General features: G+C 65.9%; 186 protein-coding genes, 2 tRNA genes and 1 pseudogene (1 of these 189 cut by a window edge). 66 read left to right on the forward strand and 123 right to left on the reverse strand.

Annotated features, from left to right (window positions below):
- Both BMZ02_RS18975 and BMZ02_RS07980 read left to right on the forward strand, forming a co-directional pair.
- A pseudogene (locus tag BMZ02_RS18975) lies at positions 1–416 on the forward strand (hypothetical protein); the annotation flags it as partial.
- A gap of 257 nt (positions 417–673) precedes the next feature.
- Entirely contained in the window at positions 674–2,230 is a 1,557-nt protein-coding gene (locus BMZ02_RS07980) for a BCCT family transporter (RefSeq protein WP_091641983.1), read from the forward strand.
- A 57-nt stretch (positions 2,231–2,287) separates the two neighbouring features.
- On the opposite strand, the gene BMZ02_RS07985 is transcribed toward BMZ02_RS07980, so the two are convergent.
- From BMZ02_RS07985 to BMZ02_RS08000, 4 genes are read right to left on the reverse strand one after another with little or no spacing between them, the layout of a single operon-like run.
- Positions 2,288–3,040 carry a DUF3726 domain-containing protein gene (locus BMZ02_RS07985; RefSeq protein WP_091641987.1) on the reverse strand — a complete coding sequence of 251 codons (753 nt, stop codon included), beginning with the start codon at positions 3,038–3,040 and terminating at the stop codon, positions 2,288–2,290.
- Complete coding sequence (locus BMZ02_RS07990; RefSeq protein ID WP_216110756.1) at positions 3,037–4,755, reverse strand: hypothetical protein; 1,719 nt, start codon at positions 4,753–4,755, stop codon at positions 3,037–3,039. Before BMZ02_RS07990 ends, BMZ02_RS07985 begins: the two co-directional genes overlap by 4 nt.
- Positions 4,756–4,765: 10 nt before the next feature.
- Positions 4,766–5,794 carry a dipeptidase gene (locus tag BMZ02_RS07995; protein WP_245753984.1) on the reverse strand — a complete coding sequence of 343 codons (1,029 nt, stop codon included), beginning with the start codon at positions 5,792–5,794 and terminating at the stop codon, positions 4,766–4,768.
- A 5-nt stretch (positions 5,795–5,799) separates the two neighbouring features.
- Complete coding sequence (locus tag BMZ02_RS08000) at positions 5,800–7,239, reverse strand: aldehyde dehydrogenase family protein (RefSeq protein ID WP_091641990.1); 1,440 nt, start codon at positions 7,237–7,239, stop codon at positions 5,800–5,802.
- 135 nt (positions 7,240–7,374) lie between these two features.
- Here BMZ02_RS08000 and BMZ02_RS08005 point away from each other — a divergent pair, with 135 nt between their 5' ends.
- On the forward strand, positions 7,375–8,271 hold the full coding sequence (locus BMZ02_RS08005; RefSeq protein ID WP_091641993.1) for a LysR substrate-binding domain-containing protein: 897 nt from the start codon (positions 7,375–7,377) through the stop codon (positions 8,269–8,271).
- Between the two features lie 10 nt (positions 8,272–8,281).
- Here the strand turns inward: BMZ02_RS08005 and fdhF are convergent, their stop codons facing one another.
- The 4 genes from fdhF to BMZ02_RS08025 all read right to left on the reverse strand — a co-directional run bounded on the left by fdhF (position 8,282) and on the right by BMZ02_RS08025 (position 14,060).
- Positions 8,282–10,438 (reverse strand): formate dehydrogenase subunit alpha, encoded by a 2,157-nt coding sequence (fdhF, locus tag BMZ02_RS08010; RefSeq protein ID WP_091641996.1) that lies wholly within the window; start codon positions 10,436–10,438, stop codon positions 8,282–8,284.
- Positions 10,435–11,109, reverse strand: coding sequence for a 2Fe-2S iron-sulfur cluster-binding protein (locus BMZ02_RS19125; RefSeq protein WP_216110758.1), 675 nt, complete (start codon positions 11,107–11,109; stop codon positions 10,435–10,437). Before BMZ02_RS19125 ends, fdhF begins: the two co-directional genes overlap by 4 nt.
- Positions 11,102–12,721: an NADH-ubiquinone oxidoreductase-F iron-sulfur binding region domain-containing protein gene (locus tag BMZ02_RS08020; protein ID WP_091642001.1), complete on the reverse strand. Its 1,620-nt coding sequence runs from the start codon at positions 12,719–12,721 to the stop codon at positions 11,102–11,104. Before BMZ02_RS08020 ends, BMZ02_RS19125 begins: the two co-directional genes overlap by 8 nt.
- Positions 12,722–12,836: 115 nt before the next feature.
- A complete protein-coding gene (locus tag BMZ02_RS08025; protein ID WP_091642924.1) occupies positions 12,837–14,060 on the reverse strand; it encodes a DUF418 domain-containing protein in 1,224 nt (407 codons plus the stop codon).
- A 42-nt stretch (positions 14,061–14,102) separates the two neighbouring features.
- On the opposite strand from BMZ02_RS08025, the gene BMZ02_RS08030 reads away from it, so the two are divergent.
- Together BMZ02_RS08030 and BMZ02_RS08035 are read left to right on the forward strand one after the other, a co-directional pair.
- A complete protein-coding gene (locus BMZ02_RS08030; protein ID WP_171909857.1) occupies positions 14,103–15,494 on the forward strand; it encodes a dipeptidase in 1,392 nt (463 codons plus the stop codon).
- A complete protein-coding gene (locus BMZ02_RS08035; RefSeq protein WP_091642004.1) occupies positions 15,491–17,137 on the forward strand; it encodes an acyl-CoA synthetase in 1,647 nt (548 codons plus the stop codon). Before BMZ02_RS08030 ends, BMZ02_RS08035 begins: the two co-directional genes overlap by 4 nt.
- A 95-nt stretch (positions 17,138–17,232) precedes the next feature.
- Here the strand turns inward: BMZ02_RS08035 and BMZ02_RS08040 are convergent, their stop codons facing one another.
- From BMZ02_RS08040 to BMZ02_RS08050, 3 genes are all read right to left on the reverse strand, one after another.
- Complete coding sequence (locus BMZ02_RS08040; protein WP_091642007.1) at positions 17,233–18,249, reverse strand: porin; 1,017 nt, start codon at positions 18,247–18,249, stop codon at positions 17,233–17,235.
- A gap of 180 nt (positions 18,250–18,429) precedes the next feature.
- Positions 18,430–20,346, reverse strand: a complete 1,917-nt coding sequence (gene yoaA, locus BMZ02_RS08045; protein ID WP_091642010.1) for a DNA repair helicase YoaA — start codon at positions 20,344–20,346, stop codon at positions 18,430–18,432.
- 79 nt (positions 20,347–20,425) lie between these two features.
- Complete coding sequence (locus tag BMZ02_RS08050; protein ID WP_245753985.1) at positions 20,426–20,944, reverse strand: disulfide bond formation protein B; 519 nt, start codon at positions 20,942–20,944, stop codon at positions 20,426–20,428.
- 241 nt (positions 20,945–21,185) lie between these two features.
- Between BMZ02_RS08050 and BMZ02_RS08055 the strand changes: the two genes are divergently transcribed.
- On the forward strand, positions 21,186–23,489 hold the full coding sequence (locus tag BMZ02_RS08055; protein WP_171909858.1) for a methyl-accepting chemotaxis protein: 2,304 nt from the start codon (positions 21,186–21,188) through the stop codon (positions 23,487–23,489).
- On the opposite strand, the gene sufU is transcribed toward BMZ02_RS08055, so the two are convergent.
- The 6 genes from sufU to BMZ02_RS08085 form a co-directional block, all read right to left on the reverse strand.
- Positions 23,477–23,935 carry a Fe-S cluster assembly sulfur transfer protein SufU gene (gene sufU / locus BMZ02_RS08060; protein WP_091642016.1) on the reverse strand — a complete coding sequence of 153 codons (459 nt, stop codon included), beginning with the start codon at positions 23,933–23,935 and terminating at the stop codon, positions 23,477–23,479. The genes BMZ02_RS08055 and sufU overlap by 13 nt on opposite strands.
- A gap of 17 nt (positions 23,936–23,952) precedes the next feature.
- Entirely contained in the window at positions 23,953–25,206 is a 1,254-nt protein-coding gene (locus tag BMZ02_RS08065; protein ID WP_091642019.1) for a cysteine desulfurase, read from the reverse strand.
- Positions 25,203–26,531: a Fe-S cluster assembly protein SufD gene (gene sufD, locus BMZ02_RS08070; protein ID WP_091642021.1), complete on the reverse strand. Its 1,329-nt coding sequence runs from the start codon at positions 26,529–26,531 to the stop codon at positions 25,203–25,205. The genes BMZ02_RS08065 and sufD overlap by 4 nt, the downstream gene beginning before the upstream one ends.
- Before the next feature lie 27 nt (positions 26,532–26,558).
- Complete coding sequence (gene sufC / locus BMZ02_RS08075; protein WP_091642024.1) at positions 26,559–27,317, reverse strand: Fe-S cluster assembly ATPase SufC; 759 nt, start codon at positions 27,315–27,317, stop codon at positions 26,559–26,561.
- 79 nt (positions 27,318–27,396) lie between these two features.
- On the reverse strand, positions 27,397–28,866 hold the full coding sequence (sufB, locus tag BMZ02_RS08080; protein ID WP_091642026.1) for a Fe-S cluster assembly protein SufB: 1,470 nt from the start codon (positions 28,864–28,866) through the stop codon (positions 27,397–27,399).
- A gap of 13 nt (positions 28,867–28,879) precedes the next feature.
- Positions 28,880–29,344, reverse strand: coding sequence for an SUF system Fe-S cluster assembly regulator (locus BMZ02_RS08085; protein ID WP_091642029.1), 465 nt, complete (start codon positions 29,342–29,344; stop codon positions 28,880–28,882).
- Between the two features lie 101 nt (positions 29,345–29,445).
- Here BMZ02_RS08085 and BMZ02_RS08090 point away from each other — a divergent pair, with 101 nt between their 5' ends.
- Positions 29,446–30,054 carry an SH3 domain-containing protein gene (locus BMZ02_RS08090; RefSeq protein ID WP_171909859.1) on the forward strand — a complete coding sequence of 203 codons (609 nt, stop codon included), beginning with the start codon at positions 29,446–29,448 and terminating at the stop codon, positions 30,052–30,054.
- Positions 30,055–30,061: 7 nt separating this feature from the next.
- On the opposite strand, the gene BMZ02_RS08095 is transcribed toward BMZ02_RS08090, so the two are convergent.
- Positions 30,062–31,408: a nucleoside recognition domain-containing protein gene (locus BMZ02_RS08095; protein WP_091642034.1), complete on the reverse strand. Its 1,347-nt coding sequence runs from the start codon at positions 31,406–31,408 to the stop codon at positions 30,062–30,064.
- Between the two features lie 174 nt (positions 31,409–31,582).
- Here BMZ02_RS08095 and BMZ02_RS08100 point away from each other — a divergent pair, with 174 nt between their 5' ends.
- Positions 31,583–31,948 (forward strand): hypothetical protein, encoded by a 366-nt coding sequence (locus BMZ02_RS08100; RefSeq protein ID WP_091642037.1) that lies wholly within the window; start codon positions 31,583–31,585, stop codon positions 31,946–31,948.
- A gap of 10 nt (positions 31,949–31,958) precedes the next feature.
- Here the strand turns inward: BMZ02_RS08100 and BMZ02_RS08105 are convergent, their stop codons facing one another.
- The 28 genes from BMZ02_RS08105 to BMZ02_RS08240 all read right to left on the reverse strand — a co-directional run bounded on the left by BMZ02_RS08105 (position 31,959) and on the right by BMZ02_RS08240 (position 61,424).
- Entirely contained in the window at positions 31,959–32,276 is a 318-nt protein-coding gene (locus BMZ02_RS08105) for a hypothetical protein (RefSeq protein ID WP_091642039.1), read from the reverse strand.
- On the reverse strand, positions 32,276–32,914 hold the full coding sequence (locus BMZ02_RS08110; RefSeq protein ID WP_091642042.1) for a response regulator transcription factor: 639 nt from the start codon (positions 32,912–32,914) through the stop codon (positions 32,276–32,278). Before BMZ02_RS08110 ends, BMZ02_RS08105 begins: the two co-directional genes overlap by 1 nt.
- The gene (locus BMZ02_RS08115; RefSeq protein WP_139209175.1) at positions 32,911–34,584 is read right to left on the reverse strand and encodes an ATP-binding protein; all 1,674 of its coding nucleotides are present in this window, start codon (positions 34,582–34,584) and stop codon (positions 32,911–32,913) included. Before BMZ02_RS08115 ends, BMZ02_RS08110 begins: the two co-directional genes overlap by 4 nt.
- Complete coding sequence (locus BMZ02_RS08120) at positions 34,581–36,005, reverse strand: dihydrolipoyl dehydrogenase family protein (protein WP_091642048.1); 1,425 nt, start codon at positions 36,003–36,005, stop codon at positions 34,581–34,583. The genes BMZ02_RS08115 and BMZ02_RS08120 overlap by 4 nt, the downstream gene beginning before the upstream one ends.
- Complete coding sequence (locus tag BMZ02_RS08125; RefSeq protein ID WP_245753986.1) at positions 35,989–36,720, reverse strand: TVP38/TMEM64 family protein; 732 nt, start codon at positions 36,718–36,720, stop codon at positions 35,989–35,991. Before BMZ02_RS08125 ends, BMZ02_RS08120 begins: the two co-directional genes overlap by 17 nt.
- 84 nt (positions 36,721–36,804) lie before the next feature.
- The gene (locus tag BMZ02_RS08130) at positions 36,805–37,452 is read right to left on the reverse strand and encodes a DUF3047 domain-containing protein (protein ID WP_091642051.1); all 648 of its coding nucleotides are present in this window, start codon (positions 37,450–37,452) and stop codon (positions 36,805–36,807) included.
- 158 nt (positions 37,453–37,610) lie between these two features.
- Positions 37,611–38,564, reverse strand: a complete 954-nt coding sequence (locus BMZ02_RS18980; RefSeq protein ID WP_091642054.1) for a metallophosphoesterase family protein — start codon at positions 38,562–38,564, stop codon at positions 37,611–37,613.
- The gene (locus BMZ02_RS08140) at positions 38,564–39,958 is read right to left on the reverse strand and encodes a sodium:solute symporter family transporter (protein ID WP_091642057.1); all 1,395 of its coding nucleotides are present in this window, start codon (positions 39,956–39,958) and stop codon (positions 38,564–38,566) included. The genes BMZ02_RS18980 and BMZ02_RS08140 overlap by 1 nt, the downstream gene beginning before the upstream one ends.
- A 159-nt stretch (positions 39,959–40,117) precedes the next feature.
- Complete coding sequence (locus tag BMZ02_RS08145; protein WP_091642060.1) at positions 40,118–41,929, reverse strand: sensor domain-containing diguanylate cyclase; 1,812 nt, start codon at positions 41,927–41,929, stop codon at positions 40,118–40,120.
- Positions 41,930–42,015: 86 nt separating this feature from the next.
- Complete coding sequence (locus BMZ02_RS08150) at positions 42,016–42,405, reverse strand: CBS domain-containing protein (RefSeq protein ID WP_091642063.1); 390 nt, start codon at positions 42,403–42,405, stop codon at positions 42,016–42,018.
- A gap of 44 nt (positions 42,406–42,449) precedes the next feature.
- Positions 42,450–42,797 carry a P-II family nitrogen regulator gene (locus BMZ02_RS08155; protein ID WP_091642065.1) on the reverse strand — a complete coding sequence of 116 codons (348 nt, stop codon included), beginning with the start codon at positions 42,795–42,797 and terminating at the stop codon, positions 42,450–42,452.
- A complete protein-coding gene (locus tag BMZ02_RS08160; protein ID WP_091642068.1) occupies positions 42,794–44,305 on the reverse strand; it encodes a DUF1538 domain-containing protein in 1,512 nt (503 codons plus the stop codon). The genes BMZ02_RS08155 and BMZ02_RS08160 overlap by 4 nt, the downstream gene beginning before the upstream one ends.
- A gap of 36 nt (positions 44,306–44,341) precedes the next feature.
- Positions 44,342–44,710, reverse strand: coding sequence for a hypothetical protein (locus BMZ02_RS08165; protein WP_091642070.1), 369 nt, complete (start codon positions 44,708–44,710; stop codon positions 44,342–44,344).
- A 4-nt stretch (positions 44,711–44,714) separates the two neighbouring features.
- Complete coding sequence (locus BMZ02_RS08170; RefSeq protein WP_091642073.1) at positions 44,715–47,423, reverse strand: cation-transporting P-type ATPase; 2,709 nt, start codon at positions 47,421–47,423, stop codon at positions 44,715–44,717.
- A gap of 137 nt (positions 47,424–47,560) precedes the next feature.
- Complete coding sequence (locus BMZ02_RS08175; RefSeq protein WP_091642075.1) at positions 47,561–48,349, reverse strand: MetQ/NlpA family ABC transporter substrate-binding protein; 789 nt, start codon at positions 48,347–48,349, stop codon at positions 47,561–47,563.
- A gap of 46 nt (positions 48,350–48,395) precedes the next feature.
- On the reverse strand, positions 48,396–49,061 hold the full coding sequence (locus tag BMZ02_RS08180) for a methionine ABC transporter permease (protein WP_091642078.1): 666 nt from the start codon (positions 49,059–49,061) through the stop codon (positions 48,396–48,398).
- Complete coding sequence (locus tag BMZ02_RS08185) at positions 49,058–50,068, reverse strand: methionine ABC transporter ATP-binding protein (RefSeq protein ID WP_091642081.1); 1,011 nt, start codon at positions 50,066–50,068, stop codon at positions 49,058–49,060. The genes BMZ02_RS08180 and BMZ02_RS08185 overlap by 4 nt, the downstream gene beginning before the upstream one ends.
- A gap of 163 nt (positions 50,069–50,231) precedes the next feature.
- The gene (locus tag BMZ02_RS08190; RefSeq protein ID WP_091642082.1) at positions 50,232–51,689 is read right to left on the reverse strand and encodes an SLC13 family permease; all 1,458 of its coding nucleotides are present in this window, start codon (positions 51,687–51,689) and stop codon (positions 50,232–50,234) included.
- A gap of 147 nt (positions 51,690–51,836) precedes the next feature.
- A tRNA-Pro gene (locus BMZ02_RS08195) sits at positions 51,837–51,913 on the reverse strand.
- 55 nt (positions 51,914–51,968) lie between these two features.
- On the reverse strand, positions 51,969–52,325 hold the full coding sequence (locus BMZ02_RS08200; protein ID WP_091642085.1) for a MerR family transcriptional regulator: 357 nt from the start codon (positions 52,323–52,325) through the stop codon (positions 51,969–51,971).
- On the reverse strand, positions 52,306–52,605 hold the full coding sequence (ihfA, locus tag BMZ02_RS08205; RefSeq protein ID WP_091642087.1) for an integration host factor subunit alpha: 300 nt from the start codon (positions 52,603–52,605) through the stop codon (positions 52,306–52,308). The genes BMZ02_RS08200 and ihfA overlap by 20 nt, the downstream gene beginning before the upstream one ends.
- Positions 52,606–52,609: 4 nt before the next feature.
- On the reverse strand, positions 52,610–54,988 hold the full coding sequence (pheT, locus tag BMZ02_RS08210) for a phenylalanine--tRNA ligase subunit beta (protein WP_091642090.1): 2,379 nt from the start codon (positions 54,986–54,988) through the stop codon (positions 52,610–52,612).
- A gap of 64 nt (positions 54,989–55,052) precedes the next feature.
- The gene (pheS, locus tag BMZ02_RS08215) at positions 55,053–56,084 is read right to left on the reverse strand and encodes a phenylalanine--tRNA ligase subunit alpha (protein ID WP_091642093.1); all 1,032 of its coding nucleotides are present in this window, start codon (positions 56,082–56,084) and stop codon (positions 55,053–55,055) included.
- A 136-nt stretch (positions 56,085–56,220) separates the two neighbouring features.
- Positions 56,221–56,580, reverse strand: coding sequence for a 50S ribosomal protein L20 (rplT, locus tag BMZ02_RS08220; RefSeq protein ID WP_091642095.1), 360 nt, complete (start codon positions 56,578–56,580; stop codon positions 56,221–56,223).
- Between the two features lie 23 nt (positions 56,581–56,603).
- Positions 56,604–56,801: a 50S ribosomal protein L35 gene (gene rpmI, locus BMZ02_RS08225; protein WP_091642098.1), complete on the reverse strand. Its 198-nt coding sequence runs from the start codon at positions 56,799–56,801 to the stop codon at positions 56,604–56,606.
- A 73-nt stretch (positions 56,802–56,874) separates the two neighbouring features.
- The gene (infC, locus tag BMZ02_RS08230; protein ID WP_425425076.1) at positions 56,875–57,423 is read right to left on the reverse strand and encodes a translation initiation factor IF-3; all 549 of its coding nucleotides are present in this window, start codon (positions 57,421–57,423) and stop codon (positions 56,875–56,877) included.
- Positions 57,424–57,426: 3 nt separating this feature from the next.
- Positions 57,427–59,352 (reverse strand): threonine--tRNA ligase, encoded by a 1,926-nt coding sequence (gene thrS, locus BMZ02_RS08235; protein WP_091642105.1) that lies wholly within the window; start codon positions 59,350–59,352, stop codon positions 57,427–57,429.
- A gap of 122 nt (positions 59,353–59,474) precedes the next feature.
- On the reverse strand, positions 59,475–61,424 hold the full coding sequence (locus tag BMZ02_RS08240) for a GGDEF domain-containing protein (RefSeq protein ID WP_091642108.1): 1,950 nt from the start codon (positions 61,422–61,424) through the stop codon (positions 59,475–59,477).
- Positions 61,425–61,730: 306 nt separating this feature from the next.
- Between BMZ02_RS08240 and BMZ02_RS08245 the strand changes: the two genes are divergently transcribed.
- On the forward strand, positions 61,731–63,563 hold the full coding sequence (locus BMZ02_RS08245; protein ID WP_091642111.1) for a methyl-accepting chemotaxis protein: 1,833 nt from the start codon (positions 61,731–61,733) through the stop codon (positions 63,561–63,563).
- A 50-nt stretch (positions 63,564–63,613) separates the two neighbouring features.
- On the opposite strand, the gene BMZ02_RS08250 is transcribed toward BMZ02_RS08245, so the two are convergent.
- Positions 63,614–63,961, reverse strand: coding sequence for a hypothetical protein (locus BMZ02_RS08250; RefSeq protein WP_091642114.1), 348 nt, complete (start codon positions 63,959–63,961; stop codon positions 63,614–63,616).
- A 126-nt stretch (positions 63,962–64,087) separates the two neighbouring features.
- Positions 64,088–64,164: transfer RNA gene (locus tag BMZ02_RS08255), tRNA-Val, on the reverse strand.
- 416 nt (positions 64,165–64,580) lie between these two features.
- On the opposite strand from BMZ02_RS08255, the gene BMZ02_RS08260 reads away from it, so the two are divergent.
- Entirely contained in the window at positions 64,581–66,206 is a 1,626-nt protein-coding gene (locus BMZ02_RS08260) for a methyl-accepting chemotaxis protein (RefSeq protein ID WP_091642117.1), read from the forward strand.
- Positions 66,207–66,463: 257 nt separating this feature from the next.
- On the opposite strand, the gene urtE is transcribed toward BMZ02_RS08260, so the two are convergent.
- The 5 genes from urtE to urtA all read right to left on the reverse strand — a co-directional run bounded on the left by urtE (position 66,464) and on the right by urtA (position 71,356).
- On the reverse strand, positions 66,464–67,153 hold the full coding sequence (gene urtE / locus BMZ02_RS08265) for an urea ABC transporter ATP-binding subunit UrtE (protein WP_091642120.1): 690 nt from the start codon (positions 67,151–67,153) through the stop codon (positions 66,464–66,466).
- Positions 67,154–67,166: 13 nt separating this feature from the next.
- Positions 67,167–67,913 carry an urea ABC transporter ATP-binding protein UrtD gene (gene urtD, locus BMZ02_RS08270; RefSeq protein WP_091642123.1) on the reverse strand — a complete coding sequence of 249 codons (747 nt, stop codon included), beginning with the start codon at positions 67,911–67,913 and terminating at the stop codon, positions 67,167–67,169.
- On the reverse strand, positions 67,913–69,100 hold the full coding sequence (gene urtC / locus BMZ02_RS08275; RefSeq protein WP_091642125.1) for an urea ABC transporter permease subunit UrtC: 1,188 nt from the start codon (positions 69,098–69,100) through the stop codon (positions 67,913–67,915). The genes urtD and urtC overlap by 1 nt, the downstream gene beginning before the upstream one ends.
- Before the next feature lie 10 nt (positions 69,101–69,110).
- The gene (gene urtB / locus BMZ02_RS08280; protein ID WP_091642128.1) at positions 69,111–70,034 is read right to left on the reverse strand and encodes an urea ABC transporter permease subunit UrtB; all 924 of its coding nucleotides are present in this window, start codon (positions 70,032–70,034) and stop codon (positions 69,111–69,113) included.
- Positions 70,035–70,096: 62 nt separating this feature from the next.
- Entirely contained in the window at positions 70,097–71,356 is a 1,260-nt protein-coding gene (gene urtA / locus BMZ02_RS08285) for an urea ABC transporter substrate-binding protein (RefSeq protein WP_091642131.1), read from the reverse strand.
- A 434-nt stretch (positions 71,357–71,790) separates the two neighbouring features.
- On the opposite strand from urtA, the gene fmdA reads away from it, so the two are divergent.
- From fmdA to BMZ02_RS08300, 3 genes are all read left to right on the forward strand, one after another.
- Entirely contained in the window at positions 71,791–73,020 is a 1,230-nt protein-coding gene (gene fmdA / locus BMZ02_RS08290) for a formamidase (protein ID WP_091642134.1), read from the forward strand.
- An 80-nt stretch (positions 73,021–73,100) separates the two neighbouring features.
- Complete coding sequence (locus tag BMZ02_RS19395; RefSeq protein ID WP_091642137.1) at positions 73,101–73,418, forward strand: zinc ribbon domain-containing protein; 318 nt, start codon at positions 73,101–73,103, stop codon at positions 73,416–73,418.
- A gap of 98 nt (positions 73,419–73,516) precedes the next feature.
- Positions 73,517–75,151 carry a sigma-54-dependent Fis family transcriptional regulator gene (locus BMZ02_RS08300; RefSeq protein ID WP_091642139.1) on the forward strand — a complete coding sequence of 545 codons (1,635 nt, stop codon included), beginning with the start codon at positions 73,517–73,519 and terminating at the stop codon, positions 75,149–75,151.
- Between the two features lie 41 nt (positions 75,152–75,192).
- Here the strand turns inward: BMZ02_RS08300 and BMZ02_RS08305 are convergent, their stop codons facing one another.
- The 4 genes from BMZ02_RS08305 to BMZ02_RS08320 form a co-directional block, all read right to left on the reverse strand.
- On the reverse strand, positions 75,193–76,443 hold the full coding sequence (locus BMZ02_RS08305; protein ID WP_091642142.1) for an EAL and HDOD domain-containing protein: 1,251 nt from the start codon (positions 76,441–76,443) through the stop codon (positions 75,193–75,195).
- 156 nt (positions 76,444–76,599) lie between these two features.
- Positions 76,600–77,661, reverse strand: a complete 1,062-nt coding sequence (locus BMZ02_RS08310; RefSeq protein WP_091642145.1) for a hypothetical protein — start codon at positions 77,659–77,661, stop codon at positions 76,600–76,602.
- 225 nt (positions 77,662–77,886) lie between these two features.
- Positions 77,887–78,945, reverse strand: coding sequence for a GGDEF domain-containing protein (locus BMZ02_RS08315; protein ID WP_171909860.1), 1,059 nt, complete (start codon positions 78,943–78,945; stop codon positions 77,887–77,889).
- On the reverse strand, positions 78,942–82,007 hold the full coding sequence (locus tag BMZ02_RS08320) for a sensor domain-containing protein (protein ID WP_091642150.1): 3,066 nt from the start codon (positions 82,005–82,007) through the stop codon (positions 78,942–78,944). Before BMZ02_RS08320 ends, BMZ02_RS08315 begins: the two co-directional genes overlap by 4 nt.
- A 306-nt stretch (positions 82,008–82,313) precedes the next feature.
- On the opposite strand from BMZ02_RS08320, the gene recC reads away from it, so the two are divergent.
- The 3 genes from recC to recD are packed head-to-tail and all read left to right on the forward strand — an operon-like array spanning position 82,314 to position 91,017.
- Positions 82,314–85,622, forward strand: a complete 3,309-nt coding sequence (gene recC, locus BMZ02_RS08325) for an exodeoxyribonuclease V subunit gamma (protein WP_091642153.1) — start codon at positions 82,314–82,316, stop codon at positions 85,620–85,622.
- Entirely contained in the window at positions 85,619–89,206 is a 3,588-nt protein-coding gene (gene recB / locus BMZ02_RS08330) for an exodeoxyribonuclease V subunit beta (RefSeq protein WP_216110760.1), read from the forward strand. Before recC ends, recB begins: the two co-directional genes overlap by 4 nt.
- Entirely contained in the window at positions 89,203–91,017 is a 1,815-nt protein-coding gene (recD, locus tag BMZ02_RS08335) for an exodeoxyribonuclease V subunit alpha (RefSeq protein ID WP_091642155.1), read from the forward strand. Before recB ends, recD begins: the two co-directional genes overlap by 4 nt.
- A gap of 111 nt (positions 91,018–91,128) precedes the next feature.
- Here recD and BMZ02_RS08340 read toward each other — a convergent pair whose 3' ends face one another.
- Entirely contained in the window at positions 91,129–92,448 is a 1,320-nt protein-coding gene (locus BMZ02_RS08340; RefSeq protein ID WP_091642156.1) for a glycine cleavage T C-terminal barrel domain-containing protein, read from the reverse strand.
- Positions 92,449–92,657: 209 nt separating this feature from the next.
- Positions 92,658–93,059 (reverse strand): DUF423 domain-containing protein, encoded by a 402-nt coding sequence (locus tag BMZ02_RS08345; RefSeq protein ID WP_216110762.1) that lies wholly within the window; start codon positions 93,057–93,059, stop codon positions 92,658–92,660.
- 102 nt (positions 93,060–93,161) lie between these two features.
- On the opposite strand from BMZ02_RS08345, the gene BMZ02_RS08350 reads away from it, so the two are divergent.
- Together BMZ02_RS08350 and BMZ02_RS08355 are read left to right on the forward strand one after the other, a co-directional pair.
- Positions 93,162–93,656, forward strand: a complete 495-nt coding sequence (locus BMZ02_RS08350; RefSeq protein ID WP_171909861.1) for a copper chaperone PCu(A)C — start codon at positions 93,162–93,164, stop codon at positions 93,654–93,656.
- Between the two features lie 120 nt (positions 93,657–93,776).
- Positions 93,777–95,372, forward strand: coding sequence for an HAL/PAL/TAL family ammonia-lyase (locus BMZ02_RS08355; RefSeq protein WP_091642162.1), 1,596 nt, complete (start codon positions 93,777–93,779; stop codon positions 95,370–95,372).
- Positions 95,373–95,375: 3 nt separating this feature from the next.
- On the opposite strand, the gene BMZ02_RS08360 is transcribed toward BMZ02_RS08355, so the two are convergent.
- The 3 genes from BMZ02_RS08360 to BMZ02_RS08370 all read right to left on the reverse strand — a co-directional run bounded on the left by BMZ02_RS08360 (position 95,376) and on the right by BMZ02_RS08370 (position 99,131).
- Positions 95,376–96,275, reverse strand: a complete 900-nt coding sequence (locus BMZ02_RS08360; protein ID WP_245753987.1) for an alpha/beta fold hydrolase — start codon at positions 96,273–96,275, stop codon at positions 95,376–95,378.
- 151 nt (positions 96,276–96,426) lie between these two features.
- Positions 96,427–97,329, reverse strand: coding sequence for a bile acid:sodium symporter family protein (locus BMZ02_RS08365; protein ID WP_091642167.1), 903 nt, complete (start codon positions 97,327–97,329; stop codon positions 96,427–96,429).
- Between the two features lie 41 nt (positions 97,330–97,370).
- A complete protein-coding gene (locus BMZ02_RS08370) occupies positions 97,371–99,131 on the reverse strand; it encodes an AMP-binding protein (protein WP_091642169.1) in 1,761 nt (586 codons plus the stop codon).
- Between the two features lie 239 nt (positions 99,132–99,370).
- On the opposite strand from BMZ02_RS08370, the gene BMZ02_RS08375 reads away from it, so the two are divergent.
- From BMZ02_RS08375 to BMZ02_RS08410, 8 genes are all read left to right on the forward strand, one after another.
- Entirely contained in the window at positions 99,371–99,955 is a 585-nt protein-coding gene (locus BMZ02_RS08375) for a chalcone isomerase family protein (RefSeq protein ID WP_171909862.1), read from the forward strand.
- Positions 99,956–100,133: 178 nt separating this feature from the next.
- Entirely contained in the window at positions 100,134–102,185 is a 2,052-nt protein-coding gene (locus tag BMZ02_RS08380) for a putative bifunctional diguanylate cyclase/phosphodiesterase (RefSeq protein ID WP_091642175.1), read from the forward strand.
- 7 nt (positions 102,186–102,192) lie between these two features.
- A complete protein-coding gene (locus BMZ02_RS08385) occupies positions 102,193–102,669 on the forward strand; it encodes a hypothetical protein (protein ID WP_091642177.1) in 477 nt (158 codons plus the stop codon).
- A gap of 35 nt (positions 102,670–102,704) precedes the next feature.
- Positions 102,705–103,097, forward strand: coding sequence for a hypothetical protein (locus BMZ02_RS08390; protein WP_091642179.1), 393 nt, complete (start codon positions 102,705–102,707; stop codon positions 103,095–103,097).
- Complete coding sequence (locus BMZ02_RS08395; RefSeq protein ID WP_091642181.1) at positions 103,078–104,535, forward strand: class I SAM-dependent methyltransferase; 1,458 nt, start codon at positions 103,078–103,080, stop codon at positions 104,533–104,535. The genes BMZ02_RS08390 and BMZ02_RS08395 overlap by 20 nt, the downstream gene beginning before the upstream one ends.
- Entirely contained in the window at positions 104,532–105,947 is a 1,416-nt protein-coding gene (locus BMZ02_RS08400; protein ID WP_091642183.1) for a PP2C family protein-serine/threonine phosphatase, read from the forward strand. Before BMZ02_RS08395 ends, BMZ02_RS08400 begins: the two co-directional genes overlap by 4 nt.
- A gap of 77 nt (positions 105,948–106,024) precedes the next feature.
- Positions 106,025–106,435 (forward strand): antitoxin Xre/MbcA/ParS toxin-binding domain-containing protein, encoded by a 411-nt coding sequence (locus BMZ02_RS08405; protein WP_091642186.1) that lies wholly within the window; start codon positions 106,025–106,027, stop codon positions 106,433–106,435.
- Complete coding sequence (locus BMZ02_RS08410) at positions 106,435–107,130, forward strand: RES family NAD+ phosphorylase (RefSeq protein WP_091642189.1); 696 nt, start codon at positions 106,435–106,437, stop codon at positions 107,128–107,130. The genes BMZ02_RS08405 and BMZ02_RS08410 overlap by 1 nt, the downstream gene beginning before the upstream one ends.
- On the opposite strand, the gene BMZ02_RS08415 is transcribed toward BMZ02_RS08410, so the two are convergent.
- Positions 107,127–108,368, reverse strand: coding sequence for a PQQ-dependent sugar dehydrogenase (locus tag BMZ02_RS08415; protein ID WP_091642192.1), 1,242 nt, complete (start codon positions 108,366–108,368; stop codon positions 107,127–107,129). The two genes, BMZ02_RS08410 and BMZ02_RS08415, sit on opposite strands and share 4 nt — an antisense overlap.
- A gap of 61 nt (positions 108,369–108,429) precedes the next feature.
- Between BMZ02_RS08415 and BMZ02_RS19285 the strand changes: the two genes are divergently transcribed.
- From BMZ02_RS19285 to BMZ02_RS08430, 4 genes are all read left to right on the forward strand, one after another.
- A complete protein-coding gene (locus BMZ02_RS19285; RefSeq protein WP_281244316.1) occupies positions 108,430–108,555 on the forward strand; it encodes a hypothetical protein in 126 nt (41 codons plus the stop codon).
- Positions 108,556–108,799: 244 nt separating this feature from the next.
- Complete coding sequence (locus BMZ02_RS08420) at positions 108,800–109,609, forward strand: TlpA disulfide reductase family protein (RefSeq protein ID WP_091642195.1); 810 nt, start codon at positions 108,800–108,802, stop codon at positions 109,607–109,609.
- A gap of 8 nt (positions 109,610–109,617) precedes the next feature.
- On the forward strand, positions 109,618–110,802 hold the full coding sequence (locus BMZ02_RS08425; RefSeq protein WP_091642197.1) for a YbfB/YjiJ family MFS transporter: 1,185 nt from the start codon (positions 109,618–109,620) through the stop codon (positions 110,800–110,802).
- Positions 110,802–111,254, forward strand: coding sequence for a methyltransferase family protein (locus tag BMZ02_RS08430; RefSeq protein ID WP_091642200.1), 453 nt, complete (start codon positions 110,802–110,804; stop codon positions 111,252–111,254). Before BMZ02_RS08425 ends, BMZ02_RS08430 begins: the two co-directional genes overlap by 1 nt.
- 18 nt (positions 111,255–111,272) lie before the next feature.
- Here the strand turns inward: BMZ02_RS08430 and upp are convergent, their stop codons facing one another.
- Complete coding sequence (upp, locus tag BMZ02_RS08435; protein ID WP_091642202.1) at positions 111,273–111,905, reverse strand: uracil phosphoribosyltransferase; 633 nt, start codon at positions 111,903–111,905, stop codon at positions 111,273–111,275.
- A gap of 462 nt (positions 111,906–112,367) precedes the next feature.
- Between upp and BMZ02_RS08440 the strand changes: the two genes are divergently transcribed.
- On the forward strand, positions 112,368–113,015 hold the full coding sequence (locus BMZ02_RS08440) for an outer membrane beta-barrel protein (protein WP_091642205.1): 648 nt from the start codon (positions 112,368–112,370) through the stop codon (positions 113,013–113,015).
- A gap of 274 nt (positions 113,016–113,289) precedes the next feature.
- Entirely contained in the window at positions 113,290–114,348 is a 1,059-nt protein-coding gene (locus tag BMZ02_RS08445; protein ID WP_091642939.1) for a TRAP transporter substrate-binding protein, read from the forward strand.
- 189 nt (positions 114,349–114,537) lie between these two features.
- Here BMZ02_RS08445 and BMZ02_RS08450 read toward each other — a convergent pair whose 3' ends face one another.
- The 28 genes from BMZ02_RS08450 to rraA all read right to left on the reverse strand — a co-directional run bounded on the left by BMZ02_RS08450 (position 114,538) and on the right by rraA (position 162,768).
- Positions 114,538–115,131 carry a hypothetical protein gene (locus tag BMZ02_RS08450; protein ID WP_216110764.1) on the reverse strand — a complete coding sequence of 198 codons (594 nt, stop codon included), beginning with the start codon at positions 115,129–115,131 and terminating at the stop codon, positions 114,538–114,540.
- Positions 115,132–115,209: 78 nt separating this feature from the next.
- Positions 115,210–117,183, reverse strand: coding sequence for a polysaccharide biosynthesis protein (locus BMZ02_RS08455; protein ID WP_245753988.1), 1,974 nt, complete (start codon positions 117,181–117,183; stop codon positions 115,210–115,212).
- A 226-nt stretch (positions 117,184–117,409) separates the two neighbouring features.
- Positions 117,410–117,700, reverse strand: coding sequence for a helix-turn-helix domain-containing protein (locus BMZ02_RS08460; protein WP_091642210.1), 291 nt, complete (start codon positions 117,698–117,700; stop codon positions 117,410–117,412).
- Position 117,701: 1 nt separating this feature from the next.
- The gene (locus BMZ02_RS08465) at positions 117,702–118,031 is read right to left on the reverse strand and encodes a type II toxin-antitoxin system RelE/ParE family toxin (protein WP_091642213.1); all 330 of its coding nucleotides are present in this window, start codon (positions 118,029–118,031) and stop codon (positions 117,702–117,704) included.
- Between the two features lie 146 nt (positions 118,032–118,177).
- A complete protein-coding gene (locus tag BMZ02_RS08470) occupies positions 118,178–118,759 on the reverse strand; it encodes a PglD-related sugar-binding protein (protein ID WP_171909863.1) in 582 nt (193 codons plus the stop codon).
- Between the two features lie 7 nt (positions 118,760–118,766).
- Positions 118,767–119,786: an MraY family glycosyltransferase gene (locus BMZ02_RS08475; RefSeq protein ID WP_091642216.1), complete on the reverse strand. Its 1,020-nt coding sequence runs from the start codon at positions 119,784–119,786 to the stop codon at positions 118,767–118,769.
- Positions 119,787–119,807: 21 nt separating this feature from the next.
- Positions 119,808–120,761 carry an NAD-dependent epimerase/dehydratase family protein gene (locus tag BMZ02_RS08480; protein ID WP_281244318.1) on the reverse strand — a complete coding sequence of 318 codons (954 nt, stop codon included), beginning with the start codon at positions 120,759–120,761 and terminating at the stop codon, positions 119,808–119,810.
- A gap of 1 nt (position 120,762) precedes the next feature.
- Entirely contained in the window at positions 120,763–121,950 is a 1,188-nt protein-coding gene (locus BMZ02_RS08485; RefSeq protein WP_091642218.1) for a glycosyltransferase family 4 protein, read from the reverse strand.
- Between the two features lie 98 nt (positions 121,951–122,048).
- The gene (locus tag BMZ02_RS19290) at positions 122,049–123,257 is read right to left on the reverse strand and encodes a glycosyltransferase (RefSeq protein WP_091642221.1); all 1,209 of its coding nucleotides are present in this window, start codon (positions 123,255–123,257) and stop codon (positions 122,049–122,051) included.
- 332 nt (positions 123,258–123,589) lie between these two features.
- Positions 123,590–124,936, reverse strand: a complete 1,347-nt coding sequence (locus tag BMZ02_RS18800; protein ID WP_139209176.1) for a hypothetical protein — start codon at positions 124,934–124,936, stop codon at positions 123,590–123,592.
- A 241-nt stretch (positions 124,937–125,177) separates the two neighbouring features.
- A complete protein-coding gene (locus BMZ02_RS08495) occupies positions 125,178–126,161 on the reverse strand; it encodes a glycosyltransferase family 2 protein (RefSeq protein WP_091642223.1) in 984 nt (327 codons plus the stop codon).
- A 207-nt stretch (positions 126,162–126,368) separates the two neighbouring features.
- A complete protein-coding gene (locus tag BMZ02_RS08500) occupies positions 126,369–127,139 on the reverse strand; it encodes a sulfotransferase family 2 domain-containing protein (protein ID WP_091642226.1) in 771 nt (256 codons plus the stop codon).
- 304 nt (positions 127,140–127,443) lie between these two features.
- Entirely contained in the window at positions 127,444–128,400 is a 957-nt protein-coding gene (gene murB / locus BMZ02_RS08505; protein ID WP_245753989.1) for a UDP-N-acetylmuramate dehydrogenase, read from the reverse strand.
- Positions 128,397–129,665, reverse strand: a complete 1,269-nt coding sequence (locus BMZ02_RS08510; protein ID WP_091642230.1) for a UDP-N-acetylglucosamine 1-carboxyvinyltransferase — start codon at positions 129,663–129,665, stop codon at positions 128,397–128,399. Before BMZ02_RS08510 ends, murB begins: the two co-directional genes overlap by 4 nt.
- Entirely contained in the window at positions 129,665–131,008 is a 1,344-nt protein-coding gene (locus tag BMZ02_RS08515) for a lipopolysaccharide biosynthesis protein (RefSeq protein ID WP_091642233.1), read from the reverse strand. The genes BMZ02_RS08510 and BMZ02_RS08515 overlap by 1 nt, the downstream gene beginning before the upstream one ends.
- 141 nt (positions 131,009–131,149) lie before the next feature.
- The gene (locus BMZ02_RS08520) at positions 131,150–132,034 is read right to left on the reverse strand and encodes a Wzz/FepE/Etk N-terminal domain-containing protein (RefSeq protein WP_091642236.1); all 885 of its coding nucleotides are present in this window, start codon (positions 132,032–132,034) and stop codon (positions 131,150–131,152) included.
- Between the two features lie 116 nt (positions 132,035–132,150).
- The gene (locus BMZ02_RS18985) at positions 132,151–132,486 is read right to left on the reverse strand and encodes a winged helix-turn-helix transcriptional regulator (protein ID WP_171909865.1); all 336 of its coding nucleotides are present in this window, start codon (positions 132,484–132,486) and stop codon (positions 132,151–132,153) included.
- 247 nt (positions 132,487–132,733) lie between these two features.
- Complete coding sequence (locus BMZ02_RS08530; RefSeq protein WP_091642242.1) at positions 132,734–133,513, reverse strand: SapC family protein; 780 nt, start codon at positions 133,511–133,513, stop codon at positions 132,734–132,736.
- A gap of 29 nt (positions 133,514–133,542) precedes the next feature.
- A complete protein-coding gene (locus BMZ02_RS08535) occupies positions 133,543–135,216 on the reverse strand; it encodes a ShlB/FhaC/HecB family hemolysin secretion/activation protein (protein ID WP_091642244.1) in 1,674 nt (557 codons plus the stop codon).
- Positions 135,216–153,551, reverse strand: a complete 18,336-nt coding sequence (locus BMZ02_RS08540; protein ID WP_091642247.1) for a leukotoxin LktA family filamentous adhesin — start codon at positions 153,549–153,551, stop codon at positions 135,216–135,218. Before BMZ02_RS08540 ends, BMZ02_RS08535 begins: the two co-directional genes overlap by 1 nt.
- 160 nt (positions 153,552–153,711) lie before the next feature.
- Complete coding sequence (locus tag BMZ02_RS08545) at positions 153,712–154,413, reverse strand: response regulator transcription factor (RefSeq protein WP_091642250.1); 702 nt, start codon at positions 154,411–154,413, stop codon at positions 153,712–153,714.
- A 49-nt stretch (positions 154,414–154,462) separates the two neighbouring features.
- A complete protein-coding gene (locus BMZ02_RS08550; protein WP_171909866.1) occupies positions 154,463–157,894 on the reverse strand; it encodes an ATP-binding protein in 3,432 nt (1,143 codons plus the stop codon).
- 155 nt (positions 157,895–158,049) lie between these two features.
- Positions 158,050–159,477, reverse strand: coding sequence for an MBL fold metallo-hydrolase RNA specificity domain-containing protein (locus BMZ02_RS08555; protein WP_091642256.1), 1,428 nt, complete (start codon positions 159,475–159,477; stop codon positions 158,050–158,052).
- Positions 159,478–159,744: 267 nt separating this feature from the next.
- Positions 159,745–160,272, reverse strand: a complete 528-nt coding sequence (locus BMZ02_RS08560) for a helix-turn-helix transcriptional regulator (protein ID WP_091642259.1) — start codon at positions 160,270–160,272, stop codon at positions 159,745–159,747.
- Between the two features lie 430 nt (positions 160,273–160,702).
- Positions 160,703–161,206, reverse strand: coding sequence for a transcription/translation regulatory transformer protein RfaH (gene rfaH, locus BMZ02_RS08570; RefSeq protein WP_091642265.1), 504 nt, complete (start codon positions 161,204–161,206; stop codon positions 160,703–160,705).
- Between the two features lie 178 nt (positions 161,207–161,384).
- A complete protein-coding gene (locus BMZ02_RS08575) occupies positions 161,385–161,774 on the reverse strand; it encodes an RNA-binding S4 domain-containing protein (protein WP_091642268.1) in 390 nt (129 codons plus the stop codon).
- The gene (locus BMZ02_RS08580) at positions 161,771–162,232 is read right to left on the reverse strand and encodes a CBS domain-containing protein (protein ID WP_091642271.1); all 462 of its coding nucleotides are present in this window, start codon (positions 162,230–162,232) and stop codon (positions 161,771–161,773) included. Before BMZ02_RS08580 ends, BMZ02_RS08575 begins: the two co-directional genes overlap by 4 nt.
- Before the next feature lie 50 nt (positions 162,233–162,282).
- Complete coding sequence (gene rraA / locus BMZ02_RS08585) at positions 162,283–162,768, reverse strand: ribonuclease E activity regulator RraA (protein WP_091642274.1); 486 nt, start codon at positions 162,766–162,768, stop codon at positions 162,283–162,285.
- Between the two features lie 201 nt (positions 162,769–162,969).
- On the opposite strand from rraA, the gene BMZ02_RS08590 reads away from it, so the two are divergent.
- The 6 genes from BMZ02_RS08590 to BMZ02_RS08615 all read left to right on the forward strand — a co-directional run bounded on the left by BMZ02_RS08590 (position 162,970) and on the right by BMZ02_RS08615 (position 168,104).
- Positions 162,970–163,995, forward strand: a complete 1,026-nt coding sequence (locus BMZ02_RS08590; protein ID WP_091642276.1) for a phosphoribulokinase — start codon at positions 162,970–162,972, stop codon at positions 163,993–163,995.
- A gap of 2 nt (positions 163,996–163,997) precedes the next feature.
- Positions 163,998–164,240 carry a hypothetical protein gene (locus BMZ02_RS08595; protein WP_091642279.1) on the forward strand — a complete coding sequence of 81 codons (243 nt, stop codon included), beginning with the start codon at positions 163,998–164,000 and terminating at the stop codon, positions 164,238–164,240.
- Positions 164,237–165,301, forward strand: coding sequence for a GGDEF domain-containing protein (locus tag BMZ02_RS08600; protein ID WP_091642280.1), 1,065 nt, complete (start codon positions 164,237–164,239; stop codon positions 165,299–165,301). The genes BMZ02_RS08595 and BMZ02_RS08600 overlap by 4 nt, the downstream gene beginning before the upstream one ends.
- A gap of 93 nt (positions 165,302–165,394) precedes the next feature.
- The gene (locus BMZ02_RS08605) at positions 165,395–166,273 is read left to right on the forward strand and encodes a DMT family transporter (protein WP_091642283.1); all 879 of its coding nucleotides are present in this window, start codon (positions 165,395–165,397) and stop codon (positions 166,271–166,273) included.
- A gap of 4 nt (positions 166,274–166,277) precedes the next feature.
- Positions 166,278–167,384, forward strand: coding sequence for a RuBisCO large subunit C-terminal-like domain-containing protein (locus tag BMZ02_RS08610; protein WP_091642286.1), 1,107 nt, complete (start codon positions 166,278–166,280; stop codon positions 167,382–167,384).
- Positions 167,385–167,657: 273 nt separating this feature from the next.
- A complete protein-coding gene (locus tag BMZ02_RS08615) occupies positions 167,658–168,104 on the forward strand; it encodes a cupin domain-containing protein (protein WP_091642289.1) in 447 nt (148 codons plus the stop codon).
- 139 nt (positions 168,105–168,243) lie between these two features.
- Here the strand turns inward: BMZ02_RS08615 and BMZ02_RS08620 are convergent, their stop codons facing one another.
- From BMZ02_RS08620 to dctP, 3 genes are all read right to left on the reverse strand, one after another.
- Complete coding sequence (locus BMZ02_RS08620) at positions 168,244–168,774, reverse strand: REP-associated tyrosine transposase (RefSeq protein ID WP_091642292.1); 531 nt, start codon at positions 168,772–168,774, stop codon at positions 168,244–168,246.
- A gap of 114 nt (positions 168,775–168,888) precedes the next feature.
- Positions 168,889–169,455, reverse strand: coding sequence for a thioredoxin family protein (locus BMZ02_RS08625; RefSeq protein ID WP_091642295.1), 567 nt, complete (start codon positions 169,453–169,455; stop codon positions 168,889–168,891).
- A gap of 277 nt (positions 169,456–169,732) precedes the next feature.
- Positions 169,733–170,770 carry a TRAP transporter substrate-binding protein DctP gene (dctP, locus tag BMZ02_RS08630; RefSeq protein WP_091642297.1) on the reverse strand — a complete coding sequence of 346 codons (1,038 nt, stop codon included), beginning with the start codon at positions 170,768–170,770 and terminating at the stop codon, positions 169,733–169,735.
- Between the two features lie 257 nt (positions 170,771–171,027).
- On the opposite strand from dctP, the gene BMZ02_RS08635 reads away from it, so the two are divergent.
- The gene (locus tag BMZ02_RS08635) at positions 171,028–171,636 is read left to right on the forward strand and encodes a TRAP transporter small permease (RefSeq protein WP_245753990.1); all 609 of its coding nucleotides are present in this window, start codon (positions 171,028–171,030) and stop codon (positions 171,634–171,636) included.
- A gap of 60 nt (positions 171,637–171,696) precedes the next feature.
- Positions 171,697–172,983: a TRAP transporter large permease gene (locus tag BMZ02_RS08640; protein WP_091642300.1), complete on the forward strand. Its 1,287-nt coding sequence runs from the start codon at positions 171,697–171,699 to the stop codon at positions 172,981–172,983.
- A gap of 121 nt (positions 172,984–173,104) precedes the next feature.
- On the opposite strand, the gene BMZ02_RS08645 is transcribed toward BMZ02_RS08640, so the two are convergent.
- The 5 genes from BMZ02_RS08645 to BMZ02_RS08665 all read right to left on the reverse strand — a co-directional run bounded on the left by BMZ02_RS08645 (position 173,105) and on the right by BMZ02_RS08665 (position 177,803).
- Positions 173,105–174,049, reverse strand: a complete 945-nt coding sequence (locus tag BMZ02_RS08645; protein ID WP_091642303.1) for a ketopantoate reductase family protein — start codon at positions 174,047–174,049, stop codon at positions 173,105–173,107.
- Between the two features lie 197 nt (positions 174,050–174,246).
- Positions 174,247–174,699 (reverse strand): universal stress protein, encoded by a 453-nt coding sequence (locus BMZ02_RS08650; RefSeq protein ID WP_091642306.1) that lies wholly within the window; start codon positions 174,697–174,699, stop codon positions 174,247–174,249.
- Positions 174,696–176,243: a DHA2 family efflux MFS transporter permease subunit gene (locus tag BMZ02_RS08655; RefSeq protein ID WP_216110769.1), complete on the reverse strand. Its 1,548-nt coding sequence runs from the start codon at positions 176,241–176,243 to the stop codon at positions 174,696–174,698. Before BMZ02_RS08655 ends, BMZ02_RS08650 begins: the two co-directional genes overlap by 4 nt.
- Positions 176,227–177,339 (reverse strand): HlyD family secretion protein, encoded by a 1,113-nt coding sequence (locus tag BMZ02_RS08660; protein ID WP_091642309.1) that lies wholly within the window; start codon positions 177,337–177,339, stop codon positions 176,227–176,229. Before BMZ02_RS08660 ends, BMZ02_RS08655 begins: the two co-directional genes overlap by 17 nt.
- Positions 177,336–177,803 carry a MarR family transcriptional regulator gene (locus tag BMZ02_RS08665; RefSeq protein ID WP_091642312.1) on the reverse strand — a complete coding sequence of 156 codons (468 nt, stop codon included), beginning with the start codon at positions 177,801–177,803 and terminating at the stop codon, positions 177,336–177,338. Before BMZ02_RS08665 ends, BMZ02_RS08660 begins: the two co-directional genes overlap by 4 nt.
- Positions 177,804–177,986: 183 nt before the next feature.
- Here BMZ02_RS08665 and BMZ02_RS08670 point away from each other — a divergent pair, with 183 nt between their 5' ends.
- The 4 genes from BMZ02_RS08670 to BMZ02_RS08685 all read left to right on the forward strand — a co-directional run bounded on the left by BMZ02_RS08670 (position 177,987) and on the right by BMZ02_RS08685 (position 184,737).
- Positions 177,987–179,141: an alpha-hydroxy-acid oxidizing protein gene (locus BMZ02_RS08670; RefSeq protein ID WP_091642952.1), complete on the forward strand. Its 1,155-nt coding sequence runs from the start codon at positions 177,987–177,989 to the stop codon at positions 179,139–179,141.
- 263 nt (positions 179,142–179,404) lie between these two features.
- Positions 179,405–181,381 carry an acetoacetate--CoA ligase gene (locus tag BMZ02_RS08675; protein WP_171909867.1) on the forward strand — a complete coding sequence of 659 codons (1,977 nt, stop codon included), beginning with the start codon at positions 179,405–179,407 and terminating at the stop codon, positions 181,379–181,381.
- A 91-nt stretch (positions 181,382–181,472) separates the two neighbouring features.
- On the forward strand, positions 181,473–182,636 hold the full coding sequence (locus BMZ02_RS08680; protein WP_091642319.1) for a TAXI family TRAP transporter solute-binding subunit: 1,164 nt from the start codon (positions 181,473–181,475) through the stop codon (positions 182,634–182,636).
- A 97-nt stretch (positions 182,637–182,733) separates the two neighbouring features.
- A complete protein-coding gene (locus BMZ02_RS08685; RefSeq protein WP_091642321.1) occupies positions 182,734–184,737 on the forward strand; it encodes a TRAP transporter permease in 2,004 nt (667 codons plus the stop codon).
- Positions 184,738–185,039: 302 nt separating this feature from the next.
- Here the strand turns inward: BMZ02_RS08685 and BMZ02_RS08690 are convergent, their stop codons facing one another.
- The 4 genes from BMZ02_RS08690 to BMZ02_RS08705 all read right to left on the reverse strand — a co-directional run bounded on the left by BMZ02_RS08690 (position 185,040) and on the right by BMZ02_RS08705 (position 189,748).
- Complete coding sequence (locus tag BMZ02_RS08690) at positions 185,040–186,446, reverse strand: hypothetical protein (RefSeq protein ID WP_091642324.1); 1,407 nt, start codon at positions 186,444–186,446, stop codon at positions 185,040–185,042.
- A gap of 1 nt (position 186,447) precedes the next feature.
- Entirely contained in the window at positions 186,448–186,915 is a 468-nt protein-coding gene (locus tag BMZ02_RS08695; protein WP_091642329.1) for a PaaI family thioesterase, read from the reverse strand.
- A gap of 33 nt (positions 186,916–186,948) precedes the next feature.
- Positions 186,949–188,532, reverse strand: coding sequence for a class I adenylate-forming enzyme family protein (locus BMZ02_RS08700; protein WP_091642332.1), 1,584 nt, complete (start codon positions 188,530–188,532; stop codon positions 186,949–186,951).
- 61 nt (positions 188,533–188,593) lie between these two features.
- The gene (locus tag BMZ02_RS08705) at positions 188,594–189,748 is read right to left on the reverse strand and encodes an acyl-CoA dehydrogenase family protein (RefSeq protein WP_091642334.1); all 1,155 of its coding nucleotides are present in this window, start codon (positions 189,746–189,748) and stop codon (positions 188,594–188,596) included.
- 124 nt (positions 189,749–189,872) lie between these two features.
- Here BMZ02_RS08705 and BMZ02_RS08710 point away from each other — a divergent pair, with 124 nt between their 5' ends.
- From BMZ02_RS08710 to BMZ02_RS08720, 3 genes are all read left to right on the forward strand, one after another.
- Positions 189,873–191,114 (forward strand): 3-oxoadipyl-CoA thiolase, encoded by a 1,242-nt coding sequence (locus BMZ02_RS08710; RefSeq protein WP_281244319.1) that lies wholly within the window; start codon positions 189,873–189,875, stop codon positions 191,112–191,114.
- An 81-nt stretch (positions 191,115–191,195) separates the two neighbouring features.
- Positions 191,196–192,371 carry an acyl-CoA dehydrogenase gene (locus BMZ02_RS08715; RefSeq protein WP_091642340.1) on the forward strand — a complete coding sequence of 392 codons (1,176 nt, stop codon included), beginning with the start codon at positions 191,196–191,198 and terminating at the stop codon, positions 192,369–192,371.
- 87 nt (positions 192,372–192,458) lie between these two features.
- Complete coding sequence (locus tag BMZ02_RS08720) at positions 192,459–194,120, forward strand: electron transfer flavoprotein-ubiquinone oxidoreductase (RefSeq protein ID WP_091642342.1); 1,662 nt, start codon at positions 192,459–192,461, stop codon at positions 194,118–194,120.
- A gap of 158 nt (positions 194,121–194,278) precedes the next feature.
- Here the strand turns inward: BMZ02_RS08720 and BMZ02_RS08725 are convergent, their stop codons facing one another.
- The 4 genes from BMZ02_RS08725 to BMZ02_RS08740 all read right to left on the reverse strand — a co-directional run bounded on the left by BMZ02_RS08725 (position 194,279) and on the right by BMZ02_RS08740 (position 199,134).
- Positions 194,279–194,794, reverse strand: a complete 516-nt coding sequence (locus tag BMZ02_RS08725; RefSeq protein WP_245753991.1) for a PaaI family thioesterase — start codon at positions 194,792–194,794, stop codon at positions 194,279–194,281.
- A 12-nt stretch (positions 194,795–194,806) separates the two neighbouring features.
- Positions 194,807–195,286 carry a hypothetical protein gene (locus tag BMZ02_RS08730; protein ID WP_091642345.1) on the reverse strand — a complete coding sequence of 160 codons (480 nt, stop codon included), beginning with the start codon at positions 195,284–195,286 and terminating at the stop codon, positions 194,807–194,809.
- A gap of 95 nt (positions 195,287–195,381) precedes the next feature.
- Positions 195,382–197,622, reverse strand: coding sequence for an EAL domain-containing protein (locus BMZ02_RS08735; protein ID WP_171909868.1), 2,241 nt, complete (start codon positions 197,620–197,622; stop codon positions 195,382–195,384).
- Positions 197,623–197,922: 300 nt separating this feature from the next.
- Positions 197,923–199,134, reverse strand: coding sequence for an argininosuccinate synthase (locus BMZ02_RS08740; protein WP_091642350.1), 1,212 nt, complete (start codon positions 199,132–199,134; stop codon positions 197,923–197,925).
- A gap of 136 nt (positions 199,135–199,270) precedes the next feature.
- Between BMZ02_RS08740 and BMZ02_RS08745 the strand changes: the two genes are divergently transcribed.
- Positions 199,271–200,374 carry a zinc-binding dehydrogenase gene (locus BMZ02_RS08745; RefSeq protein WP_091642353.1) on the forward strand — a complete coding sequence of 368 codons (1,104 nt, stop codon included), beginning with the start codon at positions 199,271–199,273 and terminating at the stop codon, positions 200,372–200,374.
- A gap of 175 nt (positions 200,375–200,549) precedes the next feature.
- Here BMZ02_RS08745 and BMZ02_RS08750 read toward each other — a convergent pair whose 3' ends face one another.
- A complete protein-coding gene (locus BMZ02_RS08750) occupies positions 200,550–201,008 on the reverse strand; it encodes an acyl-CoA thioesterase (RefSeq protein ID WP_091642355.1) in 459 nt (152 codons plus the stop codon).
- Positions 201,009–201,062: 54 nt separating this feature from the next.
- On the opposite strand from BMZ02_RS08750, the gene BMZ02_RS08755 reads away from it, so the two are divergent.
- From BMZ02_RS08755 to BMZ02_RS08780, 6 genes are all read left to right on the forward strand, one after another.
- Positions 201,063–201,584: a gamma carbonic anhydrase family protein gene (locus BMZ02_RS08755; protein WP_091642358.1), complete on the forward strand. Its 522-nt coding sequence runs from the start codon at positions 201,063–201,065 to the stop codon at positions 201,582–201,584.
- 142 nt (positions 201,585–201,726) lie between these two features.
- Positions 201,727–202,758: a dihydroorotase gene (pyrC, locus tag BMZ02_RS08760; protein ID WP_091642360.1), complete on the forward strand. Its 1,032-nt coding sequence runs from the start codon at positions 201,727–201,729 to the stop codon at positions 202,756–202,758.
- 43 nt (positions 202,759–202,801) lie between these two features.
- Entirely contained in the window at positions 202,802–203,452 is a 651-nt protein-coding gene (rnt, locus tag BMZ02_RS08765; protein WP_091642362.1) for a ribonuclease T, read from the forward strand.
- 90 nt (positions 203,453–203,542) lie between these two features.
- The gene (locus tag BMZ02_RS08770; RefSeq protein ID WP_091642365.1) at positions 203,543–204,772 is read left to right on the forward strand and encodes a hypothetical protein; all 1,230 of its coding nucleotides are present in this window, start codon (positions 203,543–203,545) and stop codon (positions 204,770–204,772) included.
- Entirely contained in the window at positions 204,769–205,887 is a 1,119-nt protein-coding gene (locus BMZ02_RS08775) for a PorV/PorQ family protein (RefSeq protein ID WP_091642367.1), read from the forward strand. Before BMZ02_RS08770 ends, BMZ02_RS08775 begins: the two co-directional genes overlap by 4 nt.
- Before the next feature lie 17 nt (positions 205,888–205,904).
- Entirely contained in the window at positions 205,905–206,312 is a 408-nt protein-coding gene (locus tag BMZ02_RS08780) for a hypothetical protein (RefSeq protein ID WP_091642369.1), read from the forward strand.
- 230 nt (positions 206,313–206,542) lie between these two features.
- On the opposite strand, the gene BMZ02_RS08785 is transcribed toward BMZ02_RS08780, so the two are convergent.
- Both BMZ02_RS08785 and grxD read right to left on the reverse strand, forming a co-directional pair.
- Positions 206,543–207,169: a superoxide dismutase gene (locus BMZ02_RS08785; RefSeq protein ID WP_091642372.1), complete on the reverse strand. Its 627-nt coding sequence runs from the start codon at positions 207,167–207,169 to the stop codon at positions 206,543–206,545.
- A gap of 203 nt (positions 207,170–207,372) precedes the next feature.
- Positions 207,373–207,705: a Grx4 family monothiol glutaredoxin gene (gene grxD / locus BMZ02_RS08790; RefSeq protein WP_091642375.1), complete on the reverse strand. Its 333-nt coding sequence runs from the start codon at positions 207,703–207,705 to the stop codon at positions 207,373–207,375.
- A gap of 266 nt (positions 207,706–207,971) precedes the next feature.
- On the opposite strand from grxD, the gene BMZ02_RS08795 reads away from it, so the two are divergent.
- From BMZ02_RS08795 to chrA, 3 genes are read left to right on the forward strand one after another with little or no spacing between them, the layout of a single operon-like run.
- Positions 207,972–209,153 (forward strand): aspartate aminotransferase family protein, encoded by a 1,182-nt coding sequence (locus BMZ02_RS08795; RefSeq protein ID WP_091642378.1) that lies wholly within the window; start codon positions 207,972–207,974, stop codon positions 209,151–209,153.
- Positions 209,154–209,157: 4 nt separating this feature from the next.
- A complete protein-coding gene (gene argF / locus BMZ02_RS08800; RefSeq protein ID WP_091642380.1) occupies positions 209,158–210,066 on the forward strand; it encodes an ornithine carbamoyltransferase in 909 nt (302 codons plus the stop codon).
- A gap of 2 nt (positions 210,067–210,068) precedes the next feature.
- Positions 210,069–211,274: a chromate efflux transporter gene (gene chrA, locus BMZ02_RS08805; protein WP_091642383.1), complete on the forward strand. Its 1,206-nt coding sequence runs from the start codon at positions 210,069–210,071 to the stop codon at positions 211,272–211,274.
- A 195-nt stretch (positions 211,275–211,469) separates the two neighbouring features.
- On the opposite strand, the gene BMZ02_RS08810 is transcribed toward chrA, so the two are convergent.
- From BMZ02_RS08810 to BMZ02_RS08845, 8 genes are all read right to left on the reverse strand, one after another.
- The gene (locus tag BMZ02_RS08810) at positions 211,470–212,120 is read right to left on the reverse strand and encodes a glycine zipper domain-containing protein (protein ID WP_171909869.1); all 651 of its coding nucleotides are present in this window, start codon (positions 212,118–212,120) and stop codon (positions 211,470–211,472) included.
- 48 nt (positions 212,121–212,168) lie between these two features.
- Positions 212,169–213,167: a hypothetical protein gene (locus tag BMZ02_RS08815; RefSeq protein WP_091642389.1), complete on the reverse strand. Its 999-nt coding sequence runs from the start codon at positions 213,165–213,167 to the stop codon at positions 212,169–212,171.
- A gap of 191 nt (positions 213,168–213,358) precedes the next feature.
- Positions 213,359–214,060: an arsenical resistance protein ArsH gene (arsH, locus tag BMZ02_RS08820; RefSeq protein WP_091642391.1), complete on the reverse strand. Its 702-nt coding sequence runs from the start codon at positions 214,058–214,060 to the stop codon at positions 213,359–213,361.
- Positions 214,061–214,145: 85 nt separating this feature from the next.
- The gene (gene arsB / locus BMZ02_RS08825) at positions 214,146–215,246 is read right to left on the reverse strand and encodes an ACR3 family arsenite efflux transporter (RefSeq protein WP_216110771.1); all 1,101 of its coding nucleotides are present in this window, start codon (positions 215,244–215,246) and stop codon (positions 214,146–214,148) included.
- A 156-nt stretch (positions 215,247–215,402) separates the two neighbouring features.
- Positions 215,403–215,822, reverse strand: a complete 420-nt coding sequence (arsC, locus tag BMZ02_RS08830; protein WP_091642394.1) for an arsenate reductase (thioredoxin) — start codon at positions 215,820–215,822, stop codon at positions 215,403–215,405.
- 19 nt (positions 215,823–215,841) lie between these two features.
- The gene (locus BMZ02_RS08835) at positions 215,842–216,177 is read right to left on the reverse strand and encodes a metalloregulator ArsR/SmtB family transcription factor (RefSeq protein WP_091642396.1); all 336 of its coding nucleotides are present in this window, start codon (positions 216,175–216,177) and stop codon (positions 215,842–215,844) included.
- Between the two features lie 183 nt (positions 216,178–216,360).
- Positions 216,361–217,197, reverse strand: a complete 837-nt coding sequence (locus BMZ02_RS08840) for a lysophospholipid acyltransferase family protein (protein ID WP_091642400.1) — start codon at positions 217,195–217,197, stop codon at positions 216,361–216,363.
- 83 nt (positions 217,198–217,280) lie between these two features.
- Positions 217,281–219,464, reverse strand: a complete 2,184-nt coding sequence (locus tag BMZ02_RS08845; protein WP_091642403.1) for a DUF1631 domain-containing protein — start codon at positions 219,462–219,464, stop codon at positions 217,281–217,283.
- Between the two features lie 179 nt (positions 219,465–219,643).
- Here BMZ02_RS08845 and BMZ02_RS08850 point away from each other — a divergent pair, with 179 nt between their 5' ends.
- The 9 genes from BMZ02_RS08850 (at position 219,644) to nadC (ending at position 227,438) form a co-directional block, all read left to right on the forward strand.
- Complete coding sequence (locus tag BMZ02_RS08850; protein ID WP_091642406.1) at positions 219,644–220,693, forward strand: class I fructose-bisphosphate aldolase; 1,050 nt, start codon at positions 219,644–219,646, stop codon at positions 220,691–220,693.
- A 177-nt stretch (positions 220,694–220,870) separates the two neighbouring features.
- Positions 220,871–223,171: a putative monovalent cation/H+ antiporter subunit A gene (locus BMZ02_RS08855; RefSeq protein ID WP_091642409.1), complete on the forward strand. Its 2,301-nt coding sequence runs from the start codon at positions 220,871–220,873 to the stop codon at positions 223,169–223,171.
- Positions 223,168–223,596, forward strand: a complete 429-nt coding sequence (locus BMZ02_RS08860; RefSeq protein ID WP_091642412.1) for a Na+/H+ antiporter subunit B — start codon at positions 223,168–223,170, stop codon at positions 223,594–223,596. Before BMZ02_RS08855 ends, BMZ02_RS08860 begins: the two co-directional genes overlap by 4 nt.
- Before the next feature lies 1 nt (position 223,597).
- Positions 223,598–223,945 (forward strand): Na+/H+ antiporter subunit C, encoded by a 348-nt coding sequence (locus BMZ02_RS08865; RefSeq protein ID WP_091642415.1) that lies wholly within the window; start codon positions 223,598–223,600, stop codon positions 223,943–223,945.
- A complete protein-coding gene (locus BMZ02_RS08870; RefSeq protein ID WP_091642418.1) occupies positions 223,942–225,462 on the forward strand; it encodes a Na+/H+ antiporter subunit D in 1,521 nt (506 codons plus the stop codon). Before BMZ02_RS08865 ends, BMZ02_RS08870 begins: the two co-directional genes overlap by 4 nt.
- On the forward strand, positions 225,459–225,932 hold the full coding sequence (locus tag BMZ02_RS08875) for a Na+/H+ antiporter subunit E (RefSeq protein ID WP_091642420.1): 474 nt from the start codon (positions 225,459–225,461) through the stop codon (positions 225,930–225,932). The genes BMZ02_RS08870 and BMZ02_RS08875 overlap by 4 nt, the downstream gene beginning before the upstream one ends.
- A 3-nt stretch (positions 225,933–225,935) precedes the next feature.
- Complete coding sequence (locus BMZ02_RS08880; RefSeq protein WP_091642423.1) at positions 225,936–226,217, forward strand: monovalent cation/H+ antiporter complex subunit F; 282 nt, start codon at positions 225,936–225,938, stop codon at positions 226,215–226,217.
- Complete coding sequence (mnhG, locus tag BMZ02_RS08885) at positions 226,210–226,608, forward strand: monovalent cation/H(+) antiporter subunit G (RefSeq protein WP_091642425.1); 399 nt, start codon at positions 226,210–226,212, stop codon at positions 226,606–226,608. The genes BMZ02_RS08880 and mnhG overlap by 8 nt, the downstream gene beginning before the upstream one ends.
- Entirely contained in the window at positions 226,605–227,438 is an 834-nt protein-coding gene (nadC, locus tag BMZ02_RS08890; RefSeq protein ID WP_091642427.1) for a carboxylating nicotinate-nucleotide diphosphorylase, read from the forward strand. Before mnhG ends, nadC begins: the two co-directional genes overlap by 4 nt.
- Before the next feature lie 19 nt (positions 227,439–227,457).
- Here nadC and BMZ02_RS08895 read toward each other — a convergent pair whose 3' ends face one another.
- The 4 genes from BMZ02_RS08895 to BMZ02_RS08910 all read right to left on the reverse strand — a co-directional run.
- Positions 227,458–228,333 carry an HDOD domain-containing protein gene (locus tag BMZ02_RS08895; RefSeq protein WP_139209177.1) on the reverse strand — a complete coding sequence of 292 codons (876 nt, stop codon included), beginning with the start codon at positions 228,331–228,333 and terminating at the stop codon, positions 227,458–227,460.
- Positions 228,330–228,650, reverse strand: a complete 321-nt coding sequence (locus BMZ02_RS08900; protein WP_091642432.1) for a hypothetical protein — start codon at positions 228,648–228,650, stop codon at positions 228,330–228,332. Before BMZ02_RS08900 ends, BMZ02_RS08895 begins: the two co-directional genes overlap by 4 nt.
- 302 nt (positions 228,651–228,952) lie before the next feature.
- On the reverse strand, positions 228,953–230,302 hold the full coding sequence (mgtE, locus tag BMZ02_RS08905) for a magnesium transporter (protein ID WP_091642434.1): 1,350 nt from the start codon (positions 230,300–230,302) through the stop codon (positions 228,953–228,955).
- A gap of 87 nt (positions 230,303–230,389) precedes the next feature.
- On the reverse strand, positions 230,390–230,686 hold the end of the coding sequence (locus BMZ02_RS08910; RefSeq protein WP_139209178.1) for a hypothetical protein. The gene runs 387 nt beyond the window's last position; only the last 297 of its 684 coding nucleotides appear in the window; its start codon lies beyond the right edge, outside the window — the gene reads right to left on this strand; it ends in the stop codon at positions 230,390–230,392.

The following is a 230,686-nucleotide window of genomic DNA, read 5'->3' on the forward strand; positions in this document are numbered from 1 at the left end:
TCGACTTCGAGCCCTACGTCCGACGCCTGCCCACCTACGGCGGCGGCAGCTACTACCAGATCGTGCTCCTGCACCGCACCGAGGACATCGTGATCACCACCCCCGACTCACCCAGAGAACACTGGGAGGTAATGCTCGCGTGGGAAGAGCTCTACCGCTTCATGGACACCAGCCAGCCACTGCCCGACACACCCGAGTACGAGTGCACCCGCCACCTCGACCCCGTCACCGCAGACCACGACCGCCGCCACGGCCGGCCCGAACGCTACTGGCGGGAGCTGGACCCAGAGCGCGGCCGCGAATTCGAGGAGCGCGCCATCGCCGCCGCCAAGGCCTTCCCCGTGGGTCGCTCCCGGCAAGAGGCCCTCGCCCGCGGCTGGACACCGTCCGGCGTCGGCGAAGGTGACTGGCAATGAACGCCCGTAAGCTCCGTAGGGGCGACCTTCAGGTCGCCCGTGTCGGCAAAGCTGGTAGACCTGAAGGTCTACCCTACTCCCGCGCACAGGCCCCGCGTATCAATCTCCCTTATTCACTGATAAGATTTTCCGCTCGCTTCATCCGGCGTTTCCCTCGCAAACGCCATCCCACTCAGTCAATCTTTTCATTGGCCTCCCATTCGGTGCGGGATGCGGGCGCCATTCTCTCCACAACCATTAAAAACGGAGCGGCAATCATGAGTCAGAGCACAGCGGCCGAGGCCCGCACGGGAGTCAATGCGGGCTTCGGCGATCCATGGGTTCTGGGCCTGAGTGGCGGCTTTATCATCGCCTTTCTGGTCTTCGCGCTGATCGACCTTGGGCAGGTCCAGAGCCTGGTGGACAGTGGCCACGCCCTGGCGGCCCAGTACCTGGGGTCGTTCTGGCAGCTGCTGTTGCTTGCGACGTTCTTCACGGCCATCGGCGTGGCCATCTCACCCGCGGGCAGTGCCGTGATGGGCGATCTCGACAAACCCGAGATGAGCACCTTCAAGTGGGTATCCATCATCATGTGCACCCTGCTCGCCGGAGGTGGCGTGTTCTTCGCCGCCGGCGAGCCGCTGTACCACTTCCTCGAAACGCCTCCGGTATTTGACGCGGAAGCGGGCAGTCAGGCCGCGGTGGCGCCGGCGCTGGCGCAGTCATTCATGCACTGGGGCTTTCTTGCCTGGGCAATCCTGGGGGCTCTTACCAGCATCGTGCTGGTACAGGCCCACTACCGCTACGGTAAACCGCTGCAGCCACGCACCCTTCTCTACCCTCTCTTCGGGGAGCGCGTCATGCGCAACCCCGTGGGTGGCATCATCGACGCCGTGTGTGTCGTCTCCGTGGTGGCCGGTACGGTGGGCCCCATCGGGTTTCTCGCAACCCAGGTCAGTTTCGGCGCCAACACCCTGTTCGGCCTGCCCGAGGGGTTCGTGACGCAGTTCGGTATCCTCCTCGTTCTGGCGGCCATCTACGTGACCTCGGCGGTCACCGGCATCCACAAGGGCATCCAGATGCTCAGCCGGTTCAACGTCTTTCTTGCCCTGGGCATCGGCGCCTTCATTCTGCTGTTCGGCCCAACCCTGTTCCTGGTCAACAGCTACCTGCAGGGTTTCGGCACCTACATCAACGACTTCCTGCCCATGGCCACGGTCACCAGCGAGACAGCACCGGACTGGTGGATGCAGTGGTGGACGGTGTTCTTCTTCGCCTGGTTCCTGGGCTACGGACCGCTGATGGCGATGTTCATCGCACGCATCTCCCGGGGCCGAACGATCCGCCAGATGATCATCGCACTCGCTGTTGCGGCGCCCATTGCCTCCACTGTCTGGTTCACACTGCTGGGCGGCTCGGGCATCTACTACCAGCTCACCGGTGCCATCGACCTGGCAGAGCCTCTGGCGAACTTCCAGTTCGACGTGGCCACCCTGACCATCGCTCAGGCGCTCCCCCTTGGTGGCCTGATGGCGGTGCTGATTCTCATCCTGACCACGATCTTCGTGGCCACCACCGGCGACTCCATGAGCTACACCATCTCCATGGTCGCCACCGGGGATCAGGAACCGCACCCGGCCGTGCGGGCGTTCTGGGGCATCGCCATGGCGCTCACCGCAGGCGTACTGCTGTTCATGGGCGAAGGCAGTATTTCGGCGCTGCAGCAGTTCATCGTGGTCACGGCGGTGCCGGTTTCCCTGGTGCTTCTGCCATCACTCTATACCGGCCCCAAGATGGCCTACGCCATGGCGCGGGAGCAGGGGCTCGTACGCTGACGTGTGACCCGGCCGCGACGGCCCCGTGGGGGCGCCGCGGCCGGCAGGTTGCTGGAGTCACTCACCGGCGCCGCGTCGGGACTGGTCGCTGGCTTCCACCAGGATCCGCATGGCCAGGCCCCTGAGCCGTTCCCACAGGGCTTCGTCCACGGTGATGCTGCTGGCCAGCCGCTGACGGGAGGATTCCACCAGGTCGTCCGGCAGTGCCGAATAGTGGACCCGGTCGGCATCCACGTCCGGATGCAGCTGGGGCAGTAGATCGAAATCCCGGCTGAAAACCAGGGTCATGCCCTGATCCACGGGCGGTTCAGCCAGCGTGTCGTCCCTGTACACCCGCACCGTAGGAAGCGGGTCGCCGGCGCGCTGCGCCACCACGTAATCACGCGGATGGTGACCGTGCTCGTTGCGCCATACAGCCAGGGCACTGACACCATGCCGGCAACTGCGGGCAAGATCCGCCAGAATGAAAAGCCGGTTGTGGCACCCTTCCAGGCGCACGGTCGCCAGGGGATGGCGCTGCGCCATGGCGATGCCGGCGTCCACTGCAACGGCGCCATGACACAGCACACTGGCGCCTCCGGCGTCCATGACGTACAGACCACCACCCCGGTACAGCGTCTGCAGCGGCCGCTCCCGGTCACCGGGCAGAAAGTCGATCGCCTTTCGCAGTTCCTGCAGCCCGTCCAGCCCGTGGCGCTCCAGCCACAGCACCATGTGCGCAGCGTCCTCACGGTCACCGGCATCGAACCCCAGCCCTTCGAACGCCTTGCGCGCCATGCTCAGCAACTCGTTGTGGGAGATCCTCATCATGCCGGATCCGGAGCAACGGGCAGGAACCAGTCCGGATCCGCGCTGGCATGCAGTTCGTCCAGCAACGGCGCTCCCTGAAACAGGGTAATGCGCACCCAGCGATCAGAACGGGGATCGAACTTGCTCGCACCGAAGAAGGCGAGCTTGCAACGCAGCAAATGGATGGGCCGGCATCCGCGGTCCAGCAGGTTGCCGCGGATCTCGCCGTAACTGAGCGGGGCGAGGGTCTGGACACGCCGGACGATCCCCCGCAGGTCACGTCGCTGCAGCACCAGCTCCAGCACGGTGGCCTGCGGATCCTCCGCCAGCAGCACCCGACACGCGTCGTAGCACCGCCGTACATCGCGGGCAATACCCAGCGGCATCTCACGGTCGGCACCGGGGTCCACCCCCCGGACACCCAGCCGCGGCTCTTCCTTTTCCTCGGAGCGATACCAGAAGTAGTGGTTCGCGTCAGGGTGCCCGAAGTCCACCGCCAGCGCCCAGTCGTAGGCGTTTTCCATGTGAGCGACGAGCGTGTGCAGCGGCATGGCAGGCTCCAGATCGCTGCGTTCGTCGCTGCCCATGGTGTCTTCCAGCGCATCCACCAGCTCCGGGTGGAGTTCCAGGAGCAGGCTGTTAACCAGTTCCTGCGTCTGCACACCGTACTGCGCCTCCGCCCGGCGGATCACGCGCTCGCAGAGGTCGCCGGGCACGGGGGTCTGCCGGCCCAGCCACGCCTGCAGATCCGACAGGTCGTCCGCAGTGCGCGCGTTCGCCTCGAGCTGGCATGGGTCGTCCGTCCACCACTCGGAGACGTGACGACGGGCGCGACTAACAAGCGCGAGCAGCCGCTCCAGCCCCGCCACGTTGGCCACACCGAATCGGCGTACCCGCGCCAGGGCCGTCTCACGCATGAGCACCCACTGGTTGATGAGCTGCGGATGGTGGACCAGAAACGGCGCCATGCCGAGGCCGGTGGAGTTCCCCATACCAACGTAGCGAGCCAGGTCCCGGTGCATGGACACGGCTGTGTCGGGGGCGCGGGCCCGCGCCATATGCTCCACCTGTTCCAGGCTGAAGTGGCGCAGCAGCCAGACCGCCAGCATCTGCGGGCTGAAGGGGCGGTCAAACAGCCGCCAGCGGCGCACGTAGTCGTAGTCTGCAATGCCGAACTTGCCGTTACCGTAGACGGCCGTGGTCCGGTACAGATACCCCACCTTCTGGAACCAAAGGGGGTCGGGCTGCCGGCCACGGGCCAGCGCGTCCGTGACCAGCTCGAAGTTGCGCTGGCTGCGGTTTCCGCGGGTGAGAACCAGCACCCGGCTACTGCAGCGCCCCGCCTCCTGCCGCGGGACGTTCTCGGCGAGTTCGTCGAGGGTGGCGGCGTCCAGATCACCGGTACACAGGGCGCAGGCCACATCCCACTGGTCGGCGATCACCCGGTCGCTGCGCTCGCTCTCGTCCAGGCTCTGACTGAAAATGACGAAACTGAAACGGTCCTCGGGTGTGCGCACGGTGTAGATGGCGCGGCCGCAGCCCCCGGCATCGAGCCGGAACTCCTGACACTCGATACCCCAGCGCTCCCGCGCCATCTGCCGGATGAGGCTGCGGGCAAAGCTCAGTCGGGTCTGGTGCATGCTGCCCAGGCGAACCGGATCCATGACGTGGCCGGCGGGCCGCAAGGGCAGACCGGGCTCCGACGAGATCACCGGTGGTATGGCTGTGGTGTGCATGGCAGACACCTCACTGCGATTGCGGCGCGATCCCCTGCTCAAGGACACGCAGCCAGTTCTCGCCCATGATTCCGGCGATCTCCGTCTCGCTGAACCCACGGGCGAGGAGACCGGCGGTGATGTTGGGGAAATCACTGCCGTCGCGGAACCATGCGGGCTGCGCGGGCCAGCGCGGCGACTCCGGTTCGTCCCCGTCGAGCACCCGCCGCCAGCGGCCATTGCGCATCCAGCCCAACACCTGATCCGGCTGCCGATGGCACAGGTCCGTGCCAATACCCAAGTGTTCCACACCCATGAGATCGGCGGTACGGGCAATCATGTCGCAATACGCGTCCAGGGTGCACTCCGACCCGCCACCGAGATGGAGCGGGTAAGCGCTGAACCCCAGCAGCCCGCCACTGCCGGCCAGGGCGCGTAGAACGCGCTCCGACTTGTTACGCGCCACATCCCGGAAAAACAGCGGGTTGGCGTGAGAGACCACCACTGGCCGGGCGGAAAGCTCGATCGCTTCCAGGGTGGTGCGTTCGGCGCTGTGGGACATGTCGATGATCATGCCGACACGGTTCATCTCCCGTATGACCTCGCGACCGAAGCGGGTGATGCCGGTGTCTTCCTCCTCGTAGCAACCCGTCCCGAGCAGACTCTGATTATTGTAGGTAAGCTGCATCAGGAAGACGCCCAACTGGCGGAATACCGCCACCAGGTCGATCTCGTCCTCGATGGGGGAGCAGTTCTGGAAGCCATAGAACACGCCCACACGCCCCTCCTCCCGCGCCTGCCGGATATCGGCGGCCCCGGCCACGGGCCGGATCAGGTCACCGTGGGCGGCGTAGCGACGGCCCCACTCCCCGATGCGACTCAGGGTCTCGCGGGCGTTCTCCCAGTAAGCGACCGTCACGTGGACGGCGTGCACCCCGCCCTCGTGCAGCTGCTGGAACACGGACCGGTCCCAATTGGAGTACTGCAGCCCGTCCACGACCGTAAGCCGTTCGTGCAGCTCGCGGGCGGCGGCGATATCAATGGATGCTTTCGCACTCATGGCCGTCAGCTCCGGATGTAGCTGGTCTTCACCGTGGTGTAGAACTCCCGGGCGTACTGTCCCTGTTCCCGCGGACCAAAGCTCGACGTGCGTCGTCCGCCGAAGGGCACGTGGTAGTCCGTGCCAGCGGTGGGCAGGTTCACCATCACGCAGCCGGCCACCGCCTCGCGCCGGAACCGCCCGGCGTGGTGCAGACTGTTGGTCACAATGCCGGCGGTGAGCCCGAAGACGGTGTCGTTGACCACGCGCATGGCGTGGTCGAAGTCCTCCACCCGGATCACCGCCGCCAGGGGGCCGAAGGCCTCTTCCTGATTGATGCGCATCCGGTTGTCGGTCCCCGTGAGCAAACATGGGGAGAGGTAATAGCCTGGCTTGCCGGCATCAACCCGTTCGCCACCGACCACACGCCGCGCCCCTTCGCTCTCCGCCAGGCGGATGTAGCCTTCCACGCTGTCCAGCTGGGTGGCGTCGGCCAGCGGGCCGACCTCTGTTGCCTGATCGAGGGCATCCCCCACGCGCATGGCCGCCAGCCGCTCGGCCAGTCGCTCCACGAAGGCATCGTGCACCGCCGCATGGACCACTAGCCGCGACGACGCGGTGCACTTCTGGCCGGTACCGGAGTAGCCTCCCGCCACCGCCGCCTGCACGGCGAGATCCAGATCGGCGTCGTCCATGACCACCAGGGCATTCTTGCTGCCCATCTCCAACTGGCAACGCACCAGGTTGGCCGCGGTGGCACTGGCCACGCGCCGCCCCACATCCTGGGAGCCGGTAAAGCTCAGGGCGTCGATGTCGGAGCTGTTGATCATCGCTTCGCCAACCACCTGCCCACTACCCATGACCAGGTTGATGGCCCCTGCCGGGAGATCCTGGCGCTGGAGCACCTCCACCATGGCCCAGGCACTGGCAGGCACCAGATTGGCCGGCTTGAACACCACCGCATTGCCGAAAGCCAACGCCGGAGCAATCTTCCACGCCGCGGTGGCCATGGGGAAGTTCCACGGGCTGATGACACCAACAACGCCAACTGGCTCGCGGCGGATGTCGATCTCGATACCCGGCCGCACGGAGTCGACGGTTTCGCCGAACTGCCGGTGCACCTCGGCAGCGTAGTACTGAAAGAACTGACCGGCGCGGTAGACTTCGCCAACCCCTTCCGCCAGGGGTTTGCCCTCTTCCCGGGAGAGCTCACGCCCCAGCTCACTGCTGCGCGCCATGAGTTCCGCGCCGGCATTCATCAGGGCCTGGTGGCGCCGTTCCAGCCCCGCACCGCTCCACTCGGGCTGGGCGCGGCGCGCGGCGGCAAAGGCTTCGCTCACCTGGGCTGCCGTCGCCTGGGCATAGTGGCCGATGGTGTCCTCGGTATCTGACGGATTGATATTGGCAACGGTGCGGTCGCCCTCCTGCCACTCTCCACCGATCAGGTTGCGATAAATCGCTGCCATACATGCCTCCCTCGGCCATTGAATGGGGCGAACCCCCATGTGCTGGGTCTTTTCGAAAGCGTAGTCCCCACGGCTTCATCAGGGAAATCTATGTTTGCTATCTTTCGATAAGGCTTTCTTATTGGAGTGCCGCCAATGATCGACCTGAAGGTCTCGCAGATCCGCTACTTCCTGCTGGTGGCGGAGCACGGCGGCTTTCACGCTGCTGCTGAACACGCCCACCGGACCCAGCCGGCCATCTCCCAGGCGGTGCGGGAGCTGGAGCGCAAACTCGGGGAACCGCTGCTGGAGAAGGGTGGCAAGGTGCAGCTCACCCCCTACGGGGAGCAGGCCATGCCCATGCTCCAGGGGCTGGTGGATCACCATGACCGGGTGGGTGAAGAGCTCCAGCGTCTGGCACACCACGAGGTGGGACTGTTGCACATCGCGACCGTGCCGTCCGTTGCCAGCCGTCTCCTCCCCGGGTTGCTGGAAGCGTTCATTCGCGACCACCCCGGACTGGACGTGACGGTGCAGGACGGCTCGGCAGATAGCGTGATGGCCCTGGTCAAGGCACGGCAGGTGGACTTCGGAATCACCAGTGCCCTGGGGCCACTGGAGGAATTCCGCGTGGAACCGGTCTACCACGACCGAATCGGGGTGGTCTTCCGTGACGACCACCCGCTGGCCACGGCCACGGGCGCACTCGCGTGGGAGGCCCTGCGGCCCTACAAACTCATCCGCAACGGTACCTCACGTCTGCTGGAACACACCGAAGCTGCGCCGCTGCTCGCTGGCAGCCAGCTCTATGTCTCCAACATGATCTCCCTGCTGGCGTTACTGGAAGCGGGAATGGGGATCACCACTCTCCCCCGACTTGCGTTGCCGCCGGACCACCCACGGCTGCGTTTCCGGCCATTGGGCCGCCCCCAGGTGGAGCGGGAGATCAGTATCGTCCGCCCGGCCCGCCGCAGCCTGTCTCCGGCGGCGGCGCTACTGGAACGCGCCGTGCTGGAGGCGAGCGCCGGATGGCAGTCTGCCGACACCCCCTGACGCGCAGCACTCAGGCACCGTCCTCCGCGGCAACCGGATCCACCCGCACGGCGCAGTACTTGAACGCCGGGATCTTGCCGAACGGGTCCACCGCCGGATGGGTCAGCACGTTGGCGCAGGCTTCGCGGAAGTGCATGGGAATGAACACGCTGCCACGGGCCACGCGATCCCGCAGCCGCGCGCGGATACGGATCTGGCCGCGGCGCGAGGTGACCTCAACCCAGCCGCCGTCCGCGACGCCGTATGCGGCGGCGTCGTCCGGGTGGATCTCCACGAAGCCTTCCGGGCTGATGTCGTGGAGCGCGGCGGAGCGCCGGGTCATGGTGCCGGTGTGCCAGTGTTCAAGCACCCGACCGGTGTTGAGCACCAGCGGATACGCCGCGTCGGTGGCCTCCACCGGCGGTGACTGGCGCGCCGGCACAAGCAGCGCCCGCCCCCGGGGGAAGGTCTCCTTGAACACGATGGGTTCGCCTTCCGAGTGCTCCGGGTCCGGACAGGGGTACCAGCGGCCGCGATCACCCAGAACCGCATGACTGAGCCCGGCATAACTGCCGGTGGCGGAAGCAAACTCGTCGAATACCGCGGAGACATCGGGATAGCGCATGGGATACCCGATGCGCTCGCCAATGTCGCAGATGATCTGCCAGTCCTGCCGCGCCTCACCCGGCGGCTGCAGGGCCTGACGCCCCACCTGCACGCGCCGGTCCGTGTTGGTGACAGTGCCGGTCTTCTCGGCGAAGGCGCTGCCGGGGAGAATCACGTCGGCGAACTCGGCCGTTTCCGTCAGGAAGATATCCTGGACCACAAGAAACTCGAGCTTCCCCAGCGCCTTGCGCACCTTCGCCACATCCGGGTCGGAGACGAACGGATTCTCACCGAGGATGTACATGCCGCGGATGGCCCCGTCCAGCGCCCCGTCCGTGATCTCGGTAACGGTGCGCCCCGGCTCGGGCGAGAGCGTACGCCCCCACAACGCCTCGAAGCGCGCCTGGGCGTCAGGGTCGCTCACCTTCTGGTAGTCGGGGTACATCATCGGGATGAGACCGGCATCCGACGCACCCTGGACGTTATTCTGCCCCCGCAACGGGTGCAGACCCGTGCCGGGCCGGCCGGTATTGCCGGTGATCATGGCCAGGGCAATCAGGCAGCGGGCGTTGTCGGTGCCGTGGGTATGCTGGGAAATGCCCATGCCCCAGAACAGCATGGCGGCATTCGCGCGACCGAACCGGCGCGCCGCTTCGGTAATACGCTCGGCGTCCACCCCCACCAGTCCGGCAACGGCCTCGGGGCTGTACTCCTGCACGTTCTCGCGAATGGCCTCGACGTTCTCCGTGCGCGCGGCGATGAACGCGTCGTCGGTGAGCCCTTCGTTGATGATCACGTGCATCATGGCGTTGTAGAACGCCACGTCGGTGCCGGGCCGGATCTCCAGGTACATGGCGGCGTAGTCGGCGATACGCGGCCGGCGGGTGTTCACCACCAGCAGCTCGGTGCCGTTGGCGGCGGCATCTTTCATGAACGTGGCTGCCACGGGGTGGTTCTCGGTGGGGTTGCAGCCGGTGATCAGCGCCACGTCGGCACGCTCGATGTCGCGCACGATATTGGTGACACCACCGGAGCCGATCCCCTCCAGCAATGCCGCCACGGAGGACGCGTGGCACAGGCGCGTGCAGTGATCCACGTTGTTGGTGCCGAATCCGGCACGCACCAGCTTCTGGAACAGGTACGCCTCCTCGTTGGAGCCCTTTGCCGAACCGAATCCGGCCAGTGCATCACCGCCATGGGTGTCACGAATGCCGCCAAGCCCCTGCCCCACGCGCTCCAGGGCCTCCTCCCAGGAGGCCTCGCGGAAGTGCGGCAGCACCGTCTCCGGATCCACCGGCCCGCCCGGGCGCCGCGGCCCGTTGTCGTCCCATGAGAGCGCGCCCTTGGGATAGGCGTTCTCACGGCGGACCAGAGGCTTGGTGAGGCGATGGGCATGGGTGGCGTAATCGAACCCGTAGCGGCCTTTGACACACAGGCGCCCCTCGTTCGCCGCGCCGTCCCGGCCGCGCGCCTCGAGAATACGGTTGCCCTGGGTGTCCACCACCCAGGAGAGCGCGCAGCCCACGCCGCAGTAGGGGCACACGGAATCCACAACCCGCGCCTTGACGTCAACGGCAGTCATTCTCCGTCCTCCGCGAGAACATGCAGCCCGTGCAGGCTGCGGTTGGTCAGTGCACCAGTGGGACACACGGCCTGGCACTCGCCGCAGGCCACACAGGTGCTCTCGCCCATGGGCACGTCCAGGTCGAACGCGATGTGCGTGGCCGCACCCTTGCCGCTGCGGGTCATCACGTCGTTGTGCTGGAGCTCGTCGCAGCCGCGGATGCAGCGGTCGCACAGGATGCAGGCGGCATGGTCCACGACGATCACCGGCGAGGAGTCGTCCACGGGAGCAGGCGCAGCCGGGGCGGACGCCTGGAAACGGCTGTGCTCGACGTCGTACTCCCGCGCAAGAGCCAGCAGCTCGTCATCACCCGTTGTCGCTTCCCGGTTCCCCGGCGCCGGGTAATCGGCCATGAGCAGCTCCAGCAGCATGCGCCGGTTGCGACGGACTTTCTCTGAATCGGTCTGCACGACCATGCCGTCCTCGCAGGGGCGCACGCAGGAGGCCTGCAGGTTGCGTGCCCCGGTATCCACTACGCACATGCGGCAGACGCCCACCGGGCGCATGCGTGTACTGTGGCAGAGCACGGGAATGTCGATGCCGAGCATGCGCGCGGCATCCCAGATCGTGGTGCCGGCGGGCACCTCCAGGGCCTGGCCGTCGATGCTCAGGGAGACGGTGTCAGTCATGCGGCCTCCGCAGTCGCGCGGCTTCATCGGGAAAATGGCGCAGCAACCCCATGATCGGCGTCAGAGCCACCTGGCCCAGGCCGCAAATGGAGGTCTGCACCAGGGTCTCGTCCAGCGCTTCCAGCAGGTCGGTCAGCCCCTCCTCCGGGGCACCGGCGTGGGCGGCCTCGAGCTTGCGCACCGCTTGGGCGGAGCCGGTGCGGCAGGGCACGCACTTGCCGCAGGATTCGTTGCGGAAGAAACGCACCTGCTGAATGGCGAGATCCAGCAGGTCGCGCCCACTTCCCACCACGAACAGGGCACCGGAACCAAGCCCCGCCCCGGCCTCGGCCAGCGCGTCGAAATCCACAGCCGTGTCGGCCAGCGTTGCCGGCAGAAACGGCGTCGAGGCACCACCGGGACAGAACGCATACAGCGACCGGCCATCCGCCATGCCGCCGGCGCGTTCGATCACCTCGCGAATCGGCGTCCCGGCCGCAACGCAATAGACACCCGGCGCCGCCACATCCCCGGAGACCGACAGGAACTTGAGCCCCCCATACCCCTCGCGCCCGTGCGCCTTCCAGCCCTCGGCCCCGCCCTGCAGGATGCGCGGGATCATGGCGAAGGTCTCCACGTTGTTCATCAGCGTGGGGCCGCCGTTGAAGCCAACCTGCGTCGGGAACGGCGGCTTGTTGCGCGGCTCACCGCGCCGGTCTTCCAGGCCCTCCAGCAGCGCCGTCTCCTCGCCCATGATGTAGCCACCGGGCGAGATGAACAGATCCAGCTCGAAATCAAACCCGCTGCCACGGATGTTACGGCCGATATGGCCATCCGCCCGCGCACGCTGAAGTGCCTTCTCCAGCACCGCGCGCGCGTGTTCGTATTCATGCCGCAGGTAGATGATGCCGTGGCTGGCACCGATCACCCAGCCGCCGATGATCATGGCCTCGATCACCAGGTGCGGTGCACGCTCCAGCAGTAGCCGATCCTTGAAGGTGCCCGGCTCGCTCTCGTCGGCATTGCAAACGACCGTACGCGGTGTGCCGGTGGCGGCGCGGGTGAAGCGCCACTTGCGCCCGGTGGGGAAGCCTGCGCCACCCATGCCGCGCAACCCCGACGCCTCCAGGGTGTCAATGACGGCCTCCGGGCGCCCGTCGGCCAGCAGTGCAGCCAGAGTGCCATAATGGGCATCGGCGCCACGGTACGGGTCCACCTCGGCAACCTCGGCGGGCGGATCGCCTGCCAGTGGCTGCGGTCGCCGCCCGGTCATCCCGTCGCGAAGCTGCTCGGCGCTGCCGGACACCGCCTCGTGGCCGGCCAGGGCCGCCGGCGCCGCGTGGCAGAGCCCGAGGCAGCTCACCCCTTCCACCTCCACGCCGGGATCATCGGCGAGCCCGGCGGCGACGCGCTCCGCGAAATCAGGGCCCGCGACCATGCGGCAGGCCACATCCCGGCATACGGAGAGACGGCGCGGCGCGCCGGGCTGGTCACGGAATACCGGGTAGAAGGAGCGCAGGCCTTCGAGGCGGTGGAGCGGCACACGCCACTCCCGGGCAAGCCCACGGAGCACGTCGTCCGTCAGTGCGCCGTGGCGGTGCTGCACCGCCATGAGCCGATTCAGAAGCTCCATCCAACCCTCTCCCCGTCGCCTTTTCACCGTCACTGCCTACTAGTGTAAGCGAACCATGACAGACGGCGGTGGTAAATGACGTGCAACGGCATCCACCATGCCATATGCGACAGGTTCAGCCTGCGGCGAGCCGGCGCCAGAGCGACTCGAACGGCCCCATGGCGTGGTACTGCCGCCAGATAATGGAGAAGGCGATCTGGATCGCCCACACCACCGCCACCACGCCCAGCAGTTCCAGGTAGCCGAAGCGGGAGAACAACCCCAGGCCGATGCCGTAGAAAATCCCGACACACAGGATGGACTGGCCGAGATAGTTGGTCATGGCCAGGCGTCCGACCGCCTCAAGCGCCCCCGTCGCCGTGCGGAACAGCGACTGCCGCACCACGAGGATCACGATGGCAATCCACGCCAGGGCGATGGCGATGCTGGCCCAGTGGTTGGCGATGCGCCCCAGGAACATGGAATAACGGAAGTCCCAGTTCACCGCCTCGTTGAACCAGACCCCGGCCAGCACCACCGGAACCCCGACGATCAGCCCGCCGATCGCCACCCGTTTGTAACTGGCAAGCGACCATTGTCCAGGGAGAAAGCCGACCTTCATCAGCGCCATGCCCAGCAGCATCATCGCCAGCATGCGCCAGATGCGATCGGACGCCAACATCCACGCCTGGGCGCTCAGCGCGTCGACAGCCCGCTCACCCACCGTGGATACCCAGTTGAACGTCAGGCGATCCACCTCCGCGTAGACCACGTCGGCGGTTGGCGTCCAGTAATGCGTCGCCAGGTACCCCACCCAGTCCATGGGCAGCAGGAAGACAAGGCCCACACTGAACAGCATCCACAGCACCGTGGCGGTGGCGAACAGAAGCAGCGAGAACCACACCAGCTCCACCGGCGACCGCTGACGGAACTGCAGTGCAATGGCGCCGCAGATGGCGTATGCGGCAAGGATATCCCCGGGCCACAGCAGCAACCCGTGCGCGAGCCCGAACACGAACAGCCAGGCCATCCGGCGCCGGTAGCGCTGCTCGAAGGCGGCGGCGGACTCCTTAGAGGCATTCGCCATGATGACGATGCCGGCGCCGAACAGGATGGTGAGCATGGTGATGAACTTCTCGTCCGCCACCACGTGGTTGACCACCCAGACAATCCAGTCGAGCGTCGGTGGATCACCCAGCGCCTTGGGGTTGAGGTATTCACTGGACAACCGCCCGAAGGACTGGATGTTCATCAGCAGAATGCCGAGCACAGCAACGCCGCGCAGCACGTCCAGGACGGCCATGCGCTGCCCCTTACCGGGCGCCTCAGGTGTGGCATGATGGCTCTGGGGCTGGCTCATGGGTTGCGTCGGCACATTCCGGTAACGGCTGGAGACTCGGTTTTGACGCAGCAGAGAACGCTCTTTCTCGTGATCATCGGTGCCCTGCTGCTCGGGATCGGCTATATAGCGTACACCCAGTATGCCGCCGGCCTGTACTACCTGGCCGGGCAGTACGACCGGATGATGAACCCCTACGGCGTGGACGAGGACGCACCGGAGCCGGACGCACGCGACCGGGCCCTGCACGAATCGCTGTTCGTCGCCGATCTGCACATCGACACCCTGAAGTGGGAGCGCGACCTGCTGGAGCGCTCCTACTTCGGCCACGCCGACGTGCCGCGGCTGCAAGAGGGTAACATTGCCCTGCAGGTCTTCACGATCGTCACCCGCAGCCCGCTGAACCTGCCATGGCAGACCTGTGTCAGTGGGGACTCCCTGGACACCAATACCGCGCTGTTCTTCATGCAGGGGCGGCCGGTGATCGGCCTGCGCGAGCGCGCGTTCTACCAGATCGAGCGCTTCCACGAGGCCGCCGAACGCTCGCGGGAAACAGACGGCCCGGAGCTGCGACTGATCGCCACGGCCGATGACCTCCGTCAGCTGGTCGCCGACCGCGCCGTGGGCAGGGAGGTGATCGGCGGCATCATCGGTATCGAAGGTGGCCACTGGATTGGCGGTGACGACGTCACCGGCGCCGATGTACGCGCCGACATGGAAGACCTTTTCGAGGCCGGTGTGCGGCTGTTCGCCCCCACCCACCGTTTCGACAACAACCTCTCCGGCTCCAACGAGGGCTGCGAGCGCTACGGGCTCACCGACCACGGCTTCACCGCGCTGAGCACGGCCCAGGAGCTGGGCATGGCCGTGGACCTGGCGCACATCTCCAGCGCGGGCCTGGCCGACGCCACCAGTTACCTGCGGCAGCCCGTCACCGTGTCGCACACCGGCATCGCGGAAGGATGCGAAGCGCCCTGCCGGCCCGACCGCAACCTCAGCGACGACGACATCCGCCGCATCATCGACACCGACGGCGTCATCGGCATTGGCTTCTGGCCACAGGCCATCGGCCCGAGCGTCTGGCGCGTGGCCGATGCCATGCGGCACATTACCGGCATCGCCGAGGAGATGGGCGTGTCCGAGCCCACGCGCCACGTGGCCATCGGGTCGGATTACGACGGCTCCGTGACACCGATGATCGAGGTCACGCACCTGAACGTGCTCACCGCTCTGCTGCGCCGGGGCGAAGAACCCTTCGCGGAGCACCACGTCCGGCGCATCATGGGGGCCAACACCTGCCGCCTGTTCGGCACCGTGCTGCCCGGCGGCAGCGCCGAGACGGCGGAGGCGATCTGCGGCCCTCTGGCGGCGCCGCGCCCTCTGGAATGGACTCCGGAGACCGACGGCGAAACACCAATACAAGAAAACAATTCGGAGGAGGACACCGAGACATGAGCACAGCCGACGCCACGGTCCATACGGACCAGCAACCCAACGAGGTACCGTTGACGCCCCTGTCCATGCTGGACTGGGCCGTGCTGGTCTACCCGAACCACCCCGCCGTCATCCACGGCGACCGCACCACCAGCTACGCCGAGTACGGCGCCCGCTGCCGGCAACTGGCATCGGCCCTGCGCGCCCGCGGCATCGGCCCGGGACAGACCGTGGCCACGGTGCTGCCGAACATCCCGCCCATGCTGGAAGCCCACTTCGGCGTGCCCATGGCGGGGGCGGTGCTCAACACCATCAACATCCGTCTGGATGCCCGCACCATCGGCTTCATCCTCGACCACGGCGAGGCCGACGCGCTGATCACCGACACGGAGTTCGCTCCGGTGGTGCGCGAGGCACTGGCCCACTGCGACCGCAAGCCGCTGGTGATTGACGTGGACGACCCGGAAGGCCCGGGCGGCGAGCGGCTGGGCGAGCTGGACTACGAAGCGCTGGTGGCTGAAGGCGACCCGCAGTTCCGCTGGCAGTGGCCCGGCAGCGAATGGGACAGCATCAGCCTGAACTACACCTCGGGCACCACCGGCAACCCCAAGGGCGCGCTCTACCACCACCGCGGCGCCCATCAGGGGGCGTACAGCAACATCATCGCATGCGAGATGGGCCGCCACCCGGTCTACCTCTGGACGCTGCCCATGTTCCACTGCAACGGCTGGCGATTCCCCTGGACCCTGCCGGCGGTGGCCGGCACCAGCGTCTGCCTGCGCAAGGTGGAGCCGGCGGCCATTTTCGAGGCCATCGGCAACCACAAGGTGAGCCACTTCTGCGGGGCGCCGCTGGTGCTGAACATGCTCACCAGCGCACCGGAGGCGAGCACGGCACGCTTCGATCACAGCGTCACAGCCTACGTGGGCGGTGCCGCTCCACCGGCGGCGGTCATTGGCGCCCTGGAAGGGATTGGCATCCACGTCATCCACCTCTACGGGCTGACCGAGACCTACGGCCCGTCGCACTACTGCGCCTGGAAGCCGGAGTGGGACGCCCTGCCCCTGGACGAACAGGCCAGCATGGCGTCACGGCAGGGCGTGCGCTACCTGAGCGTGGAAGAGACCATTGTCGCCGACCCGGACACCATGGCACCCGTGCCCATGGATGGCACAACCATGGGCGAGATCATGGTGCGCGGCAACTCCGTCATGACCGGCTACCTGAAGAACCCGGAGGCCACCGCGGAGGCGTTCCGCGGCGGCTGGTATCACACCGGGGATCTGGCGGTCTGGCACCCGGACGGCTACCTGGAGATCCGCGACCGGGCCAAGGACGTGATCATCTCCGGGGGCGAGAACATCTCCACCATCGAGGTGGAGGACGCCCTGTACAAGCACCCGGCCGTGCTGGAGTGTGCGGTGGTGGCGGCACCCAGCGACCGCTGGGGCGAGACCCCCTGCGCCGTGATCACCCTGCGGCCGGACGCCGGTGAGGTCACCCCGGCGGACATCGTCGCCTTCTGCCGGAAGCGGCTCGCCGGATTCAAGATCCCGCGCCACGTGCTGTTCGAGGCGTTGCCGAAGACGTCCACGGGGAAGATCCAGAAGTTCGTGCTGCGGGAGAAGGTGGCGGCGCTTACGGATGGGGAGATGGTGCGGTAGCCGAACTCTTGTGCTGATGAGGTCATCGGTGCTGAAGCCCCTCCCACCGGAAACCCGCCAGTGGGAGGGGCTTCAGCCCCGATCGGCCAGCCGACTCAGAAGTTGTACACCAGCCCCGCGGCCACGCTGCGGGCCGTCTCGCCCACACCACCGTCGGAACGTCCCAACGTACTGGCTTCCACCCACGGCTGCCGGTTCTGGGCGTCGTCATTGTCGATCTGCGCGTAGTTCAGGTAGAAGCGCAGCTCGTCGCTGTAGTGGTAGTCGGCGCCCACGGCGATCATGTCCGCATCCTGGTCGCTGTCATCGGCGCTCAGCACGTAGTACTGCCCCTTGAGGAAGATATCTCCCACCAGGGCGTAGCGCAGGCCCACGCCGAAGGCGTCGTCGGACGGCCGGCCACCGCTCTGGGCGAGACCGGTCACGCGCACATCGGCCAGATCGTAGCTGGCGGCCACACGGGTCATCTCCCGGATCCGGTCGCCGCCCTCGTTCCAGCGCTCATGGGAGACCGCCGCGTAAGCCGGGCCCTGCTGGTAGGTCAGGGACGCGCTCCAGGCATCGTCATCATTGCTGTCAGCGGCATTGTCGTCGCTGTCTCCATCAGCGCTGTAGTGCACGTCCACGAACACCCCGCCGAAGGACGGCGTGCGGTAGGCGATGCCGTTGCGAAAACGCTCGTCCACGCCCTGGTTGCCGCCGTAGTTCCCGCGCACGATGTTGCGCGCATCGCCCACCTGGTTGCCGAAAAGATCCGTGCGGCTGCGCAGGGTCTTGTTGGGCGTGTCGAAGCGGCCCGCACGCAGCAGCCCCCAGTCACCCTCCAGCCCGGCGAAGCTGTCGCGGGAGGTAATCGATTGGTCGCCACCATTGTCGATGTCCACCTGCCCTTCCAGCTGCACCAGGGCACGCAGGTTGGGGCCGACGTCGTGCCCGGCACGGAAGCCGAGGCGGCTGGCATTACTGGAGAGGTTGAAGGCGCTGTAGTCATCACCATCGTCCAGGTGGCTGAACGCCAGGTGGGCCTGACCATAGACTTCAATATCGGCCTGGGCCGCGGAGATGCCGCTGACGCCCAGAGCGAGGGCGGCAACCAGGGGAAGGCGCTTCATGATGTGCTCCTGTCATTTCTTATGCATGATTGGCATTAACGCGGGCAGTCTAGGGCGTGCTCCGGCCCTGTTGCGTTGACTCCCGTCACGATTTTCACTGGCGCAGTTGCCACAGGGCGACGTCCGCGGCGGCGATACTGATCGCTCCGGCGGATGATGGCAACCCTGTGCCGTGCTTTCCTAATCCGCGCGGGCGAGAAACGCCTGGACCGCCTCCAGATCCCGGGTCCGGCGCATGGGCGGCAGGCTGTTGAGAAACAGCCTGCCGTAGGACTTCCCGGTGAGACGCGGGTCACCGATCATGAGTACGCCGTAGTCCGATGCATCACGGATCAGTCGCCCCACCCCCTGGCGCAGGGCGATCACCGCCTGAGGAATCTGGAAATCCCGAAACGGATTGCCGCCGTGACGCCGGAGGAAATCGATGCGCGCCTGGGTCACCGGGTCGGCCGGCGAGGCGAAGGGCAGGCGATCGATGATCACCGCCGACAACGCCTCACCCTTGACGTCCACCCCTTCCCAGAAGCTGCCCGTCCCCAGGAGCACCGCGTTACCGGCCTCGCGGAAGCGCTCCAGCAGGAGGTTCTGGGAGGCATCGCCCTGCACCAGGACCGGGTACGGCAGATGGTCCCGCATCAACGCCGCCGCCTGCTGCAGTGCCCGATGACTGGTGAACAGCACGAAGGCCCGCCCGCCGCTGGCCCGGATCACCGCCTCGGCGCGCTCGATGAACGCCTCCGTGTAAAACGGACTGTTGGGCTCGGGCATGCCGGCAGGCGCATACAGCAGCGCGTTGCTGGCGTAATCGAAGGGGCTGTCCACACGCAGGGTGGACGTCTCCCGGTCCAGCCCCATCCGCTCCAGAAAGTGATCGAAACCCTCGTTCACCGACAGGGTGGCCGAGGTGAACACCCAGGCAGCGGGGTGCTTTTTCATGCGCGCCTGGAACGGCTGGCCCACATCCAGTGGCGTCAGCCGCAGGATGAACGCCTGCTGGTAGGTCTCGAACCACTGCACGAAGGCCTCTGCCTCACCGTCGGCGAAACGGTCGAGCAGTGACGCCATGTCCCGGGCGCGGCGGTAGCAGTTCTCGAGGCCGCGCCCCCGCTCCGCCAGCGTCTCCAGCACCTCGGCCAGGGCGCTCGCGGCGGCGCGCAGGTGAATGAGTGCATCCACGGCCTCCTCGCCATCTCCGAGGCTGTTCCAGGCCGCTCGCTGCCCGGCCTCCCCCAGGGTCAAGCGAAAGTCCTGGACGGCCTTGCGCAACACGTCGAGGCAGTCCGGCAGCGCCGGCTGATCGCCAGCGTCGCGCAGGTACTCCGCGTGGGTATCGCGGATGAGCTCCTGGAGCTGACGGCTGCTCACCGCCACGCCGAAGAACTGGGCGGCCACATCGGGCAACTGGTGCGCCTCGTCGAGGATGTAGGCGTCGGCCGAGGGCAGCACCTCACCAAAGCCGCCCTCTTTCAGGGCCATGTCGGCAAGCAGCAGGTGGTGATTGACCACCAGCAGATCCGCCTCCTGTGCACGGCGCCGGGCCGCCATGAGAAAGCAGTCGTCATAGAGCGGGCACTCCTGGCCGAGGCAGTTGTCGGCGGTGGAGGTGGCCCGCCCCCAGATCGGCGCATCGTTGGGGACCTCAGCCAGCTCGGAGATGTCGCCGCTATCCGTCACCGCCGCCCACTGGCGGATCGCCTGCAGCTGGGCACCGGTGCCGGGGCGGTCGAACCGGGCGTCCACCTCGGCCAGATCGGTGCGGTAGAGACAGAGGTAGTTGGTGCGCCCCTTCAGCAGTGCAGTCCGCCGGGGCAGGTCCAGTGCGTCGCGCAGCAGCGGGAGGTCCTTCTGGTAGAGCTGATCCTGCAGGGTCTTGGTGCCGGTGGAGACGATCACCCGCTTGCCGGAGAGCAACGCGGGCAGGAGATAGGCAAAGGTCTTGCCCGTGCCGGTGCCCGCCTCGGCGATCAGCGTCTCACCGGCGTCGATCGCCTCCGCCACACCACGCCCCAGGGCCTGCTGTTCCTCGCGGGGCTGGAAGCCGGGCAGCGCCCCTGCCAGCGCCCCGTCGGGCCCCAGGTGGTGGTCGATGTCGTTCACGGAGGCTCTCCCGCTGTCCGCTGGCCGGTACCGGTCGAGCACGGGATGGTACTAACCTTTCAGCAGGTAAAGCCAGGTCTCAGCGCGGCCGCCGGCAGATCCACAGGGCCCAGAGGCCGAGCAGCGCGTACCCGGCCAGGGTCCAGCCCGGCAGGGTCAGGCCGAGGACCTCGTGCACTTCCGCACACTCACCGGAGCCGGCAAGCACCATGGCGATGACTTCCGTGATCGGAAACGCATCGACCATGTAATCCAGCCCCGGACCACAGGCGGGCACCTCTTCCGGAGGCAGGCTCTGGAGCCAGAGGTGGCGGCCCGCGACGCCGACGCCCACGGCAGCAACCAGCGCGCCGAGCACACCGTAGAAATAACGCCCCCAGAACGGCGCGCCATGAAGGAAACCGATCAGAAACACCACCGCGAGCGCGGCGAAGACAAGGCGCTGCACCATGCAGAGCGGGCAGGGCTCCATACCACCGATATACTCCAGCCCGTAGGCGGCTGCGAGAATCAGCAGAGTGACAATCAGCGCGGTGCCATGACCCCAACGCTGCCGCTGACGCATCTGCGTTTCGGCGGTGGCAAACATTGAACGCATTCAAACGCCTCGTATCCGGTTCCGAGCGCCAGACTACCAGAAGCGTTCAAATGTAAAAGACGCAGATTGTCACAGTTTTTGACAGCCAGCGTGATTTGTCCAGATGACGCTGATCCGCGACACCCGGATGGTCACTGGCGAACTCAAGTATCGGCAGTCCCGGCCGTTATTCTATATTGAGGTGTCGCCCCCCTCACCGGGCGGCCCTGATGATAAGAACGACCGGAGCGAGGAGATACCCATGCGCCTTCCCTGGATCAGCGCCCGGACACGACGGGAACCCGCCACGGAACGTGACCGCAGTGCGCCCGTGGATCACACAGGGCTGATCGAACGCCTCGGCAGCCACGCGGACGGACTGCACGGCGAAATCGACCAGATTCAGCAGGAGCTGGTGGCGGTCAGTGACCGGGTTGACCAGGAGGCCAGGCGGTTTCAGTCACTGCTGGACCTGGGCCGGCAGCTCGCCCGCACCAACGAGACCACGGAAGGCGCCGCCCGCGAGGCACGGGAAGCCACCACCGAAGCGGACCGCGCCGTGGAAGACTCCCGCGCCACACTGACCCGCTCCCTGGACGACATCACCGCCCTGACCGACGCCGTGTCGGCCACCGAACAGGAGATCGGCAATCTCGACGCTGCCCTGGAGGGGGTTGGCAGCGCCGCGGACTCCATCGCCACCATCGCCAAGCAGACCAATCTGCTGGCACTGAACGCCACCATCGAGGCCACCCGGGCCGGCGGAATCGGCCGCGGTTTCGCCGTCGTCGCCGAGCACGTGAAAGAGCTGGCCAAACAGACCGGCCAGGCCACGGAGGAGATCAGCGGCATCCTCGACGAGCTCCGGGAACACGCGCGCAAGCTGATCGACCGTGCAAGTCACTGCACCACCCTGACCGGCACCATCCAGACCGGCACCAGCACCGTGCAGGACCTCCTGGACACCGTCGGCGGTGCCATGGCCGCGGTGGACGGCGCCTACACGCGCATCAACGAGTCGGTGCGCGAGATCAACAGCTCATGCCGGAAAACCGTGGACGGTCTTGAGGGCATGAGCGGGGAAGTGGACACCACCCGCAACGCCCTCACCGAAGCCCGGGACAATGCCCGCCAGCTTGCCGGCACGGCGCAGACCCTCTCGGCCGGCCTGGGTGACGACAACACCGCCGCCGACGCCGAGCGCCTGATCCAGGAGACCGCCAGCACCACCGGCACGCTGACCGTCTACGTCTCGGACGTGGCCGGCGCCGTCAACCAGGTGGAGGAGCGTGTCGCCCACGAAGCCGCCATGCTGGAGACCTTCTCCCGCGCCACGGGACAGCTGGAGGCCGCGGGCCAGTCCGTACAGGAATCCGCCGACGAGGCCCGGCAGAGCGCGGAAACCACCGCGAGCAGCCTCAGCGCCGCCTCGGAGGACATCCGCTCCACCGTCACCGACCTCCAGGACATGACCGGGCAGGTGGGGCAGATGACCACCGAGCTGTCGCAGCTGCAGGATGCACTGCAACGGATTCACAAGGCGTCCACCAGTATCTCGGCCATCGCCAAGCAGACCAACTTCCTGGCCGTCAACGCCAGCATCGAGGCCGCCCGCGCCGGGTCACGCGGCCAGGGCTTCGCCGTGGTGGCGGAACAGGTCAGCGCTCTGGCCGAAGAGACCGGGCAAGCCACCCAGAGCATCGAACAGACACTGGAAGGATTGTCCGACACGGCGGAGACCCTGGCGGCCAAGGGCCGCGACGGCGCCAGCCGCGCCGAACGCGTGCAGGCGGACTCCCGGAACATCAGCGAGGTCCTCACCACCCTGGAACAGGCCATTCGCCAGGTGGGCGAGCAGTCCCGACACATCCAGAGTGCCACCGGCGAGATGAACGAGACCTGCAGCCGGGCGAGCCAGGAGCTGAACGAACTGCACGGCGAGGTACAACAATCCGCGCGCGACCTCACCAGCGCCAACGGCCGGCTGGACACGCTGCTCGGTGAAGGGCAGAAACTGCTCAACCTCTGCAACTCGGTGGACGTGGACACCGTGGACCGCTTTTTCATCAACAAGGCGCAGGAAGGTGCCAGGGCGGCGGGCGCGGCACTGGAGCAGGCACTCCGCGACGGGCAGCTCACGGAAGCGGACGTCTTCGACCGGGACTACGTCCCGGTGCCCGACACTGATCCGCAGCAGTACATGACCCGCTTCGTGGAGCTCACCGACACCCTGTTTCCGGCGTTCCAGGAGGAGATCCTGAGCTGCCACGACAAGATCCTCTCCTGCTGCGCCACCGACGATCAGGGTTACATTGGCACCCACAACCTGCACGTATCCAACCCCCAGCGCCCCGGAGACCGGGACTGGAACCTGGCAAACGCCCGTCACCGGCAGATCTACACCGACCGGACCGGACAGAGTGCGGCGAAGAACACCGAGCCCTTCCTGCTGCAGGCGTATCGGCGCAACATGGGCGAGCGGTTCGTGCTGACCAAGGACGCATCCGCGCCCATCTACGTCCACGGCCGGCACTGGGGCGGTTTCCGGGTGATCTACGTTCCCTGACCCTGCTCCGTGGAAGCGGCGGCGTCATCATCGGCCAGCGCCGCCGACAGCGACGCCCACGGCAGGCCGGCGCACTTGAGGCGGGACGGGAACGCGCGCACCGCCAGCAGGGGCTGCAGGGTCTCCGGGACGACAGCGGTCTCGTCGCCGTCCAGGGCGCGGTTGAAGGCGTCCATGACGGCCAGTGCGTCATCCACGCTTCGCCCTTCCAGGACCGTGGTCAGCAGTGACGCGGAGGCGGTGGCGATGGCGCAGCTCTCCCCCTGGAAGCCGATGGTGGCGATCACGCCATCACGCACATCCAGGGTCAGCTCGATGCGGTCGCCGCACAGCGGGTTGTAGCCGTGGCCACGGTGGGTGGCCGGGTCCACCTCCACGAAGTTGTGCGGTTGCCGGTTATGCGCCAGGACCACATCCTGGTAGAGCTTCAGCAGATCGTCAGCCATCAGTGGAGTGCACCGGGCTAGGCGAACAGTCGCCGGACCTTGTCGATGGAGGCCACCAGGCGGTCCACGTCGTCCCGGGTGTTGTAGACGCCAAAGGACGCCCGCGCCGTGGCGGGAATGCCGTAGCGCTGCATTACCGGCTGGGCGCAGTGGTGGCCCGAGCGGATGGCAACACCGTCGTTGTCGAGAATGGTCCCGATGTCGTGGGGATGGGCCTCGTCCATGACGAACGACAGCGCCCCGGCCTTGCGCCGCGCGGTGCCGATGATGCGCACGCCCTCCAGAGCGCCTACCCGGTCGTGGGCGTAGGCGAGCAGATCCGCCTCATGGGCGGCAACCTTGTCCAGCCCCAGCGCCATCAGCCACTCCAGGCCCGCTCCCATGCCGATGACACCGGCGATGTTGGGCGTGCCCGCCTCGAACCGCTGGGGCGGCTCGGCGAACTCCGAACGCTCGAAACTCACCGTCTTGATCATGTCCCCCCCACCGTGCCAGGGCGGCATCGCCTCCAGCAGCGCATACCGGCCCCAGAGCACACCGGCGCCGCTGGGGCCGTAGGTCTTGTGACCGGAGAACACGAAGAAGTCGCACCCCAGCGCCTGGACGTCCACCGGCATGTGCGGCGCCGACTGGGCGCCGTCCAGCAGCACGGGCACGTCGCGCTCGCGGGCCAGGCGGATGATCTCCTCCACCGGGTTGATGGTGCCCAGGGCGTTGGAGACGTGGATGACGCTCACGAACCTGGTGCGCTCGGTGAGCCGCTCGGCCACGTCGGCGGGATCGATCTCGCCGGCATCGGAGAACGGAACCACCACCAGTTTCGCACCGGTGGCGTCGCACAGGAGCTGCCACGGCACGATGTTGGAGTGATGCTCCATGCCCGTGACCAGGATCTCGTCGCCCGCACGGAGCATGGGGCGGACGAAGCTGTTGGCCACCAGGTTGATGCCTTCGGTGGTGCCGCGGGTGAACACTACCTCGTCTTCCGAAGGCGCGTTCAGGAACCGCTGCACCGTGCCCCGCACCGCCTCGAAGGCGGTGGTGGAGCGCTGCGAGAGATCGTGGACCCCGCGGTGGATGTTGGCGTAGTAACTGCTGTAACAGTCGCTCACGGCATCGATCACCGCCTGGGGCTTCTGCGCCGTCGCACCGTTGTCCAGGTAGACCAGCGGCTTGCCGTTGATCGCCTGGTGCAGGATCGGGAACTGGGCGCGGACGGCGTCCACGTCCAGTCCGGAATCGCCGTTGACCACGGGGTCCACGTTGCTCATAACAGCTTCCTCACGGCCTCCTCGCCCGGAAGCAGCGACAGCAGGGCCTCGCGCTCGTACTCGCGCAGGGACTGCATGGCCACTGGCTCCAGCATTTCATTGGCGAAAGCGAATGTCAGCACACCACGGGCCTCTTCATCGGAGATACCCCGGGTGCGCATGTAGAGCACGGCATCCTCGTCCAGCTCGCCCACGGTGGAGCCGTGGCCGCACTTGACGTCGTCGGCGTAGATCTCGAGCCGCGGGTTGGAGTGCGCCAGCGCCTTCGGACTCAGCAGCAGGTTGCGGTTCTGCTGGTCCGCGTCGGTCTGCTGGGCATCCCGGGCCACGTGGATCATGCCGTCGAATACCGCTTCCGACTTGCCTTCCAGCACCCCCTTCATGAGCTGCTGGCTGGTGCAGTGATCGGCATTGTGCCGCACCCAGGTGTGGATGTCGGCGAACTGCCCGTTACGCACCAGATACAACCCGTTCAGGGTGGCGTCGCCACCGGGGCCGTCCAGGTTGACGTAGAAGTCGGTGCGCACGGTGCGGCCGCTGGCATGCAGGGCATGCCCCTTGACCCGGGCATCGCGATCCACGGTGGCGTGGATCACCCCCAGGTGAGCCCCCTGATCACCCTCTTCCACGTGCTGGTAGAAGTTCACCTGGCTGTTGGCGTCGGCAATGATCTCGGTCACCGGCGACGTCAGGTAGGCCGCGCCGTTGGCGCCGTAATAGCGCTGCACCACCGTGACCTCGGAGCTGGTGGCGCCGTGGATGAGCACCCGCGGCCAGGAGGCGACGCTGCCGGCGCCGGCCGTCATCACGTGCACCAGCTCCAGCGGCTGCTCGGGCGCGGCGCCGCTGCCCACTTCGATCACGACGCCTTCGGTGGTGAATGCGGTGTTCAGCGCCAGAAACGGGTGCGCTTCGGCGTCGGCATGCCGGGCCAGGTGGGTCTCGGCGACGCCACCGGATTCCTGCAGGGCATCCGCAAGAGTCCGCACGGTGAGGCCGTCGGGTAGCCTGTCGAGCTGCGAGCGCTCGGCGTCGAGAATGCCATCGACGAAGACGATGCGCACCGCGTCATCGACCACCGCCAGGCGACTCTGAGCATCCTGATCCAGCTCGCCCGCGGAGGTGGCCGCACGGAAGTGCTCCTGGGTCACGTGCGCCAGCTTGGTCTGTTTCCACGCCTCGACCTTGCGCGACGGAAAGCCAGCTGCCTCGAACCGCTGCATGGCGGCCTCGCGGCGGGTCCCCCACCAGGTCGGCTCACTGGCGCGGTCCCGCTGCTGGAAATCCTGCAGGTAGACGCTGTTCTGTTCTGCAACTGCTGCCATTGGTTTACCCCGTTAGTCGCCGTTGGCTCAGGCGGCCGTGCCTTCCTCGAACATCGCGTACCCCGATGCTTCCAGCTCCTCGGCCAGCTCCTTGCCACCGGACTTCACGATGCGGCCGTCGACCATGACGTGCACGGTGTCCGGCACGATGTAGTTCAACAGGCGCTGATAGTGCGTGATCAGCAGGAAGCCGCGGTCATCGGAACGCAGGGCGTTGACGCCGTGGGACACCGTGCGCAGGGCGTCGATGTCGAGGCCGGAGTCGGTCTCGTCGAGGATCGCCAGGCGCGGCTCCAGGACCGCCATCTGGAAGATCTCGTTGCGCTTCTTCTCGCCGCCGGAGAAGCCGGCATTCACCGGGCGCTTGAGCAGGGACTCGTCCATCTGCACCAGCTCCATGCGCTCACGGACATGCTTGAGGAACTGGGCGGCATCCACTTCCGGCTCGCCACGGTGCTTGCGGATGGCGTTGGCGGCAGCCTTGAGGAAGTAGGTGTTGGAGACGCCGGGGATTTCCACCGGGTACTGGAACCCCAGGAACATGCCCTCCCGGGCGCGCTCCTCCGGCTCCATTTCCAGGATATCCTTGCCGTCCAGCAGCACTTCGCCGCCGGTGACTTCGTAACCCGGGTCGCCGGCAATGACCTTCGCCAGCGTGCTCTTGCCCGAGCCGTTGGGGCCCATGATGGCGTGCACTTCGCCGGTGTTCAGGCTCAGGTTGATGCCCTTGAGGATTGCCTCGCCTTCCACTTCGGCGTGCAGATTACGGATTTCAAGCAGTGCCATTTCCGAACTCCAGATTCACATCTGTTCCGTTTGCCCCGGCCGCAGCGGCGGCCGGGCGTTCAATGTTTCATCGCCGGGATCAGCCGACGCTGTCCTCCAGCGTGACCTCCAGCAGCTTCTGCGCCTCCACGGCAAACTCCATGGGCAGCGTCTTGAAGACGTCCTTGCAGAAGCCGTTGACGATCAGCGACACCGCCTCTTCGACACCGATGCCGCGCTGCTGGCAGTAGAACATCTGCTCGTCGCTGATCTTGGAGGTGGTCGCCTCGTGCTCCAGCTGTGCGCTCGGGTGCTGGATGTCGATGTACGGGAAGGTGTGCGCCCCGCACTTGTCACCGATCAGCATGGAGTCGCACTGGGAGTAGTTGCGCGCGCCGGACGCCGTGGGGTTCACCCGCACCAGACCGCGGTAGGTCTGGTCCGCCTCGCCGGCGGAGATGCCCTTGGCGACGATGGTGCTCTTGGTGTTCTTGCCCATGTGGATCATCTTGGTGCCGGTATCGGCCTGCTGCCGGTTCCGGGTCACCGCCACGGAGTAGAACTCACCCACGGAATCGTCGCCCTTGAGCACGCAGCTCGGGTACTTCCAGGTGATGGCCGAGCCGGTCTCCACCTGCGTCCAGGCGATCTTGGAGCGCTTGCCGGCACACAGGCCGCGCTTGGTCACGAAGTTGTAGATGCCGCCGACGCCGTTCTCGTCCCCCGGGTACCAGTTCTGCACCGTGGAGTACTTGATGTCGGCATCGTCCAGGGCGATGAGCTCCACCACTGCGGCGTGCAGCTGGTTCTCGTCACGCATGGGCGCGGTGCAGCCCTCGAGATAGGAGACCGACGCGCCCTCTTCGGCGATGATCAGCGTACGCTCGAACTGCCCGGTGTGGTTCGCGTTGATGCGGAAATACGTGGACAGCTCCATGGGACACTTCACGCCCTTGGGGATGTACACGAACGAACCGTCGGAGAACACCGCCGAGTTGAGTGCGGCGAAGAAGTTGTCCTTGCGGGGCACCACCGTGCCCAGGTACTTCTTCACCAGCTCCGGGTGATCGTGGACAGCCTCGGACATGGAGCAGAAGATGATGCCCTGCTCCTTGAGCTTCGCCTGGTAGGTGGTGCCCACGGAGACGGAGTCGAACACCGCGTCCACGGCCACTTCCGGCTTTTCCTCCTCGGGCCGCTCCACCCCCAGCAGCGCCTCGCGCTCATGCATGGGGATACCCAGCTTCTCGTAGGTCTCGAGCAGCTTCGGGTCCACCTCGTCCAGGCTCTTGGGCTTGGCCTTGGGCGCCGCGTAATAGGAGATGGCCTGGAAGTCCACCGGCGGGAAGCGCACCTTCTGCCAGTCGGGGTGTTCCATTTCCAGCCAGCCCCGGTAGGCCTCCAGACGCCACTCCAGCATCCACTCCGGCTCCTCCTTCTTGGCCGAAATGAACCGGATGATGTCCTCGTTCAGCCCCGGCGGGGCATACTCCTGTTCGATGTCGGTGACAAACCCGTACTCATAGCCTTTCCGGGTCACCTGCTCGATGGTTTCGTTACTCGCAGACATTGACACGCTCCGCTCAGCTGACTGCCGATTTGATCCGGATATCGATGCCCCGGAGACTTGGATGCTCCGGTGACAGCGGCTCACTCATATCCTTGATGCTCACCCCTTCCAGGGCCTGGTAGAACGCATCGTTGATGCGGGACCAGTTACTGCTGATGGCACAATACGGACTATACTGACACGCCTGCCCTCCACCCTCGATACAATCGGTGAGGGCGATGGGGCCTTCGATGGCACGCACAACCTGGGCAATCGAGATCGCGTCAGCAGGCCGTGCGAGGCTGTATCCGCCCTTGACGCCCCGGTGGGACTCGAGCAGTTCGCCGCGCACCAGCTGCTTGAGGATCTTGCTCACCATGGCGGGCGGCAGACCTCGCTGCTCCGCCAGCCAGGCGGCACTGAACCGCTCGCCGGGGCGACCGGCCATCAGCCCGAGAATCGCGGTGGCGTAGTCGGTTTCCCGATTGATCCGTATCATATGGGTCAGTTTACAGGAAACAGGACCTTTTTGGTACACATTCAACCCGGCACCGGGCCCGACAATCCGCCCGCTTTATCAAGGACATGGACGCAACACTGATGAGCGTATACCGCCACGCCGCCTGGGCGTTGCTTGCCTGCGCCGGCCTCGCAGCCGCGGCGCCCGGGGACATGTGGGAAGTCCAGAGCTATTCGTCCAACTTCCGCTCGGGGCCTGATACCGACTACGGCGTAGTCACCCAGGGCGACCGGGGTGATGTGGTCATGGAGCTGGACCGCGACGGGGACTGGCTCCTGATCGCCTATAACCGTGGCGGCAGCACCGCCTGGGCGCACGAGAGCCTGGTGGAGCGCCTGACAGTCCCGGTGGGCGAGGCGGACGACTCCCCCGATTTCGACGGCTTCGCCAGCACCTTCGACCCGGAGGACCCCGAGAACCAGTTCGGCGCACCCGCCTACTTCAGCAACCCTGCGCACAAGGAGTTCGGCGTGGTGCGGGTGGACGCCGTGAACGGCTTTTTCGATCTCGACGACGACATTCGCGAGAGCCACCTGGAGAGCCTGCTGCGCCTGTGGATCACGGCGGACAACTCGGGGCTTCCGGGAACGCTGGTCGTGCGCGAGGCAGACAGCGGGGTCGCCCGCCTCATCCACAGTGACTACCGCGGCAACCACGACCTCGAGGCGCCGGATCCGCCCGAGGAGTAACGGCCCGTCACAGGAACAGCCACAGGCAGATCGCCACCGCCGCCATTACCGCCACCACATCCGCGGTGAGTGCCGCCGCCAGGGTGTGCCGGATGCGCCGGATCTGGACGGCGCCGAAATACACCGCGATCACGTAGAACGTGGTCTCCGTGGAACCCTGCAACGTCGTGACCAGCAGGCCGGTGTAGCTGTCGGGGCCGATATCCGGGTCGTTGATGATCGACGCCATGATGCCGTAGGCACCGGAGCCGGACAGGGGGCGCAGCAGAGCCATGGGCAGCGCTTCCGCCGGCAGACCGAGCCGCTCGGTAAAGCCGCCGACCCACCCCACCATCGCCTCCATGGCGCCACTGGCGCGGAACATGCCCACCGCCACGAGGATGGCCACCAGGTAAGGGATGATCCGCACCGCCACCTGGAACCCCTCCTTTGCGCCCTCCACGAACACCTCGTAGATGCGCACGCCACGGATCACCCCGTAGAGGAGAAAGAACACGATCAGCCCCGGGATGATCCAGGGCGCAATCACGCGGCCGTAGACGATGCTCAGCGGGATCAGGCTCAGCAGGCCGGTGAGGAACAGGTACGACGCCCAAACCGGGTATCCGGTGGCGGACTCCGCCGCCGCGCGGGTCATGGCCGGATCCTCGGTGTGCTCCTGGCCGCCCTCTCCCGGTGCACCGGCGTCCATGCGATCCTCCGCGGTCATGGTCACCGGTTCCGGCGCGGCCGGTGGCCGGCTGAGGCGCTGGAATGCCTTGGCCGCGATCACGGCGGCAACGGTGGCGCAGGCAGTGGCGAACAGCGTCGACGGCAGAATGGCCGCCGGTTCTGCCGACCCGGAGGCCGCGCGCAACGCGATCACGCCGGTGGGCAGCAGGGTGATGCTGGATGTATTGATGGCAAGGAACAGCGCCATGCTGTTGGTGGCGGTGCCCGGATGCGGATTGAGCTTCTCCAGCTCCTGCATGGCGCGGATGCCTAACGGGGTTGCAGCGTTCCCCAGCCCGAGCGCATTGGCGGACATGTTCAGAATCATCGCGCCCATGGCCGGGTGGTCCGGCGGCACATCGGGGAACAGGCGGGTCATCAGCGGCCGGATGAGACGGGCCAGCACGGTCAGCATGCCGCCGGCCTCGGCGATTTTCATGAGCCCCAGAAACAGGGTCATGACGCCGATCAGCCCGATAGCCAGCTCCACCGCCCCGCCCGCGGACTCCACCACGGCCTCGGACAGCGCGGCCATGGGCGAGGTCTCGTCCGGGTCGTCCGGGTCCGTGGGCGTGTACTGGAGCTGATGCCATGCGGCGGTCACGAAGGCCACCAGCACGATCACCAGAAAGACAACGTTCATGGGCACCCTCCCTGGAAACCACCCCCGTCACGATGCAGCGCGCCCGGCACTGTCACTGGCGACGCGGGCACGATCAAGCCCTGCCGGGCACGGGGGTGGACCATGCCGCCGGTTGCGTTCATCCTATGCGCTCCTTGATTGTCCGGCCCATCCACACAGAAGGGGAAACGTCGCATGATGCGGGTGACGGGTTTCATCATCTTCGCAGCCGCCGTGCTGATTGCGCTGGTGTTTGTGGTGATCGCCAGTTTCAACCGCATGCCCGAGCCTTACGCCAGCTGCCTGGAACAGCACCGGGAGCGCCCGGACATCGCACTGGGGCGGATCTACGACATCGATCTGATCCTGGATGAAGACCGCTCCAATGTGGACGAAGGCGAGCACGACGGTGTCGGCTATCGCATCATCACCGCGCATGTCCAGCCCGCCTCACGCGCCGCCGGCCGCGGCGAGACCCTGACCTGCTACGAGGTGGACGGCCACGGCAGCATCGTGCTGGACGAGGAGACCTTCCGCAACATGGTGGGTCTGGACGACTGACAACCGGGAATCAATGACTGCGGTCGCGGACGCAGCGGTACGGCAACAGCGCCAGATAGGGGGCAACCACCGGCCCCCCGCACCGTTGACACGCCTCGTCGCGACCGCCAAGCCAGCGCTGGTAGGCCACCAGCGCCCGCACCGCCTCCACCCCGGAGGCCACCGCCAGCACCAGCCCGCCGCCCGCGAAAAGCGCGGCCGGGAGCGATAGCGTCTCCGGGTCAGGCATCAGCAGGTAGCCGGTCACCCCGGACAGCGTCCCGAGGATCAGCAGGACGCCGGCGGGCACCAGCATCCGGTTCACCAGGCGAGCGTGGTCATGCCACATTATGCGCGCCAATCCCTGTAGCGAGAGCTGGACAGCACCATCCGGACCATGTCCGGGCTGTTGCGCGCTCCGATCTTCTCAAGCACATGCGCACGATGCACCTCCACGGTGCGCACACTCACGCCGAGGTCATCCGCGATGAGCTTGTTCAGCTTGCCCGCAAGCATCCCCTCCATCACCTCCGTCTCCCGAGGCGTGAGCTGTTCCAGGCGCTCGTCCATCAGGGCGCGTTCCCGGGCCTGCGCCCACTGGCGTGCATCCATGGTGAGACCAGTCCTGATCTTCTCGAGCAGGACCTGGTCGCGGAAAGGCTTCTCCAGAAAGTCCAGCGCTCCCGCCTGTACCGCACGAACAGCGAGTGGGATGTCCCCGTGCCCCGAGATGAAAACCACCGGCATGGTCACGCCGCGCGCATGCAGCGCCTCCAGCAACTGCAAACCGTCCATCCCCGGCAGGCGCACGTCCAGAACGAGGCAGCCCCGGCTGTGCACACTGATCTCGCCAAGCAGCGCACCGGGGTGGGCAAAGACCCGTGCGCTCAGCCCATCGCTCTCGAGCAGGAACGCGATGGCGTCACGGACATCCGCGTCGTCATCGACCACGTAGATCCGCGGTTCCTGGTCTTCCGGTGCGCTCACTCCTCGCCCCCACGGTACAGCGGCAGCGTCACCCGGAAGTGGGCACCCGCCCCTGGTTCATTGGACACGCTGATCCGGCCGTTGTCCGCTTCAACGATGGACCGGGCGATGGCAAGCCCGAGACCGGTACCGCCACGCCGGCGGGTGGCAAACGGCTCGAACAACGCCCCGTCACCGGGGTCGGCAATCCCGGGGCCACCATCGATCACCGACAGCACCGCGGTCCCGGCTTCGCCATTGGCCGCAGTGCGCAGGGTCACCCAGCGCTGCACGGTATTGCCCCCTTCATCCACCGCCTCCAGGGCATTCTGCACGAGATTGACCACCACCTGCTGAATCCCGAGCCAGTCCACCGATACCGGCACCTCCTGCTCGGCGAGCCTGCAGCGGAGTTCAACATTGCGACGGCGAAACTCCGGGCGCAGCAGCTCCACGGCTTCCATCACCAGCGCATTGAGATCCACGGGCCCCGTCTCCGACTCACCCCGCTCCAGGAACCGTCGCGTGCGACGTACGATGTCGGACGCACGATCCGCCGTGGCGACGATACGCTCCAGTGGCTCGCGAAGCTGCTCGGGCGTCGCTCCCCGGGCCAGCATACGGTTCGCCCCCTGGGCGTAACTGCTCAAGGCACACAGGGGCTGATTGATCTCGTGGGCGATGCCTGTCGCCAGCGCACTCATGGCGTTGATGCGCCCGGCCCGCGCCAGCGCCTGCAGGTGCTCATGGGCCTGTGCTTCCGCCGCCAGGCGCTCGGCGCGGATCGCGGCGAGGATCATGGCTGTCGCCACCAGCATGGCAAGCTGCGCGTGCAGGGACAGCAGGTCCGGCGCCATGCCCATGTTGGCGAACGGCCCCTTGTTCATGCCCGTGCAGTGGATCGCCACGGCGCTGGTCAGCGCAACCGTTGCCATGCCCACCCAGGGCGGTAGCGTCAAAGCGACCAGCATGACCAGCGGGAACACCGCATACGACAGCGGCAGACTGATGGGCTGAGGAATCCAGCTCGCGTAGATGACGAACGTGGCCAGAGGGACCAGGACCAGGGCCGCGACAACACCCACGGCCTGCTGCATGGTCAGCGGGCGGATGCGCAGGCTGACCACCAGCGGGGCAATCAGGACCACCCCCATGGTATCCGCCAGCCAGCACAGGAGCACTGTACCGACGAGTTCGCTGGACACCCCCACGGCAACCAGTGCCCCGGACGTGCCGCTCGCCAGCGCCGTCACCCCGACGCCCACGCCCACCAGCTTGTACAGCTCCGACAGCGAAGCCAGGTCGCCCCGCAACCCGAGAAACCGCAGCAACGCGGCGCCGATGACCGCACTGGCGCCATCCCCCAGGGCCAGCAACAGGCCGTCCGCGACCGCTGCGCCCAGGGAGACATGGGCAACCAGAGCGGCCACCACAACGGTTATCGCAAGGGCGTATCCGAAGCGCCAGATCACCGCCATCGCCAGCCCGACGGCCGGCCAGATCAGCGGCACGCCGGAGGCGTCGAACGTGTACTGCGACGCCCACACCGCCAGAGCCAGATACCCGAAGAACGTCAGCGCGTGGGGAGCGAGCCCCCTGCCCGCGTGCGAACGCACCTCGCTCACGACCCCTGCCGCCACCATGGCGACCACCTCCCGGCGCCTGGCACCACGGCGCGCCGCGGCGCTCACGGTACCAAACGCTGAATCCAGCCCACCACGCGGCGCGTCATGGGTGAATACAGCCGATCCGCGTAGAGCGTGTTCACCGCACGGCGATGGATCTGGGCCAGCGTCGGATAGGCGTGCACGGCACCGGAGAGGTGCTTGACCTTGATCCGCGCCTGCATGGCCAGCACCAGCTCGTGGATCAGTTCGCCGGCGTGGGGGCCAAGGATGGATGCGCCCAGGATCCGGCCACGGTAAATCACCATCTTGAGCAGCCCCGCGGTACTGCCTTCGGCCAGCGCACGATCCACATCGCCGAAGCGGAATCGCGCAATCTGTACAGCATACCCCTGCTCCCGGGCAGCCGCTTCGGTCAGACCCACATGTGCCAGCTCGGGCGCTGTGTAGGTCACCCAGGGGATCACGCGGTAATCGGCCTTTTTCGGCAGACGGAACACGACGTTGGCGATAACGACGCCCGCCTGATACTCGACCACGTGGGTGAACGGGTATGTGCCGCAGACGTCGCCGCAGGCGTGAATGTGACGCACGCTGGTGCGCATGCGCGCATCCACCGGGATACGCCCTTCTTCGACGGTGACGCCGGCGCGCTCGAGATCCAGGCCGTCCACCTTCGGTGCGCGCCCGGCCGCGACCAGGATATGATCGGCCTCGATGGTCGCCACCTCGTCCCCCGACCGGCAGTGCAACCGGCGCATGCCATCACGGGTCTCCACGGCTTCCACGGCCGTCGCCGTGCGCACGTCGACACCGTCGGCGCGTAACTGGCGCTCCAGTTCGGCAGTGAGCTCCGGATCCTCGCGGGGCAGGATACGCTCCGCCATCTCCAGGACCGTGACCTGGCTGCCCAGGCGGGCAAACGCCTGCGCCAGTTCCAGGCCGATGGGGCCGCCCCCCATCACCGCCAGCCGGTCGGGCAGTTCGCGCTGGTCGAAGACGGTTTCGTTGGTCCAGTAACCCGCTTCGGCAAGCCCGGGCACCAGCGGCACGGCAGGGCGCGAGCCGGTGGCGATCAGGATGCGCCGGCCGATGAGGCGTCGATCACCGGCCACAACCGTCTGCGCATCGGCGAACCGGGCGTGGGCGAAAATCACGTCCACACCGTAGCTGCGAAAGCGCTCCGGGTCGTCGTGCACCTGAATCGTGTCGATGACCTCACGGACGCGGTCCATGACCGCGGCCAGATCCACCCGCCCGAGCTCTGCAGCAACCCCGAAGCGGCCGCTCTCGCGAGCGGCCCAGGCGATCTCGGCGGACCTGATGAGCGTCTTGCTCGGCACACAGCCGGTATGCAGGCAGTCCCCGCCCAGCTTGCCGCTCTTCTCCACCAGCGCCACCCTGAGCCCGAGCTGCCCTGCGACACTCGCGGTCACGAGACCACCGACACCGCCCCCGATGACAACCAGATCAAACGTCTCGGTCATTGTTCTCCTCACCCGCTGTCGCCGTGACCGAGTCCGACGCCGCTTCGACGTCCACGGTCGGATCATTCTTGAATCGCCGGATCAGTCGCGGCAGGAAGATCACAGCGGCCAGCAGACCGATGGCGATCAGCACGGCATTGATACCGCTGCGCCCACCGGCCACGGTCTCGGCACCGGCGTGGCCGATCCATGTATAGGCGAACGCCCCCGGGGCCATGCAGATGAAGGTGGCAATGGCGTAGGGCATGAACCCGATGCGGGTCAGCCCGAGGGCGTAGTTGAGCAGGTTGAACGGGAAAATCGGCACCAGGCGCGTAAACGCGACGAACCGCCAGCCCTCACGCTCGACGCCGACAATCAGCTTCTTCAGCCGCCCACCGGTGTGCCGGGCGACCAGGTCGGAGGCCAGATAACGGGCCACCAGGAACGCCAGCAGTGCACCGATGGTGGCGCCGGTGAGGCTGTAGAGCGTGCCGAACACGGGCCCGAACAGCACCCCGCCCGCGATGGTGAACACCAGCCCAGGAAGAAAAGCCACCGTGGCCACCGCGTACGCGGCCATGAAGGCGAACGGCGCCAGCATGCCCAGGTCGTCCAGGCGCCGCTGCAGCATGCCCGGGCTCAGCTCGCCACGAAACTGATAACCGACGATCAGCAGCGCGACCACGGCCAGGCCGAGAGCGATGCGCATCATGAGTTTGCCGCGTCCTGCCATGTGGAGCTGTCCTGTCGAATAGGGATACGCCGTGAGTGTGCCCGCGCGCGGCGGTGATCAACATTCGTAATTACCGTACCTGAATCACTCCGGCAGCAGGCGGATTTCCCCGTACCACGCCTCGATGGGCTCACCCACGTCGTCGCAGTCGGTCATGATCGCCAGCGCGTCGATGGTGTCGAGATCGCGGTCGTGGTAGGTCCTGAAATCGTCGCGCAGGTTGCGGCGCTCGGTCACCCACTGCCCGCTCTCCTCCGGGGGGCCTGACTGCAGGGCGATCATGCGCGCCTGGGAGGCGTAGGCGTTCTCCCAGTCGGCGCCCTGCTCCATCTCGCTGGCCCAGACGTAGTTGAGCGCGCGGGTGCGCCAGCGCAGCACACTGTGCTCGTCCACGGCGTACAGGCGCGCCGGGTAGTCATCGCCGGCACGAACGGTTTCGTCAATGCCGCTGAACGTCTCGTCCACCCGCCACTCCCATTCCACGATGGGGGTCTTGTTCAGGTCGATGGAGTCTTCCAGGAACAACCCCGAGGCAGTCCCATCGGTGCACCGGGCGTGAATGGCCTCACGCCCATCGATCTCGACCAGTTCGTAGGTGGTTTCGCCCTCGAAGGAATGGCGCTTCCAGTCGATGATGTCCGCCGGGGTAAACACCCTTTCCGCGCCGAGGACGGTCATCGTCAGCAACAGACCCAGGGCGGCCGGAATGGCGGGGCGTATCAGCGGCGGCATCGGTTTACCTCCCTGCACAGCGGGATGACATCGCCACTGTAAACCGCCTGAACGCAGCCGGCACCTTGGGAAGCCCCCAGAACGCGGCCGGCCTGGGGGGGGCTGGTGGCGCCCCGTGTCTGGCAGCGGCGTCTCGGCGCACCACGCTTCATTCCGGGCTACAGCCGGTCCGCATCCGACAATCCGTGATCCGGCCCTTGCCGCAACCGCGTACCGTAGGATACAGCCGCCGGGCTGTCAGCCGGCCAGACGCGCCGGAACCACTCTTCCCACGCGGGAGTGACGCAGTCCGCCGCAACGGCATCGCAGTGAACACCCCCCACAGTGGTGCCGTACAGACGCTGCTCGGGCACGGCCGGACGGGTGCTGATTCGCGTGAGAATGCCCCGGCGATCACCGCGAACGTTGGGCATTCCGGTGGCACCGTTGTTGACCACCAGCCGCGCCCGACCGCCCGCCGTGAACGCCTGGGCGAAGGGCAGACAGGTGTGTGTACAGGCGAACACGTCCACCGCCGCGCGCCGGAACCAGGACGCCAGCTGCGGCGGCGTCTCACCCCGTGGCGGCATGGCTTCCACGGCCAGCCCCCAGCCGGCAAGGGATTCCGGGTCGCCGTGGATGACACCCACGGACACCGGACCCACCTGCACCCGGAGCTGCCGCGGCAGCCGCCCCAGCGCCTCCACATGCGCCGGCTGCTCCCGGGCGGTGGCCTGCAATCGCGCCATGATCCGGTTCGAGCGCTCCACGGTGGCATCATCGACCCATGCCGGATACGCACAACCACAGCCGGCGTCGTCATCCGGGGAAGCCAGCTCCGCCTCCACGTTGCCCTGCAAGGCGTGGTGTCGCAGCACCTCCGTGTTGACCCGGTCGAAGGTCGCAGCATCCGCGTTGAACCAGTTGAAATCGCCGTTGAAGAGCAGTGCCGGCGCGGGCTGCCCGGCAGCCACTTCGTCCGCCGCCAGCTCCAGCACGGCGCCCAGTGCAGCCGTATTGCCGTACAGGCCACCGATCACGTAGAGCGTCTCCGCGGTCAGATCCGGCGCCCGGTCCAGCGCGGCCGGATCGGTGCGGTAGTGCAAGGGGCAGTGGCGGCCAGGCGCCACCATCACGCCTCGCCCTTGCCGGGCGCCCGGCGACGCAGCCCCAGGGCGAAGGCGGCCATGCCGCCCACCAGGATCGCCACCGTGACCACGAGCAGTTTGCTGTAGCTGTGTTCCACACCGGTGAGCGCACCGATCCAGCCCACGTAGCCGGAGTCTTCCAGGAAATACAGGAACGAACCGCCCATGGCGAGGGCGAACGTCACCAGCAGACTCCAGCGCGCCACATCCCGCCCCAGCAGGATGGAGAACACGATGACCGGGGCCAGGAACAGCGAAGCCGTGCCGCTGACCGCCACGGCGGCGAACAGGTCATCCGTGCCCACGAGGACCAGCAATAACCCGCCCACGGCGGCCGCCACCATGGCCACCCGCCCCCACAGGGTGGAGCGGCGCGCCAGCCCCATGTCCACCACCACCAGTTTTGCGGTGCTGGAATACACCGAGTCCATGGTGGACGCCGCGGACAACACCAGGGCGACCGCGAGAATCAGCATGGCGCCACCGCCGAGCAGGGGCTCCAGGGCGGCGAGGAAATCGCCTTCGCCACCGTCGTTCAGCCCGGCGAACACCCCCAGCAGCCCGAACGCCAGGATGCACAGCGAGGAGAGCCAGAAGGCGTGCAGGAAACTCCGCCGTGTCGTCTGGCGGTCGGCGATAAAGCCGCGGTCCATCATTACCGGGTCGTGCAGGGGATAACTCAACACCTGCAGCAATGCCACCGCCAGCAGGATCCAGCCCGGGCTGGTCAGCTCCGGGCTGCTGACCACCACCGCGCCACTACTGAACTGCGGATGCACCAGGGTCATGACCAGGAGCACCAGCAGCGCGACCCCCAGCAGCGCCATCTGCAGGGCGTCCGTGCGCAGCGAGGCCCGCAGGCCACCGACGGCGGAATAGACCAGGGTCACGGCGGCCACGGCCACCATGGCCAGGTTGCCGGCCTGATCCCCCGCGGCGGCGAAGACAATGCCGATCACCAGCAGGTTGGCAAAGACTTCACTGAGCAGCCGCAGGCTGATCAGCACATTGAAGCACCAGGTGCCGGTGCGCCCGAAGCGCTGGAACAGAAACGCCTGGACGCTGGTGGCCCCGTGACGGAAACGCAGCCGGTCGGTGATCAGCCAGCCCGTGAGGAACGAGCCGTAGTAAGCGGTGTAGGCGAGCACCCCGGCGATGCCGAAGACGTAGCCGAGTATTCCCGCGTTCAGCAGGGAACGGGCGAAAATCCAGGTCGTGACCTGGGAGAGTGTCAAGGTGAGCACGCCCGGCGGTTGCCCGGAATCCGTCCAGCCACGGAAAAACCCGTCCACGGTGCGCACGCGGGGTGCAACCGCAACACTGGCTACGGCGAGGCCGAGAATGATGAGGGTCAGGGCCGGAATATTGAGCGTTTCCAATCCATCCTCCCAGTGGGGACCTCACGCGCACATCTGCCCGGACCCTACACGCTGTGCGTTCAGGCGGGAATACGCGGTTCCCACGGGTTGCCCGGCCGCCGGAACCGGTTTAGGCGCTCACCATGCCGGCGGGCATCGGATTGCCCGAGGGGTTTCCTCTCAGGGCCCGGAAGGCGTCGTCACCATGGCACCGCCCGCGAACCGGTAGGTACTGCCACCAGCCGCCTTGGCATCGTACATGGCGTCATCCGCCACGTGCTGCAATGCATCCGCGTCGGTACCATGATCCGGGTAGAGTCCAATGCCGATACTGCCACCGATGCGCAGCTCCAGGCCCTCGATCAGCAGGGGCCGCTTCAGTGCGTCGAGGATACGTGCCGCCGCATTGCCTGCATCCGCCTCGGTATCGATCCGTGGCAGCAGTACCACGAACTCGTCCCCCCCATGCCGAACAACGGTATCCAGGGACCGGACCGTATCCTGCAACCGTCGCGCAATCTCCTGAAGCACGCTGTCACCGACGTGGTGACCGTGGGCGTCGTTCACCGGCTTGAACCGGTCCAGGTCAATGAACAGCAATGCCAGGCGGTACTCCTCGCGCTCAGCCCGGGCGATGGCGTGGCCGAGCCGGTCGAGGAACAGCGTCCGGTTGGCGAGCCCGGTCAGATGATCATGAAGGGCAAGATGGCGAATGCGCTCCTCCTGCTCCCTGGCGGCCTGCCGGGCCTGGTACTGATCGGTGATGTTATAGGCGAGCCACAGCACACAGGGTCGCCGTTCCAGCCCTTCCGGGAGCGGAAAGATTCTCGCCTGGAACCACTGCTTTCCGGACGGCCCATCCCGCCGACCCAGTTGCGGCAGATCCTCGACATTGACGGGATGCTCCAGCGTCACCAGTTGCCCGCTGTCGATGGCCCTGCGGACGGCACCGCGGAAGTGTCTGGCGGCAGCTTCATCCATGATGTCGTCGAAGCTGTGCCCGACCAGGCCGCTGCCGTCGTGATAGAGCTGCCGTTCACGTCCGCCGAAGGCCTCGAGATACCGGCCCTGATCATCGATCACGAAACCGATATCCGGCACCGCCGCAATCATCGCCTCAAGGCGCCGGGTCACGTGCCGAAGCCGCTGCGCCTGATAGGTCAGCACGCCGGCAACCGCCGATGTGGCGAGCACCAGAAACGCGCCGGTCAGTCGCGCCCAGTAAGGCAACGCCGAGTATGCAGCCCAGCCGGCGGCCGGCACCGCGGCAAGCTGCCACGCGTCGTTCTGGAAGGAGATATCCAGCAGCACCGGATCGGCACGGAAAACCTCCTCCGAGCCGAAGAACACTTCGCCCTCGCTGCCGGTGCCGTCGCGACCGCGCAGCGCCACGTTCAGCGCCCGCCCCTCGAGCGGCAGCAGGCCGGCGGACTCCAGCAGGCTCTCGTGGCTCACGGGGACGGTGGCAGCCCCCCAGTAGCTGCCATCATTCAGCGTCACCGGGGCACGCACGATCAACGCCTCGTCCCCCTGGGCCAGGGTCATGGGGCCGGCCACGACCGCACGCCCCTCGGCCTTCATGCGGTCGAGGCTGCGGCGCTGCTCCGGGTGCTCGGCGATGTCGAGCCCAAGCGCCTCCTGATTGCCTGCCAGGGGATACATGTACGACACGACGTCGCCGGGCGCGAGACCGACGTTCCTGACATGACTCTCCCCCGTGACCATGCGTTCGGCCATGGCCGCAAAGTCGTGCCAGCTGAGATCGGGATTGGCGCCGGCGAAACGCGCCAGCCCCTTGACCATGAAGATGGTGGCGTTGAGTTCGCCCTCGAGCCGCGCGCGCAGGTTGCCCGCTTCCGTCAGTACCGCGTTGCGCGCCTCCTCCTGCGCCCGCTCGCTGGCAACGCGGTCCACCGCCAGCGCCCCGGCGCCAAGCACGGCACCTACGACACCCGCCACCGCCCAGCTCAACAGGCGTCGTTTACCCGGCATACACCCGTGCCCCCCGGCACACCTCGAGTTATTCGCTTTTCCTGCAGCTTACCCGCCTTCACAGGAGAACACGATGCCGGCCGGCGCTACTCCTCTGCCATGGCCAGGATCGGGGTCACGATGTCGTTGCGGGCCACGATGCCCTCGAGGGCGCTGTCGCGCAGCACAACGACACGGCGGAAGTTCTGCCGCACCATCAACCGGGCCACATGCTTGACGTGCATCTCCGCGTGCACGGTGATCACCGGTTTGGTGCACACGTCGTAAACGTTGATCAGGTCGATATCACCCTCCTCGGCGACGATAGTCCGCAGGATGGTGGCATAGGTGATCAACCCGTAGGCGTCGTGCTCGTCCTTACGCTCGACCACCAGCGCCCGGACGTTATTGCTGCGCATGGCCTGCATGGCCTGGCGGATCGTGGCCAGTGGTGAGATCGTCACCACGTCGGTCTGCATGATGTCTTTCACTAGCATGGATGGGCTCCCAGGCGGTATCTCGACGGTGCCGCTACGGCGACTCAAATGTCATCCCGGATGCGGGACTCGAACTGCTCCAGCTGCGCCATATCGATGCCGGCGATATGCTCCAGCGGCAGTGTGAACACCACCCCCTTGCTGGTGGCGTTCAGGTCCAGGTCCCGGGTCATCTGCTTCAACACCCGCACCGAGAGTTTCTTCTCCAGCACGAACAGCAGCACGGACTGGCTGCCTTCGTAGGTCAGCCCGAAGAAGGTCTTCTTCTCCTTCGTGCCAATACCGCGGGCATCCAGAATGGTGACGCCGCCGGCCCCCGCCTCCTTGGCGGAGTCGATGGCCTGCTCTTCCAGGTCTTCGGCCAGGATGGCCACCAGTGCCGCGAATTTCATGTTGCACCTCCTCTCGCCTTGCTGACGAGCTCCACGCCGATAGCGTAGAGCATGACGGTAATAATGGGGAAAATGGACGCGAACGCGATCAGGCCGAAGCCGTCGATGAGCACACTGCGCCCCTCGATGTGGGTTGCCAGGCCAATCCCCAGGGCCGTGACCAGGGGCACGGTCACCTCCGAAGTGGTCACCCCGCCAAGATCGAAGGCCAGGGCCACGATGTACTTCGGCGACAGCCAGGTGAGCAGGATCACCAGCGCGTAGCCGCCCATGATGTAGTAGTGGATGGAGTCACCGGTGATGATGCGGTGCACGCCCACGGTGATGCCAACGGCCACACCGGCGGCCACCAGCAGCCGGATGATGTTGCCCTTGAGCTGCCCCTTGGCTGCCTCTTCCGCCTTTTCGCCGATGGCAATGAGCGCCGGCTCGGCCATGGTGGTGGCAAAGCCGATACAGAAGGCGAACAGGTAGACGAACAGGATCTGCTCGCGGGCGATAAGCTGCTCGGCCATGCTCTCGCCGATGGGAAACAGCCCCAGTTTCAGCCCCACCACGAAGGCGTACAGGCCGACGATCACCAGCACGAAACCGACCATGACCTTGTGCAGGTGAGCAATGTGCTTGCGCAGCACCAGATACTGGAACACCAGCACCACGGCGATAATGGGCAGCACATCCCTGACCATGACCAGCAGATCGCTCAGCATGCCAAGGGCCAGGCTGCCGGCCACCGGGTCGGCGACGCCGTCGGTCTCGGCCTCCATCTCCAGGCCGTTCCCGGCCACATCGCCGGTCTCGCCGAAGGTGTAGACCACGATGCCGTAGAGCTGCACGGAGATCATGGGCACCATCACCGCCAGTGCCACCAGGCCGAAGCCGTGCATGAGCGCGGTGCGCCCGCGGATGGAGACCGCCAGGCCGATACCCAGCGCGGCGATCAGCGGCACGGTGACGATGTTGGTGGTCACGCCGCCGGAGTCGTAGGCCAGCCCGACGATCTCCTCGGGCGCGAAGAAGGTCACCAACACCACCAGCAGGTAACCGGCAATCATGTACCAGTGCAGGCTGTGACCGAGGATGATGCGCACGATGCCGAGCCCCACCACCGCGCCCACGGAGGTGGCCACCAGCAGCCGCAGGGTAAACGCGTTCACACGCCCCTCGCTGATCACCTCGGCCTGATCGGCCACGGCGATCAGCGCCGGCTCGGCGATCACCGCGGCAAACCCCAGGGAGAAACCGAACAGCATCAGCAGCACCAGCGAGCCGCGCTTGGCTAGCTGGTTGGAGAGGTTCTTGCCGATGGGGAAGATGCCCAGCTCCAGGCCCTGCAGGAACAGCGCCACGCCAAGCACCACAATGCCCAGGCCCACGGCCATGGACAGCAACCCGTCGGGCACTTCCTGCATCACCGCGAACTGGAAGAAGCTCACCACGGCGATGATGGGCAAGAGATTGCGGAAGGCATGCTTGAGGATGCCGTAGAATTCCCGGAGCTGATTCACTGGCTGCAGGCTTCCTCTGCTGCTGTGCGCATGGGTCTACTCCGAAGGCCCGGGGCCGTCGCCCAGATACTTGCGGATGGCCGCCGGGTCGATACCGCCGGTGGCATCCACCGGCGCCACGAACGCAAGCCCCTGAAAGGGCCGCAGCAACTCCAGCTCACGGTTCATCCGGGCGGCGATGCGCGTCGCCCGCTCGCCGTCCAGCACCCAGAGCATCACCACGCCGATCCCCCGATAGGTGACACCGAAAAACGTGATGTGCTCGGGAAAGCCGATGCCCCGGGACGGCAGAATGGTAACACCGCGGGCCCCTTCCTCCCGGGCAATGGCCAGCGCCGCCTCCTCCAGCTCATCGGCCACCGCCGCAATCAGCAACGAGGCACCCTGCGGTTTGTCGTCGGTCATGACCCTACCCCGTTTCCACCCACGGCAGCCGTCGCAGCGCCATCTTCTCGAACTCCACGATCACGAACACCGCCGCCCCGAATGCCAGGATCCGTGCCCAGTCGTCCGGCCCGATGGCGGTAGTCCCGAACAGGGTATGCATTACCGGTGCGTAAGTGAACGCCAATTGCAGCAGCACCAGCACCCCGATGGCAATCCACATGGCCTGGCTGCGCAGCAGCGCCCCGCCGACCAGCACCGGCTGGTGGATCAGCCGCAGGTTGAGCAGGTAGAAGGCCTGACCGGCCACCAGCGTGTTGATGGCCACGGTGCGGGCCACCTCGTCGGAGGCGCCCACCACTTCTTCCATCCACACGAAATGGCCGAAGGTCCCCAGCCACAGCAGAATGGCCACGAAGGGAATGCGCCAGAGCAGAAATCCGGACAGCAGCGGTGCCGCCGGGTCCCGGGGCGGACGGCGCATGACGCCCGGCTCGCTGGGCTCGAAGGCCAGCGCCATGGCCAGGGTCACCGAGGTGACCATATTCACCCACAGGACCTGCACCGGGGTCAGCGGCAGGGCCAGCCCCATGAGAATGGCCATCATGATGGTCAGTGACTGCCCGGCATTGGTGGGCAACATGTGCAGGATGGCCTTGCGGATATTGTCGTAGACGGTGCGGCCCTCTTCCACCGCGTGGGCGATGGAGGCGAAGTTGTCATCGGCCAGCACCATCTCCGAGGCCTCCTTGGCGGCCTCCGTGCCCTTGTTACCCATGGCCACGCCCACGTCCGAGCGCTTCAGCGCGGGGGCATCGTTGACGCCGTCTCCGGTCATGGCAACCACGGCGCCTTCCGCCTGCAACGCGCTCACCAGGCGCAACTTGTGCTCGGGCGTGGTGCGGGCGAAGACGGCGGCCGTATGGGCCGTGCGCCGAAGAGTGTCGTCATCCATGGTGTCCAGCTCATGGCCGGCGACGGCACTCCGCGCCGCTTCGCCGAGCCCCAGCAACCGGCCCACGGCGCTGGCGGTGATCAGGTGATCTCCGGTGATCATCTTCACGCCAACGCCGGCCTCACGGCACTGGGCGACGGCGCGAATGGCCTCCTCCCGGGGCGGATCGATAATGCCCAGCACGGCCAGCAGCGTGAACCCACCGGCGTCCACATGGGGATGATCCACGGCGGTCTCTTCGGTGGCCGTCCGTGTCGCCACGGCCAGCAGGCGCTCGCCCTGGCCGGCAATTTGATCGAGGCAGCCGTCCCAGAAAGCGCGGTCCAGTGGCTGGTCGCCATCCACGCCGCGCTGGGCGCTGCACAGATCCAGCACCCGCTCGGGCGCGCCCTTGAGCACGATGTACCGGCCACCGTCCGACGGGCCGTGGAGCGTTGCCATGTACTTGTGATCGGACTCGAACGGGATGACGTCGAGCCGCGGGTGCTGCTGCTCTTCCTCGCCGCGGTCGAGCCCCCCCTTGCCGGCGAGCACCAGCAACGCCCCTTCGGTGGGGTCACCCTCGATGGCCCAGTCGCCTTGGCGCTGGATGAGCCGGGCGTCGTTGCAGAGCAAACCGGCGCGCAATACGTGGCGCAGCACCTCGTCATCCAGCGGTTCAATGGGCTCGCCGTCCTGGCACAGCTGCCCGGCCCCGGGATCGTAACCGACCCCTTCCACCTGGACCCAGCGGTGCGCGCAGGCCACGGTGGAGACGGTCATCTCGTTGCGGGTCAGGGTGCCCGTCTTGTCCGAGCAGATCGTGGACACGGAGCCCAGGGTTTCCACCGCCGGCAGCCGGCGAATGATGGCGTTGCGCCGCGCCATCTTCTGCACACCAATGGCCAGGGCGATGGTCAGGATCGCCGGCAGGCCCTCGGGAATGGTCGATACTGCCAGGCTCACGGCGGCCAGGAACATCTCGTCCAGGGGATAGCCGCGTACCCAGTACCCGAACGCGAACGTCGCCGCCGAGATCACCAGGATGACACCCGCCAGCCAGCGCCCGAACTGCTCCGTCTGCCGGATCAGGGGGGTCTGCAGGCTGTCCACCTCGGTGAGCATGCCCGAGATCCGGCCAACCTCGGTGTCATCCCCCGTGGCGGTCACGACGCCGAGCCCACGGCCGAAGGTCACCAGGGTCCCGGAGTACGCCATGCACACGCGATCGCCCAGTGGCGCAGCGTCGGCCACTGCATCCACCGCCTTGGCGACGGGCACGGACTCGCCGGTGAGTACGGCCTCGTCGATACGCAGGTTCTTGACCTGCAGCAGCCGCAGGTCGGCGGGCACCTTGTCACCGGCCTGGAGCACCACGATGTCCCCCGGCACGACGGTATCCGCCGGAATCTCCTGGCGCTCGCCATCACGGATCACCAGTGCCGTGGGCGAGAGCATCTGGCGAATGGCATCCAGCGCCTTTTCCGCCCGCCCCTCCTGGACGAAGCCGATCAGGGTATTGATGAGCACCACGGCCAGGATCACGCCGGTATCCACCCAGTGGCCCAGCAGCGCCGTGCCGGCTGCCGCGGCAATGAGGATGTAGATCAGGACGTTGTGGAAGTGGCGGAAGAACCGTACCAGGGGACCGGCAGTCTCGGGAGGACGCAGGCGATTGGCCCCGTGCCGCGCCAGGCGGCGGTCCGCCTCGGCGGCGGCGAGACCGTCACGGTGCGCCTCGTGCGCCGCCATGGTGGCCTCGACGGATTGCGCGTGCCAGGACTGCGGTGTGTCGGACATGCCGTTCCCCGAAAGCGACTCAACCGCAGCTCACTCTACCCATTCGGGGATGGGAGGCAATTGATGCAGATCACCCGGGACGGCAAACGCAGATGAAACCGTGCCCGGCCGCAACACCGGGCACGGCCTGAAGGCAATCAGAATGCCGGCACAACGGCACCGTCGTACTCGTCCTCAATGAAGGTGCGCACCTCGTCGCTCAGCAGCACCTCTTTCAGGGCCTGGATCGCCTCGCTGTTCTCGTTGTCCGGGCGCGCGACCAGGTAGTTCACGTAGGGCGACTCCGAGTCCTCGATGGCCAGGGCGTCTTCCACGGGGTTGAGGTCCGCTTCCAGCGCGTAGTTGGTGTTGATCATGGCCACATCCACCTGGTTCAGCACGCGCGGAAGCATCGCTGCCTCCAGCGCTTCGAACTCCAGGTTCTTCGGGTTCTCGGCGATGTCGCTCTCGGTGGCGGAAATGCTGTCGCCATCCTCCAGGGTGATCACGCCCAGTTCATGGAGCAGCAGCAGGGCGCGGCCGCCGTTGGTGGGGTCATTCGGGATGGCAATGGTGTCGCCGTCCTGCAGGTCATCAAGGCTGTCGATGCGGTCGGAGTAAGCACCAAAGGGCTCGATGTGCACGCCGGCGATGGCCACCAGTTCGGTGCCCTGATCGGCATTGAATTCCTCGAGATACGGCTTGTGCTGGAAGAAGTTGGCGTCCAGCCGCTGCTGGTCCACCTGGGTGTTGGGCTGGACGTAATCGGTAAAGACCTGGACGTCCAGGTCCACGCCGCGCTCGTCCATCATGGGCTCGACGAACTCCAGGATCTCCGCATGGGGGACCGGGGTCGCGGCGACGCTGAGGCGCTCGTTGGCGTGGGCATTGGCGGCAGCCAGCAGGCCCGCCGCGGCGGTAACGGTAACGACATGGCGCAAGTGCATTGAGACTCTCCCTGATGTTGGTTGATCGGGAACAAACCTGCTCCGGTCACCGGCGGCTGTAGTACAGCACCAACCGGTCACCAAGCATCTGCAGCAACTGCACGAAGACCACCAGCAGCACCACCGTGACCAGCATCACGTCGGTCTGGAAGCGCTGGTAGCCATAACGGATCGCCAGATCCCCGAGCCCGCCCCCACCGACGACACCGGCCATGGCGGCGTAGGAGACCAGGGTGATGGCAGTCACGGTGATGCCCGCGATGATCCCGGGACGCGCTTCAGGCAGCAGCGCGCCCATGACGATCTGCCAGGTAGACGCCCCCATGGCCTGTGTGGCCTCGATGATGCCGCGATCCACCTCGCGCAGGGACGTCTCCACCAGCCGTGCGAAAAACGGCGTGCCAGCGGCCACCAGCGGGGGAATCACCCCGCGCACGCCCAGTGACGTGCCCACCAGCAGCATCGTTACCGGGATCATCACGATCAGCAGGATGATGAACGGAATGGAGCGCAGCACGTTCACCACGAACGACAGCACCGCGTAGAACGCATTCTGCTCCAGCAGCTGGCGCTTGCCGGTGAGAAACAGCAGCACCCCGAGCGGCAACCCCAGGAGCACGATGAAGAACATGGAGCCACCCACCATGAGCACCGTGTCCCAGGTGGCGACACCGATTTCGTCCCAGCGGACGTTCATGAAGAAATCGTTCATGGCCGCAGCACCTCCACGCTGACATCCGCGCCGTGCAGGGCCTGCTCCGCACTGTCGGTATCACCACCGATCAGCGACAGCGTGATCTGCCCGTAGGGGATATCCTTGATGTGGTCGATGCGCCCGCTCAGGATGCTGTAGTCCACGCCGGTGCGGCGGGCGATATCACCCAGCATCGGGGTATACGTGGCCTCCCCCTGGAAGGTCAGGCGCAGCACCCGGCCCGGGACATGGGCGAAATCCTCCTGGCGCTCGTCCTCGTCGATGTGCTCGGTCTCGAATACGAAACGCTGCGTGGTCTGGTGGCGCGGATGCAGAAAGACCTGCGCCGCCGTGCCCTGTTCAACGACCTCACCGGCATCCAGCACCGCCACCCGGTCACAGATGGTGCGGATGGCGTCCATCTCGTGGGTAATCAGTACGATGGTCAGCCCGAGTTCGCGATTGATATCGCCGAGCAGCCGCAAAACCGACTGGGTGGTCTGGGGGTCGAGGGCGCTGGTGGCCTCGTCGCAGAGCAGAATGCGCGGCTCACAGGCGAGCGACCGGGCGATGCCCACGCGCTGCTTCTGCCCGCCGGAGAGCTGTGCCGGGTACTTGTTGGCCTGATCCGCCAGCCCGACCCGATCGAGCAGGTGATCCACCCGGTGCTGCATCTGGTCACGCGAGTACGTCCCCGCGAGCTTCATGGGAAAACGCACGTTCTCCGCCACCGTCTTCGAGGACAGCAGATTGAAGTGCTGGAAGATCATGCCGATACCGCGGCGCAGCGCCATCAGCTCACCGCCCCGGCTGTCGGTGATGTCCTCACCATCGATCCGGATGCGGCCACTGCTGGGCCGCTCGATCAAATTGATGAGCCGCAACAGCGTGGACTTGCCGGCACCGGAGTGCCCGATCACCCCGAACACCTCGCCGGCGCGGACTTCCAGATTGATATCGCGGAGCGCCGACACGTCACGGCCTTCCACGCGATACGACTTTTGAACGTCCTCGAATTCGATCACGACACAGCTTTCCTGGTCCGCGCAACGTCGCGGGGGAGCACCGTGCGATACCACTGCCGGACACGATCTCCCGCCACCCGAAAGCCCGGGATTATAACGTGACCGGTGCTGATCGAATAAATCGAACAGCTATCAGGTTATAACGCAGGGGTCCGCCAGGGGGTCAGCCCTGCAGTGAAATCCCCATGACGGCGGGCAGAACCCAGTAGATGAACGCGGTAGTCAGGACGATGGTCACCAGGTTCAGCAACAGCCCCGCCCGGGCCATCTGCGGGACAGTCACCGCCCGACTGCCGAACACCACCGCGTTCGGCGGCGTCGCCACGGGGAGCATGAAGGCACAGGACGCCGCCACCGCCACTGCCGCCATCAGCGCCAGCGGATGGAAACCGATCGCCACCGCCAGCGCCCCCATCAGGGGCACGAACAGCGTCGCCGTCGCCGTGTTGGACGTGACCTCGGTGAGAAACACCACCAGCGCCACGCAGGCCGCGATCATCAGCAGGACGGGTATCCCGGCCAGGCCCTCGAGACCGGTGGCCATGGTCTCGGACAGCCCGGACTCCGTGAACCCGGCCGCCAGCGCGAAACCGCCACCGAAGAGCAACACGATGTCCCAGGGGATGGTCACCGCCGTTTTCCAGTCCAACAGCCGCTCACCGGACCCGTCCCCCGCGGACAGCAGAAACAGCGCCAGAGCGCCGGCGATGGCAATACTGGAATCGTTGATCTGGTTCAGTGTCCCCTCGGGGAGAAAACCACGAAACACCCATGCCAGCGCCACGCTCACGAACACGATCAGCACACGCCGCTCGGCCACGCCGATGGAGCCGATCTCCTCCAGCTCACGGCGGACAAGATCACGCCCACCGGGAAGACGGGCGAGATCACGCCCGTGTCGCCCGAACGCAAGATACACCCAGGTCATGGCCAGCATGATGGCCGACAGCGGCACGCCGAATGCCATCCACGCCGCGAAACTGATCTCGATACCGTAGAGTTCGTTGGCCATGCCCGCCAGCACCGCATTCGGCGGCGTGCCGATCAAAGTGCCCACCCCGCCGATGGAGGCGCTGTAGGCAATTCCCAGCATCAGCGCCACGCCGAACCCGCCGGACAGCGTCTCGCCAGCGCGATCCGCCTCTTCCCGGCTCTGCTGCAGCACTGCCATGGCAATGGGAAGCATCATCATGGCCGTCGCGGTATTGCTGATCCACATGGACAGTACTGCCGTGGCCAGCATGAACCCCAGGATCATGCGGCGCGGGTCCGTGCCCACCAGGTTGATGGTGTGCAACGCGATGCGGCGATGGAGATTCCAGCGCTGCATGGTCACGGCGATCAGGAAGCCGCCGAGAAAGAGGTAGATCAGGTGATTACCGTAAGCCCGGGTCACGTCCCCCGGCGCCAACACGTCGAGGGCAGGGAACAGCACGATGGGAACCAGCGCGGTCGCTGCCAGCGGCAGCGCTTCGGAGATCCACCAGGTGGCCATGAGAATCGCCACCAGCGCGACCGCCCACTCGTTCGATTCCAGCCCGGCGGGCGGCCCCGTGAGCAGCCCTGCAATCAGGACGCTCGGCCCGAGGTAAAGTCCCACACTCTGCCTGGAAAGGGCCATTCCGCACTCCTTGGCTCTGAATCGGATTCACCGGTAAGCGTAGCCGGTACCAGCTTGTGTCGTGGTCGGTCGTATTCTATTGCTCGTAACAAAAACGGCGAGTCGGTGGCTTCAATGCCTCCTGACTCGCCGTTTTCATAAAGAAGATGGTCGGGGTGGCAGGATTTGAACCTGCGACCACCTGCACCCCATGCAGGTGCGCTACCAGGCTGCGCTACACCCCGAGAAGGCTGGCAATATTACACAAAACCGCGCGGGCGTCCAAGCCTCGCGCACGCATCAGCGCTTCAGCGCCTGGGCCACTTCCTCCAGCTCCAGCCGGACCTGATGGATCACCTGCTGGCTCTGGTTGAGATCTTCCTTGGCGTCGTCCCCGGACAGGCGCTGACGCGCCCCGCCGATGGTAAACCCTTCCTCGTACAGCAAGGACCGGATCTGGCGGATGAGAATCACGTCCTGACGCTGGTAATAACGTCGATTGCCGCGGCGCTTGACCGGCTTGACCTGCGGAAACTCCTGCTCCCAGTAACGCAGCACGTGCGGTTTCACGCCGCACAGTTCACTGACCTCACCGATGGTGAAGTAGCGCTTGGCCGGGATCGCCGGCAGTTCGTCGTTATTCCCCGGTTCCAGCATAGGCTTCCACTCTCGCCTTCAGTTTCTGACCGGGCCGGAAAGTCACCACGCGCCGGGCGGAGATGGGAATCTCTTCGCCGGTCTTCGGGTTGCGTCCTGGCCGCTCGCTCTTGTCACGCAAATCGAAATTGCCGAAACCGGACAGCTTGACCGCGGTCCCATCTTCCAGGCAAGCCCGGATCTCTTCAAAGAAGCACTCTACCAGATCCTTCGCTTCCCGCTTGTTCAGTCCAACCTCTTCGAACAGACGCTCGGCCATGTCTGCCTTGGTCAAAGCCATGCGATTACCCTCTCAACTCGGCGTGAAGCTCATGGCGCAACTGCGCGACCACACGGTCCACCACTGCGTCCACGTCACTGTCTACAAGCGTGCGGGATAAATCCTGCAAAATCAAGCCTATACCCACACTTTTCATACCATCACCGACGCCTTCCCCCTGATACACGTCGAAGAGGATCACGTCCTTCAGCAACTCGCCCCCGGCCTGGCGCACGCAGCCGTCCAGAGCCGCCGCGGAAACGGACGCCTCCACCACGATCGCCAGGTCCCGACGGATGGACGGGAACCGTGACAGCGGCTCGAAAGCCGGCACCCGCGCCTGCTGCACCACGTCGAGACGCAACTCGAACAGGAATGCCGCACCGTCCAGGTCAAGGCGCCCCTGGAGCTGCGGATGCACCGCGCCCAGCCAGCCCACGGATTCACCATCCAGTTCCACACGCGCGGTCTGACCGGGGTGCAGTGCCGGATGGGTGTCCGGCACGAACCGGAATGCCTCGCCGCGCCCGGAGACCGACAGCAGCGCCTCGACATCGCCCTTGACGTCGAAAAAGTCCACCGGCCGCGGCCGCTCGGCCCACTGCTCGGGCACAACTGGCCCCAGCACGACGCCGGAGAGCATGGACTCCTGAGCAAGATCGTCCAGCGTGCCGCGGAATCGCAGCCCGGTCTCGAACAGCCGCAGGCGCTGCTGCTGGCGGTGGCGGTTGTACACCGCCGCCTTCACCAGGCCCGGCCAGAGGGATGTGCGCATCACCGCCATCTCGGCCGAGATCGGGTTCGCCAGGGGGACGGGTGTCTGCTCGGGGTCGAGCAGGGCCTGGACACCCGGCTCCACGAAACTGTAGGTCACCGCCTCCTGGTAGCCGCGGTCCACCAGCACGTCGCGCAGGCGCGCCACCGGCAACTGCGTCTCGGACTGCGGCTGGATGCGCGCCGGCGTCGCCGGGCGCGTCTCGGGAATGCGGTCGTAGCCGTGAATACGCGCCAGCTCCTCGATCAGATCCGCCTCGATGCTGATATCGAAGCGGTAGGCGGGCACCCGCACCTGCCACTGATCGCCCTCGGCGGTGACGGCCATCCCCAGGCGCTGGAGAATCCCCGTCACTTCCTCGGCCGGGATGTCCATGCCCAGGAGCTGCCGGATGCGCGCCGCGCGCAGGGTCACGTTACGCGGAGCCGGGACATGGGCGTCGTCCACCTGCTCCAGCACCGGTCCGGGCTGACCGCCGGCGATGGCGGTGAGCAGGGCCGTCGCGCGCTCCACGGCACGCACCTGACCGGCCGGATCCACGCCACGTTCGAAGCGATGGGAGGAGTCAGTGTGCAGCCCGTATTGCCGGGCCCGGCCCGCAATCGCCTCCGGCGCAAAGAAGGCACTCTCGAGCAGGATATCCGTGGTGTCATCCACCACCGCAGAATCCGCACCGCCCATGACGCCGGCCATGGCGACCGGCCCCTGGTGGTCGGCGATCACCAGCGTGCCGGCGCGCAGCTCCACTGTTTCATCGCCAAGCAGCCGCAGTGTTTCGCCATCGCGCGCCTGGCGCACGATGATCCCGCCCTGAATCCGGGCGAGATCGAAGGCGTGCATGGGCTGCCCGAGTTCCAGCATGACGTAGTTGGTGACATCCACCACCGGGCCGAGGCTGCGCACGCCGGCGCGGCGCAGGCGCTCCTGCAGCCAGATGGGCGATTGGGCACCCACGTCCACGCCGCGGACCACACGCCCCGCGTAACGCGGGCAGGCCGCCCGGTCATCCAGCGCGATATCGACGCGATCATCGAGCACGGGCGCCACGGTTTCGGGCTCCGGCGCCGTCACATCCACCGCCGTCAGGGCGGAGACTTCCCGGGCCACGCCGTTCATGCCCAGGCAATCCCCGCGGTTGGGCGTGAGATCCACCTCAATGACGGCGTCATCCAGCTGCAGCCATTCGCGGAGGTCCCGGCCGACCGGCGCATCCGCCGGCAATGCCATCAGCCCCGCGGCATCCTCACTGAGCCCCAGCTCCCGGGCGGAACAGAGCATGCCGGTGGATTCGACGCCGCGCAGTTTGGCGCGCTTGATCTTCATGCCGTCCGGGAGCACACCGCCAACCCGTGCCAGCGGCGCCTTCAGGCCCTGTCGCACATTGGGAGCGCCACAGACAATCTGCAGCAGCTCACCACTGCCGTCGTCCACGCGGCATACGGAGAGTTTGTCGGCGTCCGGATGGGCGCTGCACTCCACCACTTCGGCGACCACCACCTGCTCGAAGGCCGGCGCGGCCGTCTCGATGCCATCGACTTCGAGCCCGGCCATGGTAAGCCGGTGGGCCAGCGCCTGGGTCTCCAGGTCGACAGGCAACCACTCGCGTAACCAGTGTTCACTGATCTTCATCCGGACTCCTCAGATCAATCACCCGCCACACCGCCCTATCCCGGCGGCGCCGTGCGGTCGTGCATTACTGAAACTGGCGCAGGAAACGCAGGTCGTTCTCGAAGAACAGCCGCAGATCGTTGACGCCATAGCGGAGCATGGCCAGCCGCTCGACGCCCATGCCGAAGGCCCAGCCGCTGTAGCGCTCCGCGTCGATGCCGCAGTACTCGAACACTTTCGGATGCACCATGCCCGAGCCCAGCACTTCCAGCCAGCCACTGCCACCGCAGACCCGGCATCCCTCGCCGCCACAGTGCACGCACTGGACGTCCACTTCGGCCGACGGTTCCGTGAACGGGAAATAGGAGGGCCGGAACCGCACCTCGAGCCGCTGCTCGAAGAACGCTTCCAGGAAGTCGTGCAGCGCGCCCTTGAGGTACGCGAACGTAATACCTTCGTCCACCAGCAGGCCTTCGACCTGGTGGAACATGGGCGAGTGGGTCAGATCGGAGTCGCACCGGTAGACACGCCCTGGCGCAATGATGCGCACCGGGGCGCCTTCGTTTTCCATGACCCGGATCTGCACCGGCGACGTATGGGTGCGCAGCAGCCGCGATGCGTCGAAGTAGAAGGTGTCGTGCATGGCCCGCGCCGGGTGATGGGCCGGGATATTGAGCGCCTCGAAGTTGTGGTAGTCATCTTCGATTTCGGGGCCTTCCGCCACCCGGAACCCCATGCTCGCGAACAGCGCCTGGATGCGCTCGAGGGTCCGGGTCACCGGGTGCAGACCGCCGGTCTCCTGGCCACGCCCCGGCAGGGTGACGTCCACCGCCTCCTGCGCAAGCTGCGTCTCGAGGCCGGCCGACTCCAGCGTCTGCCGTCGCGCCTCCAGGGCCTGCTGCACTTCTTCCTTGGCTGCGTTGATCGCCTGGCCCGCCGCCGGCCGGTCCTCGGCGGGCAGCTTCCCGAGCTGTTTCAACTGCGCGGTCAGCAACCCTTTCTTGCCCAGATAGGAGACGCGCACGGCATCAAGATCCCGGGCATCCGCCGCATCCCTGATGCCGGCGAGCGCCTCCTGTACCAACGTGTTCAGTTCCTCGGATCGTTGCGCGCTCATGCTCATCCGCCGTCACGGCTGCAGCCCCCGGGACGGCGGGCCGCGGCATTGTCACAAAAAAAGGGAAAGGTCTGGCCCACCTTTCCCTTCATTCCCGGCCCCCGGGACAGCGCCCGGGGTACCAAAGGCGAGCCGATCAGCCGTTCAGCGAGGCCTTGGCCTGCTCGGCCACGGCCGTGAAACCGGCCTTGTCGAACACGGCCATGTCGGCCAGCACCTTGCGATCCAGCTCGATGTCCGCCTTCTTCAGGCCGCTGATGAGGCGGCTGTAGGACAGACCGTTGTTGCGCGCGGCCGCGTTGATCCGCGTCACCCAAAGGGCGCGGAACTGGCGCTTGCGCTGACGGCGGTCGCGGTACTGGTACTGACCGGCCTTGATGACGGCCTGGTTGGCCACCCGCCAGCTCCGGCTGCGGGCACCGTAGTAGCCCTTGGCGCGGGACAGCACCTTGTTGTGCTTGGCGCGGGCGGTGACGCCCCGTTTAACTCGTGCCATGGTTCAAACTCCCAAATTGACAATCAGCTGTACGGCAGCAGACGCCGCACGCCGTCGTGATCCTGCTTCGCGACCAGGGTGAAGCCGCGCAGGTTGCGTTTCCGCTTCTGCGCCTTCTTGGTCAGGATGTGGTTGGCAAACGCCTGCTTGCGCTTGAACCGGCCGGATCCCGTCCTCGCAAAGCGCTTCGCCGCGCCGCGGTTGGTCTTGATCTTTGGCATTGCCAGTCTCCAGTCTAAAAAAACAGCAGGCCAGCGCGAGGGCTGGCCATGCAGCATTCCACGAAATGACGAATCAGTTCTTCTTGCGCGGCGCGAGCATCATGACCATGGTGCGCCCTTCCATCTTGGGGCGCTGCTCCACGGTGGCGATGTCTTCCAGATCGGTCTCGACCCGCTCAAGCAGCTTCAGCCCGAGATCCTGGTGCGCCATCTCGCGCCCCCGGAATCGCAGCGTGACCTTGCCGCGGTCGCCATCTTCAAGAAACTTCCGCAGGTTCCGGACCTTGACGTTGTAGTCGCCAGCGTCGGTGCCGGGCCGGAATTTGACTTCCTTGAGCTGCACCTGCTTCTGCTTCTTCTTGGCGGCCTGCTGCTTCTTGCTCGCCTCGAACTTGTGTTTGCCGTAATCCATGATCCGGCAAACGGCCGTCTCCGGGTGCGGCACCATCTCGACCAGGTCGAGACCGGCCTCTTCGGCCCTATCCAGCGCTTCCTGGAGGGACATGACCCCGGCCTGTTCCCCGTCCTGATCAATGAGACGGACCTGCTCAGTACGAATCTTGTCGTTGATGGGTTTTTCATCAACGGGCGCAGACCGCTTCCGCTTGTTCTTCAGAGCGATGTTTCAATCCTCCGCAATACCACGAGTACGCCGTGCCACTTCCGCTTCAAGCTGGTCAATCAGCGCTTCGACCTTGATCGAGCCCAGATCTTCACCCGAACGGGTCCGCACGGCAACGGATCCTGATTCCATTTCGCGATCCCCGATGACGAGCATGTAGGGGACCTTCTGCAATGTGTGCTCGCGGATTTTAAAGCCGATCTTCTCGTTTCTCAAGTCGGAGGAGACCCGAAATCCCCGACTGCGAAGGGTTTTTTCAACGTCCCGGGCGAAATCCGCCTGGCGGTCGGTGATATTCATCACCACCGCCTGCTCGGGAGCCAGCCACAGGGGCAGCGCTCCGGCGTGCTCTTCGATGAGAATCCCGATGAAGCGCTCGAACGAACCGAGAATCGCCCGGTGGAGCATCACGGGCTCCCGGCGCGAGCCGTCTTCCGCCACGTAGTCCGCGCCGAGGCGGCCCGGCAGCGCGAAATCCACCTGGATGGTGCCGCACTGCCACACACGCCCGAGGCAGTCCTTGAGCGAGAACTCCACCTTGGGCCCGTAGAAGGCGCCCTCGCCCGGCTGCAGGGTGTAGTCGAGGCCGGCATTGGTGAGCGCCGTCTCCAGCGCGGCCTCGGCCTTGTCCCACACGGCGTCGGAGCCGACCCGCTTGGCCGGCCGGGTGGACAGCGCGATGAGGATGTCGTCGAAGCCGAGCTCCCGGTAGGCGCGGAACACCATGTCGATGAACGCCGCCACTTCCGACTGCACCTGCTCCTCGGTGCAGAAGATGTGGGCATCATCCTGGACGAAATTACGCACGCGCATGAGCCCGTGCAGCGTGCCCGAGGGCTCGTTGCGGTGGCAGGAGCCGAACTCGGCCATGCGCAGGGGCAGATCCCGGTAACTCTTCAGGCCCTGGTTGAAGATCTGCACGTGGCAGGGGCAGTTCATGGGCTTGACCGCGTACATCCGGTTCTCGGATTCGGTGTAGAACATGTCGTCACCGAACTTCTCCCAGTGCCCGGATTTCTCCCACAGGCTGCGGTCCACCAGCTGCGGCGTGCGCACTTCCTGGTAGTCGTGCTCGCGCAGCAGATTGCGGATGTAGTCTTCCAGCACCCGGTAGACACGCCAGCCCTTGTCGTGCCAGAAGACCATGCCCGGCGACTCTTCCTGCAGGTGAAAGAGGTCCTGTGCCTTGGCAATCCGGCGGTGGTCGCGCTTCTGCGCCTCTTCCAGGCGTTTCAGGTAGGCCTTGAGCCCCTTGCGGTCCGCCCAGGCGGTGCCGTAGATGCGCTGGAGCATCTCGTTGCTGGCATCGGCACGCCAGTAGGCACCGGCCAGTTTGGTGAGCTTGAACGCCTTGCAGAAGCGGGTGTTGGGCACGTGCGGGCCGAGGCACATGTCCACGTACTCCTGGTGGTAGTACAGGGCCATGTGGGTCACATCCGGCATGTCCTCGACCAGCTTGACCTTGTAGCTCTCGCCGCGCTCGCGGAAGATCCGCAGCACCTCGTCGCGCGGCGTCACCTCCTTGATGACGTCGTATTCCTGGTCGATGAGCTCCGCCATGCGCTGTTCGATCTTCTCCAGATCGTCCGGCGTGAAACCGTCATCGAAACGGATGTCATAGTAGAAGCCGTCCTCCACCACCGGGCCGATGGCCATCTGCGCGTCGGGGTAGAGCTGCTTTACGGCCTGACCCAGCATGTGCGCACAGGAGTGGCGGATGATCTCCAGCCCCTCGTCGCTCTTCGGTGTGATGATCTCCAGCTGCGCGTCGTCTGTGATGAGATCGCAGGCATCGTGGAGCTCGCCGTTGACGCGGCCGGCCAGGGTCGCCTTGGCAAGCCCGGCGCCGATATCGGCGGCAACGCGGGAGATGGAGACAGGTTCATTGTATTCGCGGCGACTGCCGTCCGGCAGCGTAATGACTGGCATGGAGAGCTCTCCTGACAGTGGTGACCCATACGAGAGGCCACGTGTATTTGTGGTGCCGACCATCGCGGGCAGGCCGGCACGGAGCGATCAAGCGGCGCAGTATACCCACCGCGAGCCCGGGATCATAGGGAAACGCCCCGCTCGGTTCCGCCCTCCACGCGGTTCCGGCCCAGCCGCTTGGCCCGGTAGACACCGGCATCGGCCCGCGCGATCAGCAGTGCCGGCTCCACCGCATCGCCCACGGCCGTGGCACAGCCGATACTGACCGTCACCACGGCGCTGTTGGCCTGGGGAGGCTGCGGTATCCCGGCCGCTTCCACCGAAGCGCGGATGCGCTCCGCCACGATCACCGCCGCATCCGCACCGGCGTGGGGAAGGATGACGGCGAACTCCTCGCCGCCGTAGCGGCAGATCAGGTCGTCGGAACGAATGACGCTCTGCTCGAGCACCGTGGCAATGCGCCGCAACGTCTCGTCACCGGCCGGGTGCCCGAAGGTGTCGTTGAACACCTTGAACTGGTCCACATCCAGCATCAGCAACGACAACGGCTCGCCGGACCGGCGAGCGCGAATGCTCTCGCGCTGCAGGCTGGTATCGAGCATGCGCCGGTTGCCAAGGCCGGTGAGCGGGTCGCGGGCAACCTGCTCCTTCAGCGAGGACAGCTCCCGGGCCCGGTCGGCGATATCATGGAAGACGGCCACCACCCCCGCCTCCCGGCCCTTCAGGGGCGCCACGGTCAGCGACACCGGAAGGCTGGAGCCGTCACGGCACTGGAGCTGGTGGTGGTCGCTTCGGTACGTGCCGCCGGTGGCGGTCACGTCCCATCCGGGAATATCCACCGGCCGCCCGTGATCGCGACGGCCGTCATGGAACAGCGCATTGGCGCGGGCGCCAACGATCTCGTCCGGATGATAACCGAGCAGATCACTGGCCGCCTGATTCACGTAACGCACCCGACCATGGGCGTCGAGGACGTAGACCCCCTCCCCCATGCTCTCGGTAATGGCGTTGATCTGATCGCGCAGCGCGCTGGCGCCGCGCCGGGAGCGCACCATCAGCAGCGCCACATGCCCCAGGGCGCCCACCAGCAGAAACACCAGCCCGCCGGAGAACGCGAGCTGCTGCCGCCAGGCAATGATCGGCGCGGCATTGCTCTCCGACGCCGCGTAACCGATCGCATTGCCGGAGATATCCGTCACGGGCGCCATCACCACCGCAACATGACGGCCGTATGCGTCGCGAACCAGCGCCGAAACCGGCTCATTCCCGGGTAAACTCTCCCGCAACGCGCTGCGCAGGGCCGCGGACTGCTCCAGCCAGTGCGGCATGCGCGAGCCGTGGCTGCCTGTCTGAACGGGTTCCAGCAGATCCGGGTGCAGATCGGTGGACTGGAACCACTGCCCGCTGCCGCCGCCCTGAACAGCCTCCGGCACGGCATCGGCACGCAGCAACAGATGGTAGAGCAAGGCATCACCACCGATGCGACGCAGCAGCGTGGTCAGGTCACCCGGCTGGAGCACCGCCTCGACTGCGCCGACCGGGCGATTGCCATCCCAGATCGGCAACACCCGCCGGTACGCGAGCCCCATCGCACTGAGCTCGAAGCCCTGTGCGCCCATGCGGCTGTTCAGTATGGCCTCGATCCCCGGACGGTCGGCAACGCTGTCCAGGCGGTCCTGCTCAAGGCGTGCGTCAAAATGAACAATCGACTCACCACCGGCGCCGAGAACATGCAGGCTCGCACCACAGCAGTTGCGCAGACTACGGTGGGTCTGGCGCCCCACAGCCAGCACCGAATCCCTGTGGAACTCTGCTACCCCATCAATCGGGCCATCGTAGGGGCGGGAGAGGATCTGCCGAAGCTGCCCCCGCTCCAGGAGATCAGCGAAGGCCTGGTTGGTCATGGTCCGGAGCAGCGAATCGGTGCTGCGCAGTGCCGCCTGCAGCTCCACGCGCTCGCGTTCCAGGTAAGCGTCGGTCTCCCGCTCATGGACCGTCCAGAACGGAACGGCAACCAGGGCTGCCGCGAGCACCCAGACACCAACGGCTTGCAACCAGAACGGAAAACGCATGGACGACGCCCTGTCCAGTCACGCCGCCCCAGACGACGCCACCTCGAATGTACACGCCCCACCGGACAAGTCGCCCTGGAGCCGTGCACACCCCTTTTCTGTGAATTAGGAAACGGCCAGTATGTCCGCCCACCCCGGGCTACCGGCGCGAGATGATCCCGAAAACATTACAGGGATCGTGCGTGAACGCAAGTTTGCGACCATGCCGCGACGGCATTCACCGACGGATCCGGGTGGCCTGCCATCAAACTGGCCGGATATTTGCTACAGGCGAATCTCAAACACCTCAACCGCAAGGAGCGCCCGATGTTTGCACTCTCCCGCCTCGCCACACTCCAGCGCAGCGATTCAATGGATACCGGCCAGGACTGGCTGAGAGCACTGGAGGCGGATGACATCGCAGGCGCCCTGGAACTGGGCGGCGACGCCATCCCCGAGCAGGTCCGGGCCGCACTGCTCGCGGCGACGGGAGAGCACGGTGAACGCGCAACCCCGCGGCATACGCACCAGATCAGTGCGCGTGCAGAGGCACTGGTCGCCCACGCCGAGCAGGGGCTGGACGTGGTGGACACAACCCTGGGGGAAATCGCCGCACGCTCGGGAGAGCAGACCGAGTTTCTCGGGCGGACCCGCGAACAGCTCAAGGAGAGCGACCGGAACGCCGAAGCCCTGCGCACCGACATGGAGCAGGAGCTGGCTCGAACGCACCAGTTTTTCACAGAGCAGTTCGCGGCACTGGCGAACCGCATCGAGCAACAGTCCCGGGGGTCAAAGGAGTTCATCAAGACCATCGACGGCATCAGTCGGACCGTCCAGCTCCTGTCTCTGAACGCCGCCATAGAGGCCGCACATGCCGGAGAGCACGGCAGCGGGTTCGCGGTGGTCGCGAACGAGATACGCGACCTGGCGCTGCGCACCCAGGAGAGCGCGCAACAAGCCGCCGAGCAGATCGACCTCACCACCGTCTCCGAGGCCCTTGAACAGGTCCTCGCCGACGCGGAAGCACGGCTGCAGACACTGTCCGGACGGGTCACCGATTCCCTTGGCACTGCTCACCGTCTGCTTGAGGCAATGAACGGCCACGTCGACGAGATCCAGTCCAACAACCGCATCATTGCCGAGACGGTGCAGCTGGCCGGCGACACCAGCCTGCACGCGCGCACACGCAGCGAGTGGAGCCGCGCCACCCTGTGCGATCTTGCCGCGGCTCACAGGAGCGACACGACGGACCACCTGAACGAGGCCCTGACCGCGATTCTGACCACAGAGCAGCTCGTGCCCACCCCGGGCTGGCAGCGCCTCGATGCGATCCGCGCCCGCGGCGCCGTGCGCATTGCCATCGAGCCCGCTTTCCAGGGGGTGTCGTTCCGCAAGGCAGCGGACCAGCCCCTGCAGGGGCTGGATGCCGAGATCGCCATGGCGTTCGCCCGGTGGCTGGGCGTGGAGTGCGAGTTCGTGGAGCACCCGTGGGCGCTTTGCACGCAGTTGCTCGAGGCCGGTCGCACGCGCGGCGAGCCCGAAGCCGACGTGGCCTGGAGCGCCCTGCCGCCGGTGGCGGGCTACGACCGGGCCGCCTTCTCGGAACCCTACACGTTCCTGCCCTACGTGCTCGCGCGCCGGACCGGAGACGACCGCATTCAATCACTGGACGACCTGCATGGCCGCGTGCTGGGTGTCATCAACGACCCGGCCGCCCTGGAGGTGATGGAGGCACGTGGGCTGCGGTGGCAGGCCAACCGGAACACCCCGGGAGGCCGCATTGAACTGGCCAACCTGCTGGCCTACAACGATCAGAGCGTCATTCACGACGCACTCGCGGAGGGTATCGTGGACGCCTTTGCCGTGGACCTGCCGATCTTCCACTGGAGCTGCTACGGCAACGACAGCCCATTGCAGGGGCGCATCGAGATCCTTCCGGACAATCTCGACGACAGCCTCTGGTACTACAGCGCCGCCGTCGCCAACCAGCCGGAGAACGTGACGCTGCTGGACACCATCAACACCTTCGTCCGGGAATTCCGCGGCACGGAAGACTACCGCCGGATCGTCACGCGCTGGATGGGCCGTGTCTACGACGACCCGCACTGGCGCTACCCGGACGGGGTCGTCACGCGTGGCAACATGGCCGGTCAGAACTAGAACGGCTCGCCCCGGGGATCGCGGCTCCGCGCGGGGCGAGGCCGTGTCAGTCAGCCGTCGCCACCGGCAGATCCGCTGCTCCGGTAGATACGCACGCCGGCCAGCAGCCCACCTGCGCCCACGAGCAGCAGTACGGCTGAAGGCATGTAGGAACCGCGGGACTCTTCAGCAAGCGCCTCGATTTCGGCCAGCTCCTGGGCGCGCTCGGCCGCATCCTCATCACTGCCGTTGGTCATTTCCGCGGAGTGCGTGATGGCCTCCTGCGCCGCCTCGACCTCGGCGGCAACCGCCGCGTTGTGCTGATACGTGGCAATGAGCAGAAGCACGGCCAGCGCCAGCAGCACAATGCCGCCACCGATGAGGACGTAGCTGAATCGCTTCCTGAGAGTGGAGTTCATTGGATCCCCCGGCTGACCACGATTGCCCTCGGGAGGAGCCAGACAACACAGGACACCCGAGCGGGCAATACAAGCTGGCCGTGAAACAAAAAAAGGCCTACGGATACCGTAAGCCTTTCACGAATCTGGTAGGCGCGAGTGGACTCGAACCACCGACCCCCACCATGTCAAGGTGGTGCTCTAACCAGCTGAGCTACGCGCCTGTCGTGTGATCGCGTATTCTACAGCGCTTCATCCCCCTGTCAAATCACGATTATACCCCTCTGTTTTGGCACAGAATTCACCATCCCACAGGGTATGCGTCATGGCGCGCCGGCCTGGACGAAATGAAATAGATCGGAGGCAGGGTTACCGAGGCTTCACCGGCCAGCAGGGGCGCCCCACCGGGGTATCGACACCCGACACGGCGGTCAGGTGTCCATGGGCCGCAGCGGCCCGCTCCAGCCGCTCGGAGAAACGCTCGTCGTGTAACTGCGCGGCGGCGCCGTAAAGGGGGCTCTGAATAACCCCGCGGGGCTCTGGTCTTCAGCCGTGCCCACGCTCAAGAAGTGTCCGTCCCTGCCGTTATTTCTACTTCTATCAGCCACCCCGTCACCAGTCCTTCTCAAAGGAAGATGCCATGAACCAGTTCCGTATCGGGCCCCGCCTGGCCGCCGGCTTCACCGCGGTCATCCTGATCCTGATCGTCATCAGCACGCTCGCCTACATCAACTTTGCACGCACGGTCACGGCCACCGAGGAAAACGATCGGACATTCCGCGCCGTGATAGCGGGCGAAGAGATGCTGGTCTCGCTGCTCAACATAGAGACGGCGGAACGTGGTTATCTGGCAACCGCGGATGGCCGATTCCTGGAGCCCTACGAGGCCGGCCGCGAAGCGTTCCGCAGGCACCTGGACGCAGCACGCGAAATAACCAGCGACCGGCCGCAACAGCAGGAGCGGCTCGACGACATGGAGCAGGTCTATGAACAATGGCTGGAGGAACACATCCAGCCGGCGATCGCGCGCCGTCACGAAATCACGACGTTCGGTGACGAACTCGAGGATCTATTCTCAAGCCTCGGCGGCGGGCACGAGCTGATGAACGAAATGCGCTCCACCCTGCGGGCTTTCATGGAGCACGAACAACGTCTTCTGACCGAACGCCAGGACAACGTCCAGGCGCTGCAGCTGCAGACAACAGGCGCGCTCGCGACCGGCACACTCATCGGCGCACTCATCGCCGGCCTGGCCGGGTTTTTCATCACACGCTCGATTACCCGCCCGACCAGGCGCGCTCTGGATGTTGCCAACCGTATCGCCGATGGCGACCTGACCGTGGACTGCTCCAGCGCATACAAAGATGAAGTCGGTCAGCTTCTCAACGCAATGGACCGAATGAGTGACCGGCTTCAAGCCATGATGCAACGCATTACCGACTCGGCGTCCCGTGTCGCCAGCGCCTCGGAACAGCTCTCATCCAGCTCGGAACAGACGCGCCAGGGTGCCAGGCAGCAAAGCGATCAGACCACGCAGGTCGCCACGGCCATGAACGAGATGGCCAGTACCGTGCAGGAGGTGGCGCGCAACACACAGGAGGCGTCCGACGCCGCCCGCGACGCCAGCACCAAGGCCGACGAAGCTCGCACCGTGGTGGAAGGATCAGCCAACGGGATCAACCAACTGGCCGACGAGGTGCGTCAGGCATCCGGTGTCATCGCCGAACTGGAACAACAAAGCGAGAGCATTGGGCAGGTCCTGACGGTCATCCGCGAGATCTCCGAACAGACGAACCTGCTGGCACTGAACGCCGCCATCGAAGCCGCTCGCGCCGGGGAGCATGGACGCGGGTTCGCCGTCGTCGCGGACGAAGTCCGGAAGCTGGCCAGCAATACACAGAAGTCCATTGGCGACATCGACGCCATCATCGAAAAGCTCCAGTCCGGCACCCGTGAGGCCGTGGGCGTCATGAACCAGGGCAGCGAGAGCGCCGGGCGCAATGTGCAGGCATCCCAGCAGGCAGTCGAGGTGCTGGAGGGAATCATCGCGGCAGTCACCCACATCTCCGACATGTCCAACCAGGTCGCCACGGCTGTCGAAGAGCAAACGACCACCGCCGAAGACATCAACCGCAACATCACGGCCATCAACGACGTGGCCGCCGAGACCACGAGCGCGGTGGATGAAGCGGCCGGCGCCAGCCAGGAACTCGCCCGTCTGGCCACCGAGTTACAGGATGTGGTCTCGCAGTTCCGGGTCAGGTGAGGAAGCGGGTCCCGGCGAGCACGTCGCCGCCGGGACCTCAATCGAACCTGAAGCTGGCATAAAGCCGCCTAATATCGATCCGGCGACTCCGGCAAACCCTGCACGGCCCACGACTCGTTGAAGCGGCAAGCCAGGTTTCCCCCACTCGGAAGCACCACCTGCTGAGGCGGGACTCACTGCTCCTCGGCACAAAGCGAGTCAGAGCGCCGACCAGACTTCACTCTCCTCCCTTGTGCAACATCACTGACAAGCAGTCGCTACACCGAGAGGTACTGTGCCATGCTGGCCTCGCTGAGTTCCTGCCCCTGCATCTCGTCGACAAGCCTGCCCCGGTCAATGACCAGCACCCGGTCCGAGACATCCATGGCAAAGCTCAACACTTGTTCGGAGAAAAGAATGCTGATGTTCCGGATACGGCGAATCTCCCGCAACGTCTTAGCCATGTCCTTAATGATGGACGGCTGAATCCCCTCCGTTGGCTCGTCGAGCAATAACACATCAGGCTCGGCGGCGAGCGCTCGGGCCACCGCCAGTTGCTGTTGCTGTCCACCAGAGAGATTCCCCGCACGTCGTTTCCGCATCTCCTGTAGTACGGGAAACAACGAGTAGATATCGTCGGGAATCCTCTTCCTTCCTGTCGCTTCGAGTCCAGTCCTGATGTTCTCCTCGACCGTCAGCGTCGCGAACACTTGCCGTCCCTGCGGCACGTACGCGAGACCGGAGGCGACGCGTCGGTAAGGGCGTTGGGCAGTCAACACCACATCACCCATGCGGATGTCACCGGACCACGCCGGCAACAGCCCGATCAACGCCTTGAACAGCGTCGTCTTGCCCATGCCGTTGCGGCCCATGACACCGAGGATCTCACCCTGCCCGAGCTCAAAATTGATGTCGTGCACGACCTGGCTCAGGCCGTAACCAATGGATAGCTCATTTACTTTCAGCATTAGACTGCCCCGTTTAGTGGCCCAGGTACCGCTCGATAACCCGCTCGTCTTTCTTGATCCGCTCGATGCTGCCTTCGGCCAGAACCTTGCCCTGATCGAGCACCGTGACCCTGTTGGCAATCTGCTCCACGAACTTCATGTCGTGCTCGATGATGATCACGGAACGATCCTGGGTGATGCGGTTCAGCAACGTGGCTGTCTGGTCCCGCTCCGCCTGGCTCATCCCCGCGACGGGCTCGTCAAGCATGAGCAGCTCGGGCTCCTGGATCAGCAACATCGCGATTTCCAGCCACTGCTTCTGCCCGTGACTGAGCAAGCCGGCCAGATCATTCAGGCGATCACCCAGGCCAACCATGTCGGCAGTCGCCTGGATGCGGTTTGCGACCTCTTCCGTACGGCGGAAGAACAACGAACCGAGCACATTCCGACCCTTGGGATAGGTCAGTTCGAGGTTCTCGAAGACGCTGAGACTCTCGTAGATGGAGGGAGCCTGGAACTTGCGCCCAACACCCGCGTGCACGATCTGGTTCTCTGACATACCGCGTAACTGTTTGTTACGGAACAGAATCGATCCTTCCGTTGCGCGGGTCTTGCCACAAATTAGATCCAGAAGAGCCGTCTTACCGGCCCCGTTGGGCCCGATAATGACGCGCAACTCCCCCTCATCCACATACAGGTTGACCCCGTCCACGGCACGAAACCCGTCGAACGAGACAGCGAGGTCTTCGATACTCAGCAGAAGCTGTTCACTGGCAGCCATTAGCGGATCCCTCCCAGAACACGTTGAGCCCGGGCGAAGAAGCCTTCTGCCCTGGTGGGTGAGCGCGGCGTCTCCCCGGGGGCCATTGCCTCGGATGAACCGCCGTTGCGCGCATTGAGCAGGTAGTCCCGGCCGAGTTCATAGAGGCCTGCGAGCCCCTTGGGAAAGGCCAGGACAACGGCAATCAGCACCAGACCGAAGAGGATCGTCCACAGTTGCGGAAACGCCTGGGACAGATACATTTCCGCCGTCTTGATCAGCAGCGCCCCAAAGGCGGCCCCGAGCAGCGAGAAACGGCCACCGACGGCGCAGAGAACAACGAGTTCGACGGACAACCCGATCCCGACCAGCGAGGGCGAGATGAAACGGGCTTGAAGGGCGAACATGGCGCCACCGATCGCAGCGAACACCGCGGCCACCATGAACACGAAGATCTTGAAATTCTCCACGCTGTATCCCGAAAAGCGAACGCGATTCTCTTCGTCACGAACCGCGATCAACACCCTTCCTGCACGACTGTTCAGCATCCACTGCCCCACGAGAATGCAGCCAAGCAGGAGCAAGACGCAGATGTAATAGATCACGTACCTGGCAGTGTTACTGGTGATATCCCACCCGAGCAGCGTCCGGAAGTCGGTAATGCCGTTCGCTCCTCCGGTGTACCCCTGTTGGCCGACGATCAGGATGCTCATGACCGCCGCCAGGGAGAGGGTCACGATAGCGAAGTAGACGCCACTGACGCGGCGCTTGAACAAGGCGAAGCCAAGCACATAGGCGAGAGCCGCGGGAAGCACCACAATGGCTACAATGGTGAAGCCGAAGCTGTTGAAGGGTTCCCACCACCATGGGAGCGCGGAGAGCTGATTCCAGTCCATGAAATCGGGAATTCCCGGTGTCGACTGGCTGGAGGTCGCTTCAGGGGTGGATGCCTCCAGCTTGAGGAACATCGCCATCGCGTAACCGCCGACCCCGAAGAACACGCCCTGCCCGAGGCTCAGCATGCCGCCATAGCCCCAGCACATCACCAGGCCGATCGCTACAAACGCCAATGCAAGGTAGCGACCAAGCAGATTCAGAAAGTAGCCGTTGAACGCCAGGGGCAGAACCACCAGGAGAAGCACCGCGAAAACCGCGAAGCAGATGAGCCATTCGCGGCGCCCCCCAATAAGTCGCAGAATCGTCGTCATGATGTCCTCCTCACTGGCGGACTTTCAGGGTGAACAGCCCTTGGGGCCGCAGCATGAGAATCCCGATCACCACCAACAGGGTCAGCACCTTGGCCATCGAACCGGTCATGAAGAACTCCAGAATCGACTGGGCCTGGGCGATGGAGAAGGCCGATGCCACCGTACCGAGCAGGCTCGCCGCACCGCCGAGAACCACAACCAGGAACGTGTCGACGAGGTATTGAGCGCCTGCGGTGGGCGTGGTCGAACTGATGGTGGTAAACGCGGAACCTGCGATGCCGGCAAGGCCACAGCCCAGGGCAAAGGTATTCCGGTCCACCTTGTCCGTATTGATGCCGACGGCGTTGGCCATGGCGCGGTCCTGGGTGGTGGAACGCACCCGCATCCCCCACCGCGCCCGATACAGCATGATTGCGACGATCACGGACATAGTGATCGCTATGCACATCACAAAGAGATCCGAACGGGAGAGGTGGAGCATCGGTGTGAGCTCAATGCTGCCCCGGAGCCAGTCCGGCGTGCCGGCGCTCACCCCCCGTCCACCGAAAATGGAGCGAAAGACCTGCTGCATGATCAAACCGACCGCCCAGGTCGCGAGCAGCGTATCCAGAGGTCGCTTATAGAGATGGCGAACGAGCCCGTATTCGAGCAGGTAGCCCGCACCGAAGGCCACCACGAACGAGAGAGCGATCGCGACCGGGAAGTAGTACGTGAACAGCCCGGGGGCATAGAGTTCGAACGTGCTGGCAACGACGAATGTCGTGTACGCCCCCAGGGTGAGGAACTCCCCGTGGGCCATGTTAATGACTCCCATCTGGCCAAAAATGATGGCCAGACCCAGTGCCATGAGCAGGAAAACACCGAAAAGGCTGAGTCCGGCGATGCCCTGCATGGCCATGATATTGACGATATCCGATGCGGCGTACCCGCCCATGATGCACCTCACTGGTCGTGGAATGACCGGGGGCGGAAACAAAGCCCCCGACCGGGTCAGCGCTATTCGAAATCGTCTATGTCGATGTCGACGTCTTCGGGAAACGGGTCGGGCTCAATGAGTTCGGATTCGTAAACAACTTTCGCTGTCCCGTCCGACTGCCATTGACCAATGCGAAGCTTGCTCCAGAGATGCTGGTTCTCGTCGTGAACACGCACGTAGCCTTCCGGCACATCATCCAGCTCCATGCCATGAGCGGCTTCACGGACCTTGTCCACATCGAACGAGCCAGCCTTTTCAACTGCCCTTTTCCAGATCCAGGGGCCTAGATACGCAGCCTGGGTGACATCGCCAATGACGCTGTCCTCGCCGTGCATTTCCTTGAACTCCCGGACGAATTCCTCGTTGTTGGGGTTGTCCAGGCTCTGGAAGTACTTCATCGCGGAGTAATGGCCTTCGACGTTGCTCGCGCCGATGGCCTGGACCTCGTCCTCGGTCACGGAGTTTGTCAACACGGTCTGGTTATCGGCGTTGATCCCCGCGCTATCCATCTGCGACCAGAAGGACACATTGCTGTCACCGGCAATGATGCTGTACACCACATCGGGGTCGCGGAGCCGAATCTGGTTGATTGCCGAACGGAAATTGGTGTGGCCGAGGGGGAAGTACTGTTCGGCCACGACTTCGGCACCGAGCACATTCTCGATGTGGTGGCGAGCAATCGCGTGCGAGGTCCGAGGCCAGATGTAATCGGAACCGATCAGATAGTATGTATCGGGGCTCTCCTTCTCGTGCACCCAGTTCAGACCGGCAATGATCTGCTGGGTGGCCTCCTGCCCCTGGTAAAAGACGTTTGGGGAAGCCTCCAGCCCCTCGTAGAAGGTCGGGTAGAACAGCAAACCGTTCTGCTCTTCGAACACCGGCAGCACGGCCTTTCGTGATGCCGATGTCCAGCAACCGAACACCGCAGCAACGTTATCGCGCTCCAGCAGACTGGATGCGCGCTCAGCAAAGGTGGGCCAGTCACTTGCGCCATCCTCAATCACCGGCTCGATCTGCCGTCCGAGCACACCACCCGATTCGTTGATCTGGCGAATCGCGAGCTGCTCGGCTTCCACCGAGCCGGTCTCACTGATCGCCATCGTACCCGTGAGGGAGTGGAGGATGCCGACCTCGACGGTGTCATCAGTCACCGCCAAACCGGTGGTATTGACCTCCTCTGTTGGGTACTCCGTATTCGCACCGGCAGAGAGGGCGCTAGTAACGCCAAGTGCGGCGACGCTCAGTACCGCAAGGCGCTTGCGCCAGGTTGAATTTTGCATGGAGTGCTCCTTGTCGTTAGCGATTGATGCGCTGCGACAAAGAGCAACGGACGTGCCACAACCGAAATCCGCTTCAGTCAGAAACCAGGATTCGCGACATCGAATGGCTTTGCAAACAACATGTTAACTGAAAACCACCAAGACCGGCGCAACCACTCCCAAGCCTGCATTGGCGCCGAGAAGTCCGCCGCAGTTACCAGTGACAATGTCACATTGTCAGCGGTGACAATGCGACATTGTCACCGCTGTACTACCGTTTAGGGACGGCCTGACTTTAGTTCACGTAACCCCTACAAAGGGAATCCACTGCTGCTGGTGGGGGTGGCATAACTACTGCATCTGTTGTGCAGCGGAAGCTCAGGCCGAGTCACCCGTTCCGGCGTCTCCGCAACGAGCTTTCCCAAAGCGACAGCGACCCAGAAGGAGCGCACCCGATGAGCGACACCACCATCAAGATCGATCTGTCCAAGTCCCCCACCGAACACGACAACATTCACAACCGTTGGCATCCTGATATTCCGATGATTACAACGGTTGAGCCGGGGACAGAGCTCACCCTGGAATGCATGGACTGGACTGGTGGTCAGATCAACAACAACGACAGTGCCGAAGACGTTCGCGATGTAGACCTTACGAAAGTGCACTATCTCACTGGCCCCATCGGCGTTAAGGGTGCCGAACCTGGTGACCTCCTGGTCGTTGATATCCTCGATATCGGGGCTTTCGAAGACGAGCAATGGGGTTTCAACGGCATGTTCGCCCTTCAGAACGGGGGCGGCTTCCTGACTGACTTGTATCCAGAGGCACGGAAATCGATCTGGGATTTTCATGGAATCTACGCCAATTCACGTCACGTTCCCGGCGTGAACTTCGCGGGTATCATGCACCCCGGCCTGATCGGCTGCCTGCCTTCCAGGGAACTTCTTGAGGAGTGGAACCGACGCGAGCAGGAGCTCATCGACACGGATCCTGATCGCGTACCGGAACTCGCCACCGCTCCGTATGCCCCGACCGCACATATGGGCCGCATGACCGGGACGGCAGCCGAGGCGGCGGCAGCGGAAGGCGCTCGCACCGTGCCTCCGCGCGAACACGGCGGCAACTGTGACATTAAAGACCTGACCAAGGGGTCCCGTGTCTTCTTCCCGGTTTACGTGCCGGAGGCGGGGCTCTCCATGGGCGATCTCCATTTCTCGCAGGGAGATGGAGAAATTACCTTCTGCGGCGCCATCGAGATGGCCGGTTGGATCCGTGTGCGCGTGAACCTCATCAAGGATGGTGTCCGCAAGTACGCTGTGCGGAACCCGATCTTCCAGCCAAGCCCGCTGCAACCTGAGTACAAGAACCACCTGATCTTCGAAGGGATTTCCGTTACCGACTCGGGCAAGCAGCACTATCTCGATGCACACCTCGCCTACCGCCAGGCGTGCGTCAACGCCATCGAGTACCTGAAACAGTTCGGTTATAGCGGCGCTCAGGGATATGCCATCCTCGGGACGGCACCAGTGCAGGGGCATATCAGCGGCATCGTCGATATTCCGAACGCCTGCGCGACGCTCTTCCTTCCAACCGAGATCTTCGACTTCGACATCACCCCGACAGCGGACGGGCCGACCAGGATGGCACCAGCGGACGACATCCCGATGGCGCCGTGGAAGGGCTGACGCACACACCGGCGGCCGGCCCCGTCCGGCCGCCATTTCCTTGAACGGACCAACGGACCAAACGCTCCCAGGAGATACTGATGCCCGTATACACCTACCGCTGCCCCAGCTGTGGCGATTTCGATGCACTCGTGCCAAGCAGCTCCTGCAGGGACGACCAGGCATGCATCCAGTGCTGCACCCCTAGTCCACGCGTCATCACTGCAACCCACCTGGCAACTCTCTCGCAGTCCCGTCGGCATGCCCACGAGACCAACGAACGCAGTCAGCACGCACCATCGTGTCGTTGTTGCAGTGGCCATCAGAACAGTCCCTCGTCACCAGACCGCTCAGGCGCCTCCGAAACGCCCCCGATTCGGACGACGCGCCCGAAACGGCCCTGGATGCTGGGCCACTAGCAAACGCCTTCTAAAAGCGGCGGGCCTTATCAGGCCGCTCACCGGCTTCGGATCTTTCGCGCTCCGAAGCCCCGGATGTGTTGTGCCAGGAGAACGGAATGTCCGCTGAACCATCCCAACTACCGGCCATGCGGGAAGAGCTGGTCACGATCCTCGAGATCTCCAAGCTGCTGGAGAAGCCACTGGACCCAGCTAACACCATAGAGGGCATTCTACGGCTCCTGTCCCAGTTATGCGGTCTGAACTGTGGACGCGTCGCTCTTCCCAACGAGACCACCGGAGCCATGGAGATCCATCACCACTACGGGCTATGTCACGCCAATGTCGAGCATGGGCGCTTCGACCTGCGTAAGGGGGAAGGGGTAACCGGACACGTGATGCGAACCGGGTCAATTGGGTTCGTCCCGGACGTTGACGATGATCCTCTCTTTGTCCGCCGCATCGCGGAAACCAGTGGCGTATCGCCGAACGACCGACTTGCGTTCATCGCGGTCCCCATCATGGAGTCCGGGTCACCGATTGGTGTGCTATCGGTTCAGAGAGAAGCAGACATGGGCCGGCCTTTTCACCTGGATATCAGCCTGTTGCGCGTTGCCAGCGCGATGATCGGACAGGTCCTGCGCATCAACCGGTTCGTCGAGGACAAGACTTCGCAACTGGTTAGGGAGAACCAGACGCTACGCAACACCCTGACCGCGGAAGAGATGGTCCACAATAGCGTCGCTCACGGGATCATAGGATCAAGCCCCGCGCTCACCGATGCACTCAAACAGGCGAACCAGGTGGCGGACGCGGAAGCTCCGGTTCTACTCCTGGGGGAATCAGGCACCGGCAAGGAAAAGTTCGCGCGCATGATTCACCAGCAAAGCTCTCGAAGCGAACAGCCGTTCATTTCGATCAATTGCTCCGCGATCCCGGCGGATCTTCAGGAGGCCGAGCTATTCGGGCATGTCAAAGGAGGCTTCACGGGAGCAACCAACGCCAAAGCCGGGAAACTCGTCCTTGCGGACGGTGGAACGCTGTTTCTCGATGAGATCGGTGACATGCCGCTCAACCTGCAAGCCAAGCTCCTGCGCACGCTTCAGGAAAAGCAAGTTGACCCAATCGGCGCCACGCGTAGCATCCCGGTCGATTTCCGGCTCATCAGCGCGACACACGCGCCGCTGATGGATTATGTCAACCGGGGGCATTTCCGCCTCGATCTGTTCTACCGAATCAACGTCGTTCCTATCGAGCTGCCCGCTCTCCGACAACGGGACGGGGACATCCGCCGCATCGCTCTTCATCACCTGAACGAAATGAACCACCAGTACAACCGGAACGCGGTACTGAGTCGCGGCGCATTGGTATTACTTGAGAGATTCCCATGGCCGGGGAACGTTCGACAGCTGATCAATGTGCTGGAGCGCGCAGTCCTGACAGCGGAGTCGAGTCAGATAGACGACAATCTCATTCACTCGATTCTGTCCAACGAAGGGGTTGTTCTTCTGCCCGAAGTAGCCGACGCCAGGGAGTCCGCTGAGCCGACGTCCAACCCGCTCGCGAGCGGTTACCACGAGCACTACGATATCCACTCCGGTCGTCGCTACGAGTGGGTTCGCCAGGAGGAGGCCAGGAGTATCCGTGAGGCCCTTCACGAAGCGGACGGCAACAAAACCCGGGCGGCGCAGCTACTGAACCTCACCGTGCGTCAACTGCGTTATCGCATTCAGAAACTGAAGCTTGAACCGTGACCCGCTTGACGGCCGGCCGCCACATGAACGCCCCACGGTGATCAAGCCCCATCAACAGGCTCTTCGACCAGGGCAGTGGCCATCTCCTCGGCCCACGCGACCGCCTCCAGGTAGCTGTCCCGCAGTGTTCGCGCGGCGACGCCGCCGTCGTTCAATTGCACGCGGTCCCAGTCGCCCCGTTCGTAGTCGATGACCAGCTGCAGGACACGCCCCACCGCCCCGCTCCGGTCGAGCAACGCATCCACCAGTGGCTTGCTCAGGGGGAGTTCCGCCACCAGCTCCGCCATCGGGCGATCGGTTAGCGCGTCGAGTGTGGAGAACAGACCCGCGGTAAAGAACGCTTCCGCCCCGGGGCCGTCCCCGGTCTCACGCCCGAGGGTTTCCGCCATCCTGGCCCGGACAGACGCCGTCCGCACCAACTCATCCGGCTTGTCCTTGACGCCCGAGAGCGCAAGCAGGCTGACCCAGCTGCGCAGATTGCGGGGCCCGAGAAGCATCAGCGCGTTACGAACGGAATCGACGTCCCGGGCCACCGGAAAGTGCGGGGAGTTGATGAGCCGAAGCAGTCTGTAGGACAGCGTGACATCCTGAGTGATCAACGATTCAAGGTGATCAACGGAGACATCATCGCTCTGCAGCACCGCGAGCAGCTGCAGCAGGGACAGGCGATTATTGGCTATCTTTTTCCCCTTGACGATATTCGGCTTGCAGAAAAAGTAGCCCTGGAAGAGGTCGAATCCGAGGGTGCTGCACAGCCGGTACTCTTCCTGAGTCTCGACCTTCTCCGCCAGAAGCAGCAACCCGGGCCGGCTCAGCATGCCAACATGGGCCTCCAGCTCGTCCCGGGTCAGCCGGGTGATATCGATCTTGACGATATCGGCAAGCTCCACCAACGCCGCGAGATTCGGGCTGTAGATGAAGTCGTCCAGCGCAATCTGATAGCCGCGCGCCTTCAGGCCGGCGATGGATTCGTGCAGGCGCTCCGACGGCTCCACATCCTCAAGCACTTCGAGGACAAGAAGATCCGGCGTGGATGGCAACGGGTAATGGCCGTGAATGAACGACGTGGTGAGATTGACGAACGCTTTCTTCCGGCCCGTAATTGCCTCAATGCCGATTTCGACGAATGCGTTGTAGAGCACCTGGCTGGTAGCCCTGTCACCGTCGGTCACATTGGCCAGATTCTGATCGGTCTCGCGAAACAGTAATTCGTAGGCCCAGGTGTTCAGCTTTCTGTCGTAAATGGGCTGTCGCCCGACCATGATGTCGTCAGCATTCGCTGAGTTGGTCATAGGCGGGCTCCTGCCAGATGCAGCCCCAATGTAGGCACTGGTAAGGGTGCCTTTCCGGGTGTGGCCGGGTAAAGGGGTGAGCAGGGAAGGGGCACGCCGGCGCGGTCTCCGCTGGCGGCGGAATGCCGCCAGCGGCCGTGTTGCCGGATCAATGGATCAATTGCCGGATTTGCCGGTGAACAGCGTGTCCAGGAGGGTGGCGGTACCAGACTGCCCCCCCGAGATCACGAACTTCTCGCACTCGCCCGTTGCATTGAGGTCTGCGACGATCTCGGGGCCATCGTGGGTCATGGTCACACGCCCGCTGGCGGCATCCTCGTAGTCGTTTCCGAACAGGCCATTCGTGCAGGTAAAATCCTCGAAGAACCCGTTCTGACCCTGGGTATGCGTTTGCTCGGCCTCGATGCGGCCACCGAGCAGCGGCGTGGCAATGTCCATGGTGCTGGTGCGGGAAAAATCCTGCTGATTATGGATATCGACACCGGTCGCCTGCTGGTCCCAGAGCAGCCGTATTTCCGCTTCTTCAATGCCTTTGTCGTCATCACTTGTGAACACCAGGTCCACGGCCATGGCGGTTCTGTTCTCGTTTGACGAGGAGTCCCCGGCCGCCAGCTCGATACCGGTCATCTCGATCTTGCCGCCCCGGAATGTCGCTTTCAGTCCATCGAACGACGTTTCCGCTCTCGCCACAGTCACCGAGCCTCCGGAAGACTCGAACGTCTCCTCCCGCGCGACCTCACCGATGATGCAGACAGGCCCGCTCGTGTCCATCTTCTCGGTGCAGAAGCCGTACGTGCCCTCCATGGTCCAGGTTTCGCTGAAGCCATCGGCGTCTCCCGAACTCTCGTACACCAGCGTCCCGGGGGGGTCGACGTCTGGACGGTCTCCAGGGATTGTGACGGGCGTATCCTCGGGGTCGACCCCGGAAACCAGCTGTTCCAGGGTGAAGATGACCGCCTCCGCACGCTCGGACAGGTAGGCCAGGTCCATCGCCTGTGCTGCCGTGTCGACGGTGTCCAGCTCCACCAGGTCCTCAGGGCCACTGTAATCGCCCTCGTAAATCTCGGCGGCGGAGACGAAATCCGCCAGGCCACTGCCTCCCCCTCCGGAGCTACTGCTACTCCCCCCACCCAGGCAGCCTGAGGTGCTCAGGGCGATCGCGGTCAAGGCGGGTAACGCAACCATGCTGTACGCATTCCAGGATCGTTCGTTCTTCATGACATTGTTCTCCACGGTGCGGACGGAGTCCGTATTCCGTCCGGCGCTGTAAGGCGAGCTGTCCCCCCCTTGGCGCACAACTCCGCCAAGGTGTGAGGGAGCATAGGGGCCCACGGCTTACATCCGCCTTACACCCGGTGGAGGGGTGCGCGCGCGTCTGGCGCGCCGGGAGACGCGACGGGGGAGGGATTCATGTGGAGAAGACAGAAACGGGACGAGCCCGGGTCAGCGGCCGACCACCCGGTCACGCCCGCGGTTCTTGGCGTCATACAGCCTGGCGTCAACGATGCGGTAGAGGTCCGTCCAGGTGCGTCCATCCAGCCCGAGTTCGGCAACGCCGGCGCTCATGGTCAGGTGAATGCGCTCCCCCTGCCACCAGGCAGGACGGGCCTTGATCCCCTTGCGGATGTGTTCAGCGACCTTCATGCCGCCATCAACCGGCGTGCCGGGCAACAGCACCGCGAACTCCTCACCGCCCATGCGGAACGCCACATCGGCCCGGCGCAGTTGCATCTTCAACAGACGCGCCACGTGGACAAGCACCCGATCACCGGCGTCATGGCCGAAGCGGTCGTTGATGTCCTTGAAATGGTCCAGATCAATGAGGATCACGGAGAGGACGTGTCCGTCATGCCGGTACCGGTCGTGCTCGCGCAGCATCATCCGTTCCAGTGCCTGGCGGTTGTACAGCCCGGTGAGGGAGTCGGACAGTGACTCCTTCAGCATGGCGCTGTTGGCCCGGTGCTGGCTGCGGAACCAGAAATGGCAGAGCACGAACATGACCAGGGTGACGGTCACCAGGTCGACGGCCACGTCGGCCGTCAGCAGCTCGGGCACACGCTGCGCGCCCAGAACGAACGCGCCAGTGCCGACGATCAACGCCCCCAGCGTCATCCGCAGGCCGCCCCGGTGCCCGAGCAGGATGTAGCTGAAGACGGGAATGGCCGGGAGATAGACGTAGCTCACGGGGTGGACGTCGGGCCGCGTGATCAGCATCAGCATCACCGTGATGATCACGACCAGGTACACCACGGCCAGCGGCACGTACGGCACGGCCCGGCGATTGGCCAGAAACAGACCGGCACAGGTCAGAAACACCACCGTGTGGGCGATGGGAAGAACCACGAGCCCCTGCGCCAGGGCGTAAGGGAATATGGTGGCCACGGCAACCAGCGTGAAAACGAGCAGCGCCTGCAGCGTCGAGCGCCGGCGGCGGATCTCCCGGTGATCGTCAAGCATGGAAAGACCGTCGTCGGGCTCGGGCTTATGGACCCGCCCGCTCACGAGGTGCGCTCCAGCCATTCGGCGGCGAACGCCTGCGGCGGGCACGGGCGCCCGAACAGATACCCCTGCCCCCGTTCACACCCCATCTCCAGGAGCGCTTCACGGTGTCCCTCGGTTTCGACACCCTCGGCAATGCAGTTCATCTCCAGCGCGTGGGCCATGGCGATAATGGTGCCAACAATGGCGTGGTCACTGCGATCATCCAGCATGCCGAGCACGAACGAAAGATCGATCTTGAGCGTGTCCGCGGCCAGGTTCTTGAGGTAACTGAGCGAGGAGTAGCCCGTCCCGAAATCATCGATGGCAACACTGCTGCCCCGCGCCCGCAGGCGGTTCACCAGTGCGGCCGCGGTCTCCGGATCACGCATGATTCCGGTCTCCGTCACCTCCACGGCGATAACCCCCCGCGGCAGGCCATATTCCTGAATCACCCCATCCACCTGCTCCACCAGGCTGACATCGTGGAGCTGTTCCGCTGCGACGTTGACGGAAACCTCCGGAGGCAAGGCGTGCCCTGCCGCCCGCCAGGCCGCCAGGTCCCGGGCCACACAACGCAGCACCCACTGAAACACCGCTCCCATCATCTGGCGCTGCTGCGCCACCGGCAGAAACCGCGATGGTGGTATCCAGCCTTCCTCCAGACAGTTCCAGCGAAGCAGCGCCTCCACACCGATCAACGTCCCGGTACGCAGGTCGAGCTGGGGCTGGTAGTGCATCTCGAGCGTGTCGCGCCGGAGGGCATCGCGCAGGCGCCGGGCCAGCTGCAACTGGGCGTTGAGGGCGTCGAACAGGGCGTGATCATAAAGCCAGTAGTCCGCGCCTTCCTTTCTCGCCTGATGCAGCGCGATGTCGGAATGCTGCAGCAGCTCCATGGCCGTGTGACCATCATCCGGCGCCACGGCAACGCCCGCGGTGGCGTCCATGGAAAGCCCCATCCCACCAACCTGGAACGGCACCCGGAAAACGCTGCGCAGACGCTGCAGCAATCGTGGGACGTCGTCACGGTCAGCGCCGGCCGCCACCACGGCGAACTCGTCGCCGCCAAGGTGGGCGAGGAACTCCCCCGGCTCTATCGAGGACTGCAGCCGCATGCCCACCTGCGCCAGCAGATCATCGCCCGCGGAATGCCCCAGCGAGTTGTTCACGTCCTTGAAGCGCCGCAGGTTCATGGAGACGAGCAGCAGGCTGGAGGCGGTCGCCGCCGATGCGCCATCCAGGTGCTCGGCCAGGTGCGCCATGCACGCGGCCCGGTTGGCCAGCCCCGTGGTGGGATCGTGATAAGCCAGCGCCCGCATGTGCTCTTCCGCATCCATACGCTCCAGCTGGGCCACGGCCCGGGTTGCCACCAGCCGAAGAACGGACAGGGCGACCTGTGGATCGTCCACCGGCCGGCGGTACAGCACGAACAGCAGACCGACAGGCCTCCCGTCCGCGGCGTCCAGGCGATGGCCAACATACCCTTCGACGTCCAGCTCCCGGAGCATGGCATCCGCGGGAAACGCCGAGGCGACGTCGGCGGCGTACACGCACTCCTTCCGTGTCGTATAGGCCTCGCAGGGCGTTCCCTGGAGCGGATACACCTCCCCCTCGACGATCTCCCCGTCCACGGCCGTGGCAACCGGTGCGCTCATCCACAACTCACCGTCCACGAACCGCGCAATGGCGCCGACGTCAGCATCCAGCGCCTCGGTCATGGCCAGCACGAGCTGCTCGAAGAATTCGCCACTGGAACGGCCCGGGACCGCCGCCCCCACACCCCCGAGCACCCGTTCCAGTCGCGACTCCCGCTCCTGCACGCGCCGCACCTGCAACCCGAACTCCAGGTTCGAGGCCAGCTCGCGCAGGAGGCTACGCTCCTCTTCCGTGGGTGTTGCGGGTACGTCCCGCAACAGCACGAACACGCCGTAAGGCGCGCCGTTGGCCTGCAGCGGCAGACAGATGCAGCTACCTCGCCCGTACATTGACCGCAGGCTGTCCGGCAACGCGCTGACATCGTCGATGAACACCGGGCGCCCCTGCCTGACCGCCTGCGCCACCGGATCACCAGCCTCCGCGGCCTCCGTGGACCACGATGTCCCGCTCTCGCCGGGGCCATGGCGCGCCTCACCCCGCATGCACACGGGGGCGATCAGCTGCCCCGTGCCCTGGCCCACCTGCCCTACCCACGCCAGTGCGTAGCCGCCATCCTCGACGGCGACCTCACAGACCGTCTCCAGCAACTCGCACTCGGAATCGGCGTGGATCAGCGCCTGATTGCACCGGCTCAACATGCGCAGGGCGCGGACGCTGCTCTGCAGCGCCAGCTCCTTGCGCTTGAGCTCGGTCAGGTCGACGATGACCCCCTCGATCCGGTCGCCAGACCCCACGAACCGGGCCTGTTCACGCACCCAGCCAAGGGAGCCATCGGTCCGCCAGATGCGGTAATTCACCTGGTAGGGGCGATCGGACGTGCGCGACTGCTCCACCGCCTTGCGCACGAATGCGATATCGTCGCCGTGGATAATCCCGGCAAGCGTGACCTCACCGTTGATGAATGCGTCAGCGGGATACCCGAACACCGCCTCGGCCCCCGCGCTCATGTACTCCACGGTCCAGTCGGCATCGTTGCGACAACGCCAGGCCGCCCCGGGCATGTTGCTCACCAGCGTCTCGAACTTCCGCTGGCTCTCCTTCAGCGCTTCCTCGGCCTGCTTCCGGCGCGTGATGTCCCGCAGCGTTCCGGCAAAACGCAGCAGACTGCCTTCCCGGTCGCGCACCGGCGCCCCGCGCTCCATGATCCATCGCACCCGGCCGGCGGGGTCCACGATGCGGAACTCCTGCTCGTACTCGTCCGTCGCACCGACATCGGTGGCGCGGCGGATACGCCCCCGGTCATCCGGGTGCACGGCCTCCAGCCACGCACGCGGCTCGGCATAGACCCGCTCCCGTGGCATCCCCCAAAGGCGCTCGAATGCCGGGCTGAGGTAGTGCACCTGGTCGCTGTTGCGCCCGGACACCCAGAAAACCTCATCAACCACGTCCGCCAGCTCATACAGCCAGCCGCTCCCGTTTTCACCGCTCATGTCCACCGCTCGCAAGCCTGGCACCCGTGTTATCGGCCAAATGCCCTTCGGCTGTTACTAGATCACGGAGCACAAGGTGTAAACCATCTGCCTGTTCACATCATCGGCAACCCCGGAGCGCACCGCCGGACCAACACGGCCTCGCCGGGTGTCACGTCATTCCCGGCAGGGCCACCGACAGCCAGGCGCCGGCAAGCAGGAGCACCACACCGATCACCGTGTTGCTGACCGAGACGTAATCCGTGCGTTTATGGCAGGAACGCGACGGGCTGTGGTTCACTGCACGGCAAGCAGAAAAGGACGGCCATGTTCCATCTCTACCACCATCATGATCAGATCCGGCTTGCGGAGCTGCTGGCGGTGCTGCGCCAGCGCCAGCCGGCGGCGCCACTGGCTCCGGACACCGTGCTCGTGCCCAACCGCAGCGTCGGGCGCTGGCTGCAGATGCAACTGGCGGAAAGCGAGGGCGTGGCCGCCAACCTTGCCCTGCCCCTGCCGGCAAAGTTCGTCTGGGACATCCTCGGGGGCAGCCTGCCGGAGACACCGGACAGCTCCGCATTCGAGCGCGGCAACCTGCGCTGGCACCTGTATGCGCTACTGCCGCGCATCGCCGCATCGCAACCGCGCGTGGCCCGCTACCTGGACGGCACACCCCGGGAGCTTCGCCGCCTGCAGCTGGCCGACCAACTTGCGGATGTCTTCGACCAGTACCTGATCTACCGGCGCGACATGTTGCTTGCGTGGGAACGCGGCGAAGGGGAGCAGCGCAGCCCGGCGGACTGGCAGGCGCCCATCTGGCGGGCACTGGTGGGCGCCCTCACCGAGCGCCACCGGGCGCGCCTGCTCGAAGAGTTCATCCAGGCGGTGGAAACCGGCCAAGCGCTGGATCGCAGCCACTGGCCGGCCCGGGTCTACTGCTTCGGGCTGATGAACCTGCCCCCCGATTACCTGCGCCTGCTCTACGCCCTGGGCCGGGAGATCGACGTCCACTACCTGCTCCCCAACCCCAGCGATCTCTACTGGGGCGACATCCAGCGGCAGCCGGTGAGCGTGCTCGCCGCACCGGAGCCGGGCACCGAGCCGGGCGAAGCCCCCATTACCCAGGGGCATCCCCTGCTGGCAAGCCTCGGCCACTCCGCGCGTGACTTCCTGCGCGTGCTCTATGCCGATGAACTGGCCGCCATCCAGGAGCCGGAACTGGGCGACGCCCTGGCCTACGACCCTCCGGGTGACGCCACCCTGCTGCACCGGCTGCAGTCCGGCGTCATCCGCATGGACGCAACCCCGGCGGTCAGGGGCAGCGACGCCGACGACGCCTCCCTGCAACTGCACGCCTGCCACGGGCCCCTGCGGGAGGTGCAGGTGCTCCACGACCACATCCTCGACCGCCTGGCCGCCGACGACACGCTGCAGCCCCGCGACATCCTGGTGATGCTGCCGGACGTGGCCGCCTATGCGCCCGCGATTCACAGCGTCTTCGGCAACCCGGACAACCGGCAGCGCCTGCCCTATACCGTCTCCGACCAGCCACGGCTCAGCAGCCACCCCATCGCCCTGACCGTGAACGCGCTGCTCAACCTGCCCCTGTCACGCTGGAGCGCGTCGGAGGTGCTGGCGCTGGCGGCCGTGCCCGCCGTCCAGCGGCGGTTCGGTCTCGACGACGGCGACCTGGACCTGCTGCGCCACTGGCTGCAGCAGGCCGGTGTGCGCTGGGGGCTGGACGCGGACACGCGCACCCAGCACGGCGCCGGGTCCTGGGATCAGAACACCTGGCGCTTCGGGCTCGACCGCCTGCTGCTGGGGCTGGCCCAGTCCCGGGACGACACCCTGGTGGCAGGCGTCGCCCCGTGGACGGACCTGGAAGGTGGCAGCACCAATGCCCTCGGGCGCCTGTGGCTGCTGGTGGACACCCTGCGCCAGTGGCGCGACACCATGACCGAGCCCGCACCGGCCGACTCATGGCATCAGCGCCTGAACGCCATCATGGAGACCCTGTTTCTGTCCGACCGCGACGACGCCGACGAGCGCGCCGCACTGGAGGCGGTACACGATGCCGTGGGCGTACTGGCCGAGGCGCACCGCAGCCTCGGCGACGAGCCCCTGGGCTGGGAGGCCGTACGCGAAGCGGTCGGCGGGGCGCTCCAGGAGAGCGGCGAACGCCAGCCCTTCCTGGGGGGCGGCATCACCTTCTGCGGCCTGATGCCGTTGCGCGCCCTGCCCTACCGCATGATCGCCCTGCTGGGCATGAATGACGGTGCCTTCCCCCGGCAGGAGCGCAACCGCAGCTTCAACCTGATCCGCCGCTTCCCGCGCACCGGCGACGCCAGCGTGCGCGACGACGACCGGCTGCTGTTCCTGCAGTCACTCATGGCGGCGCGGGATGTCTTCTACGTAAGCTACACCGGCCAGGACGTGCGCTCCGGGGAGACACTGGAGCCCGCCCCGGTGGTGGGCGAGCTGCTCGACTTCCTGCACCGCCACCACTTCCCGGATCACACCCGCCGCGCCGCCGGCGAGCGGCTGGTCACCACCCAGCCCATGCAGCCCTTCAGCCCGCGCTACTTCAGCAGCGCCGATGCGGCCGTCTTCACCTTCCAGGGCGACTGGCACCCTGCCACCCTCGCCATGCACGAGACCCGCGACGAACCGCAACCGTTCGTGGACGATGCCGGCCTCACACCCGACCCGGAGCCGGTCATCGCCCTGGACGACCTCAAGCGGATCCTGGACCACCCGGCCCGGCACTTCCTGCGGGACTGCCTGCGGCTGCGCCTGGAACGGGACGACGCCGCGGTGGACGACGACGAACCCCGCGCCCTGGACGGCCTCACCGCCCACCAGCTGCGCCACGAACTCTTCACGGCGGCCTGCAGCAGCGGTGAAGCGCTACCCCTCGCCCCCGGCCCGGTGCTGCGGGCCCGCGGCGTGCTCCCGCCCCCGCCGCTGGATCTGGGTGTCTACCGGGAGCAAGTCGAGCAGATCAACCCGCTACTGCCCGTGTGGCAGCAGTGGCACGCCGAGTACCCGGAACCCACACCGGTGGCCGTGGACATCGCCCTGCCCGACGGCCGGCGACTCGCCGGCAGGCTGGCGGACGCCCGCCCGGACGGCCTGCGCCGCACCCGGCCCGGCACACTGCGCGCCAACCACCGACTGGCGGACTGGATCGACTACCTGGCGCTTGCCGCCAGTGGCGCCCCCGGCAGCCTGCGCTGCGCCGGCCTCGCCAACGGCACTGTTCAGATCCTCGGCGCGCAGGTGGAGCAACCCCACGCCCTGGCGCTGCTGCAGTCGCTGGTGGACGTCCACGACCAGGCCCGGCAGCAGCCCCTGTGCTTCATGCCCGGGCTTGCCACCACCTTCATGGAGAAGCAGAGCCCGCACTGGACCAGCAAGCCCAAAGAGGCCCAGGCCGCCCTGGAGGACCGCAACGGTTACCTTGCCGGCACTTGGTTCCCCGCCTGGGAGCTGGCCAACGACCCATGGTTCCCGCTGGTCGCGCCCCCGCCGACGCTGCTGGGTGACGACGCCCGATCCAGCGCCTTCTGCCGGCTGGCGGCGCAGGTCTGCGGCCCCATGGTTGAAACACTCCTGCCCGTGGAGGCCCCATCGTGAGCAAAGGCACGCCATTCGATCCGCGCACCATGCCGCTGGAGGGGCTGCGCCTCATCGAGGCCAGCGCCGGCACCGGCAAGACGTTCAGCCTGGCGGGGCTGTACCTGCGGCTGCTGGTGGAGCAGCGCCTCACGGTCCGCGAAATCCTGGTAATGACCTTCACCCGCGCCGCCACCCAGGAGCTGCGCGAGCGCATCCGCGCGCGCCTGGTGGCGGCCGCACGCATTGCCACGGATCCGGCCATTGCCGACCCGGACCATCCCGAGGACGCCCTGACCCTGGACATACTTGCCGCCAGCGACGACGAGCGCCCCGCTCTCGCCCGCCGCCTCCGGGACGCCGCCGCGCGCATGGACGAGGCCACCATCAGCACCATCCACGGCTTTGCCCAGCAGGCGGCGGCCGACAACGCCTTCGACGGCGGCCTGCCCTTCGACCGCGGCGAACAGGTGGACGACACCGCCCTGTTCCGCGAGACCGCCGCCGACTACTGGCGCAGCCAGACCATCGGTGAGCCCACCGCCCGGGCCAACGCCTTTCTGCAGCTCTGGAGCAGCCCGGAGACGCTCTTCGACGCGCTGCGGCCGGCGCTGCAGCAACCCCATGTCATCCTCGCCGGGCCGGATCAGGCCACCATTCAGGCGCAGACCGATACCGTGCGCCAACGCTGGCAGACCGAGGGGGACGCCCTGCGCGACCTGCTGCTGCGGGCGGAAGCCGAGGGTGCACTGCTCAAGAGCGGCGACCTGCACAAGGCCGTGGAGACCCATGGCGGCATGGACGCGGTCGTGACCCTGCTTGATCACGGCATTGCCGGCACCACCGCAGGCCACGTTGCCCTGCCCGGCTGGCTGGCCGATCTCGGCGACCCAACCGGCGTGCGCAAGCACATCAAGAAGGCGGCGGCGGACAAGTGGTGCCAGCCGCACTCCCTGCCGCTCACCGGGGAGCTCGCCGCCCTGCAGCCCCTGGGCCGCCTCGCCGCCCTGCGCGACGCCCTGGCGACGGTCCGCACGGAGAGCCTGCGCCGCAAGCGGGACCGCCGGCAGTTCAGCTTCGCCGACATGATCGAAGCGCTCCACGACGCCATTACCGACCCCGACGGCGGCGACCACCTGGCCGCCGCGTTGCACGAGACCTGGCCCTGGGCGCTGGTGGACGAATTCCAGGACACCGACCCGCTGCAGTACGCTATCCTCCAGCGCATCTACCGGGGCCGCGACCGTGGCGGCCTGCTCATGATCGGCGACCCCAAGCAGGCCATCTACGCCTTCCGCGGCGGCGACGTATTCGCCTACCTGGATGCCGCCCGGGACGCCGACGGCTGCTACCACCTGGACACCAACTTCCGCTCCACCGGCGACGTGTTGCGGGCGGTGCAGACCATCTTCGAGACACCCGGTGACGACGCCTTTCTCATCCCCGGCATTCACTTCCAGGCGGTCAAGGCGGGCCGGCGCGACGGCGACCGCGTGATCCGGCTGGACGGCAACACGCTGCCCGCCATGACCATCTGGCCCTTCGACGGCAGCGACGACAGAAAGGGCACCACGGAAGACACACTCATGGAGGCCACGGTCACCCGCATCCATGCACTGCTGCACACCCCGGCTACGGTCACCACTGACGACGGCGCCGATGCGCCGGTGCGCCCACGGGACATCGCCGTGCTGGTGAACACCAACCAGCAGGCCACCGCGGCCCAGCAGGCCCTGAGCCGACGCGGCATCGCGGCGGTATGCCTGCACCAGGCCAGCGTCTTCACCAGCGACGAAGCGCTGGACGTGCTGCGCGTGCTCCGCGCCGCCGCCACCCCCGCGGACGAGAGCAGCCTGCGCGCCGCCCTGGCCACGCCGCTGTTCGGCTACCGGCTCAGCGGCCTGATCGCCCTCACCGAGGACGAAGGGGCCTGGCAAGCCCTGGTGGAGCGCTTCCAGGCTGCCCACGAGCGCTGGCACCGCCACGGGGTGCTCGCCATGCTGCAGCCCCTGCTCCAGGCCGCCGCCCCCCGGCTGCTGACCCTGGACGACGGCGAACGCCGCATGACCAACTACCTGCAGCTCGGCGAACTGCTGCAGAACGCCAGCGGCGAGACCTTCGGCATGAGCGGCCTCATCCAGTGGCTCGACGACGCCCGCAACAACCCCGACCGGAGCGAGACCGGCGAGGCGGAGCAGCTGCGGCTGGAGTCCGACGACGCCCTGGTGCGCATCGCCACCGTGCACAAGGTCAAGGGCCTGCAGTACCGCATCGTCTTTCTGCCCTTCGCGCCCTTTCTCGGCGCCACCGGCGCCCCCGACAAACCGCCGCTCGCTTTCCACGACGACCAGCACCGGGCCTGTCTCGACTACGGCGTCGCGGACGCCGCCGGCCCCGCCATCCGCGAGCGCCGGGCCGAGGCGATACGGCTGCTGTACGTCGCCCTCACGCGCGCGGAGCAGGCGTGCTATCTCCCGTGGGGCACCGCCACCGGTGTCGAGAACGGCGCGCTTGCGTGGCTGCTGCACGGGCCCGACGGCGCCACACCGGATCACTGGAGCCGCGCCAGGAAAACCCCGGACTGGCTCGCCCCGGAGACAGTCGAATCCCGGCTGCAGGAACTGGCCGGGCGTGCGGGCGACGCCATCGCCGTGGAGCCACTGCCGGAGCCCATGCCCGCCGGCCAGCGCCTGCCCCTGCCGCCCCCACCCGAGGGTGGCCCGCGCGGCGATACCATCGCCTCCAGGCCGGACTGGTCGGTGTACAGCTTCTCCCGGCTGGTCAGCGGCAGCCGTCACGCCACCAATACCGCCGGTGCGGACGACGAGGCCCCGGATCCGGAGCGCGCCGAGCCGGCACCGCAGCAGATCGAGCTGCGCGGGCCGCAGTTCGGCACGGCCATCCACGACATGCTGGAGGCCATGGACTTCGCCACGTGGCCCCTGCCCGGAGCCACCACCAACGCACACCACGACTGGATGGCAGGCCATCTGCGCAACGCCGGCATCGCCCTGCCAGAGCGCCCCGCACCGCTGCTGGATGCCGTTGGTGGCATGCTGAGCCGGACCGTTCACGCACCACTGCCGGAGACCGGCCCGCTCGCCTCCATCCCGCACGCCCACCAACGCCGCGAAATGGAGTTCTTCCTCGGCCTGAGCGGCAGCCAGGTCGCGGCAGTGATCGACCGTCTCAGCGCCGCCGGCTACGCCACCGCCCTGCCCGCCGACCGCCGCGCGCAGACCCTGCGGGGCCTCATGCACGGCTTCATCGACCTGATCGTTGCCGTGGACGGCCGGTATTACATCGTTGATTACAAGACCAACGACCTGGGCGCGCACGCCCTGGCCTATCAGTCCGATGGCCTGCAAACGGCCGTACGACACGGGCATTACGACCTGCAGTACCTGATCTACACCCTGGCGCTGCACCGCCACCTGGACCGCAGCCTGCCGGGCTACGACCCGGCCGAGCATCTGGGCGGCGTGCACTACCTGTTCGTGCGCGGCATGACCGGCGAGGACGCGGCCGGCGTGTTCACGGACCGCCCGCCCGCGGATCTCATCCTCGCGCTGGACCGGCTTTTCGCCGGCGAGGAGGCGGCATGAGCCGGTTCATGGAACGCCTGCGCGAGCGCACCGCAGCCGGCCATGTGCAGCCGCTGGAGCTGGCCCTGGCGGACTGGTGCCTGCGCCACGGCGGCACCGAGCCCGTGGCCCTGGCCATGGTGCTGGCGAGCCGTGCGGTCAACGACGGGCACAGCTGCCTGCGCCTGGACACACTGGAGCCGGCCATCCCGGGTGAAGCGCCGCTGTTGCCTGCAGAGGCGTTCATGGAGGCACTCGACGCCAGCCCGCTGGTGGGCACCCCCGGTGACGCGGCACCGCTCATCCACGACGGCCCGCGCCTCTACCTCCAGCGCTACTGGCAGTACGAAACCCGCCTGGCCGCGCGACTGGGCCACCTGCTGGCGCAGCCCCCGGAGCCGGTGGACACCGCCCGCCTGGCGCGCGATGGCGGCCTGTTCGACTACAGCTGGGTCGACCCGGGGGAGACACACTGGCAGCCGGTGGCCGCGGCCACGGCGCTGCGCCACCGGCTCACGGTCATCTCCGGCGGCCCCGGCACGGGCAAGACCTACACCGTGCTGCGGCTCATGCGCCTGCTGATCGAATCCGCAGCGGCGCAGGGGAGCCCGGCGCCGGTCATCCGCCTGGCCGCCCCCACGGGCAAGGCGGCGGCGCGCATGCTCGAGTCCGTGCGCGCCGGACTGGACCGCCTGCCGGACGCGGAGGCAGTGCGCACGCTGCTCCCGGACCGCGCCGACACGCTCCACCGCCTGCTCGGGCTCACCCAGGCCTCCACGCAGCCGCGTCACCACCGGGATAACCCACTGCCGGCCGATGCGGTCATCGTTGACGAAGCCTCCATGGTGGACCTGCCCATGATGGCCAAGCTCGCCGAGGCGCTACCCGACCACGCCCGCCTGATCCTCCTGGGCGACCGTTATCAGCTCGCCTCGGTGGAGTCCGGCTCGGTGCTGGCGGAGCTCTGCGACGCCGCCGGCGTCAACGCCTTCTCCACCGATCAGCACCGCGCCCTGGGCGAGCTGATGGGCGATGACGCGGCACCTGCCGGTGCCACATCCGCACTCGGCGATCACGTGGTCACCCTGCGCACCAGCCACCGCTTCCACGCCGACAGCGCCATTGGCCGCCTGGCCGCCGCCATCAACACCGGCGAGGGTGACGGGGCACTGGCGGTGGGCGCCGAGGAGTCGCCCGATCTGGAGCTGCGCCTGGGCACCACCGTGGACGTTGACCACCTGGTGGAGCAGATGGTGGCCGCCTACCTGCCCCTGGAACAGGCGACCGACCGGGACACCGCCCTGGACGCCCTGGAAGCCGTGCGCCTGCTCACCGCTACCCGCGTCGGGCCGGCGGGCAGCGAACACCTCAATCAACGCATTCACGAGCGGCTGGCGGCGCGGCAGGGGCGGGATCCGCAGCAGCGCTGGTACCACGGCCGGCCCGTGATGGTGCTGCAGAACGACTACCGCGCCGGCCTGTTCAACGGCGATACCGGCGTCTGCCTCGCCGACGGGGCCGGCGGCCTGCGGGTGTGGTTCCGCACCAGCGAAGGTGCCCGCTCGCTGCTGCCCTCCGCCCTGCCCGGCCACGAAACCGTCTACGCCATGACCATTCACAAGAGCCAGGGCTCCGAGTTCACACGGGTGACACTGCTCCTGCCGGAGGCGGATACCCCGGTGCTCACCCGGGAGCTGCTCTACACCGGCATCACCCGGGCGCGGGAGCAGCTCACGGTGGTTGGTCCGGCAGCGGTGTTCCAGGCCGGGATCGAGCGGCGGACCCACCGGGAGTCGGGACTGGCGGAACGGTTACGGGGGTCGAGCGAGTAATGGTAGACGTGAACGTCTACCCTACGGTGGCCGAGCGATCCACATGAGCGTCGATCGAGGGTTAGAGGCACGGCGGTCGGCGCATATTGGCCGACCGCCGCCGTCAGGTCATCAGTAGGCGTAGTCCCGCCCTTCGGAATGCGCCCGCTCGCGGGAACTCATGTTCACCGAGGGCCGGAAGGGCATCTGCACCACCTCCGCGTGCTCCGGGTAGCCCGGATAGTTCTGGTACTCCTCCGGCAGCCAGGCCCGCAGCTGTGTGCCCAGAGCCGACTTCTCCACCGGCACGTAGGCCATGGCGATGTTCGTCTCCAGCTCCGGTGAATACCAGGGCGAGGTAATCCAGCCGATCGGGTCGTCGCTGGCGTGGTCACTGATCAGCCAGAAATCCGGGGCGTAATCCTCGATGGGCTTGCCGCCGACTTTCAGCCCCACCAGCGTGTGGGTGAATGGCGGTTTGCCAGCGTTGATCAGTTCCCGCGTTTCCTCCAGCACCTTCTTGCCGATGTAGTCCGCCTCCTTGGACTTGGGCACCATGTGGCCCAGGTAGCACTGGAACGGGTTGCTCTCCATGTCCATGTCCTGGCCGAAGGAGAGAATCCCGGCCGCGATGCGCCGGTGGTGGGCCGGGGCGATCACCATCAGGTTGTGCTTCTCGCCCGCTTCCAGGATGGTGTTCCACACCTGCTCCGCGTGCACGGTGGAATCGTAGGCGTAGACCTCGTAGCCCTTCTCACCGGTGAAACCGGTCTGGGAGATGAGGCAGTCGACGCCGCCGACCTTGGCCTGCATCAGGCCGTAGTACGGCACCTCGCGGATCTCCTCGCCCACCAGGTCCACCAGCAGCGCTTCGGACTTCGGCCCCTGGATCTGCAGCGGGCAGACGTCGATCTCGTCGATGGTCACGTCGAACCGGCCACCGACGTTCACCCCCTGGAACCACAGCATCAGGTCGGAGTCGCTGATGGTGAACCAGAACTCGTCCTCGGCAAGCCGCAGCATCACCGGGTCGTTCAGCACCTTGCCCTGCTCGTTGCAGAGAATGACGTAGCGCCCCTTCATGGGCGGCACGCGGGTGATGTCGCGGGTGCACACGAAGTTGCAGAACGCCTCCGCGTCCGGCCCCTTCACCCGGATGGGCCGTTCCACGGCCACGTTCCAGAGCGTCACATCGTTGACCAGCGCCCGGTACTCCACCATGGCGCCGCCGTCCTCGGGGCGGACGTAGCCGCGCGGGTGGTACATGCGGTTGTACACGGTTGCCCGCCAGCAGCCGGCCTCACAGGACAGGTGCCAGTACGCCGACTTCCGCACCCGGTTGGAGATGAGCATCTCGATGCCCGGGTCGCCGGTCTGGCGAAGGTTGATGGGGACGTTCCGGTCACGCTGGTCGACCGTGTCCTGATAGTTGATCTTGCTGCTGTCGGCCATGTCTGGACTCCCTCGCCATGGATCGTGTCACACCAGTCGGGCAACGCGGGGCTGCCGGTGACGGCTGAAACCGCCGTCACTGAGAGGGATGCTATGCCGGTGCGAACCGCCGCGGGCACTCAGGTGCGACACCCCTTTTTGCACCCACGACATAACGAAAAAAACGCCGCGGAACGGGGCGTTGGGAGTTTTCCGGGAACGTCGTCGCGTTACCCGGGGGCGTCAGCGTGCCGGTATCCGAGCCAGCCGGCCCGGATCAGGAACGCCCAGGCGATCATCAGCGTTGTGCCGCCCACGGGCGTTATCCCCGTGAGCCACGGCATTCCCAGCAACGCCGAGAGATAAATGCTGAAGCTGAACAGCACGGTGCCCAGGGTGAACAGCCAGCCACTCACGGCCAACGCCCGCCGGACCGCGTCCCCCAGCGGCGCCAGCAGGGCGAGACCGATGGCGGTGACCACCAACGCGCCGATCTGGTGATACCGGATGGCCGTCATGATGTAGCGGAAGACCTCGTCATCCACCCGGGGCCGCAGCGCATGCTCCGCCGATGCCCCGATCATCACCGACAGTAGTCCCAGAACGGCGCCCACAATGAGTATCAAACGCACGGATCACTCCCGTTTGCTGGCATGGATTTGAGAAAGGCTTGTACGATACCGCAGCGCGAACACCGGATTCCCTTTCCAATGCAAGAAGGACTGCACCCGACCATGAGACACCTGAACACGGCTCTGTTCACCCTGGCCATCCTGGCCGCCTCGCCCCTTGCCGCCGACTCGGACCTGGTCATCCACGACCCGTGGGTGCGTGAGATGCCACCGGTGGCCGACAACGCGGCGGGCTACATGCGCATCGAGAACCCCTCCGACACCGACCGTAGCCTGGTGGACGCCGAGAGCGACCTGTTCGGCCACCTGGAGATCCACGAGAGCGTCGAGGAAGACGGCACCATGCGCATGGAACACCGGGAGGAGCTGGTGATCCCCGCCGGTGGCGAGGCCGTTCTCGAGCCCGGCGGTTACCACGTGATGCTCATGGATCGGCACGGCGACCCCCTGAAGGAAGGCGACGAGGTCGCCTTCACCCTGATCTTCGCCGACGGTCACACCCAGGAGGTGGTGGCGCCGGTGCTGCGACACGGCCCCGACGGCGAAGCCGATGACGACCATCACGATCACCATGGTGACCATCACGGCGACCACTGATCGGGCACGGTGCGCGGGGACGGTTCTGCGGCGCCGTTCCCGCTTCCGCACTCCAGCGCTTTACCCTGCCCGACAATCCGACTACTGTACCTGTACATTGTTTATACAAAACAGGTACACATGGATCGCACCTATTGCAACCTCGGCCGCGACGGACTGACCCACACGGACATCGACGCCGTGGCCCACGGAGAGCCGCTGCATCTCGATGATGCGGTCGGCCGGCGCGTCGTCGCCAGCCACGAGCGCCTGCAGCGTTACGTCGCCGAGCAGCGGCGCATCTACGGGGTAACCACGGGTTACGGCCCGCTCGCGGACACGCTGGTGGGGCGTGACCACTCGGAGCAGCTCCAGCGCAACCTCATTGCCCACCTGAGCGCCGGCGTCGGCGAGCCCCTGTCCCGCACCCAGACGCGCGCCACCATGGCCGCCCGGGTCGCTGCGCTGGCCCAGGGCAACTCGGGCGTCTCCCCGGCCGCCCTGTGGCTGCTCGCCGACTGCCTGAACGCCGACGCCCTGCCGGTGGTGCCCGCCATGGGAACCGTGGGCGCCAGCGGCGATCTCACACCGCTGGCCCACATTGCCGGGGCGCTTATGGGTCATGGCCGCATACGCGTCCAGGGTGGCGCCCCGGAACCCGCGGGCGACGCGCTGGAACGCCTCGGCCTGACGCCGTTCAACCCCCAGGGCAAGGACGCCATCGCGCTGGTCAACGGCACCTCGGCCATGACCGGCATCGCGGCGCTCAACGGCGCGGCGTGTGAACGGGCCCTGCGCTGGAGCACCCTGCTCACCGCCGGGCACGCCGACGTGCTGGGTGGCCGGCTGGAGGCCTGGGATCCCGCGTTCGGTGCACTGCGCCCCCATAACGGCCAGCAGCGGCTGCACCGGTGGCTGCGGTCCCTGACCCTCGGCAGCGGCTGGGTCACCGCGCCGGAACACGGCGCCACAGTGGCAGGCGGCGCCCTGGAGCAGCTCGACCAGCCCATACAGGATCCGTACACCCTGCGCTGCGCGCCCCAGCTCCTCGGGGCCGTGTCGGACCAGCTGGCGTGGCACAACAGCGTGGTGGACACGGAGCTCAACAGCGTCACCGACAACCCGGTGCTCCCCGACGACGCGGATGTCGCCCTGCACGGCGGCAACTTCTACGGCCAGCATGTGGCGCTCGCCTCCGACGCACTGGCCAACGGCGTGATCACCCTTGCCGTGCACGCCGAGCGGCGCATCGCCCGGCTCGCCAACCGGCGCCTCAACCAGGGGCTGCCGGCGTTTCTGCAGGGGCAGGAGGCCGGGCTGCACAGCGGCTTCATGGGCGCCCAGGTGACGGCGTCGGCACTGCTGGCGGAGATGCGCACCCACGCAACGCCGGCGTCCATCCAGTCCATCCCCACCAACGGCGACAATCAGGACGTGGTCACCATGGGCACCATCGGCGCCCGGCGCTGCGCCAGGCTGCTGGAGCTGCTGAACCACCTGCTGGCCATCGACGCCCTCATGGTGGCCCAGGCCGTGGACCTGCGCCGGCAGATGGAGGCAACGGCCGGCACGGAGCCGTCGGCTGCGGTGCAGGCGCTGCACCGCTGGGTCCGCCGCATGGCCCCGCCCCTGGACGCGGACCGCGCCCTGCACGACGAGATCGAGCTGGTATCGACCCGGGTGGCGCTACCCGGCGGGCTGGTGGAACAGCTCGACGCCTTCGCCGGCCCGTACTGAGTGTCAGTCCAGAAACGCCTGCAGCGCCGCCAGGGTCTCCTCCGGCGCCTCCTCCACCAGGAAGTGGCCGCAGGCCAGCCCGTCACCGGTGACGTGGTCCGCCCGCTCGCGCCAGACGGCGGGCACGTCGTACATCTGCCCCACGAATCCGAGCTCGCCCCACAGGGCCAGTAGGGGGCACTGCACCCGCAGGTGCAGATCCGCCTCATCGTGCTCCAGGTCGATGGTGGCCGCCGCGCGGTAGTCCTCGCAGGTGGCGTGGATGGTGGCGGGGGCGCGGAAACAGCGCAGGTACTCCTGCACCGCCCGCTCGTCGAAGGCGTCGGGTACGCGGCTCCAGCGCCGTAGTTTGTCGCGCAGGTAGTACTCCGGGTCGAGGCCGATCATGTGCTCGGGCAGGCCGTCGGACTGGATCAGGAAGAACCAGTGGTAGTAGGCCGTGGCCAGCGCCTGGTCGGCGGTGCGGAACACATCCCGGGTGGGAACGATATCGAGCACCGCCAGTCGCGCGACGCGGTCCGGGTGGTCCAGGGCCATGCGGTGCCCCACCCGTGCCCCGCGGTCATGGCCCACCACCTGGAAGCGGTCGAAGCCGAAGTGCGCCATCACCGCCACCTGATCCGCCGCCATGGCGCGCTTGGAATACGGTGCATGGCGGTCGTCGGAGGCGGGCTTGGCGCTGTCACCGTAGCCGCGCAGGTCCGGGCAGATCACCGTATACCGCTCGGCCAGCCGCTCGGCGATGGGGTGCCACATTACATGCGTTTGCGGATAGCCGTGCAGCAACAACAGCGGCGGCCCGTCACCGCCCTTACGGAGGTGGATATCCGTGCCGTTGGCGGTGACGCGGTGTGTGTCGAATCCGGGGAAGAACATGCCGGCAGCCTCCCGGTGGGGTGTCATGGGCGTGTTTCATGGTGGACGTAAACGTCCACCCTACGCCAAAGCGGGGCCGGGTACCGGGGCACGGTGGGCGTGAACGCCCACCACACGGATGCCATGATGCCTGGCATGCGGCGTAGGGTGGACCTTCAGGTCCACCGGTGCCGCCCCGTCACGCCTTCGCCGGTTCCACCTTCGCCTGATCCCGCGCCAGCTCTTCCTTCGTCGTCAGGCGCCGGTAGAACAGCGTCGCCATGGTCGACGTGATGATGATGAACAGCGAGTACAGCACCGGCATGATCAGAATCAGCTGCTGCGTCTCGCCCGAGAACACCAGGATCACGATCAACGCCCCCAACGGCCCGTTCTGGATGCCCGTCTCCAGCGACACCGTGCGTGCCTTCTGAGGCTCAAGCCGGGTCAGCCGCGCGAACACGTAACCGAAGGCGAAGCCGATCACCCCGAGCAGAATGACGGCGGCATACACCTCGGCACCGGTCTCGAACAGCAGCTGGTAGTTGCGCGGCGCCCAGGTGGCCATGAGGAAGACAATGACGATCACGCCGATGAGGCCGCCCACCAGCTCGGTGACCGCACCGAAGTTGGCGTTCTTCTTGCGCGACCACATGCCGAGCAGCGTCGGAATCAGCAGCACGAACAGCAGGCCGATGATCTCGCCCGGCGGAATCCGGAACGCCTCGTCGATGCCGGCCGTGTAGAACTCCATGAGAATCGGCACCATCACCACCGCCGCCAGCGTGGAGCACACGGTCATGAGAATGCTCAGGCTCAGCAGGCTCTTGGAGAAATAGGCAAAGATGTTGGAGGTGGTGCCGCCGGGCATGCAGCCCATGAGCACCAGCCCCACGGTCTGTTCCGGCGTGAGCTGAAGCACGCGCGCCAGCGTGAACGCGATGAACGGCATGAACATGTACTGGGAGGCGAACCCCACCAGCACGGCCTGCGGGTGGCGCATCGCGATACGGAAGTCCTTGAACGTCAGCGACGCGCCCATGCCCAGCATGATGACGATCATCATGATGGCCAACAGGGCCTCTTCGACGGGGCTCAGCATTCAGTCTGCTCCTCTTTCCTGTCTCGTTATTGTCAGGCCTGTCAGGCCGCGCGCGTATCGGTGCCGCTGGCGGAGCCGGCCGCCTCGCTGCCACCGTCGCGCAGTTCCTTGCGCAGCACCTTGCCGACCGGCGTCTTGGGCAGGTCGTCGCGGAACTCGATCTGCTTCGGCACCTTGTAGCCGGCCAGCTTCTGCTTGCAGTGCTTGCGCACCTCCTCGATGGTGAGGCTGTCGTCGCGTTTCACCACGAACGCTTTCACCGCCTCGCCGGTATCGGCGTCCGGCACGCCGATCACCGCCGCCTCGTGGACCTTGTCCAGCTCGGCGATGCAGTCCTCCACCTCGTTGGGGTACACGTTGAAACCGCTGACCAGCACCATGTCCTTCTTGCGGTCGACGATGTGGAAGTAGCCGTCCTCGTCCATGTAGGCCACGTCGCCGGTGTAGAGCCAGCCGTCCTTGAGCGTCTTGGCGGTCTCGTCGTCGCGGTTCCAGTAGCCGCGCATGACCTGGTCGCCCTGGACGATGATCTCCCCCGGCTCGCCCTGGGGCACGGTCACGCCGTTGTCGTCGACGATACGCACGCTCGTGCCCGGCGCCGGGATGCCGATGCTGTTGCGCTTGGCACCGCTGCCGATGGGATTGAAGCTGACCACGGGCGAGCTCTCGGTCAGCCCGTAGCCCTCGGCAATGGGGCAGCCGACGATCCGTTCCCAGCGGTCCGCCACGGCGCCCTGCAGGGCCGTACCGCCGGCAATGGCCACCTTCATGGTCTTCGGCGGGAAGATGTGGAACCACTCCTCGTTCAGCAGCGCGTTGAACAGGGTGTTCACGCCGGAGATCCAGGTGATCGGGTAGTTCTCCAGCGCCCGCTGGCAGTTCTGGATCGGCCGCGGGCTCGGCACCAGCACGTTGCGCGCGCCACGGCAGTGGAAGGCCAGCATGTTCACCGTGAACGCGAAGATGTGGTAGAGCGGCAGCGCCGTCAGCACGCACTCTTCGCCATCCTCGATATGCGAGCTGGCCACGGCATCGATCTGGGCGATATTGGTGAGAATGTTGCCGTGGGTGAGCACGCCGCCCTTGCTCACGCCGGTGGTGCCACCGGTGTACTGCAGCACCGCCACGTCGTCGCGGGTGATGTCGCGCCACCAGGCGGCGACGTCCACATTCCGGCTCTGGCGCACGGCGCGCGCCTGCTCCAGGGCATCGTCGATATAGGTGGCGTCGATGGTGAGCTCGGGGACAGCCTTGTTCCAGTACTTGAGCACGCCCTTGAGAATGCCGCGCACCACACCGGGGAACCACTGGGCCACGCTGGTCACCACCACGTGCTTCACAGGGGTGTGGTCGATGATGGCGGCGAGCTTGTCGGTGAACATGTCCACGATCACCAGGGCCTCTACCCCGGCGTCGTTGAACTGATGCTCCATCTCCGATTCCGTGTACAGCGGGTTCACGTTCACCAGCGTGCAGCCGGCCTTGAACACGCCCATGGCGGCCACCGGGAAGGTCAGGCAGTTGGGCATCTGCACCGCAACGCGCGTGCCCGGTTCAAGCCCGAGCACCTCCCGCAGGTAGACGGCGAAATCGTCCGCTTTCGCGTCGGCCTCGGCGTAGGTCAGCGAGCCGGACATGCCGTTCGGCATCACCGTGGTATAGGCGATCTGGTCGGCATACTCCCGGGCGTTGTCCGCCACCAGCTCGGCCAGATTGCTGTAGCCGTGCAGGCGGGAATCGCTGTAATCACCGGTGTAATGGCGGGACCACGGCGCACTGTCGTATACGGAATCGTACGACATCAAACTCCTCCAGTCGGTCGTGCGGTCGGTTAACGTTCTGACGACGCATTGAAACGCGAAACCATACGCTAGCGTATCCTAACGGGATCGAACCGAAAAGCTTTGCCGTCACTGACGGCAGGCTGCCTTCGGGCAGGCCCATATTGTCCAATCCGGAAAGAACTCTGATACCATCCGGCATAGATCGCCGCAAGCGATCCCGTCACAAGGATCACACAACAACACCGAGGAGAATCGCCGTGACCCGCATCCTGACCGCTGTCGCCCTGCTCGCGCTGCTGTGCGCCCCGCTCGCCACCGCCACCGCCGACGACGTGCGCGAAGTGCGCGGCGTGGAGCTGCCCCTGCAGATCTCCGTGGGCGATCACGACCTGCACCTCAACGGCGCTGGCGTGCGTTCACGCTTCTTCGTGCGCGTCTACGTGGGCGCGCTCTACACCACCGAGTCGGTCACGGACGCCAACGAGGCCATCACCATGGATTCGCCGCGGCGCGTCCACCTGGCCATGCTCCGCGACGTGGGCCGGGACACCATGGTGGACGCCCTTGAAGACGGGCTCGAGAACGCCATGTCCAGCGAAGAGCGGGCCGACTACGCGGACGAAATCGAGACGTTCAAGTCCTTCTTCCCCGGCGACTTCAACGCGGGTTACACCGGCAACATTGACGTCATCCCCGGTGAGGGGCTGATCGTGTCAATGAACGATGAAGAGCTCGGCCGCATCGAAAGCGACACATTCGCGCAGTTCGTGCTCGCCATCTGGCTCGGCGACGACCCGGCCGACAGCGACGTGAAAAGCGGCATGCTGGAGGGTCGGGACTGAGGCCGGTGCAACGGGGCGCAACAAACTGTATATGGCGTCACAACACCACCACTGGCTCGTTGGACCGCCTGTCCGTTGATGCTACCGTTCGTTCAGGAGAGAGGCCGCAGGCCTTCCAGTAAGAGCGCATGGACACGCTACCCAGAGAACAGCGTTCAGAACATGCGGACGGAGCACAATGGGCAGGCAGCACAGCGTACCGACCGACCTGCGTCGGCCGATCAACGTCGTACGCGCATCCGGAGCAAACCCCTGCCCGGTGATGACCTTTTCCGTGGACGGCGTGCTGCTTGACGCCAACTCCGGCAGCTGGCTCGTGCTCCAGGAACTTGGCATCGCCACCGGCAGCCGCCTGCCCGCCCCGTGGCTGTCCATCCTCAAGGCCGCCGCCGCGTCGGGGGAAACCCGCGAAAGTACACTCGCCAGCGGCATGGTGAGCACGCAGCTGCTGTTCGTCCCGACCACTGGCGACGATCTGGTCCACGTCTTCGGCGTGGACGTCACCTCCCGCACCCGCGACGAAGAAAAGGTCGCCCTCAACGCCCAGGTGTTCGAGCACGCCGCGGAAGGCATTCTCATCATGGATGAGGACATGCGCGTGATCGACGTGAACCCCGCCTACGCCCGTATTACCGGATACACGCCCGACGAGACTCTGGGCGAGGTGGCCGCCTTCGCCGATGCCACCCAGACCGACACGGAGCTGGTGGAGCAGATCTGGGTCGCGCTGCGCCGGGACGGCAAGTGGCAGGGGGAGATCTGGGGCCGACGCAAGAACGGCAGCGCCTACGCCGAATGGCTCTCGGTGGTCGCGGTGCAGGACGACGTCGGCCGCATCGCCCAGTACACCGGCATTCTCTCGGACATCACCGGCCAGAAGGAGGCCGAGGAAAAGCTGTTCGAGATGGCCCACTACGACACCCTCACCGGGCTGCCCAACCGGCGCCTGTTCCACGACCGTCTGACCGAGGCACTCGGCGCGACCCCGCAGGAGCGCTTCGGCGTGATGCTGGTGGACCTGGACGGCTTCAAACTGGTCAACGACCAGCTCGGCCACGGCGCTGGTGACGAGATGCTGCGCATTGTCGCCAGCCGGCTGGAGAACTGCCTGCGCGGCACCGACACCATCGCCCGCATGGGTGGCGACGAGTTTCTCGTGCTCCTGCGCGGCCTGAAAGGGCCTGACTGCATGGCGCAGATCGCGGAGAAGCTGCTTGGCCGCATCGCCGAGCCGGTGGTGCTGGAAGGCCAGGAGTTCTTTCTCACCGCCAGCATCGGGGTCCACGGGGACTGCCAGGACATCGACACCGAGACCCTGCTCCGCGAGCTGGACAACGCCATGTACGGCGTCAAATCCGACGGCAAGAACGGCTACCGCTTCGTCTCCCGTGAGGGCGGCGACCGCGTCGGCACCCGCCTGACGTGGCAGTCCCGCCTGCGGCGCGCCCTTGAGGGAAACGACATCGCCCTGCATTATCAGGTGTTGGTGGATGTGGAACAGGGCACCGTCCTGGGCATGGAGGCGCTGGCGCGCTGGCAGACAACAACGGACGGCTTCATACCACCCGGCGAGTTCATTCCACTGGCAGAGGAAACCGGGCTTATTCACCAACTCGGTGAACAACTCCTGCGCACCGCCTGCAGCCAGGGTGCACAGTGGCTGGCAGACGGCATCGACACCGGCGCCATGAGCGTCAACGTCTCCGTGCGTCAGCTCCGCCACGAGCAGTTCGTGCCGATGGTCGAGGGCATCCTCCGGGAGACCGGTTTCCCGCCCGCCCGGCTGGATCTCGAACTCAGCGAGACCATGTACATCGAAGGCGAAGAGGACGTGGTGACCAAGCTTGAGCACCTGCGCGCCATGGGTGTGACCGTCTCCATCGACGACTTCGGCACCAAGTACGCCTCCCTCGCCTACATCACCAAGCTGCCGGTGGACCGCATCAAGATCGACAAGGCCTTTGTCGACGGCCTGCCCGACGACATCGGCTCCGCCGCCATTGTCTCCGCGGTGGTGTCCATGGCGAAGTCCATGGGCCTGGACGTCATTGCCGAAGGCGTCGAAACCCGGGAGCAGCTGGATTTCCTGCTGACCAACGGCGCCCCCTGCGTGCAGGGGTACTACTGCGGCAGGCCGGTGCCGGCCGAACGCGTTCCCGACATGATCGCGAACCGGGACTACGTGCCCGCGGCGCGGCTTCATCCCCCCCACCCCACCGACAGCGAGTAGCTGCACCATGCCCCATGAACTGAATCTGACCCTGCGCCCGGAATGGGAGGAAGTGGAACAGCTCAACCAGCAGGCCATGGACTTCCTCCACGGCACCGGCATGTCGAGCACCGAGGTGGACACCTACACCATGGTCATCTGTGAGCTGGCCGAGAACAGCATCAAGTACGGCGACAGCAGCGAGCCCATTCACCTGCACGTGAGGGTCAGGGCGAAAGACGTGTCCGTCCAGGTGAAGAACAAGGTCCGCGACGAAGCCCAGGGGCATCTGCGGGAGCTGGATCAGACGCTGCAGTGGATTCGTGGCGTGCAGGACCCGTATCAGGCCTACCTGGAACGCATCCGGGAGCTCTCGCGCGAGCCCATTGCCAACGCGCGCAGCTGCCTGGGCCTGATCCGCGTCATGTATGAAGGCCGGTCCGACGTGGATTTCGTGCTCGACGACAACACCCTGAACGTCTCGGCCCAGTCCAGGGCCCGGTGAGAGACGAACGCAACGACACACTGCGGAGCAAGCGAATGACCAGTATCGAGCGATTCAGCGAAGGCGCCCTGAGCATTCAGGAAACCGGCACGGAGACCACGCTGACGTTGCGCTTCCAGGGTAAGAGCATTGTGCGCAGTGCCAACGACGCGTTACTGCCGGTGATACTGGACACCATGGAGCGCGCCGCCAAGCAGAGCCTGCGCCTGGTGCTCGATTTCCGTGGCCTCACCTACATGAACTCCTCCTCCTTTGCCCCGATCATCAAGGTGCTCGAAAAAGCGCGCATGGGCGAAGATCACGTCACCATCATCTACAGTAGCGAACAGAAATGGCAGGAGGTGTCGTTCTCGGCACTGACCATCTTTCAGACACAGGACGGACGAATCACAATCACGGGTGCGTATCATGATGAGCGAACACAATGACGTAGAACGCAACGCCACGGAAGCGGCGGCTCCGGGAGCGGCCGCAACCCCTGAAAACCATGCGGACGGCACGATCAAACGCGGCGGAGAATCGACGGCAGTCCGCCTCAGCTGCGCCTCTCGCTACTCCCTCTGGCTGACCTACAGGGACGACCCGCCCCACCCCGCGACCGGCACCTTTGACAGCCTCACCTTCGAGACCGACGCCCACACCATCGCCCTGGGCGCCTGCCAGGTCCTCGACGACGCCGACGCGCCGCAGAATGCGTACCGCCTGGTCCCCATGGCGTCCATCCACGACTTCCAGAAACTGTTCCACCAGTCCCGCGCGGACGTCCTCGACATGGCGGCCCGCAACCTGCCCCTGATCCTGCAGTACCGGAACAACATCGACCCGGCGTTCCGCACGTTCGTTGGCGACGTGGCCTACGACATCAGCGTCTACAAGGAGCTGTTCGACCGGCTGGATGCGGAGTACGCCGGCGAGCCGGAGCCCGTGCGCGAAGTCATCCAGCAGGGCCTGATCCGCAATACCGGCCAGGAGTTCATCGACTGCCTGAACGCCCACGTGGCCGACATGGAGCACATCATCGCCGATTACGAGGGCGAGCAGCACAGCCAGCACGGCTACTACCTGCGCAAGCAGCTCTGGGGCGAGCTGCTGACCGCACCGTTCATGGCGCGCACCAACCTCAAGCCGCGGGGCTACATCGGCGACTCCGAAATGATGCAGATGTGCTATCGCAACACCTACGAGGGCGACAGCACCTTTGGCAAGCTGCTGCACCACCACCCGGTGTCATCGGCCGCGGCACAGGCCGTGCGCAACCGGCGCCCGCTGGTGGCCCGCATGGCTGGCGAGTACGCCGACCGCATGGGCGCCAGCGCCGACAACCGCATGCGGCTGCTCTCGGTGGCGTGCGGGCCCGCCCTGGAGCTGCACGACCTGCTCAACAGCCGCGAGCGCTGCCAGCAGGTGGAGTACTCCCTGCTCGATCAGGACGAACTCGCCCTGGGTGAGGCGGCCGCCGCGCTGGGCGCCGTGGAGAAACGGCTGCAGACGCCGGTGAAGGTGAACTACATCCAGGAGTCCGTGCGGACGCTTCTGGCCACCCGCGCCCTGCGTGAAAGCTGGGGCGAATTCCACTTCATCTACTCCATGGGCCTGTTCGACTACCTCACTCCCCCGGTCGCCAAGGCTGTGCTGAGCAAGCTGCATGCGCTACTGTTGCCCGGGGGAGAGATGGCCATCGGCAATTTCCACGTCACGAATCCGACCCGGCGGTACATGGATTACTGGCTGGACTGGCCGCTCTATTACCGCACAGAGGCTGATTTCCTGGCCTTGACCGAGGACTTCGACGACGCGACCGCCTGGATCGAATACGACGAGACCGGCGTGCAGATGCTTCTGCGAATACGGAAGGCGACTCCTTGATTTTCAAAAGACATAACGACAAGACCGACATCACAGCGGCAATCAACACCAACGATTTCGGCACCTACCAGATCGGCCTGGTCCACGACTGGCTGCGCACGGTCACCGCCCTGGTCTTCTGCCTGGTGCCCCTGTTCTTCCTGCTGGACACCATCATTCTCCCCGGGGACAACCTGGCGCGGTTCGCCATCTACCGGGGCATCTCCACCGCGCTGGCCCTGGGGCAGTTCCTCATCATCATCAACACGCCCCCGAGCCGCTTCTCCTACCTGCACGGCTACTTCGCATCCGCGCAGGTGGGCGCCGTCATCGCCATGATGACCGTCTACCTGGGCGGCTTCGACTCCAGCTACTACGTGGGCCTCATCCTGGTGATGATCGGCGTCAGCCTGGTGCTGCCGTGGCGCGGCAAGCACACCGCCATCAACGCCGGCATCATCATCCTGATGTACGTGGCCTTCAACCTGATCTGGCCGCAGCCCTACGATCAGGCCTCGCTGGTGAACAACATGTTCTTCCTGGTGGGTGCCGCCATCATCGCCGTAGCCATCACTGAACTGCGCTACCGGCTCATCGCCAACGAGTTCGAGCTGCTGGTGAAGCTCAAGCAAGCGCGCGACTCCCTGTGGAGCGAAATGGAGCTGGCGCGGGACATCCAGCTCACCCTGCTGCCCCGTCGGCTGGACGTGCCCGGCTACGAGATCGCCGCCACCATGCAGCCCGCCAAGGAGGTGGGTGGCGACTACTACGACGTCATCACCACCGATACCGGCGGGCGCTACGTGGCCATCGGCGACGTCGCCGGCCACGGGCTGAGCGCCGGGCTGATCATGATGATGGCCCAGACCAGCCTGATGACGGTGCTCAAGGCGCACCCGGACTGCTCGCCCAGTGATGCGCTCAAGACCATCAACAGCGCCCTGCGCGAGAACGTGGGCCGACTGGGCTCCCACCACTACATGACCATGACCATCCTGCGGCTGGGCGACGACCACATCGAGTTCGCCGGCCACCACCAGGACATCCTCATCCACAAGGCCGACAGCGGGTCGGTCACGGTACAGCCCACGTCCGGCACCTGGCTCGGCATCGTCGACAACCTGGACGGATTCGTCGACACCACCCGGGTGCCCATCGCCGAGAACGACGTGATCATGCTCTACACCGACGGGCTCACCGAGGCCGCGTCGGAGTCCGGCGAGATGTTCGGTGACGGACGCCTGGAGCGGCTGTTCGCCCGCTATGCGAAGACACCACCGGATAACGCCACCACCACGATCCTGGACGAGATCCGCACCTTCCAGGCCACACAGAACGACGACATGACCGTCCTGCTGCTGCGCAAGACCGCCGAGGCGGCCGACGATGCCTCGGTCTGGACGGTGGTGGAGCACAAGCCCCGGGAAGCCTAGCCGGAGCGGCTGGACACAACGGCCACGGAGTGTATATTTATAGTCAGTCAATGACTAAATATGCACATGGAGCCGCCATGGAAAACGCCGCACAGGAGCTGCCACCGGTTGCCTACGAGAGCCCGGACACCCGGCGCGACCTCGCCCGGGTGGTCATGCGGCTGTTCGACCACTGGCAGCTCGACTCCCGCACCAAACTGGAGCTGCTCGGGCTCAGCCCCAACAGCCGCAGCAAACTGGCGGACTTCGCCAGCGGCAAGACCGGGCTCCCCAAGGGGCGCGACGCCCGCGACCGCGTGGCGTATCTGCTCGCCATCCACAAGGCACTGCGCCTGCTCTACCCGGAGAACCCGGAGCTGCGCTACAGCTGGGTGCACCGGCGCAACGGCCTGCTGAACAACGTCGCCCCCATCGACATCATGCGCGAGCAGGGGCTCATCGGCATCGCCCGGGTGGCCCGCTTCCTGGACCAGCTCCGCAGCCAGTAATGGACGAGCTGCTCACGCGCATCACCGATTTCGACCGTCGGGTGAGCCGCAACGTGGTGGGCCTGCGCACCAGCCAGGACCTCTTCGACGACCTCACCGACGGCGACGCCGGCCTGAGCTACACCGCCGCGGCGCTGGAAGCGCAGGTGAAGGGCGAACTGGCGCCGCCGGACCAGCTCTCCCGCGCGTTTCTCTACGCCACCGCCGTGGAATACCCCTTCCGCACGGAACCGTGGCACCAGAGCCGCTACAGCGACGGCACCTTTCCCGTGTGGTACGCCTCCCTGGACAAGGCCACCACCATCGCCGAGACGGGCTACCACATGGCGCGCCACGAGCTGGCGGTGGAGGGTGTCAGCGAGGTGGTGGTGCGGGAGCGGGCGGTGTACACCGTGCATTGCCGGGCGCTGCTGATCGACCTCTCGGGACAGGGCGACGCCCACCCGGAGCTCGTGCACGGCACGGACTATGGCTTCACCCAGGCACTGGGCCGACGCATCAGCCACGAGGGCCACCCGGGGCTGCTCGCCCCCTCGGCGCGGCATCCCGGCGGCACCAACACCGTGATTTTCAGGCAGGCGGTGCTGTCCGCACCGCAACTCGCCTGTTACCTGCGCTACCTGTTCGACCCGCGCACCGGGGAACTGGTGGTGGAGCGTTCCCCGGGCACGGTCTACCAGCGGTTGTGGTTCTAGTCCGCAGGCTCGATGCGGTACACGCCGGCGTCGGCCTCGTCGGTGAGCACGTACAGCATGCCGTCCGGCCCCTGGCGCACGTCACGGATGCGGCCGACGGTCTCGTCGAGAATCACCTCATCCTTCACGACGCTGTCGCCATCGAGCTCCAGCCGGTGCAGCTGCTCACGCACCAGTGACCCGGCGAACAGGTTGCCGTCCCACTCGGACACGGCGCCATCCATGTAGAACGCCAGGCCGGACGGAGCCATGGACTCCTCCCAGACGTGGGTCGGCTCGGTGACTCCCGGCGCGGACTCGCCGATCCCCACCTGCTCGCCGGTGGAGTACTCGGTGCCGAACGCCACCTGGGGCCAGCCGTAGTTGTTCCCCGCCTCGACCTGGTAGAGCAGGTCACCGCCCGACGGGCCGTGATCGGTGGCCCAGATCTCGCCGGTCTCCGGATGCATGACCAACCCCTGGTTGTTCCGGTGGCCGAAGGAGAAGATCTCCGGGCGGAGATTCCCGGGCGCGGCGCCCACGTAGGGGTTGTCGTCCGGCACGCCACCCGCCTCGTTCACGCGGATGATCGACCCCGACGGGTCCGTGAGATCCTGGGACGGCGCACGCAGGCCACGGTCGCCGATGGAGAACAGCACCGTGCCGTCGCCCGCGAACAGGATGCGTGAGCCGTAGTGGCGGCCGGGGACGTGCCGCGGCGCCTGGCTGTAGACCGTCTCCAGATCCTCCAGCGCATCGCCGTCGTCGTTCAGGCGGGCCCGGGCCAGCACGGTGCCGGTGGCGTATTCGTCGTCGGTGGCAACGCCATCCGTGTCACCGGGGCTGGAGTAGGTCAGGTAGATCCAGCCGTTGTCGTCGTACTGAGGATGCACGCGCACGTCCAGCAGGCCGCTCTGGCTGCCGCCCTCCGGCGCGGTGAGCTGGTCTTCGTCGGAGAAGATCTCCGGAAGGCCCTCCAGCTCCGTGACGCTGTCGTCGTCCACGACGTACATGCCACCCGGTCGCTCGGTGACCAGCATGCGGCCGTCCGGAAGCCAGTCCATGGCCCAGCCGTGCTCAAGGCCGGAGACCACCCGGGTCACTGTCACCGTGGCCTCCTCGGTATCGTGCGCGTCGTCGATGGTTTCGTCGCTGACTTCCACGGCGGCCGCGGAGGCCATGCCGCCGGCGGCAGCAAGCGCGGCGGCGAGGGTCAGTGCGTTGGTGAAAACGCCTCTTGCGGTGCTGGTCTGTGGCATTACGTCACTCTCCTGGTCATCCCGACAGAACGTTCAGTGCCCGGGATAACACGGGGCGACCGTGTCCGCAAACGTGACGCCGTCCGGCGAATGCCCGCTGGCGCTGATGCCGAGCCTCCGCGCCCGGGGCAACGGCGCCCAGCGCGGCGGCGAACAGCGCCACGGCCACCGTGCGACATTGTGGTAACGCTGGGGCCACGGATACGTGTCTCCGCTCTTTATTGGTGGACCTGAAGGTCCACCCTACGGGGCGACGGGTGCGCTCAGTCCGTAGGGTAGACCTTCAGGTCTACCGGAACGTGGTGGTCCTGCTGCGCGCCGCCTGCGCCCTCACCGATGCGTTTGCCATGGGCGAAGGCATTGCGCTCCTCGCTGGCGGGGGTGCGTTATAGTGCGGGCGGTATCCCGTTCCCGCAGAAGCGAAGGCCGCAATGGAATCCATCACCCTCGGACCACTGGTCATTTCCCTCCCACGCCTGTTTCTCATCCTCTCGGTGGTGGCCGCGTTCGTGGTCGCTTCGTGGTGGGAGCGGCGCCGGGACGTGGCCCTGACCGCGCCGCTGACGGCCGCCGTGGTGGCGGGGTTCATCGGCGGGCGCGCCGTCTACGTGGTGCAGCACTGGAGCTATTACCGGGATGCGCCCCTGGAGATGCTCTACCTTTGGCAGGAGGGCTACTCGGCGGCAGCGGGCATCGCGGTGGCCCTGATGGCCGCCGTGCTGCTGGGGCTTTGGCGGCGGGCACCCCAACGCCACCTGCTGGCGCCGCTGCTCACCGGCGTGGTGCTCTGGTTCGGCCTCAACATCGGCGCGGCACAGTTCAGCGACACGCCCGAGCACCGGATTCCGGATATTGTCGTCTATGACCTGGACGACCAGCCCCTGCCGCTGGACAGCTTCGCGGGCAAACCCGTGGTGGTGAACCTGTGGGCCACGTGGTGTCCGCCCTGCCGCCGGGAGATGCCGGTGCTGGAAGCCGCCCAGTCCGAGCGGGACGACATCCACTTCGTGTTCGCCAACCAGGGGGAGTCTCCGGATGACGTAACCGCCTACCTGAGCGACGAAGGCCTGGGCCTGGAGAACGTGGTGCTGGACCAGGCCAGCCGGCTCGCGGATCACTTCGGCGCCCACGGCATGCCGGTGACGCTGTTCTTCAACAGCGACGGGCGGCTGGTGGACGCGCACATGGGCGAGGTCTCCGGCGCCCGGCTGCACCAGTACCTGCAGGACATCGACGGCTGAGAACAACAATGACAACAGAGCAGATGCGCATGGACCGGGTCCTGGCCGGCTCGGTGGCCATTCTCGTGGGGCTGGGGCTGGCACGCTTCGGCTATCCGCCGCTGGTGCCGGGCATGGTGGATGCCCACTGGTTCACCGCGGCCGCAGCGGGGTATCTGGGTGCCGCCAACCTGCTGGGTTACCTGCTCGGCGCGCTCACCGCGTCCCGTTTCGCCGGCCGGGTCGGTGCCGCGGCGGCCATCCGCCTGGGGCTGCTGCTGATCGCCGTGAGCTTTCTGGTGCTGAGCTGGGCGGCGCCGTTCGCGTGGTTCTTCATCTGGCGGTTCATCTCCGGCTGGGCGGGCGGCGTGCTGATGGTGGTGGCCGCCTCCACGGTGCTGACCACCACGCCGCCGTCGCAACGGCCGCTGGCGGGGGCCATCGTGTTCAGCGGCGTGGGCGTGGGCATTCTCTTCTCCGCCAACGTAGTGCCCTGGCTGACCACGGTCTCGATCAGCTGGGCGTGGGTCTCGCTGGGCGTGCTGTGCCTCCTGCTCACCGCGGCCACCTGGGGCGCGTGGCGCGACGTGAGCACGGCCGCCGGCCCATCGCCGGCGCAGGCCACCGGGGCCGGGTCTCCGGCACGCGCCGCACTGCCCCTCGCGGTAATACTCGTGGTGGTGGGCTACGGGCTGCAGTCCGTGGGCTACGTGCCCCATACGCTGTTCTGGGTGGACTTCCTCGCCCGGGAGCAGGGCCTGGGCATGGGCTTCGCCGCGGTACAGTGGAGCATCTTCGCCCTGGGCGCCATCGCCGGGCCGTTCCTCGGCGGCTGGGTGGCCGCACGCCTGGGGTGGTACAGCGCGCTGCTGCTGTCGGTGGCCTTCATGGCGGCGGCGGTGCTCGGCTCCAGCGTCGCCGACACCCTGTGGCTGGCGTCGCTGTGCTCGTTCGTGGTGGGGGCCATGGTGCCGGGGCTGGTGTCCATGACCTCCGGCTACCTGTCACAACTGGTGCCACTGGAGGAGCACCGCCGCGCCTGGGGCTGGGCCACCACGTCCTTCGCCCTGGCCCAGGCCGTGGGCGGCTACGCCCTGGCAGCGGTGTTCGGCTACGTGGGCAGCTACCCGCCGGTGTTCATCATCGGCGGGGTATCGCTGGTGCTGGGGCTGGTGGTCACGCTGGTGGCACGCAAACCGAAGGAGGCTCACTGATGGAAACGCGCATCCCGCCACCCGTCGTCATGGTGCTTGTCGGTGCGGCCATGTGGCTGGTGGCACGCTGGACCCCGGCACTGACCCTGAGCCTGCCCGGCATGGGCTGGCTGGCCATCGCCACGGCCGCTGCCGGCATCGCCCTCGCCGTAGCGGCCGCCTGGGCACTGCACCGCCACCGCACCACCATCAACCCCATGCGCCCCCAGGACAGCAGCCACCTGGTGGACACGGGGCCGTTCGCCTGGAGCCGCAACCCCATCTATCTGGCGGACCTGATCCTGCTGGCGGCGTGGGCGGTGTACCTGGGCAACCCGCTGACACTCGCCCTGCTGCCCGTGTTCGTGCTCTACATCAACCGCTTCCAGATCCGCCCGGAAGAGGCGGCACTGGAGCAGCACTTCGGCGGCGCCTTCCGGGTCTACCGCCGGCATGTCCGGCGGTGGCTGTAAGCGCCCTCCCCCGGCGCCTCACTTGGTGCCGTAGATGCGATCTCCGGCATCGCCGAGGCCGGGGACGATGTAGGCCTTTTCGTTCAGCCCCTCGTCCACGGCGGCGGTGTAGATGTCCACATCCGGGTGGGTCTCGTGGAGCACGGCGACACCCTCCGGCGCCGCCAGCAGGCAGACGAACCGAATGTGCCTGGCGCCTTCCTGCTTCAGGCGCGTGATGGCGGCAACGGCGGAGTGGCCGGTGGCGAGCATCGGGTCCACCACGATCACTTCGCGCTCGTCCAGGTGCGAGGGCATCTTGAAGTAGTACTCCACCGCTTCCAGGGTCTCCGGGTCACGGTACAGCCCCACGTGGCCGACCCGCGCCGAGGGCACCAGGTCAAGCATGCCCTCCAGCAGCCCCTCTCCGGCCCGCATGATGGACACGAAACACAGCTTCTTGCCGTCCAGCACCGGGGTATCCATGGGCTGCAGGGGCGTCTCGATGCGGGTGGTGGTCAGGCGCAGGTCACGGGTGACCTCGTAGCCGAGCAGCAGCGCCGTCTCGCGCAGAATCTCCCGGAACTTTGAGGTGGAGGTCTCCTTCATGCGCAGCACGCTGAGCTTGTGCTGCACCAGAGGGTGATCGATCACATGGGTGGTTGCGGTCATGGACTCGCCCTTGTTGTTGGTTAATGCGGTGGTCGTACCAGCACTGGACGCCGTTGGTGGTGATGTCCGGCATGGCTGTCGGGCTCTGGTGCCTTGGGGTCAGTGGGATTGTAGGGGGTTGGTGGCGGGAGCAGAAGGGGTGGGGATTGGCGGGGAGTGATTGGTCGACCTGAAGGTCGACCCTACGGGGGCTACGGGGCTGCATGGAACGCGGTGCCCCCGGAATGCAACCCCGTCATCCCGGTTGTGAGAGCGCATTCACAACCCTGAATCGGGCAAATTGACAGTGAATGGGCGCTAAAAGACCATTCAACTGCGCGGGAAATGGCACAACATCCCCCTACACATCAATCACGTTTTTAACCGGAAAAGCTCCGGTCATTGCGAACCCGGAATCACCCGAAGATTCCGACAAGGGGTGAGTTGTGCCTGTCTATTTCAATCAGAAAAGGGCACATACCCATGATGAAAATGAAAAAGCACATCACCACGCTGTTCGTGGCCAGCGCCCTGGCCCTGCCCGGTGCAACGCTCGCCCAGGAGATCGACCTGGACTCCCTGGCCGGCACGAACGACGGAGACCCGGGCTGGCTCAGCCTGAGCGACCGGGCCATGGGTGCGGATAACTTCGTCTCCGCCGGCTTCGCCATCGTCGACCTCGAGGACGCATCCGGCACCGCGCCGCAACTGGATAACGACGGTGAACTCACCGCGTGGGCGCAGGGTGGCAAGCGGTTCAACAACTTCTTCAGCCTCAAGGCCGGCCTGGACATGCTGGGCGAATCGGACCAGACATCGGACAACTTCGGTGGCGCGCACCTGGCAGCGCGGGTCCACCTCCCGTTCGAGACGATCCAGCTTCCCCTACGCGGGGGCAGCATCTACGCCTCCCTGGGCGGTGGCCTGGTGAGGGCCAGCTCGGATCACTCCACCAACTCGGCCACGGAGTTCAGCTCCTACTTCGACGTGGGCGTGGAGATTCCCGTGCGCGGCCGGTTCTACGCCGATATGGGCTACCGCCACTACGCCGCGGACTTCGATCTCGTCGGCGGCGGCGAAGCCGAAATGGAGTTCGACGTGATGTACTTCGGCGCCGGCTTCCGGTACTGATCCAATCCGGCCCGGGGCCTGCCTGGCCCCGGGCGCTCCCGGCCGGATTCCTGCCTGAGGTGGCCTGGTAGACCTGAAGGTCTACCCCACGGGCTACGCGCTGGCGACTGCGGACACCGTAGGGTGGACCTTCAGGTCCACCATCACACGCTGCCGCTGGACTCTCCAGCTCGCCGCGCTTGACATTGCTGTGGTTCGCAGTAGCTTGATAACGGCGTTTTTCATACGCTCAATAGAACAAGCCTGCCCCTGCAGGCCGGGAGGAGAAGCCGTAATGACAACCGACAAGTCCATGTCTCGCCGTAATTTCCTCAAGACCACCGCTGCTGCCACGGCGGGCGCCACCGCGGCCGTTGGCGCGCCGGCGGTGATCGCCTCGAACAACAGCTTCAAGTGGCGGATGCAAACCCACTGGCCCACGGGCACGTGGTACTACGAAGCGGTGTTCGAAGAGCTGGCGAGGCGCGTCTACGAGGCCACGGACGGCGAGCTGGAGCTGGAGACCCACCGTCCCGGCTCGATCGTGTCCACCGGCGACACCCTGCGCGCCGTGCGCCGCGGGACCCTGGACAGCGCCTTCACCTGGCCGTCGTACTGGATCGGCGAGATCCCCGTGGCCGGCCACCTCAACGGCAACCTGGCCACCTTCGAGAGCCACGAGGAGATGCACTTCTTCTTCTACGAGATGGGCGCGCTGGACATCATCCGCGACGCCTACGCCGCACACGGTGTCTATCAGGTGGGCCCGTGGTCGTCCGGGGGCATCGCCATCTATGCCCGCGATCCCATCCAGTCCGTGTCGGACTTCGAGGGCTTCAACATCCGCTCCACCGGCACGGCAGCGCGCGTGTTCCAGCGCATGGGCGCCGCACCGGTGTCCATCGACGGCGGCGAGCTCTACCAGGCCCTGCAGACCGGCGTGGCCGACGGCGTGCACTGGGGCGGCGTGGCCGCTGGCTGGGGCATGAACCTGCAGGAAGTGAACAACTACATCATGCAGCCGGACCTGGTGGCGCACACCAACGGCGAAGTGATCGTGAACCTGGACAAGTGGAACGAGCTGGGTGAGGACCACAAGCGCGTGATGCACGACGCCATCCGCGCCACCAGCGCCGACTCCAGCGCCAAGTTCCGCCACCAGGACTTCAAACTGATGCAGGAGTTCGTGGACGACTACGACGGGGAGATCATCCAGATGGATGAAGAGGTGATCACCGAGATGCGCCGGCACACCATGGATGTGGTGGACGACATCTCCGAGGACGATCCGGAGTACTCCGGCAAGGTCGGCGACCTGCTCCATGAGTTCATGGACATGACCGGGAAGCTCTGAGGGCTTCTCGGCAAGGTGTCACACAAGCACGGCGGGCCGGGAGGTCCGCCGTTTTTTTGTGGGCGGGTTGGCGTTTCCGGGGCTTTTCGGTGGACGTGAACGTCCACCCTACGGGTTGGCGTATGATCCGTGCGGGTTGTGCCGCGTAGGGTGGACCTTCAGGTCCACCATCACCAACGCCCCATGCACTCAATCGTCCCGGCGGGCGAGCTCCGGGTCGGACGCGGGGCTGCCGGTGGCAAACCCGGACGGCTCCTCGAAGCTGATCCGCGCATCGCCATGGGCCAGCAGGTCGCGCAGCAGGATCACGATGCCCCCGACGCACAGGAACAGCCCGAACGTCAGCGCCACCGTCTGGAAATGCCGCAGCGTAAACAGGCCCGTGGCCGATCCCTCGGGTATCCAGATGATGGGCGCCATCAGGCCAAGCAGCGCCACAAACGAATAAACCATGAACCGGATGAAATCCACCGGCACCTTTCGGATCGTGAGCCCGTACACCAGTGTGGCGACGATCAGCACCGACGCCGTGGCCTGCACCGCGATCATTGCCCGCTCGCCGATGAAGTGAAAACGGCTCTCTTCATACGCCGACGAGCCGGTATCGGCACCGAACACCAGCACCATCAGCAGGTTGGCCAGGAGATAGAACACACCGAAGCCGAACGGCAACCAGAGCAACGGAGCACGGCGGAACAGCGCGTAGCCGTCCACGGCCCACCACACCAGCAGCCACAACGGCAGCGCCGCGCTATAGATGGTGACCACAATGGCCTGATGCATACCGTTACCCCGGGGAGGCCCTGAAAGGCCTAACGTAACGGTTATCGACGGTGGGAGCCGGACCTGTATCGCAAAGCGTCAATGACGCCGCGATGCCTTGGCGTCGCCGAGGAGGGGGACGTTGCTGCCGACCACGTGCGGGGCGTGGACGGTGAGGAGATCGCTGGAATGAGAGGTGGCCTCGTAGCCGTCGACGCATTCGCGCAGCACCTCGCGCGCGGCGTCGCTGTCGTGGGCGCGGCAGGCCGCGTCGAAGCGCTCCAGGCGGGCTTCCAGCTCGGCCCAGCTGATGCTGGCCTCGCTGGCGCGCATGATCATGGGATGGGCGGTGCCGGAGACGTTCTCACCCAGCAGCAGCTCCTCGTAGAGCTTCTCGCCGGGGCGCAGACCGGTGAACTCGATGCGGATGTCACCGTCGGGGTTGTCGTCGTCCGCCACGGTGTAGCCGCTCAGGCGGATCATCTGCTCGGCGAGGTCGGCGATGCGCACCGGCTCGCCCATGTCCAGCACGAACACCTCGCCCCCCTCCGCCATGGCACCCGCCTGGATCACCAGGCTGGCGGCTTCCGGGATGGTCATGAAGTAGCGGGTCACCTCCTGGTGCGTGACCGTCACCGGCCCGCCGTCCTGGATCTGGCGGCGGAACAGCGGCACCACCGAGCCCGACGAGCCCAGCACGTTGCCGAACCGCACCATGGCGTAACAGGTGTGCTCCGCACGCGCCGCCAGGCCCTGGAGCACCAGCTCGGCGAACCGCTTGGTGGCACCCATCACGTTGGTGGGCCGCACGGCCTTGTCGGTTGAGACCAACACGAACCAGCGCACCCCGGCACGCTCGGCGGCGAGCGCCGCGTGGCAGGTGCCGAAGATGTTGTTCTGCACGCCCTCGAGCACGTTCTCCTCGACGATGGGCACGTGCTTGTACGCGGCGGCGTGGTAGACCGTCTCGACCCCGAACCCGGCCATGATGCGCTCCAGCCGGCGCTGGTGCACCACCGAGCCCAGCAGCGACTCCACCCGGCACTCGATGCCGCGCGCGGCCGCCAGCGCCTTCAGCTCCTGGGCCACCCGGTAGAGCGCAAACTCGGACTGCTCGAACAGCAGCAGCGTGCGCGGGCCGGCAAGCATGATCTGCCGGCAGAGCTCCGAGCCGATGGAGCCGCCAGCGCCGGTTACCATCACCACCCGCCCGCGGATACAGCGCTCCACGAGCTGCGCATCCGGCGCCACGGAATCCCGGCCCAGGAGATCCTCGATATCCACCTCACGGATGTCCTGCAGTCGGGCGGCGCCGGAGACGATATCCGTCATGCCGGGGATGGTGCGCACGTGCACCGGGAGCGCTTCCAGCGACTGCACCACCTGCCGGCGGCGGGTGCGGGGCGCCGACGGGATGGCCAGCAGCACATGCTGGATCCCCTCGCTCCGCACCAGGCCCTCCAGTGCGTCCGGCCCGTGGACGGGCACACCGTTCACCACGGTGCCGTGCAGGGCCGGATCGTCGTCAATGAACACCACCGGCTCATGGTTACGGGTGGTCTTGAGCGAGGCCACAAGCTGCACCCCGGCCGCACCCGCCCCGTAGATGGCCACCGGCTCCCGCTCGGCGCGACGCTTCAGCACCGCGTGGAACGCCGCCCGCACCAGCAACCGGCTGCCACCGATCACCAGCAACCCCAGCAGCCAGTAAATCACCACCGCCGTGCGCGGCACGGCAGTGAAACCACCAACGACAATGATGGCGATGAACAGCAGCGTCGACAGCGACACGCCATAGGTCACCGCAATCACCGCCTGGGGCCCCATGTAGCGCACCACCGCGCGATAGAGCCGCACACAGGCAAAGATCGGCAGCGTGAGCACCGGCACCACCACCAGCAGCCACCAGTGATCCACCAACTGGCGCGGCAGGATCTCTCCCATGCGCAGCGCAAACGCCGCCCACATCACCAGCGCCAGCAGACAGACATCCGCGGCCATCATCACGCCGCGCTTACCGCCGCGGGGCAGCTTCAACAGTGCATGGAACAGTCGAGAGATCATCACAGTCATTCAGGCAAGTGATCGCAGTGGCAAGACGCCACCAAGGCATAGCCCACCGCAACCGGGAAATCCAGCGCGGGGGCGAATCAGGGAGAGTTTACACAATGGAAAATCGGCGAGTGCGGGCATTGGTCGCAATATGGTGGTGATCGGGTCAGCGACGCCGATACCGCGAGCCGAGGCGTAGGGTGGACGTTCACGTCCACCAACCCCACTAGCCCTGAGCCCACCGCCTTCAGGCCACTTCCTGATCGGAGATTGTTACGTTGACGTGTTTGCCGGCTCGGGCTAGCACGTTGACTAACATGTCGAGGCTGAACTTGTCCAAACGCCCGCGCAGCAGGTCGTTAAGCCGTGGCTGCGTCAGCCCCAAGGTCTTGGCTGCAGCCTGCTGGGTCATGCTCAACCCTTCCACATAATCGCGGATCTGAGTCATTAGTTCGGCACGCAGCTTCATGTTTTCAGCCTGCTCGGCCGAGTCCTCAAGGGCGTCCCATACACTGTTAAAACGTTGTCTCTCCGCCATCTTATGGCCTCCGCTCAGCATCGAGCTGTTTGAACCGCTGTGCCGCTACCGCCAGATCCTGCTTACTCGTTTTCTCCGTCTTCTTCTGGAACGCATGGAGCACGTGTACGGCATCCTCAACACGAGCAAAGTAAATCACCCGATACGCATTACCTGCGTCCCTGACCCGCATCTCCTCAACGCCAGAGCCAATGGTCTTCATTGGCTTGAAGTCGTCCGGCTGCAGCCCTCTTTGAAGACGATCAAGCTGAAAACCGATCGCTGCTCGCGCTCCCTCCGGCAGATTCCTAATGACATCCAGGCTGTCGCCCCAAAACTCGATTCCCTTCATTGCACAGCTCCATTTATATCAAATTTAATATATATTTCAATATCAAATTCACCGCGCCTTTGCAGCTGTGCTTGAGGGAAACACGGCTCCGTCGCACGCAAACCACCGCCCTACGCCGTAGGAGCGACGCAAGTCGCGACCACCCATCACTCCCCCAGCACCGTCCCCGGCGGGAGGATCCGGCCCGGCTCAACCTCGGCGCGGTATCCGAGCACACAACCGGCACGCAGCCATGCACGCTCACCAACCCTGGCGCCGCCAGCGAGCACTGAACCGGCGCCCACGTGGCCGAACTCCTCTACCACGGCGTGGTGATCCACCGTTGCGCCGGCGTTCACGATCACGCCATTACCCAACTGCGCCTCCGTCCCGACCACCACCCCGCCCATCACGACAACGCCGTCACCAACCGATGCAGACGGCGCCACGGATGCGTCCGGATGGATCACGGTCACCACCTCCAACCCGCGGCCAACCAACCGGGCGTGCATATCGGCCCGCACCTGGTTGTCCCCGATGGCCACAATGGCACACTCCGCCTGCAGCGCCTGTTGGTCGATCGCGTCCAGAGGGCCCAGAACCGGCCGCCCGAAGACCGTATCGCCGGCCGCCAGCCCATCATCCAGAAAACCCGCCAGCTCATAGCCTCCCTGGCGCAGGACTGTCTCGGCGACTGTCCTGCCGAAACCGCCGGCACCGACAATCAACAGCTTCGGCTGATCCGCCATATGCCCCTCACTCCGGAAGGCCCGCTTTGAACCGCAGGCAGAGTGCAACCAACGGCAACCACGCAGCGGCCAGCGCCACCACACCCCACGCCGGCCACAACGCCGCCACCACCGCCAGCGGCGCCAACCAGAACAGGTTGATGAGGCCCACGGCCACGGTCACCGGCCGATGGCTGCCGTAATACCGGCTGGCGTGCTGATAAGCGTGGCTCCGGTGCGCCTCGTAAAAGCGCTCGCCGCGGAGCATGCGGCGCACCAGCGTCAACGTGGCATCCACGATGAACGCGCCGAGCAGGATCAGCCACGCCCAGATCGTGAGCCCTGCGTCCGCCCAGGTCAGCACCGCCAGTGCAGCCAGCATGAAGCCGATGAAACCACTGCCGGCGTCGCCCATGAAAATCTTCGCCGGAGGCCAGTTCCATACCAGAAAGCCGAGGGATGCCGCCGCCAACAGGCCGGCCACAAGCGCCCAGCCGGCCGCCCCGGCCCACCACAACAGCCCGCCGGCCACCGCGAGAACGGTAACCGCCTCCACTCCGGCGATGCCGTCGATGCCATCCATGAAGTTGTAGAGGTTCAACAACCAGCCGATGAACAGCACCAGCACCAGCCCACCGAACCACGACCAGGCCCACTCCACGCCCAGCAACGGCAAAGCAGGCGCACCGCCCGCCCACATCACCACCCACGCACCGGCCAGCAGATGCACCAGCAAACGCCAGCGCGCTGGCACATCAGCGCGATCATCGAGCCAGCCGATGGCCGCCACGGCAGCACCGCCGCCACCCAAAGCGACAAGACCGGCCCACGGCAACGCCCCCCACCACGCCAACCAGACCAACCCCACCAACGCCACGACCACAACTGACACACCACCACCACGCGGCGTGGGAGCATCGTGGGAACTCCGGGCGTTAGGGATATCCATCAGCCCCGCGTTCAGGGCGTAGGCGCGCATCCAGCCGGTCAATAAAAAAGCCGCCAGGAGGGCGGCGATGAGGATCGCAACAACCATCAATAACGACATACCCGTTCGCCGTCCGCCCTCTCAGCGCGTCGGTGCAACAGCGCGGCGGAGGCCTTCATCCACACTCACCGGCGGCGCCCAACCCAGCGTCTCACGCGTGTGCGAGATATCCACTTGCAGTGAGTCCAGAAGCCGTTGAGCCATATCACCGCGACCAAGGGAACGCGCCACGATCCGCAGAATGGCCGGTGGCACCGGCAGCAACCGAGGATTCCGCCCCATGGCCGCCGCCACCCGGCGCACCAACCCGGCGGTGGAAAAATCCTCGCCATCCCCAGCCAGGAACACCTGATTCACCGCAGCCGGGTGGTCAAGGCAAGTAACCAGAAGGTCCACCAGGTTGTTCAAGCCCACTAATGAGCGTCGATTGTTCACAGCGCCCAACGGCAACGGCACGCCCTTACCCACCCAGCGCACCATGCGCGCAAAGTTGCCACCAGCGCCGGGGCCGTACACCAGCGGGGGCCGTACCACCACGATCTCCATCCCCGTCTGGCGCCCCAGCGCAAACAACGCCGCCTCGGCCTCCGCCTTAGATACGCCGTAGGGATCCACTGGCGCCGGCGCATCCGCCGCGGAAAACGAACTGCCGGGCGAAGTCTGCTCCCCATTGACCTTGATGGAGCTGACGAACACAAATCGCCGCACACCCGCGTGGGCCGCCTGCTGTGCCAGCGCCAGCGTGCCGTCCACGTTGGCGCGTCGATACTCCGCCAGCGGATCGGCCGCACTCTCATCCATCACATGCACACGGGCAGCCGTATGCACCACGGCCTCTACGCCCTGCAGCGCGCCGCTCCAGTCCGCTTCTGCTCCCAGCGACGGCGTTACCGCCAGCTCCGCCCCCTCTGGCACCGAGACACTCCGCCGACTCCCCGCGACCGGAACCCGGCGGCCGTCCGCCGCCAGCCGTTCGACCACGGCGCCGCCCACGAAGCCCGTCGCGCCCGTTACCAACACGCTTTGCGCGCTCACGCTAACCCTTCAATCCCGCAGAACACACGTCACGCCACCGCGCAATGGCGGCCTCATACAGGGCGCGATGCTTCGCAACGTTACTATCCGCCGAATACAGCTCTTGGACCCTTTGCTGATTTTCTCGTCCCTTCGCGACACGTGCCTCCACATCCATCGCATAGAACTTTATTTTCTCCAGAAACTCGTCCGGCTCCGCCAGGATGCACCCCGCATCATCCAAGACCTCGGACGGGCCACCGCTATCCGTGCTCAACACCACGCAACCCTCGCTCATCGCTTCAATCGCCGTCCGCCCGAACGACTCTGTCCCTGGCTTCGAGGTCATGACCAAAATATCGATCGACCGGAAAAACTCCGCCATCTCCTCGTGCGGCACATTGACATGTGCACTTAAAGCATTCCCCAGCACTGCACGCGCATCGCTTAGAAAACGTTCAGCCGCCTCGCGATCTCTCTCATCTACACAACCGATCGCCATCCGAACGTCCGCCTTCAGAGCCTCATCAGCCAATACGCCACGGCCTATTTCAAGCGCCAGCGGCCAGTTTTTCCATCCGCAATAACGACCCGCAAAGCCGATTGTTATCTCACCCCGCCGCCCATCCTGCCGCGGCACCTCAGCCCCATCATTAGACACCGCATTCTCAATAACCGCATATTCCGGTCCGGACCGGACGCCCAACAGAGCATCCTCCCAAAGGTGACGGTTTCGATGCGTGGTCGTCACCAATGTATCCACAACCGAGAGAGAAACACGAAAAAGAGCCCTTACCGGTGCTGAATATTTGGAGTATGTTCCCCGGTCAGTGTGCACGAATGTGAATCGCTTTGGTATCAACCGAAGCTTGATCGCAAAACCAATCAAAAAGAGGCTAGCCTGAGCCTGCGTGTGCACGACTTTCGCTTCGGTTCCACGAAGGTAGCGCAGCAGCTTAACGACATAAGCGGCAAGCTCCACCGGCCGTCTTAAAAGCGCCTTGATGCGCGTGCGCGTTCCAACCCCTATACAACAGAATCCTACGTCTCCCTTACTCTCCCCGGGGTGCAGCACCGCCACACCGAGCTCATCCGACAGGTTTCGCGCAATTATCTTTATCGACTCCTGTTCCCCACCCACGGTCTCCACATTATTATCTGTAACAATTAAGACCTTCTCCGAGCATCCGATATGCAGATCACCCTCCAACGCTGCACCCCCTCCACCTTCTGACTAAGGTAGACACCACAATGACTTCAGCTCCGACGCCAACGCCTGCTACGCAGCGAAAAATCTTAGTCATCTAGCTACCCTCCTTGGGCCACACTAGACACCACCACACTCCGAAAATCTTCCCAAAACTTCGTTCTCTTCCGCGAGAGTTTGTCACTCGTATACTCGCCAGCAGTAAAAAAATTACGGCGGCCTTCGGCAACCCGACGCTGTCGGTCACAGGCCAAATTCCGAATTTTCTGAGCTAGGCCGTCTGCGTCCCCCGGACGAACCATCGAGCTTTCCGGCAATAGCTCCGGGGTGCCCGCCACATTCGAAGCAACAGCCGGGCACCCTCTGCTCATGGCTTCAATCAATGCGCGGGGTAACCCCTCCTTGAAGCTGGGATGGACATACACATCGACTGAATCAAGCCATTGGTACACTGCATCCCCGGACGGGAGAACTCCGTCGAAATAGCATAAGTCTTCCACGCCCCAACGCCGCGCTTCTTCCACCCACGGCTCTCTCTCGCCACCTCCCAAGATGTGGTACTCCACAGTGGGAAACTCCATCCGCAAGGTGCTAAGCGCCTCCATAACCGTCTGGATCCCCTTAAAGCGGCCTTTCAGACTGGCGATCTGCCCCAGGACAAGCCTTTCACGCGCCCCGCCGGCATCTCCTTCGCGGGCCCTGAGAACCCTAGTATCGAGCTGTGGGATCTCGACATTCGAACACGATACCGCCGTAGCGCCGGGGCCACAGGGGTAACGTCGCTGGAGGAACTCTTTCGTAACATATAGAGCATGTGTGCTTCGCTTCATTACGCGCCGCACGCGCGCCGCCATCAAAGGCGCGTAGACCTTCGCCTTCACCCCGCCGTAGTTCCAGTACGAGTCCCAAGGGCAGTCAACAAGCTCCACCGCCCAAGGCTTCCCTTGAAGAATGGCTTCCCTGACTGCCAACAGCCCAAGCTCGCTGGAGAGTCTCGCGATGACCGCATCATGGCGTGCCACCTGTTCCCTTACCGTCACCCTCGCAGCGTTGTTGAGATAAAGCAGTGACGTAAACTTTGACGCGCTTTCCGAAAACACAAATGTAACGCCCTCGGCTGAGGATAAGGGGAATCGCTCTTGGTCGTCGGGGGTGAGCGCATCAGTTCCAACGCGGCCAAGTACCGTAAGCGAGGGAAATGCTGCCAGGTAGCGAGACCAAACAGAGCGTGGAAAGCAGCCGGATGAGTAAACATTCCCTTCCGTCCCTAGTAAAAATACGTGATCGTGTACAAAAAGCACTTTGGGCATAGCTTGAATTCCTACCTAGTCGCCTCTGAGCCTCCCCACCCCAAGCCCACTGATGTGCGTATGCTCCGGTTTCGTCAGCAAGAGGAACCTTCCCGGCTTCTGGTATCTTCAAGGCACTCCCTAGCAATAACAGCCGGTGTTCTATACGGCTTGCGAACGGCCAAAATGACCCTGCGGGGTAAGTCAAGGTCATTGCCCGCACGTTGCGGTCAATTAACGTTTTCCGTTGTCAACCACGTTCCGCAGCCTCCTAACAGCGCTCCGCCACTGACAGCCCACGCAAAATGCAGCGGCCTTGGGGTCTGGGACCGAGACAGCTTGGACTCAAGACTCTAAATGTTCCCATTCTGCATGGCCTCGCCTGACCTCCTCGGGCTACGCCTCCCTAAGAACCTATGAGGGCAATCAGGATTATATCCCCCTCCCGACACTCGCCCTTGTTCTCCACCTCTACGACGCCGTTCACTCCCAAGAACTGCAAAGAAAATAAACAAGAAAAGAAACCACGCCTGATCAACCATCCACGCCCTATGTAAAAGCACGATTACCAGCACTCCGAACAAGAACATCTGGACAGACAAAGGCCGAACCAACCAGATTAAATACCCATACAGCACCAAGCACATCCCAATCCCAATATAACCGTGTTTTACTAGTTTTCCCCTCAAATCTGTCATACGAACATCAAATCGCTCTAACGCATGAGACCCCACTCCCACCATACGATCCCAATCGCTCATACCATCCATTACGTATTCAACGTCACCCCTCACCCTCGCATCTAAGATTCCCGTAATGCTTTGATGCTGTAAGTGCCCATAAAGAACCCTATCCGCGAGACCTGAGTCCTCCACCCGCTCACTCGACGCAATAGACGCGAGAAATAACAAAACCACCAGAGAAGTTAACATAGCGAAAAAAACCATCCCCTTCCGATGGCCACCACCCCCCTTACCATGCAACACTCTCTCAACTACGGTACACAAGAAAAAAAACAGTAGAAGGAAAAAAAAAGACACCGAAAAAGACAACACCCCACCCAACAACAAACCAAAATCATATTTGTCTCTTATTCTATATGAATTAACCGCAAGAAGTAGCGAACATATTATTGCGAAATGGCCCGGCTCTCTAAAAAGACCGGACGCTCTGAAAACATCTGCCCCCGCGAGATGAAAAACTTGTGACGAGAGAACTACAGTACCTGGATAAAGTCGGTAATATTGTGCATCATCTTCCCTAAAATCCTGAACAACCTCTATCCACGGCACATCCAGCCCTGCAACCAAACCTACCCAGATTGGCACGACTGCCAAACCGACGATTCCAACAAGGCGCCTAACCCTCTCCCCGACATCCAACTTCCAAAAAACCGGCAGGAAACAATACGCAGCCACTGCAACAAAAATCAAATCCCCTCGCAGCACCTCATCGAATGTTCTGAAGGGGGCAACCAACCACAACACATATAGAAACACCAGAAAACATAAAGCCGCCCCTTTTCTACTTCCTTCGCCGCCGGCGAAAAAATAAATCGATATAGTAAAAATAGCGACTAGATAGCACAGATACCAAAAAAACCCAACCGCCGCCCAAGACGTAAGAACAACCCCCATACTAAAGATAAACGTTAATGCCAAAGAGAAAGATACAGTACTGCACAACCTAAGAGCGCTCATCGCTCGCAACCTTTACCATTATTTAGGTATTTACTTCGCGTAAAGTGCAAAGACTACCCAGCTAGACGCCGGTCCTAGTATTCGATCTTCTTGCGCCTAAGGTTCTTCTTCTAAGTGCACTAGAGGCACCCTCGTGTGCCACTATTACGGCCAACTTGCACACAAGGGAGGCGCTGAGACCCCTTTGATCATCAATTATTCAGGTAACTCACCTGCCCCAAGAAAGCGCCTTACAACAAGACTAATCGGAGCCACCCTCTTCCCTATACCTTCTCCTTGTAGAAAGATATGCAGAAAGAGGCGGCATTAAAATAGACGAAAAGCGGGTTAACGAAAAGCTAGCAAATAATGTGTGCAGACATACTCTTTCCGATAAACCCGCTGCGACCAATTGCGCCGCCCCGTGAGGATCTCCCTCAATCCAACGCCTTACACTCAGTCGTGCGAGATCTTGTGCTAACCGCTTTGAACGGGGCCGCATCAATGCAGATTGAGCTCCAATACTATCCAGAGGGTCAGGTTTTCCTTCAAGCCTCTGGCAATGACAATACACCGCGAACTCCGACAAGAACCTTTGTTGCATAAGCTTTTCTATGTCGCCACTAACGCTTCCGGGCCGCCCGGTGACGCGCTCGTATAATATATCACCCAAAACGGCAAATTCGGCAATATGGCTCATGCGGCACCATAAATCTCTGTCTTGGGCGTATCGAAAAAATTCACGATAACCACCAGCCTTTTCGTAAACAGAGCGCCGATACATTACTTCACCATGAGAGAAAGGGTTTATAGAAATAATACCTCTCTCAAATTTCTTTTTGAACTCTTGACCAATTGCATAGTTATTCCTTTTATTACCGTAGAACTTTACCAATCTTCGACAACCGACCAAGCCTACAGAGGGATTATGATCAAGGAACTCACTCTGCTTCTTAATTTTCGTCTTTTTTGCAATATCTCCTGATCCATGGATCGCGATATACTCAGAATCAGATCTTACGATCGCATCCGTCAGCGCTCGCACAAACCCCTTGTTAGCATGCGTTATAACCCGGACGCTTTCTCCTTGATATTCTTCCAAACGTTGACCAGTTTCATCATCGGAGCCATCGTCAATCAGGACTACTTCCATGTCACGGCTCGTTTGGCTCAACAAGCTGTCAACACAGCGGTCAATACAATCTTCTCTGTTATGAAAAACTGAGAATACGGAAACTTTTGGCATATATACGTCGTCTTTTAAATGCTTTTCACACTAAGGCATGTACTAATTTTCGCTACGGATTTACCAAATTCGAGCCTTCGGCTGCTATACTCCCCAGCAATGAATTCCATTTCCCCGCCCAATTTTCCCGGCATGCTAGGCATAAATTCCTTGCAGATGCATCTGCGGCTTCTGAGTCGGAACAACCCAGATTACATTCCTCCATGTCTATACAAAATAAGCACTCTCTAGAAGTTCATAATCTCTCTCGTACATTGCACGAACTCGACTTTTTTGATTGACGCTTAGATCGCCAACGGAGAACTTTTTTTCGTTTCCCTTATGAGGGATCCAGCTCTTTACCCCTCGCCAAGGTGACTCACCGAACAACACATGAACTATGTAGCGGAGGTCATCCTCTAAACTCTCGACTTTTCCCAGCATCAAGTTTTCTTTCATAACCCCGGTCAAGAATTCGGACTGGGGCAACCAGTGAGGATCCTCATACAGACCTCCGGCTTCCAAATAGGCTAGAAACCTTTCAAAACATATATTTTCGTCAGCCTGAATCCCATAGAATGAGGCTACTCTGTATTTTTGTGCTTTTCCTTCCAGTATCTTCTCCCTATACGCAGAGACTAGCCGCGACATAGGATCCCGCACTACTGAGAAGTAGTTTATTCTACGCAAAAGAACGGCACGCCTCAGGCTAAGACTCGAAAGGCGAGAATAAGCTTCTGATTTTGCTTTCAGAGAATCATACTCACCAAGAGGTTTGAGCATTCGCTCGTCATGCTCGATCAAAGTCCTTAATACTGTTGAGTTCGCGCATTTTGGAATGCGTACGTAGCAGAACCCCCAATATTTGGACGCGCATGTGCGCCCATCAACCCAGGTTGCTGGAAACTTCGGATCCAGGTCTCCATAAGGCGGTAGCCGTCGAAGCCAACGATCTTTCACGAGCACGAGACTCTTCCTTATTGAAGGTGCGATAGACATAACTCTTCTTGCCGATTTTGAAGTTGTGATATTTCAGGCGACTGCAGCATTATAGTTAAAAGGATAAAAAGTTTTCAGCTTATACCTAAGATTCAGAACAGTCAGGTCATCCCTCGGTGTACTGATATTCCGGTTGGCGGGACAGGGGCCGCATGAACGTGTCCAATTTAGCCGGGCAAGGTCATCTCGATAAACCACAGAATATTCTAGGCTAGTAACCTCTCGATTTGCGCTTTTATATGGAATCTTTATAGTAAATCATGGTGCTTTTCAGAATTTGCAAACACTCCGAAATTTTGATCGTTCATGTTTCTACGCTATTGAGCGGTTTAATATTACCAGACTCATCGACGTGATGCGCCTCAGCGACCAAACGGTGTCCTGTTGCACTCATTACTTCGGTGCTGATCAGCGCCACTAGCTGAAGCACATCTCGTGCACAAGCTTTCCCGCGGTTAACAATGAAATTCGCGTGGTCCGGCGATATTTCAGCATCGCCGATGCGCATACCTTTCAATCCGAGTCGTTCAATGACCTGCCCTGGCGGTCCAACCTCTTCATACATGGCCGGATCACTCTTGAAAACGGAGCCGCAACTTGGATCCCGTCGAGGGAACTTCCGTCGCCTATTCGCGAGTATTCCGCGCATGTTTTCGCGGATCAAAGCGCGATCGGCGTGAGAAAAACGAAGACTGATTGAAGTTATTATTTCGTTATTCTTCTGAAAAACCGACTGCCTATAACCAAATCCACAATCGATTACCGACCGGGAAGAACACTCCCCGACCTGATTGACACTCTCTACCGCCACCACATTTGTGCTGATGCCATTGCGCTGACTTCCGCCGTTCATGCATACAAGACCGCCTAAGGTACCAGGGATGCCGCAGATGTGCTCACCACCGGTCAATCCAGCTTTCATCAACTTTCTAGCAAAACTAGGCACCCATGCTCCAGCCTGCGCCCTGACATCATTCCCGTTGATTGCGACCGCGCCCATGCGAGGCCCGATCTGAAGACAGGGGACTCGAAGCCCCCCATCTGCGAATAGCAGATTACTTGTCAATCCAACCACCACGTGCCCCTTGCGCCTATCGTGCAGCCAGCGACGCAGGTCGGCCACTTGTTCAGTTGAAGAAGGTCGCAGGACAACATCTGCAATTCCACCAATCTTCCACTGACTAATCGACGCGAGATCGACGTTGGTCAGGACCCCGCCAGGGCAAAGCTGCCTTAGCGCAGCGATGTCAGTCTTGGTCACGCCCTCCATACAACCTCAGCTCCCAGGGCGGCAAGCTTTTTTGGCAACTCGTTGTATCCACGCAGGGCTAGTTCGACTCCGTGCACACGGCTCTCACCTTCAGCGCAAATGGCCGCCATGATTTGCGCCATGCTCCCGCGCAGATCCGTGGAGGCTACTTGGGCCGCAGACAAGCGTCGAGGGCCATGTACTGTTATACGACCGGGTTCGGCCTCGATTGCCCCCGGGGCAAACTTGGCGAGCTCATGTGCGTAGGCGATACGTTCTGGATATCGGTAGTCGAACACCACGGATCGGCCGTTGGCGAAGAGCCCCAGGAAAGCGAAGAAGGATTGCATGTCCGAAATTACCCCAGGATGAGTCCCCGTTGCCAACTCGAACGGCTGGACGCCATGCTCCCCGATGCAGTCCGGCGAGACCATCACCGTGTCGGAGTTGGCGAACAGGTCCACACCCGCATCCCGGAGGTGTAGCAGGGATACTTCCATGGTATCGAACGGGACGTTGTTGACGAACACGGTGCCTTCTGTAACAGCGCCGAGTATGATCCAGGTGAGGGCTTCGATTCGATCTGGCATGATGGAGAAGCTGGCATCGCCAAGTAGGGCACCGTCGCCTTCCACGCGAATCAGACTGGTGCCCTCCAACTTCACACGGGCACCCATCTCTCTAAGGAACGCCACGAGGTCGCGCACTTCCGGAGTGACATACGCGTTCCGGATCAACGTCTCGCCGCGCGCCACGGCAGCACAGATCAGTGCATTCTCCGTCCCACCCACGGTGGACATCGGGAAATCGACTTGCCCTCCGACGAGCCTGCCCCGAATCTCGATGTAATCCGGTTTCTCCTCGACCTCACAACCAAGCTCCCTCCAAACCATCATGTGGAGGTCATAGCCTCGGCTACCGATCTTGCAGCCGCCAGGGTACGGGATCCGGGCATAACCACACCGAGCGAGCATACCGGCCGCCAGCAGATAGGTAGTGCGAATCGGAAGGTCGAAACTCTGAATATCCTCGAGCGACAAGTCAGGCACCGTCACCATGAGTTCTGAACGGTCCTGTCGTTGCTCGAACTCCACACCAAGCCCGGACAGAAAACTCATCTTCGCTTTTGCATCTTCGAGTGCAAGGGGAAAATTTCGCAAAGTGACGCGGCCATTCGTCACTAACGCCGCCGCAAGCACACGCGTGGCGCTGTTCTTGGCTCCGGAGACCGTTACTGAGCCATTCAGACGTTGGGGCCCTGAAATGCGAAGTTCCATCAACTATTTGCCTCGTGAGGTATGAAACGGACTGCGTACACAATACTTAAGGCATAGTGGATCGCCAGCAGCAGAGAATAGCACCAGATTGCAGCAACAGCTGACCACTGCAGTAGATACACGGCGCCGAAGGTCACGGCAATCAAAATCGTTCGCTGAAGGTTCAAGTAGAGTAGTGGTCGCTGACCATCGAATATGTAGAACACGCGGGCTACCGGGGCCTGCAGAAACTGGAATAACATGAATATTGCCAAGCTTGAGGCGAACACGCCTGCCAGAACCCAGTCATCGCCAAAGACTAGCGGAAATAGCTCCGCACCGAAAATCATTAGGAGTAACGCTGGTGCAACAGCGAGGGCGGCGAGGCGTTTTAGCGTATCAAGAAGCATTTCACGAACTTCCAACGGTCGCCTCGCTCCGAGTCTCGACGCTTCTGCATAGAACGCCTTAGCTGTAGTGCGACCGAGCAACGTCACGGGAAGCGTGACTGTCATAATAGCGAGAGCGAGCTGCCCGGTTGTATCCGCGTCAAAGAGGGCGGCGACAAAAATGACCGGCGCTTGGCTTGAGAATACCAAGAGGACCTGCGAAGGCACTCGGTAAAAGACGAACCCTCGGTGTCGCCATGCAGACTTCCGCATAACGGAGGGCCGGACGTGTTTCCAATTGTCTCGCAGCGACTTGGCGAGGCTGCGCCACAGGACCGTAACGCCCCCTCCTTGGGCCACGACTTGCCCGATCAGCAAACCAACTGGTTTGAGCGCAAACAAGCCAAGACCAATCTTGACAGTCTCGCCCGCGGCGCTTTGCCACACCTGCGTAGTCGCAATCACCTTATACTTACGTTCGCGCATCGCCCAGTATGTCAGCAACTCGTAAGTTGCCGCTGCCACGACCCCTAAAACGATAAGCCACCACCAAGATGCCAAAACCTCCGCCGATAGTAGCGCTAGCAACACCGGGGCAGCGCTCCATAGGGCAACGGCAATCAACCCAGTGAAACATGCCATCAGCAGCAATGAGAGGGCCAGCAGGTTCATTGCCACTCCATCATGGCGCGGCAGCGGCATGGCGAGTACGTAGCGAAGGGTCACGATCGGCGCCAGAATCGTTACGATGGCGGTGAATACCGCCAGAACGCCGAAGTCCTCGGGGCCGTAAAGCCGCGTGAGGACAGGAATTGAGGCGATACCAATGAGACGCCCTAGGCCGGTGCCAAGGGCGAGCGTCGCCATACCGCGAAAAACTCGACCGGAAGCACCTCCAAAGGCTTTATCGAGCAGCCGCCGGATCGGGGCTTTGGCCATTTCAGCTTTAGACGCCGGCATCTGAGAAAACCGCATTCAAGTAAGGACCGGCTTCGGGGCGAGGATCTTGCCGAATAAGGTCATGTGGGTCTATTTGTGATTTTGTGTGGTTTGGTAGACCTGAAGGTCTACCCTACGGGTGTTTGCGGACCAGCGAGACCATGATGCATGTTCGGTTTACGCTTGGCGGGCTCGGGCGTTGCTGACGAACTCCCAGAAGAAGCCTGCGAACAGGCCGAGCATCCCGCCGAGGACGACGGAGAGGGCCACAATCAGGCTGCGGCCTGCACCGGTCGGGGTCTCGGATTCGCTGCTCAGGAATGCGAGTTCAGTGCCATGGCTTGTGTTCTGGATAATCTCCATAACCGAGCTGGCTTCGACGCGATCCCGCCGCAGCTCGCCCATCTCACGGCGAAGATCGCCCATCTGCTGAGCAATCACCAGGCTGCTGACGCCATCGGCACCGTCAAGCCGCCCGGAGAGGTTGCTGAGCTGCTCCTCCAGCATCGAAAGCTGTTCTTCCAGCATGGCAACGCGGTTCTCGTGGGGACGAACCATGGAGGTCACCCATTGCTCGTACCGCCCTTCAAACTGGCCAGATAGATCCTCGGCAACGGCCTCATGGATGCGCTCCACCCGATCGCGCCGCTCGCGGGTGCTGGATGACTCCAGCATGATGCTATGTTCCCCGCCTCGCTCGACGACCCGGACACGCGGGCCGCCCTCTTCGTCGCCGAACAACTCCCCCCGTTGCGCCGGAATGATGACGTCTTCAAGGCGCGCGATGGCCGCATCGGCGGAGACGACCAGGCGCATCCCGTCTTCCTGGTGGTAGACGCGCGGCAAGTCGATGCCGGTGCGGTAATCGTAGGTCACGGGCTGGGTCAGCGCGTAGGCAAGGCCGGCCAGGGCGACGACGGCTCCGACACCGAGCATGACCGGGAACCGCCGCACGAGGACATCCCAGAGATCGTAGAGGCTGATTTCATCGTCGTGATGACGGGAAGGACCGAAATCGGCGTCGCGGTCACGGGAGGGGGTCGAGGGGTATTGATCGGACATTTAAGGAGGCGCCGTCGTTGTTGAGCAAGTCTGCGGACACGCTACCGCCTGAGGTGGTGCTCCCCAAGCGCTGGCGTACCGATCGTTTGATTAGGTGTCGGCCTGCGTCTGTGATGTCAGCGCGGGCGTATCCCCTTCTTATAGTCTGCAAGATCAGCCTGTAACTGGACGATCTCACGCCCAAGCTGATCACGCTGCGCCTCCTTGCGTTGAATGAACACCGCGGCCAGTTCCAACTGCTCGGCCTGCCCGAGTGGGCTGATGTCGTAGCGTTGCCGCCGGCCTTCTCCCGCTTCCGAGACGTCGACCAGCCCGCGCTGGATCAGCGCGCGCAGGGCCTGGTTGATGCGGCCGACGCTCACACCAATGGTCTCGGACAATGCACGCTGGTTGGTCTCGGGGCTCGTCTGCAGAGCCTTGAGCAGCGCGTAGCGGAGTTCCTCCGGTGGCACAGTGCTCCTTCCATGTTCAGCGATTGAACATCGCCTGACGCCGGGAATTGAAGCCCACGCCTCCGCCAATTGCAAGCCGCGTGATGCGGAGGTGTGAAACGGTCGCGGTTCCTCGCGGAACGCGCCAGGATAGTTGCGCGGAAGGTGCGGGGCGTCAACATGTCGATTTTTGGCGACGGGGAGATGGATGGTGGACGTGAACGTCCACCCTACGGGTTGTTCTGGCGCCCGCCGTGGGGAGTGGCGGTTAGTCCGCCACGTCCGGTTCGGTTTCTGTGTCGGCGCCCTCGCCGTCCGGGCGGGTGTCGTCCAGGTCGGCGCTCCGGGGGAGCCGGGCCGGGAGGCGGCCGAGGTTGTTGAGCGAGGCCAGGTGGGCGTAGATCCAGCCCATGTAGCCCTCACGCAGCAGTTCGCCCACTTTGCCGTCTGCCAGCTTGCGCAGGCGGTCTTCATCCACCACGCGGAAGCCGCGCAGGGCAAACCGGGCGCCGGCGGGGGTGGTGACTTCCAGGTCCCGCTCGATGAGCAGCTCCAGTTCGTTCAGGCGCTCGACGAAGGTGGCGGTCTGCAGCATCTCGGCGCGGTAGCGCTGCAGGAAGTCGATGATGCGGTTGAGAAACGGGGTGTACTCCCCGTTCTCGTCGAACAGCGCTTCGCCGTCGTCGGTGTTGAACGCGGGGTAGCTCTCGTCGAAGCACACGGTGAAGCTGTCGCGCTCGTCGCCCTTGGCGAGCACGAAGGGATAGCGCCGCACGAAGGCCGGCACGTAGGTGTTGGCCGCCCAGGCGCCGTTATCGGCGATGAACAGGTTCTCGCTCTCGCGCAGCCCCAGCAGGGCCACGGGGCCGCCATCGGCGCCGCCGGCGAAGATCACCGGGTAGTCGCGGCAGGCCTGGAAGAACTCGGTGGCGGCCAGGGGCACGTAGTGGGTCTCAGCGGCAAAGTTGGCCTCACCGTCGGCGGACTTGAGCCGCAGGTCCCGGTGCTTGTCCTTGTTCAGGGGGGCGATACGGTTGTAAAGCAGCATGGCAGCCTCTCGATGATCTGTGGTGATACTCAGCCACCGGCCCAGCTGGCGGAGATGGTGGCCTCAATGCGGAAGGAGTCCTGGTCGGCCTCGACGTCGCGCATGGGCACGCCCACGGCGATCTCGGCGCTCAGCCAGGACGGCCCCTGCCAGCCCAGGCCGATACCGCCACTGAAGGCGGCCTCGCGGCTGGGGCTGGTGTCGTTGATGTAGCCGTGATCCAGGAAGGCATACGGCGCCAGCCGCTGGAAGCCCAGGTAGCGGGCCTCGGCGTTGACGTAATACCCGCGGGCGCCGGCAAGCGCGCCCTCGGCGTAGCCCCGCACGCTGTTGGGGCCGCCCACCTGGAACAGCAGCGGCGACGGCACGGCGTCGTCACGGCTCCACTGCCAGGCGCCGCGCAGGGTGAGCAGGGTCTCGTCCCGCGCCACGGCGTTGAAGCTGGCGGCGCCATCCAGGAACCAGTAGCTGGTCTTGCTGCCCTGGATGTCTTCCACCTGGGCGTACTTGGCACCGTGGCGCATGGTCCACTGGCTGCCGGGCTGAAATCCGGAGAACCGCAGTGCGGCGACGACACGGTCGGTGGTGAACTCGCTGAGCGGCTGCCCTTCGATTGTGGTCTCGGAATCGCTGCGGCTGGCACGCAGCGAGAGGTCGCGCCACAGGGCGTCGCTGCGCAGCAGGGGCTGGTCGAACGTGAGCTGGGTGATGGTGGAGTCCCCTTCCACGTCCAGTTCGCTGAACGGCCCCTCGATAATCTCGATCTCCCCCCGGGTATGACGCACTTCCACCCGGCCGCCGCGGCGGTTCACCGGCATCTGGTAGGCCACGGACGCGTTCTCGGCACCCTCGGACCGGAGCGCCAGCACGCTGAGCCGGTCGCCGAAGCCGAGGGGGCTGAACATGCCCAGGTTGACCCCTGCCCGGTACTCGCCGGTGGTCTCCGAGCCGTGGTTGTCGGCGAACGCCTGGGCGGTGTAGCGCGGCGGCTCCTGCACCTGGAGCAGGATGTCGGTCTCGCCCGCCGCCTGACCGGCACGCAGGGACGCACCCGCGCGGATGTCCTCGGTGCGGTTGAGCCGGGTGATGGACTCCCGCAGGGCAATCACGTCCACCACTTCGCCGCGCTCCAGGGGGGCGATGCGGTTGCGCACGTAGGACTCGCTCACGCGCTGCTGCCCGGCCGTGTCCACTTCGCCGACCCGCCCTTCCACGAGCTCGACACGCAGCACGCCATCTTCAATGCGCTGGGGCGGGATGATGGCCCGGGCGGTAACGATGCCCTCGGTGGCGTAGATATTGTTGATCCAGCCGATCATGCGGTTGAGGGCGGCGAAATCCACCAGCCGGTCGGTATAGCTGTCGGCGATGCGCTGGAGCCGCTCCGGCGGGATGAACAGCGACTCGCTGAACTCGATGGCCTGGAGCACGAACAGGTCGTCGGTCTCGGGCAGGTCGCCGTCACCGCTGGGGTCAGCGCCGGTGATGACGGGATCGTCGTCGGGGCGCTCCTGCTCCCGCCGACGCTCCTCGCGCCGGTCCAGCTCCTGTTGCAACCCTTCCTGCAGGAACCCTGCATCGGGAGCACCGATCCCCTGCTGACCATGGACCGGGGCCACGCCACCGAGTACCGCCACGAGCACGCCGGGCAGCACGGCGCGGCGCAGCGGCAGGCGCCGCGCTGTTGCCTTCAGTGCCCCCATCAGTTGCCGCTCCGCGCCTGATCCACGCCGGTGAGATCCAGGCCCGGCGGCAGGATGTCAGCGGTATCGTCGTCGTCATCACTGCTGCCGCCCTCTTCGGAGACGGCATCCTCGGTGCCCAGGTTGAGGGCGGCCACGCCCTGCTCCTCGGCCTGGATGGCGTCCAGCACGGCCACCGTGGGCTCCATTCCGGTGCGGATGGCCGCCTCGGTCACGGCGGAGCCGAGCGTGCGGCCGATGCCGCGGTTGGAGTCGCTCTCGATGCTGCGGCCGTCCACGTCGCGCCCGACCACCCGGTTATCCGTGAGGTTGGGCGAGGTCACGGCGAAGCCGGGGCGGAAGTAGCCCACGTAGGCGTCGCTGAAGGCCCACGGGCCGCTCGCGATCAGGCTGAAGTCGTTATCCGGCTCGTACAGCTGCACGTCCACCGGCTGAATCGCGGGCGAGGTGTTGTTCATCATGAGGTCCACGTCCGCCGTCTCCAGCACGAACATCTCGCCGATGCGGCCCTGGTCGAACTGCAGGTGCCGGCTGGTGGTGCGCACCTCCGCCCGCTCCGCCCGGAACTGGTCGCCGATGAGGCCAGCGTCGCCGTCGATGGTCAGGGCCACGTCCCGCGCAAGGGCGCCGTTGGCGCCGATCACTTCGAAAGCCATCAGGTCGGCACCGCTCTGGGTGATGTCGGCAAGGATATCGCGCCCGGTGAAGCGGGCCGCCGCTGTGGTCTCCATGGCAATGGCGCCGCCGTCGTTGGCGAGGAGGTCATTGCCGGCGCGGAGGTCGACCGCATGGGCCTGCACGTGGTCGATGCGCACGTCGCGGTCGGCCAGGTCGCCGGACGGGTTCGGGGCGCCGGCGATCATCGTCAGGGCATCGCTGGCCGAGGCACGCTCGCCGGTGACGTCGTCCGCCGCCCGGGCATCGATGGCGCCGCCTGCCACCAGGGCGTCGAAGCCCAGCGCCCCACGGCTGTCGATGGCCTGATCGCCGTCGGAGACAACGGTCACCACGTGGATGTCGTCGAGGGCGTCCAGGCCCACGTCGCCGGCCACGTTGATGGCGCGCATGTCGAGGGTATCGCCGGCCTGCAGGTGGCTGTCGCGGCCGGCGGTGAGGTCGTTGCCTGCCAGCGCGCCGCCGGCGTCCAGGGTGACGCCCTCGCCCGCCGCGATGTTGCCGCCGTAGGTCATCGTGCCGCCGGACACGGCATCGACGCTGCCGCCGGCGGTAACGTCGCCGCCGATGCTCTGGGTGGTGCCTGCACGGGCGCGGACGTCGCCGCCGGCGTCGATGTACTCGTCGATGTTGACGAACTCGTCGGCTTCGAGCGTGACAATGCCGCCAGCATCCACGGAGATCAGGTCGATGAAGCCACCGGCGAACAGCTCGGCGTTGTTGCCCGCAACGATCCGCTCCAGGTCCAGATCGCCGCCGACGCGCACGAAGATGTTGCGCCCGGCCTCCAGGGAGAGCTCGCCGCCGTAGTCGGTGGAATCCAGGGACAGGGTGCCGCCAGCGGCCACGGTGATATCCCGCTCGGAGACGACGCGCTGGCCGGTGACGTCTTCCACGGCCTGGAGTTCCACATCGCGGGTGCGGGTTTCCAGGGCGTCGAAGACCACGTCCTGCCCCAGGAGAATGACGTCGACTTCCGCTTCCGCCGAGCCGCCACGGACGTTCCAGCCCGAGAACACGTGCACGCTGTCGGTCTCGCTGGCGAGTTCGCCAAAGCCGATGGTGGCGCCGTTCTGATCGGCCCAGGTGTCCATGTCCCGCGGCTCGGTGTCGGCCGGGTCAGCGGTGGTGTCGATGCGCAGGCGGTCGCGCACGGCCGCGTCGCCCACGAAGGCACCGTTGCCCAGCACGTCCAGGGCGCCCTGCTCGGCGCGCACCCGCTCCATGGCGGCGTGGCCGTCGGCGGTCACATGCACATCGGCGCTGGTGCTGGTGATGGCACCCATCACCGTATCGCCGCCGGCACTGATGCTCACGGCATCGCGGAATGCCAGTGCGCCGCGGGTGACATCCGCGTCGGGATCGACGGTGCTGGCGGTGACCGTGCCCGCAACGTCCATGTCCAGCCGGTCGTCGCCGGTGAGCTCGGTATACGTCACGTCGCCGTTATCGGTGGTGGCGATGGTCGCCTGGCCGCCGGTGTCCACGGTGCCGTAGTGCTGGTCGCCCGTGGTGGTGGCAAGGAGGTCGCCGCCCACGACGCCGCCGTCGACCCTGAGCGTCTGTCCGTTGAGAACGGCATCGTCAGCGGCATCGAGCAGCTCCACGCCGGCGCGGCCGTGAACGGTCACGATCACGTCAGAGCCGGCACTGGCGACGGAGCCCAGGTCAGCGTCCGCTCCGGTCTCAATGCGCACGGTGTCATCGAACGCCAGAGCACCACGGGTGACATCCGCATCAGGATCGATGATCTCGGCGGTGATGGTGCCTGCAACGTCCATGTCCAGCCGGTCATCGCCGGTGAGCTCGGCGTAGGTCACGTCGCCGGCGCCGGTGGTGGTGATGTCCGCCCGCCCGCCGGTGTCCACGGTGCCGTAGTGCTGGTCACCGCTGGTGGTGGCAAGGAAGTCTCCGCCCACCGCGCCGTCGTCCAGATGGAGGCTCTGCGCGTCCAGGGTGGCGTTGCCGGCCGTAGCGAGCCGGGTCAAACCGAGGCGGCCGTTGACGTCTGCCTGTGCCCCGGCATCGCTGGAGGTCACCACGCCGAGCCTGGCATCGTCGCCGGCATTCACCTGGATGGCGTCTGCGGCGGTGATGGCGTCGAGTTGCATGCCGGCGCCCGCGTCTGTCAGGTGGACGGCGCCGTTGGTGGCTTCCACCTCGCCGCCCTGGCCGGGCCGAAGCAGTTGCAGCTGGATGGCACCGTTATCGGAGACAGCCTCGGTGCGCTCGGCGTCCACTCGCACGGCCTGATCGACGGTGCCGATGCCGTCACCGGCCTGCAGGGCCACCGTGGCATCATCGGAGCCCACGCGGCCGGTATCGTCCGCGGCGCGGATGCTGCCGCCGGCATTGGCGGTGACGCCGGGCGCCGTGACGTCGCCACCGGAGCCGTTGACGTGACTCAGCACCATGTCGCCCGGGGTGACCAGGCTCACCGCGCCGCCGGCGTCGATGCTGGCGCCGCTGTCCATGGTCAGGGTCGCGCCCAGGAGGTTGATGTCGCCGGATGCGGCGCTCAAGGCGCCGGTGTCCGTGAAGGTGAGCGCGTCGTTGGCGGTGATGTCGGCGCCGCCGTTGGCGGAGACGGCATCGGTGAAGCGCACGCGACCGGATGTGGCGTCGGCACTGAGGTCGCCGCCCACGGCCAGCTCACCGAACCGGATGCCGCCGCTGGTGGCGTTGATGCCGGCGTCACCGCCGATATCGCCGGTGAGCGTGCCGCTGTCACTCATTTGCACGCGCAGGGCGCGGCCGCCGCCGTCCACGTCGCCGGAGACGTCGAGATCCAGGGAGCCGGTGCTGATGTCGAACTCGTCGGAGCCGTCGCTGGCGTTGTCCACGGCGGTGAGGTCGCCCCCGGTGGCCAGGCTGGTCTGGTCGCCGGCCGAGATCTGGCCGATGGTCAGGCCCTGGCCGGAGCTGTCGAGCAGCGCCACGTCGCCGCCGGCGGATGCCAGCCTGACGGCTCCCTCGCGGACGTCCACACTCAGGGCACCGCCGGTGTCGCCGGCGATGGAGCCGGAGCCGGCGGTGAGGAAGACGTCACCACCGGCGTAGAGGCCGTCGGAGCCACCGTCGCCGAACAGGCCGCCGGTGGTCAGGAGGCGGATGTCGTCGCTGTAGGAGCGCACGCGGCCGACACGGAGCTCGCCGTCGCCGCCCACGTAGACGTTACCCGTCGAGACGGCGTCGAAGACCTCCAGCGCGTCCACCTGGACCAGGTCCCGGCGGCGCACGTCCAGCGCTTCGATGGTGCCGTCGGCGCCGCGGATCTCCGTGACGTCCCCCGGGCCGGCGGTGATGAGCAGCGCCCGTTCAGCGTCGGTGAAGTCGCTCCCCAGGTCGATGCGACGGCTCTCCACGTCCTGACCGATCTGCTCGTGGGCGATAAGCTCCACGGAGCGCCCGGCGATGTTGGGGTCGTCACGCAGGGTGACCTCCGGCGCGGATTCCAGCGCCGAGGCGTTGATGGCGTTACGCAGCCGTTGCTCGGACCAGCCGTCCGCCCCTTCGGTGAGGTGATCGCGCTCGGCGTCGGTGGCACTGTAGGCCCAGCCGCTCTGGAAATCGTCGTTCAGCAGGCTGTCGGCATCGACACCGTCCACATCACCCATCCGCTCCTGGATGTCGGCCATGCGGAAGGCCGCGTAGGCGTCCACGCCGCCATCGGTGATGCCGCCGCCGGCAGCTTCTGCCGCCCGCTGTTCAATCACGGCTTTCTGGGCGTCGCTGTAGGCCACGCGCTCGTTGGCGACGGCGTCCTTCTGGGTGAGCCAGAACTCGCTGGCGCGCTGGCGCAGCAGGTCGCGGGCGGCGTCGTCCAGCTCCAGGTTGTCCAGATCGTCGCTGCCACCGGCGAGCTGGGCGAGCTGGAAGTAGTCGTTGTACCAGCGCTGGACCTTGTTCTCGTAGGCGCGCACGGTGCGATCGGCGGAATCCTCCGCACCGTCACCGATGAGGCCGATGGACTCCCAGAGCTCGGCCAGCTCGTCGCTGTCGACGCTGGCGGTCTGCTCATCGGTGGAGGCGTTGTAGATGCCGTCCGCCTCAAGGGTGACGTCGCCGCTGGCCTCGATCTGGCCGATGAAGAGGTTGCCTCCGTCGGAGAGCACGTGGACGTCGCCACCGGCGGTGACGTCGAGCTGGCCCCGCTCGTCCGGCAGTGCCGTGGGCGTGGCGCCTTCGAGCTGGACGGCCAGGGGCTGGTCGGCAGCGCCGACGCTGCCGCTGGTGCTCTCCAGCCAGACGGAGCGGCCACTGACCACCGTGTCGTCGCCCACGCCGTCGGCCGCGACGATGGCGCCCGCGGCGCTGAGCTCCACGTCGCGCCCGTCACCGGCGTGCAGCCCTTCCAGCTGCACATCGGCACCCTGCAGACTGGCGCGGATGTGGCCGTTCTCCGAGGCCATGTTGACGGTGCCGCCGCCTTCCAGGGTGGCGTTGATGCCGCGGGCCTCGGAGCCGATGTCACCATCCGCGATCAGGCTCAGGTCGCGGGTGCGGATGGAGGCCTGATCGGCCTGGGAGATTGCGCCGCCAGCGTCGACATTGGTCTCCCCGCTGATGTTGCGCAGGTTGCCGGCGAAACGCACGTTGCCGCCGGATTCCACGTTGATGCGCCCGGCCTCGTTGCCGGAGAACAGGACGTCGATGGGGTTGTCGGCGCTGACACTGCTGGTGGACGTGATCGTGCCGCCCAGCACGATGCGGTACTGCCAGTTCAGCGGATCGTCGTCGCTGTCCGTGCCCTGACCGTAGTCACGCCCGTGGGAGACGTTGACGTTCTGATGCCGCATCCCGCTGCCGCTGATCTCCTGGGTAAACCGCGGCTCGCTGCTGCTGTTGCCGGTGGTGAGGCCTTCCGAGGTGAGCTCCCAGGGGTTGTCCTGGACGGTGTCGCCGTTGCTATCGACGAAATTCCAGTTGGTCACGCCGTTTTCCCACCAGCCCGACCCGGTGGTTCTCTCGCGCTCAAGCCTTGCCCGCCGCGTCCACTCGTAGCGCAGGCCCTCTTCCGGCTGGTAACCCCAGTCGTCGTCCCGGGCACCGATGGCCACCACGTCGGCGCTGTCCCAGTCGGTGCTGATGCCGTCGGTGCTGCGCATCTCCACGTTGCCGCCGAGTTCGTAGCGGTACCAGGTGGTGAGATCCTGCTGCTTGTCCTCGATGCGGATGTTGGCGACCTGTCCGTCGCCGGTGTCGATGTTGTTGAGCACCAGGTTCGCATCCGAGTCGTTGCGGATGTCCACGTCCAGGTAGCCGTTGTTCACTTCGATGGAACCGTGGGTGCTGGTGCTCATGATGCGCCCGCGCAGCACCACGTTGGCGCCGCTGGGCCGGGAGACGTTGTAGAGGTTGATCTCGTCCCGGTTGGGATCGTACTCGGCGAGAATGGGCGTGCGGCCGTCCGGCGATTCCACGTTCCACAGCTCGTCCTCGCCGCCGACCTCGACCACCTGACCGGCCACGAAACGGCCGAATTCGCCGGGCCCCAGCCTCCGGAGGGTCTCCACGTTTTCTTCGGTGAGGTGGATGCCGAGCTGATCCTGCTGCTGACCGCTGATGATGCGGCCGTTCACGTCGATGGTGTCGGCCTCGACGAAGATGGACCCCCCCTGGGTGAGCGGATCGGCGTCGGCGTCCGCCACGTCACCATCCTGGCTGCGACTCGTGGCTCTCAAGTTGACCCGCTGTACGTGCAGGTACCTGCCACCGTCGTGCAGCAGCTGGAAATGGCCGTCGCTGAAGTGGTTGTCGCGGGCCTCTCCCTCGCTGTACTCGTTGGGGTTGTAGTCGTTGCTGAGGTTGAAGAAATGGATCGAACGACCGGCGCCGTACGTCCCTGTCCGACTGCGCAGCTCGGCGTTGTCGGGACTGATGTCGTACTGGGTGTTGGCCAGCAGATGGACCGCGCTCTCTGCATTGGTGGGCAGATTCTCCTGCCCGCGCCAGATGGCGGTGGGCGAGCCCTGTGACTGCCAGCTGTCATCCAGCTGCGAGACAATGTACGACCCCTGCGGGATATCGGCGCTGATCTCCCGCGCCAGCACATTCGCGCCCTGGATGTAATCGCCCGAGGCGTTGTCGATCCGGAAACGCCCGAGGGGGTTGGAAATATCCCCGGTGACGATGATGTCCGGGGCGGCATCGCTGGAGCCGGGTGCGGCGTTGTCAAAGGTGTTTTCGAGGGTCACCTGGGGTTCGGCGCCGGCATCGAGGGAGTTCGCGCTGAGACCGTTCAGCCCGTCCAGGCTGCCGCGTCCCGTGGCGCGAACCTCGCCGCCGGTGCGGTCGGCGATCTCGATACCCTCGATGACGATGCTCTTCTCGGAGGCGTTGCTGACGCGCACTTCCGCGCCACCGCGGGCGGTGAGCTCGGCGCTGCCGTCCACGTCGATGGTGTCACCGTGGACGAACACGCTACCCGCCGCCGCGAAGATGGGCATGATCCAGATGGCGTCGGTCTCTTCGTCGCTGGCCAGCTCGTAGGCGTCCTCCCCGGGCTCGAAGAGGTCCTCCGAGGGGGTCAGCCGCTCTTCGCCAAACAGCAGGCCGTCGTCACTGGCGATGACGTCGCCGTCTTCGGTGATCTCGATGATGCGCTCGGCCAGGTAGCCCGCCTCAACGTCACCGGAGAGGGTGACACCGGTGCTGCCATTCACGTCGGTGCTGGAATTGCCGCTGACCACGCTCAGGGCATCCAGGTAGGGGTTGTGGGCCCGGCCCGAGGCGGTGACACGGCGCACGCCGTCGTAGGCGGCGAAGCGCACGTCGCGGGCGCTGAGCAGGTCGCTGCCGGCGCCCACGGAGACGTCACCGGTGTGGTTCAGGGTGGCGGACGCGTTGGCGCTGGTGTCCAGGGGAACGGCGTTGTAGTTGTAGACGTTGGTGCGCGAGTTCAGCTCGAAGCGGCTGTCCTGGCGGCCCTGGGGGCTTTCCCCGGTGGTGAGGTTGATCACCCCGAAGGAGCTCATGGTGGTGTCGCTGCCCAGGGTGATGGACTCGTCCACGCTGAGATCCACGTCGGCGACACCGCCGACGACACTCACCCCGCCGTAGGTCTTGGCCTGGGAGCGCATGCGCGTGACGTAACGGCCCCATGCGGCCGCTTCGATGCGGTCGTCGGCATGCCATGCGGTGTCGTCGCCGATGGTGACGTCGGCGGCCATGGCGCCTTCCAGCTCGGTATCCGCCATGGCGCCACTGATGCCGCCACCGGTGTCGAGCAGGACGTCGTCGCGGATGTTGACGGTGTTGCGCGCGTTGAGTTCGATCTGGCCGCGGCCGTCGTCGCCGTTGAACTCGGCAAGCACCGCCACGTCGTCGCCGACCCGCACGCGGCTCTCGCTGCGACCACTGCCGTTGCTGCCGGCAATGGAGAGCTCGTGGAACACGGCCGAGCCCGCCGCGACGCCGCCGGAGCCGGCCTGCACGCTGTTGCCATCACCAATCTGTTCGATGGCGTTGTGGGCGTCCAGGCCCACGTCACTGGCGTAGATCTGCACGCCGTCGGCCAGCCCGGCTTCCACGGAGGAACCAAGGCGGGTGTGCGCCGACGCGCCACTCATGCCGGCCACGGCGGCCTGGAAGGCGTCCACCGAGGCGGCGAACCGGTCCTCGTGCTGCGCCAGCACCTGGACATCGCCGGCGGACAGCACCCGTTGCTGGTCCGCGCCGTTGCCGCCAATGGTTGCACGGGTGGTGGTGCCGGTGGTGATCTCGCTGGTGGCGGCCTGGGCCGCTGCCACGCCACCGCTGCCCGCGAGCACGTCGGTGATGTTCACGTCCTGCCCGTCGGCGCGCACGCTGATGTCGCCAACCCGCTCGTCGTCGGTGCGCGCATCACGGCCCAGCTCGGCCACGGTGGCGCCACTGGACTCCGCGAACGCCAGGTTGGCGCCGGCGGCGACGATGCCGGCGCTGACGCCGGTGGCAAGCACTTCCTGGGCGCTGGAGCGCACGGCCTGAACGGAGACGTCGCCATCGGGGAGGGTCACGTCATCGCCGATTCGCGCTGTGACGTCGGCGTCGGTGGAGACGTTGGCCACCGTGGCGTTGGCCCCGGCAATGACACCGCCCCCTGCCGCCGTGGACTTCGCGCGCACGTTGGGCGCGTCGGAGCGGTCATCCCGGGCGGCACCCAGCCGCGCCGAGACACCCAGGCCCTCATCGGTGGCGATACTGGCGCCGTCGCCGATTTCACTGGTGACGTCGGCCTCGAGCAGCGCCGTGGCCACGGAGGCACCAATACCCACGCCGCCGGAGACGGCCACACCGAGCGCTTCCGCGAACACGGCAGTGTCGGAGACGGCGTCCACGGTAACGTCACCGTCCGCCGTGAGATCGGCGCCTGCGCCCACGCGCGCCGACACCGAGGACTGGTCCTGGGCGCCGATGCCCACGCCGGCACCGGAGCCCAGGATGCCGCCCGCCGCGGCGGTGCCTTCCACGCTCACACCGCCGCCGCTGAAGGCGTCGATGTTCACCGCGCCGGCATCCAGGGTGACGCCGTTGCCCACCGAGGCGATCACGTCAGTGTTGCGGCCGCCGTAGCCGATGACGATACCGGCGGCGCCGGCGCCACCGATGGTGTAGCCGTCGGCCTGCACGTCCAGGCTGGCCAGGTCGCTGGCGGTGACGTCGATCGCGCCCGCGGCGGTGACGTCGCCGTTGAGCTGCGCGACGACCTGGTTGTTCATGTCGGCCACGGCCACGGCCGCACCCAGCCCGAGCCCCACGGCGCCCTGCCCGGTGAGCACCTGCTGCTCGATGCTGTCGTCTTCGTTGTCGAAGGCACCGGTGCCGGCATCCACGTCCACCGCGCCGCCGGCATCGACGGTGGAGTGGCCATCGATGCTCGCGCCCACGTTCGCCCAGGAGAAGGCCATGCCGGCCGCGCCGCCAACCGCTGCGGTGTTACCGAGGCCGATGGCACCGGTGAACTGCTCCATGTGCAGGCGTTCATCGGCCGAGACGGTCACGTCACCACCGGCGTCGACGCGGCTGCCACGGATTCGGGCGGTGGTCTGATGGCCGCCGTCGTTATTCAGGTAGTCGCTGGCGCTCTGGTTGGTCTGACTGCGCAGCGCATCCTGCTCGGACTCACCCAGGATATCGCCCTCGCCCGCCACGTCGCCGAACAGGTCGACCCGCTCGGTATCGCCGGTTTCCGCGTCGGTGAGGTCGAACTGGAAGCGATGATCGGCGTCGTGACCGTGTTCGTTGTCACTGTCCGACGCCAGGGTGTCCGCACTCAGGATGTCGTCGAACAGGCTCAGGGTGCCGTCGTCGCCATGGTCCAGGTCGTCGCCCGGATCGTATTCATTACCGTCCTCGTCCACGTAGACGGTGTTGCCGCTGCCAAGTACCGCCAACGCCAGCCCGCCGGTGAGCGCGGTGTCGCCCATGGCGCCGGCTGCCGCCATCTGGCGTGCCCGCACGCCGCGCCGGGCGTCCACATCCACATCGCCGTTGGCGGTCACGTCGGAGTCGGCCAGCTCGGCGGTCAGGTCGCCCTGCATCACCAGCACGTTGGCAGCGCCCGCCCCTGCAATCATGCCGGCCGAGGCGGACCCGGCGATGGTGCTGGCCGCCACCGTCTCGGTGGCGCCGATGTCCAGCGCACCAATGGCACTGCCCCCGCCCAGCTCCGCGCCCTGAACCCGGGCGCTGGTGTCGTTGGTGACGATGTTGAGCGCTGCCGAACCGGCAATGGCGCCGGCCCCGGCACCGGCGCCGAGGACGTTGTTGAACAGGGTGGTGTCGGTCTCGGCGTTGACGCGCACGTCGCCACCGTTGGTGTCGATGCCGGTGCTGCCATTGCCATCGCCCTCGATGAAGGCATCCACCGAGCCATCGACGAGGCTGAAGGTCAACGAGCCGCTCACGGCGACGGCACCGATGGAGATGGCGCCGGAGTGCAGGTTGACGGCGCGGTCGTTGCGGGCGTCCACGTTCACGGCGTTGACGTCGGCGGTGGTGTCACTGATGCCGGCCGAGGTGTCCCCGAGCAGGGTGACACCAGCGAACGTGCCGCCGGCGCCGAAGGCACCGAAGCCTGCCGCCAGGGAGACGCTGGTGCCCTGCTGCGTGGCGTTGGCGAACACATCCAGATCGTTGGCGTTACCCACGTCGGCGTTATAGAGGCCCGCTTCGGTGTCGCGAGAGATGACGGAGGCGCCCAACACCCCGGCTCCGGCGAAGGTGGAGGCGGAACCGGCGAGCGCGTAGTCGACGGTGAGACTGTGGCTGGAGGCGCCGATGCTGACGTCCTGCGCCGCGCGGTTGCCGGCGCTGCTGTCGTTGATGGTGGCGCCATCCACCACGGCACTGGTGTGCCCGTCCACCACGTTCGTGCCTGCCAGCACGGAGCCGGCGAACCCGGCAATGCCGAAGGTGGAGATGTCCGGGATGGCGGCGGCAAGCGCCGACGACACCGTGCCCACCTGCTGCGTGGAGCTGGCCCGAACGGCCAGGCCGGTGACCTCCTGGGTCTCCTCGGCCAGGTCTTCGGCGGGGTTGAACACCAGTTCGTCGAGCCCGGCGAACTCCGACTTTGTATCCTCATCACCCGTGAAGAAGCCGTCCGGGTTGTCGGCCAGGTCTTCGTCGTCGCCGGGGCCGATCTGCGGGTCGCCCTGCAGGTTGCCGGCGCTGACCTCCAGAACATCGTCCGGATCCAGCGCCAGGGCGTTGACCCGGGTGCCGCTGCCGTCAATGCCCGCATGGGTGCGGCTGTTGACCACGTTGACAATCGCACCGGCACTGCCGGCGCCGCCCTGGGTGGCAAAGGAAGCAGCACCGGCCGCAACACGCACGATGTCGTTGCTGGCGGCGGTGACGCCCACGTTGTTGCGCGCCTCCACGTCCGGGTCGTCCGACGCGTCGCCGCCTTCGCTGTTGCGGCCGATGCGCGCGGTGGTCTCGGTCTGCATGACGTTGACCGCGGCCGAGCCGGCCAGGGCCACACGGTTGGCGCCCGAGGCACCCACTGCCACGGTCTGGATGGCCGCGTTGCTCTGGGCGTCCACCAGCAGGTTGGTGCCGCGGTAGGTGGCATCGCCGCCGCCTTCCACGAAAGCGTCCACGCTGTTACCCAGATAGTTGACGGCGCCTGTCCCGCCAACGGCGGCGGACTCCGCCACCTGGGCCTGACCGGCGATGGAGTCGATGCTGCCGTTCTCCTGGGCCTGCACGGTGATGTTGCGGGTGGTGTCCCAGTCGGACAGGCCGGCGTTGACATCGGAGGCGCGCAGGCCGGCGCTCAGCTCGGACTCCAGCACGTTCACCGTGAGCGCGCCGCCCACGGCGGCGGTGCCGGCGGCGCCACCGCTGGCGGCCAGCGTCTCGATGCTGCCGTTGTTGGCGGTGAGCACGTCCAGATCACCGCCGAGGGTGAGATTGCTGCCCGTCACCAGCGCCTGGCGCCGGTTGAGCATGACGTTGACGCTGGACGCCCCGCCCACGGCGGCGGTGCCGGCGAAGCTGGCATTGCCCGAGGCGGTGCGGATGGTCATGTCGCCGATGTTGCTCAGGTTCACCGCGCCGGCATCCACGGTGGCGTCCTGGAGGATGACGTCCTCGGTGCCGTCGATGGTGGAGGCGGCGAGCGAGCCGGTCACGGCGGCTGTGCCGGCCCCGGCGGCGGAGGCCGCGATGGACTCGATGATGGCCGTGCCGCCGGAGGCCAGGTTGATGGTCTCGGCGATGTTCAGGGAGCCGCCCATGATCAGCGCTTCCCGGACACCGGAGATGGTGTTGGTGACGTTGGCGCCGCCCACGGCGGCCGTGCCCGCACCGCCGACGTTGCCGGAGATGCTGCGGATGATGCGCTCGCCCTCGTCGGCGCGCACGGAGAGGTCGCCCTCAGTGGAGGTGATGTCACTGTCGCCGATGATCTCGGCGGTCTCACTGCCCACCACGGTGTTGATGGTGGCCGACCCCAGCACGGCGGCCGTGCCGGCGCCGCCGCCGGCGCCCGCGCCGGTGTTGATTTCGGTACGGGCCCCGGCGAGGACGTCGATGTCCCCGGTCACGGTGGCGTTGACGCCATCCAGCCGCGCCACCCGGTCGGTGGCAAAGGTGTTGACCGTGGATGCGCCGCCAACCGCGGCGGTGCCGGCGCCCTGGGCGTTGCCGGCAGCGGAGATGATGCGCAGGCTGTCGCCCGCGGCACTGACGTCCAGACCGCCGGCGGTGATGCTGCCGCCCTCGATGACGGAGCGGCTGTGGCCGGCGATGGTGGCTGTCACCAGGGAGCCGCCCACCGCCACGGTGCCGGCGCCACCGCCACCCACGGCCATGTTGATGATGTCGGCATCGTAGACGGAGCCCACGCGGGCGTCGTCGTCCACGGTGATGGCGCTGTCGCGCACCAGGGCGTCGCGCTGGGACTCGATGGTGCTGATGGTGAACGAGCCGCCGATGGCGGCCTTGCCGGCACCGCCGAACTGACCGGACCCGGCAAAGATCTCGGCGGCGTTGAGGCGGTCGTCACCGGTTTCCACGACCAGATTGCGCGCATTGAGGGTGGTGCCGAGCAGCTCGGCGCGGGTGCGGTCCACGTGGGTGTTGAGGTTCAGGGAGCCGCCCAGCGAGACCTTGCCGGCCCCCTCGCCGCTGATGGAAGCCGACAGGATCCGGCTCTGGCGCGCACCGCGCACGGCGGCGTCGCCGCTCAGGGTGACGTCGGAATCCTGCACCCGCGCAACGGTCTGGGATGCCAGCGCGCTGGTGACCTGGTCGTCGTCACCGAGGCCGCCCGTGTGGTTGATGGCCACGGCGGCGCCACCCGCCGCCTTGGCGGAGCCGGAGATGTTGCCGGCAAAGGAGAGGATGTTGGCGCTGCTGACGCCGTTGACGCGCAGGTCGTGGGCGTCGACGTCGCTGCCGTCCAGCACCGCCTCGGTGCTGCCGGCGATGATGTTGCCGCTCACCGACCCCATGCCGGCAAAGTCGCCACTGGTGACCGCGGCGCCGATGCTCGCCCCCAGGATGGCACCGGTGTCGCGGGCGTCGACGCTGACGTCGCCGCCGGCGTTCACTTCGGCCTGCTCGATGCGGGCCGTGTGCTCGTTGGAGATGGTGTTCACCGCGATGGAGGCACCGACGTTGTCGGCACGCCCGGCCTGCAGGGTGCCGGCGACGCCGACGATGATGCTGCCGCTGCTGGCGACGTCGGCGGCGTTCTGCGGCAGTTCGTAGTCGTGGTCCGGGTCGAAGTTGTCGTCGTCCGGGTCGGCGTCGCTGCCGTCGGGAATGGCCACGTCCAGGTCGTTCAGGGCGAAATCGACGGCGTCCTCGTCCGGGCTGCCGTTGATGCTGTTCAGGTGCTCCAGGCCCTCTTCCACGTCCTCATCGAGGTCGGCGGCGGTGACGCGGACCTCCCCGGAGGTGGTCACGGTGCTGTGGCCGTTGTCGCTGCTCTCGATGGAGGCGTCCACGGTGTTGTTGACCAGGTTGAACACCAGCGTGCCGGCCAGGGTGACCGAGTCGTCCTGGTCCGAGAAAGCGCCCACGGCGCCGCCGGAGAGGATGCGGTTGCGGGTGAGCGCGCGCACGCCCAGCGCACCCATGTCCAGCTCGGAGCCCGCCACGGTGGCGTCAGTGGTGTTGCCGATGTTCGAGAGGGTGAACGCGGCACCCACGCCGGCCGTGCCGCCGGCCACCAGCGAGCCGCCGCCGGTGGCGATGCGGGTGCGGTCGTAGGCGAGCACGCTCATGGGCGCGTCGTTGTCATCGACACCATCGGCGCGGGTGACAACGCTGTCGCGCACGGTGGCATCGGTGGTGTTGGCCGTCCAGTTCACCGAGGCGGAGCCGGCGGCGGAGAGGCTGGCGTCGGAGGTGTCCTCGCCGGAGACGTTCATGGCCAGGCCGAGGCCGATGGAGACCTGATCCCCTGCGCTCATGGCCTCGACACGGGTGTCACCGGCGTCATTCAGGGTGACGCCATCCATGCTGGCGACGGTGTCGTTCTGCAGGACGTTCAGGGACAGCGCACCGGCCAGGGCAGTCTGGAACGAGGAGTCGTCGCCCCCGGCCTTGATCAGCGATCCGGCGCCGGCCGTTCCCAGCATGAGCGTGTCGTTCACCGACTGGATGTCGGTGGCCACGGCGGCTTCCTCGTCACGCGCCTCGATGGTGACGTCCTCGACGCTGGCGCGGGTCTCCTGGCGGGTGAGGTTGACGCCCACGCTGCCGGAGGCGGCGATGTCCGGGCTTGCGCCCTTGCTCTGGTTGCCGGCGGTGCTGGAGGTGTCCTTCGAGCCCGGCGACGAGCCGCCGTCGATCTCGTTGCCCTCTTTCGGCGTCTCCTTGTTGGCGTCCTGCTTGCCGCGGATCTCGCTAGTAGCGGCGCTCAGCAGGGGGATGTTCTCGGCCAGATCGCCGGCCTTGTTGCGGACCTTGCCCACGCGGGACTTGATGGCATCCTTGCCCCGCTTCATGAGGCTGGAATCGTCGGCCTCGTCGTCATCGTCGCTGTCCACGACGGCGGCGCCGGCCACGGCGAAGGTGCCCGCCTGGCCCACGGTCAGGGCGTCGACGGTGAGTTCGTTCACGCGCAGCGTGCCGCCGGCGGGGGCGCCATTGTCGGAGAGGCCGTCCGGGTCGGTGAGAAAGGGGCTGTCCAGGCGGTTGTCGCCGATGAAGGCGAGGCTCTGGGTGGCGATGTCGTTGACGGCGACACTGGCGCCGACGCCGATGTTCTCGCTCAGGGCCACGGCGCCGGCGGCCGTCCAGACGGACAGCGACTCGTCGGCGTCGATGGTCAGCCGGTCGGCGGTGACGTCCGCCGAGGCGGCCACGGAGGCCCGGGTGCCGGTGTCCATGCGCGAGATGGTGAAGGTGCCGTTGAGGGCGGCCTGATCCGACTTGCCGGCGCTGGGCGCCAGGGAGACGATCTGGTGGAAGGCGTCCGCCTCGACGCTCACCCCTTCCGCGTCGATCACCGCCCCGTCGCCGATGCCGGCAACGGTGTCGCCGGTGTACTGCGTCCAGTTGAAGGCGCCGCCCAGGGCGGTCCCGTCCTCTTTCTTGGTGTCGCCGGTACCGAAGAACTTCAGCCAGCCGAAGTTGCCGGCCACGTTGATGCTGGTGATGCGCTTGCGGGCGTCCACCGCCAGCGGGCCGGACCACTCCCAGGTGTTGTCATCACCCAGGTCCGTGGTCCAGCCCTCGTCGGCGGCGGTGACACGCACGTCGGCACCATCGCCCACCCAGGCCGTGCTGGCCTGGTCGGCGTTGAAGACGTTCACCGACCCGGCCAGCCCCACGTCCTCGGCGGTGCCGGTGCTGTTGGCGGTGCTGTTGAACAGGTGCCCCGCCAGGTCCCGGGCGTCGTAGAGGTCCTTGAACCAGCTGAAGACGTCGGTGATGTCCCAGAAGGTGTCCATGGACGTGAACACGTCCTCGGCGTCCAGGACGTTCTGCAGTTCGTCGCTGAGGTTGAGGGGGATGTCCACTTCGCTGCCGACGCCGAGCCGTTCGGCGCGAATGACGGCGCCGTCGCCCACGGTGGCGGTGGCGCCGTGGTGGTGATCGGCCCAGTTGACGGCGGCGCTGGTGGTGAAGTCGGCGTTGCCCTTCTTGGTGGCGGCGGCCACGGCGCTCTGGGCACTGTTGCGGATGCCGGAATCGGACACCCGTGCCAGTACGGTGACGTCGCCGTCGGCGCGAATCTCGGCGCCCTCGGCAATGCTGGCGTCACTGGTCTGGCTGGAGTCGGCAATGGCAAGCGCGCCGCTGAGGCGGAACTTGTCGGCGATCTTGCTGGCGATGCTCTCGGTGTCTTTCTTGTTCTTCTCGGCGTCGCCGTCTTTCTTCGAGGTGGTGAGCTTGTCGCCCAGGCCGGGGATCTTGGACGCCAGCTTGGTCCCGAGGGAGGTGGCCTGGTCCTTGACCTTGTTCTTGGCCTCGTCACCGACCTTTTTCTTGATCTTGTCCCAGGTGCCCTTCTGGCCGCTCTTGATCTTGCCATTGGCGGTGGTGACGTTGGCGGTGGACTCGGTGTTGGCATCGACGCGGACATCCCGGACATCGTCCAGATCGGCGCCGAGGGTGGCGTTGGCTTCGGTATTCACCAGGGACAGGGCGAAACTCACCCCTGCCACGCCCTCCTTGCCATCCACCTCGACCTTGGAGGTGGTGGTGTGGGCGTTCCGGTTCTCCGCCTCCACGGCCACATCGCGTGCGCTGACGCTGGCACCCTCTTCGATCACCGCATCGGTGGTGATGTCGGCGTAGCTGACGGCGATGCCGGCAACGGCGGCGTTCTGGGCGCTCTTGGCGGGCTTGGGCTCGGCGGCGTTGAGCAGGGTATTCTCGCTCTCGGCGCGCACGGCCAGGTCGCCGCCGGCATCAATGCTGGCGCCATCGCGGACGGTGGCGCTGGTTTCACCCAGCTGGACGGCGGCGGCGATGCCGAGGCCGAGCTGCTCCACGGCGCTGCCGGAGCGCGGCCGGTTGATGGTGCGCGTGGCGGTGGCGTCGATGTCCACATCGCCGGCGGCGGTGATGTCGGCGCCGTCGGCCACGTCCACGCGGGCATCACCCTGGGTGACGGCGGCAGAGCCGAACAGCTCCATGGCGCCGCCGAGCAGGACGTCTTCCGGGCGCTGGTTGGAGAGGTCGTCCATGAAGGCCTCGACCGCCTCGAAGCCGTCATCGATGACGTCATCGGCGATCTCGCCGGCCTGGGTTTCCAGGTCGACGCTGACGTCCGTCTCGGCGGCCAGGCGGACGTCTTCGCCGACGATCCGGCCGCTCACGGTGACATCACTGCTGCCGCCCGCGATCCCCACGAACAGCTGATGGGAGGTGCGTGCGGTGACTTCGACGTCGCCAGCGGCGCGCACGTCGCCCGCGATGGTAACGCTGGTGTCCTCGCCCTGGTCGTCACGGGCACCGATGACGATGTCGCCACCGTCGGCGGAGGCGAAATCCGCCTCCTGGAGCCCGCTGGTGTTGACGCTGGCCTCGAACAGCTCCCGTTGCGCTTCGGCGGTTGCCGCGTGCAGCTCCCCGGAGACTTCGATGTTCACGCCTTCCATGCGGATGTCGGCGCTGCTGTTGACCCGCCCTTCCACCAGGATCTCGGCGAAACGATTCTGCGGCGCGTCACCATCCATCAGGCGCTGGACGGCATCGTCGTCGATGGCGTGGCTGTCAGGGTCGATGATGTCGTCCATGAACGACTGGGTCGGCGTGGTCAGCAGCAGGCTGCCCACGTTCAGCGTGCCCGACGCGCCCACGACGATGCCGTGCGGGTCGGCGAACACCACGTGGCCGCCGATGGCGTCGGCTATCAGGCTGTTGACGGTGCCGTCGATGACCGCCTTGGAGTCGTGCACCAGGTTGATGAGGTTGCTGGTGCTCTCGGGCAGGTGCAGGTCGACGGTATCGCCCCTGGCGACCCGGAAGTGCTTGAAGGAGTTGAACGCGCTGTCGCCGCGGGTGGTTCCGGTGGTGACGGAGCGACGGTCACCGTCGATCTCGACGGTGGTGTCGGTGCGTCCGTCGGTCTCCAGGTTGGTCTGCAGCTCGTCAGCCGTTGCGCTGGTGAGATACCCGCATGCGCCCATGGCGGCGAGGACTGCGGCGGTCGGCCGGTCAAAGGGGAAAGCCGCCATCCCGGCGGAACGCGTCGTTGTCTGCATTGCGCACCCGATCTTCAAGGCCCGCAACTGCCATGGGCGTTCCGGGCTTTATTATGGTTGCGCAGACTCTATGCCGCCGCGGGGGGGTAACCAAGAGACAGGGGTTGACGCCATGTCAACGGCCGTTCACATGCTGCCGGAGCGCCGCCACCGGGACCCGTCAGTGGTGGTTGATCCGGTAGCCAACGCCGTGGACCGTCTCGATCCACTGGGGACGGGCGGGGTCCTGTTCGGTCTTGCGCCGCAGGCGCCGGATCAGCGTGTCGACCGTCCGCTCGCTGACGTCCTCGACATCCCGGTTGCTGATCACTCCGAGCAGCGTGTCACGGCTGACGGGTTCACCACCGGCATCGAGCAATGCGGCCAACAGGCTGAATTCGCCGGTGGTGAGCTGCACCGGTTCACCCTCGGCATCCACCAGGGTGCGGCGGATGAGATCCAGCCGGTAGCCGGCGAACTGCAGCACCGGCGCCACGCCCTGGCCGTTCGCGCTCTGCCGTCGCCGCAGTACGCTGCGCACCCGGGCGAGCAGCTCCCGCAGGTCGACCGGCTTGGTCACATAGTCGTCACCACCGAGTTCCAGCGCGGCGACCCGGTCGAACTGGCTGTCACGGACGGTGACGAAGATGATGCCGGCATCGGAGCGCTCCCGCGTCTCCAGAGCCAGGGTGAGGCCATCGACGTCAGGCAGTCCGATATCCAGCAGAACCAGGCCCGGTGCATCATTGGCCAGCAGTTCACGGTACTCCTGGCCGTTGGCGGCGCGTAAGGCACGGTATCCCTCCCGCTCCAGGTAGCTTGCGATGAGCTCGCGGTTCTCGCGCGCGTCGTCGACCACAATCACTGTGTCGTAGTGCTGCAAGGGTGCTCCTCCTCCTCAACCAAAACCAACACGGGGGCGGGCCTGTGGATCATGACCCGGCCAGCCTGCGGTTCAATACTGTCAGTTCGCTGTCCAGCGCGGCGATGAGCTCACGGCCGTCGCCATGGAGGCCGGCGTCCGCCGCACCGTTGACAGCCCGGGCCAGGGCTTCCACGTGATGCAGGCCATAGTTCGCGGCGCTGCCCTGTAACCGGTGTGCCACCTCGCGACACTGCCCGTGATCGCCGTCCGCAAGGGCACTCTCCAGCTCCTGCCGCATGGCGAGAAGACTGTCACGGAGGATGCCCAGCAGGCGCTCGAGCGTCACCGCCCCGACCCGTTCTTCCAGCTCCGCCCAGCGCGCATCCATCTCGCTGGCAGACGCCTCCACGGGCTCGACGACGCCACCGCCGCCGGTGAGAAAACGATAGAAGGCGTCCAGATCGAGTGGCTTGGTGAGAATGCCGCAACCGCCGGCTTCAAGGAACGCCCGGTGCTGTTCGGGGGTGTCGTCCGCGGTGAACGCCACCACGGGGAGGCTGGTGTTGCGCCCCTGGGCAGCCAGCTGCTCCATGGCGCTGACGCCATCCATACCGGGCAGCCGCAGGTCCAGCAGAATCATGTCGAATACCTCGCCAGCCGCAACCGCATCAAGAGCCTCCCGCGCCGTGGCAACGGCGGTGACGTGCTGCCCTTCCGACGCCAGGATCTCCCGGACCGTGGCGCGATTGATCGGCTCATCATCCACCAGCAGTATCCTGGCGCCCACCGGGCGCGTGGGCGGCGCATCCGCGACGACACTGCCCGGAACCACGGCCTCGAGCGGCAGGTCGAGAATGAACCGGGACCCCTCCCCCGGGGTTGACGTGGCATGGGCACGGCCGCCCAGGTAACGCGTCAGGCGCCCGACAATATAGAGGCCCAGGCCGGCGCCGGGCGAGTCCGCCGAGTGGTAGAATGCGTCGAACACCCGTGCGGCATCATCCCGGGACATGCCGCGGCCGGAGTCTGCAACCACGAAGCGATACCACCCTTCGCCCCCCTGTTCCATCGTCAGGGTTATTCCGCCGGAATCCGTGAACTTCACCGCATTATCGAGAAGATTCATGAGCACCTGGCGCAGCTTGGGGATATCGCCGCACAGCTCGTCCGGCACGGCGTCATCCACTTCGCCCGTGACCGTGAGATTCAGCGCCGCCGCCCGCGGACGCACAAGCTCCACGAGGTGATCCACCAGGTCACGGGGCTCGAACGGCTCCTGCCGCAGCGGCTGCCGCCCGGCTTCAACGCCGGACATGGTGACGATATCTTCCAGCAGCGTGACCATCTCGCGCCCGGTGCGCTGGACCAGGATCAGGCGCGGCTCGGCGGACGGGGGAATGGCCGCCTCGCGACGCAGCAGGTCGATCTGCCCGAGCATGCCATGCAGGGGCGTGCGGATTTCGTGGCTCAGGACGGCCAGCAGCCGACCTTTCTCGGTAGCGTCCCGGCGCGCCTCGTCACGGGCACGCTCCAGGGACTCCCGCGCCTGGACCAGGTCATGGATATCGCTCTGGGCCGCCACCAGGCGGATCGGGCGCCCGCTGCGGTCACGCACCACGCAGGCCCGCACCAGAACCCACAGCCATCCACCGTCGCTGCGACGGACCCGCAGTTCCCGTGCAGCGATGTACTCCGGGTTGCGTCGGGCGTCGTCGAAATCCTGCCAGGCGGTGTCACGGTCCTCCGGGTGGACCATGGCCATCATGTCGTCGATGCTCTCCACGTGCAGCCGATCCATTCTGCGCGGGTCGTAACCGAGCAACGACCAGTAGCGGGACGACCCATGGAAACGCCGGGTCGTGAAATCCCACTCCCAGGTGCCGACACCACCGCCCTCGGGCCAGATCTCCGACAGCCGCCGCGCGGTGACGTCGATGAACGTGCAGACCCAGCCACCGTCCGCCCGCCGGTGCCCGATGATTTCGATCACCTCACCCCCGGGGAGAGACACACGCCGTGTCCGTGCCCCGGTGAAATCGGGGCCGGGAATCATGTCGTCAACCGGCGTATCGGCGCCGAAGGTCACCTGGAGCCCCTCGACCAGCGCGGGGCGACTGCGCCGACGCAGCGCGGCCTCGTCGATGCGGAACATCTCGACGAACGCCGTGTTCCAGGCCTGCGGACTGCCGCTGCTGGTGGTCGCGAGCACGGCTGGGGCCATGCTCTCAAGGGCGCCGTCGAGCAGGGCGGACTCCTGGCGCAGCGCCGCGGTGCGGTCGGCAACCTGGCTCTCCAGCGACCGGGTCAGGTTCCACAGGGAGTCGGAGAGGCGCCGGTTCTCCTCGATGGCGTCGAACACGCGGCCACCGACGGCCACGCCGTGCATGGTGAGAAAAGCCAGCATTCCCGGGACGATGAGATTGGTGGATTCCAGGGCCCGCATCGCCACCAGGGCGTCGTTGACGGCGGTGGCCCCGAGTACGACGGCGCCGGCCAGCACGACGCGGGCGCCGGGCCGGCGGTTCAGGACGGCACGCCCGACCGCAAGCAGCAGCAGGAGCACACTGGCAATGACGAACACCGCCGTTGCATCGCGCAGCGCGGTGAACACGGCCGGCGGCAACAGCACGGTCAGCGCAAGCAGTGCGGAGACGGTAACGACGCCCCATTTCACCGGTTGCCAGAGGTCGCGCGGGAACAGGCTTCCCACCAGTAGCGCGTACACGCCCGGCAGCAGGAAGGCAGGCAGGTAGTCGGCACGGAGGATCATGCCGGGTGTCATCCAGGGGAGCTGGTGGAGCAACCCGCTTACGGCGGCGAACCGCAGGGCCACGATCAGGATCAGCCCCACGAACAGTGCCCCGGGCATCGAGATCTGCCGCCACCCGCCGAGGGCGAGCAGGTAGACGGCCAGCCCGCCCATGCTGCCGATTGCCAGCAGCGCCCAGGACCAGTCGATCTGCGCCTGACGTTCCATGGCGCGCGCGTCTCCGACCCGGATCGACCGGTCGATCCCCCCTTCGTAGTGGAAGTGGTTGGAGACGGCCATGCGCAGCTCCACGGCTTCGCTGTCGGGTAGCGGCACGCGCACCGCGCTGAGATCCGGGCGCTCGGACGCGGCATCCGCGGCTGGCACCCCCCTCGTCGCCACGGTCCGGCCATCCAGTTGCACCGTGGCGGCGGACTTGATGTTGTGGATCTCCAGGGCAAGGGGGACATCGGTGCGCGGCAGGAGCAGGCGCACACGCAGCACGGCATGCCCCGAACCATCGCGCTGCTCGCCGGCGATCACACGGCCGTTCCAGACGCCGGGCACCGCGAAGGGCTCGAAATCATCGCCGCCCTCCCAGGCGATCAGCCAGTCGCCATCCAGGGCGATCTCCCCCTGCCCGGGCTGCCACTGACGGAGATCGATCACCCCGGGCTCAGGGTTCGCCGGTGCCGCCGCGGCCGACGGCAGCAGCACCAGGGCTGCAACCAGCAGCCCCGCCGCCCACATCCAGACTCCGCCCCGCCGGCACCCGGTCATGTCCCGCACACCCCGTGTTGTCCCGTTTGTGCTGGTCCGGGTGACCCGGACCACAAAAGGTCATAACCGTAGCACGTCGCGGCGCCAGGTCAGGCCCCGGTGCTCTCGGGCCCGCCCCTGCGTGGTCACGGCGGATCGGGTGTGGCGGCGTGTACGGTCAGGGCGTGGCCGGCTTCTTCCGCCCAGGCCTCCAGGGCGCGCCTGAGGGACTGCTGGGCGGTGGGGTCACCGTGGACGAGATGAATGGTGTGCGGCGGCCTGCGCATGCGGCGGACGAAATCCACGAGGCCTTTCTGGTCGGCATGGGCGGAGTAGCCGGAGATAGTCTCGATGCGGGCCCGGATGGTGTGGCGCTCGCCGTCGAGGTCGACCCAGCCGCCGTCGGGGCCGTGCTGCTGGATGGCGCGGCCGGGGGTGCCGGCGCCCTGGTAGCCCACGAACAGCACGCAGTGGCGCCGGTCGCCCAGCATGCGCTTGAGGTAGTTCACCACGCGCCCGCCGGCCGCCATGCCGCTGGCGGCGATGACCACCGCCGGGCGCCCCGTGCGGGCGAGGTAATCGACCGTCTGCAGGTGTTCATCGTGGTCGTCGACGGTGTAGAGGTTGTCGAACGCCAGCGGGTGGCGGCCGGCGCGCAGGCGCTTGTGGGCCTCGGCATCCCAGTGGGGTTTGAGGTCCCGGTAGACGGCGGTGAACCGCGCCGCCAGCGGTGAGTCGACGATGATCTCCAGATTACGCCAGTCGGTGCCGTCGCTGCGCACCGGGGCGTTGTGGATGAGCCCTTCCAGCTCGTAGAGCAGCTCCTGGGTGCGGCCGATGCTGAACGCCGGGATGATGACGGTGCCACGGTTGGCCAGCGCCCGGTCGATGGCGGCCTTGAGGCGCTGGCGCCGGTTGCGGCGGTCGTCGTGGCGGCGGTTGCCGTAGGTGCTCTCCAGCACCAGGCGGTCGGCGCGATACGGGGGCTTCGGGGCGGGCAGCAGCGGTGCATGGGGCGCGCCCAGGTCGCCGGAGAAGACGATGCGCTCACGGGTGCCGGCGGTGTGGTGGGCGATGTCCGCCTCCACGTAGGCGGAGCCGAGAATGTGCCCGGCGCGCTGGAGGCGGACGCGCACGGTATGGCCGGGGTCGTCCAGCACGGTGTGCCAGGTGTTGTAGTCGATGGGCGTGAGGCGCTCGTCCACCACGTCGAGAAACCGCCGGATCATGCGCTCGTCGCGGGTGAAACCGATCTTCAGGGCGTCCTCGATGACCAGCGGCAGCAACCGCGCGGACGGCACGGAACAGATGATCGGCCCCTGGTATCCGGCGGCGAGGAGGTACGGCAGCCGGCCGATGTGATCGATGTGCACGTGGGTGACGACCATGGCAAGCAGGTCGTGTACGGGGAACGTGACCTGGTGCTGCTCCAGGGTGTCATCGCCAGCGGCGTCTTCGCCCTGGAACAGGCCGCAGTCTACGAGCAGCGCCTGATCCGGCGTGATCTGCAGACGGTGGCAGCTCCCGGTAACGCCGTCGGCGGCGCCGTGGTGGGTGATACGTGGGAGATCCATTTCCCGATTCCTTTTTATTTGTGTTGATGATGGTTCGATGGTGGACGTGAACGTCCACCCTACGGGTCAGTGTCGCGGTGTCCGGGTTGGGATGGTTGACGTGAACGTCCACCCCGCCGGATCGGCGTTGCGTGTGTCGCGGTGCCCGGGTTGGGGTGGTGGACGTGAACGTCCACCCTACGCGGCCACGGGCGTGGTTGTTGGATTAGGGGGCGGTTGGTGGACCTGAAGGTCCACCCTACGGGTGCTACGCTTGGGCCGAGCGGGTCAGGCGATCAGTCCGTCGAGCTGGTTGTCCGCTTTGACGGGAAAGCGCTGCGTTTCTTTCACGAGGTTGACCTCCAACGCGGCACGGGCGGTCTCCAGTTGAGTCCTCTCCAGAGCATGCCCTTTGCGCTGCGCCAGCCATTCGAGCACTTCGGCGAGGTGCCAGATCGATGCACTGCCGCCGTGCACCGGCGGAGGAAAGCTATCGCCATGGCTGAGCATGAGTTTTCGCACGTACTGCCTGGAGGTGCCGAGCACGAGCGCGATATCGGTGACTCCGACAAAATCCGGCGCGGCCTCAATGAGTTTGGCTCCCGGGACGGCTCGTTTCACGTCCCGCAGCGCAGTTGCTACCGCCTCCCAGGCACTGGAGGCGTCGCGGGTAAACTCCAATGCAATCCGGCCCGGCACGCCGGTACCAACCAACGCGTCGTCACAGCCTGCTTCAGCCAGGCGCTCGACCAATGCCTCCGGATCCTCACCGGCGTTCGGAAGCTGATACGTCAGGGTGAACGTGTACTCGCTCATGATTCGTCGCCTTCCATCCTACGCGCTCCGCCGCTGCAGTTATCAATGACTCGCCGCAAGGCTCGCGCATGATTGGCCGGGTTCTTTGGCGTGCTCCAAATACTGGTAATGCAGAATTCGCCGCAGCGGCATTCGGAGTCGTTAAACGGACAATACATTCGCCCCCACGCATGGCCTTTTCGGGTCGTCCTAATAGTCCAACCGCACTCTTCCGCATGTGCCAGCGCATCTTCAATTTCCTTCCGTGGATGCTTTGATCTGTCCATAGTCCGTTATTGAGTATGTGGTTGGTCAAAATGGTTGTCAAGTGACAACCACCGTTATATTGATAGCGGTCGGGATGGTGGACCTGAAGGTCCACCCTACGTGTGTGCCGGACCGGTTGCCGATTCGTAGGGTGGACGTTTACGTCCACCATTCAACATCCCACTCAAGACCGACTTATCGCCTCTTCGGGCAAGGTGATGCGCTGGGACTGCTGCATGACGTCCAGCAGCACGATGACCCGCTCTTCGCCGTTGCGCGCCTGGAACAGGCCGTGATAGCCGGCGAACGGCCCCTGGGTGATGTGTACGGGCTCGTCGGGCTTGTAATCGGTGGTCTGTGTGAGGTCGATACAGCCCGTCTCCGGGTCGAGTTGGCCGGTGAGGGTTTCAATGACGCAGGACGGCACCGGTGCGGGGTAGGCACCGAAACGCACCAGCCCGAGCACGCCGCGCGTGGAGCGGATCGGCGCCCAGTTCTCGGTGCTGTCGTCGAGTTCAATGAACAGGTAGCGCGGGAACAGGGACTCGGTGACGGTCACCATGCGGCCGCCGCGCCGGCGGCGTTGCCGGAGCATGGGGCGGAAGACGTGGAAGCCCTGGTTGTTGAGGTGCTCCTCGGCGCGGGCGTCTTCTTTCGCCTTGCATTGGACGGCGTACCAGTTCTGCATGGTCGATCACTTTCGGCTGTGATGGTGGACCTGAAGGTCCACCCTACGCGCTTGATACGGCGATTCTAACAGGACCGTCGGGTGGAGGTTTACGTCCACCCTACGGGCTACGAGTTCGGCCGTGCCTCGGGGTAACCGTCGGGTGGATGTTTACATCCACCATCGTTCCAACACCACGTCATTCCGTGTTGCGCTTGAACCGGGCGAGCTGCTTGCGGTCGTGTTTGTCGGGGCGGTGTTTGGGCAGGGGGAATGCGGCGTTCTGGGCCTTGAGCTGCTCGCGGGTCTCCTCGCGGCGGGCGATGCTCTCGGAGGTTTCCTCGTAGAGGCTCTCCGCCACTTTGGCGGGGCCGCGCTTGTCGGAGAGGTCGCGCACGATGATGTGAAACTCGTAGGCATCCTTGCGCACCCGCAGCTCGTCGCCGGGGCGCACGAGTTTGGCGGGCTTGGCGCGGCTGTCGTTCAGCTCCACCTTGCCGCCCTGGATGGCTTCGGTGGCCAGGCGGCGCGTCTTGAAGAACCGCGCCGCCCAGAGCCATTTGTCCACGCGGACGCCGTCGTCACTCATGCATCGACACGGGCCTGCAGGCCGTAACCGCCGTAGATGTAGTCGGTGAGCTCGGCGATGCGGTGCTCCTGGCCATCCACCACGGCACCGATCAGATCGCGCACCGAGATCATGCCCACCAGGGTGTCGCCGTCCATCACCGGCAGGTGCCGGCAGTTGCGCGTGTTCACCAGCACCATGGCGTGCTGCAGGGTGTCGGACGGGCTGATGACCACCACGTCGCTGGTCATGACATCCGACACGGGCGTCTGTGACGGATCGCGGTGGCTTTCCACGACACGGCGCAGCACGTCGCGTTCGGTGAAGATGCCTGCGAGGCGGCCGTTATCCATCACGGCGACACAGCCCACGTGGGCCTGGTTCATGGTACGGACTGCGTCGGCCGCGCTGGCGCTGACATCCACGGTGTGGATATCGCCAGGGCGCTTGGCGAGCAGAGTGCTGACGGGCTGATCCATGGACTTCACCTCCCCGGCGGTGCCGGTTGTTGTTGGCTTTTGTTGGTGCTTCAGGCCTGGTGCAGCGCCTCCTGCGCCACGATCAGGCCATCTTCGTCAGCATACAGATACTGACCGGCGCGGATGGTAATCCCGGCAAATGTCACCGACACATCCCGCTCGCCGACACCCTTTTTGACACTCTTGAGCGGATGGGTGTTCAGTGCCTTGACGCCGATATCCATGGTTGCGATGTCGGCGGAGTCGCGAATGCAGCCGTAGACCACGACACCGTTCCAGCCATTGTTGATGGCCAGCTCGGCGATGTTGTCGCCCAGCAGGGCGCAGCGCATGGAGCCGCCGCCGTCCACCACCAGCACCCGGCCCTCGCCGGGCTCGCTCAACGCCTCGCGCACCAGGGAGTTGTCCTCGAAGACCTTGACCGTGCTGATCGGGCCGTGGAACTCGCGCCGGCCGCCGAAGTCGCGGAACATGGGGCTGGCGATACTGAGGTTGTCCGAATGGTCGTCGCACAGGTCGGTTGTTTTCAGGCTCATGGATCCCCCGGTTTTTGCGGTATTCTCTGGCTCAGGCGCAGCGGCCGCGGGTCCTCCCGGCGCTCGCCCATGAGTCTCAGTAAGGTAAGAAACCTGCGCCGAAATGTCACCATCGCAAGGGTGACACGCGTTTGACAGGCCCTTGGGCCATCGCCACCATCCGGCCGCCTGCGGCCTCACTCTGCACGGAGATCCGGCTTCATGACGCTGCCTGCCGACGCCATTCCATCGGACGACCTGCGCTCCCTGCTCCAGGGCGCGCGGCGCCCCATTCTGCTTGGCGTGGCGGGTGACAGCGGTAGCGGCAAGACCACGTATACCCACGGCATCCGGCGGCTGCTGGGCAACGACATGGTCACGTCCATCCCCCTGGACGGTTACCACCGGGAGGATCGTGCCCAGCGGCGACGCAGTGGCCGCCTGCCCCTGGACCCGGCCAACAACCATCTGGACCTGGTGGAGGAACACCTCCGCGCGCTGCGTGCGGGCAAGCCGGTGGAAGTGCCGGTGTACAACCACCAGACCGGCTGCTTCGACGCGCCGCAGATCGTGCGCCCGGCGCCGGTGGTGGTGATCGAGGGGCTGCACGCGCTGTATCAGCACCTCCTGCCCCAGCTCGATTTCGCGCTGTACGTGGACACCGACCGGGACGTGAAGTGGCGCTGGAAGTTCGAGCGCGACGTCTCCTACCGCGGCCACGATCCGGCCGAGCTGGAGAACGAGATCCAGCGCCGGGAGGCGGCGTACAAGCAATGGATCGACTTCCAGAAGACCAGCGCCGACGTGGTGGTGAAGATCCACGAAAGCGACCTGGGCGAGCTGGCCCACCAGCAGTACGACGGACCGGTGCCGGACAACTGCTACCACATGGAGATCGTGACCGCGCCCGTGAACCTGCACCTGCCCGCCCTGCACCTGCCCATGAACCTCAACGCGGCCATGGAGGCGGATGCACGGCCGTTCATGCTGGCGATGGTGCCGAGCAGCTACTGGGGCAAGCGGGTCAACGTCACGCACATCGACGGTGTGACGCCCATTGAGGCGATCCAGCAACTGGAGGAGGAGATCATGGCGCTCACCGGCATCGCGCGGGACCTTGATTCCTGCCTGGTGAGCGACGAGGCACAGAACTCCACCATGCGGCTGGCCCAGTCCCTGGTGGCGTGGCCGTTCCTGGGCAAGGTGCGCTGCCTGCTCAGCCAGTGGCAGCACGAGGACCTGGGCTGAGCATGGGCCGGCTGCTGCTCGCGGCCACGGGCGCAGGGCTGGTGGTGGCAGCCTACGTGGTGCTGCTGTACGGGTTTTTCATCTGGATCTGGCCCGTTCTGCCCGACTGGGCGATGCTGATCGCGTTCGTGCTCATCGCCGCCGCCGTGATCGGCTCGCCCATCATGGCGCTCAAGTACTACGGTACGGTACGCTCGGCGGCGCGCAGGGCGCGCGGAGACCATACAGAGGACGATCGGCGATGACGGATGCCAAGGACCCCCGGGATCTGGCCGCGCTGCTGGCAGCCGCGGCCGACGCCCAGGCAGAGGCAACGAAACGGCTGGACGAGGCCCGCGCCCGCGAGGCCGACCGCCCGATAAGCGGCGATCCGGCGCTGCTTACCACCGTTGCCGAAGTGATTACGGCCATCGCCCGGCAGACGGACACGCGGGGTGTGCTGGAGCGCATGGCCGGCGCGGCACGGCGAATGATGCCCGCGGCCGGCTGCATCGTGCTGCTGCGTGCGCCGGAAGGCGGTGGCGCCAACCTGGCCGCCTACTGGGACGCCGACGCACTCTGGATCGAGGGCGCCAACCGCCCGCAGACCATGCCCGATGCGCTGGAGCGCATCAGCCGCGGCGACACCACCCCCACCCTGCAGCTCGACCTGGCCGGCGCAGGCGTTGCCGTGGGTGAGTTCCGCGTGTGGCTGGGCGATGACAGCACGCAGGAGGCGGACACCGCGTCCGCGCATATCGTGGCGGAAGCGGCCGGCCTCGCCCTTGCCGGCCTGACCCTGCAGACCAATGCCCGCCATCGCTCGGTGCGCGAGCCGTTGACCGGGCTGTTCAACCGCCGCTACCTCGAAGACACCCTGCAGCGGGAGATCCACCGCTGCAAGCGGGTAAAACGCCCGCTGGGGCTGATCCAGCTGGACCTGGATGGCCTCTCCGCGTTCAACCTGGAACACGGCCGCACCGCCGGTGACCGCCTGCTCCAGGCCGTGGGCGGACTGCTGCAGTCGAGCTTCCGCGGATCCGACGCCGCGTGCCGCATCGACGATGACACCTTCGTGGTGGTCATGCCCGACGCCGACCTCAACGACACGCGGCTGCGCGCCGAGCATCTGTGCGATCAGATCGCGGCGCTGGAGGTGCCCCTGGGGCAGCAGATCATCCAGGGGGTGCCCGCCTCCGTTGGCGTCGCCGGTTACCCGGATCTCGCCATCACCGCGGATGAGCTCATGCTTGCGGCCGACAGCGCCGTGCAGCTTGCCCGGGGCGCGGGCGGCAACACCGTGGAGATCGCACAGCGGGCGGGGTGAATCGGTAGGCCCCGGTTCGGTTTGGTGGACCTCAACATGGCGGCACCGGTTTGCGGTACACTCCCCGGCCCATTCCGCCGCCACCTTTCCTCCATGCAACGGAATCTGCTGCTCGGTGCCCTGTTCATCGTCATCTCCGAATTCCTGCTCGCGAGCATGAGCGCGGCGGTGAAGGTGCTGGCGGAGACCATGCCCGAGGCCATGCTCGTGTTCTTCCGCAACCTCTTCGGCCTGGCGGTGCTGATGCCGCTGGTGCTGCGCAACGGCTGGGCGAGCCTGAAGACCACCGTGCCGCATCTGCACTTCATGCGCGCGGCGGTGGGTGTGGCGGCCATGTACTGCTTCTTCTACACCATCGCGCACATGGCGCTGGCGGAGGCGCTGCTGTTCAAGCTCACGGCGCCGTTCTTCATCCCGCTGATCGCGCTGCTGTGGCTCTCGGAGACCATCCCCAACAGCGCCAAGGTGGCCATTGCGGTGGGGTTCGTCGGGGTCGCGTTCATTCTGCAGCCCGACGCAGAAGGCATTCAGCTGGTGGCGGTCGTGGGCCTGCTCGGCGCCTTCCTGGCAGGGCTGGCCAAGGTAACGATCCGCCGCATGAGCCGCACGGAGCCGGCGGTGCGCATCGTGTTCTGGTTCGGCGCGTTCGCCACGCTGATCTCTGCCGTGCCACTGCTGTGGACCTGGCAGACACCCGAACCGCGCGCACTGCTCTGGCTGCTGGGCATGGGGCTTTGCGCCACCACCGCCCAGTTGCTGCTCACCCGCGCCTACGCCCTGGCGCCTGCCGGGCAGATCGGGCCATTCACCTACGTGTCGGTGGTGTTCGGCGCCCTGTACGGCTGGCTCTTCTGGGACGAATACCTGGACACGCCCACATTCATTGGCATGCTGCTGGTGGTGCTGGCTGGCATACTCACCACGCGCGGTGGCCCCCGTGCGCCGGCCACCCGATCCACTAAGGAGACCTGACACCATGACGGAACGCATGCAGGTGGATTACCTGCTCACCTGCGAGGCGGACGAGGATGCCGACGCCAAGGCCCGCGGCATCGCCCTGGAGCAGACCGTGGAGCTGCCGGACGACTGCGTGCCCGATGCCATCCGCGAGCGGCTGGTCGGGCGGGTCGAGCGGCTCGATCCCCTGCCCGACCGCCGGTTCCACTGCACCATCAGCTTCGACAGTGCGCTGTTCGGCGGTGAGCTCACGCAGCTGCTCAACACGCTATTCGGCAACATCTCGCTGAAGGACGGCATTCTCCTCACGGACATCCGCTGGCCCGACAGCGTGCTGGACACCTTCGGCGGGCCGGCCCACGGCATGGACGGCATCCGCCGGATGACCGGCGTGCCGCGCAACCAGGGGCTGCTGTGTACGGCGCTCAAACCCGTTGGGCTCAGCGCCCACGCGCTGGCGGAGCGGGCCTACGCGTTCGCCCGCGGCGGCATGGACATCATCAAGGACGACCACGGCGTGGCCAACCAGGTGGACGCGCCGTTCGCCGAGCGTCTTGCCGCCTGTCAGGAGGCCGTCACCCGCGCCAACGCGGAGACGGGAGGCAACAGCCTCTACTTCCCCAATGTCACCGCGCCGTGGCCGGTGCTGGAGGAGCGCCTGCAGGCGGCGAAAGACGCCGGCTGCCAGGGGGTGCTGATCAGCCCGTGGCTGACCGGGCTGGACGCCATGCGCTGGGCGCGGGACCACTTCGGCCTGGCCCTGATGGCGCACCCGGCGCTGACCGGGAGCCATTTCCGGGCGGAACACGGCATCTCGCCGGAGCTGTTGCTGGGCGATCTGTTCCGGCTTGCCGGCGCCGATGCGTCAATCTACCCCAACACCGGCGGCCGGTTCGGGTTCGGTCTGGCCACCTGTGAGGCGATCAATCACCGCCTGCGCTACACCCTGGGCGGCCTGCCCGCCGCCGCGCCCGTGCCCGGCGGCGGCATGGATGCGGCTCGCGCCCGTGGCTGGCTTGACCAGTACGGCACCGATACCATATTGCTGATTGGAGGGAGCCTGTATCAGCAGGGCGACCTCACCGCCGCCACCGAAACGTTGCGGACAGCGATCGGGCGGGGGTGAGTACCGAGTACCGGTGGACCTGAAGGTCCACCCTACGCGGGCCAGGGTCAGCAATGTTCATGCGGTGGACGTAAACGTCCACCCCACGCGGGCCGGGTGCAGGCCCGTAGGGTGGACCTTCAGGTCCACCACGCCCGAAGCCAGGTCCCGTCGGGTGGGTGTTCACATCCACCACCCGTTTCACGGGCGGCACGGTGGCCGTAGGGTGGACGTTTACGTCCACCATCAGTCGCCCCCGACCCAACGCCGGATAAACCACGCAACGGAATCACCATGGCCAGAATCGTTCGCGCAAAAGACTACCGCTGGGATGTGCCGGTAAAGGAGTACAAGACCGACGGCACGGGCTTTAGGGACATTCACCGGCAAACGCTGCTGGGCGAAAACGACGGCGAGGAGCGGCTGAATTTCATTACCCGCTATTTCGAGATCCAGCCGGGCGGCTATTCCTCGCTGGAACACCACGAACACCCTCATTCGGTAGTGATCATTCGCGGCACCGGCGAGGTGGTGCTTCACGATCGGGTGGAGCCAATCGGCCTTCACGATTGCGTCTACATTGCGCCCCATCAATGGCATCAATTCCACGCCACCACCGATGAGCCATTGGGGTTTCTCTGCATTGTCGACCGGGAGCGGGACCGCCCGCAGGTGCCGGACGAAGACGACCTCAAGGCGTTGCGGGAGAACCCGGAAATCGCGAAGCGGATCAAGGTTTGATCGTGTGAATGGTGGACCTGAAGGTCCACCCTACGCCGGGCGGGTCACGGGACGTGGGCCCGGTGCCCTGGAAGCCCGCGTAGGGTGGACGTTTACGTCCACCATCAATCCCGCGCCATGATCCATCCACCGAGCGCTGTTACTCGAACTCCATGCCGACCACCGTCGTCGGCTCCGATGCACCCCAATCCGGTGGGTACCACCCTCTTTCCACGGCCCTGTGAAAACTGCTGTGCGGCCACGCGCCGGGGTGGGCGACCAGGCCATGCTTCACCGGGTTGTAGTGAATGTAGTCCTGATGCCGCCGGAAGTCGTTGTCATCGCGAATGAGATGCTCCCAGTACCGACGCTGCCACACGGGTGCACCGCCGGCCCGGCGGGCGTATTCACCGGGGACATCGGGCTGCGACTGGGTGAACAACGCCTTCAGGACTTTCCACCGGCGCGGATAATCGCCGTCGTCCGGGGGCAGCGTCCAGAGTGCGTGGAGATGATCGGGCAGGACGACCATGGCGTCGATGCGGAACGGATGCGCCTGTTGGGTGCGCCGGAGCGCGGTGCGCAGTCGCTGGATGTTGGCGTCACTGGTGAACAGCGGAAGGCGGTCGTGGGTGACGACGGTGAAGAAATAGGTGCCACCCGGCACCCGGGCGCGACGGTAGTGGGACATGATCGGCCTCCTTGCCAATCGTTGATCCGGTTTGTTTGGAGAAAAGGTTATTCGATGGTGGACCTGAAGGTCCACCCTACGGGGCGAGGTGGATGTGGACGTGCATCCGGCGGGTTACGGGGCGTTGCCGGGCTTCCACTTGATGCTGCAACCCATGCTCGGTGTCTGCTCGGGGTCGACGTCGGTGCCGGTCAGCACCGCAGTCGCCGCGGCGCGGAGATCATCCCCGGTGACGGGCACGTCGTTGCCCGGGCGGCTGCCGTCGAACTGCCCCTGGTAGACCAGCTCGCGCTCGCCGTCGAAAAGGAAGAACTCGGGCGTACAGACTGCACCAAACCTGTGCGCCACTGACTGGTCCTCGTCGTGGAGATACGGGAACGGGTAGCCCACCCGCGCCTTCTCCCGCTTCATGGCATCGAAACTGTCGTCCGGGTAACGCTCGGCATCGTTGGCGTTGATGCCGACAATCGCGAGGCCCCGGGGCATGTACTCCCGGGCGAAGCTGGCGATCTGCAGGTTGATGTGGCGCACGAAGGGGCAGTGGTTGCACATGAAGATGACCAGCAGGGCGTCGTCGTCGGCGAAATCGGTGCTCGCGACGATGTTGCCGTCGGTATCCCGGAGTCGGAACGGGGGCAGCGGTGTACCCAACGGCATTGTCCCGGACGTCTTGGCGACCATCGAGTGACTCCTCTACCGGTTGAATCGGTTTCTCTGGTGGACCTGAAGGTCCACCCTACGTGGCGGGCCCTCTTTTGGTGGACCTGAAGGTCCACCCTACGGTTCCTACTGAAGGTCCACCCTACCCGGTGGCCAAGCCGTAGGGTGGATGTTTACATCCACCACCATCCACCGTTAAGCATGGCACGGACAAACGGTTTTCGCCGCCGGGAACGAAAACGGCCCGGCCATGAATCATGACCGGGCCGCCGTATTGAGGATGGAACAGCGTAGGGGCTTATTCGTCCTCTTCTTCCAACTGTGCTTCCTGCACAAGGTTGAGAAGCTTGTCGAGCATACGCTCACCACGCTCGCCCGTCATGTCGACGAAGGTCTGACGCACGGGGTGGGCGAGTTCGGCGAACGCGTCGCGCTCGTCCTGGCTCAGCTCAATGATCTCGATGTCGCTGTTTTCCTTGATGGTCTCCAGGCGATCGGTATTGAGCTCCTGCTGCTTGTCGTGGATGTACTCCACCAACTCCTCACGGGCCTCGTGGATGATCTCCCGCTCCTCGTCGGAGAGGCCGTCCCACCAGTCACGGTTACCCATGAACGTGGCGATGAACTGCGCGTGGTTGGCGAAGATCATGTAGTCCTGCACTTCGTAGAAGGCCATCTCTTCGTGGGCGAACACCGGCTGGATGTTGCCCTCGGCCTGGCCAAGCTGCAGGGCGGAGTAGAGCTCGCCGTACTCCACGGTCACCGGATCCGCCCCGTAGGCCTGATAGGTTTCACGGAGCAGGCGGTTGTCCATGGTGCGGATTGCCAGGCCGCTCATGTCGTCCGGCGTGCGGATCTCCTGGTTGGCGGTCCAGACCTGCCAGCCTTCCGGCACGACGGCAATGGGATGCAGGTCGCGGTCACGGAAGGACGCCTGGAAGTCGTCGTCCATGAGGAAGTCGTCGGAGTTCAGCACCTGGGTGTTGAGCCACTCGTCGTCGGAGAGCACGAAGTTCAGGCTGAAGATCTGGCTCTCGGGCACGGTGCCGCCGAGAAAGCCGGAGCCGAACGCCAGCTGGATTGCGCCACTCTGGGCGGCATCGTAGATGTCAGTCAGGCCGCCGAGCTGACCGTAAGGGTAGAGTTCGACCGTGATGGCACCGTCGGATTTTTCGTCCATGAGCTCCGCGAACTTGGCGGCATACTCGTACTGAACGCTGCCCTCGATCTCTTCGAGGCCAAACCGCCAGGTCTGGCTCTCGAATGCCGCGGCCTGCGTGCCTGCCGTCGCAAGGCCAAGCGCCACCGCTGCACAGAAACTGTTTCTCCAGAGCATCAGTACCTCCCGCTTCTACGTTAGTGTTGTCTCCAAGGGATTTAGCTGCGATCCATTTGTAACACTAACACAGCGGAAAGGGCTGTCTATCCTCCCCCCCGACCCCGGAATTGACGGCAGTGATCGCACCACAAATGGGCTGCAATGCACCCCGGTGGGGCGCGCGGCATTAAAGGCTGAGCAAAGTGTGCAAAGTGGTTCAAGTGCGTTATTGTCAAAAGGGTGTCACCGCCAAACAACCAGATCACGGGGGCGCCATGGGTGCTGCTTCACCAAGGCAGATGCGACCACGATCACCGGTCGAGCAGGTGATCCGGGCAATCGACCGCACGCTGGAGTACATCGAAGTCACGATCGTCGCGGGCTCGATCATTCTCATGGCCCTGATCATGGTCACGCACGTCCTCGGCCGCATGATGTTCCGCATTGGCGTGCCCGGCCGCACGGAAGTCACCGAGCTGCTCATCGTTCTCATCACCTTCGTCGGCGTAAGCTACGCGGTCCGCCGGGCACGTCACATCAGCATGTCAGCCATCTACGACACGCTGCGCGGCCCTGCCCGCAAGACCATGATCGTCCTGATCTCCGTCGGCACGGGTGCGCTGCTGTTCTACATGGCGTGGGAGGCAGCCGGTTACGTGGAAACCACTTACAACCGCGGTCGCTCCACGTCGGCCCTGAACATCCCGCTGTGGATGATCTACATCTCCATGCCCATCGGTTTCACGCTGGCGGGCATCCAGTACTGGCTGACAGCCTTCCGCAATCTGACGTCGCCCGAGTTCTACCGCTCGTTCACGGAGCTCGAGGGTTACGACGAAGTGCCGGATGCAGCGCAGCAGAGTGAAGAACAGCCGAAACAATAGCCTGCGGACAGGAGCGCGGCGCATGCGGCCAACCCCCGACTTCACAAGAGGGCACGCGGAATGCTGACTTGGATGGTCATCCTCATGGTGGTCCTGCTGCTGATGGGCTTCCCCATGATGGTGCCGCTGCTGGCGGCCACGCTGTTCATGATGTTCACGGACATGACCTTCTTCGGCCCGGACCAGGGCGTGAGCTGGATGTTCTCCGGCGTGGAACAGTGGGTGCTGGCCGCCGTGCCCATGTTCATCTTCGCCGCCGACATCATGACCAAGGGGCATACGGCCAACCGGCTGCTGGATCTGGTCAGCGCCTTCGCCGGACACCTGCGCGGCGGCCTGCCCATCACCACGGCGGCAAGCTGCACGCTGTTCGGCGCCGTCTCCGGCTCCACCCAGGCGACGGTGGTCGCCATGGGCGGCCCCATGCGCCCGCGGCTGCTGAAGAAGGGCTATTCCGACAACTTCTCCCTGGCGCTGATCATCAACGCCAGCGACATTGCGCTGCTGATCCCGCCGAGCATCGGCATGATCGTCTACGGTGTCATCGCCCGCGGCGCGTCCATCGGCGACCTGTTCATCGCCGGCATTCTGCCGGGCCTGATGATTCTGGTGATGATCTCGGTCTACTGCTACGTGTACTCGCGCATCGCCGGCATCGAGCCGGAGGAGCGCACGTCGTGGCCCGGCCGGTTGAAGGCCCTCAGGGGCGCCATTCTGCCCCTGGGCTTTCCGATCATCGTCGTGGGCGGGATCTACACCGGTACGTTCAGCCCGGTGGATGCGTCGGCCATGGCCGTGCTGTACGCCTTCATTCTGGAGGTGGTGATCTACCGCAAGGTGAGCCTGAAGGATATCGGTTCCATCGCCCTGTCCACCGGCATGATCACCGCTGTGGTGTTCATCCTGGTGGCCATCGGCTACGCCTTCTCCCAGGCGCTGTCCACGGCGGGCATTCCGCAGCAGATTCTCACGCCCATCGTGCAGACCTTCGGCGACAACCAGTACGCGGCGCTGGCCCTGATCGCCGTGGCCTTCTTCATCGGCTGCATGTTCGTGGACCCGATCGTGGTGATCCTGATTCTCACGCCGCTGTTCCAGCCGCTGGTGCAGGCCGCCGACCTGAACCCGGTGCACGTGGGCGTGATCGTCACCCTGCAGGCGGCCATCGGCTCGGCCACACCACCATTCGGGTGCGACATATTCACGGCCATGGCCGTGTTCCGAAGGCCCTACTTCGACGTGATCCGCGGCACGCCGCCGTTCATTTTCATTCTGCTGCTGGCGACGGTCATCCTGATCATGTTCCCGCAGATTTCGCTGTGGTTGCCGTCCATGGGGGCGCAGTAGGTCGGTGAGGTGGGGGATGGTGGACCTGAAGGTCCACCCTACGGGTGATCCGGGTCACACGGCGTCGTCCGGCGTAGGGTGGACATTTACGTCCACCATCCCGACTGCGGCCCCGCCGCCGTCACCCCTCGGTGGCCACGCGGTTCTGCAACATCTTGGTCACGCGGTACACGCTCTCGAGATGCGGCACGTCCACGCCGTGGCTCTCGGCGGCACGGATGACGTTGCCGAGGATCGCCTCCACCTCCATGGGCCGGCCGTTGAGGTAATCCAGCGCCATGCTGTTGTGGTACGGCGGCATCTTGCGGGTGCCACCGATGCTCTTCACGGGCAGCTCCTCCGGCATGGGGTGTCCGGCGGCGGCGGCCACGTCACAGACCTCCTGCATGAGCGTGACCATGAAGTCCTCACCACCCGGGGCGTCGAGGATGGTCGTGGTGGTGGCGCCGCCGGCGATCACGGACACCGGGTTGAACGCCGCATTCCACACCGCCTTGCGCCAGCGCTCGGTGACCAGATTCCCGGACACGGGGCACTCGATGCCACCGGCGGTCAGCAGCGCTGACAGGCGCTCGGCCGCGTTGCCCGCACCGGACGGGTATTCGCCGATCACGAGGCGGCCATAGGCCTTGTGCTCCGCCTGGGCCTTGCCCGTGCGGCTCACCGCAACGAAGGCGAGGCCGCTGACCAGCGGGTTGTCCGGGAAGGCTTCGTGGATGGGGCGCTCGATGTCGATGCCGTTCTCCACCAGCACGATGACCGTTTTCGGGCCCACCGCCGGGCGAATCAGGGCCGCACGGTCCAGGTCGTCCAGTACCTTGACGCTCAGCAGCACGAAATCCGGCGCCTCGGCCACATCCTCGACCCGTTCGTGGACTGCCGCCGGCCGGAACGTGAGATCGCCCATGTCGCGGCTGTGCAGCCGGAAACCGTGGTCGCGAATGACGTCAGCCTCGGAGCGGCTGACCACCTCCACCTGCGCACCACCGCGGTGCAGGATGGCGCCGTAGAAGCTGCCGATGGCGCCGGCGCCAACGATCAGAACGCGGGGTGTGGTTTCAGGCATTGGGTTCTCCTCGTCAGATTTCAGGTGTTATGTGTTGTTTTATGGTGGACGTGAACGTCCACCCTACGGCTGTGTTTCGGTACCGTGGCTTATTCTGGTGGACCTGAAGATCCACCCTACGGGTGATCCGGGTCACACGGCGTCGTCCGGCGTAGGGTGGACGTTTACGTCCACCATCCCCGCATGCGCCACGGCCGTCACTCGCCCTCTCCTTCTCGCGGCACCACCACGAGAATGCTGCACCGAAGCTCGTCGAGCAGCGTGGTGCCCACGGAGCCGTGCCACCATCGGGCAAGCCGGCCGCGCGGCGTGTGGCCGACCACCACCAGATCCACGTCCAGCTCCCTTGCCAGGTGGCTGATCTCGATCACCGGCTCGCCCTCGCGGCGGTGCCCGGTGACCTCCAGCCCGCAGCCGCGCAGCCGCTCCACCCCCTCATCGAGGCTGGCCTGCACTTCCGCCATCTGCTCATCGATCCAGTTCTGGGGGTAGCCTTCCTGCATGAACCCCAGCGACGCGGGTAGCCGCAGCACCGCCAGCAGGTGAACGTGGGCACCGTTCATCTTCGCCACTTCGGCGCCCTGATCCAGGGCGAGGCGGCCGGCCTCGGTGCCGTCGTAGGCCATCAGTATCTGTCGATAGAGTGTCATTGTTTGATCAACCTCCCCATGAGCCACGCCGGGATCAGCGCCAGCAGGAACACCACGCCCAGGACCATGAAGCTGTCCTGGAAACCGCGGGCGTAGCCCTGCCGGTACACCATCTCGCCCAGAAAGCGCAGCGCTTCGGGCTCCAGCCGATCCGCACCCACCCCCAGACGCTGCGCCAGCTCCTGGAAGCGGGCGAGCACCTGGCGGGTCATCGGGTTGTCCGCCGTCTGCGTCTGCGCCATCACTTCCGTATGAAACCACGTTCGGCGGTCGAGAATCACGGATAACGCGTTAACCCCGAGGGCACCACCCAGTTGACGGGAGAAGTTCACCGCGCCGGCGCCCTGGGACACCTGGCTGAAATCCAGGGTGCGCAGGGAGCCGGCGTTGATGGACGGCAGCCCCAGCCCCATGCCGACACGCCCCACGGTGATCCAGAACACCATGATCCAGAAGGCGGTGTTGACGTCGGCCATGCCCAGGGCGAAACAGGAGACGGCAATCAGCACCAGGCCGATGGCAATGGGCACATGGGGCGGCAGCCGGTCACTGAGGTGCCCGGACAGCGGGAAGCTCAGGGCCATGACCAGCCCGGCGGGCATGAGCAGCAGGCCCGCCTTGGTGGCGGTGAACTGCTGGATTTCCTGGACGAACAGGGGGATGAGATAGGTGGTGCCGAACAGCGCCGCGCCGAAGCAGAAGCCGATGATGGAGCCCGCGGCGAAACCGGGCACGGCGAAGATGCGCACGTTGATGAGCGGCTCCTCGGAGCGGAGCTGCCAGTAGATGAACGCCATCAGTGACGCCGCGGCCACCGTGAGCAGGCCCTGGATCAGCATGCTGTTCCAGCCCAGACGCTGGCCATTGGACGTGGCCCAGAGCAGGCAGACCAGAAACGCCACCAGGAACGAGAACCCGATCCAGTCGAACACCGGCCGCGGCCCCCGGGACTCCCTGCCGGCCAGGAACAGCAGCGCGAAGGCAATACCGATCAGGCAGGTGGGGATGGGCAGGAAGAACACCGCGCGCCAGGAGAACCAGTCCACCAGCACGCCGCCCAGCGCCGGCCCCACCGCCGGCCCGAGAATCACCCCCAGGCCGTAGATGCCCATGCCGAGGCCGCGCTGGCGCTGCGGGAAGACCATGAAGATGATGGTCATGGCCAGGGGCTGGATGATGCCGGCCATGGCCCCCTGCACCACCCGCGAGAGGATGACCATGTCCTCGTTCACGCTCAGGCCGCCGGCCACGGCAGAGAGGATGAAGATGACCATGGCGCCGATGTAGGCCGCGCGCATGCCGAAAGCGCTGAGTGCCCAGGCGGAGAGCAGCATGAAGGCCGTCATGGCGGCGAGAAAACCGGTGGAGAGCCACTGCGCCTGGCTCTGATCGATCCCGAACACGCCCATGATGTCCGGGATGGCGACGTTGACGATGGTGGTGGCGAGGGTCATGGACAGGGTGCCCAGCATCACCGTGGCCGTGGCCAGCCACTTGTAGGCCGGCCCGTAGCGCTGGAAGAGCTGTTCAGTCTCGGACGTCAATCCGCACCTCGACCATCATCCCGGGGCGCAGCCTTGGGTCGGGGTCGTCGAAGGCGATGCGCACGGGGATGCGCTGGGTGATCTTGGTGAAGTTGCCGCTGGGGTTGGGGTTCGGCAGCAGGGCGAACTCGCTGGTGGCGGCGCTGCCGATCCGCTCAACGCGGCCCTGGAACTGCTCGCCACGGTAGCCGTCCACCCGGATGCGCACGGGCTGACCCTCGGCCACCTGGGCGATCTCCGTCTCGCGGATGTTCGCCTTGACCCACACCTTGCCCGGCTCGTGCACCATGAGCAGGTTCTGTCCGGCCTGCACGTGTTCGCCGGTGTTGACGAAGGTCTCGGCCACCACACCGTCGATGGGGCTGCGCACGGCGCGGTCGCTCACGCCCAGGGCGGCCTCTTCGCGCTCGGCGCGGAGTTCTCCGATCCGCGCCTCCAGCGTGGCCGCCGTTGCGGCCAGCACCTGCTGGTGGGCCTCCTCGGCCCGGGCCTCGTCAACGGCGGCGCGGGCCTCGTCCAGACGCGCCCGTGCCGAGCGCAGGTCGCTCTCCGCCAGCCGCAGGCCGTGGCGGGCGTCGTCCACCTCCTGTTCCGAGACCATGTCGTCCTGCGCCATGCCGCGCACACGCTCCAGGTCAGCCTCGGCCTTCTCCCGCTGGCGCGTCTGGCGCTCCACGTCCGCCTCGGCCACGCTCACCTGCCGGCGTGTGCGCTCCACGCGGGCGGTGTCCCGGGCACGGGCCAGGGCCAGCTCCGCTTCCACCTGATCCAGCTCGCGCCGCAGCGCCTCCTCCCGCGCTGCGTAGACCGCCAGGCGCTGCTCCGCCTCGCGGGCATCAACACGCACGAGCACGTCGCCGGCCTCGACGCGGTCGCCCTGGCTGAGGTCCATCTGCTCCAGCCACCCGGGCAACCGCGACGCCACGGTGACCATGTCCGCCTCCACGCGGGCGTCGATTTCGGTGACGAACGTAAGCTGCTGGTAGAGCCAGTAGCCACCCCCCGCCACCAGCCCCAGCAGGACCACGGCGGCAATGGCGAGCTTGCGGCCGCGACCGTTGCCGGGCTTGGCCTCGTGCGGCTGTGCGTCGCTCATCCCAGCCGCTCCGCCTGATCACGGATCCGCCGCAGCACGTCCAGGCACTGCCACAGCTCCTGCTCTGGAATGCCGTCGAGAATCTCGCCGCGCAGCTCTGCGGCAACCGCCTCGATCTCCTCCACGGTGGTGCGCGCCTTGTCGGTGAGATAGATACGCCGTACCCGGCGGTCGTCGCTGCACACCAGCCGTTCGATCCAGCCGTCTGCCGCCAGCCTGTCCAGCAGACCGACCACCGACGGACCTTCCACGCCCAGGCGCTCGGTCAACGCTTTCTGGGTGAGCCCCTCGCCGCTGCGCCAGACGTTCAGCAGCGCGCGCCACTTGGACTGGCTGAGGCCCAGCGGACGCAGCCGTTCATCCAGGCGCATGCGCAGCACGCGCGCCGTCTCCGCGATGGCGGAACCGAGGCGGCTGAGGTCGCTGAAATTGTCTTCGCGAGTGTTCGCTTGATCGGACATCATTATTAGGACCTAAATAGATAGGATGCTAGTAAAACAGCGTTTCGTTTTCGTCGCAATGCGTCGTAGAGTGAACGGCGTTATTGGTCGCGGCTGAAGCGGCTCCCACGGGATGGAGTGCCATCTGCTGTTGGAGCGGCTTCAGCGGCGACACCCATCAAGAATATGATCGACACGGAGGAGCCCATGGCCCACTACGGCGACCACCAGCTACAGATCTATCAGGCGGGGCTGAAAGGCGCGCGACCGCGGCTGCCCATGCGCATGGAGGATCTGGAAGACGCCGCCCACGCCGTGCTGTCCAGGGAGTCGTACTGGTACGTGGCCGGAGGCGCCGGCGAGATCACCATGGACGCCAACCGCACGGCGTTCGACAAGTACCGGATCCACCCGCGCATGCTCACGGACGTCTCCGAGCGGGACCTGTCCGTGACGCTGTTCGACCGCATCCTGCCCTCGCCGCTGCTGCTCGCCCCCATCGGCGTGCAGAGCATCATCCGTCCGGAGGCGGAGCTGGCCGTGGCACGGGCCGCCGCGGCCACCAACGTGCCCATGATTCTGTCCACGGTCTCCGCCCACAGCATGGAGCGCGTGGCCGAGACCATGGGTGATGCGCCGCGCTGGTTCCAGCTCTACTGGCCGCGCAGCCCGGAGCTGGCCGCCAGTTTCGTGCAGCGCGCCGAACAGGCCGGTTACGAGGCGGTGGTGGTCACCCTGGACACGAAGATGATGGCCTGGCGCGCCCGCGATCTGCAGAACGCGTTTCTGCCCTTTCTCAACGGCCAGGGGCTGGCCAACTACACCTCCGACCCCTGGTTCCGCGACGGCCTGGAGCGGCCGCCGGAAGAGGACATGTGGCCGGCGGTGCGCCGCTGGGCCGGGGAGTTCGCCGATCCGTCCAAGACCTGGAAGGACCTGGCCACCCTGCGCGAGGCCACCAAGCTGCCCATTCTGGTGAAGGGCATCGTTCACCCGGACGATGCGCGCCTGGCGCTGGAGCACGGCGTGGACGGCATCGTGGTCTCCAACCACGGCGGCCGTCAGGTGGACGGCAGCATCGCCGCCATCGACGCCCTGCCCGGCGTCGCCACCATGGTCAACGGCCGCGTGCCGGTGCTGTTCGACAGCGGCATCCGCACCGGTTCGGACGTGCTCAAGGCCAAGGCCCTTGGCGCCGACGCCGTGCTGCTGGGCCGGCCGTACATCTGGGGCCTGGCCCTGGACGGTGAAGACGGCGTGCGGGAGGTGATCAAGCGCGTGCTCGCGGACGTGGACCTCACCATGGCGCTGGCGGGCAAGGCGCAGTTCGCGGAGGTGGACGGAAGTCTGCTGGTGGATTAGGGGCTTTCTGGTGGACCTGAAGGTCCACCCTACCGCTGAGGCCGGCCCGCGGCATGCCGGACGTTGGGCGTGCCTTTCCCGGTGGACCTGAAGGTCCACCCTACGGTTGCCCTGGCCGCGGCCGTGTTGATGGTGGGCCTGCGGGTCCACCCTACGGGAACGACGGGTGGTGGCGCGTAGGGTGGACGTTTACGTCCACCACCCCGAACGCGGTATTCAACGTCAAAACAAACACGCCACTGGCGCACATGCGAGACGAGACGATGATCGAAGAAGGCACCCTGCTCTGGGAACCGGACACCGCCCGCGTGGAGAGCGCCAACATCACGCGCTTCCGGCACTGGGTCGCACGAACCCGGGGCCTCGACCTGCCCGACTACGACGCCCTGTGGCGCTGGTCCACGGAGCAACTGGAGGACTTCTGGGCCGCCGCCTGGGAGTACTTCGACTTCCGGGCCACGCCCTACGAGCAGGTGCTCACCTCCCGCGAGATGCCGGGGGCGCAGTGGTTCACGGGCAGTCGCCTCAACTGGGCGGAACACGCCCTGCGCCACGCCGATGGCGACAAGCCGGCGCTCTACCACTGCTCGGAGGTCCGCGAGACCACCGGCACCGTCACCTGGAACGAGCTGCAGGAGCAGGTCGCCGCTGCCGCCGAGGCCCTGCGGCAGCTCGGCGTGGAGCGCGGCGATCGCGTGGTGGCCTACATGCCCAACATCCCGGAGGCCATCGTCGGGGTGCTCGCCACCGCCAGCATCGGCGCAATCTGGTCGTCCTGCTCACCGGATTTCGGCACGCCCAGCGTGGTGGACCGCTTCTCGCAGATCGAGCCGAAAGTCCTGCTGGCCGTGGATGGCTACCGTTACAACGGCAAGGCGTTCGACCGCATGGCGGTGGTGGAACACCTGCAGAACACCCTGCCCAGCGTGGAACACACGGTGCTGCTGCCCTATCTCGACGGCAACGCCGACCCGTCCCGCCTGAGCAGTACGGAAACCTGGGATCAGTTCCTCGCGCGCGGCACCGGCGCGACGCTGCACTTCGAGCCCGTGCCGTTCGATCATCCGCTGTGGGTGCTCTACTCCTCGGGCACCACCGGCATGCCCAAGGCCATCGTCCACGGCCACGGCGGCATTACCGTGCAGCACACCCTGGCCGGCCACCTGCACAGCAACGTGGCCCCCGGTGATGTGTGCTTCTGGTTCACCACCACCGGCTGGATGATGTGGAACGCCCTGACCGGCATGCTGCTCAACGGCGGCACGCTGGTGCTCTACGACGGCAACCCCGCCTACCCGGACATGGACCGCCTGTGGCGCCTGTGTGAAGAGGTGAAAATCACGCAGATGGGCATCAGCGCGGCGTTCCTGACCGCCTGCATGAAAGCGGGGCGCCGCCCGCGGGACCATTACGACCTCACGCACATACGCGGCATGGGCGCCACCGGCTCGCCCCTGCCCCCGGAAGGCTTCCAGTGGGTGTACGACGCGGTCAATCCGGACGTCCACCTCGCCTCCAGCAGCGGCGGCACCGACGTCTGCGCCGGCTTTGTCGGCGGCGTCTCCACCCTGCCGGTGCGGGCCGGCGAGATGCAGGCGCGGTTGCTCGGCGCCAGCGTCGAGAGCTGGGACGACAACGGCAACCCGCTGATCGACGCCGTGGGCGAGATGGTCATCACCCGGCCCATGCCCTCGATGCCGCTGTTCTTCTGGGGCGATGACGACGGCAGCCGCTACCGGGAGAGTTACTTCGAGATGTTCCCGGGCATCTGGCGCCACGGGGACTTCATCAAGATCACCTCCCGCGGCACCTGCATCATCTACGGCCGCTCCGACTCCACCCTGAATCGCTACGGCGTGCGCATGGGCACGGCCGAGATCTACCGCGTGGTGGAGGACCTGGACGCGGTGCAGGACAGCCTGGTGGTGAACATCGAGCGCGGCGACGGCCAGCTGTACATGCCGCTGTTCGTGGTGCTCACCGACGGCGTCACCCTGGATGAAGCACTGGAGAAGGCGATCCGCGACAAGGTCCGGCGTGACCTCTCACCACGCCACGTGCCCGACGCCATCGTGGCCGTGGATGGCGTCCCGCGCACGCTCAGCGGCAAGAAGATGGAAGTGCCGGTGAAGAAGCTGCTGCTGGGGTATCCGGAAGACAAGGCGGTCAGCCGTGACGCCTGCGCCAACCCGGAGACCATCGATGCCTACCTGGCGTTCCGGCGCGAACTGGTCAACTGACAACGCTGGCACCGGTTTACCAATCGGCATAAATTGAAAACTGAACCAACAAGACAATAACAACAGTCGTGAAACGATGGAGGAGCAAGGCATGCGTATCACCAGAAATACCCTGACCGCCGGCGCCCTGGGCGCCGTACTGGCCTGGGCCGGTTCGGCCGGCGCCGACGACATCACCCTGCCAGGCAGCATTGCCATGACCGCCTACGGCACCGGGTCGGCCGGCTACACGCAGATGGCCGCCCTGGGCAATCACCTGCAGAACAACTACGGCACCTCCGTGCGCATTCTCCCCGGCGAGAACGACGTGGCCCGCATGACACCCCTGAGAACGGGCCGGGTGCCACTGTGCTCCTGCGGCATCGCCAGCTTCTACGGCGCCGAGGGCGTGTTCATGTTCGCGGGCCCCGACTGGGGGCCGCAGGACATCCGCGTGATCGGCACGTCGATCGCCAACTTCGGGCTGGGGCTGGCGGTGGCCGGTGACATCGGCGTGGAGACCCCGGCGGACCTCGAAGGCAAGCGCATTGCCTACATCCGCGGCGACGACGCGCTCAATGTGGGCGTCGAGGCCTTTCTCGCCTTCGGCGGGCTGACCTGGGACGACGTGGAGCGGGTGGAGTTCCCCGGCTACGGCCGCTCCTTCGAGGGCATCATCGCCGATCAGGCCGACGCCGCCTTCACCATGACCGTGGCCCCGCCGGCGCAGCAGCTCGATGCCAGCCCGCGCGGGATCACCTGGCCCCGCCTGGATCCGGACGACACCGAGGGCTGGGCACGCTTCCAGGAGGTGGCCCCTTACTTCCAGCCCCACACGGTGACCGCCGCGGCCGGTGGCCATGACGAGGACAACCCCTGGATCGGCTCCAGCTACCCCTACCCGATCCTGGTCGCCAACCGCGACGTGGATGACGAACTGGTCCGGGGCCTGCTGCGCGTGTTGATCGAGGACAACGAGCAGTACAAGGACGCCGCTCCCGGGCTGGCCGGCTGGTCGCTGGACAACCAGAACATGGAGTGGGTCATCCCGTTCCACGATGCGGTGGTGGAGTATTACAAGGAGATCGGTCACTGGACCGACGCCATGCAGGAGCACCAGGACATGCTGGTGGACCGGCACCGGACCATCCGGATCGCCTGGGGCCAGTACGTCTCCGACGACCCGCCCCGCGACGAGGACGCGTTCAAGGAAGGCTGGATGGAAGCCCGCGCCGCGGCGCTCGAAGAAAAGGGCATGGACCCGATCTTCCGCTGATCGCCGTCCGCATCTGCTCTGGCGTGTGGCGGGCACCGCGCGGTGCCCGCCACCCTGACCGCGACGCCTCGACCACACTGCACAGGGCACCTCGGCCATGAGCACTCCGAACGCCGTAACCAATGTCCCCGAGCCGGAACAGATTTCCGGTGTCCGGACGCTCCAGGGGGCCTGGCCGTGGCTGCCGCGACTGGCGGCGCTGATCCTGAGCCTCACCGCACTCGACTACCTGCTCAATCTCGGCTACCTCTCGGTGATCACCCGGGTGGAGAGCCAGTTCTTCTACACCGTGGTGGCGCTGATGCTGCCGCTGGTGTACATCCTCTGGCCCATGTGGCCGGGAGCGAGCCGCACCCGCGTGCCCTGGTACGACGTGGTGCTGTTCCTGTTCGCCCTGGGGGTGTGCGGCTACTTCGTCTACAACGCCGAACAGATCCTCGACCGCGGCTGGGAATACGCTGCGCCGGACCACGCCGTGGTCATGTCGTTCCTGTTCTGGGGGGTGATCCTGGAGGCCACCCGGCGCGCCGGCGGCCTGACCATCGCGATTATCGTGGCGCTCGCCAGCCTCTACCCCATGGTCGCCGACACCATGCCCGGGCCCATCCAGGGATTCCCGGCCAGCCCGTCGGAGACGGCCATCTACCACGCCATGAGCCGCGAGAGCGTCATGGGCATCCCGCTGCAGGCGTTCGCCAACCTGGTGATCGGGTTCCTGCTGTTCGGGGTGGCCCTGCAGCATACCGGCGGAGGCAAGTTCTTCATCAACCTCGCCTTCGGCCTCCTGGGCCACGTGCGTGGCGGCCCCGCCAAGGTGGCCATCTTCTCCAGCGGGCTCATGGGCTCCATGAGCGGCAGTGTCATCACCAACGTGATGACCACCGGCGTGCTCTCCATCCCGGCCATGCGGCGGGTGGGGTTCAGCCGCTCCTACGCCGGCGGTGTCGAGGCCTGCGCCTCCACCGGCGGCGTGCTGATGCCTCCGGTCATGGGCGCCACGGCGTTCATCATGGCCACGTTCCTGAACGTGCCCTACGGCCAGATCGCCCTGGCGGCCGTGGTGCCGTCGGTGCTCTATTTCCTGGGGCTGTTCATCCAGATCGACGCCTACGCCGCGCGCTACGGCCTCAAGGGGCTGCCGAAGCCGGAGCTGCCGTCACTGAAACAGACCCTCAAGGAAGGCTGGTATTTCATCTTCGTGTTCGTGCTGCTGATCTGGATGCTCTTCTTCCTGCGCCGGGAGGCGATCGCGCCCTTCTATGCCACGGCGCTGCTGCTGTTCATCAACCAGGTGCTGCCCTACCAGCGCTGGGGCTGGCAGGACGTGCTCAACTTTTTCTCGTCGGCAGCGAAGCTGTTCGCCGAGCTGATTGCCATCCTCGCGGGTGTGGGGCTGCTCATCGGCGCACTGTCCATGACCGGACTGTCGGGCACCATCGCCAACGACCTCATCTACCTGGCGGGCGGCAGCACGCTGGTGCTGCTGCTCATGGGCGCGCTCACCAGCTTCATCATGGGCATCGGCATGACGGTGACGGCGGCCTACATCTTCCTGGCCGTCGCACTCGCCCCGGCGCTGATCCAGGGCGGCGGCATGAACCCCATGGCCGTGCACCTGTTCATCCTCTACTGGGGGATGCTCAGCTTCATCACGCCGCCGGTGGCGCTGGGTGCCTTCGCCGCCGCCACCATCGCCGGCTCCCGCTCCATGGAGACCGGGCTGCAGGCCATGCGGCTGGGTAGCGTCATCTACTTCATCCCGTTCCTGTTCGTGCTCAACCCGGCACTGATTCTCCAGGGCGCCCCCCAGGAGATCGTGCTGGTGCTCGGCCAGGCGCTGTTCGGTGTGCTGCTGATCGCCGGCGCCATGCAGGGGTATCTGCTGGCGGTGGGTGACCTGTGCCGGAATGCGGTGCTGCAGTGGCCCATTCGCGGGATGCTGATTGTCGGCGGCATGACCATCGCCGTGCCCGGCGGCGGCCCGGTGCCGCTGACCAACCTGGAGCTGTCGCTGATCAGTGCGGTGATGCTGGTGCCGGCGGTGGGCATGGCGCTGTGGACGAACGGCGGTGGGGCGTTGCGGCGGGAGTATAGGGGGTAATCCCGCCTGGCGGGGCCTCGATTGGTAGACCTGAAGGTCTACCCTACGCCTACGCCTGCCACGGGAGCCCCGGCCGTCGCCCCGTAGGGTGGACCTTCAGGTCCACCATCAACTGGTGCCGGCGGTGGGCATGGCGCTGTGGACGAACGGCGGTGGGGCGTTACGGCGGGAGTATAGGGGGTAATCCCGCCTGGCGGGACCTCGATTGGTAGACCTGAAGGTCTACCCTACGCCTGCGCCTGCCACGGGAGCCCCGGCCGTCGCCCCGTAGGTTCCCGTAGGGTGGACCTTCAGGTCCACCATCAACCGATCACCCACCCCAGAACCAGCAGCCACCCCGACACAAGCACTGCGCTGCCCACGGTGAACCACCCGTTCCAGCGATAGCCCACGGTGGTGGCCGGCACGTCGGCGACCCGGGCGGTGATGAGCACGGAGGTGGTGAGCGGCGCCATGCCCACGGCCAGGGCCCAGCCGGTCATGACGCTGAGCGCCAGCAGCTCGGGGGCCAGGCCGAACACTGCGGGCTGGCTCAGGGAGGTGAGCGCGATGGTGGCCGTTACAATGGGGTTGAGCCCCACCTGCGCGAACAGCAGCATGAGCAGCGTCACGGCCACCGCTACTGGCGGCCCGTACAGACCGAGCGCCTGCAGGGTCTCGGCCAGCAGCGTCTCCGGGACGGCGGCGGCAATCATGGTGCCCATGACGCCGGCGGCGCACAGCACGGTGAGCTCGGCGCGCAGGCCTGCGAACTGCTCCGGACTGCGCCGGCCCACACGGGAAGCCGTGAGCATCACCGACCGCCCCCAGCCGGCGCGCAGCCACTGCACCCACATCCACACGATCGCCGCCACCGGCGCGGCGATCATGATGGCCACGGGCAGCTCCACCTCCAGCAGTTCCTCGATAGCCACGGCACCGGCGAAGATGGCCAGCACCAGGGCCAGGAACCGCGCGATGGTTGCCAGCGCACCGGGGACATGATCGCGGTTTGCCATGGAGGCGAGCTGGCGCGGCGCGGTGGCCCGGTCCACCACCCAGCCCAAGGCCATCAGCAGGACCATGGTGAGCAGGCCATAGGGCAGGACATCCTGCCAGCGCAGGTCCGGCATGACGGAGAGAATCACCGCCAGGGTGATGGTGAGCGGCGATCCCAGCGGGCTGACGGCGAAGCCGCGCAGCATGGCGGTGAACATGCGCTGCTGGCGCACCTGCTGGATGACGGCGTGTCCGCCGGCGGCGTCCAGGGTGTTGGCCTTGCGGATCATGACGCCAAGCAGGTTGAGCACGCCCATGTTCAGCACCACGCCGATGAGGTAGGCGCCGAAACTGAGCGTGGCATAGCGCTTGGCCGGCGGCTGGTTGATGAGCACGGCGCCGCAGCGACGCACCAGCGGCGAACTGTCCGCCGCTTCGCGCAGAAAGGAGAGGCACGCCAGAAAGGTGGCGAAGTAGATGGCGCGGTCCATGGCCAGCCAGAGGGCCTCGCCGGGACGGGGCATGAACCAGGGCAGCGCCAGCACGGCAACGGCGGCCACCGCGAACAGCAGCTTGGCGACCCGGGGCAGTGCCGGCCACTGGCCGGTCAGGTAGACCGCGAGCGCCACGCCGGCGGTGATCGCCAGGGGCGCCCAGTCGCTCAGCTGATAGCCGACGGTGGCCAGCAACACCACCGCCAGCCAGCCCCCGGTCCGCCAGTGGCGGCCCATGTCAGCGCGTGCCGTCGGGCGCGCCGCCGCCCTCCCCGTCGGACGGTGTGCCACCGGAGCGCAGCCGGAACGTGCCCTCACTCAGGGCAATCAGGTCCCCGCTTTCGCTGAAGACCTCACCGGTGGCCGCATAGATGCGCCGCCCACCCGCCCGGCGCCGGCCCACGGCGCGGATACGGCCACTGCTGACCTGGCCGGTGAAACTCACGGTGAGCGACAGGGTGATGGCACCACGCTGCTCGGCGGGGTCTTCGACGTAGCAGCCGGCGAAGCCACAGACCGCGTCCAGCATCGTGGAGAGAACACCACCATGGAGCACGCCACTGCGGTTCAGGTGCTTGGGCTGGACCTCCAGCTCGATGACCGCGAGGTCCTTTTCCCACTGCACCAGCTCATGGCCGACCAGGCCGTGGAAGCCCTCGGCCGTCTCGCCGGAGTAGTCCGTGTGTTGCGTGTTGTCGTCCGCCAAAACCGTGCTCCCCGGTGTAATACGACGAACCAGCTAGACGTCGCCCGCCTGGATCATGTCGTTGAGTTTGCCCTTGAGGATCTTGCCGGTGGGCGTCGCCGGCAACTGCTCCATGATCACCACTTCCGACGGCCGTTTGTAGGCAGCCAGCCGCTCGCCCGCGAAGGCGCGGATGTCTTCGGCCGTGGCGGTGCTGCCCGGTGCGAGCTGCACGTAGGCCACCACCTCTTCGTTGCCTTCCACGGGACGCCCCACCACAGCGGACAAGGTCACATCCGGGTGGGCGGTGAGCACGGCCTCCACGTCCGGCGGATACACGTTGAACCCCGAGCGGATAATCAGCTCCTTGCTGCGGCCGACGATGTGCAGGTTGCCCTTTTCGTCGATGCGGGCCATGTCGCCGGTGTTGAGCCAGCCCTCGGCATCGATCACCTCGACGGTGGCTTCGGGACGGCGGTAGTAGCCCTTCATGACGGTAGGCCCCCGCACCCACAGCTCACCCACGGCGCCCTCGGGCACGGGCTGCCCGTCGGTGCCCCGCAGGCAATAGGCCAGCAGCGGCAGCACCGGGCCACAGGAGGTGTCGTCCAGGGCGCCGTCCAGGCGCGTCTGGGAGATGGTGGGAGCGGCCTCGGTGAGGCCGTAGCCGTTGTGGAGCTTGAGGTTGAACGCCTCCTCCACGCGCGCTTTCACCGCCGGATCCAGGGGCGCTCCGCCCACGGACATGTAGCGCAGTTTCGGCGCCTGCAGCGCCAGACCCTCGGTCTTCAGATATTCCAGCAGCCGCTGGAACATCGCAGGGACGCCCTGGAGCACGGTCAGGCCATCGTCGGCCAGCGCCTTCGCCAGCACCGCCGGGTCGAACCGCGCGCTGAGCTGCAGGGTGCCGCCGGCAAACAGGGTGCCGAGGAACATGCTGGAGAGGCCGAAGACGTGGGAGATGGGTAGCACGCCGTAGACGCGGTCACCCTGCGCCAGCCCGCGCAGCCCGCCGGAGAGCGCGGCCACGGTGAGCATGTTGCGGTGGGTGAGCATCACGCCCTTGGGGGTGCCGGTGGTGCCCGAGGTATAGATGAGTGTTGCCACCTGGTCGGCACCGTCGGCCTCCACCGGCTCCGGGTCGGTGTCGCGCAGCGGGCTCAGGGCGAACTCACCCAGCCGGGCCGAGGCAACGCGCTCGGCTTCGTAGTGATCCGCCAGCACCCCCGCGGCGTCGGGCGAGCCTTCGGTGGTGAAAACCAGCCGCCGGGGCAGACAGCTCCCGGCAATGGTCTCGATCTCCCGGGGCGACAGCCGCGCACTCACCACGGCGCACCAGACGTCCATTTCGCTGGCGGCGAGGATGAACGCCACCAGTGCCCGGCAGTTCTCGTTGAGCACCATGATGCGGTCGCCGGCGCGCACGCCCGCTTCGCTCAGATGGCCTCGCGCCTCGTCCACTGCGGCAGCCAAGTCGGCGTACGTCCAGGCGGTATCGCCATCCACCACGGCCAGGGCGTCGGGGGTCTCCCGCGCCCAGGCGAGCGGGCGGTGGCTGATCCGCTGCGGCAGGTCAGCGATTATCTCGCTGGCCCAGCGGCCGCGGACCTGTTCATCGGGCATGTATCGTTCGGTCATTACAATGATGGCTCCGGTGCATCGCGACCGACGTCGCTCCTGCGGGGCACGTTGTTGATTATTACTCCTGGAGTTCCTTCGCCATGTTGCGGGCGATGACGATCTGCTGGATCTGGCTGGTGCCTTCGTACAGGCGGAACAGCCGCACGTCGCGGTAGAAGCGCTCCACCGGGTACTCGGAGATATAGCCGGCGCCACCGTGGATCTGCACGGCCCGGTCGGCCACGCGGCCCACCATCTCGGCGCAGAACAGTTTGCAGCAGGACGCCTCGGTGCTGACCCGCTCACCGTTGTCCTTCTTGCGCGCGGCCTCCATGACCATGGAGCGCCCGGCGAAGGCTTCCGCCTTGCTGTCGGCAAGCATGGCCTGGATGAGCTGGTGCTCGGAGAGGTGCTTGCCGAACTGCTTGCGCTCCGTGGCAAAACGCAGCGCCTCGTCGATCAGCCGCTCGGCAACACCGACACACACCGCGGAGATGTGCAGCCGGCCCCGGTCGAGCACCTTCATGGCGGTCTTGAAGCCCTGCCCTTCCTTGCCACCAATGAGCGCGCTGGCGGGCACGCGCGCGTCCTCGAAGATGACGTCGCAGGTGTGCGAGCCGCTCTGGCCCATCTTCTTGTCCGGCTTGCCCAGGGAGATGCCGGGCGTGTTGGCATCCACCAGGAAGGCGGAGACACCCGCCGCGCCCTTCTCTTCCGGGTTGGTGCGCGCCATGAGGGTAAACACGCTGGCGTAAGGGGCGTTGGTGATGTAGCGCTTGGTGCCGTTGATGATGTACTCATCACCGTCGCGCACCGCGGAGGTCTTCACCGAGCCTGCGTCGGAGCCCACGTCCGGCTCGGTCAGTGCGAACGAGCCGATGATCTCGCCGGTGGCCATGCGCGGGAGGTAGCGCTCCTTCTGCTCGTCGGTGCCATCCATGATGATGCCCTGGGAGCCGATGCCGTTGTTGGTGCCCATGATGGAGCGGAACGCCGGCGAGGTATGGCCGAGCTCGAACGCCACCAGCGCCTCCTCTTCCATGGTCAGTCCCAGGCCGCCGTGCTCCTCGGGGATGGACAGGCCGAACAGCCCCAGCTCCTTCATCTCCTGGACGATCTCGTCGGGGATGCGGTCGTTCTCTGCCACCTCCTGCTCTCTGGGCACCAGCCGCTCGCGAACGAAACGGCCGACGGTATCGAGGAGCGAATTCAACGTCTCCTGATCTCTGATCATGGGGTTATCCTCTTTACAACATGCGGGAGGCGGGACGCGCGGCCCGGGAAATTTGCATTGAAATCTGGCACGAACTATTCTCTTGGTCAAGTTTTTGAAACAGCGTTTCGCCTAGCGAAATGCCATGACAAACGCCCCTTCGCGGCAGGAGACCTCCATGCTCGACGCCTACGTCTACGACGGTATCCGCACACCGATTGGCCGCCACGCTGGCGCTCTGGCGCCTGTGCGCCCGGACGACCTCCTGGCCCACTGCATCCGCCACGTGGTGGAGCGGAACAGTTTCGATCCCGCCATTATCGAGGACGTGGTTGCCGGTTGCACCAACCAGGCCGGGGAAGACGCCCGCAACCTGGCCCGCCACGCGGGGCTGCTGGCGGGGCTGCCCATCGAGGTGGCCGGGCAGACGGTGAACCGCCTGTGCGGTTCGGGCCTGGCTGCTTCCCTGGACGCCGCCCGCGCTGCCAGCGCCGGCGAGGGGCAGCTGTTCATCGCCGGTGGCTCCGAGAGCATGAGCCGGGCGCCGTTCGTGATGGCCAAGGCGGAGACGGCCTACAGCCGCGACATGAAAGTGTTCGACTCCACCATCGGTGCGCGCTTCCCGAACCCGACGATCCTCAAGCAGTTCGGCGGTGACACCATGCCGGAGACGGCCGACAACGTGGCCGCCGACCTGGACATCTCCCGGGAGCGGGCGGACGCGTTCGCCGCCTGGTCCCAGGAGAAGTACGCGCGCGCGAAGGCGGCCGGCTTCTACGAGCAGGAGCTGTTGCCGGTAGACGTGCCTACCGGGCGCAAGACGCCGCCGGTGACGGTCGCCGAGGACGAGCACCCGCGCGCGGGCAGCACCGCCGAAAAGCTGGCAAAATTGCCGACCCTGTTCGAGGGTGGCGTGGTGACGGCCGGGAACGCCTCGGGGATCAACGACGGCGCGGCGGCGCTGCTGATCGGCAACCGCGCGGCCGGCGAACAGGCCGGGGTCAAGCCGCGCGCCCGCATTCTCTCGGGTGCCGTGGCCGGCGTGGAGCCGCGCACCATGGGGCTCGGCCCCGTGCCCGCATCGCGCAAGGCGCTGGAGCGGGCCGGCATCGGCCTGGACGACCTGGACGTGATCGAGCTCAACGAGGCATTCGCCTCGCAGGTGCTCGGCTGCACGCAGCTGCTGGGGGTTGCCGACGACGATCCCCGGCTCAATCCCAACGGGGGCGCCATCGCCATTGGCCACCCGCTGGGCTGCTCCGGAGCGCGCCTGCTGCTGACCGCCATCCGGCAGCTGGAGGCCATCCAGGGGCGTTATGCACTGGTTACCATGTGCATTGGTGTGGGGCAGGGAGTCGCCGCCATCGTGGAACGCGTCGACGGATAACCGCGGCGCACTGAACAGCAAACCGGCCTGTCGGCGATGACGCGTCGACGGCCGCTCGACCAACCACTGCGGAGATTCTCCATGAACCGATTCCACTGGAACGACGCCCTGCTTCTCGACGGCCAGCTTGCCGACGAAGAGCGCATGGTGCGTGACTCGGCCCACGACTACTGCCAGGACCAGCTGTTCCCGCGCGTGCTCGAGGCCAACCGCCACGAGCGCTTCGATCGCGAGATCATGACCGAAATGGGTGAGCTGGGTTTTCTCGGCCCCACCATTCCGGAAGAGTACGGCGGTGCCGGCGTCAATCACGTGAGCTACGGCCTGATCGCCCGGGAAGTGGAACGGGTGGACTCGGGCTACCGCTCCGCCATGAGTGTGCAGTCGTCGCTGGTGATGCACCCCATCTACAGCTACGGCAGCGAGGAGCAGCGCAAGAAGTATCTGCCGAAGCTGGCCACCGGCGAATGGGTGGGCTGCTTCGGCCTCACCGAGCCGGACGCCGGCTCCGACCCGGGCGGCATGAAGACCCACGCCAAGGCGGTGGACGGCGGCTACAAGCTCTCCGGTTCCAAGACCTGGATCACCAACTCCCCCATCGCCGACGTGTTCGTGGTGTGGGCCAAGCTCGACGGCAAGATCCGCGGCTTCATTCTTGAAAAGGGCATGACCGGCCTGTCCGCGCCCAAGCTGGAAGGCAAGTTCTCCCTGCGCGCCTCCATCACGGGCCAGATCGTCATGGACGAGGTGTTCGTGCCGGAGGAGAACCTGCTGCCCAACGTGGAAGGCCTCAAGGGGCCGTTCGGCTGCCTGAACAAGGCCCGCTACGGCATCAGCTGGGGCGCCATGGGTGCGGCGGAGTTCTGCATGCACCAGGCCCGCCAGTACACCCTCGACCGCAAGCAGTTCGGCCGGCCGCTGGCCGCCACCCAGCTGATCCAGAAAAAGCTGGCGGACATGCTCACCGAGATCACCATCGGCCTGCAGGGCTCCCTGCAGCTTGGCCGGCTCATGGACTCGGGCAACTGGGCGCCGGAGATGATCTCCCTGCTCAAGCGCAACAACTGCGGCAAGGCACTGGACATTGCGCGCACCGCCCGGGACATGCACGGTGGCAATGGCATCTCCGATGAGTACCATGTGATCCGACACGTGATGAATCTGGAAGCGGTGAACACCTACGAGGGCACCCACGACGTCCACGCCCTCATCCTGGGCCGGTCGATCACCGGCATCCAGGCGTTCACCGACGAATAACACACGGCCCGGCAACGACCGGGCGCGTGCGGTGCGCGGGCCACCACGGGTGCCACCGGGCACCGCACGACACCAGGAGGCACTAGAATGGCAGAGCACGAGGCCGTAGAACGCGAGAGCATGGAATTCGACGTCCTGATCGTCGGCGCCGGACCCGCGGGGCTGTCCGCGGCGATCCGGCTGCGGCAGCTGGCCGAAGAGGCCGGCAAGGACGACTTCGCCGTGTGCGTCGTGGAGAAGGGCTCGGAAGTGGGTGCGCACATCCTCTCCGGCGCCGTGATCGAGCCGCGCGCGCTGAACGAGCTCATCCCCGACTGGAAGGACAAGGGCGCGCCGCTGAATACGCCGGCCGGCGACGACAGCTTTCTGCTGCTCACCGAGAGCAAGTCGTACAAGCTGCCCACGCCGCCGCAGATGCACAACCACGGCAACTACATCGTCAGCCTGGGCAATGTCTGCCGCTGGCTCGCCGAACAGGCCGAGGGTGCCGGTGCCGAGATCTACCCGGGCTTCGCCGCGGCCGAGGTGCTCTACAACGAGGATGGCTCGGTCAAGGGCGTCGCCACCGGCGACATGGGTATCCAGGCCGACGGTAGCCCGGGCCCCAACTACGAGCCGGGCGTCGAGCTGCACGCCAAGCAGACCTTCTTCGCCGAGGGCTGCCGCGGCTCCGCCAGCAAGGAAGTGATCGGCCGTTTCGGGCTGAACAAGGACTCCGACCCGCAGACCTACGGCATCGGCATCAAGGAGCTGTGGGAGATCCCGGCCGAGCAGCACGAGCAGGGCAAGGTGGTGCACTCCGTGGGCTGGCCCGTGGACAGCAAGACCTATGGCGGCGCCTGGATGTACCACCTGGAAGACAATCTCGTCTCCATCGGCTACGTCATCGGCCTGGACTACAAGAACCCCTACCTCTCGCCCTTCGACGAGATGCAGCGGCTGAAGACCCACCCGGCGTTCCGCAAGTACCTGGAAGGTGGCCGGCGCGTGTCCTACGGCGCCCGTGCCCTGGTGGAAGGCGGGTTCCAGTCCATGCCGAAGGTGCACTTCCCCGGCGGCGTGCTGATCGGTGACTCCGCCGGCTTCCTGAACGTGCCCAAGATCAAGGGCACCCACAACGCCATGAAGTCCGGCATGGTGGCCGCCGACGCGGTGTTCAAGGCGCTGCAGGAGAAGGACGAACCGGGGCTGGAGGTCACCAGCTACCTGGACGGCCTCAAGGCCTCCTGGATCTGGGACGAGCTCTACCGCGTGCGCAACATCCGCCCGGCCATGGCCAAGTGGGGCCTGTGGGGCGGCATGGCCTACTCCGCCATCGACACCTACCTGTTCCGGGGCAAGGCGCCGTGGACGCTGCCGAACCACGCGGACCACGAGCAGATCCGGCCGAAGTCGGAGTTCCGGCCCATCGAATACCCGAAGCCGGACGGCAAGCTGACCTTCGACAAGCTCTCGTCGGTGTTCATCTCCAACACCAACCACGAAGAGGACCAGCCGGCCCACCTGACCCTCAAGGACCAGAGCGTGCCGGTGGAGATCAACCTGGAGACCTACGACGCGCCGGAGCAGCGCTACTGCCCCGCCGGCGTGTACGAAATCGTCCGGGACGACGAGGGCTCCAACCCGCGGCTGCAGATCAACGCGCAGAACTGCGTGCACTGCAAGACCTGCGACATCAAGGATCCCACCCAGAACATCCATTGGGTGGTGCCGCAGGGCGGTGACGGGCCGAATTACCCGAACATGTAGTTCGGGATGGGTGATGGTGGATGTGAACATCCACCCTACGGGTGCCGGCCGTGACGGGCGCGTAGGGTGGACGTTTACGTCCACCATCACCAACCCTCCAGCGCAAGGCGTAGTCAGACGTAGGGTGGACCTTCAGGTCCACCATCCATTCCCGGCATTCAGCGCCGGAAACCCCGCCCCAAGGGCACCGGGCCATTGCGCATGAACGCGCTCACGCTCGTGGCGACCGGATCATCCGGGTCCTCGTCATAGGCAACACACCGCACGAAGGCGATATGGCGTGTGAGGTGGTAGCACTCCGCCCGCGCCTCCACGCCCTTGCCCGCCGCAGCCGGGCGCAGGTGGTCGATGCGCAGGTCCAGGGTGGCCACCAGTTGCGGCGGCGAACGGCTGAAAAACGCGGCGGCGCCGCTGGTCTGGTCGATCAGCGTCGTCAGCACGCCACCGTGCAGATGCCCGGTGTAGGGATTGCCCACCAGTTCGTCCCGGTAGTCGACGCCGGCGGTGAAGGCGCGCCGGCCCACCCGCGTCACGTGTAAACCGATCCGCCGGCTGTGGGGAATGGAATCGAAGAAGCGGCGGCCAAAGTAGCGGCGCGCCGCCGGCACGCTGAACAACGCCCCCCATAGTGCACGTGTCAGCTGTCTGCCCACCACCCGAGGCCAACGTGCCACCGGCTCCCTCCTTCAGGCGCAGTCGGCAAGCTCGCGAAGGCGCTGCGCCGCATCCCGGGCAACCCGCCGCTCACCTGCCCGGCACCGGCTGACCACGTCTTCCAGCAGCGCCGGATCGTTCATGAGCGCCACGGCCCGGCGGCGCAGGCGGACGACCGAATCATTGAGGGCGACTTCCATCAGCACCCGGTCGCTGCCAAGGCGTTCCACCGCTTCCCGGCGCAGGGATTCCTCGCGGGCGCTGCGCGCCACGTAGGCGAGCACGGCCGCATCGGTACACTCCCGCACCGCGGCCACGCGGGCCTCCAGACGCAGGCTGGCATCACCACCCACCAGCAGAGCACGGTAGCGCGCATCCGCACGCTGGCGCACACCCCGCTCCTTGGCATATTGCCGCAGCCGGTCGAGCTTGTGGAGATCGTCACAGTGATTGAGTCGGTCGTCCTGATGACCACCGCGTGTGGAAAATCGGGCCTTAAGGCTCTGAAACATGTGCATCTCCCCGCTTCATCACCCGCATCACGCGTGTCGACCTGTCCGTGGATGCCGTGATGCTAACGCAAGGTGCGCGTCCTTGTCGTGGGAGGCTACAGAAACTCGGGGCGGTGAACTGCGTAGCCCTGCGCATAATCGACACCGAGGGCGCGCACCTGCTCCAGCGCCTGCCCACTTTCCACGAACTCGGCCACGGTGAGCATGCCGATGGTGTGCCCCACCTGATTGATGCAGCGGACCATGCTCTGGTCAACGGAATCACTGGCGAGGTCACGCACGAACTGGCCGTCCACCTTCAGGTAGTCGACGTTCAGCGCACGGAGATAGCCGAAGGACGACAACCCGCTGCCGAAATCATCCAGGGAGAAACGGCAACCGTGCTCGGCGAGCGCGGCGATGAACTCCTGGGCCCGGGCCAGGTTGCTGATAACGGCCGTCTCGGTGATCTCGAAACAAATGCGCGATGCGTCAACGCCCGTCTCCCGCAGTGTCTCAAGCACGAACCCGAGGAAGGCCGGGTCGTTCAGCGACTGCCCCGAGAGATTGATGGCGAACTGATCCACGTCCCCCAGGGCGGGCGGCGGATTATTGATCACGTCCAGGGCCAGCGCCACGACGCGGCGATCCAGCGCCGGCATCATGCCGAACAGTTCGGCGGCGGGCAGGAACTGCCCCGGGCTCACGATGCCGCCCTGCTCATCCACCATGCTGACCAGCAGCTCCACCTTCTCCGGCAGCTCCGGCTGCAGGGCCTGGAGGCGCTGGAAACGGAGGCGAAACCGGTTTTCGTCCAGGGCCGCCTGCACCCGGGTGGCCCACTCCACCTGACTGTTCCGGGTTGCCAGGGCGATGTCGTCCGGATAGGCGACGTGCAGCTGATTCGGGCCCTGTTCCTTGGCGACGTAGCAGGCGGCGTCGGCGGCGGCAAGCAGGGTGCCCGCGGTCTCGCCGCGCGCGGCGGGCACGACGCCCACGCTGGCGCCGGGGTTGAAGACACGCCCGCCCCAGGCGAAACGGAAGCCGGCGATGTGGTCGCGAATCGCCCCGGCCAGCTCGGTCGCCTCATCCAGCGAGGTGTCACGAAGCAGCAGGGCGAACTCGTCACTGCCCACGCGGGCCAGCAGGTCACCCTGGCGCAGGTAGGCCACAATCTGTTCCGCCACCTGGCGGAGCAGCTCATCGCCGGCCGTGTGGCCACAGGAGTCATTGACCAGCTTGAAGCGATCCAGGTCGAACCAGCAGACCACCGGCAATCCACTGCTGCGACGACTGAGCTCCGCATCCAGCTGCGTCTCGAACTCACCGCGATTGGGCAGCCCGGTGAGACTGTCGAAGCGGTTCTGGTAACGGACCTGCCGCGCCATGCCCCGGAGCTCCGTGACATCGCGGATGACGGCCACCAGGCCGCGGGTCTCCCCCGGTTCCTCCTGAATCGGAGACACCCCGACCTGCACCACCCGCTCGTCGCCGCGGCGCCCGGCGTGGAGATAGGCATCATCGGACCGGTGCACCGGGGTGCCGCGCGCCAGGCAGGTCTCGACGAGAACGTCCAGCGAATTGCCGGGCGATTCCTCCGTCAGCGCGACCACCTCCTGCAGACGCCGCCCGGACGCTCCGACGAACGACCAGCCCGTGAGCGCCTCGGCGGCCGCGTTCATGTAGTCGATGGCCCCCTCGGCATCCGTGGTGATCACGGCATCACCGATGGAGGCCAGGGTGTACTGGAATCGCCGCTTCTCCACCCCCAGCCCCTCGGCCAGATGCTGGGTCTCGCGGCGCCGGCTGACACTGCGACGAAGGTGGCGGCTGCTCTCCACCGCACCCATCAGCATGAACGTGACGGCCAGGCCAAGGGCCGCAACCATCGCCGGCTGCCCGTCTGGGTGCCAGAGCAGCCAGACGCCCACCGCCGCGACAACGGGGATCACGTAAGCCCAGTACACCGGTGGATACAGGCCAACCAGCGAGACGATGCCGGTAACAAACAACCCCAGCACCACCCCTATCAGCAACGCCAGCGGCAGCGAACCGTCGCCGGCGCCGATGAACAGCAACAGCGGCACCCACGCAACGCCCTGAAGCCCGCTGCCGATGACACTCACGCGCGCCCAGCATCGCAGGGCAGCGGGCTCGTGGACCCAGCGCCGCACCACCGCAAAGACCAGCAGCCGCAGCGCACCGATGCCCCACACGGCCGCCAGCCACGTCAGTAGCCAGTGGAGGGGAACAACGTCATGGAGGACGGGGGTCATGGCCGTGGCCACGAGCAGGGTGACGAGAACGCCGCGGTGGCCCACCTGGTGAAAGCGGCGGATGCGCTGCACAAGATCCACACCCGGCCGCCGGGGTACGACCGAGTCGAACCACGACGGCTCCGCAATGGTGCTTTGGGATCCTTCCGGGGGTACGGTCATACTGGATTGCTGCACCGGTTCGGCGTCATTGCACGTGCTGGGTACAGAATTCGCCAGCGGCGCAGAAGCCTCCCTTTGTCGTTGTCGTTATGGGGGTTCCGGCGGTCTTTGACCAACCCGGTGGTGTGACGGTTGTATCCCTTATGAGCACTCCATGGCAAGTCCGACCGTTCGGGCGGAGCGACCACCCCGGCCATCAGGCCGGGGTGGTCAGGTGGGTCACGACCGGTGCCGGGACTGCAGCTTCAGGCGCAGGGCGTTCAGCTTGATGAAGCCTTCGGCGTCCTTCTGGTCGTAGGCGCCGGCGTCGTCCTCGAAGGTGGCGATGCGCTCGTCGAACAGGCTGTTGGTATCGGACTTGCGCCCCACCACGGAGACGGCGCCCTTGTAGAGCTTCACCCGCACCACGCCGTTGACCACCTGCTGGGTCTGGTCGATGGCCGCCTGCAACGCCTCGCGCTCGGGGCTGAACCAGTAGCCGTTGTAGATGAGCTTGGCGTAACGGGGCATGAGCTCGTCTTTCAGGTGCGCCGCTTCCCGGTCCAGGGTGATGGACTCGATGCCGCGGTGCGCCTTGAGCAGGATGGTGCCACCGGGGGTTTCGTAGCAGCCGCGGGATTTCATGCCCACGTAGCGGTTCTCGACGATGTCCAGCCGGCCGATGCCGTGGGCCGCACCCAGTTCGTTCAGCTTCGACAGGATGCCGGCGGGACTCATGGCCTGGCCGTCAATGGCGGTGCAGTCACCGTGCTCGAAGGTGAGCTCCACGTACTGCGGCTTGTCCGGCGCGTCTTCCGGCGCCACGGACCACTTCCACATGGACTCCTCGGCCTCGGCCCAGGGGTCCTCGAGAATGCCGCCCTCGTAGGAGATGTGCAGCATGTTGGCGTCCATGGAGTACGGCGAGCCGCCCTCCTTCTTGCCTTCGATGGGAATGCCCTTCTCCTCGGCATAGGCCAGCAGCTTCTCGCGGGAGAGCAGATCCCACTCGCGCCACGGGGCGATCACCTTGATGCCCGGCTCCAGGCCGTAGTAGCCCAGCTCGAAGCGCACCTGGTCGTTGCCCTTGCCGGTGGCGCCGTGAGCCACGGCGTCGGCGCCGGTCTCGCGGGCGATCTCCACCTGGCGCTTGGCGATCAGCGGCCGGGCAATGGAGGTGCCGAGCAGGTACTCGCCCTCGTAGATGGCGTTGGCGCGGAACATGGGAAAGACGAAGTCGCGCGCGAACTCCTCGCGCAGGTCGTCGATGTAGATCTCTTTCACGCCGAACTGCTGCGCCTTCTGACGGGCCGGCTCCAGCTCTTCGCCCTGCCCCAGGTCGGCGGTGAACGTCACCACTTCGCAGTTGTAGGTATCCTTCAGCCACTCCAGAATCACTGAAGTATCCAGCCCGCCGGAGTAGGCGAGCACAACTTTGTTGACCTTGCTCATTACAGGGCTCCCGTGGGTCTTGATCCAAGGCCCGTAATGATCCGGCCTGTCGACAGCAAGTGCAAGCCGCGGCATGCAGGGCGCGGCCAAAGCCTGTTACACTTCCGGAAAATGATACACAACGGAGAACTGACTCATGACCCAGACCGCCCGCGCCGCTGTCTGCCGCGACTGGAACACCCCCATCGGCGTCGAAACCATCCAGGTGGAGGCACCCCGCCGTGACGAAGTGATGATCCGGCTACACGCCTGCGGTGTGTGTCACAGCGACCTGTCCGCCGCCACCGGCGTGATCGCCTTTCCGCCGCCGCTGGTGCTGGGCCACGAGGGCGCCGGCGAAGTGGTCGCCGTGGGTGAGGGCGTTACCGATTTCAGCATCGGCGACCGGGTGATCACCTCGTTCGTGAGCATGTGCGGCACCTGCCGCTACTGCAACGCCGGCCGCCCGGTGCTCTGCGACACCGTCAACACGGCCCTGACCACCCTGCCCGACGGCACGGTGCGCACGCGGGACGCCGACGGCAAGGACCTGAGCATCTTCTCCGGCTGCGGCGTCATGGCCGAGTACGCCACCCTGCACGTGAACAACGTGGTGCCGGTCACCGACAACGTCCCCATGGACCGCGCGGCGCTGGTGGGTTGCGCCGTCATGACCGGCGTGGGTGCCGTATTCAACACCGCGCAGCTTGAGCCGGGCAGCACGGCCGTGGTCTTCGGCGCCGGCGGCGTGGGGCTGAACACCATCCAGGGCTGCCGCATCGCCGGGGCGCGGCAGATCATCGCCGTGGACATGTCCGAGGAGAAGCTGGAGACGGCAAAGCGCTTCGGCGCCACCGATGTGGTGCTGGCCGACGACAAGGTGCACAAGGCGGTGCGCAAACTCACCGGCGGCGGCGCGGATTACGCCTTCGAGTGCGTCGGTCGCGGCGCGGTGGCGCAACAGGCATACGCCTGCCTGGGCAAGGGCGGCACGGTCATTATCGTCGGCGTCGCCCCGCAGAGCGACATGACCTCGGTGAACACCCTCTCGCTACCGGCCCAGGAAAAGGGCATCCGCGGCAGCTGGTTCGGCTCGGCACGGCCGCGCTACGACTTCCCGAAGCTGTTCGGCCTGTACGCCAGCGGCCAGTTGCTGCTGGATGAGCTGGTCACCGAGACCTATTCCATCGACGAGGCGCCGCAGGCGTTCGCCGACATGGAGGCGGGGCGCAACGCGCGGGGCGTGATCGTTTTCGATTGAATCGCGGCGCGGCGCCGTTCGGGTGATCCAGTCACGGACTGTCACTGGCCATGGATGGCCAGTGCAAGCGTACAGGGACGTATTCACAGCGTGTCCGTGACCGGATCACCCGATCGGCGCCCCGGGTCTAAGGCCGGGTCTCGGCTGGTGGACCTGAAGGTCCACCCTACGCACCCTACGCGCCCTCTGGTGGTACACGCTCGAACGCGGCCACCAACTGTTTGAAGGCGTCGGGCAGCGGTTTGCTGGACTTGGTCTCCACGTCCGCGTGCACGTACACCATGCGCGCGGTCATCAGGTGGTCGCCGCCCCGGTGGATTTCGCCGACCCACTCCACGCTGGTGCGACCGAACCGCTTGATCCGCATGCCGATCTCCAGCATGTCGTCGAACTCGGCCGGCGCGTGGTAGTCCAGCTCGGTCCGGGCCAGGAAGAAATCGCCGCCGCCCACGGGCAGATTGCCGTCCAGACCCTCGCCACCTCCTCCTGCCGCCTCGCTCAGCGCACGGAAGTACTCGGTGACGCCCACATCGATGTAGGTCAGGTAATGGGCATTGAATACCACGCCCTGCATGTCCGCCTCCCCCCAGCGAACGCGCTCCCTGTGCAGCAAACGAAAGTCGTCCCGTGCCATGATGTGGCCCTCTATTCCGGATCAGAGAACAGGACCATACGCGAGGAGACGCCCATGCTCTACCAGCTGCAGGACCGGAAAGTCACCCGGCGCGGGGAATGCTTCATTGCCGACAACGCCACGGTGATCGGCGATGTGGACATCGGCCACGACGTGAGCATCTGGTTCAACGCGGTGATCCGCGGCGACACCGATCGCATCATCATTGGCGACAACAGCAACATCCAGGACGGCAGTGTGCTGCATACCGACCCGGGCATCGTGCTGGAGATCGGGCGCAACGTGACCGTGGGGCACAAGGTGATGCTGCACGGCTGCACCATCGGCGACGGCAGCCTCATCGGCATCAACGCCGTGGTGCTGAACAATGCCCGGATCGGCCGGAACTGCCTGATCGGCGCCAACGCGCTGATCCCGGAGGGCAAGGAGATTCCGGACGGCTCCGTGGTCATGGGCTCCCCCGGCAAGGTGGTCAAGCAGCTCACCGGGGAGCAGATGGAGGCGCTCGCCCACGGTGCGGAGCACTACGTGGAGAACGGGCGGCTCTACCGGGAGCATCTGCAGCCCATGGAGTGAGCCGGTCGGGGCTGAAGCCCTCCCACAATTGTCCACATCCCCGTGGGAGGGGCTTCAGCCCCGATATGACAAACCGCCCCACGACGGAGATCGCCCGGCGCGTTATACTCGTCGGCTGTTTCCGCAAGGCCGACCTGCAGCCATGGACCGCATAACCATCACCCGTCCGGACGACTGGCATCTACACGTGCGCGACGGCGACGTGCTCGAGCACGTGGTGCCCTTCTCCGCCCAGCGCTTTGGCCGCGCGATCATCATGCCGAACCTGAAACCGCCGGTGACCACGGTGGCCGAGGCCAAGGCCTACCGCGAGCGCATCCTGGCGGCCACGCCGCCCGGCTCCGGGTTCGAGCCGCTGATGACGCTCTATCTCACGGACAACACATCCCCGGCCGAGATCCGGCGCGCCGTGGCCAGCGGCATCGTCCATGGCGTCAAGCTCTACCCCGCCGGCGCGACCACCAACTCCGACGCCGGCGTCACGGACATCACCCGTTGCGACGACACCCTCGCCGCCATGGCCGAAGCGGACATGCCACTGTTGATCCATGGCGAGATCACCACGGAAGGCGTGGACATCTTCGACCGCGAAGCCCGCTTCCTGGAAGAGCGCCTGGCGCCGCTGCTGGCCCGCCACCCGAAGCTGCGCGTGGTGTGCGAACACATCACCACCCGGGAAGCGGCGGAGTTCGTGCGCGATGCACCGGCCACGGTGGCAGCCACCATCACGTGCCAGCATCTGCTGTTCAACCGCAACCACATGCTGGTGGGTGGGATCCGGCCACACTACTACTGCCTGCCCATCCTCAAGCGCGAGCGCGACCGCCAGGCGCTGGTGGAGGCCGCCACCTCCGGTAATCCGAAGTTCTTCCTCGGCACCGACAGCGCACCCCACGCCCTGCACGACAAGGAGACCGCGTGTGGCTGTGCCGGCTGCTTCACGGCCCCGGCGGCCATCGAGCTGTACGCCATGGCCTTCGAGGCCGCGGGCAAGCTGGACCGGCTGGAGGGCTTTGCCAGCCACTTCGGCGCCGATTTCTACCGCCTGCCGCGCAACACCGACACCATCACGCTCACCCGTGAGTCCTGGACGCTGCCGGAGCACTACGCCTTCGGCAAGCACCGGGTCGCGCCGCTGCGGGCCGGCGAAACGCTGCCCTGGCGGCTGAGCTGACAGCGTTCAACCCTTACGACCACCCCCCCGGGATAACGACCCAATGTCCGACAACGAAATCGCCAACGCCCCCGGCACCGCCATCGCCCAGCGCTTCCGCAGCTTCCTGCCCGTGGTAGTGGACGTGGAAACCGGCGGCCTGAACTCCCAGACCGACGCGCTGCTGCAGATCGCCGCGGTCATCCTGCGCATGGACGATCAGGGGCAGCTCTACCGGGCCGAGACCCACGCCCTGCACGTGCGCCCGTTCGAAGGGGCGAACATCGACCCCAAGTCCCTGGAGATCAACGGCATCGACCCGGACCACCCCCTGCGTATCGCCTATGGCGAGCAGGACGCCCTGGGGCGGGTGTTCAAGCCGATCCGCCAGGAAATCCGCGACACCGGCTGCACCCGAGCCATCCTCGTGGGCCACAACGCCACCTTCGACCTCAACTTCCTCAACGCCGCCGTGGACCGGTGCGGAATCCGCCGCAACCCGTTCCACCCGTTCGGCAGCTTCGACACGGCGACCCTGGCGGGGCTCGCGTTCGGCCAGACGGTGCTCGCCAAGGCGCTCAAGACCGCCGGCATGGGCTGGGACGGCAAGGAAGCGCACTCCGCCGTCTACGACGCGGAGAAGACGGCCGACCTGTTCTGCGAGATCGTCAACCTCTGGGACAATCACATCGGCATTCCCGACGGCCAGGGTTGAGCTTGACAGCTGCCGTGAGGGAATGTCTCCCTGAAGGCAAAGACGGGACCGTCGCATCGCCCGTCACCGACATGGGAGCCGCACCAACTCGTGGCCGCAGCTGTCCCCGGACGTCCATTCCTGCTGATTGCCGTCGCCGCCACGCTGCTTGGCGGCTGCCTGACCGATTCCGACAGCCCCGAGAGCTGCCGGTACGCCGTGACCCAGGACCTGGACGACGGCCGCTACGAGCGCGTGCTCGACCGGGTGGACAGCCGCGCCTGTCAGGCGGCCATGTCGCCCGAGGAGCGGGACCTGAACCGCGCCGCCGCCTATATCGGGCTCGCCGGCTACGACCTGGTGGACATCGTCAATATCGCCATCGGCGCCGACCGCCCCCAGGAGGATCAGGAGAAAGCCCTGGAAGTGCTGCGCGCATTGCGCGGGCTGGGCGCGGAACGGCGTGGCCTGCGGTTTCTGGATCTCTCCAGGGAATCCCATGAACGCATGGTGACGGCGTTTCCCGACGGCCTTGGTGACGCGTGCCGGCGCCAGAACCGGGACCTGCTCAGCGATCTGCAACAGGACGCCTGCTTCATCAGCGGGCTGGTGGCCTACGCCCGGTTCGCGCGCTCGGTGGTGCTGCTGCTCGGCGACCAGCTCGACGTCTGGCTGGACCGCAGCCGGCTCACCTGCGACAACGACCGCAACGCCAGCGGCGTCCCCGACGATGCCGAGATCACCGCCTGCGCCATCCAGGTCCGCGACGATCTGGATCAGGGCAGTGGAACCTGCCAGGCGGCGGGCACCCGTAACGGCCAGGCAACCGGCGCAGTGACGTGGGAGACCCTGACGGCCCACCCGGAACTGGCGTTTCTCGAATCCGGCGACCTGTTTGCGAACCTGCAACCCATCCGGGTCTCGGTGGCGCCGGGCGACGCGTGTCAGGGCCGGTCATCGCGCACCGGCGTTCGCCTGATCCAGGACGAGACCCCGGACAGTTCCGTGGCCATCATGGACGGCTTCTGCGAGGTCGAGACCACACGGGGGTGCACCGGTCCGGACCCGGATGCCGGCTGCTGGCCCTGTCCGGTACCGCGTGCCGACCGCTTCGGGGCCATCACCGTCCAGGATACGGCGCTGGACTCGCTCAACCTGACAGCCGACCACCTGATCGGCGTGTCCTCCGACCGCGAGCGCGACCAGGCACTGGCAACCCTGAACGGCATCCGGGCGGAGATCTGTGACCCCGTGGCCGGCACCGAGAACGCCTGCCCCGAAGACGCCGACGGCATCCTCGAGATCACCAACACGGCACTGCAGGAGTATCTGCGGCGATGAGATGGGCCTGGCTGCCGTGCGTCCTGGCCTGCTGTTTCGCCGGCCCCGCCACGGCACTGAACCAGTCCTACCCGGTGGTCTACCAGTCCGCGCGCGCCCTGGGCATGGGCGGTACGGACATCGCCATCGGCGGTGACCCGGACGCCCTGTTCAGCAACCCCGCCGGCCTCGGCCGGATGGAGCCGGGCTGGCAGACCCTGCCACTGGTGGCCACCGTGGGCAGCTCCCGCCGCACGGAGTCGTTCATCCGTGATTTCCGCTCCGCGCTGGATGAAGACACCCCCGAGAAACAGCGTACCGAACTCTCGGCGCTGGTCCGTAATTACCGCGGCCGCAATCTGCATGCGGACGGCAACGTGGTGCCGAACATCAGCTGGCGGGGCGAGGACTGGGCGATCAGTGCCGCGTGGCTGGGCACAGCCCGGTTCGACGGGCGCACCCACCAGGGCTTCGGCGATCAGGGGCTGATCTCGCTGGACGCGCGCACGCTATCCGGCCCGGTCCTGGGCGTCGCCCACCAGTCCGGGCGCTGGTCCGTCGGCGCCGCCGTGAAGACGCTGCGGAAACGCCGGGTCCGGGAGACGTACTCCGTGCGGGAACTGGTGGACCTGACCGAGGACGGGGGCGACATCAGCGACGACGTGCAGTCCGGCCATGCATCGGCCATGGATATTGGCATACAGTACGACCTGGCGCCCGGGTACCACTGGCGGCCGCGGGTGGGCGCGGTGATCCGCAACGTCGGCGACCTGGATTTCGGCGACGCCGGGCGCATTCCGCAATCCGTGGCGGCCGGGATCGCCGTGGAGCCTCCGGCCTCGGGTACCACACGCGTTCAGCTCAGTGCCGAGTACGCCGATCTGCTGCACGACCTGGGTGAGGACAGCGACCACCTCAAACGCCTGCGCATTGGCGGCCAATGGTATCTGTGGGAGCGTCGGCGTCATGCACTGGCACTACGCGCGGGGCTGTATCAGCGTGCCCCCACGGCGGGCGTCGATCTGCGGGTCCACATGCTGCGGATCGGGCTGATGACCTACGCCGAGGAACAGGGGGCGTTCGCCGGGCAGGACAGCGACCGCCGTTACGTTCTGACCGTCGGTCTGGGCCTTTGAACTGGAGGAGGCATGCAATGGTTCGAATTCTGGTCCTGGCCGGGCTCTGCCTGGCGCTCGCGGGCTGCTCCACGGTGCCCACGTACGTCTCCTACGACCGCTACGACGCCTACGCCTCCGACCGGGCGGGCAATCGCACCTACAAGGAGGTGGCGCCGATCCGGGTGACCCGTCGCGGCCATCTCTGGGAGCGTTGCGGCCAGATCGCTGTGCGGGTCATGGACGAAATGAAGGCGCGCAAGGAGCGGGCCCGCGGGGATGCCCTGGTCCATGTGCGCTGGCGGGATCACCGCACCGCGCAGATGTCCACCATTCCGCGCTGCACCCAGGAGTGGGGATGGGCCGCCCTGGCCGGCGTCGGGGCCCTCGGCCCCTGGGCGCAGGTAGCCCATGCCGAAGCCCTGATCGTGCGCTTCGAGGACTGATGGTGCGGGAATAACTCAGGGAACTGGTGGACCTGAAGGTCCACCCTACGAGGCTGCGGGGGTTTGATGGTGGACCTGAAGGTCCACCCTACGAGACCTACGGGCCGTGTGGTGGGGTTTGATGATGCGTAGGTTGGACCTTCAGGTCCAACACCCCTGCGTCTGCTCCGCCTCACACTGCACAAAAAAACCCCGCCGGAGCGGGGTTTTCGGTCAGAACAGGCGGTGACTTACTTGGCGGCGGCGAAGCGCTTGGCCACGTCGTCCCAGTTCACCACGTTCCAGAACGCCGCGATGTAGTCCGGACGGCGGTTCTGGTAGTTCAGGTAGTAGGCGTGCTCCCACACGTCCAGTCCCAGCAGCGGCGTGCCGGGAACCTCGGCGATGTCTTCCATCAGCGGGCTGTCCTGGTTCGGCGTGGAGGTGATGCGCAGCTTGCCGCTGCCATCCAGCACCAGCCAGGCCCAGCCGGAGCCGAAGCGGCCCACGGCGGCATTGCCGAACTCTTCCTTGAAGGTATCCAGGCTGCCGAAGGTGCCCTTGATGGCATCGGCCAGTTCGCCGGCCGGCTCGCCACCACCGTTCGGGCTCATCATCTGCCAGAACATGGTGTGGTTGGCGTGACCGCCGCCGTTGTTGCGCACCGGCGTCTGGATGTCCGCCGGCAGATCCTTGATGCGCTTGATCAGCTCGTTCACGGGCTTGGATGCGAGGTCCGGATGGCTCTCGACGGCCGCGTTGAGCTTGGTCACATAGGTGTTGTGGTGCTTGCCATGGTGGATTTCCATGGTCTTGGCATCGATGTGCGGCTCAAGCGCATTGTGCGCATAGGGGAGATCCGGAAGATCGTAAGCCATTGTGCTGCCTCCTTGGTTGCAAAAACGTCTGCAGCGCGACCGCGCGGGCCGCGCCGCATTCGAGTTCGGTTGTTATCGGGCGCTACCAGAGCACGTGCGGGCGGGTCTCGCCTTTTTCAACACCCCCGTATAGCACACCGCAACGACAAACGCCCCGACGAGGGGCCGGGGCGTCAACAGGCCGCGGTGTAGACGGCAACGCTTCAGGCGTCGTTGCGAGCCGCGCCGGCGCTCTGAATCATGGATTCCAGGTCGCCGCTTTCGAACATCTCCAGGATGATGTCGCAGCCACCGACCAGTTCGCCGTTGATGTAGAGCTGCGGGATGGTGGGCCAGTTGCCGAACTCCTTGATGCCCTGGCGAATGCGCTCGTCCTCGAGCACGTTCACGTAGGCGAACTCGGCCTCACAGCCCGCCAGGGCCTGGGATGCCTTCATGGAAAAGCCGCACTGGGGGAACTGCGGCGTGCCCTTCATGAAAAGAATCACCGGGTGGCTTTCCACCTGCTTCTTGATGGCTTCCTGAACCTCGTCCATTACCTGGAACCTCTTTCGTCGTCGGAGCAGAACCGCCGGGGGAGACGCGCCGACGGCCGTGCATCGTTAATCATGTATCCAGTGTACCCTTTGACAGCGACGCTGAAAACGACCGGGGGACTCCCCTTCCCTTGCCCCATCCGCACGCCCTTCCTATAATCCACGGTTCCCGGCAGCCCCCGTCGGGAATCGTGCTTCGGTCGCCCTCCTGCGGCTTGCGGCGGTTCCCTCGGCGCTGCCTTTTTGTTTTTGTGAGTACAAATGCCATGCCTCACAACGTGATGCAGACCTACGGCCGGCTCCCGGTGCGCTTCGCGAACGGCAGCGGCGCCTGGCTGCGCGACGAGTCCGGGGCCGCCTACCTGGACGCCCTGAGCGGGATCGCCGTATGCGGCCTGGGCCACGCCCATCCACGGGTCACCGCCGCCCTGCAGAAACAGGCCGAGACCCTGCTGCACACCTCCAATCTGTACGGCGTCCCGCTGCAGGACCAGCTGGCCGAGGGTCTGTGCGCGCGCACGGCCATGGACAGCGTGTTCTTCTGCAATTCCGGCGCCGAGGCCAACGAAGCCGCCATCAAGCTGGCACGGCTTCACGGCGCCAACCAGGGGGTCGCCGAGCCGAAGATCCTGGTGATGGAACACGCGTTTCACGGGCGCACGCTGGCCGCCCTGGCCGCCACCGGCAACGCCAGGGCCCAGGAGGGATTCGGCCCGCTGCCGGCCGGGTTCATCCGCGTGCCCTACAACGACCTCACCGCCATCGACGCCGCTGCGGCGGCGCATGACGGCATCGTGGCGATCCTGGCTGAACCGATCCAGGGGGAAGGCGGCGTGCGGGTGCCGGATGCCGGCTACCTCCAGGGCCTGCGCGAACGCTGCGACACCCACGGCTGGCTGCTGATGCTCGATGAGGTGCAGACCGGCATCGGCCGCACCGGCGCCTGGCTGGCCAGCCAGCACGAGAACGTAACCCCCGATGTGCTCACCCTGGCGAAAGGGCTGGGCAACGGCGTGCCCATCGGCGCGTGCCTGGCCCGGGGCGCTGCCGCCGAGGTGCTGGGCCCGGGTAGCCACGGCTCCACCTTCGGCGGCAATCCGCTGGCCGCCAGCGCCGCGCTGGCGGTGCTCGAAGCGCTGGACGCCGACCAGCTCATGGCGCGGGCCGAAGCGCTCGGCGAGCGCCTGCAGCGCCGGTTCCGCGAGGGCCTGGCAGACGAGCCGGCCGTGGTGGATATCCGTGGCCGCGGCCTGATGCTCGCCATCGAACTGGACCACCCGTGCGGCGACCTGGTCAAGCGGGCCCTGGACGATCACTTACTGATCAATGTCACGGCGCAGTCGGTGATCCGGCTCCTGCCGCCACTGATCATTTCCGATGACGAGGCCGACCGGATCGGCGATCAGGTGATCGCCCTCGTCCGCGGTTTCGTCAACGACGCGAGGTAACGCCATGACCGCCGGTCATTTTCTCACCCTGCGGGATTTCACCCCGGACGCCCTGCACCAGCTGATCCACCGTGCGCGGGACCTGAAAGCGCTGCGCGAGCGCGGCGAGCTGCACGAGCCCCTGCGCGGCAAGGTGCTCGGCATGGTGTTCGAGAAGTCGTCCACCCGCACCCGGGTCTCCTTCGAGGCGGGCATGAATCAGCTTGGCGGTAGCGCCATTTTCCTGAGCCCCCGGGACAGCCAGCTGGGGCGCGGCGAGCCGGTGGAGGACACCGCGCGGGTGCTCTCGCGCATGGTCGACGCTGTCATGATCCGGACATTCGCCCATGACACACTGGAACGGTTTGCGGCCTACTCCGCCGTACCGGTGATCAACGGGCTGTCGGACAGCTTCCACCCGTGCCAGCTGCTGGCGGACATCCAGACCTTCGTGGAACACCGGGGCAGCATCCAGGGACGCACGGTGGCGTGGATCGGTGATGGCAACAATATGTGTCACTCGTATATCAACGCGGCCGCGCTGTTCGACTTCCAGCTGCGCGTTGGCTGCCCGGAAGGCTTCGACCCGGACCCGGACATCGTCGCCACGGCACCGGAGCGCGTCTCCATCCACCGTGACCCGGCCGAAGCCGTCGCCGGTGCGGACCTGGTAGTCACCGACGTCTGGGCCAGCATGGGGCAGGAAGAGGAGCAGAAACGCCGGGAGCGCGCCTTCGCGCCCTATCGCGTCACTGCTGCGCTGATGGCAGCGGCGGCGGAGGATGCCCTGTTCATGCACTGCCTGCCCGCCCACCGCGGCGAGGAAGTGGATGCCGACGTCATCGACGGGCGGCAGTCCGTGGTCTGGGATGAAGCGGAGAACCGCCTGCATGCGCAGAAGGCGCTACTGGAACAGCTCATGCTGAAGGAGTGACGATGGGCCTGGGGCCGGAAGTACGGCGCCGCTCGGCGCTGGAGGTCTTTCTGGTCTTTCTCGGCCTTGGCCTGAGCTCCTTCGGTGGGCCTGTCGCCCACCTCGGCTATTACCGCGAGGCCCTGGTCCAGCGGCGCCAGTGGCTGAGCGACCAGCAGTACGGCCAGATCGTCGCCCTGTGCCAGTTCCTCCCCGGCCCCAGCAGCAGCCAGGTGGGCCAGGCCATCGGCCTCCTGCGGGCCGGGCTGCCCGGACTGTTCGCAGCCTGGCTGGGATTCACCCTCCCCTCCGCCATCATCATGATCGGGCTGGCAGTCGCGCTAGGCACGGCCGGGCCGGACGCGCTTACCGGCGCTGGCTGGCTGCACGGCCTGAAACTGGCGGCGGTGGCCGTGGTCGCCCATGCCGTCATCAACATGGCCCGGTCACTGGCACCCGACTGGCAGCGAGTGGTCATCGTCGTCGCAGCCACCGCGGTGGCACTGCTCTGGGCCAACCCCTTCGGCCAGCTCTCGGCCCTGGTCATGGGCGGGCTGCTGGCGTTCCTGCTGCCCATGCAGGCGCAGGCCACTGCCGGCAATGACGGTCTCGACATCCCGATCGGGAGACGCACCGCCAACGTGAGCCTGCTGCTGTTTGTCGTTGCGTTGTGCGGACTGCCTCTCCTGGCCACTGCCATACCGGGTGGCCTGATGGGCCTGATCGACGGCGTGTTCCGTGCCGGTTCACTGGTGTTCGGCGGCGGCCACGTGGTGCTGCCGCTGCTGGAGCGGGAGGTCGCTGCCCCCGCCGGTGTCGACACCAGCAGCTTTCTTGCGGGCTACGGCGTGGCCCAGGCGCTGCCGGGGCCGCTGTTCAGCTTTGCCGGCTACCTCGGGGCCGAGGCACAGCCGCACATGCCCATCATCGGCGGCGTCATCGCGGTCATCGCCATTTTCCTGCCCGGCACGCTCCTGCTCATGGGCGTGCTGCCCTGGTGGGGACGGATCAGCGGCATCGCCACGATCCGTCGCGCGGTCGCGGGCGTGAACGCCGGTGTCGTGGGGCTTCTGGCAGCCATTCTGTGGGACCCGGTGATCCGCATCGGCATCACCGGGCTGACCGAGTTCGCCATTGCCGCCGTCGCCTTCGCCCTGCTCATGGGAACGCGGTTTCCGGTCTACCTGCTGGTGCCGGCGTGCGCCGCCGCCGGGTGGTTGCTGTTGTAGCGCGGCTGGTGGGCATGAACGTCCACCGAATGCGCTTTGCTCCGGGCGTGGTGGACCTGAAGGTCCACCCTACGGGCCTGCGGCCCAGCCCACGTAGGGTGGACGTTTACGTCCACCGTATGAGCACCGTCGGCCGTTACCCGCGTAGGGTGGACCTTCAGGTCCACCATCACTGACGGTCTCGCCACAGCCCGCCTAGTGCGGATCGGGCATGTTGTCGCTCAGCTCCACCACCAGCTCCGCGGCCTGCTCCTGCTGTTCCGGCGTCATGGCCTCGCCGGCCATGTCCCCGACGACGGCGCCGCTGGCACCACCAATCACGGCGCCCATGGTGCCGTCCACCTCGCTCCCCGCCACGGCGCCGCTGGCCCCACCGAGCAATTGGCCGAACCGCCTCGAAAGCCCTTCGCGACTGGCGGCGCTGCCGGAGGCCGACCAGACCACCGCACCGTCGTCCACGTCGATCATCTGCGCCGACATGCTCATGCTGTCGCCGTACTGCGGCACGTTCACGACGATCGCGGTATCCACGTTCAGGATCCGGCCGAGTTCGGCGGCCCCGCTGGTGGTCGTGGCGTCGTCATGCTGGAAATCCTGCTCATCCATGACTTCGCGAATCTGGGACCGCTCCACCGGGCTGTACCCCTTGCGCAGCAGTGACTCGTTGAACATCCCCGCCACCTGGTTCTGGGCGGCTTCGCTGCCATCCGCCCCTTCCACCGCCACCACGGCGACCCGCTCCACACTGGAGAAGTCGTAGTTCTGGTCGCTCTGCCCACTGACATCCGTGGTGGCGCACCCGGCCAGAAACAGGGCACTCGCCCCGACCGTCCCCATAACTGCCATGCCCTTCCGCATACTGCCTCCGATCGCGTTGTTCACGTTATTGATATGTCATGACACCCCGGACCGGGCGCCCGGCGCCGCATCGGCTGCGTCGTTCCGCGCACCCATCCCGGCCCACTCCCCTGCCCGCTGTTTCAGCTCGCCGAACTGCGCTGACACGTTGTCCAGCCTGGCCTCCCACTCCGGATTCGGTTCCTGCCCCTCGGTGACCCGGAAGAACACCTGCATGAGGGCCACCATGGCGAACGGCTCGATGACCGCAGCCTTGATCCCCCAGGCGAAGACCAGGGCCAGCACCAGCGTCAGGGCGCCTGCCGTGCCGGGGAACAGGGCGACCAGGCCGGCTACCGGACCCAGGGCGACGAGAAAGACCAGGAAGGTCAGCCCCCAGACGAAGAACGTGAGGAAGAACGCGTTCTTCAGGAACGCCTTGTAGTTCTGGGCGTAGAGCACCAGCGCGCGGCGGCTCGATTCCCAGGGATTCTCGGACCGGGTACGGATGTTGTAGGCGAGAATCACCTCATCCAGGAACGTGAGCGACAGCCGCACCACTGTCCCCACGAACCGCACCAGCCCCTGCACCGCCGGAATGGGAATGATGTTCGCGGCGCTGAAGAAGACCTTGTTGAAGGCCTTGAGAATGCCCTTGATGAGCTGATCCAGCCCGAACAGCACGGACGATTCCACGAACCGCTCACGCACGATCGCCCGGGCGTGCTCGACCTGCCCGCGGCCTTCGGGGAGTGCATTGCCGTCCATGCGCTCCACCAGCACCGCGATATGCCCGGCCTTCACCAGGTACAACAGGTACTCCCGGAACCAGTACACCACCGCACCCATCAGCCCGAAGCCGATGAACCCGCCCCAGACACCCCCCGCCCCGGGGTTGTCCCCGATATGCCCGACCAGGTAACCGGCCCCTGACCCCACACCCGCGGCAAGGATGTAGGCCAGGGTAATCCCGAAATAGATCAGGAACCGGAACACCAGAAAGGGAAAGGTTGCCCGCAACAACCCGATCGCGCCGCCCACCTGAAAATCCTTCATGCCCAAGTCTCCATTCCTGTGCGCGCAGCCAGTGTGAGACAGGCGGCCTTACAAACGCCTTACACGCCCGCATCGGCATTGAGATAGTCGGGTTATTGAACGGCGGTGGAGTGTTGATGGTGGACGTGAACGTCCACCCTACGCCAGCGCCGGACCGGTTGCCGATCCGTAGTCCACTATCGGCAGGCCGCCTAGGGGTTGGCCACCTGGACCGGGCGGTCGTCGGACAGGCGTTCGCTGTAGCGGTCCACCAGGTACTCACTGATGTCGCGGGTCAGCAGGGTGAATTTCACCAGCTCCTCCATGACATCCACCACCCGATTGTAGAGCGCGGACGGGAGCATGCGGCCCTGTTCGTCGAATTCCTCGTAGGCCTTCGGCACCGAGGACTGATTCGGGATGGTGAGCATGCGCATCCACCGCCCCAGAATACGCATGTTGTTCACGGCATTGAACGACTGCGAGCCGGCGTTGACCTGCATCAGCGCGAGGGTGCGGCCCTGGGTGGGGCGCACGCCGCCGTAGGCCAGCGGCAGCCAGTCGATCTGCGCCTTCATGATGCCGGTCATGTTGCCGTGGCGCTCCGGGCTGGACCACACCTGCCCTTCCGACCACTCGGAGAGCTCGCGCAGCTCCACCACCTTGGGGTGATCGGCCGGGGCATCGTCCGGAAGCGGCAGCCCCGACGGGTTGAAGAATCGCGTCTCGGCGCCGAACTCCTCGAGAATCCGCGCCGCCTCTTCCGCTAGCAGCCGACTGTAGGAGCGCTCGCGCAGGGAGCCGTAGAGCAGCAGAATGCGCGGCTTGTGCATGGACGGCCCCGCCACCTGCAGGCGGTCGAGGGAGGGACGATCCAGGTAGGCGTCCTGGATATTCGGCATGTCATTGGGCATTTCGGAACTCCCGACTGGACGATGGAACGGTCGCGACTCACGTCGCTCCTACGCGGTGACGGTGGGCTCGCCGGCACCCGGGCGTTCAGCCGGAGCCCGCCGGCTGCTGCACGGCGGCCGGGAACCGATGGCGTGTGCGGTTGGCGATCTTCACCAGCACCAGCATCAGCGGCACCTCCACCAGCACGCCGACCACGGTGGCCAGCGCCGCGCCGGAGTGCACCCCGAAGAGGGCGATGGCAGCGGCCACGGCCAGCTCGAAGAAGTTGCTGGCGCCGATCATGGCCCCTGGCGCCGCCACGTTGTGGGGCACGCGCCACGCCCTGGCCCAGCCGTAGGCGATGAAGAAGATCAGGAACGTCTGCACGATCAGCGGAACCGCAATCAACGCGATGTGCAGTGGGTTGTTCAGGATCACTTCGCCCTGAAACGAGAACAGCAGCACCAGCGTCAGGATCAGGCCGATGGGCGTCACCGGGGCCAGCCGTTTCATTAATACGTTACCGAACCACTCAATGCCGCGGCGCCGGATCAGCGTGACGCGGGTGATGTAGCCGGCGGTCAGCGGGATGACGATGTAGAGAAACACCGACAGCGCCATGGTCTCCCAGGGCACGATGATCTCGGACAACCCCAGCAGCAGCATGACGATGGGGGCAAAGGCAAACAGCATGATGACGTCGTTCACCGACACCTGCACCAGGGTGTAGGCCGCATCCCCGCGGGTGAGATGGCTCCACACGAACACCATGGCCGTGCACGGCGCGGCACCCAGCAGGATGGCGCCCGCCAGGTACTCCCGCGCGAGACCACCGGGAATGAATGGTTCGAACAGGATGATCAGGAAGAACCAGGCGATGGCGAACATGGTGAAGGGCTTGATGAGCCAGTTCACCGTGGTGGTGATTACCAGCCCCTTGGGCTGTCGGCGCACACCGAGGATCGACGAGAAGTCGATCTGCACCATCATCGGGAAGATCATGGCCCAGATGAGGATGGCCACCGGGATGGAGACCTGCTCGTATTCAAACTGCGCCAGGGTATCCGGGACCGCCGGCGCAAACTGCCCGAGCGCCACACCCGCGATGATCGCCACGGCCACCCAGATCGAGAGGTAGCGCTCGAACACGCCCATGCCCTCGCGGATGTCCGGCGCGCCGTCAGCCGTGGTGTGCGGTTGGCTCATGCGGTGCTCCGTTGCGTGGCTCGGATGGCGCGTCACGCCTTTCGATGCGCGCGCCGATCTCTCGAATGGTCGCGGCTTGCGCCGCTCCTACATCTGTTGCCAAGGCCGCCGTAGGAGCGGCGCAAGCCGCGACCAGATCAATATCCGGAATCGTTCTCACTCGCCGTGGCTTACCAGCTCCATCAACTCCGTGACCCGTTCCCGGATTTCGTCGCGGATGCGGCGGAACTCCGCCATGATCTCGTCGTCCGTCCCGGTCGCCCGGGCCGGGTCCTCCAGCGGCCAGTGGAGCTTACGCGTCTGCGGCGGCAGCAGCGGGCACTGCTCGTCGGCGTGACCGCATACCGTAACCACCAGGTCGGCCTCGTCCAGCATGGCGTCGGTGAGCTGCGTGGACGCCTGCGGGGTGATGTCGATACCCAGCTCGTCCATGGCTACGACCGCCCTCTCGTTCTGCCCGTGCACCTCGATGCCGGCGGACTGGACGACCACGCGCTCACTGGCCAGATGCCGGGCAAAGCCCTCCGCCATCTGGGAACGGCAAGCGTTTCCGGTACAAAGAAACAGGACGTTCATCAGCGGCCGCACTCCCGGTTCAATCGCAGCTGATGGCCGGGCGGCCCGGCATGGTAGCCAGACGCTGGCGGACGTCGCCCAGTGCCTCGGCCCGGAACACCGTTTCCAGCACCTCCCGCGCCCACCCGGGCAGATCGGGATGCAGGCTGTAGTGCACCCATTGACCGCGGCGCATGTCGGTGACAATGCCCAGGTCGCGCAGATGCCCCAGGTGGCGTGACACCCGGGGCTGCGACAGATCAAGGGCGTGCACGAACTCGCACACGCAAAGCCGCTCCTCGGTCAGGAGCAGGAGCAGACAGCGCAGGCGGGTCGGGTCCGACAGGGCGCGGAAGAATTGTTCCGGATCACGCATATCTGGATATCCGTATATATGAATTATTGAACATAGCAGCCACACGGCAGGGCGACAAGAGGGACGGTCATCGGCCATCCCGCGCGAGATGGGACAATCCGAAATGGTGGACGTGAACGTCCACCCTAGATCTGCGCGGGTCTCACGGCACCCGTAGGGTGGACCTTCAGGTCCACCATCGGGCTAACGTGCCTCGGTGGCGGACTCCGGCGCCTCCGCCCGCGCCTCCCGGGAGGCGCGGCCATTGCCGGTGCCGGCGGCGTCCTGCAGCCCGAGCGCGTTGGCCATGGCGGCGCGACTGAGGGCGGAGAGCTCGCTGCGCCTGCGCCCCTCCACATCGATCGCGCTGCAGACGTTGATGCGGCAGTCGGTGCGCGGCTCACCGGCGAGACGGATCACGTGCCGGAGGAGCGGGTCGTTGTTCACGAACGGCGCGGCGTCACTCAACGCACCGTCCCTGTTCAGGTAACACAGCGCCAGCGGCTGCACGGGCGCTCCGGCATCCAGTGCCGCCTGGTAAAGCCGGGGCCGGAACGGCAACAGCTCGCTGCCGCCGCTGGTGGTCCCTTCCGGGAAGAAGATGACCCGGTAACCCTCGCTCAGGCGCTGCGCCATGACGGCGTTGGCCTGCCCGGAGGCGTTACGCGCACCACGCTCGATGTAGAGGGTGCCCAACGCCGTGGCAACCGCACCGATACCCGGCCACGCACGCACTTCGGACTTGCTGAGGAAGGACACCGGCCACTGGGTGCTGATGACCAGAATATCCAGCCAGGACAGGTGGTTGCTGACAAACAGAGCCGGCGGATCCACCGCGGGCACACCGTGCACGTGGATACGCACGCCCAGCAGCCGACAGATGCTCCAGCACCAGAACACCTGCATGCGCCGGGCCAGACCCTGGTGGAGCGAACGCCGGCGCAGCCGATCCCACCCCGTGGCGGCCAGGATCACCACGACACCAACAACCACATGGACAAACAGCAGCGGGATACGAACGAATCGACGTAAAGTGCGCATGGCCTTTCCCTGACAGAAACGCACCCTATTCTACGGAAAGAACACCGGGAGGCCAGTCCGCCCCCGGTGTATCGGTGAGGGATTCAGCGCGCGTCCCGCATGGCCCGCAGGTTCGAGACCACATTCTCCAGCGCCTTGTCGAAGAGCATGTTGTCATCCAGCATCAGGACGGTCTCCCGACGCAGCGCATCCGCCAGCTCGTCACGGCGGCGATCCGCGAGCTTGAAGCCGGCACGGTTGACGAAGATGAGCCGCTCGCCGCCGCTCAGCCGCGCCGAGAGTTTGGCACGCAGGTGCTTGCCGCTGTCCTGGCGAAACTCGAACCACGTCCCCACGGCGACCTGATTCAGCCGCTCGCGATACGGCGCCAGCTCATCGGCATCCTCGGGACGGGCTTCCTGGGGCTCCGCGGTGTCCGCCTGCTCCGACGCCTGCTGCACGGGCTCCGACAGCGCCTGCGTCTGATCGCGGCCGCGGGAGAGCGTCTGGATGTGCTCATGCTCCAGCGCCTTGAACAGCTTGGTCATCTCGATGGGGTTGAACATGACCGCGTTCAGCTCCGAACGCAGATCATGCAGCAACGGCGGGATTTCGGTGACCAGCTGCTTGCGCGAGGCGTGATCCGGCTTCGGATCCAGGCTCCAGAGCAGCCGATCCACGACACTCAACTTGTGGCGCCAGCCGTCGCTGTCCGCACCCTCGCGAAGAAGGGAGATGAACAGCACCTGCGACCAGCCCTCGTAGAGCAGCCGGTGGGCACACTCGGCAAGCTGCCGCTGCCCCACCCGCTCGCGCAGGGCGGCATCCACGTGCTCCTTGGCGGTGTCCACGCGCGCCTTGCCCTCGGCCGCCTGCCGCGTGCGCTCCTCGATCTGCCGGGCCCTGGCGCAGTCGTCTTCCAGGTACTGGCGGAAGGCCTGGAGTGCGTTGTCAAATACCGCGACGTCGTCGATGAACTCGTCCAGCAGGCGCGTGACGATTCCGTCGATCGCCTGGTAGAGCGGATCGCCGCCGGGCCGGCCGCTATCGGTCCAGCCCACGCCGGCCCGGGCCATCTCGTTGATCAGGCGCCGCGCGGGGTGATCACGCCGGGTAAAGAAGGCGCGATCCAGCAGTGCCACCTTGAGCACGGGGATCTGCAGTCGCGCCAGCAACGCCTTGATGCTGTCGGGCAGGTTGGGATCGTCCAGTACGGCATCGAACAGCAGGCTGACGATGTCGATGGTGTCGTCCTCGGCCTGGCCAAGATCCGCCGCACCGCCAGCGCTGGTGGTGAGCTGCTGCCGCACCCGCTGTTTCAGGACCGCGGGCCGCAGGGATACCACCGTGTCACCATCGGCGGGGTCGGCGGCCGGTGCCTGCCCCTGCAGCCCCGAGAGGGCCTGCAGCACATCGGTGACATTCGCGGTCGTCTCCGGCGCGGCGTACCCGGTGCCGGACCATTCGCCGGTGTCACGCCCCGCAGCCAGCAGATTCTGCAGCACGGCAAAGGCTTCATCCGCATCCCGGTCGGGCAGACCACCGGCCCGGGGCGCGTTGGTGCTCGGTGCCCTCGGGGCGCGGGCGTGGCCCTGGTCCGCCGGTCGTGCCCCCTGGGGCCGTATCTGCGGGCGCACGCCCGCATCGATGAAGAGCTGGTTGAGCTCCTGATAGAGCCCGCCCAGATGCCCCATCACGTAGCGGTCGAAGAGCTTGTAGACGATGAGGCGGGGCTGGATATCCATGTGCAACGCCGCAGCCGCCTGCTCGAGCGTCGCACAGATGCGCGCCGGGTCCACCGGGTTGGTCGCCGCCGTGGCCCATTCCCGGCCGGCGTCGGCATCCAGGCGCTCGCACAGGTGTGCAAGCGCTTCGCTGGAGCGCGCCCTGGCCTTGGAGATCATGCCGTCGATGGCAAGACGCTCTTCCAGGTCCTGATCGTCCACGAGGCTGAGCACATCCGGCGCACTGGACTCGCTCTCGGCGCCGTGCCGCCCCGGCATGGGCGCTCCGGCGTGGGCATCGGCCAGGCCCTTGAGAAAGCGCGCCTCGAAGTCCTGACGGCCACGCCGGACCTCGCGCATGGCCTCGAAGAACAGCCGCTGTTCCTGGTTGCTGCCGGCCTTCTCGGCGCGCTCGAACAGGGCGTCGTCGGTGTGGTCGAGCATGTGCCGCAGCAGCGCCGCCAGACGCGCGTCCGCCAGGGCGCGGAATCGGGCGTAGAGGGCAGTCTCACGGCCGCGCGCGGCTGACTGACCGAGGTTCACAACCTTGCGATCGGATGACATGGTGATTCCCGTGGCGTTGACGCCGACTGGCACAGCCTGATGAACGTCTACTATTTATAGGTGATGCGCGGCAACGCCACTGTGATTCTCATCACAGCCACCACATCCGGTTACCGACGCGGCTCAAAACCCCTATAATCGGCGCCCTGACTTGACGTGATACAGGGGAGACATCAGGAATGACGGACATTCAGGCCCTGCTGGGCGACGAGGCCGAAGCGCTGCTGAACCACCGCTGCGAAGGCATCCCGCGGGAGAGCCTGCACCTCCCCGGCTCCGATTACGTGGAACGCGTGGTCATGGACAAGGATCGCAAGCCCGGCGTGCTGCGCAGCCTGCAGACCCTGTTCGACAACGGCCGACTGGGCGGCACGGGCTACCTCTCCATCCTGCCCGTGGACCAGGGCATCGAACACTCCGCCGGCGCGTCGTTCGGCCCGAACCCGGCCTGCTTCGATCCGGAGAACATCGTCCGGCTGGCCATGGAAGGGGAATGCAACGCGGTGGCCTCGACCCTGGGCGTGCTGAGTTCCGTGGCCCGGCGCTACGCCCACCGCATCCCGTTCATCGTCAAGATCAACCACAACGAGCTGCTCACCTATCCGGAGGTCTATGACCAGACGCTGTTCGCCAGCGTCGACCAGGCCTTCGACATGGGTGCAGTGGCGGTCGGCGCCACCATCTACTTCGGCTCCGAGGAGTCGCGCCGTCAGATCCAGGAGATCAGTGAGGCGTTTGCCCACGCCCACGAGCTGGGCATGGCGACGGTGCTGTGGGCGTATCTCCGCAACCCGGAGTTCAAGAAGGACGGCACCGACTACCACGTCTCCGCCGACCTCACCGGCCAGGCCAACCACCTGGCGGCCACCATCAACGCCGACATCGTCAAACAGAAGATGGCCGAGAACAACGGCGGCTACCCGGCCGTGGGCCACGGCAAGACCCACAAGTCGGTCTACGAACAACTGACCACCGACAACCCGATCGACCTGGTGCGCTACCAGGTGGCGAGCTGCTACATGGGGCGGGCCGGGCTGATCAACTCCGGTGGCGGCTCCGGGGCCACCGACATGGCCGACGCGGTGCGCACCGCCGTGATCAACAAGCGGGCCGGGGGCATGGGCCTGATTTCCGGGCGCAAGGCGTTCCAGAAGCCACGTAACGAGGGGATCCAGCTGCTTCACGCCATCCAGGACGTCTACCTGGACTCCTCGATCACGATCGCCTGAGGGCGGTTGCCTCCCGGGGGCGGCTCCGATAAGGTCTCGGGCTGCTTCCATGTACGCGCGCGCCCCGCTATCCGGCGGGGTGGCATTCGGATCGCGCCGTGGCAATTCGCCACGGCGCGCTGTTGATACGGCCGCCGGTCTCGGCCGTGCCGGCTCAATACGGGGTGTCCACCAGCAATGCTTCTAGCCGTACTTTCGGGTTTCATTGTGTGCCTTCTGGCGCCCTGGCTGACGCGCTCGCTGGGGGACCGCGCCAACTGGGTGCTGGCGCTGGCGCCGGCCGCGCTGTTCGTCTACTTCCTCGGGTGGGTCCCGGAAATCGCCCAGGGCGAGGCGATCACCGTCCACTATCCATGGATCCCGGGCCTCGAGATCAACATGAGCTTCCTGGTGGACGGCCTCAGCCTGCTGTTCGCCCTGCTCATCTCCGGTATCGGCACCTTCATCATCATCTACGCCGGCGGCTATCTGCATGGCGACCATCGCCTGCCGCGGTTCTACGCGATCATGTTCGCGTTCATGGGCTCCATGCTCGGTCTGGTGCTGTCGGACAACATCATCACGATGTTCGTCTTCTGGGAGCTCACCAGCATCACGTCCTACCTGCTGATCGGCTTCCATCACGAAGACCGGAACGTGCGCTGGCTGGCGCTGCAGGGGCTGATCGTCACCGTCGGCGGGGGCCTGGCGCTGATGGCCGGCCTGCTGATGCTGGCGGTGGCCGCGGGCGGCGAGTTCACCCTGTCGGGCATTCTCGCGGCGGACGGCATCCACGAGTATCCGTTCTTCATCGGCATGCTGCTGGCGATACTATTCGGGACGTTCACCAAGTCGGCGCAGGTGCCGTTCCATTTCTGGTTGCCCAACGCCATGGCCGCACCGACGCCGGTGTCGGCATTCCTGCACTCCGCCACCATGGTGAAAGCCGGCGTCTATCTCATGGCCCGGCTGAATCCGGCCCTGGGCGAGAGCGAGCTGTGGTTCTACATGCTGGGCATCTTCGGCGCCCTGACCATGCTGACCGGCTCGATCATGGCGCTGCGCAGCACCGGCGTGAAGGCGATTCTCGCCTATACCACCATCATGGCGCTGGGCACGCTGACCATGCTGATCGGCATCGGCACGGAAGGCGCCATCATCGCGGCCATGACCTTCCTGCTGGCCCACGCGCTCTACAAGGCGGCACTGTTCATGCTCGCCGGCGCCCTGGACCACGAGACGGGCACCAAGGACGTGACGAAGATGGGCGGGCTGCGCAAGCTGATGCCCATCACCTTCATTGCCGCGTGTGTGGCGGCCCTCTCCCTGGCCGGTCTGCCGCCGCTGTTCGGCTTCATCGCCAAGGAGCTGATGTTCGAGGCGGTGCTGGAGGCCGAGGCACTGACCACCTTCCTGGCGATTCTGGCGGTGCTCTCCGCCATCATGATCGTCACCATGGCCGCGGTGTTCGCCCTGCGCCCCTTCCTCGGCGAGCGCAAGGAGACGCCCAAGACGCCCCACGAGGCGCCCCTGTCCATGCTGATCGGCCCGGTGATCCTGGCCACGCTGAGCCTGATCTTCGGGCTGGCAGGCTTCATTCCGGCCGCGGCGCTGGTGCAGTCGGCGGTGGGCGCGGTCTACGGTGAGCCCATCGCGGTGGAGCTGTACCTGTGGCACGGGTTCAACCTGCCCCTGATGATGAGCATCGCAGCGGTCGTCCTCGGTCTGGTGCTGTTCTGGAAGTGGGATGCGGTGCTGGCTCTGTTCAAGCGCCTGACCTTCATCGACCGCTTCGGCGCCGAGCGCGGCTACGAGCGCTTCATGGACGCCATCGTGGCGGTGGCGGAGTGGCAGACGCGTCTGCTGCAGAACGGCTCCATGAGCAATTACCTCATCACCATCGTGCTCACCATTGTCGGCCTCACCGGCTGGACGCTGCTGGTGCATACCGACACGCCGATTCCACTGGGCGTGCTGGACTTCAACGTCTACGAGGCGGTCATCGCCGCCCTGGTCGTGGCCGGGGCGCTGTTCGCCTCGGTGACCTCCTCCCGGCTCGGCGCCGTGGCAACGCTGGGAATCGTCGGCTTCGGCATCGCCCTGATCTACGTGCTGTTCAGTGCGCCGGACCTGGGTACCACCCAGATCATGGTGGAGACGCTGACCGTGATTCTGCTGGTGCTGGTGCTGTTCCGACTGCCCGGGTTCATCAACTACTCGGCGCCGGCCACGCGCATCCGCGACGCCGTGGTCGCCCTCTCCCTGGGCGGGTTGATGACGCTGCTGATCCTGGCGGTGAACGACGTCACGGTGACGGACCCCATCTCGGACACGCTGGTGGAGTGGAGTGAACCCGAGGGCCATGGCCGCAACATCGTCAACGTGATCCTGGTGGATTTCCGGGCGCTTGACACCCTGGGCGAGATCTTCGTCATCGGCCTCGCCGCCATCGGCGTCTACGCAATGATCCGGTTCCGCGCGGAGGACAAGGCCAAATGAACGCAATGGACTCCCTGATACTGCGCACGGCCACGCGGTTTCTGCTGCCGCTGCTGCTGATCTTCTCACTGTTCGTGCTGCTGCGGGGCCACGACGAGCCGGGCGGCGGATTCATCGCCGGCCTGGTGGCGGCCGTGGCGTTCTCGCTCTACCTGTTCGCCTTCGACGCCAGCGGCACACGCAGGCTCATGTGGATGGACCCCCGCCCCATGCTGGGCTGGGGCCTGTTCATCGCGACCCTGAGTGGCCTGCCGGCCCTGTTCCAGGGCAAGGCGTTCTTTACGGCGCTGTGGTGGCCGGTCCATGTGCCCGGCATCGGGTCCGTGACCCTGTCCACGCCGCTGGTCTTCGACATTGGCGTGTACATGGTCGTCATCGGATCGGTCATGGCCATCGTCCTGGCCCTGGCCGAAGCGGAGGAATGACATGGAACCACTGATGGCTTTCGTAGTGGGAGGCATGTTCGCGGCATCCATCTACATGATGCTGCGTCGGTCGCTGGTGAAGCTGGTGATCGGCCTGATTCTCCTGAGCAACGCCGCCAACCTGCTGATCTTCACGGTCTCCGGGATGCATCGCGGGCTGCCGCCGCTGATCGCCGAGGGCGCGCTGCTGCCCGAAGGTGGCTGGGCAGACCCCCTGCCCCAGGCCCTGATCCTGACCGCCATCGTGATCGGTTTCGGCGTGCTCGCATTTGCGGTGGTCCTCATCCACCGGGCGTACGAAGTCGTGAAAGAGGATGACCTGGACAAGATGCGGAGTACCGATACGTGAACCCAGAAGTCGCTCTTCCGGTCGTAATCCCGTTCCTGTTCGGGTCGCTGTCGATCGTCCTGTACAAGTCCAACGCGGCGCAGCGCTGGCTTGGCGTGATCGGCACGGGTGCGCTGTTGATCGCGAGCATCGTCCTGCTCCACAACACCTACACCCACCCGGACGGCGTGCTCACCATTGCCCTTGGCGATTGGGAGGCGCCGTTCGGGATCGTGCTCGTCTCCGATCTGCTTGGGGCGGTCATGGTGTTGATGGCTGCGCTCATGGGGTTTGCCGTGGCGATCTACTCGCTGGCAACCATGGGCAGCGAGCATGAGAAGTTCGGCTACTATCCGCTGCTACACCTGCTGCTCTCGGGTGTCTGTGGGGCCTTTCTCACCGGCGACATCTTCAACCTGTACGTGTGGGTGGAAGTGCTGCTGGTGGCGTCGTTCGCACTGCTGATCCTCGGTGGTGAACGCGCGCAGATGGAGGGGGCGATCAAGTACGTCACCCTGAACCTGCTGTCGTCCATCATGCTGCTCACCGCCGTGGGTCTGACCTACGGCATGACCGGCACGCTGAACATGGCCGACCTGGTGGGCCGCTTCGCCGAGCTCGAGAACCAGGGCCTGGTGACCGTCGTGGCCATGCTCTACATGGTGGCATTCAGCATCAAGGCGGCGGCATTCCCGCTGTTCTTCTGGCTGCCGGCCTCGTACCACACCCCGCCGGTGGCCATCTCGGCGCTGTTTGCCGGGCTGCTCACCAAGGTGGGTGTCTACGCCCTGTTCCGGTTCTTCTCGCTGCTGTTCACCCAGGACACGGGCTATACCCACGAGATCCTGCTGTGGATCGGCGGCTTCACCATGGTGACCGGTGTGCTGGGCGCGGCACGCTACTACGAGATCCGCCGCATCCTGTCGTTCCACATCGTCAGCCAGATCGGCTACATGTTCATGGGCCTGGCGCTGTTCACGCCGCTCGCCCTGGCCGGCGGCATCTATTTCATTGTCCACAACATCGTCGCCAAGAGTAATCTGTTCCTGATCGGCGGTGTGATCTACTTCCTGCGAGGCAGCCACGAGCTGAAGGAAGTGGGCGGCCTGTGGCGCGAGCGCCCCTGGCTCGGGATCATGTTCCTGGCCTCGGCACTCTCCCTGGCGGGTATTCCGCCGCTGTCCGGCTTCATCGGCAAGTACATGCTGATCCGCGCCGGCGTGGAGGCCGAGAGCTGGGGCATCGTCGCCGTGGCGCTGGGTGTGGGCATGCTCACCCTCTACTCCATGGTCAAGATCTGGGCCGAGGCGTTCTGGAAGGAGCAGCCCGAAGCGCACGCCGAGCGTGCCGCACAGTTCGAGCGGACCGTCTCGGAGCGGTCGCTGGCGATCATGTACCTGCCCATTGCCCTGCTGGCCATTCTGGCGGTGCTCCTGGGCGTTGGCATGCAGCCGGTGTATGAAGTGCTGATGGCGGCGGCGGAGCAGATGCGCGACCCGCAGATCTACGTGGATGCGGTGCTGGGGGGTGATGAATGAGGCTCTTTATCTGGAACATCCTGCTCGGCTTCGTGTGGGTCACCCTGACCGGCAATTTCACCGGCAGCGGGTTTCTGGCCGGGTTCATCTTCGGTTACGTCGTCCTGGTGTTCGTCTGCCGCGTCAGCGGCTCCATGACGGGCTACACCCGCAAGATTCCGCAGGTGATCGGGTTTACCCTGTTCTATATCTGGGAACTGATCCTGTCGAACATGCGGGTCGCCTACGAAGTGCTGACTCCGAGCCACGGCATGCGGCCCGGCGTGATCGGGCTGCCACTGGACGCACGCAGCGATGCGGCCATCACCATCCTGGCGAACCTCATCTCCATGACGCCAGGGACGCTCAGCATCGATGTCTCCAGCGACAACCGCATGCTGTTCATCCACGCAATGCACATTGATGACGAGGACGCACTCCGGGCCGACCTGAAGGACCTGGAGCGCCGCGTCATCGAACTGCTCAGCTGAGGTATGATCGTGATCGAGTGGGTGACTCTTGCAACAATGCTGATTCTGGTCCTGGCGCTGGTTCTCACCGCCGTGCGGCTGGTCCTTGGCCCCAGCCTGGCGGACCGGGTGGTGGCGCTGGAACTGATCGCGCTGATCGCCGTGGGCATCATCATCGTCTACGCGGTGCAGGTGGATCGGGCCGCATTCCTGGATGTGGCACTGGTGCTGGCGCTGACGGCCTTCATGGCCGCCGTCGGTTTTGCGCGGTTCCTGGAGCGGGGAGGCAGCGGCGACAATGAGTGAGACACTGACCGCCATCATCATGCTGGCCGGCGCGCTGCTGGTCCTGATCGGCGCCCTCGGGGCCGTGCGCATGCCGGACCTGCTGCTGCGCATGCACGCCACCACCAAGGCAGGCGCCCTGGGCACCGGGATGATTGCCATCGCCGCCGCCATCTATTTCGTCGACACGGCGGTGACCGTGCGCGCACTGGCCATCGTGGCTTTCGTCATCCTCACCGCGCCGGTTGCAGCCCACATGATCGGGCGCGCCGGCTACTTCACCGGTGCACCGCTGTGGGACAGGACCCTGAAGGACGAGTTGCGTCAACGCCTCGACCGCCACGGGCACTACCTCCACAGCGGCCTGGAAGACACCGACGATACGCCCCGGGGTGACCGGGACTCGCAATGACCACACCGGACACGCTGCAGGACGACGTACGCCGGGCGCTGGCCGAGGACGTGGGCGACGGTGATCTGACTGCAGCACTCATCCCGGCCGACCGTGTCGGTGAGGCCACGGTGATCAGCCGTGAGGCGGCGGTGGTGTGCGGACGAGCCTGGTTCGATGCGGTCTACCGGCAGCTGGACCCGGCGGTCACCATCCACTGGCACGTCGATGACGGAGACACTGTCGCACCTGACACCCTCCTGTGCGAACTCAGTGGTCCCGCCCGCAGCCTGGTGACCGGCGAGCGGACCGCGCTGAACTTCCTGCAACTGCTGTCCGGCACCGCCACCACCGCACACGCCTACGCCGCGGCCGTGGCGGGCACGGGGACCCGGATCCTCGACACCCGCAAAACCATCCCCGGGCTGCGCCAGGCGCAGAAGTACGCCGTTGCGTGCGGCGGCTGCACCAACCACCGCGTTGGCCTGTTCGACGCCATCCTGATCAAGGAAAACCACATCATGGCCGCCGGCGGCATCACCGCCGCCGTTCGGGAAAGCCGGCGGCTTGCTCCGGCTGTGACCGTCGAGGTGGAAGTGGAGAGCCTGGACGAGCTCCGGGAGGCCCTGGACGTGGGCGCCGATATCGTCCTGCTGGACAATTTCAGCCTGGCGGACCTGCGCCACGCACGGGAGCTCACGGGCGAGCGCGCCCGACTCGAGGCATCAGGGAACGTGGATGAACACGGGCTGCGCGCCATTGCCGAGACAGGGGTGGATTACATCTCGGTCGGTGCCATCACGAAGCATGTTCAGGCGGTGGATCTGTCCATGCGCTTCCGCGCGGTTTAACCCCGCGGCGTCACCACTCTCACGCCGAGACGCAGGCGTCGTGCCCGATCGACAGGCGCACCAGATCGTGCCCGGCGGGGAGCTGGTTGTCCACGTCCTTGAGGACCCGGCGCAGGGCCTTCCAGTTCAGCCCCAGACGCTTCATGGCGCCCTGAGAGAGCATCGGAATGGTATCGTCGCCCGGATCACCGAGCTGCAGCCCACGCGCGAGCACGTCCGCCACGTGCACCATGCGGGTGACGTCGTGGTGGACGTTCGCGGCCTCCGGCGTGTGATGTGAGCACACGGCTTCCACCAGATCCACGGGCAACCCCCAGCGCACGGCAACACTGCCGCCGAACACACAGTGGTCAAAGCCCAGCACTGCCACTTCCGCATCGCGGATCCAGGTGTCGTGCCGTTGCCGATACCGGACCACCCCCTGGAACTCGCGGGGGAAGTAGACATCCAGTACGATCCGGCCCAGGTCGTGCAGCAGGCCGGCGGTGAACGCCTGCTGTTCGTCCTGGCCCAGGTCGGCCGCCAGCGCCCGGGCGATGACGCCAACGCCGACGGAATGCTCCCAGAACGCGTAGCGGTCAAACCACTGATCACCGCCACCGGGCAGCTGGCGCAGTACGGCCGCGGCAATCATGGCCCGCTCCAGGCTCACCCTGGACGTACTCCGGCAGATGGCGCGCATGCCGATTTCGCTACCGGCGGCGCCGAAGAACGGGGTATCGAGAACGGTCAGGACTGCGCGGGAAAAACCCGGATCCTGCTGCAGCGTCTCGGCCAGCCGGTCGCCGCCGACACTGTCGTTGCGAACGGCCGCAAGTGCGGCAGTAACGGTTGCAGGCAAACCCGGCAGCCGACGGAGCGCGCCATCCACGTCCATGCGAAGATGCAAAGTCACTGAGATGCTGCCCCACTCCTGTGGCTGGCGATCAGCGCCCGCAGATGGTTCATGCCGGGAGAGCACCGCCAGTGCCTGAAGAGGTGATTGAGCGCGTCGTCGAGGGAGGCATCGGCCTGCGCGGTGGTACCGGCTGACTCCAACCCCTCCACGGGCACCGTGTCCACGCCGAACAACTGCAGCCGCCGCCGGACACGATCGTCAACCAGGCTGCCAGCCGGCACCAGCACGCCACCCTGCTCGTCATGCAGGTCACGGGCCAGGCGATCACCCTGGGCGAGGGACGTCAACGGTTTGTAAACCACTGTTCCAGTCATGCTCATTGCTCCCGTTCAGACTGCTGGCCACCCGTGAAACGCCCTGCGCCATCTGTTACGTCTATCGCGTATTGGCAGCAAGTGTAGTTGCCGGTCCGGTCCACAAACGTGACGTATTCCACAAGTTCAGCGGCCATGTAAAATCCTCTTGAATCGGATTTTTTTTGCCGCCAAACCAGAGACTTACAGAACACGAAAAAAAGGGAAACCTGTTGCCGTACGGCAACGTACTGCGGTGAAAAAACAACAGCCCGCGGCCGGGCGGCAACCGCGTCGCGGCGACCGCCCGGCAGGGCCGCAAACTACCCTGGAATGGTGAGGAATGCGGTGGCGATGGAGAAGTAGATCAGGATGCCGAAGACGTCCGCGATCGACGTGATCAGCGGCGCACTGGCGGTGGCCGGGTCCAGGTTGAACCGGGCCAGAACGAACGGCAGCAGCATGCCGATCATGCTGCCCATGACCACGACCCCGACCATGGCCAGGGAGACGATCATCGCCAGTTCGGTGCCGCCGCGCCAGACACCGAGCACCGAGACCGCCAGCCCCATGGTCACACCGAGCGCAATGGCGACCCCGAGCTCCTTCCCCCACAGCCGCAGCCAGTCCTTCATGCGCACGTCACCGGTGGCGAGCGCGCGCACCATCATGGTCGCGGACTGGGAGCCGGCGTTGCCGCCGGAGTCCACGATCAGGGGCAGGAAGAACACCAGCGCCACCACCGCCTCGATGGTCTCCTCGAAGTAGGCGATGGCGGTACCGCCGAAGACGTTGGCGAACACCAGCAGCACCAGCCAGCCCACCCGCTTGCGATACAGCAGCGACGGCCGGGCCTCCTTGAGGCTGAGGTTGAGCGCGCCGACACTGGCCATCTTGTGGAAGTCCTCGGTGGCCTCTTCCTCCACCACGTCGATGACGTCATCCACGGTCACGATACCCAGCATCACCCCGGTGTGGTCCACCACGGGGAGCACTTCCAGGTCGTAGTGCTTCATCAGCCGCGCGGCTTCCTCCCGGTCCTCCGACACGAGCACCTTGACCGGGTCATCCTTCATCACTTCCTCGATGCGGCGGTCCGGGCGGCCAAGCACGAAGTCCCGCAGGCGGACCTGCCCCAGCAACGCCCCGCGCACGTCGGTGACGAACACCACGTTGAGCGTCTCCCCCGCCTCGCTGCGGTCGCGAACGTGGTTGAGCGCCTGCTCCACCGTCCAGCCCACGCGCACGGTGACGAACTTGGGCGTCATGATCCGCCCGGCGCTCTCCTCGGGGTAGCCCAGCAGGCGCAGCGCTTCCTTGACGTTCTCCGGTGAGAGCAGCCGCAGCAGCGATTCCAGCTCCTCCGGTTTCTGCCGCTCGAGGATGGCGGTGCGGTCGTCCGGGAGCTGGTGATAGAGAATGAAGCGCCCGTCGGACGGCTCCATCTCCTTCAGCAGGGTGTCCTGCAGACTGGGGGCCATGTAGGCGAATACCGGCGGCTGCCGGTCCCGCGGCAGCCGGAGCAGGAGCACTTTCGCGTCGTCCGGCTCCAGCTCGCTGACGGCCTCTGCGATGTCCTGGACGGCCATCTCCTCAAGATGGCCGTCCAGGGCATCCCAGTGCTCTGACTGGTAGAGCGAAACAAGCTCCTGGATCACTTCCGTCTTGTCCATTCCTGTCCCCTTCTGTCGGGTAGCGGGTTACGCACGGTTGCACACGCACTATCTCAACCATGCGGCAGCGGCATAAAGAAACTCGGCTCAGAACGAAGCTGACAGCCCCACGGTCCACCAGTTCCTGTCCGGATCGCGGCGCTCCCAGCCGTAGCCCACGTCGAGATCCGCCCGATCCGCCAGGTACACCCGCAGGCCGGACTGAATCTCGGTCCGGTCCCGCTGGTCGCCGTGGATCTCCGCGATGGCACTGACCGCCCCGACCAGGGCAACCTCGCCGCCGAACCCCCACGTGGCCACGTCGCGGTTATCCGCGTCACGCTGGTGGGACCAGCCGAGGTTATACCGGAACACGGCGCGCCCGTCGGCCAGAGGGACATCCAC

It is taken from the genome of Aquisalimonas asiatica, assembly GCF_900110585.1.
Classification (GTDB): Bacteria; Pseudomonadota; Gammaproteobacteria; order Nitrococcales; family Aquisalimonadaceae; genus Aquisalimonas; species Aquisalimonas asiatica.

Coding starts and splice junctions, on each gene's coding strand:
- BMZ02_RS08650 (WP_091642306.1), bottom strand. CDS start 174,699: ATGACACTCTATCGACAGATACTGATGGCCTACGACGGCACCGAGGCC.
- sufC (WP_091642024.1), bottom strand. CDS start 27,317: ATGGCACTGCTTGAAATCCGTAATCTGCACGCCGAAGTGGAAGGCGAG.
- BMZ02_RS08130 (WP_091642051.1), bottom strand. CDS start 37,452: ATGCCGCCGCTGATACGCCCCGCCATTCCGGCCGCCCTGGGTCTGTTG.
- BMZ02_RS08710 (WP_281244319.1), top strand. CDS start 189,873: ATGACAAACGCCCCTTCGCGGCAGGAGACCTCCATGCTCGACGCCTAC.
- recD (WP_091642155.1), top strand. CDS start 89,203: ATGAGCCGGTTCATGGAACGCCTGCGCGAGCGCACCGCAGCCGGCCAT.
- BMZ02_RS08420 (WP_091642195.1), top strand. CDS start 108,800: ATGGAATCCATCACCCTCGGACCACTGGTCATTTCCCTCCCACGCCTG.
- BMZ02_RS08640 (WP_091642300.1), top strand. CDS start 171,697: ATGCTGACTTGGATGGTCATCCTCATGGTGGTCCTGCTGCTGATGGGC.
- BMZ02_RS08475 (WP_091642216.1), bottom strand. CDS start 119,786: ATGTCGTTATTGATGGTTGTTGCGATCCTCATCGCCGCCCTCCTGGCG.
- BMZ02_RS08700 (WP_091642332.1), bottom strand. CDS start 188,532: ATGACCGAACGATACATGCCCGATGAACAGGTCCGCGGCCGCTGGGCC.
- BMZ02_RS08810 (WP_171909869.1), bottom strand. CDS start 212,120: ATGGCAGTTATGGGGACGGTCGGGGCGAGTGCCCTGTTTCTGGCCGGG.
- BMZ02_RS08880 (WP_091642423.1), top strand. CDS start 225,936: ATGATCGTGATCGAGTGGGTGACTCTTGCAACAATGCTGATTCTGGTC.
- BMZ02_RS08575 (WP_091642268.1), bottom strand. CDS start 161,774: ATGAGTGACGACGGCGTCCGCGTGGACAAATGGCTCTGGGCGGCGCGG.
- BMZ02_RS08795 (WP_091642378.1), top strand. CDS start 207,972: ATGCCTCACAACGTGATGCAGACCTACGGCCGGCTCCCGGTGCGCTTC.
- sufD (WP_091642021.1), bottom strand. CDS start 26,531: ATGGCAGCAGTTGCAGAACAGAACAGCGTCTACCTGCAGGATTTCCAG.
- BMZ02_RS08025 (WP_091642924.1), bottom strand. CDS start 14,060: ATGAGCCAGCCCCAGAGCCATCATGCCACACCTGAGGCGCCCGGTAAG.
- BMZ02_RS08675 (WP_171909867.1), top strand. CDS start 179,405: ATGATCGAAGAAGGCACCCTGCTCTGGGAACCGGACACCGCCCGCGTG.
- BMZ02_RS08085 (WP_091642029.1), bottom strand. CDS start 29,344: ATGATACGGATCAATCGGGAAACCGACTACGCCACCGCGATTCTCGGG.
- BMZ02_RS08095 (WP_091642034.1), bottom strand. CDS start 31,408: ATGAACGTTGTCTTTCTGGTGATCGTGCTGGTGGCCTTCGTGACCGCC.
- BMZ02_RS08370 (WP_091642169.1), bottom strand. CDS start 99,131: ATGTCGTACGATTCCGTATACGACAGTGCGCCGTGGTCCCGCCATTAC.
- BMZ02_RS08350 (WP_171909861.1), top strand. CDS start 93,162: ATGAGACACCTGAACACGGCTCTGTTCACCCTGGCCATCCTGGCCGCC.
- dctP (WP_091642297.1), bottom strand. CDS start 170,770: ATGCTCTGGAGAAACAGTTTCTGTGCAGCGGTGGCGCTTGGCCTTGCG.
- BMZ02_RS08500 (WP_091642226.1), bottom strand. CDS start 127,139: ATGTCTATCGCACCTTCAATAAGGAAGAGTCTCGTGCTCGTGAAAGAT.
- BMZ02_RS08515 (WP_091642233.1), bottom strand. CDS start 131,008: ATGCGGTTTTCTCAGATGCCGGCGTCTAAAGCTGAAATGGCCAAAGCC.
- BMZ02_RS08470 (WP_171909863.1), bottom strand. CDS start 118,759: ATGGCGGATCAGCCGAAGCTGTTGATTGTCGGTGCCGGCGGTTTCGGC.
- urtA (WP_091642131.1), bottom strand. CDS start 71,356: ATGCAAAATTCAACCTGGCGCAAGCGCCTTGCGGTACTGAGCGTCGCC.
- arsH (WP_091642391.1), bottom strand. CDS start 214,060: ATGCCCAATGACATGCCGAATATCCAGGACGCCTACCTGGATCGTCCC.
- BMZ02_RS08900 (WP_091642432.1), bottom strand. CDS start 228,650: ATGACTGGAACAGTGGTTTACAAACCGTTGACGTCCCTCGCCCAGGGT.
- BMZ02_RS08685 (WP_091642321.1), top strand. CDS start 182,734: ATGAGCACTCCGAACGCCGTAACCAATGTCCCCGAGCCGGAACAGATT.
- BMZ02_RS08595 (WP_091642279.1), top strand. CDS start 163,998: ATGGGCCGGCTGCTGCTCGCGGCCACGGGCGCAGGGCTGGTGGTGGCA.
- BMZ02_RS08660 (WP_091642309.1), bottom strand. CDS start 177,339: ATGAGCGACGCACAGCCGCACGAGGCCAAGCCCGGCAACGGTCGCGGC.
- nadC (WP_091642427.1), top strand. CDS start 226,605: ATGACCACACCGGACACGCTGCAGGACGACGTACGCCGGGCGCTGGCC.
- BMZ02_RS08645 (WP_091642303.1), bottom strand. CDS start 174,049: ATGCCTGAAACCACACCCCGCGTTCTGATCGTTGGCGCCGGCGCCATC.
- BMZ02_RS08355 (WP_091642162.1), top strand. CDS start 93,777: ATGGATCGCACCTATTGCAACCTCGGCCGCGACGGACTGACCCACACG.
- BMZ02_RS08440 (WP_091642205.1), top strand. CDS start 112,368: ATGATGAAAATGAAAAAGCACATCACCACGCTGTTCGTGGCCAGCGCC.
- BMZ02_RS07980 (WP_091641983.1), top strand. CDS start 674: ATGAGTCAGAGCACAGCGGCCGAGGCCCGCACGGGAGTCAATGCGGGC.
- BMZ02_RS08620 (WP_091642292.1), bottom strand. CDS start 168,774: ATGTCCCACTACCGTCGCGCCCGGGTGCCGGGTGGCACCTATTTCTTC.
- BMZ02_RS08845 (WP_091642403.1), bottom strand. CDS start 219,464: ATGTCATCCGATCGCAAGGTTGTGAACCTCGGTCAGTCAGCCGCGCGC.
- BMZ02_RS08105 (WP_091642039.1), bottom strand. CDS start 32,276: ATGTGGCATGACCACGCTCGCCTGGTGAACCGGATGCTGGTGCCCGCC.
- BMZ02_RS08715 (WP_091642340.1), top strand. CDS start 191,196: ATGAACCGATTCCACTGGAACGACGCCCTGCTTCTCGACGGCCAGCTT.
- arsB (WP_216110771.1), bottom strand. CDS start 215,246: ATGAGCCAACCGCACACCACGGCTGACGGCGCGCCGGACATCCGCGAG.
- BMZ02_RS08610 (WP_091642286.1), top strand. CDS start 166,278: ATGACGGAACGCATGCAGGTGGATTACCTGCTCACCTGCGAGGCGGAC.
- pheS (WP_091642093.1), bottom strand. CDS start 56,084: ATGAGCGCGCAACGATCCGAGGAACTGAACACGTTGGTACAGGAGGCG.
- BMZ02_RS08580 (WP_091642271.1), bottom strand. CDS start 162,232: ATGGATCAGCCCGTCAGCACTCTGCTCGCCAAGCGCCCTGGCGATATC.
- recC (WP_091642153.1), top strand. CDS start 82,314: ATGTTCCATCTCTACCACCATCATGATCAGATCCGGCTTGCGGAGCTG.
- BMZ02_RS08065 (WP_091642019.1), bottom strand. CDS start 25,206: ATGAGCAACGTGGACCCCGTGGTCAACGGCGATTCCGGACTGGACGTG.
- BMZ02_RS08705 (WP_091642334.1), bottom strand. CDS start 189,748: ATGATCAGAGATCAGGAGACGTTGAATTCGCTCCTCGATACCGTCGGC.
- BMZ02_RS08040 (WP_091642007.1), bottom strand. CDS start 18,249: ATGAAGCGCCTTCCCCTGGTTGCCGCCCTCGCTCTGGGCGTCAGCGGC.
- mgtE (WP_091642434.1), bottom strand. CDS start 230,302: ATGGACAAGACGGAAGTGATCCAGGAGCTTGTTTCGCTCTACCAGTCA.
- BMZ02_RS08750 (WP_091642355.1), bottom strand. CDS start 201,008: ATGGCACGGGACGACTTTCGTTTGCTGCACAGGGAGCGCGTTCGCTGG.
- BMZ02_RS08340 (WP_091642156.1), bottom strand. CDS start 92,448: ATGGCCGACAGCAGCAAGATCAACTATCAGGACACGGTCGACCAGCGT.
- sufB (WP_091642026.1), bottom strand. CDS start 28,866: ATGTCTGCGAGTAACGAAACCATCGAGCAGGTGACCCGGAAAGGCTAT.
- fdhF (WP_091641996.1), bottom strand. CDS start 10,438: ATGACTGCCGTTGACGTCAAGGCGCGGGTTGTGGATTCCGTGTGCCCC.
- BMZ02_RS08170 (WP_091642073.1), bottom strand. CDS start 47,423: ATGTCCGACACACCGCAGTCCTGGCACGCGCAATCCGTCGAGGCCACC.
- BMZ02_RS08850 (WP_091642406.1), top strand. CDS start 219,644: ATGACGGACATTCAGGCCCTGCTGGGCGACGAGGCCGAAGCGCTGCTG.
- BMZ02_RS08860 (WP_091642412.1), top strand. CDS start 223,168: ATGAACGCAATGGACTCCCTGATACTGCGCACGGCCACGCGGTTTCTG.
- BMZ02_RS08000 (WP_091641990.1), bottom strand. CDS start 7,239: ATGGCAGCGATTTATCGCAACCTGATCGGTGGAGAGTGGCAGGAGGGC.
- urtD (WP_091642123.1), bottom strand. CDS start 67,913: ATGGCTGCCAGTGAACAGCTTCTGCTGAGTATCGAAGACCTCGCTGTC.
- BMZ02_RS08670 (WP_091642952.1), top strand. CDS start 177,987: ATGGCCCACTACGGCGACCACCAGCTACAGATCTATCAGGCGGGGCTG.
- BMZ02_RS08510 (WP_091642230.1), bottom strand. CDS start 129,665: ATGGAACTTCGCATTTCAGGGCCCCAACGTCTGAATGGCTCAGTAACG.
- BMZ02_RS07985 (WP_091641987.1), bottom strand. CDS start 3,040: ATGATGAGGATCTCCCACAACGAGTTGCTGAGCATGGCGCGCAAGGCG.
- BMZ02_RS08730 (WP_091642345.1), bottom strand. CDS start 195,286: ATGTTTCAGAGCCTTAAGGCCCGATTTTCCACACGCGGTGGTCATCAG.
- BMZ02_RS08680 (WP_091642319.1), top strand. CDS start 181,473: ATGCGTATCACCAGAAATACCCTGACCGCCGGCGCCCTGGGCGCCGTA.
- upp (WP_091642202.1), bottom strand. CDS start 111,905: ATGACCGCAACCACCCATGTGATCGATCACCCTCTGGTGCAGCACAAG.
- BMZ02_RS19395 (WP_091642137.1), top strand. CDS start 73,101: ATGCCCGTATACACCTACCGCTGCCCCAGCTGTGGCGATTTCGATGCA.
- BMZ02_RS08755 (WP_091642358.1), top strand. CDS start 201,063: ATGCTCTACCAGCTGCAGGACCGGAAAGTCACCCGGCGCGGGGAATGC.
- BMZ02_RS08460 (WP_091642210.1), bottom strand. CDS start 117,700: ATGGCGGAGAGACAACGTTTTAACAGTGTATGGGACGCCCTTGAGGAC.
- rraA (WP_091642274.1), bottom strand. CDS start 162,768: ATGAGCCTGAAAACAACCGACCTGTGCGACGACCATTCGGACAACCTC.
- BMZ02_RS08605 (WP_091642283.1), top strand. CDS start 165,395: ATGCAACGGAATCTGCTGCTCGGTGCCCTGTTCATCGTCATCTCCGAA.
- BMZ02_RS08665 (WP_091642312.1), bottom strand. CDS start 177,803: ATGATGTCCGATCAAGCGAACACTCGCGAAGACAATTTCAGCGACCTC.
- BMZ02_RS08055 (WP_171909858.1), top strand. CDS start 21,186: ATGCGCCTTCCCTGGATCAGCGCCCGGACACGACGGGAACCCGCCACG.
- BMZ02_RS08430 (WP_091642200.1), top strand. CDS start 110,802: ATGGAAACGCGCATCCCGCCACCCGTCGTCATGGTGCTTGTCGGTGCG.
- urtB (WP_091642128.1), bottom strand. CDS start 70,034: ATGGGCGGGTACGCCGCATCGGATATCGTCAATATCATGGCCATGCAG.
- BMZ02_RS08380 (WP_091642175.1), top strand. CDS start 100,134: ATGGGCAGGCAGCACAGCGTACCGACCGACCTGCGTCGGCCGATCAAC.
- BMZ02_RS08245 (WP_091642111.1), top strand. CDS start 61,731: ATGTTTGCACTCTCCCGCCTCGCCACACTCCAGCGCAGCGATTCAATG.
- sufU (WP_091642016.1), bottom strand. CDS start 23,935: ATGGCTGACGATCTGCTGAAGCTCTACCAGGATGTGGTCCTGGCGCAT.
- BMZ02_RS08625 (WP_091642295.1), bottom strand. CDS start 169,455: ATGGTCGCCAAGACGTCCGGGACAATGCCGTTGGGTACACCGCTGCCC.
- BMZ02_RS08560 (WP_091642259.1), bottom strand. CDS start 160,272: ATGAGCGAGTACACGTTCACCCTGACGTATCAGCTTCCGAACGCCGGT.
- BMZ02_RS08320 (WP_091642150.1), bottom strand. CDS start 82,007: ATGAGCGGTGAAAACGGGAGCGGCTGGCTGTATGAGCTGGCGGACGTG.
- BMZ02_RS08360 (WP_245753987.1), bottom strand. CDS start 96,275: ATGACACCCCACCGGGAGGCTGCCGGCATGTTCTTCCCCGGATTCGAC.
- BMZ02_RS08250 (WP_091642114.1), bottom strand. CDS start 63,961: ATGAACTCCACTCTCAGGAAGCGATTCAGCTACGTCCTCATCGGTGGC.
- BMZ02_RS08615 (WP_091642289.1), top strand. CDS start 167,658: ATGGCCAGAATCGTTCGCGCAAAAGACTACCGCTGGGATGTGCCGGTA.
- BMZ02_RS08690 (WP_091642324.1), bottom strand. CDS start 186,446: ATGGGCCGCCACTGGCGGACCGGGGGCTGGCTGGCGGTGGTGTTGCTG.
- rplT (WP_091642095.1), bottom strand. CDS start 56,580: ATGGCACGAGTTAAACGGGGCGTCACCGCCCGCGCCAAGCACAACAAG.
- BMZ02_RS08520 (WP_091642236.1), bottom strand. CDS start 132,034: ATGTCCGATCAATACCCCTCGACCCCCTCCCGTGACCGCGACGCCGAT.
- BMZ02_RS08200 (WP_091642085.1), bottom strand. CDS start 52,325: ATGCTGGAACCGGGGAATAACGACGAACTGCCGGCGATCCCGGCCAAG.
- BMZ02_RS08780 (WP_091642369.1), top strand. CDS start 205,905: ATGGTTCGAATTCTGGTCCTGGCCGGGCTCTGCCTGGCGCTCGCGGGC.
- BMZ02_RS08835 (WP_091642396.1), bottom strand. CDS start 216,177: ATGCGTGATCCGGAACAATTCTTCCGCGCCCTGTCGGACCCGACCCGC.
- BMZ02_RS08310 (WP_091642145.1), bottom strand. CDS start 77,661: ATGAAGAACGAACGATCCTGGAATGCGTACAGCATGGTTGCGTTACCC.
- arsC (WP_091642394.1), bottom strand. CDS start 215,822: ATGAACGTCCTGTTTCTTTGTACCGGAAACGCTTGCCGTTCCCAGATG.
- BMZ02_RS08300 (WP_091642139.1), top strand. CDS start 73,517: ATGTCCGCTGAACCATCCCAACTACCGGCCATGCGGGAAGAGCTGGTC.
- BMZ02_RS08530 (WP_091642242.1), bottom strand. CDS start 133,513: ATGCTGCTTTACAACCGTATCGCCCCCCTGAACAAGGACAAGCACCGG.
- BMZ02_RS08405 (WP_091642186.1), top strand. CDS start 106,025: ATGGAAAACGCCGCACAGGAGCTGCCACCGGTTGCCTACGAGAGCCCG.
- BMZ02_RS08600 (WP_091642280.1), top strand. CDS start 164,237: ATGACGGATGCCAAGGACCCCCGGGATCTGGCCGCGCTGCTGGCAGCC.
- BMZ02_RS18800 (WP_139209176.1), bottom strand. CDS start 124,936: ATGAGCGCTCTTAGGTTGTGCAGTACTGTATCTTTCTCTTTGGCATTA.
- BMZ02_RS08155 (WP_091642065.1), bottom strand. CDS start 42,797: ATGAAATTCGCGGCACTGGTGGCCATCCTGGCCGAAGACCTGGAAGAG.
- BMZ02_RS08120 (WP_091642048.1), bottom strand. CDS start 36,005: ATGACCGAGACGTTTGATCTGGTTGTCATCGGGGGCGGTGTCGGTGGT.
- BMZ02_RS08260 (WP_091642117.1), top strand. CDS start 64,581: ATGAACCAGTTCCGTATCGGGCCCCGCCTGGCCGCCGGCTTCACCGCG.
- BMZ02_RS08390 (WP_091642179.1), top strand. CDS start 102,705: ATGACCAGTATCGAGCGATTCAGCGAAGGCGCCCTGAGCATTCAGGAA.
- BMZ02_RS08190 (WP_091642082.1), bottom strand. CDS start 51,689: ATGGCCCTTTCCAGGCAGAGTGTGGGACTTTACCTCGGGCCGAGCGTC.
- argF (WP_091642380.1), top strand. CDS start 209,158: ATGACCGCCGGTCATTTTCTCACCCTGCGGGATTTCACCCCGGACGCC.
- BMZ02_RS08740 (WP_091642350.1), bottom strand. CDS start 199,134: ATGAGCAAGGTCAACAAAGTTGTGCTCGCCTACTCCGGCGGGCTGGAT.
- BMZ02_RS08385 (WP_091642177.1), top strand. CDS start 102,193: ATGCCCCATGAACTGAATCTGACCCTGCGCCCGGAATGGGAGGAAGTG.
- BMZ02_RS08555 (WP_091642256.1), bottom strand. CDS start 159,477: ATGGATCTCCCACGTATCACCCACCACGGCGCCGCCGACGGCGTTACC.
- BMZ02_RS08540 (WP_091642247.1), bottom strand. CDS start 153,551: ATGCAGACAACGACGCGTTCCGCCGGGATGGCGGCTTTCCCCTTTGAC.
- BMZ02_RS08455 (WP_245753988.1), bottom strand. CDS start 117,183: ATGACTGTGATGATCTCTCGACTGTTCCATGCACTGTTGAAGCTGCCC.
- BMZ02_RS08180 (WP_091642078.1), bottom strand. CDS start 49,061: ATGAACGATTTCTTCATGAACGTCCGCTGGGACGAAATCGGTGTCGCC.
- BMZ02_RS08020 (WP_091642001.1), bottom strand. CDS start 12,721: ATGGAGCTTCTGAATCGGCTCATGGCGGTGCAGCACCGCCACGGCGCA.
- BMZ02_RS08875 (WP_091642420.1), top strand. CDS start 225,459: ATGAGGCTCTTTATCTGGAACATCCTGCTCGGCTTCGTGTGGGTCACC.
- BMZ02_RS08090 (WP_171909859.1), top strand. CDS start 29,446: ATGAGCGTATACCGCCACGCCGCCTGGGCGTTGCTTGCCTGCGCCGGC.
- BMZ02_RS08865 (WP_091642415.1), top strand. CDS start 223,598: ATGGAACCACTGATGGCTTTCGTAGTGGGAGGCATGTTCGCGGCATCC.
- BMZ02_RS08550 (WP_171909866.1), bottom strand. CDS start 157,894: ATGTGGGCGGCGGGGCTGCTGGTTGCAGCCCTGGTGCTGCTGCCGTCG.
- BMZ02_RS19125 (WP_216110758.1), bottom strand. CDS start 11,109: ATGACTGACACCGTCTCCCTGAGCATCGACGGCCAGGCCCTGGAGGTG.
- BMZ02_RS08305 (WP_091642142.1), bottom strand. CDS start 76,443: ATGACCAACTCAGCGAATGCTGACGACATCATGGTCGGGCGACAGCCC.
- BMZ02_RS08410 (WP_091642189.1), top strand. CDS start 106,435: ATGGACGAGCTGCTCACGCGCATCACCGATTTCGACCGTCGGGTGAGC.
- BMZ02_RS08785 (WP_091642372.1), bottom strand. CDS start 207,169: ATGGCTTACGATCTTCCGGATCTCCCCTATGCGCACAATGCGCTTGAG.
- BMZ02_RS08050 (WP_245753985.1), bottom strand. CDS start 20,944: ATGCGTTCAATGTTTGCCACCGCCGAAACGCAGATGCGTCAGCGGCAG.
- BMZ02_RS08720 (WP_091642342.1), top strand. CDS start 192,459: ATGGCAGAGCACGAGGCCGTAGAACGCGAGAGCATGGAATTCGACGTC.
- pyrC (WP_091642360.1), top strand. CDS start 201,727: ATGGACCGCATAACCATCACCCGTCCGGACGACTGGCATCTACACGTG.
- BMZ02_RS08035 (WP_091642004.1), top strand. CDS start 15,491: ATGAGCACAGCCGACGCCACGGTCCATACGGACCAGCAACCCAACGAG.
- BMZ02_RS07990 (WP_216110756.1), bottom strand. CDS start 4,755: ATGCACACCACAGCCATACCACCGGTGATCTCGTCGGAGCCCGGTCTG.
- BMZ02_RS08100 (WP_091642037.1), top strand. CDS start 31,583: ATGATGCGGGTGACGGGTTTCATCATCTTCGCAGCCGCCGTGCTGATT.
- BMZ02_RS08495 (WP_091642223.1), bottom strand. CDS start 126,161: ATGCCAAAAGTTTCCGTATTCTCAGTTTTTCATAACAGAGAAGATTGT.
- BMZ02_RS08365 (WP_091642167.1), bottom strand. CDS start 97,329: ATGCTGAGCCCCGTCGAAGAGGCCCTGTTGGCCATCATGATGATCGTC.
- BMZ02_RS08535 (WP_091642244.1), bottom strand. CDS start 135,216: ATGGGGGCACTGAAGGCAACAGCGCGGCGCCTGCCGCTGCGCCGCGCC.
- BMZ02_RS08450 (WP_216110764.1), bottom strand. CDS start 115,131: ATGCATCAGGCCATTGTGGTCACCATCTATAGCGCGGCGCTGCCGTTG.
- BMZ02_RS08175 (WP_091642075.1), bottom strand. CDS start 48,349: ATGCACTTGCGCCATGTCGTTACCGTTACCGCCGCGGCGGGCCTGCTG.
- thrS (WP_091642105.1), bottom strand. CDS start 59,352: ATGCCAGTCATTACGCTGCCGGACGGCAGTCGCCGCGAATACAATGAA.
- BMZ02_RS19290 (WP_091642221.1), bottom strand. CDS start 123,257: ATGCCCAAAGTGCTTTTTGTACACGATCACGTATTTTTACTAGGGACG.
- BMZ02_RS08150 (WP_091642063.1), bottom strand. CDS start 42,405: ATGCTAGTGAAAGACATCATGCAGACCGACGTGGTGACGATCTCACCA.
- BMZ02_RS08415 (WP_091642192.1), bottom strand. CDS start 108,368: ATGCCACAGACCAGCACCGCAAGAGGCGTTTTCACCAACGCACTGACC.
- BMZ02_RS08745 (WP_091642353.1), top strand. CDS start 199,271: ATGACCCAGACCGCCCGCGCCGCTGTCTGCCGCGACTGGAACACCCCC.
- BMZ02_RS08005 (WP_091641993.1), top strand. CDS start 7,375: ATGATCGACCTGAAGGTCTCGCAGATCCGCTACTTCCTGCTGGTGGCG.
- BMZ02_RS08425 (WP_091642197.1), top strand. CDS start 109,618: ATGACAACAGAGCAGATGCGCATGGACCGGGTCCTGGCCGGCTCGGTG.
- BMZ02_RS08590 (WP_091642276.1), top strand. CDS start 162,970: ATGACGCTGCCTGCCGACGCCATTCCATCGGACGACCTGCGCTCCCTG.
- BMZ02_RS08165 (WP_091642070.1), bottom strand. CDS start 44,710: ATGACCGACGACAAACCGCAGGGTGCCTCGTTGCTGATTGCGGCGGTG.
- ihfA (WP_091642087.1), bottom strand. CDS start 52,605: ATGGCTTTGACCAAGGCAGACATGGCCGAGCGTCTGTTCGAAGAGGTT.
- BMZ02_RS08240 (WP_091642108.1), bottom strand. CDS start 61,424: ATGCGTTTTCCGTTCTGGTTGCAAGCCGTTGGTGTCTGGGTGCTCGCG.
- BMZ02_RS08815 (WP_091642389.1), bottom strand. CDS start 213,167: ATGAAGGATTTTCAGGTGGGCGGCGCGATCGGGTTGTTGCGGGCAACC.
- rpmI (WP_091642098.1), bottom strand. CDS start 56,801: ATGCCAAAGATCAAGACCAACCGCGGCGCGGCGAAGCGCTTTGCGAGG.
- BMZ02_RS08855 (WP_091642409.1), top strand. CDS start 220,871: ATGCTTCTAGCCGTACTTTCGGGTTTCATTGTGTGCCTTCTGGCGCCC.
- mnhG (WP_091642425.1), top strand. CDS start 226,210: ATGAGTGAGACACTGACCGCCATCATCATGCTGGCCGGCGCGCTGCTG.
- BMZ02_RS18980 (WP_091642054.1), bottom strand. CDS start 38,564: ATGGTGGCGCCTGGCCGCCACTGCCCCTTGCACTACCGCACCGATCCG.
- rnt (WP_091642362.1), top strand. CDS start 202,802: ATGTCCGACAACGAAATCGCCAACGCCCCCGGCACCGCCATCGCCCAG.
- BMZ02_RS08395 (WP_091642181.1), top strand. CDS start 103,078: ATGATGAGCGAACACAATGACGTAGAACGCAACGCCACGGAAGCGGCG.
- BMZ02_RS08775 (WP_091642367.1), top strand. CDS start 204,769: ATGAGATGGGCCTGGCTGCCGTGCGTCCTGGCCTGCTGTTTCGCCGGC.
- BMZ02_RS08465 (WP_091642213.1), bottom strand. CDS start 118,031: ATGAAGGGAATCGAGTTTTGGGGCGACAGCCTGGATGTCATTAGGAAT.
- BMZ02_RS08635 (WP_245753990.1), top strand. CDS start 171,028: ATGGGTGCTGCTTCACCAAGGCAGATGCGACCACGATCACCGGTCGAG.
- pheT (WP_091642090.1), bottom strand. CDS start 54,988: ATGAAGATCAGTGAACACTGGTTACGCGAGTGGTTGCCTGTCGACCTG.
- urtC (WP_091642125.1), bottom strand. CDS start 69,100: ATGACGACGATTCTGCGACTTATTGGGGGGCGCCGCGAATGGCTCATC.
- BMZ02_RS08125 (WP_245753986.1), bottom strand. CDS start 36,720: ATGGCAGGACGCGGCAAACTCATGATGCGCATCGCTCTCGGCCTGGCC.
- fmdA (WP_091642134.1), top strand. CDS start 71,791: ATGAGCGACACCACCATCAAGATCGATCTGTCCAAGTCCCCCACCGAA.
- BMZ02_RS08145 (WP_091642060.1), bottom strand. CDS start 41,929: ATGCCGGGTAAACGACGCCTGTTGAGCTGGGCGGTGGCGGGTGTCGTA.
- rfaH (WP_091642265.1), bottom strand. CDS start 161,206: ATGCAGAACTGGTACGCCGTCCAATGCAAGGCGAAAGAAGACGCCCGC.
- BMZ02_RS08840 (WP_091642400.1), bottom strand. CDS start 217,197: ATGCGCACTTTACGTCGATTCGTTCGTATCCCGCTGCTGTTTGTCCAT.
- BMZ02_RS08445 (WP_091642939.1), top strand. CDS start 113,290: ATGACAACCGACAAGTCCATGTCTCGCCGTAATTTCCTCAAGACCACC.
- BMZ02_RS07995 (WP_245753984.1), bottom strand. CDS start 5,794: ATGAGTGCGAAAGCATCCATTGATATCGCCGCCGCCCGCGAGCTGCAC.
- chrA (WP_091642383.1), top strand. CDS start 210,069: ATGGGCCTGGGGCCGGAAGTACGGCGCCGCTCGGCGCTGGAGGTCTTT.
- urtE (WP_091642120.1), bottom strand. CDS start 67,153: ATGCTGAAAGTAAATGAGCTATCCATTGGTTACGGCCTGAGCCAGGTC.
- grxD (WP_091642375.1), bottom strand. CDS start 207,705: ATGGACGAGGTTCAGGAAGCCATCAAGAAGCAGGTGGAAAGCCACCCG.